At 52.7% G+C, this 230686-nt stretch carries 212 protein-coding genes, 3 tRNA genes, 3 pseudogenes and 1 riboswitch (2 of these 219 cut by a window edge); of the genes and pseudogenes, 125 read left to right on the forward strand and 93 right to left on the reverse strand.

Going from position 1 to position 230686, the window contains the following annotated elements; genetic code table 11:
• Positions 1–915: the 5' portion of an aspartate-semialdehyde dehydrogenase gene (locus PMI41_RS18100; RefSeq protein ID WP_008127261.1), read on the reverse strand. Its footprint begins 120 nt before the window's first position; 915 of the gene's 1035 nt are visible here — the first part of the coding sequence; the start codon lies at positions 913–915; its stop codon lies off the left edge, out of view.
• A gap of 581 nt (positions 916–1496) precedes the next feature.
• Between PMI41_RS18100 and PMI41_RS18105 the strand changes: the two genes are divergently transcribed.
• Positions 1497–3383, forward strand: coding sequence for an MFS transporter (locus PMI41_RS18105; RefSeq protein ID WP_008127266.1), 1887 nt, complete (start codon positions 1497–1499; stop codon positions 3381–3383).
• Positions 3384–3446: 63 nt separating this feature from the next.
• Here the strand turns inward: PMI41_RS18105 and leuB are convergent, their stop codons facing one another.
• Positions 3447–4559 (reverse strand): 3-isopropylmalate dehydrogenase, encoded by a 1113-nt coding sequence (gene leuB / locus PMI41_RS18110; RefSeq protein ID WP_008127268.1) that lies wholly within the window; start codon positions 4557–4559, stop codon positions 3447–3449.
• Positions 4560–4735: 176 nt separating this feature from the next.
• On the reverse strand, positions 4736–5341 hold the full coding sequence (gene leuD, locus PMI41_RS18115) for a 3-isopropylmalate dehydratase small subunit (RefSeq protein ID WP_008127271.1): 606 nt from the start codon (positions 5339–5341) through the stop codon (positions 4736–4738).
• A gap of 150 nt (positions 5342–5491) precedes the next feature.
• On the opposite strand from leuD, the gene PMI41_RS18120 reads away from it, so the two are divergent.
• Together PMI41_RS18120 and PMI41_RS18125 are read left to right on the forward strand one after the other, a co-directional pair.
• On the forward strand, positions 5492–6373 hold the full coding sequence (locus tag PMI41_RS18120; protein ID WP_008127274.1) for a CoA ester lyase: 882 nt from the start codon (positions 5492–5494) through the stop codon (positions 6371–6373).
• A 36-nt stretch (positions 6374–6409) separates the two neighbouring features.
• The gene (locus tag PMI41_RS18125) at positions 6410–6619 is read left to right on the forward strand and encodes a DUF1737 domain-containing protein (protein ID WP_008127276.1); all 210 of its coding nucleotides are present in this window, start codon (positions 6410–6412) and stop codon (positions 6617–6619) included.
• On the opposite strand, the gene PMI41_RS18130 is transcribed toward PMI41_RS18125, so the two are convergent.
• The 6 genes from PMI41_RS18130 to PMI41_RS18155 all read right to left on the reverse strand — a co-directional run bounded on the left by PMI41_RS18130 (position 6616) and on the right by PMI41_RS18155 (position 9926).
• Positions 6616–6957, reverse strand: a complete 342-nt coding sequence (locus tag PMI41_RS18130) for a hypothetical protein (protein WP_008127278.1) — start codon at positions 6955–6957, stop codon at positions 6616–6618. The two genes, PMI41_RS18125 and PMI41_RS18130, sit on opposite strands and share 4 nt — an antisense overlap.
• Before the next feature lie 17 nt (positions 6958–6974).
• A complete protein-coding gene (locus tag PMI41_RS18135) occupies positions 6975–7397 on the reverse strand; it encodes a metallopeptidase family protein (protein ID WP_008127280.1) in 423 nt (140 codons plus the stop codon).
• A gap of 63 nt (positions 7398–7460) precedes the next feature.
• Positions 7461–7655 (reverse strand): Trm112 family protein, encoded by a 195-nt coding sequence (locus tag PMI41_RS18140; protein ID WP_008127282.1) that lies wholly within the window; start codon positions 7653–7655, stop codon positions 7461–7463.
• Between the two features lie 9 nt (positions 7656–7664).
• The gene (locus PMI41_RS18145) at positions 7665–8327 is read right to left on the reverse strand and encodes an LON peptidase substrate-binding domain-containing protein (protein ID WP_008127283.1); all 663 of its coding nucleotides are present in this window, start codon (positions 8325–8327) and stop codon (positions 7665–7667) included.
• A gap of 53 nt (positions 8328–8380) precedes the next feature.
• Positions 8381–9355 carry a thioredoxin gene (trxA, locus tag PMI41_RS18150; RefSeq protein WP_008127286.1) on the reverse strand — a complete coding sequence of 325 codons (975 nt, stop codon included), beginning with the start codon at positions 9353–9355 and terminating at the stop codon, positions 8381–8383.
• A gap of 61 nt (positions 9356–9416) precedes the next feature.
• Complete coding sequence (locus PMI41_RS18155; protein WP_008127288.1) at positions 9417–9926, reverse strand: YbaK/EbsC family protein; 510 nt, start codon at positions 9924–9926, stop codon at positions 9417–9419.
• 195 nt (positions 9927–10121) lie between these two features.
• Here PMI41_RS18155 and PMI41_RS18160 point away from each other — a divergent pair.
• A tRNA-Gly gene (locus tag PMI41_RS18160) sits at positions 10122–10196 on the forward strand.
• Between the two features lie 215 nt (positions 10197–10411).
• A complete protein-coding gene (holA, locus tag PMI41_RS18170; RefSeq protein WP_008127291.1) occupies positions 10412–11467 on the forward strand; it encodes a DNA polymerase III subunit delta in 1056 nt (351 codons plus the stop codon).
• Positions 11468–11479: 12 nt separating this feature from the next.
• Here holA and PMI41_RS18175 read toward each other — a convergent pair whose 3' ends face one another.
• The 5 genes from PMI41_RS18175 to mnmE form a co-directional block, all read right to left on the reverse strand.
• Positions 11480–12382 carry a ParB/RepB/Spo0J family partition protein gene (locus tag PMI41_RS18175; RefSeq protein ID WP_008127292.1) on the reverse strand — a complete coding sequence of 301 codons (903 nt, stop codon included), beginning with the start codon at positions 12380–12382 and terminating at the stop codon, positions 11480–11482.
• Positions 12383–12420: 38 nt separating this feature from the next.
• Positions 12421–13215, reverse strand: coding sequence for a ParA family protein (locus PMI41_RS18180; protein WP_008127294.1), 795 nt, complete (start codon positions 13213–13215; stop codon positions 12421–12423).
• Between the two features lie 65 nt (positions 13216–13280).
• Positions 13281–13913, reverse strand: a complete 633-nt coding sequence (gene rsmG / locus PMI41_RS18185) for a 16S rRNA (guanine(527)-N(7))-methyltransferase RsmG (RefSeq protein WP_008127296.1) — start codon at positions 13911–13913, stop codon at positions 13281–13283.
• Complete coding sequence (mnmG, locus tag PMI41_RS18190; protein WP_008127298.1) at positions 13910–15775, reverse strand: tRNA uridine-5-carboxymethylaminomethyl(34) synthesis enzyme MnmG; 1866 nt, start codon at positions 15773–15775, stop codon at positions 13910–13912. The genes rsmG and mnmG overlap by 4 nt, the downstream gene beginning before the upstream one ends.
• 169 nt (positions 15776–15944) lie before the next feature.
• Positions 15945–17264 carry a tRNA uridine-5-carboxymethylaminomethyl(34) synthesis GTPase MnmE gene (mnmE, locus tag PMI41_RS18195; RefSeq protein WP_008127299.1) on the reverse strand — a complete coding sequence of 440 codons (1320 nt, stop codon included), beginning with the start codon at positions 17262–17264 and terminating at the stop codon, positions 15945–15947.
• 69 nt (positions 17265–17333) lie between these two features.
• Here mnmE and PMI41_RS18200 point away from each other — a divergent pair, with 69 nt between their 5' ends.
• A complete protein-coding gene (locus tag PMI41_RS18200) occupies positions 17334–19334 on the forward strand; it encodes a thioredoxin domain-containing protein (protein WP_008127300.1) in 2001 nt (666 codons plus the stop codon).
• On the opposite strand, the gene rho is transcribed toward PMI41_RS18200, so the two are convergent.
• The 3 genes from rho to hemE form a co-directional block, all read right to left on the reverse strand.
• Positions 19331–20596: a transcription termination factor Rho gene (gene rho / locus PMI41_RS18205; protein WP_008127303.1), complete on the reverse strand. Its 1266-nt coding sequence runs from the start codon at positions 20594–20596 to the stop codon at positions 19331–19333. The two genes, PMI41_RS18200 and rho, sit on opposite strands and share 4 nt — an antisense overlap.
• Positions 20597–20792: 196 nt before the next feature.
• On the reverse strand, positions 20793–21269 hold the full coding sequence (gene hemJ / locus PMI41_RS18210; RefSeq protein WP_052025938.1) for a protoporphyrinogen oxidase HemJ: 477 nt from the start codon (positions 21267–21269) through the stop codon (positions 20793–20795).
• Positions 21270–21330: 61 nt separating this feature from the next.
• Complete coding sequence (hemE, locus tag PMI41_RS18215; protein WP_008127307.1) at positions 21331–22356, reverse strand: uroporphyrinogen decarboxylase; 1026 nt, start codon at positions 22354–22356, stop codon at positions 21331–21333.
• Positions 22357–22769: 413 nt separating this feature from the next.
• Here hemE and PMI41_RS18220 point away from each other — a divergent pair, with 413 nt between their 5' ends.
• From PMI41_RS18220 to dnaQ, 5 genes are all read left to right on the forward strand, one after another.
• Positions 22770–23591, forward strand: a complete 822-nt coding sequence (locus tag PMI41_RS18220; RefSeq protein WP_008127309.1) for a pyruvate, water dikinase regulatory protein — start codon at positions 22770–22772, stop codon at positions 23589–23591.
• A gap of 23 nt (positions 23592–23614) precedes the next feature.
• On the forward strand, positions 23615–24208 hold the full coding sequence (locus tag PMI41_RS18225; protein WP_008127310.1) for a Maf-like protein: 594 nt from the start codon (positions 23615–23617) through the stop codon (positions 24206–24208).
• Positions 24201–25037, forward strand: a complete 837-nt coding sequence (locus PMI41_RS18230) for a shikimate dehydrogenase (RefSeq protein WP_008127312.1) — start codon at positions 24201–24203, stop codon at positions 25035–25037. Before PMI41_RS18225 ends, PMI41_RS18230 begins: the two co-directional genes overlap by 8 nt.
• Positions 25034–25627: a dephospho-CoA kinase gene (coaE, locus tag PMI41_RS18235; protein WP_008127314.1), complete on the forward strand. Its 594-nt coding sequence runs from the start codon at positions 25034–25036 to the stop codon at positions 25625–25627. The genes PMI41_RS18230 and coaE overlap by 4 nt, the downstream gene beginning before the upstream one ends.
• 67 nt (positions 25628–25694) lie before the next feature.
• Entirely contained in the window at positions 25695–26402 is a 708-nt protein-coding gene (gene dnaQ, locus PMI41_RS18240; RefSeq protein ID WP_008127315.1) for a DNA polymerase III subunit epsilon, read from the forward strand.
• 44 nt (positions 26403–26446) lie between these two features.
• Here dnaQ and secB read toward each other — a convergent pair whose 3' ends face one another.
• Positions 26447–26932: a protein-export chaperone SecB gene (gene secB, locus PMI41_RS18245; RefSeq protein ID WP_008127318.1), complete on the reverse strand. Its 486-nt coding sequence runs from the start codon at positions 26930–26932 to the stop codon at positions 26447–26449.
• A gap of 127 nt (positions 26933–27059) precedes the next feature.
• Complete coding sequence (locus PMI41_RS18250) at positions 27060–27542, reverse strand: FxsA family protein (RefSeq protein WP_008127320.1); 483 nt, start codon at positions 27540–27542, stop codon at positions 27060–27062.
• A gap of 177 nt (positions 27543–27719) precedes the next feature.
• On the opposite strand from PMI41_RS18250, the gene PMI41_RS18255 reads away from it, so the two are divergent.
• The 4 genes from PMI41_RS18255 to PMI41_RS18270 are packed head-to-tail and all read left to right on the forward strand — an operon-like array spanning position 27720 to position 30450.
• Positions 27720–28415, forward strand: coding sequence for a Tim44/TimA family putative adaptor protein (locus tag PMI41_RS18255; RefSeq protein ID WP_008127322.1), 696 nt, complete (start codon positions 27720–27722; stop codon positions 28413–28415).
• 21 nt (positions 28416–28436) lie between these two features.
• A complete protein-coding gene (locus PMI41_RS18260; protein WP_008127325.1) occupies positions 28437–29534 on the forward strand; it encodes a murein transglycosylase A in 1098 nt (365 codons plus the stop codon).
• Entirely contained in the window at positions 29534–30082 is a 549-nt protein-coding gene (locus tag PMI41_RS18265) for a Smr/MutS family protein (RefSeq protein ID WP_008127328.1), read from the forward strand. The genes PMI41_RS18260 and PMI41_RS18265 overlap by 1 nt, the downstream gene beginning before the upstream one ends.
• Positions 30079–30450 (forward strand): helix-turn-helix transcriptional regulator, encoded by a 372-nt coding sequence (locus tag PMI41_RS18270; protein WP_008127329.1) that lies wholly within the window; start codon positions 30079–30081, stop codon positions 30448–30450. Before PMI41_RS18265 ends, PMI41_RS18270 begins: the two co-directional genes overlap by 4 nt.
• Before the next feature lie 7 nt (positions 30451–30457).
• Here the strand turns inward: PMI41_RS18270 and PMI41_RS18275 are convergent, their stop codons facing one another.
• From PMI41_RS18275 to hslV, 4 genes are all read right to left on the reverse strand, one after another.
• The gene (locus PMI41_RS18275; protein WP_008127331.1) at positions 30458–31423 is read right to left on the reverse strand and encodes a DUF1402 family protein; all 966 of its coding nucleotides are present in this window, start codon (positions 31421–31423) and stop codon (positions 30458–30460) included.
• Between the two features lie 231 nt (positions 31424–31654).
• A complete protein-coding gene (gene hslU, locus PMI41_RS18280; protein WP_008127333.1) occupies positions 31655–32956 on the reverse strand; it encodes an ATP-dependent protease ATPase subunit HslU in 1302 nt (433 codons plus the stop codon).
• Positions 32953–33513, reverse strand: a complete 561-nt coding sequence (locus PMI41_RS18285) for a GNAT family N-acetyltransferase (RefSeq protein WP_008127334.1) — start codon at positions 33511–33513, stop codon at positions 32953–32955. Before PMI41_RS18285 ends, hslU begins: the two co-directional genes overlap by 4 nt.
• Complete coding sequence (gene hslV / locus PMI41_RS18290) at positions 33503–34057, reverse strand: ATP-dependent protease subunit HslV (RefSeq protein WP_008127335.1); 555 nt, start codon at positions 34055–34057, stop codon at positions 33503–33505. The genes PMI41_RS18285 and hslV overlap by 11 nt, the downstream gene beginning before the upstream one ends.
• Before the next feature lie 196 nt (positions 34058–34253).
• Here hslV and hisB point away from each other — a divergent pair, with 196 nt between their 5' ends.
• The 7 genes from hisB to coaA are packed head-to-tail and all read left to right on the forward strand — an operon-like array spanning position 34254 to position 38883.
• On the forward strand, positions 34254–34862 hold the full coding sequence (hisB, locus tag PMI41_RS18295; protein ID WP_008127336.1) for an imidazoleglycerol-phosphate dehydratase HisB: 609 nt from the start codon (positions 34254–34256) through the stop codon (positions 34860–34862).
• A gap of 3 nt (positions 34863–34865) precedes the next feature.
• A complete protein-coding gene (locus PMI41_RS18300; RefSeq protein WP_008127339.1) occupies positions 34866–35354 on the forward strand; it encodes a DUF2628 domain-containing protein in 489 nt (162 codons plus the stop codon).
• A gap of 2 nt (positions 35355–35356) precedes the next feature.
• On the forward strand, positions 35357–36007 hold the full coding sequence (gene hisH, locus PMI41_RS18305) for an imidazole glycerol phosphate synthase subunit HisH (protein ID WP_008127341.1): 651 nt from the start codon (positions 35357–35359) through the stop codon (positions 36005–36007).
• Entirely contained in the window at positions 36004–36747 is a 744-nt protein-coding gene (gene hisA / locus PMI41_RS18310; RefSeq protein WP_008127343.1) for a 1-(5-phosphoribosyl)-5-[(5-phosphoribosylamino)methylideneamino]imidazole-4-carboxamide isomerase, read from the forward strand. The genes hisH and hisA overlap by 4 nt, the downstream gene beginning before the upstream one ends.
• Entirely contained in the window at positions 36744–37529 is a 786-nt protein-coding gene (gene hisF, locus PMI41_RS18315) for an imidazole glycerol phosphate synthase subunit HisF (protein WP_008127346.1), read from the forward strand. Before hisA ends, hisF begins: the two co-directional genes overlap by 4 nt.
• A 13-nt stretch (positions 37530–37542) precedes the next feature.
• Entirely contained in the window at positions 37543–37866 is a 324-nt protein-coding gene (locus tag PMI41_RS18320) for a phosphoribosyl-ATP diphosphatase (protein WP_008127348.1), read from the forward strand.
• Positions 37867–37869: 3 nt separating this feature from the next.
• Positions 37870–38883: a type I pantothenate kinase gene (gene coaA / locus PMI41_RS18325; protein ID WP_008127349.1), complete on the forward strand. Its 1014-nt coding sequence runs from the start codon at positions 37870–37872 to the stop codon at positions 38881–38883.
• Here the strand turns inward: coaA and PMI41_RS18330 are convergent.
• The 4 genes from PMI41_RS18330 to PMI41_RS18345 form a co-directional block, all read right to left on the reverse strand.
• Entirely contained in the window at positions 38870–39484 is a 615-nt protein-coding gene (locus PMI41_RS18330) for an alpha-ketoglutarate-dependent dioxygenase AlkB (protein ID WP_008127350.1), read from the reverse strand. The genes coaA and PMI41_RS18330 overlap by 14 nt on opposite strands.
• A gap of 65 nt (positions 39485–39549) precedes the next feature.
• On the reverse strand, positions 39550–40008 hold the full coding sequence (lysM, locus tag PMI41_RS18335) for a peptidoglycan-binding protein LysM (RefSeq protein WP_008127351.1): 459 nt from the start codon (positions 40006–40008) through the stop codon (positions 39550–39552).
• 117 nt (positions 40009–40125) lie between these two features.
• Complete coding sequence (gene arfB, locus PMI41_RS18340) at positions 40126–40563, reverse strand: alternative ribosome rescue aminoacyl-tRNA hydrolase ArfB (protein WP_008127353.1); 438 nt, start codon at positions 40561–40563, stop codon at positions 40126–40128.
• Between the two features lie 110 nt (positions 40564–40673).
• Positions 40674–42287, reverse strand: a complete 1614-nt coding sequence (locus tag PMI41_RS18345; RefSeq protein ID WP_040855881.1) for a phosphoenolpyruvate carboxykinase — start codon at positions 42285–42287, stop codon at positions 40674–40676.
• A gap of 309 nt (positions 42288–42596) precedes the next feature.
• On the opposite strand from PMI41_RS18345, the gene PMI41_RS18350 reads away from it, so the two are divergent.
• From PMI41_RS18350 to trxA (PMI41_RS18410), 13 genes are all read left to right on the forward strand, one after another.
• The gene (locus PMI41_RS18350; RefSeq protein WP_008127356.1) at positions 42597–43316 is read left to right on the forward strand and encodes a response regulator transcription factor; all 720 of its coding nucleotides are present in this window, start codon (positions 42597–42599) and stop codon (positions 43314–43316) included.
• A 204-nt stretch (positions 43317–43520) separates the two neighbouring features.
• The gene (locus tag PMI41_RS18355) at positions 43521–45308 is read left to right on the forward strand and encodes a sensor histidine kinase (RefSeq protein WP_008127358.1); all 1788 of its coding nucleotides are present in this window, start codon (positions 43521–43523) and stop codon (positions 45306–45308) included.
• Positions 45305–45763, forward strand: coding sequence for a serine kinase of the HPr protein, regulates carbohydrate metabolism (locus PMI41_RS18360; RefSeq protein WP_008127360.1), 459 nt, complete (start codon positions 45305–45307; stop codon positions 45761–45763). The genes PMI41_RS18355 and PMI41_RS18360 overlap by 4 nt, the downstream gene beginning before the upstream one ends.
• A gap of 186 nt (positions 45764–45949) precedes the next feature.
• Positions 45950–46351, forward strand: a complete 402-nt coding sequence (locus tag PMI41_RS18365; RefSeq protein ID WP_008127362.1) for a PTS sugar transporter subunit IIA — start codon at positions 45950–45952, stop codon at positions 46349–46351.
• Between the two features lie 9 nt (positions 46352–46360).
• Positions 46361–46675, forward strand: coding sequence for an HPr family phosphocarrier protein (locus PMI41_RS18370; RefSeq protein ID WP_008127364.1), 315 nt, complete (start codon positions 46361–46363; stop codon positions 46673–46675).
• A gap of 52 nt (positions 46676–46727) precedes the next feature.
• On the forward strand, positions 46728–47873 hold the full coding sequence (locus PMI41_RS18375; RefSeq protein WP_008127365.1) for an alpha-hydroxy acid oxidase: 1146 nt from the start codon (positions 46728–46730) through the stop codon (positions 47871–47873).
• A gap of 174 nt (positions 47874–48047) precedes the next feature.
• Positions 48048–49448: an adenosylhomocysteinase gene (gene ahcY / locus PMI41_RS18380; protein ID WP_008127366.1), complete on the forward strand. Its 1401-nt coding sequence runs from the start codon at positions 48048–48050 to the stop codon at positions 49446–49448.
• A 206-nt stretch (positions 49449–49654) separates the two neighbouring features.
• Positions 49655–52183, forward strand: a complete 2529-nt coding sequence (locus PMI41_RS18385; protein ID WP_008127368.1) for a PAS domain-containing sensor histidine kinase — start codon at positions 49655–49657, stop codon at positions 52181–52183.
• Positions 52184–52188: 5 nt separating this feature from the next.
• Complete coding sequence (locus PMI41_RS18390) at positions 52189–53703, forward strand: bifunctional tRNA (adenosine(37)-N6)-threonylcarbamoyltransferase complex ATPase subunit type 1 TsaE/phosphotransferase (RefSeq protein ID WP_008127370.1); 1515 nt, start codon at positions 52189–52191, stop codon at positions 53701–53703.
• Entirely contained in the window at positions 53700–54428 is a 729-nt protein-coding gene (locus tag PMI41_RS18395; RefSeq protein WP_008127372.1) for a nucleotidyltransferase family protein, read from the forward strand. The genes PMI41_RS18390 and PMI41_RS18395 overlap by 4 nt, the downstream gene beginning before the upstream one ends.
• Entirely contained in the window at positions 54421–57561 is a 3141-nt protein-coding gene (gene addB / locus PMI41_RS18400) for a double-strand break repair protein AddB (protein ID WP_008127374.1), read from the forward strand. Before PMI41_RS18395 ends, addB begins: the two co-directional genes overlap by 8 nt.
• Positions 57558–61055 (forward strand): double-strand break repair helicase AddA, encoded by a 3498-nt coding sequence (gene addA, locus PMI41_RS18405; RefSeq protein WP_008127376.1) that lies wholly within the window; start codon positions 57558–57560, stop codon positions 61053–61055. The genes addB and addA overlap by 4 nt, the downstream gene beginning before the upstream one ends.
• Positions 61056–61479: 424 nt before the next feature.
• Positions 61480–61830, forward strand: a complete 351-nt coding sequence (gene trxA / locus PMI41_RS18410; protein WP_280113456.1) for a thioredoxin — start codon at positions 61480–61482, stop codon at positions 61828–61830.
• Positions 61831–61889: 59 nt separating this feature from the next.
• Here the strand turns inward: trxA (PMI41_RS18410) and PMI41_RS18415 are convergent, their stop codons facing one another.
• From PMI41_RS18415 to PMI41_RS18460, 10 genes are all read right to left on the reverse strand, one after another.
• Entirely contained in the window at positions 61890–63221 is a 1332-nt protein-coding gene (locus PMI41_RS18415) for a folylpolyglutamate synthase/dihydrofolate synthase family protein (RefSeq protein ID WP_008127381.1), read from the reverse strand.
• Between the two features lie 75 nt (positions 63222–63296).
• Positions 63297–64217 carry an acetyl-CoA carboxylase, carboxyltransferase subunit beta gene (gene accD / locus PMI41_RS18420; protein ID WP_008127383.1) on the reverse strand — a complete coding sequence of 307 codons (921 nt, stop codon included), beginning with the start codon at positions 64215–64217 and terminating at the stop codon, positions 63297–63299.
• A gap of 44 nt (positions 64218–64261) precedes the next feature.
• Positions 64262–65101 carry a tryptophan synthase subunit alpha gene (gene trpA / locus PMI41_RS18425; protein WP_008127384.1) on the reverse strand — a complete coding sequence of 280 codons (840 nt, stop codon included), beginning with the start codon at positions 65099–65101 and terminating at the stop codon, positions 64262–64264.
• 2 nt (positions 65102–65103) lie between these two features.
• Positions 65104–66354: a tryptophan synthase subunit beta gene (gene trpB / locus PMI41_RS18430; protein ID WP_040855797.1), complete on the reverse strand. Its 1251-nt coding sequence runs from the start codon at positions 66352–66354 to the stop codon at positions 65104–65106.
• A 14-nt stretch (positions 66355–66368) separates the two neighbouring features.
• Positions 66369–67028: a phosphoribosylanthranilate isomerase gene (locus tag PMI41_RS18435; protein ID WP_008127386.1), complete on the reverse strand. Its 660-nt coding sequence runs from the start codon at positions 67026–67028 to the stop codon at positions 66369–66371.
• 224 nt (positions 67029–67252) lie between these two features.
• On the reverse strand, positions 67253–67894 hold the full coding sequence (locus tag PMI41_RS18440; protein WP_008127387.1) for a YdcF family protein: 642 nt from the start codon (positions 67892–67894) through the stop codon (positions 67253–67255).
• Positions 67894–68664 (reverse strand): M48 family metallopeptidase, encoded by a 771-nt coding sequence (locus PMI41_RS18445; RefSeq protein ID WP_008127389.1) that lies wholly within the window; start codon positions 68662–68664, stop codon positions 67894–67896. The genes PMI41_RS18440 and PMI41_RS18445 overlap by 1 nt, the downstream gene beginning before the upstream one ends.
• 90 nt (positions 68665–68754) lie before the next feature.
• Positions 68755–69204 carry a DUF2852 domain-containing protein gene (locus PMI41_RS18450; protein WP_008127392.1) on the reverse strand — a complete coding sequence of 150 codons (450 nt, stop codon included), beginning with the start codon at positions 69202–69204 and terminating at the stop codon, positions 68755–68757.
• A 116-nt stretch (positions 69205–69320) separates the two neighbouring features.
• Positions 69321–70466, reverse strand: a complete 1146-nt coding sequence (locus tag PMI41_RS18455; RefSeq protein ID WP_008127393.1) for a benzoate/H(+) symporter BenE family transporter — start codon at positions 70464–70466, stop codon at positions 69321–69323.
• An 11-nt stretch (positions 70467–70477) separates the two neighbouring features.
• Positions 70478–71269, reverse strand: coding sequence for an alpha/beta hydrolase (locus PMI41_RS18460; RefSeq protein WP_008127395.1), 792 nt, complete (start codon positions 71267–71269; stop codon positions 70478–70480).
• Positions 71270–71483: 214 nt separating this feature from the next.
• Between PMI41_RS18460 and infC the strand changes: the two genes are divergently transcribed.
• The 9 genes from infC (at position 71484) to PMI41_RS24375 (ending at position 80886) form a co-directional block, all read left to right on the forward strand.
• Positions 71484–72020 (forward strand): translation initiation factor IF-3, encoded by a 537-nt coding sequence (infC, locus tag PMI41_RS18465; RefSeq protein WP_040855885.1) that lies wholly within the window; start codon positions 71484–71486, stop codon positions 72018–72020.
• A gap of 97 nt (positions 72021–72117) precedes the next feature.
• Entirely contained in the window at positions 72118–72735 is a 618-nt protein-coding gene (locus tag PMI41_RS18470) for an isoprenylcysteine carboxylmethyltransferase family protein (protein WP_040855887.1), read from the forward strand.
• 192 nt (positions 72736–72927) lie between these two features.
• Complete coding sequence (gene rpmI, locus PMI41_RS18475; protein ID WP_008127399.1) at positions 72928–73128, forward strand: 50S ribosomal protein L35; 201 nt, start codon at positions 72928–72930, stop codon at positions 73126–73128.
• A 41-nt stretch (positions 73129–73169) separates the two neighbouring features.
• Entirely contained in the window at positions 73170–73571 is a 402-nt protein-coding gene (rplT, locus tag PMI41_RS18480; RefSeq protein ID WP_008127401.1) for a 50S ribosomal protein L20, read from the forward strand.
• A 156-nt stretch (positions 73572–73727) separates the two neighbouring features.
• Positions 73728–74810, forward strand: a complete 1083-nt coding sequence (pheS, locus tag PMI41_RS18485) for a phenylalanine--tRNA ligase subunit alpha (protein WP_008127403.1) — start codon at positions 73728–73730, stop codon at positions 74808–74810.
• Positions 74807–75217: an ASCH domain-containing protein gene (locus PMI41_RS18490; protein ID WP_008127405.1), complete on the forward strand. Its 411-nt coding sequence runs from the start codon at positions 74807–74809 to the stop codon at positions 75215–75217. The genes pheS and PMI41_RS18490 overlap by 4 nt, the downstream gene beginning before the upstream one ends.
• 21 nt (positions 75218–75238) lie before the next feature.
• The gene (gene pheT / locus PMI41_RS18495) at positions 75239–77653 is read left to right on the forward strand and encodes a phenylalanine--tRNA ligase subunit beta (protein WP_008127407.1); all 2415 of its coding nucleotides are present in this window, start codon (positions 75239–75241) and stop codon (positions 77651–77653) included.
• A 195-nt stretch (positions 77654–77848) separates the two neighbouring features.
• A complete protein-coding gene (locus PMI41_RS18500) occupies positions 77849–79885 on the forward strand; it encodes a hypothetical protein (RefSeq protein WP_008127409.1) in 2037 nt (678 codons plus the stop codon).
• Between the two features lie 5 nt (positions 79886–79890).
• A complete protein-coding gene (locus PMI41_RS24375) occupies positions 79891–80886 on the forward strand; it encodes a glycosyltransferase (protein WP_008127410.1) in 996 nt (331 codons plus the stop codon).
• A 14-nt stretch (positions 80887–80900) separates the two neighbouring features.
• Here PMI41_RS24375 and PMI41_RS18510 read toward each other — a convergent pair whose 3' ends face one another.
• Both PMI41_RS18510 and PMI41_RS18515 read right to left on the reverse strand, forming a co-directional pair.
• On the reverse strand, positions 80901–81713 hold the full coding sequence (locus tag PMI41_RS18510; protein ID WP_008127411.1) for an aspartyl/asparaginyl beta-hydroxylase domain-containing protein: 813 nt from the start codon (positions 81711–81713) through the stop codon (positions 80901–80903).
• A gap of 205 nt (positions 81714–81918) precedes the next feature.
• Positions 81919–82308: a hypothetical protein gene (locus tag PMI41_RS18515; RefSeq protein ID WP_008127412.1), complete on the reverse strand. Its 390-nt coding sequence runs from the start codon at positions 82306–82308 to the stop codon at positions 81919–81921.
• 123 nt (positions 82309–82431) lie between these two features.
• On the opposite strand from PMI41_RS18515, the gene PMI41_RS18520 reads away from it, so the two are divergent.
• From PMI41_RS18520 to PMI41_RS18530, 3 genes are all read left to right on the forward strand, one after another.
• Positions 82432–83211, forward strand: a complete 780-nt coding sequence (locus PMI41_RS18520; protein WP_008127413.1) for a helix-turn-helix transcriptional regulator — start codon at positions 82432–82434, stop codon at positions 83209–83211.
• A 64-nt stretch (positions 83212–83275) separates the two neighbouring features.
• Positions 83276–83596 carry a hypothetical protein gene (locus PMI41_RS18525; RefSeq protein ID WP_008127414.1) on the forward strand — a complete coding sequence of 107 codons (321 nt, stop codon included), beginning with the start codon at positions 83276–83278 and terminating at the stop codon, positions 83594–83596.
• A 95-nt stretch (positions 83597–83691) separates the two neighbouring features.
• Positions 83692–83895, forward strand: a complete 204-nt coding sequence (locus tag PMI41_RS18530) for a hypothetical protein (protein ID WP_008127415.1) — start codon at positions 83692–83694, stop codon at positions 83893–83895.
• A gap of 49 nt (positions 83896–83944) precedes the next feature.
• On the opposite strand, the gene PMI41_RS18535 is transcribed toward PMI41_RS18530, so the two are convergent.
• Entirely contained in the window at positions 83945–84940 is a 996-nt protein-coding gene (locus PMI41_RS18535; protein ID WP_008127417.1) for an aldo/keto reductase, read from the reverse strand.
• Between the two features lie 126 nt (positions 84941–85066).
• Here PMI41_RS18535 and PMI41_RS18540 point away from each other — a divergent pair, with 126 nt between their 5' ends.
• The 3 genes from PMI41_RS18540 (at position 85067) to dnaK (ending at position 89178) form a co-directional block, all read left to right on the forward strand.
• Entirely contained in the window at positions 85067–85957 is an 891-nt protein-coding gene (locus PMI41_RS18540; RefSeq protein WP_040855802.1) for a LysR family transcriptional regulator, read from the forward strand.
• Positions 85958–86031: 74 nt separating this feature from the next.
• Positions 86032–87018, forward strand: coding sequence for a Gfo/Idh/MocA family oxidoreductase (locus PMI41_RS18545; RefSeq protein WP_008127424.1), 987 nt, complete (start codon positions 86032–86034; stop codon positions 87016–87018).
• Positions 87019–87258: 240 nt separating this feature from the next.
• A complete protein-coding gene (gene dnaK / locus PMI41_RS18550) occupies positions 87259–89178 on the forward strand; it encodes a molecular chaperone DnaK (RefSeq protein ID WP_008127427.1) in 1920 nt (639 codons plus the stop codon).
• A gap of 55 nt (positions 89179–89233) precedes the next feature.
• Here the strand turns inward: dnaK and PMI41_RS18555 are convergent, their stop codons facing one another.
• Complete coding sequence (locus PMI41_RS18555) at positions 89234–89800, reverse strand: hypothetical protein (RefSeq protein WP_008127429.1); 567 nt, start codon at positions 89798–89800, stop codon at positions 89234–89236.
• Between the two features lie 295 nt (positions 89801–90095).
• On the opposite strand from PMI41_RS18555, the gene dnaJ reads away from it, so the two are divergent.
• The 8 genes from dnaJ to PMI41_RS18595 all read left to right on the forward strand — a co-directional run bounded on the left by dnaJ (position 90096) and on the right by PMI41_RS18595 (position 98255).
• A complete protein-coding gene (gene dnaJ, locus PMI41_RS18560) occupies positions 90096–91226 on the forward strand; it encodes a molecular chaperone DnaJ (RefSeq protein ID WP_008127430.1) in 1131 nt (376 codons plus the stop codon).
• An 83-nt stretch (positions 91227–91309) separates the two neighbouring features.
• Positions 91310–91906, forward strand: coding sequence for a phospholipid N-methyltransferase PmtA (pmtA, locus tag PMI41_RS18565; RefSeq protein ID WP_008127432.1), 597 nt, complete (start codon positions 91310–91312; stop codon positions 91904–91906).
• 79 nt (positions 91907–91985) lie between these two features.
• Complete coding sequence (gene pyrF / locus PMI41_RS18570) at positions 91986–92696, forward strand: orotidine-5'-phosphate decarboxylase (protein ID WP_008127434.1); 711 nt, start codon at positions 91986–91988, stop codon at positions 92694–92696.
• Positions 92697–92823: 127 nt separating this feature from the next.
• Positions 92824–93111: a DUF1330 domain-containing protein gene (locus PMI41_RS18575; protein WP_008127436.1), complete on the forward strand. Its 288-nt coding sequence runs from the start codon at positions 92824–92826 to the stop codon at positions 93109–93111.
• 187 nt (positions 93112–93298) lie between these two features.
• On the forward strand, positions 93299–94570 hold the full coding sequence (locus tag PMI41_RS18580) for a polyhydroxyalkanoate depolymerase (protein WP_008127438.1): 1272 nt from the start codon (positions 93299–93301) through the stop codon (positions 94568–94570).
• 435 nt (positions 94571–95005) lie between these two features.
• Positions 95006–97162: a type VI secretion system tip protein TssI/VgrG gene (tssI, locus tag PMI41_RS18585; RefSeq protein WP_008127440.1), complete on the forward strand. Its 2157-nt coding sequence runs from the start codon at positions 95006–95008 to the stop codon at positions 97160–97162.
• Positions 97163–97322: 160 nt separating this feature from the next.
• Complete coding sequence (locus PMI41_RS18590; protein WP_210160787.1) at positions 97323–97586, forward strand: hypothetical protein; 264 nt, start codon at positions 97323–97325, stop codon at positions 97584–97586.
• Between the two features lie 9 nt (positions 97587–97595).
• Positions 97596–98255 carry a hypothetical protein gene (locus tag PMI41_RS18595; protein WP_008127444.1) on the forward strand — a complete coding sequence of 220 codons (660 nt, stop codon included), beginning with the start codon at positions 97596–97598 and terminating at the stop codon, positions 98253–98255.
• A gap of 156 nt (positions 98256–98411) precedes the next feature.
• On the opposite strand, the gene PMI41_RS18600 is transcribed toward PMI41_RS18595, so the two are convergent.
• Entirely contained in the window at positions 98412–99347 is a 936-nt protein-coding gene (locus PMI41_RS18600) for a cyclase family protein (RefSeq protein WP_008127446.1), read from the reverse strand.
• 313 nt (positions 99348–99660) lie between these two features.
• On the opposite strand from PMI41_RS18600, the gene PMI41_RS18605 reads away from it, so the two are divergent.
• Both PMI41_RS18605 and PMI41_RS18610 read left to right on the forward strand, forming a co-directional pair.
• Positions 99661–102621 (forward strand): GH92 family glycosyl hydrolase, encoded by a 2961-nt coding sequence (locus tag PMI41_RS18605; RefSeq protein WP_008127448.1) that lies wholly within the window; start codon positions 99661–99663, stop codon positions 102619–102621.
• Between the two features lie 113 nt (positions 102622–102734).
• On the forward strand, positions 102735–105797 hold the full coding sequence (locus PMI41_RS18610) for a GH92 family glycosyl hydrolase (protein ID WP_008127449.1): 3063 nt from the start codon (positions 102735–102737) through the stop codon (positions 105795–105797).
• A 37-nt stretch (positions 105798–105834) separates the two neighbouring features.
• Here the strand turns inward: PMI41_RS18610 and PMI41_RS25575 are convergent, their stop codons facing one another.
• Positions 105835–107301 carry a calcium-binding protein gene (locus PMI41_RS25575; RefSeq protein WP_008127450.1) on the reverse strand — a complete coding sequence of 489 codons (1467 nt, stop codon included), beginning with the start codon at positions 107299–107301 and terminating at the stop codon, positions 105835–105837.
• 564 nt (positions 107302–107865) lie between these two features.
• Between PMI41_RS25575 and PMI41_RS18620 the strand changes: the two genes are divergently transcribed.
• The 4 genes from PMI41_RS18620 (at position 107866) to PMI41_RS18635 (ending at position 112826) form a co-directional block, all read left to right on the forward strand.
• A complete protein-coding gene (locus tag PMI41_RS18620) occupies positions 107866–109392 on the forward strand; it encodes an altronate dehydratase family protein (protein WP_008127451.1) in 1527 nt (508 codons plus the stop codon).
• Between the two features lie 177 nt (positions 109393–109569).
• Positions 109570–110760, forward strand: a complete 1191-nt coding sequence (locus tag PMI41_RS18625; protein WP_040855907.1) for an extracellular solute-binding protein — start codon at positions 109570–109572, stop codon at positions 110758–110760.
• 12 nt (positions 110761–110772) lie between these two features.
• Positions 110773–111813: a Gfo/Idh/MocA family oxidoreductase gene (locus PMI41_RS18630; RefSeq protein ID WP_008127453.1), complete on the forward strand. Its 1041-nt coding sequence runs from the start codon at positions 110773–110775 to the stop codon at positions 111811–111813.
• On the forward strand, positions 111810–112826 hold the full coding sequence (locus tag PMI41_RS18635) for a Gfo/Idh/MocA family oxidoreductase (RefSeq protein WP_008127454.1): 1017 nt from the start codon (positions 111810–111812) through the stop codon (positions 112824–112826). The genes PMI41_RS18630 and PMI41_RS18635 overlap by 4 nt, the downstream gene beginning before the upstream one ends.
• Positions 112827–112886: 60 nt before the next feature.
• Here the strand turns inward: PMI41_RS18635 and PMI41_RS18640 are convergent, their stop codons facing one another.
• From PMI41_RS18640 to uxaC, 6 genes are all read right to left on the reverse strand, one after another.
• Positions 112887–113732: an ABC transporter permease subunit gene (locus tag PMI41_RS18640; protein ID WP_008127455.1), complete on the reverse strand. Its 846-nt coding sequence runs from the start codon at positions 113730–113732 to the stop codon at positions 112887–112889.
• Between the two features lie 2 nt (positions 113733–113734).
• Positions 113735–114640: a sugar ABC transporter permease gene (locus PMI41_RS18645; protein ID WP_008127456.1), complete on the reverse strand. Its 906-nt coding sequence runs from the start codon at positions 114638–114640 to the stop codon at positions 113735–113737.
• Positions 114641–114645: 5 nt separating this feature from the next.
• Positions 114646–115713: an ABC transporter ATP-binding protein gene (locus PMI41_RS18650; RefSeq protein WP_008127459.1), complete on the reverse strand. Its 1068-nt coding sequence runs from the start codon at positions 115711–115713 to the stop codon at positions 114646–114648.
• Positions 115714–115774: 61 nt separating this feature from the next.
• Positions 115775–116953: an extracellular solute-binding protein gene (locus PMI41_RS18655; protein WP_040855910.1), complete on the reverse strand. Its 1179-nt coding sequence runs from the start codon at positions 116951–116953 to the stop codon at positions 115775–115777.
• 118 nt (positions 116954–117071) lie between these two features.
• The gene (locus tag PMI41_RS18660) at positions 117072–118550 is read right to left on the reverse strand and encodes a mannitol dehydrogenase family protein (RefSeq protein WP_008127462.1); all 1479 of its coding nucleotides are present in this window, start codon (positions 118548–118550) and stop codon (positions 117072–117074) included.
• Between the two features lie 20 nt (positions 118551–118570).
• Positions 118571–119968, reverse strand: a complete 1398-nt coding sequence (gene uxaC, locus PMI41_RS18665; RefSeq protein ID WP_008127463.1) for a glucuronate isomerase — start codon at positions 119966–119968, stop codon at positions 118571–118573.
• A gap of 196 nt (positions 119969–120164) precedes the next feature.
• Here uxaC and PMI41_RS18670 point away from each other — a divergent pair, with 196 nt between their 5' ends.
• From PMI41_RS18670 to PMI41_RS18695, 6 genes are all read left to right on the forward strand, one after another.
• Positions 120165–120935, forward strand: coding sequence for a GntR family transcriptional regulator (locus tag PMI41_RS18670; RefSeq protein WP_008127464.1), 771 nt, complete (start codon positions 120165–120167; stop codon positions 120933–120935).
• A 36-nt stretch (positions 120936–120971) separates the two neighbouring features.
• Entirely contained in the window at positions 120972–122162 is a 1191-nt protein-coding gene (gene uxuA, locus PMI41_RS18675) for a mannonate dehydratase (RefSeq protein WP_008127465.1), read from the forward strand.
• A 484-nt stretch (positions 122163–122646) separates the two neighbouring features.
• Positions 122647–122946, forward strand: a complete 300-nt coding sequence (locus tag PMI41_RS18680) for a septal ring lytic transglycosylase RlpA family protein (RefSeq protein WP_244423979.1) — start codon at positions 122647–122649, stop codon at positions 122944–122946.
• Between the two features lie 89 nt (positions 122947–123035).
• On the forward strand, positions 123036–123977 hold the full coding sequence (gene gshB, locus PMI41_RS18685; RefSeq protein WP_008127469.1) for a glutathione synthase: 942 nt from the start codon (positions 123036–123038) through the stop codon (positions 123975–123977).
• A gap of 104 nt (positions 123978–124081) precedes the next feature.
• The gene (locus PMI41_RS18690) at positions 124082–125614 is read left to right on the forward strand and encodes a YifB family Mg chelatase-like AAA ATPase (RefSeq protein ID WP_008127471.1); all 1533 of its coding nucleotides are present in this window, start codon (positions 124082–124084) and stop codon (positions 125612–125614) included.
• Positions 125615–125631: 17 nt separating this feature from the next.
• Positions 125632–126192 (forward strand): hypothetical protein, encoded by a 561-nt coding sequence (locus tag PMI41_RS18695; protein ID WP_008127474.1) that lies wholly within the window; start codon positions 125632–125634, stop codon positions 126190–126192.
• A 6-nt stretch (positions 126193–126198) separates the two neighbouring features.
• Here the strand turns inward: PMI41_RS18695 and PMI41_RS18700 are convergent, their stop codons facing one another.
• The 3 genes from PMI41_RS18700 to PMI41_RS18710 all read right to left on the reverse strand — a co-directional run bounded on the left by PMI41_RS18700 (position 126199) and on the right by PMI41_RS18710 (position 128403).
• A complete protein-coding gene (locus PMI41_RS18700; RefSeq protein ID WP_244423980.1) occupies positions 126199–126792 on the reverse strand; it encodes a transglutaminase-like cysteine peptidase in 594 nt (197 codons plus the stop codon).
• A 538-nt stretch (positions 126793–127330) separates the two neighbouring features.
• Positions 127331–127663, reverse strand: a complete 333-nt coding sequence (locus PMI41_RS18705) for a PepSY domain-containing protein (RefSeq protein WP_008127479.1) — start codon at positions 127661–127663, stop codon at positions 127331–127333.
• A 125-nt stretch (positions 127664–127788) separates the two neighbouring features.
• The gene (locus PMI41_RS18710; protein ID WP_008127480.1) at positions 127789–128403 is read right to left on the reverse strand and encodes a dihydrofolate reductase family protein; all 615 of its coding nucleotides are present in this window, start codon (positions 128401–128403) and stop codon (positions 127789–127791) included.
• Between the two features lie 168 nt (positions 128404–128571).
• On the opposite strand from PMI41_RS18710, the gene PMI41_RS18715 reads away from it, so the two are divergent.
• The 3 genes from PMI41_RS18715 to fdhA all read left to right on the forward strand — a co-directional run bounded on the left by PMI41_RS18715 (position 128572) and on the right by fdhA (position 132175).
• Entirely contained in the window at positions 128572–129393 is an 822-nt protein-coding gene (locus PMI41_RS18715) for a glycoside hydrolase family 16 protein (protein WP_008127482.1), read from the forward strand.
• A 67-nt stretch (positions 129394–129460) separates the two neighbouring features.
• Positions 129461–129659, forward strand: a riboswitch (cobalamin riboswitch).
• 174 nt (positions 129660–129833) lie between these two features.
• Positions 129834–130898, forward strand: a complete 1065-nt coding sequence (locus PMI41_RS18720; protein WP_008127484.1) for a homocysteine S-methyltransferase family protein — start codon at positions 129834–129836, stop codon at positions 130896–130898.
• Between the two features lie 86 nt (positions 130899–130984).
• Entirely contained in the window at positions 130985–132175 is a 1191-nt protein-coding gene (gene fdhA, locus PMI41_RS18725; RefSeq protein WP_008127487.1) for a formaldehyde dehydrogenase, glutathione-independent, read from the forward strand.
• A gap of 46 nt (positions 132176–132221) precedes the next feature.
• On the opposite strand, the gene fepG is transcribed toward fdhA, so the two are convergent.
• Genes fepG through PMI41_RS18750 form a run of 5 tightly spaced genes read right to left on the reverse strand, consistent with a single transcriptional unit; the run spans position 132222 to position 137441 of the window.
• Entirely contained in the window at positions 132222–133256 is a 1035-nt protein-coding gene (gene fepG, locus PMI41_RS18730; RefSeq protein WP_008127489.1) for an iron-enterobactin ABC transporter permease, read from the reverse strand.
• The gene (locus tag PMI41_RS18735; protein ID WP_008127490.1) at positions 133256–134257 is read right to left on the reverse strand and encodes a Fe(3+)-siderophore ABC transporter permease; all 1002 of its coding nucleotides are present in this window, start codon (positions 134255–134257) and stop codon (positions 133256–133258) included. The genes fepG and PMI41_RS18735 overlap by 1 nt, the downstream gene beginning before the upstream one ends.
• Positions 134254–135531, reverse strand: coding sequence for an enterobactin transporter EntS (entS, locus tag PMI41_RS18740; protein WP_008127492.1), 1278 nt, complete (start codon positions 135529–135531; stop codon positions 134254–134256). Before entS ends, PMI41_RS18735 begins: the two co-directional genes overlap by 4 nt.
• A 57-nt stretch (positions 135532–135588) precedes the next feature.
• The gene (fepB, locus tag PMI41_RS18745; protein WP_008127494.1) at positions 135589–136572 is read right to left on the reverse strand and encodes a Fe2+-enterobactin ABC transporter substrate-binding protein; all 984 of its coding nucleotides are present in this window, start codon (positions 136570–136572) and stop codon (positions 135589–135591) included.
• 8 nt (positions 136573–136580) lie between these two features.
• Positions 136581–137441, reverse strand: coding sequence for an AraC family transcriptional regulator (locus PMI41_RS18750; protein ID WP_157179438.1), 861 nt, complete (start codon positions 137439–137441; stop codon positions 136581–136583).
• Positions 137442–137646: 205 nt separating this feature from the next.
• On the opposite strand from PMI41_RS18750, the gene PMI41_RS18755 reads away from it, so the two are divergent.
• The 4 genes from PMI41_RS18755 to PMI41_RS18770 all read left to right on the forward strand — a co-directional run bounded on the left by PMI41_RS18755 (position 137647) and on the right by PMI41_RS18770 (position 150200).
• The gene (locus PMI41_RS18755; protein ID WP_008127498.1) at positions 137647–139827 is read left to right on the forward strand and encodes a TonB-dependent siderophore receptor; all 2181 of its coding nucleotides are present in this window, start codon (positions 137647–137649) and stop codon (positions 139825–139827) included.
• Positions 139828–139912: 85 nt separating this feature from the next.
• Positions 139913–141250 (forward strand): enterochelin esterase, encoded by a 1338-nt coding sequence (fes, locus tag PMI41_RS18760; protein ID WP_052025940.1) that lies wholly within the window; start codon positions 139913–139915, stop codon positions 141248–141250.
• Between the two features lie 47 nt (positions 141251–141297).
• Entirely contained in the window at positions 141298–141525 is a 228-nt protein-coding gene (locus PMI41_RS18765; RefSeq protein ID WP_008127501.1) for an MbtH family protein, read from the forward strand.
• Between the two features lie 173 nt (positions 141526–141698).
• Positions 141699–150200 (forward strand): non-ribosomal peptide synthetase, encoded by an 8502-nt coding sequence (locus tag PMI41_RS18770; protein ID WP_008127503.1) that lies wholly within the window; start codon positions 141699–141701, stop codon positions 150198–150200.
• Positions 150201–150220: 20 nt separating this feature from the next.
• On the opposite strand, the gene PMI41_RS18775 is transcribed toward PMI41_RS18770, so the two are convergent.
• Positions 150221–151039 (reverse strand): ABC transporter ATP-binding protein, encoded by an 819-nt coding sequence (locus tag PMI41_RS18775; RefSeq protein ID WP_008127505.1) that lies wholly within the window; start codon positions 151037–151039, stop codon positions 150221–150223.
• Between the two features lie 244 nt (positions 151040–151283).
• On the opposite strand from PMI41_RS18775, the gene PMI41_RS18780 reads away from it, so the two are divergent.
• The 6 genes from PMI41_RS18780 to PMI41_RS18805 all read left to right on the forward strand — a co-directional run bounded on the left by PMI41_RS18780 (position 151284) and on the right by PMI41_RS18805 (position 156538).
• A complete protein-coding gene (locus tag PMI41_RS18780) occupies positions 151284–152495 on the forward strand; it encodes an isochorismate synthase (RefSeq protein WP_052025941.1) in 1212 nt (403 codons plus the stop codon).
• Between the two features lie 12 nt (positions 152496–152507).
• Complete coding sequence (locus PMI41_RS18785; protein WP_008127508.1) at positions 152508–154124, forward strand: AMP-binding protein; 1617 nt, start codon at positions 152508–152510, stop codon at positions 154122–154124.
• Between the two features lie 4 nt (positions 154125–154128).
• On the forward strand, positions 154129–154767 hold the full coding sequence (locus tag PMI41_RS18790; RefSeq protein ID WP_008127511.1) for an isochorismatase family protein: 639 nt from the start codon (positions 154129–154131) through the stop codon (positions 154765–154767).
• A 4-nt stretch (positions 154768–154771) separates the two neighbouring features.
• A complete protein-coding gene (locus PMI41_RS18795) occupies positions 154772–155023 on the forward strand; it encodes a phosphopantetheine-binding protein (protein ID WP_008127513.1) in 252 nt (83 codons plus the stop codon).
• Positions 155024–155025: 2 nt separating this feature from the next.
• Positions 155026–155793, forward strand: coding sequence for a 2,3-dihydro-2,3-dihydroxybenzoate dehydrogenase (locus PMI41_RS18800; protein ID WP_008127514.1), 768 nt, complete (start codon positions 155026–155028; stop codon positions 155791–155793).
• Positions 155794–155890: 97 nt separating this feature from the next.
• On the forward strand, positions 155891–156538 hold the full coding sequence (locus PMI41_RS18805) for a response regulator transcription factor (RefSeq protein WP_008127515.1): 648 nt from the start codon (positions 155891–155893) through the stop codon (positions 156536–156538).
• Here PMI41_RS18805 and PMI41_RS18810 read toward each other — a convergent pair.
• The 8 genes and pseudogenes from PMI41_RS18810 to mepA form a co-directional block, all read right to left on the reverse strand.
• A complete protein-coding gene (locus PMI41_RS18810) occupies positions 156532–157950 on the reverse strand; it encodes a hybrid sensor histidine kinase/response regulator (RefSeq protein ID WP_244423976.1) in 1419 nt (472 codons plus the stop codon). The genes PMI41_RS18805 and PMI41_RS18810 overlap by 7 nt on opposite strands.
• A gap of 573 nt (positions 157951–158523) precedes the next feature.
• Positions 158524–158608: transfer RNA gene (locus PMI41_RS18815), tRNA-Leu, on the reverse strand.
• Positions 158609–158721: 113 nt separating this feature from the next.
• Entirely contained in the window at positions 158722–159342 is a 621-nt protein-coding gene (locus PMI41_RS18820) for a 2,3-bisphosphoglycerate-dependent phosphoglycerate mutase (RefSeq protein ID WP_008127518.1), read from the reverse strand.
• A gap of 29 nt (positions 159343–159371) precedes the next feature.
• Entirely contained in the window at positions 159372–160193 is an 822-nt protein-coding gene (dapB, locus tag PMI41_RS18825; RefSeq protein WP_008127519.1) for a 4-hydroxy-tetrahydrodipicolinate reductase, read from the reverse strand.
• The gene (locus PMI41_RS18830) at positions 160190–162019 is read right to left on the reverse strand and encodes an ABC transporter ATP-binding protein (protein ID WP_008127520.1); all 1830 of its coding nucleotides are present in this window, start codon (positions 162017–162019) and stop codon (positions 160190–160192) included. Before PMI41_RS18830 ends, dapB begins: the two co-directional genes overlap by 4 nt.
• 176 nt (positions 162020–162195) lie before the next feature.
• The gene (locus PMI41_RS18835) at positions 162196–163224 is read right to left on the reverse strand and encodes a glucokinase (RefSeq protein ID WP_008127523.1); all 1029 of its coding nucleotides are present in this window, start codon (positions 163222–163224) and stop codon (positions 162196–162198) included.
• 15 nt (positions 163225–163239) lie between these two features.
• Positions 163240–163695 (reverse strand): methylglyoxal synthase, encoded by a 456-nt coding sequence (locus tag PMI41_RS18840; RefSeq protein WP_008127524.1) that lies wholly within the window; start codon positions 163693–163695, stop codon positions 163240–163242.
• A 90-nt stretch (positions 163696–163785) separates the two neighbouring features.
• Positions 163786–164715: pseudogene (gene mepA / locus PMI41_RS18845) on the reverse strand (penicillin-insensitive murein endopeptidase); the annotation flags it as partial.
• 188 nt (positions 164716–164903) lie between these two features.
• Here mepA and PMI41_RS18850 point away from each other — a divergent pair.
• Together PMI41_RS18850 and PMI41_RS18855 are read left to right on the forward strand one after the other, a co-directional pair.
• Complete coding sequence (locus PMI41_RS18850) at positions 164904–165947, forward strand: zinc-dependent alcohol dehydrogenase family protein (RefSeq protein WP_008127526.1); 1044 nt, start codon at positions 164904–164906, stop codon at positions 165945–165947.
• 118 nt (positions 165948–166065) lie between these two features.
• Complete coding sequence (locus PMI41_RS18855) at positions 166066–166557, forward strand: ABZJ_00895 family protein (RefSeq protein ID WP_008127527.1); 492 nt, start codon at positions 166066–166068, stop codon at positions 166555–166557.
• A 25-nt stretch (positions 166558–166582) separates the two neighbouring features.
• On the opposite strand, the gene PMI41_RS18860 is transcribed toward PMI41_RS18855, so the two are convergent.
• The 3 genes from PMI41_RS18860 to PMI41_RS18870 all read right to left on the reverse strand — a co-directional run bounded on the left by PMI41_RS18860 (position 166583) and on the right by PMI41_RS18870 (position 169437).
• The gene (locus tag PMI41_RS18860) at positions 166583–167452 is read right to left on the reverse strand and encodes an SDR family oxidoreductase (RefSeq protein ID WP_008127528.1); all 870 of its coding nucleotides are present in this window, start codon (positions 167450–167452) and stop codon (positions 166583–166585) included.
• Positions 167449–168600, reverse strand: a complete 1152-nt coding sequence (queG, locus tag PMI41_RS18865) for a tRNA epoxyqueuosine(34) reductase QueG (protein WP_008127529.1) — start codon at positions 168598–168600, stop codon at positions 167449–167451. Before queG ends, PMI41_RS18860 begins: the two co-directional genes overlap by 4 nt.
• A gap of 144 nt (positions 168601–168744) precedes the next feature.
• Complete coding sequence (locus PMI41_RS18870; RefSeq protein WP_008127531.1) at positions 168745–169437, reverse strand: glutathione S-transferase family protein; 693 nt, start codon at positions 169435–169437, stop codon at positions 168745–168747.
• A gap of 262 nt (positions 169438–169699) precedes the next feature.
• Here PMI41_RS18870 and PMI41_RS18875 point away from each other — a divergent pair, with 262 nt between their 5' ends.
• The 10 genes from PMI41_RS18875 to PMI41_RS18920 all read left to right on the forward strand — a co-directional run bounded on the left by PMI41_RS18875 (position 169700) and on the right by PMI41_RS18920 (position 182185).
• Positions 169700–170506 carry an undecaprenyl-diphosphate phosphatase gene (locus tag PMI41_RS18875; RefSeq protein ID WP_040855808.1) on the forward strand — a complete coding sequence of 269 codons (807 nt, stop codon included), beginning with the start codon at positions 169700–169702 and terminating at the stop codon, positions 170504–170506.
• A 262-nt stretch (positions 170507–170768) separates the two neighbouring features.
• A complete protein-coding gene (locus PMI41_RS18880; RefSeq protein ID WP_008127535.1) occupies positions 170769–171797 on the forward strand; it encodes a substrate-binding domain-containing protein in 1029 nt (342 codons plus the stop codon).
• Between the two features lie 71 nt (positions 171798–171868).
• A complete protein-coding gene (locus tag PMI41_RS18885) occupies positions 171869–173410 on the forward strand; it encodes a sugar ABC transporter ATP-binding protein (protein ID WP_040855810.1) in 1542 nt (513 codons plus the stop codon).
• 22 nt (positions 173411–173432) lie between these two features.
• On the forward strand, positions 173433–174422 hold the full coding sequence (locus PMI41_RS18890) for an ABC transporter permease (RefSeq protein WP_008127539.1): 990 nt from the start codon (positions 173433–173435) through the stop codon (positions 174420–174422).
• A gap of 1 nt (position 174423) precedes the next feature.
• Positions 174424–175434 carry a sugar-binding transcriptional regulator gene (locus tag PMI41_RS18895; protein WP_008127542.1) on the forward strand — a complete coding sequence of 337 codons (1011 nt, stop codon included), beginning with the start codon at positions 174424–174426 and terminating at the stop codon, positions 175432–175434.
• Positions 175431–176426, forward strand: a complete 996-nt coding sequence (locus PMI41_RS18900; RefSeq protein ID WP_008127544.1) for an aldo/keto reductase — start codon at positions 175431–175433, stop codon at positions 176424–176426. Before PMI41_RS18895 ends, PMI41_RS18900 begins: the two co-directional genes overlap by 4 nt.
• 11 nt (positions 176427–176437) lie before the next feature.
• Positions 176438–178243 (forward strand): glycerol-3-phosphate dehydrogenase/oxidase, encoded by a 1806-nt coding sequence (locus PMI41_RS18905; RefSeq protein WP_008127545.1) that lies wholly within the window; start codon positions 176438–176440, stop codon positions 178241–178243.
• The gene (locus tag PMI41_RS18910; RefSeq protein ID WP_193372102.1) at positions 178179–179003 is read left to right on the forward strand and encodes a class I fructose-bisphosphate aldolase; all 825 of its coding nucleotides are present in this window, start codon (positions 178179–178181) and stop codon (positions 179001–179003) included. The genes PMI41_RS18905 and PMI41_RS18910 overlap by 65 nt, the downstream gene beginning before the upstream one ends.
• A gap of 27 nt (positions 179004–179030) precedes the next feature.
• Complete coding sequence (locus tag PMI41_RS18915) at positions 179031–180560, forward strand: FGGY-family carbohydrate kinase (RefSeq protein ID WP_008127548.1); 1530 nt, start codon at positions 179031–179033, stop codon at positions 180558–180560.
• Positions 180557–182185: a GMC family oxidoreductase gene (locus PMI41_RS18920; protein ID WP_008127550.1), complete on the forward strand. Its 1629-nt coding sequence runs from the start codon at positions 180557–180559 to the stop codon at positions 182183–182185. The genes PMI41_RS18915 and PMI41_RS18920 overlap by 4 nt, the downstream gene beginning before the upstream one ends.
• Here the strand turns inward: PMI41_RS18920 and PMI41_RS18925 are convergent, their stop codons facing one another.
• Entirely contained in the window at positions 182186–183154 is a 969-nt protein-coding gene (locus PMI41_RS18925) for a complex I NDUFA9 subunit family protein (RefSeq protein WP_008127552.1), read from the reverse strand. It abuts the gene before it with no gap.
• Between the two features lie 142 nt (positions 183155–183296).
• Positions 183297–184313: a LacI family DNA-binding transcriptional regulator gene (locus PMI41_RS18930; protein WP_040855943.1), complete on the reverse strand. Its 1017-nt coding sequence runs from the start codon at positions 184311–184313 to the stop codon at positions 183297–183299.
• Positions 184314–184729: 416 nt separating this feature from the next.
• On the opposite strand from PMI41_RS18930, the gene PMI41_RS18935 reads away from it, so the two are divergent.
• On the forward strand, positions 184730–185317 hold the full coding sequence (locus tag PMI41_RS18935; protein ID WP_008127559.1) for a hypothetical protein: 588 nt from the start codon (positions 184730–184732) through the stop codon (positions 185315–185317).
• A 107-nt stretch (positions 185318–185424) separates the two neighbouring features.
• On the opposite strand, the gene rpsA is transcribed toward PMI41_RS18935, so the two are convergent.
• From rpsA to aroA, 4 genes are all read right to left on the reverse strand, one after another.
• Positions 185425–187125 (reverse strand): 30S ribosomal protein S1, encoded by a 1701-nt coding sequence (gene rpsA / locus PMI41_RS18940; RefSeq protein WP_008127561.1) that lies wholly within the window; start codon positions 187123–187125, stop codon positions 185425–185427.
• Between the two features lie 135 nt (positions 187126–187260).
• A complete protein-coding gene (gene cmk, locus PMI41_RS18945; protein WP_040855945.1) occupies positions 187261–187926 on the reverse strand; it encodes a (d)CMP kinase in 666 nt (221 codons plus the stop codon).
• A gap of 317 nt (positions 187927–188243) precedes the next feature.
• Complete coding sequence (locus PMI41_RS18950) at positions 188244–188561, reverse strand: hypothetical protein (protein ID WP_040855821.1); 318 nt, start codon at positions 188559–188561, stop codon at positions 188244–188246.
• 7 nt (positions 188562–188568) lie between these two features.
• The gene (gene aroA / locus PMI41_RS18955; protein WP_008127565.1) at positions 188569–189924 is read right to left on the reverse strand and encodes a 3-phosphoshikimate 1-carboxyvinyltransferase; all 1356 of its coding nucleotides are present in this window, start codon (positions 189922–189924) and stop codon (positions 188569–188571) included.
• Between the two features lie 352 nt (positions 189925–190276).
• On the opposite strand from aroA, the gene PMI41_RS18960 reads away from it, so the two are divergent.
• The 3 genes from PMI41_RS18960 to PMI41_RS18970 all read left to right on the forward strand — a co-directional run bounded on the left by PMI41_RS18960 (position 190277) and on the right by PMI41_RS18970 (position 192033).
• Positions 190277–190657, forward strand: coding sequence for a TIGR02300 family protein (locus PMI41_RS18960; protein ID WP_008127566.1), 381 nt, complete (start codon positions 190277–190279; stop codon positions 190655–190657).
• 166 nt (positions 190658–190823) lie between these two features.
• A tRNA-Ala gene (locus tag PMI41_RS18965) sits at positions 190824–190899 on the forward strand.
• A 240-nt stretch (positions 190900–191139) separates the two neighbouring features.
• Positions 191140–192033, forward strand: a complete 894-nt coding sequence (locus tag PMI41_RS18970; RefSeq protein ID WP_008127567.1) for a DUF2971 domain-containing protein — start codon at positions 191140–191142, stop codon at positions 192031–192033.
• A 174-nt stretch (positions 192034–192207) separates the two neighbouring features.
• Here the strand turns inward: PMI41_RS18970 and PMI41_RS18975 are convergent, their stop codons facing one another.
• Positions 192208–192960, reverse strand: coding sequence for an NIPSNAP family protein (locus tag PMI41_RS18975; RefSeq protein ID WP_008127568.1), 753 nt, complete (start codon positions 192958–192960; stop codon positions 192208–192210).
• A gap of 172 nt (positions 192961–193132) precedes the next feature.
• Here PMI41_RS18975 and PMI41_RS18980 point away from each other — a divergent pair, with 172 nt between their 5' ends.
• Positions 193133–193735, forward strand: coding sequence for a TetR/AcrR family transcriptional regulator (locus PMI41_RS18980; RefSeq protein WP_008127569.1), 603 nt, complete (start codon positions 193133–193135; stop codon positions 193733–193735).
• Here PMI41_RS18980 and PMI41_RS18985 read toward each other — a convergent pair.
• Complete coding sequence (locus PMI41_RS18985; RefSeq protein ID WP_008127571.1) at positions 193694–194092, reverse strand: hypothetical protein; 399 nt, start codon at positions 194090–194092, stop codon at positions 193694–193696. The two genes, PMI41_RS18980 and PMI41_RS18985, sit on opposite strands and share 42 nt — an antisense overlap.
• A gap of 197 nt (positions 194093–194289) precedes the next feature.
• Here PMI41_RS18985 and PMI41_RS18990 point away from each other — a divergent pair, with 197 nt between their 5' ends.
• Complete coding sequence (locus PMI41_RS18990) at positions 194290–195240, forward strand: DMT family transporter (RefSeq protein WP_008127574.1); 951 nt, start codon at positions 194290–194292, stop codon at positions 195238–195240.
• Position 195241: 1 nt separating this feature from the next.
• On the opposite strand, the gene PMI41_RS18995 is transcribed toward PMI41_RS18990, so the two are convergent.
• Together PMI41_RS18995 and PMI41_RS19000 are read right to left on the reverse strand one after the other, a co-directional pair.
• Positions 195242–195439: a hypothetical protein gene (locus PMI41_RS18995; protein ID WP_008127575.1), complete on the reverse strand. Its 198-nt coding sequence runs from the start codon at positions 195437–195439 to the stop codon at positions 195242–195244.
• Positions 195440–195453: 14 nt separating this feature from the next.
• Positions 195454–195921: an OsmC family protein gene (locus PMI41_RS19000; protein ID WP_008127577.1), complete on the reverse strand. Its 468-nt coding sequence runs from the start codon at positions 195919–195921 to the stop codon at positions 195454–195456.
• Between the two features lie 92 nt (positions 195922–196013).
• Here PMI41_RS19000 and PMI41_RS19005 point away from each other — a divergent pair, with 92 nt between their 5' ends.
• Positions 196014–196796, forward strand: a complete 783-nt coding sequence (locus PMI41_RS19005; RefSeq protein WP_008127580.1) for an SDR family oxidoreductase — start codon at positions 196014–196016, stop codon at positions 196794–196796.
• Between the two features lie 21 nt (positions 196797–196817).
• Here PMI41_RS19005 and PMI41_RS19010 read toward each other — a convergent pair.
• From PMI41_RS19010 to PMI41_RS19020, 3 genes and pseudogenes are all read right to left on the reverse strand, one after another.
• Positions 196818–197882 (reverse strand): annotated as a pseudogene (locus PMI41_RS19010) (alpha/beta hydrolase).
• Positions 197883–197897: 15 nt separating this feature from the next.
• On the reverse strand, positions 197898–198950 hold the full coding sequence (locus PMI41_RS19015) for an alpha/beta hydrolase (RefSeq protein ID WP_008127586.1): 1053 nt from the start codon (positions 198948–198950) through the stop codon (positions 197898–197900).
• Positions 198951–199091: 141 nt separating this feature from the next.
• Entirely contained in the window at positions 199092–200129 is a 1038-nt protein-coding gene (locus PMI41_RS19020; RefSeq protein ID WP_008127587.1) for a DUF3095 domain-containing protein, read from the reverse strand.
• Between the two features lie 348 nt (positions 200130–200477).
• On the opposite strand from PMI41_RS19020, the gene PMI41_RS19025 reads away from it, so the two are divergent.
• The 3 genes and pseudogenes from PMI41_RS19025 to PMI41_RS19035 all read left to right on the forward strand — a co-directional run bounded on the left by PMI41_RS19025 (position 200478) and on the right by PMI41_RS19035 (position 203270).
• Positions 200478–201248, forward strand: coding sequence for an alpha/beta hydrolase (locus tag PMI41_RS19025; protein WP_008127588.1), 771 nt, complete (start codon positions 200478–200480; stop codon positions 201246–201248).
• A 184-nt stretch (positions 201249–201432) separates the two neighbouring features.
• A pseudogene (locus tag PMI41_RS19030) lies at positions 201433–202680 on the forward strand (cytochrome C biogenesis protein DipZ); the annotation flags it as partial.
• 173 nt (positions 202681–202853) lie between these two features.
• Entirely contained in the window at positions 202854–203270 is a 417-nt protein-coding gene (locus PMI41_RS19035) for an organic hydroperoxide resistance protein (RefSeq protein WP_008127590.1), read from the forward strand.
• Between the two features lie 54 nt (positions 203271–203324).
• Here the strand turns inward: PMI41_RS19035 and PMI41_RS19040 are convergent, their stop codons facing one another.
• Entirely contained in the window at positions 203325–203786 is a 462-nt protein-coding gene (locus PMI41_RS19040) for a MarR family transcriptional regulator (RefSeq protein ID WP_008127591.1), read from the reverse strand.
• Positions 203787–204080: 294 nt separating this feature from the next.
• On the opposite strand from PMI41_RS19040, the gene maiA reads away from it, so the two are divergent.
• From maiA to PMI41_RS19065, 5 genes are all read left to right on the forward strand, one after another.
• Complete coding sequence (maiA, locus tag PMI41_RS19045; RefSeq protein WP_008127592.1) at positions 204081–204752, forward strand: maleylacetoacetate isomerase; 672 nt, start codon at positions 204081–204083, stop codon at positions 204750–204752.
• A 31-nt stretch (positions 204753–204783) separates the two neighbouring features.
• Positions 204784–205524, forward strand: coding sequence for a response regulator (locus tag PMI41_RS19050; RefSeq protein WP_008127594.1), 741 nt, complete (start codon positions 204784–204786; stop codon positions 205522–205524).
• On the forward strand, positions 205521–206834 hold the full coding sequence (locus PMI41_RS19055) for an ATP-binding protein (RefSeq protein ID WP_008127596.1): 1314 nt from the start codon (positions 205521–205523) through the stop codon (positions 206832–206834). The genes PMI41_RS19050 and PMI41_RS19055 overlap by 4 nt, the downstream gene beginning before the upstream one ends.
• 118 nt (positions 206835–206952) lie before the next feature.
• A complete protein-coding gene (locus PMI41_RS19060; RefSeq protein ID WP_008127597.1) occupies positions 206953–208548 on the forward strand; it encodes a gamma-glutamyltransferase family protein in 1596 nt (531 codons plus the stop codon).
• A gap of 121 nt (positions 208549–208669) precedes the next feature.
• On the forward strand, positions 208670–208960 hold the full coding sequence (locus PMI41_RS19065; protein WP_008127599.1) for a Dabb family protein: 291 nt from the start codon (positions 208670–208672) through the stop codon (positions 208958–208960).
• On the opposite strand, the gene cueR is transcribed toward PMI41_RS19065, so the two are convergent.
• The 4 genes from cueR to PMI41_RS19085 all read right to left on the reverse strand — a co-directional run bounded on the left by cueR (position 208957) and on the right by PMI41_RS19085 (position 213454).
• Positions 208957–209346, reverse strand: coding sequence for a Cu(I)-responsive transcriptional regulator (gene cueR / locus PMI41_RS19070; RefSeq protein ID WP_008127601.1), 390 nt, complete (start codon positions 209344–209346; stop codon positions 208957–208959). The genes PMI41_RS19065 and cueR overlap by 4 nt on opposite strands.
• 7 nt (positions 209347–209353) lie before the next feature.
• Positions 209354–211843: a heavy metal translocating P-type ATPase gene (locus tag PMI41_RS19075; protein ID WP_008127603.1), complete on the reverse strand. Its 2490-nt coding sequence runs from the start codon at positions 211841–211843 to the stop codon at positions 209354–209356.
• Between the two features lie 127 nt (positions 211844–211970).
• Positions 211971–212870 carry a bifunctional helix-turn-helix domain-containing protein/methylated-DNA--[protein]-cysteine S-methyltransferase gene (locus PMI41_RS19080; RefSeq protein WP_008127605.1) on the reverse strand — a complete coding sequence of 300 codons (900 nt, stop codon included), beginning with the start codon at positions 212868–212870 and terminating at the stop codon, positions 211971–211973.
• 77 nt (positions 212871–212947) lie between these two features.
• Entirely contained in the window at positions 212948–213454 is a 507-nt protein-coding gene (locus PMI41_RS19085) for a DUF2244 domain-containing protein (RefSeq protein WP_008127606.1), read from the reverse strand.
• A 22-nt stretch (positions 213455–213476) separates the two neighbouring features.
• On the opposite strand from PMI41_RS19085, the gene nth reads away from it, so the two are divergent.
• The gene (gene nth, locus PMI41_RS19090) at positions 213477–214235 is read left to right on the forward strand and encodes an endonuclease III (RefSeq protein ID WP_008127608.1); all 759 of its coding nucleotides are present in this window, start codon (positions 213477–213479) and stop codon (positions 214233–214235) included.
• A 9-nt stretch (positions 214236–214244) separates the two neighbouring features.
• Here nth and PMI41_RS19095 read toward each other — a convergent pair whose 3' ends face one another.
• The gene (locus PMI41_RS19095) at positions 214245–214961 is read right to left on the reverse strand and encodes a sulfate transporter family protein (protein WP_008127610.1); all 717 of its coding nucleotides are present in this window, start codon (positions 214959–214961) and stop codon (positions 214245–214247) included.
• A 177-nt stretch (positions 214962–215138) separates the two neighbouring features.
• Between PMI41_RS19095 and PMI41_RS19100 the strand changes: the two genes are divergently transcribed.
• Positions 215139–216131 (forward strand): adenosine kinase, encoded by a 993-nt coding sequence (locus PMI41_RS19100; protein ID WP_008127612.1) that lies wholly within the window; start codon positions 215139–215141, stop codon positions 216129–216131.
• Here the strand turns inward: PMI41_RS19100 and PMI41_RS19105 are convergent.
• The 3 genes from PMI41_RS19105 to hrcA all read right to left on the reverse strand — a co-directional run bounded on the left by PMI41_RS19105 (position 216123) and on the right by hrcA (position 218749).
• Entirely contained in the window at positions 216123–216776 is a 654-nt protein-coding gene (locus PMI41_RS19105) for a trimeric intracellular cation channel family protein (RefSeq protein WP_008127614.1), read from the reverse strand. The two genes, PMI41_RS19100 and PMI41_RS19105, sit on opposite strands and share 9 nt — an antisense overlap.
• 116 nt (positions 216777–216892) lie before the next feature.
• A complete protein-coding gene (gene grpE / locus PMI41_RS19110; protein ID WP_008127615.1) occupies positions 216893–217606 on the reverse strand; it encodes a nucleotide exchange factor GrpE in 714 nt (237 codons plus the stop codon).
• A gap of 75 nt (positions 217607–217681) precedes the next feature.
• Complete coding sequence (gene hrcA / locus PMI41_RS19115) at positions 217682–218749, reverse strand: heat-inducible transcriptional repressor HrcA (RefSeq protein ID WP_040855825.1); 1068 nt, start codon at positions 218747–218749, stop codon at positions 217682–217684.
• Between the two features lie 123 nt (positions 218750–218872).
• On the opposite strand from hrcA, the gene rph reads away from it, so the two are divergent.
• Genes rph through PMI41_RS19145 form a run of 6 tightly spaced genes read left to right on the forward strand, consistent with a single transcriptional unit; the run spans position 218873 to position 223096 of the window.
• Positions 218873–219589, forward strand: a complete 717-nt coding sequence (rph, locus tag PMI41_RS19120; protein ID WP_008127620.1) for a ribonuclease PH — start codon at positions 218873–218875, stop codon at positions 219587–219589.
• Between the two features lie 11 nt (positions 219590–219600).
• Positions 219601–220008, forward strand: coding sequence for a VOC family protein (locus tag PMI41_RS19125; RefSeq protein WP_008127621.1), 408 nt, complete (start codon positions 219601–219603; stop codon positions 220006–220008).
• A complete protein-coding gene (rdgB, locus tag PMI41_RS19130) occupies positions 220005–220652 on the forward strand; it encodes an RdgB/HAM1 family non-canonical purine NTP pyrophosphatase (protein ID WP_040855828.1) in 648 nt (215 codons plus the stop codon). Before PMI41_RS19125 ends, rdgB begins: the two co-directional genes overlap by 4 nt.
• Entirely contained in the window at positions 220649–221815 is a 1167-nt protein-coding gene (hemW, locus tag PMI41_RS19135) for a radical SAM family heme chaperone HemW (RefSeq protein ID WP_008127624.1), read from the forward strand. The genes rdgB and hemW overlap by 4 nt, the downstream gene beginning before the upstream one ends.
• 9 nt (positions 221816–221824) lie before the next feature.
• Positions 221825–222724, forward strand: a complete 900-nt coding sequence (rsmI, locus tag PMI41_RS19140) for a 16S rRNA (cytidine(1402)-2'-O)-methyltransferase (protein ID WP_008127626.1) — start codon at positions 221825–221827, stop codon at positions 222722–222724.
• A gap of 6 nt (positions 222725–222730) precedes the next feature.
• Positions 222731–223096, forward strand: a complete 366-nt coding sequence (locus PMI41_RS19145; protein WP_040855831.1) for a YraN family protein — start codon at positions 222731–222733, stop codon at positions 223094–223096.
• Between the two features lie 3 nt (positions 223097–223099).
• Here PMI41_RS19145 and PMI41_RS19150 read toward each other — a convergent pair whose 3' ends face one another.
• Positions 223100–223498 carry a VOC family protein gene (locus tag PMI41_RS19150; RefSeq protein ID WP_008127631.1) on the reverse strand — a complete coding sequence of 133 codons (399 nt, stop codon included), beginning with the start codon at positions 223496–223498 and terminating at the stop codon, positions 223100–223102.
• Between the two features lie 345 nt (positions 223499–223843).
• Between PMI41_RS19150 and cysG the strand changes: the two genes are divergently transcribed.
• From cysG to PMI41_RS19185, 7 genes are read left to right on the forward strand one after another with little or no spacing between them, the layout of a single operon-like run.
• Entirely contained in the window at positions 223844–225304 is a 1461-nt protein-coding gene (cysG, locus tag PMI41_RS19155) for a siroheme synthase CysG (RefSeq protein WP_008127634.1), read from the forward strand.
• A gap of 18 nt (positions 225305–225322) precedes the next feature.
• On the forward strand, positions 225323–225637 hold the full coding sequence (locus PMI41_RS19160; protein WP_008127635.1) for a DUF2849 domain-containing protein: 315 nt from the start codon (positions 225323–225325) through the stop codon (positions 225635–225637).
• A gap of 20 nt (positions 225638–225657) precedes the next feature.
• A complete protein-coding gene (locus PMI41_RS19165; protein ID WP_008127636.1) occupies positions 225658–227328 on the forward strand; it encodes a nitrite/sulfite reductase in 1671 nt (556 codons plus the stop codon).
• Complete coding sequence (locus PMI41_RS19170; protein WP_008127637.1) at positions 227318–228073, forward strand: phosphoadenylyl-sulfate reductase; 756 nt, start codon at positions 227318–227320, stop codon at positions 228071–228073. Before PMI41_RS19165 ends, PMI41_RS19170 begins: the two co-directional genes overlap by 11 nt.
• Positions 228074–228078: 5 nt before the next feature.
• The gene (locus PMI41_RS19175; RefSeq protein WP_193372103.1) at positions 228079–228606 is read left to right on the forward strand and encodes a DUF934 domain-containing protein; all 528 of its coding nucleotides are present in this window, start codon (positions 228079–228081) and stop codon (positions 228604–228606) included.
• A 40-nt stretch (positions 228607–228646) separates the two neighbouring features.
• Positions 228647–229675 carry an NAD(P)/FAD-dependent oxidoreductase gene (locus PMI41_RS19180; RefSeq protein ID WP_008127639.1) on the forward strand — a complete coding sequence of 343 codons (1029 nt, stop codon included), beginning with the start codon at positions 228647–228649 and terminating at the stop codon, positions 229673–229675.
• An 11-nt stretch (positions 229676–229686) separates the two neighbouring features.
• Positions 229687–230019 carry a 2Fe-2S iron-sulfur cluster-binding protein gene (locus tag PMI41_RS19185; protein WP_040855959.1) on the forward strand — a complete coding sequence of 111 codons (333 nt, stop codon included), beginning with the start codon at positions 229687–229689 and terminating at the stop codon, positions 230017–230019.
• A gap of 2 nt (positions 230020–230021) precedes the next feature.
• On the opposite strand, the gene PMI41_RS19190 is transcribed toward PMI41_RS19185, so the two are convergent.
• Positions 230022–230686, reverse strand: the 3' portion of a protein-coding gene (locus PMI41_RS19190; protein ID WP_008127641.1) for a nucleoside hydrolase. Its footprint extends 274 nt past the window's final position; only the last 665 of its 939 coding nucleotides appear in the window; its start codon lies off the right edge, out of view — the gene reads right to left on this strand; its stop codon occupies positions 230022–230024.

Consider the following 230686-nt stretch of genomic DNA (forward strand, 5'->3'; position numbering starts at 1 on the left):
ATTTTCGACGGTGATGTCCTCACGGATACGCGAAATATAGGTCGCGTCTTCGCCGGCTGCCTCATAAGGCGTGATGTAGCCACCATCTTCGTGACGGTCGATAACCAGGCAGCCCGGCGCATCGCTCAGGATTTCCCGCGCTTCTTCGGCACTCATCGGGCTTTCAAACTCGATATTCACGGCTTCCGAGTGACCAATGAAAACAGGAACGCGTACACAGGTTGCTGTCAATTTGATCTTTGGGTCGAGCATCTTCTTGGTCTCGGCGACCATCTTCCACTCTTCCTTTGTATACCCGTCTTCCATGAAAACATCGATATGCGGAATAACGTTGAAGGCGATGCGCTTGGTAAACTTCTTCGCCTCCACAGGATCAGCCACGAACACCGCGCGTGATTGCTGGAACAACTCATCCATACCGTCCTTGCCAGCGCCGGAAACAGACTGGTAGGTCGCAATAACGAGGCGCTTGATGCGCGCCTTGTCGTGCAAAGGCTTCAAGGCAACCACGAGCTGTGCGGTCGAGCAATTCGGATTGGCAATGATGTTCTTCTTGCTGAACCCGGCAATCGCGTCTGGATTAACTTCCGGAACAATCAACGGCACATTTGAATCGTAGCGCCAAGCCGACGAGTTATCGATGACAACACAGCCCTGCGCGCCGATTTTCGGCGACCATTCCTTTGAAATATTGCCACCAGCGGACATCAGGCAAATATCAGTGTCGGAAAAATCATAGGTATCGAGCGCTTTAACCTTAAGCGTACGGTCGCCATAGGAGACCTCTGTCCCCTGAGAACGGCGTGAAGCGAGCGCTACAACTTCGCTTACCGGAAAGCCGCGCTCCTCGAGTATTGTCAACATTTCGCGGCCCACATTGCCTGTGGCGCCAACAATCGCAACCTTGAAACTCATTTGTAATTCTCCTGTCCCTCTCCGCTGCTTATAACCCGCTGGCCACCGCGGGTCCTATCCCCCGGGCCGGACCCGGGAGGGGGCGAGCAGGCCAAGGGAAATCAGACCGTTTTGGTGGTCATTTTCGAGAGTTTTTTGGCCGAAATTTTAGTCAGAACAGCAGGCGCAGCAACGCAACCGGCGAAAATGCCGGAGTCGTTCAATGAAAATAGCGATGTTGATTCGCTATGCATGCGAGGCTCTCCTTGTCCGCTTGTGCTTGTACGCGGTTTCCTAAAAGAGTCAATTACATCTTTAACGAGCAAGAATATGTCGTGTTACACACAATTTTAGACATTTGATACAAGTTACGGGCTTTGCTTTCTTCAATATTTAGTCAACAATTCATTGGGGCATTGGGTTGTATGACCTTGGGGGAAAGAAATTCACAAGGACATTCACCAGCGCGCGATCTGCGACAGCAATAAGCCAAGCAATAAAGAGCGCGCGTATGTGTCAAAATGGGGGCATGGCACACGGTTTAGACTTATCATGTCTCTTTGAACTTGGGGCTTAATTGCTGTTTTCTGGGAGGAATAGAAATGGCATCCACTACCGTGGCCGGCGCTACCAGCCGGGGGATGACGCGGGAAGAAAAGAAGGTGATCTTCGCTTCTTCTCTCGGCACTGTTTTTGAATGGTATGACTTTTACCTGTACGGTTCTTTGGCTGCCTTCATCGGCGCCGCGTTCTTCAGTGAATATCCTGAAGCAACCCGCAATATCTTTGCTTTGCTTGCTTTCGCCGCCGGCTTTCTGGTCCGCCCATTTGGCGCACTGGTCTTCGGGCGTATCGGAGACCTCGTTGGCCGGAAATATACCTTCCTTGTTACAATCCTGATTATGGGCCTTTCGACCTTTCTGGTCGGCATTCTGCCAGGGTCAGCAAGTTGGGGTATCGCAGCGCCGATCATCCTGATCGTCCTGCGTATGCTTCAGGGCCTTGCCCTTGGCGGTGAATATGGTGGCGCAGCGACTTATGTTGCTGAACATGCACCGAGCAACCGCCGTGGTTTCTATACGTCCTGGATTCAGACCACAGCAACGCTGGGCCTGTTCCTGTCGCTCATCGTGATCCTGATCATACAGAATTCAATGACCAAGGAAGCTTTCTCCGCTTGGGGCTGGCGTATACCATTCATCCTGTCATTCGTTCTCCTTGGAATTTCTGTCTGGATTCGGCTTTCGTTGAGTGAATCGCCTGCCTTCAAAAAGATGAAGGAAGAAGGCAAGGGCTCCAAGGCGCCGCTTTCAGAAGCATTCGGCCAGTGGAAGAATGCCAAGATCGCGTTGCTTGCTCTTTTCGGATTGACTGCAGGTCAGGCTGTTGTCTGGTATTCAGGTCAGTTCTACGCGCTGTTCTTCCTGCAGAACGTTCTCAAGGTTGACGGCCAGTCGGTTAACATCATGATTGCCATCGCACTATTGCTTGGCACGGGCTTCTTCGTCCTCTTTGGCTGGCTTTCCGACAAGATTGGCCGCAAGCCGATCATCATGGCTGGTCTGGCGCTCGCGATCATCACTTACTTCCCGCTGTTTAAAGCTCTGACATGGGCCGCCAATCCGGCCCTTGCTTCGGCACAGCAGAACGTAAGGGCAACCGTGACTGCGGCACCGGGAGATTGTAACTTCCAGTTCAATCCGGTTGGCACTAGAAAGCCACTCACATCGTGTGATATCGCAACTGACTTCCTCGCGAAGAATTCCATTCCTTACGACATTGTCGCAACAGCCGCTGCAGGAACTGCTGCGACTGTCAAGATCGGAGCGGAGACAGTTGAATCCTACGATGCAACCACTGCTGGCGCTGAGGCAGCAGCAAAAGATGGTGCATTCAAAAAGGGCGTGAATATTGCGCTTCAGGATGGCGGTTATCCACTGGTACGCGACCCTGCAAAGGTTGCAGACAGCAAACTGGACGCCTTGGTGGCAGGAAATCCAAAATTGGCGCTTGATGCGGCTGCTATCCGCGCCGGTGAAAAGACTGTCGTTCCGGTTGACCAAGCCGTGAAGGACAAACTGATTACCGCCGAAGAAGCTGCCGGTGCCACAGAGGTTACGGTCTACTCCGTACCCAAAGCTGGTGCGTTCAAGATGGTAGCCGATCCGGCAGCGGTCAATTGGCCAATGGTCGTCGGTATTCTGTTTATTCTCGTTATCTATGTGACGATGGTTTACGGACCGATTGCAGCAATATTGGTTGAAATGTTCCCGACTCGCATCCGCTACACCGGCATGTCTTTGCCATACCATATCGGTAACGGCTGGTTCGGTGGCCTGCTCCCTGCAACGGTGTTCGCGATGAGCGCTGCCAAGGGCGATATTTACTACGGGCTTTGGTATCCGATCGTGATTGCTGCGATGACATTGATCATCGGGCTGCTCTTCGTTCGCGATACGAAAGATACAGATCTGGACGAAGTTAAATAACAGCTCCAAACAAAAAGCCCGGCGCGAGCAATCGCGCCGGGCTTTTGATTTCAGTAATAGTGATCAGACAGCCAGAGATTTGAATTTGGCGAGGATCGCATCGCCCATCTCGACAGTGCCAACCTTGATCATGCCATCCGACATGATGTCTGCTGTTCGAATACCATCGTCAAGCACTCCGGCGATTGCAGCTTCCAACCGATCGGCCTCAGCAACCATATTGAACGAATAACGCAGGCACATCGCAAAAGAAGCAATCATTGCAATTGGATTTGCCGCGCCTGTACCGGCAATGTCCGGTGCAGAACCATGCACCGGCTCATAAAGCGCTTTACGGCTCCCGGTTTTTCCGTCTGGCGCACCAAGCGAGGCCGAAGGCAACATACCCAGCGAGCCTGTGAGCATCGCGGCAATATCCGAAAGCATGTCACCAAATAGATTGTCGGTGACGATAACGTCGAACTGCTTGGGCCAGCGTACAAGCTGCATGCCACCTGCATCGGCAAGCATGTGATCAAGCTTCACATCGGAATATTTTGCCTTGTGCGTCGCGGTGACAACTTCGTTCCACAAGACACCGGACTTCATGACATTGCGCTTTTCCATCGAGGTGACCTTGTTGCCGCGAGTCCGCGCCAATTCGAAGGCCACGCCCGAAATACGCTCGATCTCGTATGTGTCGTAAACCTGGGTATCAATGCCACGCTTCTGGCCATTGCCGAGATCGCGAATTTCCTTCGGCTCGCCGAAATACACGCCGCCGGTCAATTCCCGAACGATGAGAATATCCAGACCTTCAACGATTTCCTTTTTCAAAGACGATGAATCTGCCAGTGCCGGATAGCAGATGGCAGGACGCAGATTGGCAAAAAGCTCCATATCCTTGCGCAAACGCAGGAGACCGGCCTCAGGGCGCACATCGTAAGGAACACTATCCCACTTTGGGCCACCGACGGCACCGAACAAGACAGCATCAGATGCCAACGCCTTTTCCATATCCGTTTCGGAAATGGCTTTGCCATGTGCGTCATAAGCGCAGCCGCCCACCAAACCCTCCTCGAGCTCAAAGCCGGCTTTCAGCTCAGCATTCATATAGGCAATAATCTTGCGGACTTCGGCCATTGCCTCAGGACCGATACCATCGCCAGGAAGAAGGAAAAGCTTTTTCGATGCCATGCTGGAAACCTCGTTATGTGATCAACTCAAGTCTGGATGGCGCGTACTTAGCGCAACTTGAGCAAAGAAGAAAAGCATTTTGGGAAATTATCTTAAACACAAACTCGCGCCTGCCCTTCTACCCTGAATAAAAAAGCCCGGTAAAACCGGGCCCCTTTTTCCATGCTGCGGACCAATCAGGCCCATGGACGCTTTTCGGTATTGGATGCCTCGAAATTATCTATCTTCGAAGCCTTTTCCATGGTCAGACCGATATCGTCCAGACCATTGAGCATGCAGTAGCGGCGGAACTCATCCAGCTCGAAGCTGATCGATCCACCGTCAGGGCCTTTGATTGTCAAGGCTTCAAGGTCAATGGACAGGGTAGCATTTGAGCCACGCTGCGCATCATCCATTAGCTTGTCCAGATTTTCCTGGCTCACACGGATCGGCAAAATGCCGTTCTTGAAGCAGTTATTGTAGAAAATGTCAGCAAAGCTGGTGGAAATGACGCAGCGGATACCGAAATCCAGCAATGCCCATGGGGCATGCTCGCGGCTGGAACCGCAACCGAAATTATCACCGGCGACAAGAATCTGCGCCTTGCGGTATGCAGTCTTGTTCAGGACGAAATCGGAATTCTCGCTGCCATCTTCATTATAGCGCATTTCGGCAAATAGCCCCGTGCCCAAGCCGGTACGCTTGATCGTCTTAAGGTAATCCTTAGGAATGATCATATCTGTATCGACATTGATGATGGGCAGTGGAGCGGCCACGCCCGTGAGCTGGGTAAATTTATCCATGATAGCTGCCTGTAAGTCCGTGCGTAGATTAGAGAATACTCTTGGCTTTACACCAGCTGCGCCACGAATCAAAGCATTTCACCTGTGGCACTTTAGGCTTGATCTATCCCGCCTCTTGCCTTGCAAACATCTTCGAGGCAAAAAGTTGTGATGAGCAAGCTTTTCCGTACGCGCCGATCTGTCCTTTATGTTCCCGCATCCAATCCGAAAGCCTTGGCCAAAGTGGCATCGCTGGATGCGGATGCGATCATCTTCGATCTGGAGGATGCTGTTGCTCCGGAGGTCAAGGATGACGCCCGTGAGGCGCTGCGGGTTTATTTCAAAAGCAATCCGGATAGCCGTGCCGAGCGCATAATTCGCATCAATCATCTCGCCAGCGAGTGGGGAAGTGAAGATCTTCTTGCTGCTCGCGCCTGTAAACCTAACGCAATCCTGCTGCCGAAAGTCGAAAACCTGCAAGATGTGACGGGGGTAGCTGAAGTTCTTGAAGAAACCGATGCCTCCGAGAATGTGCGGCTCTGGGCGATGATAGAAACCACCCGCGGAATCATCAATGCTGATGAAATCGCTGAACTTGGTCTTCGATCTGCGGCCAGACTTGATTGCTTCGTTGTCGGCACCAATGACATAGCCAAGGAAACCGGTACAGTTTTGCAGAAAGGCCGCCAGTTCTTCACACCTTGGTTGATGCAAATCCTGCTTTGCGCCAAGGCCGGTCAGCTGGATATCATTGATGGCGTTTATAACGACTTCAAAGATCTTTCCGGCTTCGCGAGTGAGTGTGCCGAGGCCGTCAAAATGGGGTTTGATGGAAAGACACTGATCCATCCCTCTCAGATTGAACCGGCAAACGAGGCATTCACGCCTGACGACAAATCCGTAGCTGACGCACGCTCGATTGTGGAGGCGTTCTCACTTTCTGATAACGCAGGCAAGGGTGCAATTTCATTGAATGGTCGCATGGTCGAGCGTATGCATCTTGAGGTAGCGCAAAAGTTGCTGGCAAGAACCAAGGCAATCGGTCAGAATTGACCAACGTCAGATAAGCATAGGAATTGGAATACAGATATGAAGCTCTACAGATTTTTGACAGGCCCCGATGACGCAAGCTTTTGCCACAAGGTAACGGCTGCTCTTAACAAGGGCTGGCATATCTATGGCTCACCAACATATGCATTCAATTCCGTGACCGGCGTGATGCAATGCGGTCAAGCCGTGGTCAAGGATGTCGATGGTGTCGACTATGTGCCCGGAACAACAAAACTCAGCGATCATTAAATACCCAGCCGATACCTCAACGCCTGATATTGAGGTTCTGACGTATCGGCCATTGCCTCATCGCGGGTGGTTGGCTTGTCTTCAAAAGGTATAGGTCGGTCAAACTGGCTGACCGTCATATCCCAACGCACACCATCAATCAGATTGTAGAAATGCGTACCGCCATAAGTCTTGGTTTTGAGAATAGAACCGCCAAATATGTCCTGCACTATCAGTGATGTTACACTGCACTGTCCTTTAGCCGGGTTTTCAGTGGACCAGGAGGCTGAGCTTTCTGAACTCCATGCGGATTTGAGACTCTCATAGAGCACGTAAGGCGTGGCAAAATCGGCAGTCAAGGCAATCTCCCGTCAGGCTATTCTACGCTCGCTTCTATACGTTCCATCTCCTCGTCGGACAATCCAAAATGATGCCCGATTTCGTGAATAAGAACATGCGTGACAATATCGCCCAGACTCTCCTCATATTCTGCCCAATAATCGAGAACTGCGCGCCGATAGATCGTAATACGATTGGTTTGCTGGCCGGTCTGCAGCGAAAATCTTTCACTGATACCATTGCCTTCGAAGAGCCCCATGAGATCGAAAGGCGACTCCAGTCCCATGTCTTCAACGATCTGATCGTCGGGAAACTCTGAAATTTGCATAGTGATTTCGCCGCAAAGACTCCGAAAAGTTTCAGGCAAATGCGCATAGGCTTCGATTGCAAGCGATTCTATTTCGGCAATTGAAGGTGACAGGCGATTAGCCCAGTCAGCCGTTTGATTACTTCTGGCCATAACAGTTCCTAATGGAGGTATTTACGGCCTATATAGTGCGTTGGAGCAAGCTATGCGAGTTTATCACTCTTCGATAGCCCTAGCCTCGGAAGGCAGCATGATGGGAATGCCATCTCGCACGGGATAGGCAAGGCGCGCCTTCTTCGAGATCAGCTCGGATTTTTCCTGATCATAGATCAAAGGCCCCTTGGTCAGCGGGCAGACCAGAAGTTCCAGCAACTTTCGATCAAGCGTTGTTTCACGATCAGCTTCTGTCATAGCGAGCCCCTATTGGAGACTTGATTCATAGTCATCCTGATCTTTTGCCAGCGCAATCTCGGTAATGGCAATCAAGGTTTCGGCTCTGGTTTTCAGATCCGCAGCCTCAAGCAAGGCCTGTTTTTCCGCAGCGCCGAACGGTGACATCATGGCAAGGGCATTAACCAGCGTCTCATTGCCGGCCCGCGATATGCCCTCCCAATCAGCTTCAAGGCTGTTTGCATCAAGATAGGCTCGAAAAACCCGCAGCAATGCAGCTCTGTCTACCTCACTGTCATCCGCTTCATCAAGATCGGCACGTAACGGAGCAATTTTGCACTGGCGGAAAGGAGCACGCGTTGCAAGTTCCTTCACAACCCTGAAACGGCAAATACCCTGTAGCGTAACCAGAATACGCCCATCACCGGTCTCAGCAAATGAAGTTATCCGGCCAAGACAGCCCACTTCACTCAGCTCAAGCCCCTCTTCGTCTTCTTGATCGAGGCGCGGCTGAATCATGCCAATAATGCGCTTAGAGCCAAGTGCGGCCTCTATCATTGCGAGGTAACGCAGCTCAAAAATGTTGAGTGGCAATTGCCCGCCCGGAAGCAGCAAAGCGCCCGAGAGAGGGAAGATCGGCACGCTTTCCGGAATATCGTCCAGTGTGCGATAGCGAACATTTCCAGCTTGCATAACTTGCTCCGGGCCAGACGCCCTTTAACCTGCTTCTCTGTATACTATACTTGTCAGGAAAACAGCAGAGAGGACAGTTTGCGACGGGCACTCATGGAAGCCGGGTCGCCGGCTCCCCAAGCCTCGAACAACTGCAGGAGCTGTTTACGAGCGCCATCATCATTCCAGGTACGATCCGCCTTCATAATGGCGAGAAGATGATCGGCTGCTTCATCACGCTGGTCCTTGGCATTGAGGATCATGGCCAGATCGTATCTCGCCTGATGATCTGCCGGGTTTGCCTTAAGGCGGGCTTCCAAAGCTGATGGGTCACCAAGTTCGGCCACCTGCAACGCCAATGTGATTTTAGCGTGCGCCGCCCGGACACCAGCATCTTCCTTACCTGCGGGCGGAACCGACTCTAGCGTCGCCTGCGCGGCTTGAATATCTCCAAGCTCAATCAGACAATTAGCCAGCCCTGCAAGGGCGGCGACATGATCCGGAACCTCTCCCAGCACCGCTGAGTAAATCTGGGCAGCCTGTTCAAAGTCCGCTGCTTCAACCAATTGGGTAGCCGTAGCAAGTGCCTCTTTAATCGCCTCATCACGCCCACCATCTGGTGAAGCAACCTTGTCGATAAATTCCTTCACCTTGGATTCCGGCAGCGCTCCCATGAAGCCATCTACAGGCTTACCATCGGCAAAGGCGATAACGGCAGGTATTGACTGGATACCCAGTTGCCCGGCAATCGCCGGATGATCATCGATATTCATTTTGACGAGCTTTACTCGACCGCCAGCGGCCTGAACGGCTTTTTCCAGAATTGGCGTAAGCTGCTTGCATGGTCCGCACCACGGAGCCCAAAAATCAACCAGAACAGGCTGGTTTTTTGATTCAGCAATCACGTCAACCGAAAAGCCTGCCGTTGTTGTATCCTTTATGACATCGACTGCTGTTGGAGCTTGCGCGTCAGCGGAACCGAAAGTCAGCGTTGTTGTTGCGGAACCGCTGCCATAACCGCCACCAAACGGATTATCTGTATTGCTCATGAAACTCTCCGTCACCTTTGGATGAATCAACTGCCGCTGGTACCGGCATATTCTAGAACACTCAGTTCGGGTCTGAAGCCTCGATTTTCAAGATCAGAGGCGAGTGCCCGGTCGCTTCGAGAAATCGCAAAAGATCATCTGGGCTTATCGATGTTGTTGCTTCGTTGGTTAGCGGGTGGGCATTGATACTTGCGTGTTGAAACAGGCTCTCATCAAGCACAACCTTCACATTGTGGTCTTCATCATTGATGACCCCAAGCACACTGACAGAACCTGGGGTAAGCCCGAGATATTCGAGCAGTTTTTCGGGTTTACCGAACGAAACCCGGCTCGCCGCGCCGATCTTGGTATGAATGGTTTTAAGATCAACCTCTGCTTCTTCGTCAACTGTCAGCAGAAAAAAGTTGTCTTTCTTGTCTTTAAGAAACAGGTTCTTGGTATGGGCCCCGGTGATTTGCCCACGCAAAGCCTGAGCCTCTGCAACGGTAAAAACTGCAGCGTGGCGAACCGTAGATACTTCAATGCCAAGATCCCCGATAAATTGCATCAACTCTTCAATCGACTTGGGCATGTATCCTCCTGCATGCGGCGCGCGCTTCCGGCAACCTGTCTAATGACTTGGGCGCGTTGTCTCAAGCAAAACCCTGAGACTTCGCTGCACAATCTGGAAATTTTACGGATATCGAAAGAAAGTCCAATTTTCCCTGTTGCAATTGGTCAGCGCTTGGGTCATATAGCACCCGCTTCGCAAGACTAACTGGCACATGCGGGAGTAGCTCAGGGGTAGAGCACAACCTTGCCAAGGTTGGGGTCGAGGGTTCGAATCCCTTCTCCCGCTCCAGTTGTCCGAAGATCAAAAGGCTCAGGTTTACCTGGGCCTTTTTGCTATTCTGGACATGAATACCGAACTTCGATGCCCTCCATCGCATCGCTTCAACACGAATCGCAATGCTGAGCTTTCGGATTTTCCATTCGTTCACCCTGCTAGATGCCTGATCTACAATGCAGTTGATATGACAATTGCAATGTCCGGCTAAATAGCTAAACCATTGCCCTATGGCACAGAAAAAAGCTCATGAAGTAGATTCGTTCCTGAAGCGTTTGGATCGTAGTTATCCAATCGTTTTGCTTTACGGGCCTGACAAGGGTCTTGTCAGCGAAAGAGCTGATCTCTTTATTACAATGACCGGGCTGGCAAAGGATGATCCCTTTGCCGTTATTCGGCTCGACGCGGACATTGTACAGGCCGAACCAGGACGGCTGTCAGATGAAGCTAACACCATATCCATGTTTGGTGGAGAGCGGCTGATCTGGGTTAGAAATGCATCTGCCCAAAAGGGATTGGCTGATGCTGTTTCACATCTGACCAAAAATCCACCAGTAGCAACCTTCATTCTCATCGAAGCTGGTGACCTCAAAAAGGGGGCTGGCTTGCGCGGTATCGTCGAGCAGAGCGCCAGTGCAATGGCACTGCCCTGCTATAGCGACGATGCACGCGGCATCGATAGCACAATTGATGACATGCTGACGAGAAACCAGCTGCAGATCGCTTTGGATGCGCGTAACCTGCTGAAAGAAAGTCTTGGTGGTGACAGGTTGGCCACCCGTGCCGAGCTGGAGAAAATTTGCCTTTATGCTCATGGCAAAGAGAGAATAACTATTGAGGACGTCCGTGATATTATCGGTGATGTCAGCGCAACGTCCTATGAGACAATTATCGATGCCATGATCACCGGCAATCTGACTGATTTCACATCTGCGTTTGATCGCGTCGTAAACACGGGTAGCCCAAGCTTTTTGATCCTTAGTTCAGCAATTCGGCAGTTTCAAATGTTACAAACACTCCGTTACGGCATGGAAACAGAGGGCAAGAATGCTGCTGCCACTGTGGCCTCAGCACGACCACCTGTATTTTTTGCCAGGAAAAAACTGATGGAAACAGCGCTTCAGCGCTGGTCAACTGCCTCCTGCGCCAGAGCAATAGAACGGCTGCAAAAGACTGTTCTCGAGAGCAGGCGTAACAGCGCGCTCTCTATTCCGATCATTCGTCAAACAATGATAGCTTTGGTTGCAGAAGCAGCCCGAGCCGGACGCAGCAGCAACGGGCGCTAAGATTCTGCTGTCTCAGGCCAACCCGCCCCATTTGGTACGATTTTGCAGACGCTGGCAAATTTCATCCAGCTGTTCAAGCGTTGTGTAATGAATGCGAACATCGCCACCCTTGTTGAGGTGATTGACCGTAACGCGCATGCCCATGACATCAGATAGCAACTTTTCAAGCGCCTGCGTGTCCGCATCTTTTTCATCAGGCGCTTTGGCTTTAGGGGCTTGCTGCTTTCCACCTTCACCCTGTGCCAAGGCTTCAGCCTGACGAACCGACAGGCCATCACGAACAATCTTGTCCGCCAAGGCTGCAGGATTATCCGCAGTGATCAATGTTCGGGCATGACCGGCAGAAAGAGAACCGTTAGTGATCAAATCCCGTACTGGTTCAGGCAATTTTAGCAGTCGAAGTGTATTGGCAACATGGCTACGGCTTTTGCCGATGACTTGGGCCAAATCCGACTGCGTGTAGTCATGATCATCGATAAGCTGTTGATATCCCATGCCTTCTTCCAGCGGATTAAGGTCGGCACGCTGCACGTTTTCAATAATTGCCAGCTCCAGAGCGACACGATCATCAACTTCACGAATGATTACCGGCACGCTGGTCAAGCCCGCGCGTTGCGCTGCGCGCCAGCGGCGCTCGCCTGCGATCAGTTCGTATCTATCGGTTGAATCCTTGGCCAACCTGACAACCACAGGCTGCACAATGCCATGCTCACGTATGGAATTTGTCAGGTCTTCCAGATCGGCCTCTGTAAACAATCTGCGTGGGTTGCGCGGGTTGCGCGCGATAAATTCTATTGGAATTTGTCTGTCTAAAGTCGCGACAGGAGCCGCCGCTTCGTCCGGGACGCGATCCATTTCCCCGATAAGTGCAGCAAGGCCACGTCCAAGGCGTTTCTTTGACAGATCTTCATTCATTGTCGCAGGCTCTCAAAAATGTTTCGTTAACGAATCGATCAAGCGGCTCGCAAAAGCCGCTCTCTCTGAATAACTTCTGACGCAAGTTGCAGATAAGCTTGGCTGCCTGCACACTTCAAATCATAAAGAATAGCGGGTATTCCGTAGGAAGGCGCTTCAGACACGCGCACATTTCTTGGAATAACGGTGCGATAAACCTTATCGCCCATAAATGAGCGAACATCATCCACAACCTGTGTAGCCAGATTGTTCCGACCATCATACATGGTCAGAACGATGCCTTGAATTGTCAACGCCGGATTGAGCGATGTACGGACTTGACTGACGGTTTCGAGCAACTGGCTCAAACCTTCAAGCGCAAAGAATTCGCACTGCAACGGAACCAGCACAGAATCGGCAGTTGCCATTGCATTCATAGTCAAAAGATTGAGGGAGGGGGGGCAGTCTATAAGGATATAGGTGAATTGTGATGCTGCGGAATTACCTCGGAAAGCCTTACGCAGCCGCGTTGCCCGGTCTGAAGCATTGGCAATCTCCATTTCAACGCCGAGAAGATCGAGCGTAGAAGGAATTAAAGACAGGCTTGGAACAGCTGTAGGAACCGCCGCCTCTTCAACAGTCGCGCTTTGCATCAACACATCGTATGATGATATAGCTCGGCTCTTTCGATCAATCCCAAGACCGGTGCTGGCATTTCCTTGTGGATCGAGATCAACAATAAGCACATTCTCGCCAATTGCAGCCAGCGCAGTAGCAAGGTTGATAGCGGTCGTTGTTTTACCCACGCCGCCCTTCTGATTGGCTATGGTTATAATACGAGTCTGGCTGTTCATTGACTTTTCCTGAACATTTAAACTGTTCGTTGCCGATCAAACGGGATGCAGGTGTTCAGTGTAATTCAAACTCGTCGAAGATTACTGATTTGCAAAACGACCGAATCCTGATCAACCGCACTTTTATGTTCTACCAGATCAAATACCCAGCCGTCACGGGTTTCGTCAATCTCACGGCGATAATCCCGTCCTTTTTGAAAAAGCGCCGTGGCTCCATTGGTCAACCAAGGTTCAGCAAGGGTGAACAACCCACTTAATGAAGCCAATGCCCGCGCGGTAATAATGTCTGGCACAGCTATTTTTTCCCATGCAGCATCGATTCTTGCTGCATGAACGTTAGCAGGCAGCGATAGTAATCCAATTGCAGTACGCAGAAATGCCGCTTTTTTGGAGTTACTTTCCACCAGATCAATTTCCGCAGCCTCGGATCCTTTTAGGAGAATCCCGAGAATAATTCCCGGAAAGCCACCGCCGGAGCCAAGATCAAGCCAGCGTTTTGCCGATGGCGCGAATCGAAAAAGTTGAGCGCTATCAATAATGTGTCGTTCCCACAATTGATCAAGCGTTGATGGAGATGCCAAATTGATTGCCTTGGACCACTTTCTGAAAAGCTCCTCAAATGCAAACAAATCTTCCAATGTTTCACGTGAAACATGTGGAAGAACCTTTCTAAGGCTTTTCTCCCGATCAGCGGTCACGCGGCTTTTCCACTTGACGAACGCCTGATTTGCGTAATTATCAATGCCAAAGCAGCTGGCGTCATTCCATCAATACGTTGTGCTTCGGCGATCGTGCCAGGCTGACGCAGCTTTAGCTTTTGTTTCAGCTCGTTTGACAAACCCGCAGTCGCGCTGAAGTCCAGGCCTGGCGGAATAAGCAACATTTCATCACGCTGCATTGCTGCAACATCGCTCTTCTGACGATCAAGATAAACCGCGTACTGGGCTTCAATCTCGAGAGCTTCACCAATACGAGAATCAATACTGCGTAATTCGGGCCATATTTCCCTGACGCGTTGCAAATCTATGTCGGGGAAAGCCATAAGATCATAGGCGGTACGCCGGACGCCATCTTGATTCAAGCGCAAACCAGCCTGTGCCGCTGCATTGGGCGTGATCATCAAGGTTTTTGCCAAATCCCGCGCGCGATCCAGCGCTTCTGTACGCTGTTTAAATCGAACTTCGCGGCTACGTCCAAGAATACCAATTTCACCAGCCAAGGAAGTAAGGCGCTCGTCTGCATTATCTGCGCGTAAAGACAGTCTGAATTCCGCTCGCGACGTAAACATACGATAGGGTTCACTTACACCGCGAGCAGTCAGATCATCGACCATGACGCCAATATAGGCTTCAGTTCTTTGCATTATAATGGGCTTCGAGCCACCGGCCACCCTAGCTGCGTTGAGACCTGCCAAGAGGCCCTGTGCTGCGGCTTCTTCGTAACCGGTTGTGCCATTTATTTGCCCAGCCAGAAAGAGGCCTGCAATTCGGCGCGTCTGCAAACTGCGATCCAGCTCGCGTGGATCGATAAAATCGTATTCAATAGCGTAACCTGGCTGGAGCATGATAGCATGCTCAAGCCCTGGTATTGTCTTGAGAATGTCCAGTTGTACGCTCTCGGGAAGGGAGGTCGAAATTCCATTGGGATATACAGTGTCATCATCCAGGCCTTCCGGCTCAAGAAATATCTGATGTCCGTCCCGATCACCAAACTTCACAATTTTATCTTCAATCGAGGGGCAGTATCGTGGGCCTATTCCTTCAATTGATCCGGAATACATGGCTGAGCGGTGAATGTTTTCTCGAATAACCTTGTGTGTCTCTTGTGTGGTTCGCGTAATCCCGCAATCGATCTGCTGATTTACAATCGAATCTGTCATTAACGAAAAGGGCAGGGGATTCTCATCGGCCGACTGCATTTCCAAACTTGCCCAGTCGATTGATTTGCCGTCCAGCCTTGGTGGTGTCCCAGTCTTTAAACGTCCCAGTGAAAAACCTTGCTGCTGCAACGTATCTGAAAGTCCCAGCGCCGGAGCTTCACCCATGCGACCAGCGGGAATCTGTCTTTCACCTATGTGAATAAGCCCGCGCAGAAATGTTCCTGTGGTCAGGACAACTGCAGCGCAATCGACTATTTGTCCATTCATCAACTGGACGCCAACAACTTTGCCATCCTTAATGACCAGATCGTTTGCACCGCCTTCTACGACTTCGAGATTTGCCTGTTCTGCAATAGCGTTTTGCATTGCCAATCGATAAAGCTTCCGATCGGCCTGCGTGCGAGGCCCACGAACAGCCGGTCCTTTTCGCCGGTTGAGCAGTCTGAACTGAATGCCAGCAGCATCAGCTACCCGCCCCATGAGGCCGTCCATGGCATCAATCTCTCTGACCAAGTGGCCTTTTCCCAAACCGCCAATTGCAGGATTACACGACATCACACCAATTGTGTCGGCTCTATGGGTGACCAATGCAGTTCGTGCACCAGAGCGAGCGGAAGCAGCAGCAGCTTCACAGCCTGCATGCCCACCACCAATAATGACAACGTCAAATGATCTCTGCACGATGCAAAACTTTCTGGATTCGATTTCGCCTCTAGATGGGCAAAACCGTGCTGTGAGTCAAGTATAACCCGATAAACGATGTTTCACGTGAAACATTTCTGAGTTTTAAGTTATGAATATAAAAAGTGGCATTAAATATGTTTTCAACGCTCCCAATGTTTCACGTGAATCATTTGCCGATACAAAATTGTGAAAAGACAACATCCAATATATCCTCAACATCAACGTCGCCGGTAATTCGGCCAAGTGAATGAGACGCACGCCTAAGATACTCAGCTCGAACCTCTAGTGGCGCACTCTCGTCGTCAATCGCTGCCCTCAATTCGATGCTGGCGGCACTCAATAATTCCATATGCCTGCGTCGTGTTGGAAGAGGATCGCTTATTTCTCCAGTCGCTTCTGTGGCCTTTTGAGATAGAGCTTCAACCATTTCTTTGATTCCAACATTGGTACTTGTCGAAATCAAAAGATCGTATCCCGCAATTTCTGAATGGACCAAGTCCAGCTTTGTCCCTATGCGAAGGACATTGTCACTCGCCACATCACTGAGCATTTCAATTGGATTGGATAAATCATAAAGAGCTAAAACAAGATCAGCGTTTGCGGCGCGATCTAATGCCCGTTCAATCCCGATCTTCTCAACAGCTCCCAGCGTTTCGCGAATACCTGCGGTGTCAGTCACAAGCACATTGATACCACCCAGATCGAGCTTGATTTCGATAAGATCCCGTGTGGTACCTGCCTCGTCAGAAACAATAGCAACATCCGTTCCCGCCAACGTATTTAAAAGACTGGATTTGCCCGCATTCGGCGCACCTATAATAACGACTTTATAGCCGTCTCGTACGATAAATCCGCGCTTCCCGTCGCGCACATGCCTGTTGATCTGTTCTGCCAGGCTTCCCATCTGCTTCCAAACCTGGTCGGAAACGGAACCTGGCACATCTGATTCATCTGCAAAGTCCAGTTCGGCTTCTATAAGGGCGCGTGCACGTATGAGATCTGTGCGCCAGCTGGCATAAAGCTGCGCCTGTGCTCCTGATGAAATCTGCAAAGCCAAGCGTCTCTGGCTATCCGTCTCAGCCGCAATAAGGTCTGCCAGACCTTCCGCAGCCGTAAGATCAAACTTGCCATTTGCATAGGCGCGACGGGAAAACTCTCCAGCCTCCGCCATTCTACAGCCGGGGAAGTCATAAAGGGCAGTTATCATCGAATCGACGACAGCCTTACCTCCATGCAGGTGAAATTCGGCACAGTCTTCTCCTGTAAAGCTGCTCGGACCGGGGAAAAACAGCGCTAAGCCCTTGTCTATAAGTCCGCCGTTGCGGTTTTTAAAAGAGCGCAACTCTGCTTTTCTCGGTAAAAGATTACCGCAAATCGTTTCGATAACGAATCGAGTCTGTGGGCCAGAAATGCGCATGACCGCTATCCCAGATGGAAGACGGCCACTCGACAGCGCAAATATTGTTTCTTCATAGAAATGATTCATTTCATACACTTCCTGCTACACAGGTCTTGATAACCCTCTTAAGGTTGTTGGGGAAGAGTAAGGTGATCCATGTTTGAAGCGGCCAATCTCCTAGGTACAGAATCCAGCCCCTATTTACGCCAACACGCTGATAATCCTGTGCATTGGCGCCCGTGGGGCAGGTCTGCTTTGGACGAAGCCATATCCACCAACAAGCCAATATTACTTTCCGTTGGCTATGCTGCGTGCCATTGGTGCCATGTCATGGCTCATGAATGTTTTGGAGACAATGAAGTTGCTCACCTGATGAACGACCTTTACATCAACATCAAAGTGGATCGTGAAGAGCGTCCTGACATCGACCAAATCTATATGGCAGCACTTGGAGCAATGGGCGAGCAGGGCGGCTGGCCTCTGACAATGTTTTTGACACCTGAAGGAAAGCCGTTTTGGGGTGGCACGTATTTTCCCAAGCATTCGCATTATGGCAGGCCGGGATTTCTGGATGTCCTACGTTCAATATATGGGGTATGGCGAAATGACCGCCAGCGCGTTGATCAGAATGTTACAGCGCTAACCCGACATATCAGCGAACGTCTTGATGCCAAGTCCGAGCGCACCGAGATCGATCCGGCGTTGTTCAACCAATTTGCATCCAACATTTATGGGGCTATGGACCCTGTTAAAGGCGGCTTATCTGGTGCTCCCAAGTTTCCGAGTGCACCTTTCATGGACACTATCTGGCTATCCTGGCTCCGTGATCGTGACGAAACCCACAGAGACATATTTGTCAAAACCTTGGAAACCATGCTTCAAGGCGGGATTTATGATCACCTTGGCGGGGGACTGTCGCGATATTCAGTGGATGATGCATGGCTCGTACCGCACTTTGAAAAGATGCTTTACGACAATGCTCAATTTATCCGCCACGCCACATTCGCCTTTGGCGATTCCGGTAACACGTTGTTCCGTAGCCGAATCGAGGAGACGATCGCTTGGCTCGAACGCGAGATGCTGGTGGATGGAAGATTCGCATCTAGCCTCGACGCGGATAGCGAAGGCGAAGAGGGCCGTTTCTATGTCTGGCACGACGCCGAGATTCCTTTGGAATTCAACGAGTTTCGAAACATTTACGACGTTACTTCAGTGGGTAATTGGGAAGGTAAAAACATTCTCAATCGTCTGAATTCCATCGCTTTATTGGATGAAAGAACCGAGAATAAACTAGCTGATGCCCGAAAAAAATTGCTTGTCATACGGGATCAACGCATTCGTCCCGAACGCGACGACAAAGCACTGACGGACTGGAACGGCTTGATGATTCGAGCCTTGGCGGAAGCTGGCCGTGCGTTTGGTAGAAGCGAATGGATAAGTCTTGCTGAAAGTATCTATCGTTCCGTATCCGAATCTATGGTTGATGGGCGGTTACCGCATTCAGTTTTGGGAGATTCCCGATTATTTCCCGGCCTGTCGTCTGATTACGCTACCATGATCAATGCTGCTGTTTCTCTACATCAGGCCACACAAAACGACGATTACATGGATGCTGCCAAGCATTGGAAACGCATGCTGGACGCTTGGCATCAAACTGAGAATGGCGATTACTCGCTTAGCGCAAATGACAGCACAGATACAATCATACGGGTTCGAGGTGATCAGGACGAAGCAATTCCCAGCGCCACCAGCCAGATTATCGAAGCACTGGCACGACTGGCATTGCTGTCCAATGATGAACAGCTACGGCAACATGTAAATCTCGTAGCCGAAAATGCACTCGGCCGGGTTCTGCAACAGCGCTACGGTCAAGCCGGAGTACTCAATAGCTCCAGCCTGCTGCTCGATCAAACAAAGCTCGTTATCGTGACGCCGGAAAAAACACATGCCTTAATGCATGTCGCAAATCAGAACCCGGACCCTCGTCGTATCGACCTTTGGATCAAACACATCGAAGAACAAACCATTGAACTTGTTCCCGGTGGGGGCGGGGTACTCATAAAAAAACCCGCAGCTTTTTTGTGCCGCGGGTTTGTCTGTCTTGCACCGGTTGAGACAGAAGCAGAGCTTGAAGCCCTGCTTCGCTCCCGAGTTTAAGTATTCATATTATCAAAGAAGTCGCTGTTGGTCTTGGTCTGCTTCAGCTTGTCGATAAGGAATTCGATAGCATCCGTTGTGCCCATTGGAGCCAGGATACGGCGCAGAACGAAAATCTTCTGCAAATCCTGACGCGGCACGAGCAAGTCTTCCTTGCGTGTACCGGACTTGAGAATATCCATGGACGGGAAGATGCGCTTGTCGGCAACCTTACGGTCGAGCACAATTTCCGAGTTACCGGTACCCTTGAATTCTTCAAAGATAACTTCATCCATACGGCTGCCCGTGTCGATCAACGCTGTCGCAATAATCGTCAGCGAACCACCTTCCTCAATATTACGGGCTGCACCGAAGAAGCGTTTTGGACGCTGCAACGCATTGGCATCAACACCACCGGTCAAAACCTTGCCTGATGATGGCACGACCGTGTTGTAAGCGCGGCCAAGACGCGTGATTGAATCGAGTAGAATAACCACATCTCGGCCATGTTCAACAAGACGTTTAGCCTTCTCAATAACCATTTCCGCAACTTGTACGTGGCGCGATGCTGGCTCGTCGAATGTTGAAGAGACAACTTCACCTTTTACGGAACGCTGCATATCCGTCACTTCTTCCGGACGTTCATCGATGAGAAGAACGATCAGATAGCATTCAGGATGATTTGCAGTGATTGAGTGGGCGATGTTCTGCAGAAGAACAGTTTTACCCGTACGTGGCGGGGCGACGATGAGGCCGCGCTGGCCTTTACCAAGTGGTGCCACCAAATCGATAACACGAGCCGACAAATCTTTTGTCGTCGGATTTTCCAGCTCCATCTTGAAACGCTCATTGGGATAAAGCGGCGTCAGGTTATCAAAATGGATTTTATGACGAATCTTTTCTGGGTCTTCAAAATTGACCGTATTGACTTTCAGAAGTGCGAAATAACGTTCACCTTCTTTTGGTCCGCGGATAGGACCTTCTACGGTATCACCGGTTTTCAGAGAAAAGCGCCGGATCTGCGATGGCGAAATATAAATATCATCAGGGCCAGGGAGATAATTGGCATTGGCGGAACGCATAAAGCCGAAACCGTCCTGCAAAATCTCAACCACACCTTCGCCGATGATCTCGACTTCCTGAGAGGCAAGTTTTTTGAGGATCGCAAACATTAATTCCTGCTTGCGCATGACGCTGGCATTTTCAACTTCCAGCGTCTCCGCGAAAGCCAGAAGGTCTACCGCGGTTTTGTTCTTAAGTTCTTGTAGTTTCATTTCCTGCATGTGTGCGGAACTCTAATTCTTGTTGTTTGAAATGGGGAAGGGAAATGACGTTGCCTGAATGCAGTGCCATAGTGAAATGGCCGGAGATGCTATGGCGGTATTTCCGTAGGAAGAGCCCCTATCTAGCCAATAGACCAGTCGAGGGCAAGAGGTTTCATGAGTCCTATTGATATAAGACTGTAGTTTTTATGATGAATCAAAATGGCCTAATGATGACCATAATCACGATAACGATCATAAGTAATGTAGGGACTTCATTCATCAATCGCCAGAAACGGGCCGATTTCTGGTTTTTATCCTCTGAAAAAAGCCTAACTGCCTTGGAAAAAAAGCCATGTACACCTGACAGAAGAATAACTGCCAGAAACTTTACATGGAACCAGCCATCCAAATATGCCTGACTTTGCCAGGCAAGCCAAAGTCCGGCGAGCCATGTAAGTCCCATTGCAGGATTGATAATCGCCTTAAGAAGACGATTCTCCATGATCTTGAATGTCTCGGACTGAACAGAGCCCGGTTCTGCAGCACAATGGTAAACAAATAGACGGGGCAGGTAGAGCATACCGGCCATCCACGAAATGACGGCAATTACATGGATGGCCTTGACCCAGAGATAAGCTCTGTCCGGATAAAGCAGAACCAGACCAACCACAGCAACAGCGACGGCAACCATGATCAAACGTGGTAGAACCGGAACCCTGCTTGTATCTGGTGAACTGCTCACGGCACTCTCCTTATTTAGCCAGACGCACGCGATTTATCATCTGCTCAACATGAGAAACCGGAGCATCCGGGGTAATCCCATGACCGAGGTTGAATATCAAAGGCCCCTGGCCGAGTGCATCTATAATGGCATCAACGCCATCATCTATTGCTTTACCGCCCGCAACCACACGCAAGGGATCAAGATTACCTTGGACTGCACCCTGACCCTGAAGTGACGAAGCCATGGAAAGCGGCACGGACCAGTCCAACCCCAATGCTGTTACGCCGGTGCGTTGGCGATAATTGGTATAGAGCGCTCCAGCTCCCTTGGGAAACCCGATAATCGGCACATCGGGATGTACCGCCCGAACCTTTCGAACAATCTTTTCGACAGGTGCGATGCAGAACTGCTCAAAGCAGGCTTCGTCGAGCACACCCGACCAGCTGTCAAAAATCTGAACTGCATCTGCACCGGCATTGATCTGCCGTATCAGATATTCAGCTGATACATCCGAGAGTTCATCAAGCAGCTTTTTAAACGCTTCGGGTTCGCGATAGGCGAACAGCCGCGCTGGAGCCTGATCCGGTGTTCCATGCCCTGCAATCATATAGGTCGCAACAGTCCATGGAGCTCCACAGAAGCCCAGCAGAGTTGTTTCTGCAGGCAATTGTTGTCTGAGCAGTCGGACCGTCTCATAGACCGGTTCCAGTCTGTCTGCAGCACCTGCAGATTCCAGCCAGAATATCCCATCCTTGTCGATTGGGGTCATCAGCGGACCACGACCTTCTTCAAAGCGAAGATCACGTCCAAGCGCATGCGGAACAACAAGAATATCTGAAAAGAGAATTGCCGCATCAAAACCAAAACGGCGAATTGGCTGCAAAGTCACTTCAACAGCAAGGTCGGGGGAATAACACAAATCAAGAAAGCTTCCGGCATTCTTCCTGACTTCTCTATATTCTGGAAGGTAACGTCCGGCCTGTCGCATCATCCAGATCGGAGGTGGAAAAACAGTTTCCCCTCTTAGAACTTTCATCACTTTGCGATCAGTCATTGGTGATCCCTCTCCCGGGTCTCTCTTAAAAAAGAAATTCAGATCTATTTTTGATTTTCTGATTCTTAGAGTCTGTTAGTAGCGGGAATTAACACATTGTCAGAATTTTCCCACAGCAAACAAATATCAGAGACTTTCGGGAAAACCTTCCTCACAGATGGCTCCGATCTGGGGAAAACATAAAAGCCTATATATATCATATACCTAGGTATATACCAATCAGCCAACACTTGTGGATAAATGTATAAGAGCAGACGAAAAGTCGCAACAATTCACAGTATCAAGGTTTGGGCGGAAGGTTTGCGCACAAGTTCGCTGACTGTGGATGACTTGCCAACAATCCACATGGCTGCCATCTCTTGGCGGAATTTGGCCAAATTGTCCCCATTCATCAACAGGACGTGGAAATTTCTGTGACGAAACCGGTAAACTACTTTCATCTTCATATGATTTCTGATGCGACCGGAGAGACTCTTATTGCCGCCGGTCGTGCAGCTTCGGCACAATATGCCCATGCACGGGCCATTGAACACGTTTATCCACTCATTCGGACTGAAAAGCAGATTCGCAAAGTGCTGGAAGGTATAGATGCTGAACCCGGAATCGTTCTTTATACAATTGTAGACCAGCGGCTTGCCGCAATGGTTGATGATAGTTGCGCGGAATTGGGTGTTCCATGTGTGTCGGTGCTCGAACCCGTACTGACACTGTTTCAATCCTATCTCGGTGCGCCGGCAGGGCGCAGGGTAGGCGCACAGCATGTTTTGAATGCGGAGTACTTTCAGCGAATTGATGCTCTCAACTTTACGATGGAACATGATGACGGGCAGCTGCCTCCGGATATAGAAGAAGCTGACGTTATTCTGATCGGTATTTCCCGCACGTCCAAAACGCCCACAAGCATCTATCTTGCCAATCGCGGTATCAAAACGGTCAATGTACCTATTGTTGTGGGCGTTCCGGTACCGGACGCGCTTGTGAATTCGCAAAGGCCTTTGATAGTAGGGCTGGTTGCGTCTGCCGAACGCATATCGCAGGTCCGTCAACATCGTGTCTTGGGCGCAACCCAAGGCTTTGATTCGGATCAGTATCTGGACAGGGCAAACATAATCGAGGAATTGACCTATGCCCGGCAAATCTGCCACAGGCATGGTTGGCCAATGATCGATGTATCAAGACGTTCAATTGAGGAAACTGCCGCCGCTGTGCTTGCCCTGCGAGCGCAAGGTAGATAGCGCGAGGCACTTGAAAGAAAACGATGGATATAATTCTTGCATCCAAAAGCCCATTCCGGGCAGCACTGCTGAAAAATGCCGGGGTAAAATTCACGGCTCAATCAGCTGATATCGATGAGCGTGCAGTTGAAGCGCCTCTCTATAACAGCGGTGCCAGTCCGGAGGATGTTTCTCTGGTACTGGCAGAGGCAAAAGCTCTTGATGTCAGTGAGCGTAATCCTTCAGCGCTTGTAATAGGTTCAGACCAGACGTTGTCACTTGGTGATGAGGTTTTGCACAAGCCCGAGAATATGGAAGCTGCCCGTCGCCAGTTGTTGAAACTTTCTGGCAAGACACACCATCTTAACAGCGCAGTTGTCATTTGCAGAAATGGCCAGACACTTTGGAGACATGTGTCAGTCGCTCGAATGACATTACGCGACCTTACGCCGGAATTTGTAGGTCGCCATTTGTCTCGGGTCGGACCCATCGCACTTCAAAGCGTTGGCGCTTACCAATTTGAAGGGGAGGGAGTACAGCTTTTTCAGAAGGTCGAGGGTGATTATTTCACAATCGTAGGACTGCCCCTGCTTTCCCTGCTTGCCGAACTTCGCAAGGAAGGCGCGATCGATGCGTAAGGCCTTCGTAACCGGATACCCGATCAAACACTCACGATCACCGTTGATTCATGGCCATTGGTTGAAGAAGTATGGGCTGGAAGGTTCCTATGGAGCGGTTGAAGTTGCCCCGGAAGATTTCAATGATTTCGTGAGCACCTTGCAGCAAAATGGCTATGTCGGCGGTAATGTTACCATCCCTCATAAGGAAATGGCATTTGCCCTGTGTCAGAAGCGTGATCCTGCCGCCGAAGAAATCGGTGCTGTAAATACATTGTGGTTTGAGAACGGACAGCTTCGCGGCGGCAATACCGATGCCTATGGATTTCTTGCCAATCTCGATGCAAGCAGTCCGAAATGGGACACACACAAAACCGCGCTTGTTTTGGGTGCCGGTGGCGCAAGCCGCGCAATCATTTACGCTCTCAAGCAGCGCGGTCTGACGGATATTCGTATCGTAAACCGGACTCCGGCACGCGCCAAAGAATTGGCAGATCGTTTTGGTTCAGGCATCAGCGCGCATGAGTGGGCCGCTTTGCCTGAACTTCTCGACGACGCGTCTCTGATCGTGAACACAACCTCTTTGGGGATGGAGGGCAAGGAGAGCCTGGCAATCGATCTGTCTAATGTAAAATCTGACAGCCTGGTCACAGATATAGTCTATGTACCACTTGAAACTCCGTTGCTGAAAGCTGCCCGTGAAGCAGGGCTGAAAACTGTAGATGGTCTAGGTATGCTTTTGCATCAGGCTGTACCAGGTTTCGAATATTGGTTCGGTATGCGTCCGGAAGTGACCTCCGAGCTGCGCGATTTAATTCTCGCTGATATGAATGGCGGGCCTAAAAAATGATCGTACTTGGCCTGACCGGATCAATTGGGATGGGTAAATCAACGACAACCCAAATGTTTCTTGACGCCGGGATTCCTGTCTATTCCGCCGATGATGCGGTGCATCGGCTTTATAAAGGCGCTGCCGCACCGCTGATCGAGCAGGCTTTCCCCTGCACAACAAGGAATGGCGAAGTTGATCGGACAAAATTATCAGCTGCCGTCATGGGTAAGCCGGAAGCTTTGCGAAAACTGGAGAGTATTGTTCACCCGCTCGTGCGAAATGAAGAAAACAGCTTTCGCGAAAAAGCACACGATAGCGGTGCAAAACTTGTTGTTCTAGACATTCCTTTGCTTTTCGAAACGGGTGCGGAAAAGCGGGTTGATAGAGTTCTGGTTGTAACTGCGCCGGAACAAGTGCAACGGGAAAGAGTTCTTGCCCGACCTGATATGACAATTGAAAAACTTGATACCATCCTCGCCCGGCAAACGCCGGATGCTGAAAAGCGAAAGCGAGCAGACTTTGTTATTGATACAAGTCGTGGGCTGGAGGCAGCGCGTGCCGATGTTCATGAGCTTATTCATTCGCTGGTGGATATGTCTGTAGATTAGAGAAGCAAGGATCGCATGGTATTGCCAGGCTTGGTGAAGTCGTGGAACTTGCGATAAAGGTGATTCCATGCGCGAAATTATATTTGATACGGAAACAACAGGTCTTGATAGACTCGATGATCGCATCATCGAAATTGGTGGTGTGGAACTAATCAATCGGTTTCCGACTGGTCGCACATTTCACGTCTTCATAAATCCGGAAGGTAGGACTGTTAATCCTGAAGCGTTGGCGGTGCACGGGATTAGCAATGAGCAACTGGTAAACGAACCGCTTTTTGCTGGGATACTTCAGGAATTTCTCGATTTCATCGACGGCGCAAAATTGATAGCCCACAATGCGACCTTTGATATGGGATTCATCAACGCCGAACTGAATCGTCTTGGGCATCCACCAATCCATAATGACCGTGTTATTGATACGCTGGCTTTGGCCCGCCGCAAACATCCCATGGGTCCGAATTCGCTCGATGCTTTGTGCCGACGCTATGGTATCGACAACAGCCATCGCACCATGCACGGCGCGCTTCTTGATTCGCAGCTGCTTGCTGAGGTCTATATAGAACTCATTGGCGGCAAGCAGACCGCACTAGGGTTGACGGTTGCAGACCAGACGAGCAATCGAAGTGATGCAGGCGAAACAACTGCAATCATTATTACGCAACGCAAAGTAGCGTTGCCACCCCGGCTAAGCGAAATTGAAAAGCAGGCGCATGCTGCCCTTGTGGCCAAGCTTGGCGAAAAAGCGATCTGGAACGAGCGTATAGAAGCGCAATAAAAAACCCGGGACCAGCCCGGGTTTCCTTGGATCAATATCAGATTTTAGCTGACTTTCGCCTTGGCCTGTTCTTCAGCCATGCGCTGCTGGAACATTTGGGCAAAATCGATTGGATCGATCATTAGTGGAGGGAACCCGCCGTTGCGTGTTGCTTCAGCGATGATCTGGCGTGCAAATGGAAACAGCAGGCGAGGGCATTCGATGAAAAGCAGTGGCAAGAGGTGCTCCTGCGGGAAGCCTTCCAGCCGGAAAACACCGCCATAGACCAGTTCCGCGTTGAACAGGACTTCCTTGCCTTCCGCAGCCTTGGCCGAAAGTGTGAGAACAACATCAAAATCATTCTCAGCAATGGGATTGGCATTCACATTGACGTTGATGCTGATGCCGGGAGCCTTGTCACGCGGGCGCAGCGACAGGGGCGAACCTGGGCTTTCGAAGGAAAGATCCTTCACATACTGTGCCAGAATATTCAAAGTCTGTGGCTGGACAGTACCGTTGCCATTGCCGTTTTCTGCGTTCTCATCAGCCATTGTCTGGAAACCTTTTATTGTTGCACCCGCCGTGGCGGTCTAAAAAATCAATCGTGGCTGGCTAGCATGTGTTGTTTGGCGAGGCAAGCTGCCCGGCCTAATCCTATCGTTCCATATGCTTGGACTTTTACTGATCAGGCTTCCAAGGCGACTTTGGGTCTGGTTTGCTGGAATAGTCTTCCGGATCAAGATCAATAACATTCTCCTTGATCCGGGTTTGCCGTGGACCGGCCGGTCGTCTGCCGCTGGAATTTACAACGACCACACGGTCGCTGATGCAACGCCAGCCGAGATCTCGTACAGCCGGGATGAACAACAGCAAACCGATGATATCTGTAATGAAGCCGGGAATAATCAGCAGCAAAGCGGCAAAGAACAGCATTACTCCATGGACAAGCTCACGTTTTGGAGAGCGACCGGCAGCGGTTTCCTCACGAATTTTCTGAATCAGGCCAAATCCTTGCAAGCGGAGAAGGAAAATGCCGACAAAAATTGCAAGAATAATAAGTCCGAGCGTGGCTAGGACACCAATTTCGTTTCCGACAATGATAAAACCGGCTATTTCCAGAAAAGGCAGAGCCAGCAGGAACAGAGGAATAAGAGATCGCAAACTATTTTACCTTTCAAAGGACATATCCGGCTATTATGCATAGCCGGTGTCAATTTCATGCCTATATAGGTAAGCGTGAAGAGTATTTGTATGATTGCAATTGGCAATCTATATGTTTTTGATATTTCGACGAAAGATCGAAAGCGGAAACGAACATCTGGATGAATGGCAGGCGACATGGAATACCTGGACTTTGGAACAATCTTCTTCTTCGTGGCGGCTGTGGTGATCTTCCTGCAGTTGCGCAAAGTCCTCGGCCGTCGCACCGGAAGTGAGCGGCCGCCATTCAATCCATATTCGCGAAATGCCGAAACGGATGATAAGGTGAAAGCCGGCGATAATGTCGTATCTTTGCCGAGGCGCGGTGAAGTCAAAGAGAATGACTTTGAGAAGATCGACAGCCTTGCCAAGCCAGGAAGCCCAGTAAATGATGGTTTGCGCGCAATTCAGGCTGCTGATCCAACATTCGAACCGGTGAAGTTTCTGGACGGTTCCAAAATGGCCTATGAGATGATTGTCATGTCATTTGCCGATGGCGATCGCAAGACGCTGAAATCCCTTCTGTCCCGTGAAGTTTTTGATGGCTTCGTTTCGGCTATTGCTGATCGCGAATCGCGGGGCGAAAAGGTCCAGTCTTCTTTTGTGGGCATCAACAAGGCCGAAATTATCGGTGCTGAAATGAAGGGTACCGAATCACATGTGACGGTGCGTGTCATCAGCGAATTGATTTCGGCTACACTCGACAAGGACGATGCTGTGATTGACGGCGATAAGGAAGCCGTTGTCGAGGTAAAGGATGTGTGGACATTTGCGCGCGATACGCGTTCAAAGGACCCGAACTGGAAGCTCGTTGCCACCGAAGCCGAAGACTGACCATATCTGAGACCTGAGAACATGTTATCGCCCCTGTTGCAACCGGCGGAATTTGAAGATTGCCCCGGTTGGGAGGCAGACAGGCAACTGGAAGCCTTCATTGCGTTCAGGCGCTCAGCGGTTCGCGTTCTGGAAAAGCCTTATAAATCTGGTTCTCTTGGTATTTCGTTTGAAGCGCTTGAGCCCATTTTTGCTGATTCACGTGAAACATTTGTTGAAAATGACCAAGATGCCCGCCTGTTTTTTGAAAAGTGGTTTCGCCCGGCTTTTATAAAACCTGAAGAAACAAAAAGCGGGTTTGTCACGGGGTTCTATGAGCCAGAGGTGATTGCCTCACCCGTCCGGACAGAAGAATTCACCGTCCCTTTTCTGAAGCGGCCAGCCGACCTCGTCGATATAGATGATAGCAATCGCCCTTCGGGCTTCGATGCGTATTTTGCTTTTGCGCGCCAGACACCTGAAGGCTTTGCAGAATACTATGATCGTCGCGCCATTGAGAGCGGCGCCCTTGACAGACAAGGTTTGGAAATCGCCTTTGTAAAAAGCGCTGTCGATGCGTTCTTCATTCACGTGCAGGGCGCAGCCAGGCTGAAGATGGTCGATGGAAGCCTGCGTCGCATTACCTACGCTGCAAAGACAGGTCATCGTTTTACCGGCATAGGCAAGATATTGCTCGACCGCGGTGAGATCAAACCTGAAAAGATTTCGATGCAATCGATACGACAGTGGCTTGCGGAAAATCCCGAGCAGGTCCAGCTACTATTGTGGAATAACCAATCCTACATCTTCTTTCGTGAAGCCGCTGTAGACGATGAAAGTCTTGGGCCGATAGCGGCGGCAAAAGTACCACTCATGGGTGGCCGCTCAATGGCCGTAGATCGTCTGCTCCATACGTTTGGAACCCCTTTTTACATTCATGCGCCGCAACTGACTGCCTTTGGTGGAAATAGCTTTTCCCGCTTGATGATCGCTCAGGACACCGGGTCGGCAATTGTTGGCCCTGCTCGCGGTGATCTGTTTGCGGGATCAGGCGATGAGGCAGGGGAGATTGCTGGCGGTATTCGTCACAATGCAGATTTCTATGCACTGGTGCCGCGAAGCCTGTTTGGGTCGCTGTGATGAAGAAGAAATCTTCATCGGAGTTTGCGACACTTGAAGACCGGATTCTTTGGGAGACCGTTGCGAAGACGACACGTCCGTTAAAGGGTAAAGACAAACCTCAATTTCTTTTGGAAGAAAAGTCGGCGAGCGATTCGCAGCAACCTTCGGCTCCTGAAAGACCAAAACAGCAGGCCCCAGCATTTCCGGTAAAACCGACACCGCGTCCGCACCTGCTTCATCCAATCGACAAGCCCACCCATAAGAAAATCGCAAAAGGGCGCGTTGTCATTGAGGGCCGTATCGACCTGCATGGGCTGACACAGAGCGAGGCCTATGGCTTGCTGCTTGGTTTTCTGCAACGGGCGCATTTACGCAAACTGCGCCACGTTCTGGTGATAACCGGCAAGGGCGCGTCTTTCGGTAGCGATGGCGTACTTCGTCAGGCAGTGCCCCTATGGTTTGCGACACCGGCTTTTCGTATTCTGGTCAATGGCTATGAAGATGCAGCGCGCAATCACGGCGGAACGGGTGCAATTTATGTTCGCATGCGGCGTGAAGCCCCATGACACCGTTTGGAGAAAAGTTGCGGGAGTTGCGGCAGGCGCGGAACGTGTCGCAAAAGGAAATGGCCAAGGCGATAGGTGTTTCCGCGGCTTATCTTTCGGCACTCGAACATGGACGCCGTGGCCAGCCCACATGGGATAAGCTTCAGCGCATCATCCAATATTTCAATATCATCTGGGATGAGGCGGAAGAATTGCAGCGATTGGCGCTGATTTCGCAACCCCGTGTAACCATTGATACCGGAGGTCTTTCGCCATCCGTGACGGAGCTGGCCAACCTGCTCTCAATGAGAATTGCGGATGTGGATTCCGACACTGCGAAAATGTTCATTGCCAAGCTGAAATCATTGCCTGACAGGCGCAAGCGTTGAACTGCCGCTAGAACAGCGCTTTGAGCTGATCCATCTTCTCATTGACCAGCCAGCCATAATAGTTTTCTTCCGGCATTTGCAGTGGCTCGCCATTGGCAGAACGTTGGGCATTTATACTGGCAAGGGTACGTGCCCGGGAATCAGCACCGCCCGTATTATAGAGTGTTGCTGTCAGGCCGGGATTTTTGGAAATGTCGAGATCCGCGACGCGGCGGTAAACATCAATTGAGTGCTTCAGTGTCGCCGCCATATAGGGCAACGTCAGATCAGGGTCCATAATTGTCTTGTAGACCTCGGTTGCATGATCGGCATCTAGTTTGGGCAGGCCCGAATAACGGTTGACCATATCCGTCATTTGCAAAGCGACAAGAGGGCTAAGCTGCCCCAGACCGAAGCTTTGGCCTGCATAGAATGGCTGAAAGAAAACCGCGCTCAGACGATTATTGGGATAGCTTGTTCCGCCAATATTGTTTCCACGGAAATTATTGTCCCAGACATTCTCCCGGCATGACCAAAGGCGAAGACTGTCTTTGAATTTGTTGCATTCAGCAAACTGGGGACGCTTGACGAAATCCCCAATGCTTTCGCCCTTATAGTCAAAGCTGAGACCTTGTTTCAAATAAGAAACAGCCTTGACATAATAGGTCTGCAGCCTGTCATAGGCATCAACATTGTAGGTATGTTCGCCGATGAGCGCACCAGCGACATGAACCGGATCAATGCCGTAGGTTCTCGAAACACTGGCGATCTTCGACCGCAGCTTTGAATCGCTTTTGAGCAATCCATAGATTTTCTGGTATTTTGCCTCATAGGTCGTATTCATCTCGCGCGTCCGCTTGGCAGATGCGGCGGGGACGCCCGGCTGGCTCGCATTGCGATTGCCTTCGGGCACGACTGTTACAGCCAGCGTCGATTGGACAGTTGCAGAAAACAGCAAGCAGCTGGTTGCTATGAGGCGCAGGGTTCGTTTCATCATCGATCCAGAAATCCAGTCAGAGGCCCGCAATAGCGGCTTGTTTCAATGAAAGCCAGAAAAACCTCAGTTCAAGACGTCGAGTCTCGTCACGGTGTGGGAAGCGGGCAACTCATCCCACGCCGTCCACATACTTAAACGGCACTCTTGCCGCGGCCTGCCTATTAATAAGAAATCGCGATGGTTTCCCATCGCAATTTCTTTGTTTGGCATAATCTGAGGAAGGTTTCCTTAGAGAATGAACCGGGACAGGTCAGCATTTTTGGCCATGTCGCCAATGGTCTCCCGGACATATTTTGCATCGACAGTGTATTCGGCCCCTGATTTATCAGGCGCACTGAAGGAAATCTCGTCGAGCACGCGCTCCATGACTGTCTGGAGACGGCGCGCGCCGATATTTTCTATCGTCGAGTTAAGGTCGACGGCAATATCTGCCAATGCGTCAATCGCATCGTCTGTAATGTCCAGCTTGACCTCTTCAGTTGCCATGAGCGCGATATATTGCTTCAGCAGGCTTGCTTCCGGCTCAGTGAGAATGCGGCGCATGTCATCCCGGGTAAGAGCGCTCAGCTCTACACGAATAGGCAGGCGGCCCTGCAATTCCGGCAGGAGATCGGAAGGCTTGGAAACATGGAATGCACCCGATGCGATGAACAGAATATGGTCTGTCTTGATCGGCCCATACTTGGTTGCGACAGTAGTTCCTTCAACCAAAGGAAGCAGATCGCGCTGCACGCCTTCGCGTGAGACGCCGGCGCCCATCCCGCCATCACGTGCTGCAATCTTGTCGATCTCGTCAAGGAAGACGATACCGTCATTTTCCGCGGAACGCAGCGCTTCCTGGGTAATCTGGTCCTGATCGAGCAGCTTGTCTGACTCGTCATTGATCAAAACGCCGTAGGATTCCTTGACAGTGGTCTTAACAGTCTTGGTGCGACCGCCCATGGCTTTCCCAAGCATGTCGCTGAGGTTGAGCACACCGATATTGGCACCCGGCATGCCGGGAAGCTCGAAACTTGGCGAGCCGGTATCCGCGATCTCGACTTCGATTTCCTTGTCGTCGATCAAACCATCGCGCAACTTCTTGCGAAAGCTGTCACGGGTTGCAGGGCTGGCAGTTTTGCCGACCAAAGCGTCAAGCACACGTTCTTCCGCATTGACATGGGCCTTGGCCTTCACGTCCTCACGTTTCTTCTCACGCACAAGGCCAATGGCAACTTCAACCAGGTCGCGAATGATTTGCTCGACATCACGGCCCACATAACCGACCTCTGTGAATTTGGTCGCTTCGACTTTGATAAAGGGCGCACCGGCCAGTTTCGCCAAGCGGCGGGAAATTTCCGTTTTGCCAACGCCGGTCGGTCCAATCATCAGAATGTTCTTGGGCATGACTTCTTCGCGCATCTGGCCTTCCAGTTGCTGACGGCGCCAACGGTTACGTAACGCAATAGCAACGGCACGTTTTGCGTCGTTCTGGCCGATAATATAGCGATCAAGCTCAGAGACGATTTCTCTTGGAGAAAATGTTGTCATTGGATTCTCGTTTCTTCCTGCCCGTCGTCGGGCCAAATTTCAAAATTATCCCGTGCCAGCATGAGGGCGGGACCATAGATTGATGTTCTTGTGTCAAAAGCGATAAAGCCCGCTTTTTCATAAGCCCGGATTGCCTGCCTGTTGGCTGGGTCTGGATCGATGATGACGCGCGGCACGCCTTCTTCGAAAAGCAGCGATACGAATTCGTCGATCAGTCGCGCTCCATGACCTTTCCCGATCAGATCCGGCTCACCGATAAAAAGGTCCATTCCCAGCGTACCGCCGGGCTGGTCCTGATAAGGGTGGTCATCTTCAAGGTGCGGATCATAGGTCTGCAGATAGCCAATCGGTTCATCGCCAAGCATGATAATGAAGGGTTCAACCGAAATACTGTCCATATGATTGGCGATCTCGGCTATTTCCTTGTCCGGGTCTTCATTCCACCATTGCGCCACATGCGGCTCTGCCAGCCATTCCGAAATCATGTTCAGATGGCGTGGCTCAACCGGAATGAAGCGGTAACGGAACTTGGTCCCAGCTTCAGTTTCAGGCTGCATCGAGGCTCTCAAGCGTTACGTTCGTATTGGTGTATATGCAGATATCGGCCGCAATCTGCATTGCAGTGCGTGCAATTTCTTCTGCGTTCTTGTCCGTATCCAAAAGTGCCTTGGCCGCTGCCAAAGCGAAATTTCCGCCGGAACCGATAGCCATCACGCCATATTCAGGTTCAAGCACGTCACCATTGCCGGTGAGTGCCAGTGTCACAGATTTGTCGGCGACCAGCAGCATGGCTTCAAGACGGCGCAAATAACGGTCGGTACGCCAATCCTTGGCGAGTTCGACACAGGCACGCATCAACTGATCGGGATATTGTTCAAGCTTGGATTCAAGTCGCTCAAGCAATGTAAAGGCATCTGCGGTCGCACCAGCGAAACCGGCAATGACATTGCCTTTTCCGATACGGCGAACCTTGCGGGCATTGCCTTTCATCACGGTATTGCCGAGGCTGACTTGTCCATCACCGGCAATGACTACCTTGCCGCCTTTGCGGACGGTCACAATGGTAGTCCCGTACATGGTGGAGGGGTTGTGTTCTTGCATATCTCAGGCTCCTTAAAGCGGGTCCGGTTCATGCCCCATATGGCAGCATATCGAACCCCTTCTGTTCCACTTATGTATGATGCCGCTACAGAAATGCAAATGACTCTATAACCGTAAGCCATCAAAGCATTTGGAGATTTGGCATTCGTGTTTTAGAAGGCCACAATTAAAGATATTTCTCCAGTGGGATAAAGGCATGGCCAGCGTCAACACGCGTGAAGCAAAGGTAGAGCGGACAACCAAGGAAACCAGCATTGCCGTTTCGGTCAATCTGGATGGCACCGGTGCATTCAACATTGCAACAGGTGTCGGTTTCTTTGATCATATGCTGGAGCAACTCTCGCGTCATTCGCTGATTGATATGGATATCAAGGCCAATGGCGATCTGCATATTGATGATCACCATACTGTAGAAGACACGGGTATTGCCATTGGTCAGGCTATTGCAAAAGCTTTGGGTGAGCGCCGAGGCATTAATCGCTATGCCTCGCTTGATCTTGCTATGGACGAAACGTTGACACGCGCTGCGCTGGACGTATCGGGCCGCCCTTACCTCATCTGGCACGTGAAGTTTTCGGCACCAAAAATCGGCACGTTTGATGCGGAACTGGTGCGGGAGTTCTTCCATGCCCTGGCTCAGAATGCCGGGATTACCCTACATATCGCCAATCTCTATGGCGAGAACAACCATCATATCGCTGAGACATGCTTCAAGGCCGTTGCTCGTACGTTACGGCACGCAATTGAAACCGACCCTCGCCAGAAGGATGCTATTCCTTCAACGAAGGGCAGTTTGAAAGGCTGAGTTATGGCCAGCTTTGTTGTGCTGACGCCGCAGTTACGTAACGGCCAACCGGATGAAGACCGCACAGTTTTCATCCGGGATGGCTTTGCCTGGCTGGGTTTCATTTTCCCTGTGCCGTGGCTGCTATTGCAGAGGTTGTGGTTTGAAGCCGTATTGGTACTCGTGGCAACCATCGCCATTTCGATGGTCGGTTCCTACACTGGCCATGCGGATATGGCAGCCGTTGTTACGGCGTTGCTTTCCCTACTCGTTGGGCTGGAGGCAAGTCGCTGGCGTTATGCGAAGCTTGAGCGCAAGGGTTTCGAGCAACGCGCTGTCGTGGATGCTGCCAATGCGAGTGATGCCGAGATTGCTTATTTCTATGGCGAAGACTTTGTTGCAGAGCAACCAAGCGAACGGGCAGCCAAAGTTGATATGCCCCTTCAAGCGACAGGTTTCAAACCTGTCGTTGGCGGCATGGTTGGCCTTGTCAGCCATCGTGGAGAGAATTGAACATGCGCGTTGCCATTATTGATTATGGTTCGGGTAATCTGCGCTCGGCCACCAAAGCCTTTGAACGCGCCGCTTATGAAAGCGGCATCAGTGCAACCATTGATCTGACTGCCGATGCAGAGCGTATACGCACAGCCGATCGCATAGTACTGCCGGGAGTAGGCGCTTATGCCGATTGCCGCCGTGGATTACATGCGGTGGAAGGCATGGTAGACGCTATCAACGAAGTAGCGATTAAAAGAGCGCGCCCGTTTCTGGGTATTTGCGTTGGCATGCAGCTGATGTCGTCACGCGGGCTGGAGAAAACCATTTCGACCGGGTTTGACTGGATCAAAGGCGATGTGCGCGAAATGGTACCGTCTGATCCGGCGTTGAAAATTCCGCAGATCGGCTGGAATACCATTCGCCTTACGCGTCCGCATCCTTTGTTTGACGGCATTGAAACCGGTCCAAAGGGTCTGCATGCCTATTTCGTCCATTCGTATTTTCTGGATACGGCAATAGAAAACGACGTGCTTGCTGTTACCGACTATGGTGGTGCGATCACTGCGGCCGTCGCCAATGACAATATGGCCGGGACACAGTTCCATCCGGAAAAGAGCCAGGCTTTGGGCTTGGCACTGATAGGCAATTTCTTGAGGTGGAATCCATGATCCTTTTTCCAGCAATTGATTTGAAGGACGGCACATGCGTCCGGCTGAAACTTGGCGATATGGAACAGGCGACAGTCTACAACACTGATCCGGCGGCGCAGGCCAAGGCATTTGAGGATCAAGGGTTCGAGTGGCTCCATGTCGTGGATCTCAATGGTGCCTTCGCTGGTGAATCGGTCAACGGTGCTGCTGTCGAAGCAATCCTTAAAGCAACAAAGAACCCCGTTCAGCTTGGCGGTGGAATCCGTACGCTTGACCACATTGAGGCTTGGCTGGCAAAAGGCCTGTCTCGCGTTATTCTCGGTACGATTGCTGTTCGTGATCCCGCGCTGGTCCTCGAGGCCTGCAAGCGATTTCCAGGAAAAGTTGCAGTCGGTATTGATGCCAAAGGCGGCAAGGTTGCAGTCGAAGGTTGGGCAGAGGCTTCAACGCTAGGCGTTATTGAGCTTGCGAAGAAATTCGAAGGCGCTGGTGTTGCGGCGATCATCTATACCGATATCGACCGGGACGGAATTCTGGCCGGCATAAACTGGGAATCTACGCTGCAGGTTGCCGAAGCAGTTTCGATTCCCGTGATTGCCTCGGGCGGGCTCGCATCGATTGCGGATATCGTTCGTATGACCATGCCTGACGCGCACAAGCTTGAAGGGGCCATTTCGGGCCGCGCGCTTTACGATGGGCGCATTGACCCTGAAGAGGCGCTGGACGTACTGCGGCAGGCAAGGGAGCGTGCGGCATGACTCTGAAAGCACGCGTTATACCCTGTCTCGACGTAAAGGACGGACGTGTCGTCAAAGGCGTGAATTTCGTCGATCTGATCGATGCTGGTGACCCGGTAGAAGCAGCGAAAGCCTATGATGCCGCCGGTGCGGACGAACTTTGTTTTCTCGACATCACTGCCTCATCGGATAATCGTGAGACGATATTCGATGTGGTCGCCCGTACTGCAGAACAGTGTTTTATGCCGCTGACCGTTGGGGGTGGTGTACGTACGGTTGCAGATATCCGCAAACTGCTGCTCGCTGGTGCAGACAAGGTGTCAATCAATACGGCTGCGGTGGTTAATCCTGATTTTATTGCAGAAGCGGCGGACAAGTTCGGCAATCAATGCATTGTGGTCGCTATAGATGCCAAGAAGGTGTCCGGAGCAAAAGAGATTGATCGCTGGGAAATCTTCACCCACGGCGGGCGCCAGGCGACTGGTATAGATGCTGTCGAGTTTGCCAGAAAAGTAGTGGACCTGGGCGCGGGAGAGATCCTTTTGACGTCGATGGACCGGGATGGCTCGAAGATCGGCTACGACATACCTGTCACGCGTGCGATTGCTGATGCTGTTCGCGTACCTGTCATAGCGTCAGGTGGCGTTGGTAATCTTGACCATATGGTCGAGGGGATTCGCGAGGGCCATGCTTCTGCAGTGCTTGCCGCATCCATTTTCCATTTCGGGACTTATACGATCGCAGAAGCCAAAGCGCATATGGCGGCGGCCGGCATCCCGATGCGGCTTGATCCCGTGCGTTGACTGGAGAGTTTTGATGACTGCATTCACTTTGGCAGATCTGGAACGTATCGTAGCGACACGCGCCAGTTCCACAGATATCAAATCCTACACTGCCAGCCTCCATACCAAAGGGATTGGTAAAGCCAGTCAGAAGCTGGGTGAGGAAGCGGTGGAAACTGTCATCGCAGCTGTTTCGGGCGACAGACAGGGTGTTATTTCAGAAAGCGCGGATTTGCTCTATCATCTGCTAGTGGTTCTTGGAATTTCCGGCATCAAGCTTGATGAGGTTCTGCAGGAATTGCAGCACAGGACAAGCCAGACTGGACTTGAGGAAAAAGCTTCGCGGGGGCAGGGCTAAACCATGTTCAAGGCTCCAGCGAGTGAAAGGCAGGCGACCGGACTGGCGGAAGGTGACGTCGTGGATCAATTGGCACCTAGCGAATTCTCTCCGTATCGCTTTTACAGCGCTGAACGTTGGGCAGAGTTTCGTGCCGACACCCCCATCACTCTGACCTATGAGGAAATCAAAAGACTACGCTCATTGAACGATCCGATTGACCTAGATGAGGTCAGCCGGATTTATCTGTCGCTATCCCGACTGCTTTCAGCGCATGTCGAGGCAAGCCAGCTTCTATTTTATCAGCGGCGTCAATTTCTCAATACCGGCGATGCATTCAAAACGCCTTTTATCATCGGTGTTGCAGGTTCGGTTGCGGTGGGTAAATCGACCACGGCGCGCGTGCTGAAGGAACTTCTTGCCCGCTGGCCTTCCAGCCCCAAGGTTGATCTAGTCACGACAGACGGGTTCCTCTATCCCAATGACGTGCTGCGTTCCAAAGGCCTGATGGAGCGCAAGGGATTTCCGGAAAGCTATGATGTGGGAATGGTGCTGCGCTTCCTTTCACAGATCAAGGCAGGACAGCGCAACGTCAATGCTCCGCTTTATTCACATCTGACTTACGATGTGCTGCCGGGTCAGTTTCAGACCGTTGACGCGCCGGATATCTTGATTTTCGAAGGTATCAATGTGCTGCAGGTTCGAGACCTGCCCGAAGACGGCAAGATGGTGCCTTTCGTTTCGGATTTCTTCGATTTCTCGATCTATATCGATGCGGACGAAGAGCAGATTCATAAATGGTACATTGATCGCTTCATGCGTCTGCGTGAGACCGCGTTCAAGGACCCAAGCTCGTTCTTCCATCGCTATTCGACAATCTCGGATGATTCCGCCAGAGCCATCGGCGAAAGCCTATGGGCCAATATCAACCTGAAGAATTTGCGCGAGAATATCTTGCCCACAAGACCGCGGGCCGATCTTATCCTGCGCAAAGGCAATAATCATCTTGTGGAAGAGGTTGCGCTCAGGAAGCTGTGACGCGCCTGAGTGTAAGATTGATCCGGCCACTGTTCTTCAGCAAGGTCGAAGTGCCGGGATAGATGCGGTCCACCCCGTGAAATGCCAGGCGGCCTTCTCCGCCCAACACGACGACATCGCCGCTTGAAAGCTTGATGGATTGTGTCCGGTCATTGCGGTTGGTGCCGCCGAAGCGAAAAAGACAGGTGTCTCCCAGCGATACGGAAACCACCGGCGCTTGAAGATTTTGCTCGTCGCGATCCTGATGCAGACCCATTTTTGCCGCCTCGGAGTAAAAATTGATCAAGCAAGCCTCGGGAGATTGCGGATAGTCGCCGACACTGTTCCAGAGGTCCAATAGCATTGATGGTATGGCTGGCCATGGTCGATCAGTAACCGGATGGGTGGCCTGATAGCGATAACCACGCTCTTTATCGGTAACCCAGCCAAGCGCACCGCAATTGGTCATGCGGACGCTCATTTCCTTGCCGGTCTTTGGCATGGCCGGAACGTAAAGCGGAGATGTGGTTACGATGGCCCGTACATCGTCAAGCAGGGAAGCCTGCTGTTGCTGGCTGAAATAGTCCGGAAAATAACGAATGCCCGGTGCAAGCAGTAGCATTGATCTGCGCCCTAAAAAACAAACCCGGCGCAAAGCACCGGGCCTGTGGATTCATGAAGCCTGATTTAGCTGAGTTCAGGAATACGCAAAACCTGCCCCGGGTAAATCTTGTCCGGATGGCTCAGCATGGGCTTGTTGGCTTCGAAGATGAGTGTGTTCTTGGCACCTTTTCCCTTGCCATACTGGGATTCAGCGATCTTCCAGAGATTGTCGCCCTTCTTGACCGTGTAGAACACTGGCGCTTTAGCGACGGAACCTGTTGTTGTCTGATCAACCGTCAGACCACCTGTGTCCACTTTTGAGACACCAAGCGAATTGCCGACAGCTATGATCGCCTTTTCGAGAATCTCTTGATTGGTGACATTGCCCTTTAGAACGGCCTTGTCGCCTTCGACAACGACTTCAACGTTTTCGGTGCCCAGTTTGTGGGAGTCCAGCTCCTTTTTGAGATCCTCGGCGCTCGGCTCTTCATCGCCAATACCGATTTTCTTACCTACGGATTTAACGAAATCAAATAGTCCCATGACTGGCTCCTTGTTGATTGTTCAAATCGACAGGCATTGTTGTGACATTTCACGCCCGCTTTGGAAAGAATGATTTGAACCCACATCATAACGCGGTGCGAGCCTATTTGATCCCGACTAGTCGCCCTGAACCTTGCCACGCATCTTTTTAACGCCTGAGCGGCCTGATTTTTCTTTCAGCCGACGCTCGATCGAACCTTTTGTCGGGCGGGTTTTTCTACGAGGCGGTGGGGGCGGTTCAGCAGCCTTTGAAATCAGCGCCACCATACGTTCGCGTGCATCCTGGCGGTTGCGTTCCTGCGTGCGGAAACGGTTCGCCTCGATCAGAACCTCGCCATCCTTGGTGGCCCTCTGGCCGGCAAGCGAGATTAGTCGAGCCAATACGTCATCCGGCAATCCTGCTCTGACGGCGTAGAACCGCAACTGCACGGCAGTGGACACCTTGTTGACATTTTGACCGCCGGGGCCTGCAGAACGAATGAAATTCTCTTCCAGATCGCTTTCATCGATCCAGATTCGATTGGTGATTTTAATCCTGCTGCGGCTTTCTTCCATGGCGGATTGGTAGCCTAAACTTTGATTCTCTGGAAGAACCATTCCGAAAGAGGAGCTGCCATGAAAAAAGCCCCGCATTGGGCGGGGCTTTCATATTCAAAGTTGCAGCTTTATTCCGCGGCAACGGGCGTATGCGGCGCAGCGGCTTTAATATCGCTGTCAACGTGACTTTCAAACTTGCCGAAGTTGCGGATGAACATGTCGACAAGCTTGTTTGCCTGTGCGTCATAGCCAGCCTTGTCAGCCCAAGTTGAACGTGGGTCGAGAATGGAATTGTCAACGCCGTTTACTGCAACAGGCACTGCAAAACCGAAATTCGGATCCGTACGGAAGTCAGCATTCTTCAGGGAGCCGTCAAGCGCTGCGGACAATAGTGCACGCGTTGCCTTGATCGGCATGCGCTTACCAATGCCATAAGCGCCGCCTGTCCAGCCGGTATTTACCAGCCAGCAGTCTACATTGTGATCCGCAATCAGCTGACGCAGCAGATTGCCATATTCTGACGGATGCCGGGGCATGAATGGTGCGCCGAAACATGTCGAGAACGTTGCTTCGGGCTCGGTTACGCCGCGCTCGGTACCGGCAACCTTTGCAGTATAGCCGGAAAGAAAGTGATACATCGCCTGAGCCGGAGTGAGCTTGGCAATGGGTGGCATGACGCCGAACGCATCAGCCGTGAGCATGATGATATTCTTTGGATGACTGGCTTTCCCTGACTTCGAGGCATTTGGAATGAAGTCGAGTGGATAGGCGCAGCGCGTGTTCTCTGTCAGCGAACCGTCATTGAAGTCAGGCTGGCGTTTTTCGTCCAGAACAACGTTCTCAAGCACAGTGCCGAAACGCTGTGTCGTTGCGAAGATTTCCGGCTCAGCTTCCGCCGAAAGGCGGATTGTCTTTGCATAGCAGCCGCCTTCGAAATTGAACACGCCATGCTCGCCCCAGCCATGCTCATCATCGCCAATCAGTGTGCGGGTTGGATCAGCCGAAAGCGTGGTCTTGCCTGTACCGGAAAGTCCGAAGAATACGGCAGTGTCGCCATCAGGGCCTTCATTGGCCGAGCAATGCATTGGCATGACGCCTTTTGCCGGCAGAATGTAGTTGAGTGCCGTGAAGACAGATTTCTTCATCTCACCGGCATATGCAGAACCGCCGATCAGAACGATAAGGCGATTAAGGTCTACCGCGATAACTGTTTCTGTTCGTGTGCCGTGTTTTGCCGGGTCTGCACGGAAAGATGGCAGATCAATAATTGTCATCTGCGGAACGAAGTCCGAGAGCGCTTCGCGTTCAGGACGGATCAGCAGGTTGCGGATGAACAGGGAGTGCCACGCAAATTCCGTGATGACTCGCGTGTTGAGTTTGTAGTCTTCATCGGCACCGCCGACGAGATCCTGCACAAACAGTTCCTTGCCCTTCGCCTGCTCCATGAAATCCGCATAAAGCAACTCAAAAGCCTCAGGCGTCATCGCGGCATTGTTGTCCCACCAGACTTTGTTTTCGGTGGATTCATCACGAACAACGAATTTGTCCTTGGGGGAGCGGCCTGTATGCTGGCCGGTACGGGCTACGAGTGCACCTTGAGCTGTCAGAACAGCTTCGCCGCGGCGCAATGTTTCCTCATAGAGTTCTGCTGTTCCAAGATTATAATAGGCCGCCGAAACGCCCTGTAATCCTGAGGTGCCGAGCGCGATTGCCGCGTTATGGATGCCGATCTCTCTAGTCATCTGTCCGCCATTGTTTAAGAAGGGTGCATAGGTCAAATCTTTGGTTAATCCCATTTCACATGTTCAATGCAGAATGCGACTAGATTTGGTCAAAAGCAGAAAAATCAAACAGTTTCAAATGTTTAATCGATTTAAAGATTTTAATTTTTTTTAAATCGGTTTAAACTTACGTCATCCTGCCACTCTCATTCAGATACGAAAAACACCTGTAAAAGTGATTGGATGACAAGGTTTGCGTTCTGTGCCACATTTTGTACCTAATTTGTCCGGCACAAGCGCACAGGTTTGAAGCACATAGGAAGGCAGGGCATGAGGGAAGTACCCGCAATGCAGACTATTGCGCTCGTCGATGACGACCGCAACATTCTGACATCCGTATCCATAGCACTGGAGTCGGAAGGTTATCGCGTAGAGACCTATACAGATGGTGCGTCGGCATTGGATGGCCTGACCGCCCGCCCGCCCAATCTCGCGATTTTCGATATAAAGATGCCGCGTATGGATGGCATGGAGCTTCTGCGCCGTTTGCGCCAGAAATCTGATCTCCCGGTTATATTCCTTACCTCAAAGGACGATGAGATCGACGAACTGTTTGGTTTGAAAATGGGCGCTGATGATTTCATCACCAAGCCGTTTTCACAGCGTCTGCTGGTCGAGCGTGTGAAGGCTGTTCTTCGCCGTGTTGCTGCACGCGAAAGTGGTGCAAAGCCGGGTAGTGTTCAGGCCAAGTCGCTTGAACGTGGCCAGCTGGTCATGGATCAGGAGCGTCATACCTGCACATGGATGGGCGAACCAGTAACGCTGACAGTTACCGAGTTCCTCATCTTGCACTCATTGGCACAGCGTCCTGGCGTCGTTAAAAGCCGCGATGCCTTGATGGATGCCGCTTATGACGAGCAGGTCTATGTTGATGATCGTACAATTGACAGCCACATCAAGCGCCTGCGCAAGAAGTTCAAGGTTGTTGACGATGACTTCGATATGATTGAAACGCTTTATGGCGTTGGTTATCGCTTTCGTGAGACCTGATTGCGGGCGATCCTGCTTTCAAAGCGACGTGATGGCGCATCGGACCGAAAAGTAGTTACCGGTTTTCGGATAATCCGATGCGAATAATAAAGGCAGATCGCCATTTCGAGTCTTAATTCTCTGGCGATCTGTTTATAAAATATGGTTGTCTCGACGCGTTATGAATGCGAAGAGGCAGCCTGTTCCGAATGTTTTGAGGCCAAGATGGTAGCCGAACTGCGAGGCGGCAATATTACGCGCAAGAGCGCCGTCATGCGCCGGAAGCGCTCGCTTGCCCTGCGACGGCTGTTCAAGCCGCTTAATCGCGTTTTTGGCAATTACCTTTTCTCAAGTCTGACGCGGCGCATCCTTTTCCTGAATCTTGCAGGTCTGGCCGTGCTGCTTTCCGGTATCATGTATCTCAATCAGTTCCGTGATGGATTGATTGATGCACGCGTCGAAAGCTTGATGACGCAGGGTGAAATCATCGCCGGTGCAATCGCTTCATCAGCGACGGTCGACACCAACTCCATTGCGATTGATCCGGAAAAGCTTCTGGAGCTTCAGGCGGGGCAAAGCATCACGCCATCGCCGGATGTTCTGGATAATCTGGATTTCCCAATCAATCCCGAGCGTGTCGCGCCGGTTTTGCGCCGACTGATTTCGCCCACGCGGACCCGTGCGCGAATCTATGACCGGGATTCGAATCTCCTGCTTGATTCGCGCCACCTTTACTCGCGCGGGCAGGTCCTGCGCTATGATCTGCCCCCGATTGACGGGGAAGAGCCCAGTTTCTTTGAGCGCCTTACCAATCGCATGACAAGGCTTTTGCGCAGAAGCGATCTGCCAGTCTATCAGGAGCTTCCCGGCGGGAACGGCTCGTCCTATCCGGAGATCGTCAAGGCTTTGACAGGGCAGCCGGCAACTATCGTGCGCATGACTGAAAAAGGCGAGCAGATCGTCTCTGTCGCTGTACCGATCCAGCGGTTCCGTGCAGTGCTTGGCGTTTTGCTGCTATCAACTGAAGGCGGCGACATTGATAAGATCGTTCAGGGCGAGCGTTACGCAATCATCCGCGTGTTTACGGTTGCAGCTCTGGTCATGGCGATCCTGTCGCTGTTTCTGGCTTCCACAATTGCCAATCCGCTTCGCCGGCTTGCTGCCGCCGCAGATCGCGTTCGCCACGGGGTAAAGAACCGGGAAGAAATCCCTGATTTTTCCGAGCGCCAAGATGAGATAGGACACCTTTCGACATCCATCCGCGATATGACCAACGCGCTTTACGCGAGGATCGAATCGATAGAAAGCTTTGCCGCTGACGTCAGCCACGAGTTGAAAAACCCGCTTACTTCGCTGCGAAGCGCTGTTGAAACTTTGCCATTGGCCAAGAATGACGATTCCCGCAAACGGTTGATGGATGTCATTCAGCATGACGTACGCCGCCTTGACCGATTAATCACGGATATCTCCGACGCATCCAGGCTTGATGCAGAACTTGCGCGTGAAGATTCCGAACATGTGGACCTCAAGTTCCTGTTGGGCAATCTGGTAATTGCTGCGCGGGAAGTCCGCCGCAACAAGAAAGACACGCGGATCGAATTCGTTGTCGACAAGCTGCCCAACAACCGCAAGGGCTTCTTTGTCGTTGGGCATGATCTGCGCTTGGGGCAGGTCGTTTCCAACCTGATCGAGAATGCGCGATCCTTCGTTCCGGAAGATGATGGCGTAATCACAGTAACGCTCCAGCATTTGGGCGACAGAGTTCGCATCCTTGTCGAGGACAATGGACCCGGCATTCGCGTCGAGCAGATTGATCGGATATTCGAACGTTTCTATACGGATCGCCCGGCGGGCGAAGCGTTCGGTCAAAATTCCGGTCTTGGCCTTTCGATCAGCCGCCAGATCATAGAAGCCCACGGCGGCACGCTTAATGCTGAGAACATTATAGATCCTGCAAATCCGGATAATTATCTTGGTGCGAGGTTCATTGCCATTTTGCCGGTTGAGGCATGAGCGCACTGGCAGGGGAATTGATCCATGCGACGGCGCTTGTCATTAGCGACCGCGGTATAATCATCACGGGAGCTTCGGGTTCTGGCAAATCATCCATTGCAAATGCTCTTATTGATAGAGCCTCTGCCAGCGCACAATACGCCACTCTAATAAGCGATGACCAATGTCTGCTGCAGGCAGTATCTGGACGCCTGCTCTGCACGACGCCGGAAACACTTCGTGGCGGATTGGAGGTAAGAGGGTCTGGATTGCATCAGGTTGCTTTTGAGCCGCGTGCAGTAATTCATCTTTTGGTGCATCTGGTTGAGCCAGCACAAGCTCCACGAATGCATGAAAACACTATTGCTGAACTGCAAGGCGTCGCAATTACGCAGCTGAAACTGCCCGCCGGCGAAGTTGAATCCGCCTGCCGGTCGATCGAAGCATGGTTGTTCAAACCAGAATGGAAAAAATAATCGGGCCAATTCAGCGGCTTATTCAGTTATCCTGCGATAAAATGACTGACTGCCATGTGTATGACATTTTCTGCTTGCCTTCGTGATTCGTCCTGCCAGAATGCGACACCTGCCAAACGGGGCATTTTTAGAGCGCAGAAAAAAGCCTACTCTTCAACGGGCTGGCGCGACAGGAGCAGTTTCAGAATGATCGGACTCGTGCTTGTGACGCACGGAAGACTGGCCGAAGAGTTTCATCATGCGGTTGAGCATGTGGTCGGGCAGCAGGAATATCTGGAGACCGTCTCGATCGGTGCGGATGATGATATGGAGCAACGCCGGCGAGATATCGTTGATGCGGTTGCACGTGCCGACAATGGCTCGGGCGTCATTATCCTCACTGATATGTTTGGCGGAACACCATCCAATCTTGCAATTTCGGTTATGGAGGCCGGACGCGTGGAAGTTATCGCCGGGGTCAACCTGCCGATGCTGATCAAGCTTTCCAGTGTCCGGGTTACCAACGACATGGCGGCTTCCCTAAAAGAAAGCCAGGATGCCGGACGTAAATACATCAATGTCGCCAGTCAGGTGCTGACAGCCAAATAGAGGTAATGAATGCGCCTGACTGCCGAAACAACTGGCACATTTAATGCTGAAAATGCTCTCGTCGAACTGTTCGAGATTGTTAACCGGCGCGGTTTGCATGCGCGCGCTTCTGCAAAGTTTGTCCAGCTTGTCGATGGATATGATGCCCATGTCCGTGTAGAAAAAGACGGCATGACCGTTGGTGGCACTTCCATCATGGGATTGATGATGCTTGCAGCGTCGCCCGGATGCTGCATCAAGGTCAGCGCATCGGGCCGTCAGGCGCCTGAGGTCATGAAAGCTCTTGGCGCGCTGATTGCCGACAAATTCGGTGAAGAAGCCTGATCATCGATCACAAAGGCCATCTCCCTGTTTATCAAGTTGACATGAGGTTTTGATGCGTCTGCGCGATTGCTATAATTTCCATGACTTCAGAGCCTTAGCCAAACAACGCCTGCCCGGCCCGATTTTCGATTATATTGATGGTGCAGCCGACGATGAGGTAACACTTCGCCGGAACGCAGCGAGCTTTGAAAACTGCGACCTGCTGCCCAATGTTCTTCGCGGCGTTGAATCGGTCGATATGTCAGTGACGATCATGGGACAGAAACTGGCATTGCCCTTTTACCTGTCGCCTACCGCTCTGCAGCGGCTTTTCCATCATCGCGGCGAGCATGCGGTAGCCAATGTGGCTTCCAAATATGGCACGATGTTTGGTGTGTCCTCTTTGGGAACCGTGGATCTTGAGCAATTGCGCCAGCAGCATAGCGGGCCTCAAGTCTATCAGTTCTATTTCCATAAGGATCGCGGTTTGAACCGCGCTATGATGGAGCGGGCAAAAGGTGCAGGCGTCGAGGTCATGATGCTGACAGTAGACAGTATCACCGGTGGCAATCGTGAACGTGACCGCCGAACGGGCTTCTCTATTCCCTTCAAGCTCAATCTGGCCGGCATGCTGCAATTCGCCATCAAGCCGATGTGGGCTCTCAACTATCTCTCTCATGAGAAGTTCCGGCTGCCGCAGCTTGAAGGACATGTGCAGATGGAAAGCGGTGCCATGTCCATCAGCAAATATTTCACTGAAATGCTTGATCCTTCGCTGGATTGGGACGACGTGGAAGAAATGGTCAAGCTGTGGTCCGGGCAGTTTTGCCTTAAAGGCATCATGACTGTTGCCGATGCCAGGCGAGCCGTCGATATCGGCTGCACTGGAATAATCTTGTCAAATCACGGTGGCCGTCAGCTTGATGGTTCACGTGCGGCTTTTGATCAGCTTGCCGAAATAGTTGACGCCGTGGGTGACAAGATCGATGTGATCATGGACGGTGGCGTTCAACGTGGAACACACATCCTCAAGGCTCTTTCTCTTGGTGCAAAAGCGGTTGGCGTAGGGCGTTACTATCTGTTCCCGCTGGCAGCTGCCGGCGAAGAAGGTGTGGACCGCGCGGTCGATCTTTTGAGAATTGAGGTCGAGCGGGGCATGAAACTCATGGGCTGTACGTCGGTAGATCAGCTCTCCCGAGAGAACCTGCGCTTCAGATAAAGCGGCGAATTATCAAACACTAACAGAGGCCTGATGCAGTGCTGGATATGCACGCATAAGGATTTCTTTATGTCCCATTGTGCGCGAGGGGCATATCTGCTAGTCAAGCGCATCTCCGGCGGTCTGAAAACTTGGGCCTTGCCGATCAGAAAACAAAGACGGAGCTGAAAAAAGATGGCCGATAAGCAGGATTATGTAGTCAAAGACCTTGAGCTGGCCGCATGGGGCCGCAAGGAAATGGACATTGCTGAAACCGAAATGCCAGGTCTGATGGCCAGCCGCGAAGAATTCGGTAAGTCGCAGCCGCTCAAGGGCGCGCGCATTACCGGCTCGCTGCACATGACAATTCAGACCGCAGTTCTCATCGAGACCTTGCAGGAACTCGGCGCGAAAGTCCGTTGGGCATCGTGCAATATTTTCTCGACGCAGGATCACGCAGCGGCAGCCATCGCGGCTACCGGAACACCTGTCTTTGCGGTCAAGGGTGAGTCGCTCGAAGAATATTGGACCTATACGGACCAGATTTTCCAGTGGCCGGATGGTCAGCCATCCAACATGATCCTTGATGATGGTGGCGATGCCACCATGTACATCCTTATCGGCGCGCGCGCCGAAGCTGGCGAAGATGTTCTTTCGAAGCCTGAAAGTGAAGAAGAGGAAATCCTTTTTGCGCAGATCAAGAAGCGCATGAAGGAAACACCGGGCTTCTTTTCAAAGCAGCGCGATGCAATCAAGGGCGTAACCGAAGAGACGACGACAGGTGTCAACCGTCTCTATCAGTTGCAGAAGAAGGGCCTCCTGCCGTTCCCTGCCATCAACGTCAATGACAGCGTGACCAAGTCGAAGTTCGACAATAAGTATGGCTGCAAGGAATCGCTGGTGGACGGCATTCGCCGCGCAACTGACGTTATGATGGCTGGCAAGGTTGCTGTTGTCTGCGGTTATGGCGATGTTGGCAAAGGCTCGGCTCAGTCGCTGCTCGGTGCCGGTGCTCGCGTCAAGGTGACGGAAGTCGATCCGATCTGCGCATTGCAGGCCGCTATGGATGGCTTTGAAGTTGTTACGCTGGAAGACGCAGCGCCAACGGCCGATATCATCATCACCACAACCGGCAACAAGGACGTCATTACCATTGATGACATGCGCCGGATGAAGGACATGGTCATCGTTGGCAATATCGGCCACTTTGACAACGAGATTCAGGTTTCTGCTCTGCGCAATCTCAAGTGGAACAATATCAAGCCACAGGTCGATATGATTTCCTTCCCGGATGGCAAGCGCCTGCTGTTGCTTTCGGAAGGACGCCTGCTCAATCTGGGCAATGCGACAGGTCACCCAAGCTTCGTCATGTCTGCCTCGTTCACCAATCAGGTTCTGGCGCAGATCGAGCTTTACAGCCGTGGCGAGCAGTACAAGAATGAGGTCTATGTTCTGCCGAAACATCTGGACGAAAAGGTCGCTCGCTTGCACCTCGACAAGCTTGGCGCGAAATTGTCGGTCCTTTCGGAAGAACAAGCTGCTTATATCGGCGTAACTCCAAAGGGTCCGTTCAAGTCTGACCACTACAGATATTGATATAGTTAGAATATACCCACAATATATAGAAGCCGGAGAATTGACAAATTCTCCGGCTTTCTTTTTTGCGCATAGTTCTTCCCGTCGATTCCCTCAAGGTTTATTGTAGTGATTCGGGATGACGTTGCTCTTGATGGGCCAAATGGCTGAAAACCAGATGGAAAAGAGCTACCGGCATTCGTCTGGATGGGGCTGCGACGATTGACATGAGAATTAACGGTGATGTTCGCAGTGAAGATGCAGCACACAATCGATCGGTGCTGAACAGGCTGCAAACCCGGGCGCTGAGTGCGGTTTCAGCGCTGCCAATTCTTTTGACATCCTCCTTGTCTGCCCGTGCCGAAGACGTGCTTGGCCTTATCGACGCCCCTTTCGGGATGAAGGTCGGAACATTTGAAGTCGTGCAGTTCGCAATGTTTTTGGGTGCCATGGGCGCCGCATTGCTTTCCGCAGGCTGGCTAATTCGCGAGCGCAGCCGAATTGCCCACGAGAATCGCCATTTGCGCGACAAGGTTGCCGATCTGAACGTTACGGTTCAGCGCAATGAAGCTTTGCTCAATCTTAAAGATCAGCGGGTCATTGTCTGGGAAGGCAATTCCGCTACGCCAGCGCTCATTGGCAGTTTGCCGCCTGAAATCGGCGTTCCGGAAAGCCGCTCACTTTTTCTCGCATTTGGCCGCTGGTTACGGGTGGAGTCGGTCACACTGCTCGACCGGTCGGTATCGGCATTGCGCGAAAAAGCTCGCCCTTTCGACATAGCAATTGAAACGTCAAAGGGCGCGCCATTGGAGGTGCAGGGCCGTACTTCAGGCGGTTATGCCATCGTGCGGTTTATCAACCCGGGCGAAGTTCGGGCAGCGCAGGCTCTTCTTAAAACGGAAAACTACCATCTCAGCGAAGCTGTAGCGACCTTGCGAGGATTGCTGGATGCAATTGACATGCCCGCGTGGAGCCGCGGCGGTGAAGGCCAGTTGGACTGGGTCAATCTTGCCTATGCCAAGGCCGTGGATGAGCGTGATCCAAGCAGCGCCGTTCGCGATGGGCGTGAACTTTTCGGCATACAGGCGCGTGAGCGAATCGAGCGTGACAAGACTTTGAATCGCAAGTTTCATGATCAGCTATCGACTGTAATTGCTGGTGACAGGCATGTATTTGCAGTCACCGACATTACCGCCAGCAATGGTTCGGTTGGCATGGCGATTGATATCAGCGAGACGGAGCTGATACGCGAAGAATTCAAGCGCACTGTGCTCAATCACTCCGATACGCTCGATCAGCTGAATTCTGCGGTTGCCATGTTTGACGCGAACCGCAAGCTGCAATTCTTCAACCAGGCATTTGCGAAGCTCTGGGGGCTTGAGACACCGTTTCTGGAAAGCAATCCGGATAACGCCATGTTGCTGGATCGTTTCCGCAGTGATGGAATATTGCCTGAGCAGCCTGACTGGCGCCGTTGGAAAGAGCAGGTCCTGACGGCTTATCATTCCATCGAATCGCAGGAATATGTATGGCATTTGACCGATGGCCGGACATTGCGGGTCATCGTCAACCCACAGCCGAAAGGCGGGGTTACGTGGGTATTCGAAAATCTTACCGAGAAGCTTGAACTGGAAAGCCGCTACAACACGCTGATAAAAGTGCAGGGTCAGACGCTTGATTACCTCGCAGAAGGTGTTGCGGTGTTCGGGTCGGATGGAAAAGTACGTCTTGCCAATCCCGCATTTGCGTCGCTGTGGTCTCTCAAGAGTGAGCAGGTCGCCGAAGGTACGCATATTTCTGCAATCAGACAGGTGTGCGAGCCCGTTTCCGACGAAGACAACTGGGAATCCTTTGTAACAACGGTCACTGGATTTGATGATGAGCGCCGCTCGCTCTCCGGCCATATTGAACTGACGACCGGCAAGATATTGTCCTACGCGACGGCGCCTTTGCCTAATGGCCAGACAATGCTGACCTTTGTCGATGTGACGGACTCTGTTCAGGTTGAGCGCGCATTGAAAGAGAAGAACGAAGCGCTTGAACGCACCGACGAGCTGAAAAACGATTTCGTTCAGCATGTTTCTTACGAGTTGCGTTCGCCCCTGACCAACATCATGGGCTTTACCGAGCTTCTGCAAACGCCGATGACCGGCCCGCTGAATGATCGCCAACGTGATTACCTTGATCATATAGGCACTTCCTCATCGGTGCTGCTGACCATCGTCAATGACATTCTCGATCTTGCAACAGTAGATGCGGGAATCATGGAACTGGATATCAGCGATGTGTCGGTCACCGATGCAGTTACGGTGGCGTCCGAGAAAGTCGCGGATCGCCTCAAGGAGCATAATATTCTGCTTGATACGCGCATCGAGACCGGCACAGGTTCATTCCGTGCCGATGCCGCCCGCATCAAGCAGGTCCTGGCAAATCTCCTCAGCAATGCTGCAAATTATGCGCCGGAGGGTAGTACGATCACCCTTAAATGTTGGCGTGAGCAGAGCGAAATGGTGTTCAGCGTCATGGATAGCGGTCCGGGCATGCCGGACTATGTTCTCGACAGCATCTTCAAGCGTTTCCAACCCTATCCGAATGGCGGCCGTAAACGTGGTGCGGGCCTTGGCCTCTCTATCGTCAAGGGCTTTGTCGAATTGCATGGCGGAACCGTTGATATAAGCAGTTCTGCCGGCAAGGGTACGCTGGTTACGTGCCGTTTCCCGCTGGAGGCGCGTACCTTCAGCCTCGCTGCCGAATAATCTGCATGACGTCGTTGGTTGTCGACCTTCCTACCGCCGATGATACGGCACGTTTGGGTCAGGACGTCGGGCTTTGCTTGCGCAAGGGTGATCTTGTCACCTTGAATGGGGATCTTGGTGCGGGCAAGTCGACCTTTGCCCGTGGGTTGATCCGCACGATCGCCGACGATGCAGATTATGATGTGCCGAGCCCGACCTTTACCATCGTGCAATCATATCCGGAATTGCGGCTGCCTGTCAGCCATGTCGATCTCTATCGCCTTTCGGCTGCCGACGAGATTGACGAGCTTGGTCTGGATGAAGCGCTTCTGGATGGTGCTGTGCTGGTGGAATGGCCTGAACGCGCACAGGGTTTTTTGCCTCCAGTCAGCGTGAACATCACTTTGCGGGATCAGGGAGCCGGGCGAAAAGCCACTATTGAAGGCCAAGCTGAATTTATTGCCCGGCTTGAGCGCTCCATGTTGATCCGCTCATTTCTGATAAAGGCGGGATTGCCGCACGCCGAGCGGCGCTACCTGCTGGGCGATGCCTCTGCACGGGGTTATGAAACCATTTCTACGGGCAGTGAAACTCCGCTTATCCTGATGAACTCGCCCTATAATCCGGGTGGCCCAATTTTGCGCGATGGCAAGACCTATATGCAGATCGCGCATCTGTCGCAGTCTGTGAATGCCTTTGTTGCGCTCGACCGGCTGTTGGAATCCAAAGGCTTCAGGGTTCCCAAAATCCATGCTGAGGATTTGCCGCACGGATTTCTCCTGATCGAAAATCTTGGTAGTGAAGGCATTCTTGACGAGGCTGGGGCACCTGTCCCCGAGCGTTATGAAGCGACCGTACGCGTATTGGCCAAGTTGCATCAGGTACAATGGCCCCATACGACTTCCGTGACGGTCGGCAGCACTCATCGAATTCACGATTTCGATCTTGATGCAATGATGATTGAGGTAGAGCTTCTCTCGGATTGGTATGTGCCACGCAAGAATAAGGCTCCACTAAGTCCGGACTTGAAGAGCTCTTATACATCTGCTTGGAGTAATGTATTTAGCCAGCTAAATGACGTAGAGTGTAGCCTACTCCTGCGCGATGTTCATTCCCCCAACATCCTTTGGCAAGCGGGCAGCGTTGGTTTGGACAGTGTTGGTCTGATCGATTTCCAGGATGCCATGATCGGACCGGCAGCTTATGACGTTGCGTCTCTGGTCATGGATGCCAGGGTGACAATTGAGCCCGGGTTACAGGATTTTCTGTTGGCCGCCTATATTGATGAAAGGCGCGCGGGAACGGTAGCTTTTGACGAAGCTAATTTCAAAAAAGCCTTTGCCATCATGGCGGCACAAAGAAACGCCAAGATTCTCGGCATATTTGTTCGCCTTGATGAGCGTGACGGAAAGCCATTTTATCTCAAGCACCTCCCGCGTATTCAGACCTATCTTGAAAGGGCAATGGGTCATCCTGCTCTGGCACCGGTCAAGGATTGGTGCGATAAGCACGGAATACTCGCCGGAAGGATTGATGCATGATACCTCGCACTGCGATGATTCTGGCTGCAGGTCTGGGCAAGCGTATGGCGCCGATCACCGACACGATTCCAAAGCCGTTGGTTAGTGTAGCCGGCAAACCATTGATCGATTGGGGGCTGGATGCCTTAAATGTTGCAGGCGTGCAGCGAGCGGTGGTGAATGTCCATTACCTCGCCAGTCAACTCGAATCTCATCTGGCAAACCGGAAGCTTCCCGCGATAAGGATTTCCGATGAAAGGGAGCAATTGCTCGACTCAGCGGGTGGCATAATCAAGGCTTTACCTGACATTGGAACCGAACCATTCTATGTTCTCAACGCCGACACGTTTTGGGTTGATGGAGCTAGGCCCAACCTTGTCCTGCTGGCCAAAGGATGGGATGATGCACGCATGGACATCCTTTTGATGATCGCACATACGGATCAGGCGACCGGTCACACAGGTAGTGTTGCTGGTGACTTTACCATGAGTGCCGAGGGTCAGTTGCAACGCCTTAAACCCGGTGAAACCTCGCCATATATCTACGCGGGAGCGGCGATAATCCATCCGCGTATTTTTGCGGGCGCGCCTTCAGGCAAGGTGTCTTTGAACCGTTATTTCGATGAAGCCATTGCTGCAGACAGGCTCTTTGGTCTGCCGATGGATGGCATCTGGTTGACCGTAGGCACTCCGGGAGCAATAGCCGAAGCGGAGGCAGCGATTGCCAAGCAGGGGATTCATGGCTGATCGCCAGAATCCGAATATTTTCTCCATTGCCCCGGGTACGCCATTTCTTCCGGGCTTTGTTGATGCCCTGCAATCGGGAACCTTGATACCGGGCTATCCGGTGGACCCCAACGACCCGATGGCACTGGCGCAGGCTACCATCTATGTTCCGACCCGGCGTGCTGCGCGTACCTTGCGTTCACTGCTCGTTGAAAAAAGCCCCGCCAAATCGGCAATTCTTCCGGTAATACGCCCGCTTGGCGATGTTGATGAAGATGCGGCCATGTTTGATATGGGATCGGACGCGTTTTTTGATCTCCTGCCACCTATAGGCGGTGTCGAGCGGTTATTGCTTTTGGCGCAGCTTGTCCGGCCTTGGCGGGAACGACTGCCCGAACATGTACGCGCATTATTTGGTAATGAAGAGATTGCCATTCCTGCGACTACTGCGGATGCGATCTGGCTGGCGCGCGATCTGGCTGGCTTGATGGATCAGGTTGAGACAGAGGCGGCGGGATGGTCAACGCTTTCCAATATCATCTCCGAGGAGCTGCCGAACTGGTGGCAGGTCACGCTTGATTTCCTCAATATCGTAACTGGCCTATGGCCGGAGATTTTGGCAGAGCGCAGGCGTTCAAATCCCGCCGCTCACCGGAATCGTCTCATTGAGCTGGAGGCTGAACGGCTCCTCCGCAAAGCACCACAAGGCCCGGTCATAGCGGCAGGATCTACCGGTTCGATCCCTGCCACAGCCAAGCTTCTGGCTGCGATCGCTTCGTTGCCAAAAGGCGCCTTGGTTCTTCCCGGGCTTGATCGCGACATGGATGCGATCAGCTGGAATGTTCTGGCCAGCACCGACGACAATCCGTCGATTTTTGGCCATCCGCAATATGGGCTTCGCAAGCTGCTCGGCGAACTTGGCGTCCTGCGTCAGGATGTAATCGTACTGGGAAATGCTACTCCTGAAAAACGCCAGCGGGAAAATCTTCTGGCAGAGGCCATGCGCCCCGCAGAAACAAGTGAGGCATGGGCGGATATCAATCGCAATAGCGGCAAGTTCTCTGCCGCAGTGGCTTCCATTGCCTTGATTGAAGCCTCCAATGAACGGGAGGAAGCGCTGAGCATCGCAGTTGCGTTGCGTGATGCCATCGAACAACCCGGAAAAACTGCAGCGCTGATCACCGCGGATCGCGATCTGGCAAGGCGAGTATCGACCGAGCTTGCCCGGTTTAACATCGCAGCGGATGATTCCGGCGGACATGCAATGCGGGAAACGCAGCCTGCAGCATTGATGCGGCTTGTGCTGGATATAGTTTTCAACCCCGGCGATCCGGTTGCTCTTCTGGCTTTGCTCAAACATCCACTCACGCGGCTTGGACTGGACCGCGTTGTGGTGCGTCAGGCGGCAGAAACGATTGAACTGATTGCGCTTCGCGGAGGTACCGGGCGGGCTACCCTGTCCGATTTCGAACAGCATTTTGAAAAGCGTCTTGCGGAAAGCGGCAATACGCCTTTCGAGCCTGTCTGGCTTCGTCAGATTAATGCGGCCAGAATCGAGTCTGCTCGCATTGTTTGCAAAGCACTCAGCCAATCAGTGGAACCGTTGGTTGGCTTTGCCGGATTGGCGGAACAGATGCAGCTTCCACAAATCATCGAAGCCGTTGTCGCCAGTCTTGAAAATCTCTCGCGGGATGAAAAGGGTGATATCGCCGCGCTCTATACGGGCGCTGCCGGAGAACAGTTTGCCGCTTTTCTTCGCAACCTTGTCTCGGCAGATTCAGGGTTGGATTTTTCGGTCGCGGAGTTCCCCGCAATGATCGAAGCTCTGATTGCGGGAGAGGTCGTAAAACCAAAGAGCGGGGCGCACCCGCGTCTGTTCATCTGGGGTGCGCTTGAAGCCCGTCTGCAAACGGTCGATACGATGATAATCGGTGGCCTTAATGAAGGCTCTTGGCCCGGTAAAACGCGCAACGACCCCTTCATGTCCCGCCCCATGAAGTCGATCATAAATCTCGACCCGCCAGAGCGTCGTACCGGCCTCGCCGCTCATGATTTTCAAATGGCGCTGGGGATGGATCAGGTCATTCTCACGCGTGCGCAACGCTCAGCTAATGCGCCGACGGTTGCTTCACGCTGGTTGCAGCGGCTCGAAACTGTGCTCGGCAAACACGCGACAGAAGAGATGCGCAAGCGGGGAGCGAAATATCTTGGCTGGACACGCGAAATTGACCATGCGCCCGATGAGGACTTCGTTAAACGGCCAGAACCCAAGCCGCCTCTGACAGCACGACCGAAACATTTTTCGGTAACGGAGATAGAGACACTCCGGCGCGACCCATATGCCATCTTCGCCAAGCGCATATTGCGGCTGCGGCCTATCGAGCCACTGATCAGAGACCCCGATGTTGCAGAGCGTGGCTCGCTGTTTCATAACATCTTGGCGCATTTCACCGAGAAGCGCATTGACCCTATGCGTGCGGACGCGTCCAAGCTATTACTGGAAATCGGCAGGCAGTACTTCGATGATATCGCCTTGCCGGAAGAAATCGATGCTGTCTGGTGGCCCCGCTTCCAATCGCTGGTACCGGAATATTTGAGCTGGGAGCGGCAACGTGACCACCTTATCGCCGAGCGCCATCCCGAAATAGCTTCGAAGAAAATTGCTGTTGAGGCGACTGGCGTTACACTTTCAGGACGGGCAGACCGGGTGGATTTACGCCGTGATGGCACAGTTGAGATCATCGACTACAAGACCGGGTCGACGCCGTCCAAGCGCCAGGCCCATGTCCTCCTATCGCCGCAACTCGCGCTTGAGGCAGCTTTGCTGGCTCGGGGCGCATTTCATGAGGTCGGCGCGCGCAAAGCGGCAGATTTGCTTTATGTACGTCTACGGCCGAACGGAAGAGTTGACCCTGAATCAATCTTGAGAATTGGCTCAGCGGCAAATGGCAGTGAAAAGACTGCGCCGGAGCTTGGGGAACTCTCGTGGATGCGTTTGAACGAACTGCTGACGGCCTATCATGACCCGCACAAGGGCTATTTGTCCCGCGCACTACCATTTCGCGAAAGCGATTTGACGGGTGATTATGATCATCTGGCTCGGGTTCTCGAATGGTCGGCCGGCGGTGCAGATGATGGAAGCGAGGGCGAATGAGAAAGCCGCGCGCCATACCGCCAGAAACAACCCGCAATCAAAGCAGGGCGGCCAATCCACGCGACTCCGTCTGGGTTTCGGCCAATGCAGGTTCAGGCAAGACCTATGTTCTGACAGATCGCGTTATCCGTCTGCTGCTGGATGGAACCGACCCCTCAAAAATTCTCTGCCTGACCTATACGAAAGCCGCCGCGGCTGTGATGCAAAACCGCGTCTTTGCCCGTCTTTCCAATTGGGCAACGATGGACGCTGCTGAGCTATCCAAGATCATCGAAAACATCGACGGTGCCCAGCCGGGTCCAAAACGGCTCGCGCAGGCGCGCCGCCTTTTCGCAAGAGCGCTGGAAACGCCGGGCGGCCTCAAGATCCAGACAATTCACGCGTTCTGTGAAGCGATCCTGCATCAGTTCCCGCTGGAAGCAAACATCGCCGGGCATTTCGAACTGATGGACGACATGATGCAGGTCGCGCTTATCGGGGAAGCGCGGCGTCAGGTGCTGCAGTCGGCGCGACTTGATCACAATGTCGATCTGGCAGCCGCTTTTGCCGATCTGCTGGAAGCCGCAGGCGAATTTGGTTTGCAGGAACTGCTTGATGAGGCGGTCAACAAGCGCAACGATCTGACGCGGTTTATTCGGGAGGTCGGTCATGACAATCTGCGCCGACCGGCGTTCTACTCGCATTTCGGTTTCAAAGGTGACGAGTCAGAAGACAGCATTCTGTCACGTCTATGGCCGGTAGAAGAGTTCGACCGGCCAATGCTGCGATCAATTCTCGACATACCCAAGAGTGCAGCGCGTGCGCAAGAATTTGCGATGATCTTGCTCGAAGCGAAATTTGGGCCGGACTCAGATCAACGCGAGGAAGCCTTGCGAGCAGCTTTTCTCAAGGCAACGGGAGAACCCAAAAGCGGTTCCTATGTCGGCTCTAAAGGAGTCACGGAACGGTTCCCGGATTTCATCGAAGTTTACGACAGAGCTGCCCACCGCATTTTTGAAGGTTTGGACCAGCTGAAGCAATTGCGTCTTGTCCGGTTGACCTTGTCTGCTTTGGTTGTGGTCGATGATCTTATCGGCCGTTATGAGAATATGAAAAGGGGACGGGGATTACTCGACTTCGACGATCTCATTGTCCGTACAGTGGCATTGCTGGCACGACAGGATGCGGGGCCTTGGGTTCAGTACAAGCTTGACAAGGGTATTGACCACATTCTCGTAGACGAGGCGCAAGATACGAGCCCGAACCAGTGGAACGTCATCCGCCTGCTCAGCGAAGAGTTTTTCACCGGCAATACCGCACGTGAGGTGCGGCGCACCCTCTTTGCAGTTGGTGATGAAAAACAGTCGATATATTCCTTTCAGGGTGCGATCCCGGAAGATTTTGCAAGACATGGCAGGGCAACAGAGCGAAAAACCGATGAAGCAGAACTGAGCTTCGAGCGAGTTAACCTCAACTTCTCATTCCGCTCATCGCCGGATGTTTTGTCCGCTGTCGACAAGGTATTTGAGCGCCCGGAGGCTCATCGTGGTTTCGGTATGGATCACGGACCGACAGTCCACACCCCGATACGCGACCATGATCCCGGCGAGGTGCAAATATGGGATATGCTGACACCGGAAACAGCACCGGAAGAGGATGATTGGCGCACACCTGTTGACAGTCTTCCTGCTCCCCCGGTGCGGCTTGCCGAACATATTGCACGGACCATTGAGTATTGGCTTCGAAATGGCGAAATCATCGAAGGGCAGAATCGTCGTCTGGAAGCGCGCGATATCATGGTGCTTGTCCGCAAGCGCGATCAATTCATGCCTGCCCTGTCGCGGGAGTTGAAAAAGCGCCACGTCCCGGTTGCCGGTGCTGACCGGCTGAAACTGACTGACCACATTGCAATCAAGGATCTTATGGCGCTTGGCAGGTTCATGCTTCTGCCATCGGATGATCTTTCCTTGGCTGCACTGTTGAAAAGCCCGCTGTTCAAATGGGATGATGATCAGCTGTTTACACTCGGCTATGAGCGGGCTGCCAATGAAACTCTCTACGAAAGGCTTATAGCGCAGGCCCGTGATGACCTCCTGCTCGCACCCGTTGCTTCGCGGCTTCAAGAATGGCGCAATCGCGCTGACACGGTTCCCGTCTTTGAGTTTTATGCGGATATTCTTGGTCGCGGTGGTGCGCGCAGGGAGCTTCTTGCACGTCTTGGTCACGAGGCAGGCGATGTTATCGATGAATTCCAGAATTATGCCATTGCGACCGAAAAAACCGGTTTGCCGGGCTTGCAGGCGTTTCTGGAAACGCTGGAAGCTGTAACGCCGGAAATCAAGCGCGAGCTTGATCAAAGCCGCAACGAAGTACGTATCATGACGGTACATGCGGCAAAGGGGCTTGAGGCTGCTGTGGTATTCCTCGTGGATTCCGGCAGTTCTGCCTCGTCCGGAGGGCGCACGCCTAATCTGCTTTCCTTCGATATGAAAGAGGAAAACGGCTGGCACGGTAAAGGATTTTTGTTCGTGCCCGGCAAATCCTATTCAACTGCCTTTACCACTAGCCTCGTCGATAGCCTGAAGGTGAGGTCAGAAGAGGAATATCGCCGGCTGCTCTATGTCGGCATGACCCGCGCTGAAGACAGGCTGATCGTTTGTGGTTATCGCGGCGCGCGGCAGGCACCCGACACATGGCATGGGCTGGTCGAAGCGGCTTTGGCCGATTTGAGCGAACCGGTGCAGCATGTGGTAGATTCCGTGGTCTCCAAGCGTTACCGCGTGACACCACGCAGCGTCCCATTAGTCCCGGAACCAGAACTCGCGCTCGAACCGAGGGTGCTGCCTTTCCCTCCGACCTATAGAATTCCCATGCCGCGGGAAGCGGGCCTGCCACGGCCGCTTGCGCCATCAGGCGTATCGGTACTGATCGAACCGGATGATGAAGCGCCATTGGTTACCGGCTCACCCGTGCTTGTTGCCGATGGAAAGAACCCATCATTTGCGATCCGCAGAGGTACGGTCATCCATGCATTATTGCAGACCTTGCCGGATATTCCGGATGACCAGCGCATGCAGGCGGCTGAGCGATATATGAGCCGCGCTGCCTTTGATTGGGAACCAGCAGAAATCCGAAATGCGCTGGAATCCGTTTTTGCCGTGTTGGATGCGCCAGGTTTCGCCACTGTCTTTGCCGAGGGTTCTCTGGCCGAAGTGGCAATTATGGGAACGCTGCATATTCGTGGAAAGGATCACGCGGTTTCCGGCGTTATCGACAGGCTCGCCGTCAGCGAAAACCGGGTTGTCATTGTTGATTACAAGACAAACCGTCCCCCTCCGCGCGACCTTTCAAAAGTTCCCGACGCCTACGTTGCTCAGCTCGCCCTATACCGAAAATTGCTTGAGCCGCTTTACCCCGGCAAAGCGGTGGAGGCTGCGCTGCTTTTCACCGAAGGGCCGCATCTTATCGATATACCGTCGGAGATGATGCAAAGCGCGCTGGAGCGGTTGGGTTGAACCGAATGAGGAACTTGGAATTTCTGCTATAAGTGCTATATTCGATTTGGAGAGGCGGGAAGACCTTCGTCCCCCCCCGCCCTTTCCTATGATACTACGAATGAAACCCGGATTGTCAGTAGCCAGCTGGTCCGGGTTTTCGTATTTCAAAGGTAATAGATAATGGCAGATACCACATATCTATTGCTCCAAATTTTGAGGGCATATGGCCGTATGCCTCAGCCGGGGAGGCCATCTCCCCAGTGCACTGGCTGGCACAGTGCTGCTGCGTCGCCCTCAAAACTGATACATCCGAGTATTGATTGGGCTAGCCCGTTTCGGCAACAAACGCAGGGTTGAAAGCACTCAGGTGTGAGATTGCACTGAATCGTGACACGACTCCGCTTGACTACCCCGAGTAGACTCACCACATGATTGGCAACATATTCACAGGTTAAGGAAAAGCTTCATGGCTACCACCGTCAAAATCGACACCAGCAATTTCCAGTCCGATGTAATTCAGGCCGGCCAGCCCGTCGTTGTGGATTTTTGGGCAGAATGGTGCGGCCCGTGCAAGATGATTGCTCCAGCGCTTGAAGAGATCGCTGCTGAAATGGACGGCAAGGTTACGATTGCCAAGGTAAACATCGACGAGAATCCCGAATTGGCTGCCCAGTTCGGCGTCCGTTCGATTCCGACTTTGCTGCTGTTCAAGGATGGTGAACTTGCTGCCAATCTGGTTGGTGCAGCTCCAAAAAGCAAACTGTCTGACTGGATCAAAAATTCAGCTGCCTGATTGTTCCGGCTAATCTGCATTGAAGAACCCGCCGAGAGGCGGGTTCTTCATTTTCGGAACTATTGTGGCGGTGTCTCATTCTGCAAAAGGACATCACCTGCCAGATAGAGTGAACCACCAATCAGTATTCGCGGTGCGGGTTCCGATTTATCCCAACTGTCACGCAATATCTTCAATGCATTCTCAACCGAGTAAACTGGTTCGGCCGATAACCCGGCTTCTTGAGCGGCAAGCGCAAGCTCCTCGTGTGGAATTCCCGCATCGCTTGACTTGATCGGTACCGTATAGACATGTCGTGCCATGCCGGTGAAGGCCTGGAAATATCCTACAGGGTCTTTGGTGTTGATCATTCCGGTAATCAGGAACAGCGGACGCTGGCTGCGATCTTCAAGTGTGGCTATTGCTTCGGCTATTACCATTCCTGCACCCGGATTATGTCCGCCGTCGAGCCAGATTTCAGAGCCGGGCACTGCCGTTTCAACCAGCTTGCCCTTTGCCAGACGTTGCATTCTCGCTGGCCATTCGACAGTTCCCATGGCCGTTTCCACTGCATGGTCTGGAATGGTGAAGCCTGCCGTTCTGACGGCCTGAATCGCTGCTGCGGCATTGGCCAGTTGATGACGACCCGGCAGACTTGGAAGAGGCAAATCCATCAATCCGGTATTGTCTTGGTAGACCATCCGGCCACGCTCTTCGAAACTGAGGAAATCCTGCCCGTAGACACTGTATGGACAGTCCCGGCGCTCGGCGGTTTCAATCAAAACTGTTCGCGCTGCTTCATGCTCCTGTGCGCCGATGATAACGGGACAACCAGCTTTGATAATGCCGGCTTTTTCCGCCGCGATAAGTTCAACCCTGTCCCCAAGATATGATTGGTGGTCGAGAGATATCGGCATGATAACGCTGACGGCCGGCTCTGGAATGACATTGGTGGCATCAAAACGTCCGCCAAGCCCGACCTCCAGAATAACCGCGTCAGCAGGATGCTCGGCAAACAGCACGAACGTCACAGCAGTCAGAATTTCGAAAACCGTTATCTGCTGCCCGGCATTGGCATCGGCTACCCGCCGGACAGCATCGAACAGCGTATCGTCATCGACGAGCTTGCCGCCACCGGGCTTGCCGATCCGGTAACGCTCGTGCCAGCGCACGAGGTGCGGTGAAGTGTGAACGTGGACCGTATAGCCCGCAGCCTCCAGCAGTGCGCGGGAAAAGGCGGTAGCAGAACCTTTGCCGTTCGTGCCAGCGACATGGATAACTGGCGGCAGCTTCAAATGCGGATTGCCAAGAGTGTCCAGAAGTCGCGTGATCCGCCCGAGTGAAAGATCAAAGCCCTTGGGGTGCAGGCCAAGCAGCCGCTCTATTTCATGTTCGGCACGGGATGACGTCAAAATGCGGTTCCTGAAGTGGCTCTGTTTTGATTGATTGGCAGCTTTGACAGGTTGGCCCCGAGGGGTCGCAACCTATCAGGGTTGAACTTCAACCACTGCTGGTACCGCTGGTTCTTCCGCCTCGGTTTCGACTACCTTTTCAGTGGCAGGCTCGCCCATCAGCATTTTCAAAAGCCGTGCAATCGTGGTCTTTAGCTCTGTACGTGGAACAACCATATCAACCATGCCGTGCGTCTTGAGATATTCCGCACGCTGGAAGCCTTCGGGCAATTTTTCGCGAACGGTCTGCTCAATGACACGTTGTCCGGCGAAGCCGATAAGTGCGCCGGGCTCGGCAATATGAACATCACCAAGCATGGCATAAGAAGCCGTAACACCGCCCGTTGTCGGGTTCGTCAAGACCACAATATAGGGTAGACCGGCCTCTTTCAGCATCTCCACAACAACAGTTGTGCGTGGCAATTGCATCAGTGAAAGGATGCCCTCCTGCATACGCGCACCGCCGGAAGCAGCGAAAAGCACCAGAGGCTTCCGTTGAGCGATAGCGGTTTCGAAGCCTTTGATGATCGCCTCACCAGCAGCCATGCCAAGCGAACCACCGATAAAGTTGAAATCGTGGATCGTCACTACGATCGGCAGGCCTTCGATTGTGCCGAGTGCGTTGATGATCGTATCTTCCTGCCCGGTCTTGGAGCGATGCTCCTTCAAACGGTCGACATAACGCTTTTCATCGCGGAATTTCAGCGGGTCAGTCGCGACCTTCGGCTGTTCCAAAGTCTCGTACACGCCGTTGTCGAAAAAGAACTTCAGGCGATCCTTGGCTGGAATGCGCATGTGGTGGCCGGACGACGGCACAACCCACTGGTTCTTTTCCAGATCCGTATGGAAGACCATTTCGCCGGACTCGGGATCCTTGATCCAGAGATTTTCCGGCATTTCACGACGTCCAAGCATCGAATTGATCTTCGGCCGGACGTAGTTGGTGATCCAGTTCATGATCGGTCCTGTTTCTTATCTATCGGAAGGTTGATTTAAGGCTTCTATTCCGCCGCTGCAAGTCGCACCGCGCGCACACCGCTCGACAGGCCTTGGACCATGGTCGCCACAGCTTCGGCGGGATCAGTTACAAGTGACCCATCCGGGTTGATCGTATTGGCTACAGCATTGACGATTGCAGTACCGACAACGACACCATCGGCCGAAGCGCCCATGACCTTGGCCTGTTCTGCAGTCTTCACGCCAAAACCAACGACAACGGGCAAATCGGTGTGCTGCTTGATGCGGTGAACGGCAGCGGCAATCTTTGTTGTGTCCGGCAATGCCGAACCCGTGATGCCATTCATCGAGACGTAATAAACAAAGCCTGATGTATTCTGCAGAACCTTGGGCAGACGCTTTTCATCTGTCGTAGGTGTTGCGAGGCGAATGAAGTTGATTCCGGCCTTGATTGCCGGAATGCACAGCTCTTCATCCATCTCAGGCGGAAGATCGACGATGATCAGGCCATCAATACCCGATGCCACGGCATCTTTGAGAAAGCGGTCCACACCATAGATGTAGATAGGATTGTAATAGCCCATCATGACGATCGGTGTGGTGTTGTCGGTTTCACGGAAACGCGCTGCCATATCGAGCGTCTTTGTCAGTGACATGCCCTTCTTGAGCGCGCGCAGACCAGCCGCCTGAATCGCTGGGCCATCTGCCATGGGATCAGAAAAAGGTACGCCAAGTTCGATAATGTCCGAGCCGGAGCGCGGCAGAGCCTTCATGATCTTCAGCGAGGTTTCAAAATCAGGATCGCCGCCCATGAAATAGGTCACGAGTGCCGGGCGTCCCTCAGCCTTCAAAGCGGCAAATTTTGCATCAATACGTGTCGCCATTGTCAGATATCCATCCCAAGCAATTGACCGACCGTATGCACATCCTTGTCGCCGCGGCCTGATAGATTGACGATCATGATCTTGTCCTGCGCCATTTGCGGCGCGATCTTTACCGCATGAGCAATCGCGTGTGCCGATTCCAAAGCAGGGATAATACCTTCGGTGCGCGTCGTCAGCGTGAAGGCTTCCAGAGCTTCATCATCTAGAATAGGCACGTAGGAAACCCGGCCCGTATCGCGCAGCCAGGAATGCTCAGGGCCAACGCCCGGATAATCAAGGCCTGCCGAAACTGAATGACCATCAAGTATCTGGCCATCGGCATTTTGCAGGAGATAGGTGCGGTTGCCGTGCAAGACACCCGGGCTTCCAGCGCTCATCGAGGCGCAGTGTTCTTCACCCTCAAGTCCGCGTCCACCGGCTTCAATGCCGATGATTTCGACGCTCTTGTCGTCGAGGAACGGATGGAACAATCCGATTGCATTCGAACCGCCACCGACCGCAGCAATAATCGTGTCGGGGAGGCGACCTTCGCGCTCAAGAATTTGCTCGCGCGCTTCTGTACCGATAACCGACTGAAAATCACGCACGAGTTCCGGATAGGGATGCGGACCAGCGGCGGTCCCGATCAGGTAATAGGTGTCATCAACATTCGAAACCCAGTCGCGCAAGGCTTCATTCATCGCATCCTTCAACGTGCCATGTCCCGAGGAGACGGGCTTAACCTCGGCACCCAGCAGTTTCATGCGGAAAACATTGGGCTTCTGCCGTTCAACGTCGGTCGCGCCCATATAAACAACGCAAGGCAGACCAAACCGCGCGGAAACGGTGGCGGATGCAACGCCGTGCTGGCCAGCACCCGTCTCGGCTATGATACGGGTCTTGCCCATGCGCTTGGCAAGCAGGATCTGGCCGAGGCAATTGTTGATCTTGTGGCTGCCGGTATGATTCAAGTCTTCGCGCTTGAAATAGATCTTTGCGCCGCCATCAAGACCCTGATCCTTGGCAAGCTGGCGCACATGCTTGGTCAAACCTTCAGCATAGTAGAGCTTGGAGGGCCGTCCGGCATAGTGGGTTGAGAGTTCCTGAAGTTCTGCTTTGAACGAAGGATCGTTCTTCGCATCATCATAGGCCTGCTGCAGTTCAAGGATGAGCGGCATCAAGGTTTCGGCGACGAAACGTCCACCGAAAATACCAAACATGCCCTCTTCGTCGGGGCCTGTCTTGAATGAATTGGGTTCAACCGCCTTGTCCACCACTATACTCCCTGTCATGCAGCATTCACGCGTCGTGCGGCGCGTACCGCCTGAAAAAACTCTTTGATCAGGCTAACATCTTTGACGCCCGGTGCGGACTCTACACCCGATGAAATATCGATACCGCGCGCATTCGTCGCTCGCAGGGCTTCGCCAATGTTGCCAGCATTAAGACCACCGGAAAGCATGTAAGGAACCCGTCCGTCAAGCGCGCTCAGCACTTGCCAGTCAAAGGCAATGCCATTTCCACCCGGAAGATCGGAGCCTTTTGGCGGCTTTGCGTCAAACAGAAAGAGATCGGCAATCCCTATATAAGGCTCAACCTGATCGAGATCGCCTTGTTCGCGTATGGCAAATGCCTTGATGACCGGCAGTCCAAAGCGTGCCTTAACCTCGGTCACCCGCTCGACACTTTCGTGGCCGTGCAATTGCAGCAAATCAGGCTTCAGTGCTTCAACAATGGCATCAAGCGTTGCATCATCTGCATCGACCGTAACGGCAACTGCTTTAGCTCTACCAACCGCAGCTTGGCGAAGGCGCCCAGCCTCTGCCGGATCGATATTTCGTGGGCTTTTGGCAAAGAAAATGAAGCCGATATGCGTTGCGCCGCCATCCAGTGCCGCAGCAACTGCATCGTCGGTTTTCAACCCGCATATTTTGATATCAAGGTTCATAGGGCGCAACTCGCATGAAAATGCGTCAAAGTCGAGGATTTTGGTTCAAACTCTGATTTGTGGTTGCATCAAATATAGCGTGGTTCGACAGGGCTCACTATGAGGAAGGTGGTTGATTGCAGAGGATCATTTCCACGAGCGCTGGTAATTAACTTTGCGGATTGAAAAGCTTCCTCATGGTGAGCCCCGTCGAACCACGCAAAACGCTTGTACAGCAAACCTAGTTACAGGTGGTTGTCGTAACCGGCTTTCACAAGGAAATCGAACGCCTCTGCGACATGCGCCGGTATATCCTGCTCGATCTGATAGCCCTTGGCCGGATAATCCATCATCCGTTTCACATCGCCAACCATTTCATCGATGAAGTTTTCCATCGGATAGGCTGCAATAGGCTGCTGGTCAAATGGCGTTGGGGGTGCGGTCACCATTGCCTCCACATCCGGCCATTGCGCGCGGACCGTTGCAAAAGCCCGGCGCTGGGTCTGAGGTTTGGTGACGATGATAATGCGCTTTACTGCGTTTCCCGCCATTTCGTGCGTATAGCGAATATTCTCACCAATGTTGGTGGCCCGTGGTTCGATCAATACGGTTTGCGCAGAAACACCAAGCTCCACAGCACGTTCGGCGAAGGCCTCAGCTTCCGAAGTCTTGTAAAGTCCGCCAGTCCAATTCCCGGATTTGCCGGTAAACAGAATGCGGTTTGCCAGGCCTTGGTTCAGCAGCTCAACGCAATGGTCGGCCACACGCAGATCATAGCTGCCCAACCCGACGATCAGGTCCGCCTTTGAAAGCTTGTCATAGACAAGATGGAAATTCCAAAGCGTGTGGCTTGCTGCGAGTACAGCGGGGGAAACAGCGGTAGACATCAGGTGAAGTCGATCGCCTGGAGCGAGCTACCATTGCGCTTCAGCCAAGCCTTGCAACGTTCCGTATCCGGGCACAGCTCGCCGCACAATTTCCAGAACTTGGGGCCGTGGTTCATTTCCTTCAGGTGCGCCACCTCATGCGCCACCAGATAATCGATGATCGGAGGCGGAGCCATCATGATGCGCCACGAAAATGCCAGCGTGCCATCAGATGTGCAGGAGCCCCAGCGGCTCTTCGTATCCTTGATGCGGATGACCTTCGCACGGCGTCCAACCGTTGCCGTATGCCGGGCCACGAGAATTTCGAGGTCGCGCTTGGCTTCGCGCTTGAGAAAATCGCCGACACGCCGGGCGAGATGGGGGCGGTCGCCATATACGATCAGGCGCGGACCCTCGGCACCATTTTCCTGCCGCACTGTCCCACGTGCAGCGGGTTCGTGCACAATGAGATGGGGAACGCCGCGTACAGGAATTTTCACGCCGGGACGCACTTTCGGCTGATCCGGCATCTTGGCAATGCGCGTTTCGATCCAGCCTTCGTGCCGGACAAGGAACTTGTCAATTTCACGCGATGGTACGCCCGGCGGCACAGTCATCCGCAAACCCTTGCCGCCTGCATCAATACGCAGTGTCAACCGCGTTGCCCGCGCATTCTCCATGACGCGTAAGGGCAAAATCCGGCCCGCAACCTCATAGCTCCGCTCAGCCCTCAGTGTGGCCGATTTCTTGACTGGCTTGGGAGGCGAAGCCCGAAAGAGCGATAGGATCATGATCTCAATAATAATTGATTCGTGCGGCAAAACAAAAGCGGCGACGGAAGGTTCTCCGACGCCGCCCAGCGGATTTGAATGGGATGAAGATTATTCTCGATCTTCATTCACATCAGGCACGGTGCCCGATGGCTTTTTCGCTACATTGTTGCGGGTCGACATGAAGCGATCAAACTCTTCACGATCCTTGGCGCGGCGAAGTTCATTGGCATATTCCTCGAATTCCGCACGCATTTCCTCAAGCTTGCGGCGTTCCTCGGCAAGACGCTCCAGCTCCTTGTCGCGCCATTCGTCGAAAGCAGCATTGCCTGTGCCGAAGGGAGCGCGGCCGAAATGCGCCGAACGCTTGTTGCGACGGAACGCGCCGCAGAAACTGTCAGTCTTGCGGCTGACGTCCTGCTTGAAACCTTCGAGGCGATCACCCCAGAGAATATAGGCGAGCATGGCAAAACCCAGCGGCCAGAATAGCATGAAACCGATGATCATCAGAGCGATGGTCGCGGGAGTCCAGCCCGGCCGGATTAAAGCAGCATTGTTCATATTGAGCCCTTCCTTCTTAAGAAGCCCCGACCCTAATTGGTCGATTATGAACGACATGGGAAAAGCATTGCGGCTTTTCAAGAAAACGTGATTCCAATAACCGCAAGGGATTGAAATCAGGACCGTTTCTTTACGTGATCCAGTCCGGCGACGAGAAGTCCGGCCACCAATGCCCAGAAGGCGGCGCCGATACCGGCAATCGTAATGCCTGATGCCGTGACGGCAAAAGTGACGATTGCGGCGAGGCGCTCATCCTCGATTTTCAGCGAGAGTGCCAATGCGTTGACGAAAGCACCTATAAGCGCAAGACCAGCAACAAGTGCGATCAGGGGAGCAGGCAGTACGGCAAAGAGAGCCACCAGAGAAGCCCCGAACACCGCAAAAACGAGATAGCTCAGTGCATAAAAAGGGCCGGTGAGCCAGCGTTTTGCCGCATCAGGATGGGCGTCCGGGCCCGTGCAGATCGCAGCTGAAATTGCCGCCATATTGCTGGTAATTGCACCAAAAGGCGCTGTGAATAGCGAAACCAGACCTGTCACCTGCAACGCTGAGGCTGTAGGGGGTTCATAACCGGCTGCGCGCAATACTGCAAAGCCGGGCAGGTTTTGCGATGCCATCGTGACGAGATAAAGCGGCAAGGCGAGGCCGATCATGGCGTGCATGTCAAAAACCGGCATGATCAGGTTAAGCGTCGAGAGTTCTATCACCGGCACGCTGGCTACGCGGCCAGTGGCGAAGGCAAAGATCACACCGCCGAACAGAACGGCAAGGACTGCCATTGCCGGATTGAAAAGGCGGATCACAAAGAACAGCAGAACAAGCGGTAAAACGAAGAGGGGGTCGACGGGAACCGTTCGTGCTGCGCCAATCAGGAAGGCAAAGAGCACTCCCGCAAGCATGCCCGAAGCGATCGACGCAGGTATTTTGGATACGAAGGTCGATATGGGTTTGATCAGGCCGGTGAGGATAATTGCGATCGCTGTGACAATAAATGCACCGACTGCCTGGGGCATTGTAAAGCCGATGGAACTGCCGATGAGCGCGAGTCCGGGCGTTGACCAGGCACTGATGATAGGCATCTTGTAGCGCCAGCTGAGATAGCCGGTGGCAACAACCATGGCGAGACAACTCGCGGTAACCCAGCTTGCGGTCTCTGCCTGAGTTGCACCAAGAGCATTTGCCGCCGCGATGATGAGCGCGAGTGTCCCGCCAAATCCTACGATGGCAGCAACGACAGCAGAGGCAATCACGGAAAAGCGCATGGCAGGCCTGATTATTGAACGGAAGGAGTGGTCTTGATGCTACCCGCCATTGAAGACACGGTTCGGCCTAAAAGTTCAAGGTCCTGCGGTCGTGATAGTCTGTGATCCCCGTCGCGAACCAATGTAATGGTCACATCGTCGACAGGCAGATGGTCCACGAGTTTCATGGCATGTTTGTAGGGTACGTCTTCATCGCGCATGCCTTGAAGGATATGCACCGGACAATCGGTCTGGATAACACCCTTGAGAACCTGATTGGCCTTTCCATCCTCAAGTAAAGCTTTGGTGTAGATATAGGGTTGGTCGGAATATTCCGACGGTTCTTCCATATAGCCTTGATCAGCGATCTGCTTGCGCTGTCTGTTGGTCAAGTTCGGCTCTACCAGCTCGGAGGTGAAGTCGGGAGCAGGTGCAATCAGCACAAGACCGGCAACGCGGCCGCCCTCGCCGAGCCTTTGCAATTCTGCAAGCAGGCGCAGGGCAATCCAGCCGCCCATGGATGAGCCGACAATAATCTGCGGTCCCGTGGAGAATTGGCGGAACACGCCGAGACTTTGTTCGAGCCAGAGCGATATGGTCCCGTCGCGGAACTCGCCGCCCGACTCGCCATGCCCCGAATAATCATGGCGCAGGAAGGCGTGCCCGTTTGCTGCCGCCCACTCATCCAGAAAATTTGCCTTGCTGCCCAGCATGTCGGAACGGTAACCGCCGAGCCAGACTACGCCGGGGCCGGTTCCGGCACGTCTTCGCAAGGCAATATTGATTCCGTTCAGGTCAAGATATTCCGGTGTGGAGGGTGTCATGGGTCGCGACTCGCTTTCGATCTTCATCTTTTTGCATGCGAAAACGCGTCAAGAAAGGCCTCTCCATTGCATAAAACTGAAATAATCCTATGTTTAATTTGAGCGATTTATCCCAAAAACAGTCATATTGACGCCCGCCAGTACAGCTTAAGCATTGCGGCCAAGGCCCGGTGGTGCTATTTGCGGGTCCGAAATAATTCAGGAGACTACTGCCATTCGTCGACCCTTTAGAGCCCAGGTGGTCCAGAAAGATGGACCACGTTCCAACCGTGATATCCGGGTACCCCAGGTGCAGCTCATTGACGCCGAAGGTGAAAACCACGGCATCGTAACGATTCAGGCAGCGTTGGCCATGGCCGACGAGGCGGGTCTTGACCTTGTCGAGATCGTGCCTAATGCCGAACCGCCAGTCTGCAAGATCGTTGATCTGGGCAAGCTGAAGTACCAGGGCCAGAAGAAGGCTGCGGAAGCTCGCAAGAAGCAGAAGACGGTCGAAATCAAAGAAATCAAGATGCGCCCCAATATCGACACGCATGATTATGACGTGAAGATGCGCGCAATTAAGCGGTTCTTTGAAGAAGGCGACAAGGTCAAGGTAACGCTGCGGTTCCGCGGCCGTGAAATGGCCCACCAGGAACTCGGCATGCGCCTTCTCGACAAGGTCAAGGAAGACACGGTTGAGATTTCCAAAGTGGAAGCTGAACCCAAGCTGGAAGGCCGTCAGATGATGATGGTTCTGGCTCCACGCTAAAACCGGCTCATTGCCTTTGAAAAGCCGCCTTCGGGCGGCTTTTTCCGTTTCGGGGCATGCGATGCTCCGGCTCTAACGGATGTAGCCCCCAATGGCATTGAAATCTCCAAAAGACATGGCACGTTTCCAGCGCCGCAGGCGTCTGGTCATCGCCGGAATCATTGCACTTATTCTGATTGTCCTGATGACCATCCGTTCGGCATGGACCAACGATTGGTACCACGAGTATATCGAGGATGTCGGCATCGGTATCATCGTCCTGTCGATCCTTGGACGCATGTGGTGCACTCTTTACATTGGTGGACGGAAAAGCGCGGAGATCGTGCGCCTTGGACCCTATTCAATAAGCCGCAACCCACTTTACGTGTTTTCAGCCTTTGGCGCTGCCGGTATCGGCATGATGACGGGCAGCCTGACCGTTGGTCTGGCATTGGCCATCATATGCTGTCTGGCTTTTCATTTTGTTATCCGTGCCGAAGAAGGATATCTGGAGAATACATTCGGGGAGACCTATTTGTCTTACAAGCGTGATGTGCCGCGCTTTTTTCCTAAATTCTCGATCTACAGGGAAACCGGGCTGTTGAGTGTTCGCCCTTCTGTGCTCTATAAGACGCTGGCTGATGGATTGGTGTTCTTTGTATCCTATCCGTTGCTCGAATTTGTCGAATATCTGCAGTCGATAGGCATCTTGCCGGTTCTTTTGCGGCTTTATTGATAGTTTTGCTGGCTTATTCGATTCAACAGTTGCGCTTTTTCAAGCTTCTGGTAAGAAGCACCCGTTCAAACCGCCCGGCAGGGCATGCCGTGGCGGTTTTGTATGCTTTCAGGCTTTGGTCGGCCTGAAGTCAAAAACAGAGGCTCGAAGCTCGCAAGAGTGAATGGATCTCACAAAATCAGGAGTAGCAAAATGCCCAAGATGAAGACCAAATCTGCTGCCAAGAAACGGTTCAAGATTACCGGAACTGGCAAAATCAAAGCCGCCGCCGCTGGCAAACGCCATGGCATGATCAAACGTTCGAACAAATTCATTCGTGACGCACGCGGAACCATGGTTCTCGCCGATGCCGATGCGAAAATCGTGAAGAAGTTCCTGCCTAACGGTCTCTGATCCGGGCAACGTTATCCATCCTCAAGTAAGGAGATCATATCATGGCACGTGTAAAACGGGGCGTTACGTCCCACGCCAAGCATAAAAAAGTTCTGAAGCAGGCCGAAGGTTTCCGCGGTCGCCGCAAGAATACAATCAAGACCGCCAAGGCTGCTGTCGATCGTTCGAAGCAATATGCCTATCGCGATCGCAAGAACAAGAAGCGCACATTCCGCGCTCTCTGGACACAGCGCATCAATGCTGCTGTGCGTGAGCATGGTTTGACATACAGCCGCTTCATCGATGGTCTGACCAAGTCAGGCATCGAGGTTGACCGCAAGGTTCTGTCGGATCTCGCGATCCACGAGCCAGAAGCATTCGGTGCAATCGTGGCTTCTGCCAAGAAGGCGCTCGAATACCTCAAAGACACCACACCGAACGCTTTTGAAGGCGCTGTCCGCTAAGCCAGCCGCCGCTCCCAAAGCATTCGAAAATTTAAGTTTGGGAAACCCGCGCTGGCTCGGCTAGCGCGGGTTTTTCGATTTTCTGACGGCGTTCTGTCTTTCACCGGAAAGACTCGGACACCTGCTATCGTCACTGCCAAACAATGGGTGAAAACCATGGACGAGCTTACACAACTGGAAAGCGCCCTTGCTGCGCAGATCAATGCTGCCAATGATGAAGCGGCTATAGAAGCCGTTCGCGTTGCGGCGCTTGGCAAGAAGGGTTCGATCTCCGAAAAGCTGAAATCGCTTGGCTCAATGTCGCCGGAAGAGCGTCAAAGTCAGGGACCGGCAATCAACGGATTGAAAAACCGTATCACCGAAGCGCTGACTGCACGCAAGACGACCCTCAAGGATGCGGCGATCACCGAGCGCCTTGCCAAGGAAAAAGTGGATGTCACACTGCCGCTGCGCGCTTCGCCAGCAGAGCGTGGCCGCATCCACCCGATCAGCCAGGTCATCGACGAGATCACAGCGATTTTCGCGGATATGGGTTTCGCCATTGCAGAAGGTCCGGATATCGAGACCGACCATTACAACTTCACGGCGCTGAATTTTCCGGAAGGTCATCCGGCGCGAGAGATGCACGACACGTTTTTCTTCAACCCTGACGAGAAGAATGATCGGCGTGTATTGCGTACACATACGAGCCCAGTGCAAATCCGAACCATGGAAGCGCAGAAGCCGCCGATCCGTATCGTGATCCCCGGCAAGACATATCGTATGGATTCTGATGCCACGCACTCGCCTATGTTCCATCAGGTCGAGGGGTTGGTTATCGACAAGACTGCCAATGTCGCCAATATGAAATGGGTGCTTGAGGAGTTCTGCAAGACCTTCTTCGAGGTGCCATCCTTGAAGATGCGTTTCCGTCCATCCTACTTTCCGTTCACCGAGCCATCGCTGGAAGTTGATATCCAGTGTGACCGCTCCGGCAAGGAAGTGAAGTTCGGCGAAGGCAATGACTGGATGGAAATCCTCGGCTGCGGCATGGTGCATCCGAATGTGCTGCGCCATGGCGGACTCGATCCGGATGAGTATCAGGGCTTTGCATGGGGCATGGGAATTGATCGTATTGCCATGCTCAAATATGGCATGCCCGATCTCCGCGCCTTCTTCGATGCCGATGTTCGCTGGTTGTCGCATTACGGCTTCCGCCCACTTGATATGCCAACCTTGTTCGGGGGCTTGAGCGCGTGACGCTATTGCCTGAAAGATACAAGGACTCTTTGAAGTTCGCGTTCGGGGATTCGCCCGCACTTGCTGACGAGTTGCTGGCCCTTGTGCTTGAAGGCAAGAAGACCGCGACTTGTGCGGCGGTACGTGACTATGTCGAAGACAGCACTGAAAAGCCTGTCGTTGGTCGGCGCGATGTCGTGCTTGATGGTGCTGGCAATCCAGCGGCGGTTATCGAAACGGTCGAGATTTCATATCGCCGTTTCAATGAAGTTGATGCCGATTTTGCCCGTGAAGAGGGTGAAGGCGCGGCTACGCTGGAACAGTGGCGGCATGATCACCAGAATTACTTTAGTCGCAACGGCGGCTTCTCGCCGGATATGGAACTTTTATTGGAGCGGTTTCGCCTTGTCGAAATCCTCAAACGCTAAAATTGAGAAACGAGTGAAATCATGAAATTCACACTCTCCTGGCTGAAAGATCATCTTGAGACGCAAGCGTCGCTGGATGAAATCGTCGAAACCCTGACCATGATCGGTCTTGAGGTCGAGTCTCTCGATGACAAGGCTGCATTGAAGCCTTTCGTCATTGCCAAAGTATTGACTGCCTCAAGGCATCCGGATGCGGACAAGCTGCAGGTACTGACCGTTGATACGGGCGATGGTAAGCCGCTTCAGGTGGTTTGCGGTGCGCCTAACGCGCGCGCAGGGCTGATTGGGGCTTTTGCTGCTCCGGGCGCTTATGTGCCGGGCATTGATATCACCCTTTCGGTCGGCAAGATCCGGGGCGTGGAAAGCCATGGCATGATGTGCTCCGAGCGTGAGCTGGAGATGTCAGACGAGCATAATGGCATTATTGATCTGCCTGCCGATGCGCCTGTAGGCACGAGTTTCGCTGCCTATGCCGGACTTGATGATCCTGTCATCGAAATCAACCTGACGCCTAATCGACCTGATTGTACAAGTGTTTATGGTATTGCGCGTGATCTGGCGGCAGCTGGTCTAGGCACGCTGAAAACGCCCGCAATCGAGCCTGTTAAGGGCACGGGTGCACCGCAGGTTGATGTAGCGCTCGAATTGAAGGGCGAGGATTATCTTTGCCCCGGTTTCGCGTGGCGTACGGTCAAGGGTGTCAAGAATGGCGCGAGCCCGAAATGGTTGCAGCAGCGGCTTATCGCCATTGGCCTGCGCCCCATCAACGCGCTGGTAGATATCACCAATTATGTCACCTTTGATCGTGGTCGCCCGCTGCATGTTTTCGACGCGGATAAGGTGAAGGGCGGGCTTGTCGTTCGCCGCGCGCGCGATGGCGAGACGATCCTCGGCCTCAATGGCAAGGATTACACCCTGAGCCCGGAAAATGTCGTGATCGCAGATGAAAACGGTGTCGAATCGATTGCCGGCGTCATGGGCGGCGAGCATTCCGGCTGCGATGAAAACACGGTCAATGTTGTTATTGAGTCGGCGCTTTGGGATGCGATGAATGTTGCCCGCACTGGCCGCACCCTGGGCATCATAACCGATGCCCGCTATCGTTTCGAACGCGGTGTTGATCCTGAACAGATGATCCCGGGTGTGGAGCTTGCTGCACAGCTGGTTCTTGAATTCTGCGGCGGCACGCCCTCGGAAACCAAGGTGGTCGGCTATAAGGGCCATACGCCTAAAACGGTCAAATTCCCCGCATCCGAAGTAAAGCGCCTGACCGGCATCGATGTTTCGGCACAAACAAGTCTCGATATCCTGTCGCGTCTCGGCTTCAAGCCGCAGAGCAAAGGTGAACTGGTTGATGTTGTCGTGCCATCATGGCGCTCCGACGTTGATGGCAAGGCTGATCTGGTTGAAGAAGTCATGCGTATTCATGGCATCAATCTGATCGACCCACAGCCGCTGGTCAGGATTGACGCCATAAACAGCAAAATCCTGACCACGCTGCAGATCCGCACGCGCAATGCCAAGCGCGCGCTTGCATCGCGCGGAATGATGGAGGCTGTAACCTGGTCATTCATTTCGGAAAGCGCAGCCAAAGCCTTTGGCGGCGGAAAGCCGGAACTGAAACTGAGCAATCCGATTGCTGCGGATATGTCGGACATGCGCCCTTCGCTTTTGCCGGGCTTGCTTGCTGCTGCCCAGCGCAACGCGGATCGTGGTTTCAACGATCTCGCTCTGTTCGAAGTTTCGGGCACTTATGAGGGCAATTCTCCGGAGGATCAGCGCCGTGTTGCGGCAGGTGTTCGCCGTGGTACTACACATTTCGAAAGTGTTGGCCGCCATTGGTCCGGCAATGCTGCGCCGGTCGGCATATTTGACGCCAAGGCCGATGCAATTGCTGTTCTCGAAGCTTGCGGTGCGCCCGTGGACAAGTTGCAAATCGAGGCCGGTGGCCCCGAATGGTATCATCCGGGCCGTTCCGGCACGATCAAGCTTGGCCCGAAGGTCATTCTTGGCACATTTGGCGAATTCCATCCAAAGACTCTCGAAACGCTTGATGTCGGGGGTAGTCTGTGCGGCTTCGAGATTTTCATCGATGCCATTCCGGATCCAAAGCAGAAAGCCACCCGCACCAAGCCTGCGCTCAATCTTTCTGATTTGCAGCTTGTGCGTCGTGATTTCGCATTCGTTGTCGATAAGTCGGTCGAAGCGGGCAGCATTGTTCGCGCCGCACTGAGCAGCGACAAGAAACTGATTATCGGAGTTCAGGTGTTCGACCTTTTCGAGGGCGCTTCGCTGGGCGAGGACAAGAAGTCCGTCGCTATCGAAGTAGCGATCCAACCACAGGAACGTACTTTGAACGATGAGGATCTGGATGCTTTGACCAAGCGCGTTGTCGAAAGCGTCAGCAAGCAGACCGGCGGCGTATTGCGGGGATAAGAAGTCAGTATACAGCAGTTGGAGAAATTCTCAAAAACCAGAAAACAGAAATTATACTTTAGTATAATTTCTGTTTTAGTCGTTGACATAGTATTATATAAAATACATAGCAATTTTTGTTACGATAAATATTTTATGTTTTTAGCTGGCAGTCTGTTTTAGATGCCAGAACTTATATTTTAAAGGGCATTCTAAATGTCGCCGTTGTCCAACTGGATCAAAGATGAAGCTTTCATCTGCGAAGCCCTTGCTGAGGCTCGCAAGCACGATTGTGTATCGTTAGATATCTTTGACACTGCTTTGACCCGGCTTGTAGATAGTCCTGCTGATGCCTTTGCTGAGATTGAGAAACGTCTCGTCGTAAAGTTTGGATCTGCTGCAAATGGATTTGCAACAGCTCGCGAGGAAGCAGAACGCGAGTCACGCGAGCATGCACGTAGTTTAAACTACGAGGAAGTGACATTAAACGAGATTTACAAGTTCGTGCCACGATACTTGCCAAAATTTTCTCAATTGGTAGATGCAATAGCGCTGGAGATGGAGACCGAGCGGGATCTGCTCTTTGCAGTACCCGACATACTGGAACTCACCGGGCGACTGAAGGCGTCAAATATCCCTTATATGTTTGTTTCGGATATGTACCATTCGGCAGCATTCTTAGCGGAAATACTCGGTAATGCGGGTTTCAGTGGTTGGACAGCGATACACGTATCGTCTGAGGTGAAGGCGAGTAAGGCATCAGGGCGGATATGGCAAGCTATTTTGCCGCTGGGCATGCGCATAGTCCACATTGGAGATGACGAAAAATCTGATGTGGAAATGCCAAAAAGTTTTGGCCTTACAACTATGGCATATACTCGTGCAAGCTCCAGTCGACGTGCAGGAAGCAAGTTGACGCCGGACATACTACCCTTTTCCTACCGACAACGAAGTTTGGAATTAAGCGCCAGAAGTAATTTGAAGCCTTTAACCGATGTCGAACAATGGCAACTTATGGGCCGAGGCGTTGGTACAATAGTAGTAGGTAGTTTTATCGAATGGCTTCGAGATCGATTGGAGGCTCATGAAATTGATCGCCTGTATTTCTGCGCGCGCGATGGATGGCTAATTAAGGCTGCATGGGAAGCCGCCGGATTTTCTACATCTGTAAGAACGAAAATCCACTATCTTGGCGTATCAAGGCGTACGCTCCATTTTGCCTGCGGATATATCGATAGCTCACCTGGCCGCCTATCGGAGCCTTTGATCAAATTCTTGAGCAGTAGTGACCGTGATCTCTCAATCTGGTCAGTTCTACAGCGCCTCGGGTGCGCTGAGGACAGTATGTTATGTGTTAAAGCAAAAATAATATTTGGGGATCTGCAGCAGACGCTGAAGATGCCCGAGATATATAGAATGTTATTAATATTTCTTCAGTCCAATTCGGCGTTAGTGAGAGGGAGGCTTAGCAAGGATTATTCCAATTTATTGCAATACTTGCGGCAAGAAAAGCTCCTCTCTCCAGGTCGTGTAGCCATCGTGGATCTCGGATGGCATGGGACAATGCAGAAGTCGCTCAAGAAAATACTTGACCATTGCAATTCGGAAAGTGAGCTGACCGGATTTTATTACGGGCTTTGGCCAGCTGCTACAGGAAACCGCTACGGTGCTGGGCCCATGGAAGCTGCGTTCTCGACAGACTATCTCGAACATTGGGAACAACCCGAGATGGAAGGCGCAGTTGAAATACTGGAAGAACTGCATTCGGCTCCACACGGTACGGTTATTTCGTATGAACATCGCAATTCAAGGTGGGAACCTGTATTTGCCAATAGTACCTCAGAGGCGGAACAATTCAGAATGTTTGCAGAGCCATTTCATCAAGGTGTGCTTCAAGGTATTTGCGAACGTAAAATTAGTTCAGACAAAGCAGTTGATGATTACTATCCGAAGGCAGCGATTGCTGCAATTGGTGCGAGTTTTCTCTCTCCAACCGCTGACGAATTGGCGCTGATTTCTCAATTGCAGCATAGTGGTAGTTTCGATCATGCCAATTTTGATCCCATTGTGATTGCGGAAACACCAAAAAACTCCGCCGCCATGAAGGCGGATCTGGAGCGCAGCCAATGGCGTGCTGGTACGCTTCAGAAATGGATTCGCGCTGCAAACAATGAACAACGCCGCTCCATTGCTGAATTGGCACGCCAGCGTTTTTCGCATTGGTCAGCGCGTACGTTAAGGCAATATGATTGATTAAAATGCTTCATACCTATTCTAGCCCCGATCTATCCAACCTGATTCATGACGGCCGCGTTGCCGTCATTATGCGGACGAAAGAACGCCCGATTCTGCTCGCTAGAGCCTTGGCCAGCATTTTTTCTCAGACACTGACTAATTGGCATTTATATCTGGTGAATGATGGTGGTGATCAAGCGGTTGTTGACAACTTGGTCCGCAGTCACGCATTCGCGTACTGCAGTCAGATTACGGTTATCCATCATAAAATCAGCTTAGGTATGGAGGCTGCGTCTAATTCGGCACTCAAACGGGTGGAAGCTGATTTTATCGTCATTCATGATGATGACGATTCTTGGAAACCTGCGTTCCTCAAGGAAACGGTAGGTTTTATGATGGATTCTGCAAATCGTAACGAAATAGCTGTCGCTACCAATTATACGGTGGTTAATGAGAGGATCGAGGGCGATCAGATCATAGAAGAAAGCCGCTATCCTTGGCACCTGTCGGACGAGCGAATAGATATTCGCCAACTACTCACCGCCAATCCATATCCTCCTATTTGTCTTTTGTTCCGAAGCGCTGCCCTGTCAAAGATTGGCTTATTCAATGCTGATATGCCGGTGTTGGGGGATTGGGACTTTAATCTTCGGCTGGCTTCAATAGGTGAAATTGGCCTCCTAAAGAAAAACCTAGCTTACTACCATCATAGGCATTCAGGAAACCAGGGATCGTACGGAAATTCGATCATTGATGGTGTCTCTATTCATCGCAGCTTTGGCATCAAGTATCGCAATCATTTTTTGCGGCAGTTTCTTAATGAAAGTCCTGAAAATTTGGGAATGATGCTCACTCTGCTTCAAAAAAACGATACCATTGACTGGGAGATGCGTCATCGATTATTAAGAATCGAACAGATTTTGCAACCTCTTGAAACTGCATTCAGGCCAGCGCGGTGGTTGTGGCGTAATATAATGCCGCTACGACGCGTTGTAGCGCGACTTCGCGGCCGTATTTAGATAAGTAGAAAAACCTACTTCTGAATAACTTTCCAGTTTTTGTAGAAGATCGAGTTGCTGCCTTTCAGGATCACGCCCATGAACGAGACGATGGCGGCAAAGAAGCCCGGAATGTAGGAAGGCCGCAATATATCGACGAACAGGCAATAGCGTGTCTGGTCGGTCTGGTTGACCGATTGATGCATCAGCGTGTCATCGAAGATGAAAAGCTTGTCGTCTTTCCAGTAGCTGGTGGTGTCGCCGCACCAAATGTATGCCGTGCGGTCATTCATATCATTGATATTGTAAAGCACACGGATCGTCGCCCGGATCGGGCCAAAATGCTTTGATGTCGAGTTCTTTTTGTTGAACACCGAAACACCAATAGTCTTTACGTAATCATAGTCCTCGTAGAAGGACGGCACATTGGCAAAGCTTGGCTGGTCCTTGCCGTACCATTTGAAGAAGAACATGCTGCGGCCCTGTTGTTCCGCACGTTGCTGTAGTTGCCCTACGATGTTTTCCTTCTGCGTCGCTGTAATCAGACGCTTCACTTCTGCCTGATAGGCGGGCGGCAGGTCTTCCAGCTTGTAGACGCCCTTGTTTTTGTAAGGCAGCGAAAGAATATCAAGCAGGATATTCAATGGCGACAGAAGCCACGTGAAAAGACCGTTTCCAAAGAAATACTGTTCAACGACCTGAAGCTTCAGATTTTTGTTGCGGGCCAGATCGTAGATGCCGCAGGCCAGATAGAAGAATTCGAGATAGGGGATGAAGAAGGCGAGAACGGCGAGGAGAAGGACTCCGACAGTCCAGCGCCGAAGAGATTTTTTGGTGGATTTTTCCATGATATTCCAGCTTTTGAAGGCCTGACCATCGATGAGTATACAGGGGTGGTTGGCAGGTGTTTCGACCGATAAGACAATTGCATTGCGTATATGTTACGCCGCAGTCATCAGAAATAAATGGACGGGCGTTGCCGATATGACTGCGGCCAGTTTCTGGCAAGACTAAGGCAGACAAGTGGCTGGGTGGCTCATCTGCCTTGGTACGTTACGCAGCCCGCAAGCACTTCAGCCCTTCCCATTCGATCAGGGCGAAACCGGCAACCACGGCAGTCACTGCAAGGGCTGCGACCATGCCCAAAAGCGTGAAGGCGGAGGGCAGGAATATAAGGACTGCCGGAACGCCGACCACCCATAGCAAGTCCGCTGCAAATACAAATCCGACCAATGATCGCGATTGCGTTTTCCACTGGGCAATTATTCCGACATCAGCTGCGAAAACCACCAGTGCAATACCCAGTCCCAATATCAACCATGCGGGTATTCCCGGCATAAGATATTGGCTGGCAAGCTCGGAAAATAGGGCGAGCCCAATCCCGGTAATTCCTGTCAGGATCGCGTTGATCATCATGCCATCCTTGAGATTGATCTGTATCATGCTGCTTCTCCTTTGTTGCGTTGATAAGGCGAGCATGTAGATTTGAGGTAGGTAAAACAATTACCTCTGAGGTAATGGGTTTTGTTGCGTATATTTGGCATGGACGTTTGATGGAGGTCGGCGATGCAGTTTGGTGATCATCTCAGGCAATGGCGCTCGCACAGGCATCTCAGCCAAATGGACCTTGCCCTTGAGGCGGGTATCTCATCGCGTCACCTGTCATTCCTTGAAACCGGGCGCTCCCAGCCGTCCGAAGGTATGATCATTCGTATCTGTGAGGCACTCGAACTGCCCTACAGAATACAGAATGAATTGTTCAGTGCGGCAGGTTTCGCACCACGTTATTTCTCGGCCGAACGGGAAGGGCTGTCAGGATTGCCTGTCCTGATCCGCGATACTCTGCTCCTGATACTCGAAAAACATGAGCCTTGGCCCGCGGTCGCCTTCAATGCCGATTATGATACTCTTGCTGCCAATGCCGGGTTTTCTGCCTTGGCAAATGCGCTCGGCATGTCAGTGGCACCCGGCATCAATATTCTGGCGCTGGTGCTTGAACCAGGCCCGGTGAAGCAGGCCATTGAAAACTGGCCGGAGGTTGCCCTGCTGTTTCTCAAAAGAGCGCGAAATGAGGCGCGGCTTTATGGTCCGCGAAGCGGTCTGGCACAACGCCTTGCCGTTTATGAGAATGATGCGGAGATTTCCAGCCTGTTGCGGAATGATGAAGGTGAGAGAAACCCGCCGCCGGTCATTACCGCCCGTTTGCGGCTTGGGGACACGATGACAAGCTGGATCACGACGCTGACGGCCTTCGGTTCGGCACAGGAGGTTTTGACGGAAGGCATTTTCATCGAGCAGTATTTTCCTGCGGATGATGCAACCCGCGCCATCGCCGGTAGCGCCTGATACGGCCTGTTCAGCATGCTGTCAGTTTGCCAATGCAGTTTGCGCCTGAAATCAGGAGCAAATTATGCAGTTTTTTCTATCCGCGCTGGCAATGACCACAGTCCTTGGAAGTGTACTTGGTGCAATCCAGACAGGGGCACGAATTTGGCAGGGCGGGGCAGTTGCACTGTTCGGACTGTCTGCCATCGGTATTTTTCGTATGTCGATGTCGATTGTTTATCCGGCCCTTTCAGCAGACCCTATTCTCGCAACAGTTGTCTTTCTGATTGCTGTTGAATTTGCAGCATCACATGCGGTTTTGAACCGGCAGCAAACGGCGGGAGTGGCCGGTGGCGCATTGATGCTTACCACCATATCCAGTGTATTTCTGGCGGCAGGCAGTTAGCTCGCCGGATTACGCCATTCACCACGAGACTTGATTGTGACACAAAATTCGGGGGAATATTCGCCGCAGAGCCCTAAAGTAAGGACCCAAGCGACATGCGTATCCGCGAATTGCAGGAAGTTCGATATGATGAAAGGACCGCGACATTAAAGTTCTCTGGTCTCAATCCATTCAAAAAACACAAGAGCGTCAGGGTGGTCATTGATGATCCCGAGCAGTTCCTGAACGCAATAAAGAAAGCGCTGGTTGATCCGGATGGCACCAGCATTCCACTTGATCCCACGGAGGTTCAGAAGTGACCAGGGCGCTGATTTCTCAACGCCCCTGACACTTTGATACGAGAAGCGATCAACCGTTGACGAGCGCCAGTGCAGCTTCCGTGTAGCGATTTCCTGCGACCTGATCCGGCGTCAAGGCATCGCCGATGCGGGCAAGTTCCGCCTCTGTCAGCTTGATATCTGCCGCAGCGGCATTTTCCTCGAGATGCTTGATCTTGCGTGCACCGGGAATTGGCACGATGAAGTCACCCTGATGCAGCACCCAGGCAAGTGCAAGCTGTGCAGGCGTAACACCCTTGTCGGCAGCCAGCCCCTTTAATGTGGCAATCAACACAGCATTCGCGTCCATGTTTTCCGCCTGAAACCGTGGCAAGGTCTTGCGCCAGTCATCTGCACCCAGTTCATCAGGCTTGCTGATGGTGCCGGTCAGAAGGCCACGGCCAAGCGGGCTATAGGGCACAAAGCCAATTCCAAGTTCGCGGCACACCGCAAAGACTTCATCTTCCGGCTCGCGGCTCCAGAGCGAATATTCGCTCTGTACGGCGGCAATGGGGTGCACCTTGTGAGCACGGCGGATGGTGGCGGCACTGGCTTCAGATAGCCCGAGCGCCTTCACCTTGCCTTGCTTGACCAGATCAGCCATGGCGCCGACAGTTTCCTCAATCGGCACAGTCGGATCAACACGATGCTGGTAGAACAGGTCGATCTGTTCGATTCCCAAGCGGCCCAGCGATGATTCAGCCACCGCCTTCAAATGCTCGGGGCGGCTGTCGACACCGATCATGCGCGATGGACCCTCGCCTTCATCGGCAATCTTGAAACCGAATTTGGTGGCAATGATCACCTCGTCGCGGCGGCCTTTGAAGGCCTTGCCAAGCAGGATTTCATTGTCGAAAGGGCCGTAGACTTCGGCAGTATCGAAGAAGGTGACTCCGACATCGATGGCGCGATGCAGGGTACGGATCGCATCCGCCTCATCCTGTCCGCCATAGGCAAATGTCATACCCATGCAGCCAAGGCCAACTGCTGATACGTTGAGGTTCGTTCCAAGTTTGCGCTTTTCCATCACTCATCTCCTTTTTCGCACGATCCCGTTTCTGGGATTGTCTGGTGTGGTGGAGCAAACATAGGCTGTGAATTTTTGTTCGATAATTCGCTTAAAATTTCACGGGTTGTTCTATACAATAGATCAATGGATCGCTCTCACCTGCCTCAACTTGCCATCTTTGCCACTGTTGCCGCTTGCGGCGGTTTCCGTGGTGCAGCGAAAGAACTTCGCATCGCGCCATCGGCAGTAAGTCATGCTGTGTCCTCGTTGGAGCAATCTCTTGGTGTCAGATTACTGACCAGAACCACGCGCAGCGTTGCAGTCACGGATGAAGGTGCGATGCTGTTGAAACGGCTCAAGCCCGCGCTTGGCGAGATCGATCTGGCGCTTGATGCGGTCAAGGAGGCGAATAATCGCGTTGCCGGTAATCTCCGGCTCAGCGTCCCGCCCTTTGCGGCTCATTGGCTGCTTGCGCCAAGGCTTGCGGACTTCAGTGATACCTACCCCGGTATAACACTGGAGGTTCGCGTGGAGGAACAGTTCAACGATATTGTAGCCGCGGGCATGGATGCCGGTATGCGGCTTGGGGAAAGTCTGCAATCGGACATGATCGCGGTGCGCATGAGCGATGCCATCACGGCCAGCATCGTTGCCACACCGAAATATTTTCAACGCAATCCGGTACCGCTGCATCCGCGTGATCTGCTTCATCATCGCTGCATCCGCCGAAGGTTTGCAAGTGGTCAGGTCTATCGCTGGGAGTTTGAAAAAGGCGTTGAAGAGATTGTCCTTGATGTCGATGGCCCTTTGATTCTTGGCGACGACAGATTGGTGGTGGAAGCGGTGCTTGGCGGTGCAGGCATAGCATTTCTTCTGGAGCACATGGCGCCCGAAGCAATTGCCGATGGCAGGCTCCGCCGGGTTCTTGAGGATTGGTGCGCGCCGTTTCCGGGCGTCTATCTTTATTATCCAAGCCGCAGGCAGATGCGTCCTGCTCTGCGGGCATTCATCGATTTCTTCAAATATACGGGCTGATCGGTCTTTCCTTCAGTGGCCGAATTGCAATAGGGTGCGCACCGCTCATTGCGCAGGTAATAAGAGGATTTGTCATGTTTCGCTGGGGTATTCTTTCCACCGCCAAAATTGGTATCACTGCGGTCATCCCCGCGATTTGCGATTCGGAGAATTCCGTATTATCCGGTATTGCCAGCCGCGACTTTGCAAAAGCACGCTCTCTGGCTGATCGTTTTGGCGCTCCCCTGGCATTCGGCTCCTATGAGGAAATGCTCGCCTCCAAGGATATTGATGGCGTGTATATTCCCCTGCCAACCTCGCAGCATGTGGAATGGTCTTTGAAGGCTGCAGAAGCCGGCAAGCATGTGCTTTGCGAAAAACCGATCTCGCTCAATGCTGGTGAGATCGCTGCGCTTTTGCAGGCGCGCGACAAACATGGCGTCTTGATTTCCGAAGCCTTCATGATCACCTATCATCCGCAGTGGCTGAAAGTGCGTGAACTGGTGCAAGGTGGAGCGATAGGAACCTTGCGTCATGTGCAGGCGGCTTTCACCTATTTCAACAAGGACGCGGGCAATATGCGCAACCAGCTGTCGCTGGGTGGCGGCGCCCTGCCGGACATCGGCGTTTATCCGACCGTGGCAACACGGTTTGTCACGGGTAAGGAGCCACTGCGTGTTGCGGCAAGTGTTGAACGCGATCCGGATTTTGGCACTGATCGCTACGCCAATGTCCGCGCTGACTTTGACGGGTTTGAGCTGAATTTCTATGTTGCAACCCAGCTTGCAGCCCGCCAGTCCATCGTTTTCCACGGTGACAAGGGCTATATTGAAGTTCTGGCCCCGTTCAATACGGGCAAGTATGACCATGCAAAGGTCAGTTTGCACAATGCGGCACATGACGGGGCGCAGGAATTCAATTTCGGTGCTGTCAACCACTACAGGTTGCAGGTCGAAGCATTTGCCCGTGAAGCTCAAGGCGAGAAGGCAGGCGTGTTTTCGCTGGAAGATTCGGTACTGAATCAGAAGCTCATCGACGCAGTCTATCGCGCTGATGCGACAGGTGAATGGGAAGCTGTTTGAAGAGACATCCCTCTTATCGCATAAAACCGGCTAAAAACCCCGTTTTATGAGTCTTTTTGGGCAATTAAGGGTGTAAATTGCACTGCTTCTTACTTGCATGGCAATTTAGCCCTTCTTATATAGCCCTCAACACTGTAAGGAACTGCCCGCCCCGGCAGTCCTGATTTTGTTAACCCCTAGGGGCTGCCCGTATGGAATGCTCGGCAGAGGTCCCGGCAGCCTGCTGAATGGAGAAGAGTAATGGCTAAAGTTATCGGTATTGATCTGGGTACGACCAATTCCTGCGTTTCCGTCATGGACGGCAAGAGCGCGAAGGTCATCGAAAATGCAGAAGGTGCACGTACAACGCCTTCGATCATCGCTTTCACGGATAGTGATGAGCGCCTTGCTGGCCAGCCGGCCAAGCGTCAGGCTGTAACAAATCCGGAAGGGACAGTTTTTGCGGTCAAGCGCCTTATCGGCCGCCGCTACGAAGACCCGACTGTTGCCAAGGACAAGAAGCTTGTTCCTTATGAAATCGTCAAGGGCGACAATGGCGATGCCTGGGTTGAAGTTCACAAGAAGAAGTATTCGCCTTCACAGATTTCTGCAATGATCCTGCAGAAGATGAAGGAAACAGCTGAGGCCTATCTGGGCGAGAAGGTCGAAAAGGCTGTCATCACTGTTCCGGCTTACTTTAACGACGCCCAGCGTCAGGCAACCAAGGACGCAGGCAAGATTGCCGGTCTTGAAGTTCTGCGCATCATCAATGAGCCGACTGCTGCTGCCTTGGCCTATGGCCTCGACAAGAAGGAAGGCAAGACCATTGCCGTCTACGATCTTGGCGGTGGTACATTCGACGTGTCCGTTCTGGAAATCGGTGATGGTGTCTTCGAAGTGAAGTCCACCAATGGCGACACGTTCCTTGGCGGTGAAGACTTCGATATGCGCCTGGTCGAATATTTCGCAGCCGAGTTCAAGAAGGAACAGGGCATCGACCTGAAGAACGACAAGCTTGCTCTGCAGCGCCTCAAGGAAGCTGCTGAAAAGGCCAAGATCGAGCTTTCCTCGTCGCAGCAGACTGAAATCAACCTGCCATTCATTACGGCAGATGCTTCCGGTCCAAAGCACTTGACCATGAAGTTGTCGCGTTCGAAGTTCGAAAGCCTGGTTGACGATCTGGTTCAGCGCACGGTTGAGCCATGCAAGGCTGCGCTCAAGGATGCAGGCCTCAAGGCTGGCGAAATCGATGAAGTGGTTCTCGTCGGCGGTATGACCCGCATGCCGAAAATCCAGGAAATCGTCAAAGCCTTCTTCGGCAAGGAACCACACAAGGGTGTGAATCCGGACGAAGTTGTTGCCATGGGTGCTGCCATTCAGGCCGGCGTTCTGCAGGGCGACGTTAAAGACGTTCTTCTGCTCGACGTTACACCGCTCTCACTCGGCATCGAAACGCTCGGCGGTGTGTTCACACGCCTGATCGAGCGCAACACAACGATCCCGACCAAGAAGTCGCAGACCTTCTCCACGGCTGAGGACAATCAGTCCGCCGTGACGATCCGCGTCTTCCAGGGCGAGCGTGAAATGGCTGCCGACAACAAGTCGCTTGGTCAGTTCGATCTCGTAGGTATCCCGCCCGCACCGCGCGGTATTCCGCAGATTGAAGTCGGTTTCGACATTGATGCGAACGGTATCGTCAACGTGTCTGCCAAGGACAAGGGCACCGGCAAGGAACATCAGATCCGTATTCAGGCATCGGGCGGTCTTTCCGACGCCGATATCGAGAAGATGGTCAAGGATGCCGAAGCCAATGCCGAGAGCGACAAGAAGCGCCGTGAGGCCGTCGAGTCCAAGAACCAGGCTGAAGCTCTGATCCATTCGACTGAAAAGTCGCTGAAGGATTATGGCGACAAGGTTTCGGCTGAAGACAAGGGCTCGATCGAGACAGCTCTTGCCGAGTTGAAGACTGCTGTTGAAGGCGATGACGCGGAAGACATCAAGGCCAAGACACAGACGCTTGCCGAAGTTTCGATGAAACTTGGACAGGCCATGTACGAAGCCTCACAGGCTGCTGAAGCTGGCGAAGGCGCAGAAGCCGACGCAACTGCCAAGGCTGACGATGATGTTGTTGATGCCGATTTCGAAGAAATCGACGAAGACGGCAAGAAGAAGTCTGCCTGATTCAACGCTCTGCGTTTAATGAAAAGCCCGGCCATTGTGCCGGGCTTTTTTGTTTTCAGTGCGGTTCAGGTCGAAATGTCGGGTTCATTTCCATATCCGGATCGTCATTACAGCCAGCACCTGTCATAATGCATCTGGAGCCAATTTTTGGCATGTTAGGCGGCAATCTCCTTATGTGCTCACACCTCCACATGCTTTCAGCAAAGTAATCGTCTATCTTACTGCCGTCGACCATGATCAATTGATTTCTTATAACCGGCCTTGCTCCGTCTTCGGAGAGCATAAGAGCGAAAACTCTGATCGCTATATTAGCGTGATGACAAGATCCCATGGACAAGCTGATCTCTGCCATGTCTTTTTTGTTTTCTGATTGTGCCGCAGCCGTTATCGCTTCCAGCAAGGCACCATCCTTCTCTCTAATTTGCTCACTCAGTTTTTTAAGTCCAATCTGATCGCCGCTCTCAATCAGTGAAGAAACCTTGTATTCCAAACGTTGCGCTTCGGCACCGTCACCAAATGACTTTAAGGCATCCATTATCTGATTTTTATCCGAGGCGGAGGCAGGTGAGACAATCATAGCCAGAGTAAAGAAAATTGATATTTTTGAATTTTTTACAAACATTTTACTTTTAACCAAATACCGGAAAATTCATTAAAATTGAATGCGTGAGAAGGGAAAAATGCACTCGCAACAGGCGGGTGGTGAAGTTTTCAACCAATTTAAAATAAACAATAGCGTATGATCACAGATGAAGAACAGCATCTTTTGCCACACAATTGCAATAATCCGCAAATAAGCGCCATTTCATTAGAATCAATGTAAGTTAACTATGGCATTTGTGGGCGTGAGCACCTAAATACCGCTCTTAAACGAGCTTCTGCGGAAGTTCTCGCGATTTCATGGAACGAGTGTTTGGATGAAGGCTGACTATTACGAAACCCTCGGCGTAGGCAAAAGCGCTGATGAGAAAGAGCTGAAGAGCGCTTTCCGTAAACTGGCAATGCAATTTCACCCTGACAAGAATCCGGGCGATGCCAATGCCGAGCACAAGTTCAAGGAAATCGGCGAAGCTTATGAAACGCTGAAAGACCCGCAGAAGCGCGCTGCCTATGATCGTTTCGGACATGCAGCCTTCGAGAACGGTGGCATGGGCGGTGGTGGTTTTGGTGGTGGCGGTAGCGGCGGTTTCGCCGATATCTTCGAAGACATTTTTGGCGAGATGATGGGCGGTGGGCGCCAGCGTCGTTCTGGTGGTCGTGAGCGCGGCGCAGACCTGCGCTACAATATGGAAATCACCCTGGAAGAGGCCTATGCCGGCAAGACGGCGCAAATCCACGTTCCGACATCCATTACCTGCGATGAATGTTCAGGCAGCGGTGCTAAGCCCGGCACGCAGCCGGTTACTTGTGGAACATGCAGCGGTTCCGGACGTGTACGTGCTGCTCAGGGATTTTTCTCTATTGAGCGCACTTGCCCGACCTGTCATGGCCGTGGCCAGATTATCAAAGACCCATGCCCGAAATGCAGCGGTCAGGGACGTATCACCGAAGAGCGCGCGCTTTCGGTCAATATTCCAGCTGGTATTGAAGACGGAACCCGTATTCGCCTGACGGGCGAAGGTGAGGCAGGATTGCGCGGCGGTCCATCCGGCGATCTCTATATTTTTCTTTCATTGAAGCCGCATGAATTCTTCCAGCGTGATGGCGCTGATCTCTATTGCAAGGTTCCCATCTCGATGACGACTGCCGCCCTTGGCGGGCAGTTCGAAGTGGCGACACTCGATGGCACGCAAACGCGGGTAAAAATTCCCGAGGGCACGCAGAACGCCAAGCAGTTCCGCCTCAAAGGCAAGGGAATGCCGGTTTTGCGGCAGCCAGCCATGGGTGACCTCTACATCCAGATTGCAATTGAAACCCCGCAGAACCTCAACAAAAAGCAGCGCGAACTGCTTGAAGAGTTCGAACGTGTTTCTTCTCAGGACAACAGCCCGCAATCGACGGGCTTCTTCTCCCGGATGAAAGATTTCTTTGAAGGGCTAAGCGAATAATTTCTTGAGGCATTCGCAAGCTGCGGCCTTGCTTCTGCCATCGGTTGCGTCATAAACTTGTCTAGCTGCGACGGAGGAATGGCATGTCACGACCACTGGGCAAGAAGTTTGCCGAAAAGTTCGGCGAGGAAATTCGCTTCTTTAAAGGTTGGATGCATGGGCCGAAGGCCGTCGGGTCAATCCTGCCGACAAGTTCCATTACTGCCCGGCGCATGGCAAGTGTCGTTAATCCGCATTCCGGCCTTCCGGTACTTGAACTTGGACCGGGCACGGGTGTCATCACCAAAGCTATTTTGAAGCGTGGTGTTCAACCGTCCAATCTTTACAGCGTGGAGTATTCAGCGGATTTTGCTGAGCATTTGCGTGAGGATTTTCCCGGCGTGAACATTATCGAAGGCGATGCCTTCGATCTGGATACGACACTTGGCGACAAGCGGGATCAGAAATTTGACTCCGTTGTTTCGGCGGTGCCGCTGCTGAATTTTCCCGTCAATGACCGGGTGAAGATCATTGAAGATCTTTTGCGCCGTATCCCCCATGGCCGCCCGGTGGTTCAGATTACCTATGGACCGATGTCCCCGGTTCCTGCCGGCCGTGGTAATTACAAGGTTGAACATCTCGATTTCATTATCCGCAATGTGCCGCCCGCCCGTTTATGGGTTTATCGCCGCGCCGATTAAGCGGTTCCTTCCAGGTTTCATCTTTCCTAATGAATGATTCTGTGCGATTGGAATGCGATCAACAGAAAGGTGATTTGCCATGACGGATGCGGCTTTACGCGAGCGCCTGATCGTCGGCCTTGACGTGCCAACGGTTGAGATAGCCAATGAGGTTGTCAGTGAATTGGGCGATACGGTAACTTTCTACAAAATCGGTTACCAGCTGGTCTTTGCCGGTGGGTTGGATTTTGCTTCCGATCTTGTCCGGTCGGGCAAGAAAGTCTTTCTCGATATGAAGCTCCTCGATATTGACAATACTGTTGCCAAAGGCGTGGAAAACATTGTCAAAATGGGTGTGTCCATGCTCACCCTTCATGCCTATCCGAAAGCCATGAGAGCCGCGGTCGAGGCCGCCCAAGGTTCAAACCTTTGCCTTCTTGGCGTTACGGTTCTGACTTCTATGGACGGACAGGACCTGATTGATGCCGGTTATGCCGATAGCCCCGAAGCTCTTGTGCTCAAGCGGGCCAAGCAGGCTGCCGATGCAGGCATGGGCGGAATTGTCTGTTCTTCAGCAGAAGCATCTGGGGTGCGGAAAATCGTCGGTCCAAAGCTGAACATCGTGACGCCGGGCATCAGGCCAGCCGGTTCGGATGTCGGAGACCAGAAGCGGGTGATGACACCCGCCGATGCACTTCATGCTGGCGCAACACATCTGGTGGTTGCGCGACCTATTATTGCTGCTCAAGACCGGCGTAAAGCGGCTGAATCGATCCTTGATGAAATGTCGAACGGATTTGTATCGGCCTAAGCAGGCAAAGACGTAGCTTTGGGTAAGAGTACCCAATGAATTGTTGATTCTTCGAGCAAATCAGCCCGAAATTCGGGCAAAATTATAACCTGTGAGAGCAATACAGTTGCAGAAGGTAGAGTAATCAATGGCCAAGGGATATTGGATAGCGCGCGTCGACGTTCGCGATGCTGAGCGCTACAAGGATTATGTTTCGACAGCCAAACCGGCTTTTGAAAAGTTTGGTGCCAACTTTCTGGCGCGTGGCGGTCCCTTTCATGCGTTGGAAGGTCAGGCTCGCGGCCGAAATGTCGTCATTGAGTTCTCATCCGTTCAGGCAGCGATTGATTGTTATAATTCGCCTGAATATCAGGCGGCTAAGCTAATCCGGCAGAGCGTTGCGGATGCTGAAATGCTGGTTGTTGAAGGCGTTTGAGTATTTGCTGAATGATTCCAAAGCCTTGGAATCCGCCTTTTACTGGAACATTTTTATCCGGTCTTATCCGTTTGTTGCATTGCAATATTGTCAAAACCGGATAGGCTCACTGACCAATCAAGAACTTTTTCACCTGTGAGTGCGATGTTCTTTGGGTTGCAGTTGTGTTGATTGATCGGACGGTGGAATGTTTTACCAGCTTTATGAACTCAACCATGCCGCGCTCCAGCCATATCGTGCTTTGGCTGACGCTACCAAGTTGTTTTACGACAACCCATTGAATCCATTATCACAAACGGTTTTAGGGCGTTCAATCACCGCTGGCTGCGAGCTGTTTGAACGCACCACCAGAGCTTATGCAAAGCCCAAATTCAACCTGCCTACGACTGTGGTGGATGGCGTTGAAACAGACATCCGCGAAAAGATCGTCTGGTCAAAACCATTCTGCAATCTGATTCATTTCAAGCGTTCCCTGTCAGCAAAACGTGCTCCAGACCCCAAGATTCTCATCGTCGCGCCAATGTCCGGCCACTACGCGACTTTGCTGCGGGGCACTGTCGAAGCCCTGCTTCCGGATGCGGAAGTCTATATTACCGATTGGGTTGATGCGCGCAGTGTTCCTTTAAGCGACGGCTCATTTGATCTGGACGATTATATCGACTATGTCATTGAAATGCTTCACGCATTGGGTGAAGATACGCATGTCGTTGCCGTCTGCCAGCCTTCGGTTCCGGTGCTTGCCGCCGTGGCAATTATGGAAACCAATGGTGACCGCTTTGCACCTTCAAGCATGACGCTGATGGGCGGGCCAATTGATACCCGCAAGAATCCCACCGCCGTGAACAAGCTTGCCGAAGAAAAGGGCATCGCCTGGTTTCGTGAAAATGTAATCATGTCCGTGCCTTGGCCGCATGCCGGTTTTATGCGCGATGTATATCCGGGCTTTTTGCAGCTTTCCGGGTTTATGAGCATGAATCTCGACCGGCACATTACTGCCCACAAAGAGTTCTTCGTGCATCTGGTCAAGGAAGATGGCGATTCTGCTGACAAGCATCGGGAGTTCTACGACGAATATCTAGCCGTTATGGATTTGACGGCCGAGTTTTATTTGCAGACAGTTGATACTGTCTTTGTGCGTCAGGCCCTGCCTAAGGGAGAAATGACGCATCGAGGTTTGCCTGTCGACCCTTCCTCTATACGCAATGTTGCCCTTCTCACCGTTGAAGGGGAAAACGATGATATTTCAGGCGTTGGTCAGACAAAAGCTGCACAAACGCTTTGCGTCAATATACCTGAAGCTATGCGCATGCATTATTTGCAGCCGAAAGTCGGGCATTATGGCGTTTTCAACGGATCGAGATTCCGTGCGGAAATCGCACCGCGCATCGTCAAATTTGTGAATGACCATGCACAGGCCAAGCGCCAATCAAATGTAACTCCGATCATCAGACGCGCCTGATCGGCTGACGAAGCGGGCATTACCAGCCTTCGCAACGGGTGCTCCCGGCAAACATTTTTGCCGGGTTCTGGATAGGCCATTTCAAAGTGACACGCACCGTCACGCGGCTATTCCGTATTTCCGACGCAACGTTTTTCTGAACCGCGTCTATGACGTTCGCTGCCTTTATAGTCTGATCTTGCTACTGCCTTGGCGGCGCGCAACAGAGTACTGTGTTGTTCGTTTATCGTTGCGTTAACTGCTTTCGAAGTGGTCAAACAGTTGCGTAATTCCAAAAAATCGAAAGGTCTCGTGCGAAGTTCTAATAAGATTTGCTCCAGATAGTGCTTACCAAGTAGTTGGCAGAGTAAGAGATTAACTCTCGACGTAAGCCTTCCGGCAAACTAGAAGAAGCGCAGCTTTTAAAGTTCGAGACCGTTATACATTGAGGTACGAATGGAATTTGAGTTCTTTGATGCTGGTTTGATTCAGGCAGATCGCATTCTTCGCATATCTACCGTTCTTGGGCTTGATGTATTTCTGGCCGAGAAGATGAACATTCGCGAAGAAATCAATGGTCTCTTCGAAATCCAGGTCGATGTTAAATCCAAGAAAACGGATATCAAGCCGGAAGAAATTGTCGGCACACTTGCGGATGTTTCACTAGAGATAGCCTATGGTGAGCGAAGGCCATGGAACGGGCTGATCGTTGGCTTTAGGGAGGGCCCACCGGTTTCCCGGGGGTTAAGATCCTACCGGCTGGTTATCCGGCCGCAAATGTGGCTGCTTTCGCAGCGGTCGGACTGCCGTATTTTCATGGACATGACAACGCTGCAGATAGCTGAAACTCTTTTGTCAGAGCATGGAATAAAGGCAGCTGTGACCGCAGGTGTTGTCGTTCCGCCGGCACCCATCCATTATTCGGTCCAATGGAACGAAACGGATTTGGACTATCTTACTCGCCGTTTCGAACATGACGGCCTGTTTTACTGGTTCGAGCATGAAGATGGTCAGCATACGCTACATATTGCGAGTCATTCATTCGGTTACACCGAAGGTCCTGAGACAGATGTAAGATATGCAGCCGGTTCTACCGACAGAAATCATATCAGCGAGTTTGCCAGAGATTATCAGTTCACCCCGGGAAAACGGGCTGGTGGTGACTGGAATTTTGAAATGCCCAAGGGACCGCAGGGTGCAGTTACGCCTTCGCTAGTGTCTCTGCCGAAAAATGCCGAGTATGAACTGTTTCACTATCCAGCCAAGGCGCTTGACCAGTCTTCAAATGAAGCGGCCTCCAAGCTGCGTATGCAGGCAGTCGAAACAGATCATGAGAAAGTGGAAGGTTCATCGACGGTTCGAACGCTAGCAGCGGGCCGCAAGTTCAAGCCCTATGAGATTGCCCACGCGGATCACGTGTTTGAAGAGTATGTCGTGACAGGCGTCGTACATCGGATCGTGGACCATTCTTACGAAACGGCGGACGATGGTGCGCTGGATTACTCCAACAAGTTTGTTGCTGTGCCTTCCCGTTTGCCGGCAACGCCGCACCGCACCACAATACAGCCAAGGGTTGATGGCTCACAGGTGGCTATAGTTGCCGGACCGCCCGGAGAGGAAATTCATCCTGACGAGTTTGGCCGGATCAAAGTATGGTTTCCCTGGCAGCGTAACCGCGCCAAGAAGGACGGCTCAGACACGTGCTGGATACGCGTAATGCAGTCTTGGGCTGGGGGTGGATTTGGTTCACAAGTCATCCCGCGTATCGGTATGGAGGTCATGGTCACTTATCTGGAAGGCGATCCGGACAGGCCTGTCGTGACAGGCATCGTGCCAAATCCCAGCACCAAGGTCCCTTATAAATTGCCGGAGAACAAAACGAAGAGTGTTTTCCGCACCAATACGCATAAATCGAAAGATGTTATGCAGTTCAATGAACTGACTTTCGAAGATAAAGAGGGGCAGGAAGAGGTTTATCTACATGCCCAAAAAGATCATACAATCCATATTGAGAATAACCGTGCCAAGAGAGTTGATAATAATCAATCTGAATCAGTTGGTCACAATAAATCCATCGAAGTTGGTGATCATCATAACGAGGTTATTGGTGGCAATATGCGCATCCTTGTCGGCGGACATGCTGGCGAAGGATTCAAAGCCGGCCTGATGAATAATGTGCTTAAAGCGCTTCAATACAAGACGCAGTACATAAAACAATTGCCCATAGATCTGTTCAATCAACTCTCACATGATCAGACTAGCGGCCGCTACGAGTTATACGTTGGTTCGCATAAGTATGAACGTGTGGAAGTGTCTTCGACAGAGCAGATTGGCCTTAGCAAAACATCTACGGTTGACGGTATTCGCTCTGATATTACACGTGGAACACATTATACCTACGTTGGAGAAGAAAAGGTCACCGAGACCCTTTTGGGGACGACTGTCATGTCTGGCGAATATATCCAACATCATACAGGAGAAGTGCAGGTACTGTATGACAAGGACGGAAGCATACTAATTCGTGGAAAAAACATAAAAATAGAAGCGGAAGAAATAGAGATGTCTGGATCAAAAAGCATCAAACTAAAATCCCAAAAAATAGATTTGAACTAAGATGAAGAGCTATTTCATTTGTATAGCCGTAACGTTCATTGTATTTTTTATACTTGGGTGCATAACGGATTGGTATCAGGCCAATGCAATAAACGTGTCGAAGCAATATCTAATATTGTCTTTCGCTTCATCCGTGTATTTTTATGTCATTGAAGCGTTCTTGCAGATCACGGCAGCCTACGTTGTTGGTGCCACGTTTCAAAAGGGCTTTCTGTTAGAGTCGCTTGTCATTCTCATTGCCAGCATCATATCGGTATTCGCCATCCACACGAACTCAAGCGTTGGCACAATGGTTGTTGCCGGTTATGAATTGATAAAGAACGGTAAGCCAACCTTGTTCATGTACATTTACAAGTTCGCGTTTGTCTATATTGCCTATATTGCGTGGAGAGTGTTTACGGCTCCCAAGCCACTGAGTTTCTAGGGGGTCGAATTGGCAAAAGCTTCAATCTCTCCAGAGAAAATTGCAACGGTGGTATTCGATGACGGGGTGACGTTCTCATTCCCGACCGGCATTGATCCAAAGGCGCCGAGTACAACTGAAAACTGGCATTACTACGAAGTGAACAGAAAAATGCCGACAGTTATCGCGAGTAACAGTCAGTGGGCTCCGGCCAGGGTCATGGCAAAGTATCGTTTCGAACTTCAAGATGTATGGATGGCGCTGCGGGATTACCCGGCGCTTGAGTATACAAATAGTGGGAAAGCCGACGATATGGGAGATCCTGTCAAGACAGGAGATGTCACGCAAGTGGATCTTTTTGGGCCTGTCGTGCACATTGTAGATGATGCGAAAATGGTGCTTATCAACAAGACACTGCCATCGCATACCCTTCACGAAGGGTTTGTTGCCAGGCATATTTATGCCGTGTCGCCTCACGTCATACAGTTGAACAGTGTTGGATTTGGTGTTGGTGCCTATGCCAGAATAAATGAGTTTGGGTCTCAACCGGTTTGGGGCAACGTATCAACAAATACAATCCGTACCATAGCATCCAGATATTATAAGCAGAGAACAGGGCAGGACTCACTTGTCCTGCCGAAAAATCCGGCATTCGGGTCCATACCAGAAATTTATGACGGACAGCGTTAAATTGCTGCTTAATCAATTGGCGACCTATTAATTAGGTGGGTGAACCTTGGAATCACCGGAGATTCCAAGGTTTTGGGACAAATTCCGAGCAGCTTTACCAATGGCGGGCAGCCCGCCGACCACACATTTCTCTAACCGGCGCCAGAGCCTGCCTTCTCAAAGAGTCGGCCTGAACACGCCATTCGCGTCGCGTTTCAGTGGCGCCGTCTGCTTTGCCAGTGGCGCGCCCGGTGCATCATTGATGGAAACGCCTTCTTTCCAGTCCGATGGAGCGATGGCGATATAGCGCGCATAGCCGCCTGAACCGCCAAGCGGCTTGGCAAAGCCGATCGTGAGGAGCGCGCCTGCTTCGGGAACTTTGTCGAGATTGGCAACGCCTTCGGCCTGCGCGAAATCATTGTGTAGAAGCCAATGTTCACCCTCAAGATTGGGCGTGGTGTCGGTATCGAGCGGCTCATGACCATGGAAAAGGATTTTCCGCTCAAGATGCAGGAATTTCAGAGCATCCAGACTGACGCCGGGGAAAGGCTTTTTGTTGAACCGTTCTGCATCAGACCATTTCTTGTACCAGTCGGACCTTACGAAAACCACGGAGCCTTCCGGAATCCTGCCATGCCTGGCCTCCCAAGCCTCGATATCGTTGATTTGCAGATGATATCCCTCATCGCTTGCCACCTTGCCGCTAATATCAATCACGACGAGTGGACGCACCGCATAGGTCGCTGGCAGGTCACTGATAGATGCACCCAGCGGGTTCCAGTGAGAGGGCGGATCAAGCTGCGTCCCGTACTGATCTGTCGTCAAATCATAGGCACTGGCCACAAAGCCGTGTTTCTCATAGGTGAATTCTTCGCCAGCCCTGACATAGCCCTCAATGTCCTGCCCGGCCACTGCGGGTTTGAACTTTGCATTTGCAAAACCTGGCCAAACCGGCTGTTGAGGCTCAAAGGCATGCGTAAGGTCAATATATTTCGACGACTTCAATGTTTCGTCGTAGAAGTTCCACAGGGACGATCCTTCCGCAAATACAAGACATGGCAGCGATAGCACCCCAAGAAATACAGTGCTCGCAAGAAAATGTTTTATTTTCATCTCATCCCTCCATCTGAAAATTGCTGAGGTAAAAACTACTTCTATTCGCCAACAGAGCAAGCAAATGTGTGTTCGCGAATGAACGTTTTTGTAGAAACGTCTCGCAGTCATTCTGCGGTTATTGCCGTGTCAGGCTTAGACTTTAGGTGAATTGACACCTGAACCTCGGAAGAAATAATGAGGGTCAATCTAATCGGTTTAGATCGGCTTGGGGAGGAGCACGATTTGTTTGACGGATCTGCAACCGATCACGCGCTTAAAGCGCGTTTCTTGATACTTGAAACATTTCAGAAAAATACATTTGGGAGGAACCATGTTTTTCAAACGCACATTTGTGGCGGTGCTTCTTGGCACCACCATGCTTGCCGGGTGCAAGGGTGAGTCAGACGATAAGAGTTCAGGCGTGCCGCAAGGCACCTTTGATGCGCTGGCGGCCAAGGTCGATCAGCTGCAGAGCACACCCGAAACATGGTCAGCCACTTTGGCCAGGTTGGAGGAGCGCATTGCAGCGGCGGAAACCGATGCGAAAGGCTTCAAGGCCATGAACCTTGAAGTGCTTGTGAAGGATGTGGCTGATCTGAAATCAAAGATGCGGGCGGTGGACGATAATATTGCTGCCCTGCAAGGCCTGCAAACCCGGCTGACTGCGCTGGATGGCAAGATCGACAAGCTCGAGAAAACCTCTTTGTCACCGGAGGAGCTTGCCAAGGTAAGTGGACTGGACGACCGGCTCAAAACGCTGGGCGACGATCTGACAAAGGCGATTGGTACGAAGGCAGAGCTTACCGGACTTGCCGCGCTGGACGCGGAGGTTGCGAAGCTGAAAACCGACAAGGCGAATGCAGCCGATTTCGGTGCAACACAGAAGTCAGTCGATGACAGGCTGGTAAAGCTCGAGACGGCGGCAAAGGGCAGTGAACGGTCTGTGGCAGATTTCCAGGATCGCCTTGCCACGCTCGAAGCCGATGTCGAAACAATCCTGCCGGAAGTGCGGAAGGATATTGCAGGCCTGACGAAGTTTGTTAATCCGCTTATTGGATCTGGTCAGGTTCCAAAGTCCGACACTGGGTCGGGCGAAGATCTGCTCGGCGGCTTCGTCAATCCCGGAGCAAAGGTTCCCTTCGGAATGGTTTCCTGGGGACCTGAAACAGATTCTATTCCAAATACATGGTCGCCGCGTGGCTATCACTATGAGACGAATGCCATTAATGGATTTCCGATGATCAACCTGAATGGTGTTGGTTGCGGAACACAAGCGCCATTCAAGGTGCAGCCCGTAGCTAAAGCAACCGATCTGAATGCCACGTTCAGTCACGCGAATGAAACTGCAACGCCCGGCTATTATCGAGTGCAATTCGACAATGGCATTGAAACAGAGTTGTCCGCCACAACACGTACTGGATCGGGGAAGTTCACGTTTCCGGCTGGTTTCGGTGCTCTTCTCAAATTCAATATCAGCAATGCGACTATAGATACGGCAGCGCGCACCATATCCGCTTCAACGTCAGGTGGCGGCTTTTGCGGAAGCCACTCTTATACGATTTACTTCCATGCCAAGTTTGATCAACCTTTTACAGCAAACAGTTCAGGGTCTGTCCTGACGTTCACGCCGCAAGCGGGAGCCAAAACCGTTATTGGCATGAAGGCTGGCGTTTCCTATGTCAGCAAAGCCAATGCCAAGGAAAATCTGGAGGCGGAAAGTGCCTCGCTGACTTTTGACCAAGTGCGCAAGAATGCCGACGATGTCTGGAACAAGCGCCTTAACAGTATTCAAGTCACAGGTGGGAGTACGGATGACAAGACAAAGTTTTATACCGCACTATACCATACCTTCTTTGCGCCTTCTGTATACAACGACGTTAATGGTCAGTATCAGAGCTTTGATGGAAAAGGCACCATTGAGAAGGTGGAAGTCGGCCGGACCCATTACACCACTTTTTCAAGTTGGGATTCCTATCGCTCGCTTGCACCATTACAGGCCTTGCTGGCTCCCAAAGAAGCAAGCGACATGGCGCAATCGCTTGTAAATGACGCCAAACAATGTGGCGGCGTTTTCCCGATGTGGGTTGATGGCAATTCCAACAGCAATGTTATGCCAGGAGATGGCGCGTCGATCATTGTCGCTCAGAACTATGCTTTTGGTGCAACCGGATTTGATACAGCCGCAGCACGGCAGATCATGCTCGACATGGCGCTCGGCAAGAAGACACACTGCCGGGGTGTAGAACCGCTTCCATACGTGAAAAATTACATCAAGCATGGCTATCTGGCGATTGGTGAAGGTCCCATGGCCTATGGCGAAAATACTCCCGCCTCAAACACGCTCGAATATGCCAGTACCGACTTTGCCATATCGCGTTTTCTGACGGCATTGGACAAGAAAAACAGCCAGATTGTTGCTGGCGCTATTACCGATGATGCTGCAAACCTTTTGAAACGCTCAGGAAACTGGAGCAATCACTTCAATCCGGAATGGCAGAAAGTTACCGGGCAGCCCTACCCGCAATTGCAGCCACGCAACGCTGATGGGACATGGCCAGCTTATGTAGCAGCTCTTTATCCAAATGGTAAGAAAGCTTACAGGGAAGGCAACGCCGAACAATACACTTACATGATCCCTCATGACATCCGTGGCCTGTTCCGCATGCTTGTGAAGGACAAGACATCAGCACCGGATTCCGAGGCAGATGCACTTGCCCGCCTCGACACATTCACAACCCATCTCGCGGGCGGTGAAAAGAAGCCTTATCTTTGGGTTGGCAATGAACCGTCATTTGCCACACCTTTCATGTATAATTGGACCAGTCAGCCCTATAAGACGCAAGCGCTGGTTCGGAGGGTGCTCAACGAACTCTTTGGCAACAATGCTCAAGGGCTGCCAGGCAATGAGGACGAGGGCGCACTTTCCGGTTGGTACGTATGGGCCGCATTGGGACTTTATCCGGAAATTCTGGCAGAACCCGGATTGACTTTAACCAGCCCGTTATTCTCCAAGGCAACGATATGGCAGGACGATAAACTGCTTGTGAAGCTTACTGCATCAGGCACGCCTGCCCAATATGTTCAGAACGTGCAATTGGATGGCAAAGTACATGACAGCACATGGTTGCCAATTGATCTGGCAAAAGGGCCTGTGCGGTTGAACTTTGAGCTTGGTAATAAGCCCAGCTGCTGGGCTAGCAGCCCGGCTCTGAAGGATGTGCCACCCTCTTTTGCCCCCGATGGGTCACAGACACCACTGCTTCTGCCAGATGCAAAATGCGCGCTGCCATAAAAATTGACGCTTGAGTGCCCGTCCAGACCGTTCGAGCGCTTTCAAATCCGGTGCAGCTAAGCCGGATTCATTCTCACATTTACCATTTCTATAAAATACATTTGGGAGGAACCATGTTTTTCAAACGCACATTTGTGGCGGTGCTTCTTGGCACCACCATGCTTGCAGGCTGCAAGGGGGATTCAGACAACAAGCCCGCCGATACGTCGAGCAAGGCTGACGCAGCCACTGTAGCAGAAATATCGCAAGGCACGTTCACTGCGCTGAATACCGAGTCGGACAATTCGCGAGGGACCAACAAACAATTTCAGGAACGGATCAACGAACTCAAGAGCGTTGCCGATGCTGATATTGCTGCGCTGCAAGGCCTTCAAACCCGGCTGACCAAGCTTGATGAGACCATAAGCGAGTTGGAAGCAACCTCTTTGTCAACGGAGGAGCTTGCCAAGGTTCGGGGGCTGGAGGAGCAGTTAAAATCCCTGAAAGACGACTTTGCAAAGTCGCTTGCTGCCAATGCTGAATTTACCAGCCTCGACAAGCTGAATGAGCAAGTCGCGAGGCTGGAAAATGGCAAAATCGGCGCGGTTGAATTCAGCGCAACGCACAAAGCTGTTGATGCCAAACTGACAGCTCTGGAGGCAGCGGCAAAGACTGGCGAACTGTCGGTCGCAGATATAAAGGATCGCCTTACCAAGCTTGAAGCCGATCTCAAAACACTCCTGCCAGAAGTCCGCGAGGACATCGCCGGACTGACGAAGTTTGTTAATCCGTTTATTGGTACGACCCTCGCGGAAGTTGCCGAGAAGAATCCCCATTCAGGCAACGTCAATCCTGGCGCACAGACGCCCTTCGGGATGGTTAGTTTTGGCCCTGATACGCGTGGTAGTAATAACGCTTATGGATATGGCTCCGGTGGCTACCATTACCCTGATAAAGCTATCAAAAATTTCAGCATGACACATCTGAATGGTCCGGGTTGCCGTGGTCAGGGTGCGGTGGCCATGATGCCAACTGACGATCTGACGAGCTTCGTTCTTACCGGTGCCAATTACAGCCATGCAAATGAAACCGCCGAACCCGGCTTTTATAAAGTTGCATTTGATAACAATATCGTCAGTGAGTTAACTGCGACAACACGCACAGGCATGGCGCGCTTCAGCTGGCCAGATGCAACCAAGGCTGTTTTGGTCATTGATTCAAAGCAGTCCAACAATTTCCGGGTTCCTGCAGGCGGGGACAATGGTTCAACGATTGCTTTGTCGGCAGATCATAAATCTGTTTCTGGTAAATCCGTGGTCGCCGCATTCTGCGACGGAACATGGCTGAAACCCGTTTATTTTTATGCAACCTTCGATAAGCCGCTCCATGCTGCCACTAGCTCGGAAAGCAAGGGTGCTGCGCGTTTGCATTTTGATCTCCAGGACACTGAAAAATCCGTACAGGTCAAGATCGGCATTTCCTCGGTTAGCGTCGAAAATGCCAAATTGAATCTCGAGGCTGAAAACAAGAATCTATCATTCGAGGCGCTGAAAGCGCAGGCTTCAGCGGAATGGAACAAGCGTCTTAATACTATTCAAGTCGATTTGGCCAAACCAGATGAACTTGCCAAAGTTTCTGCTGCTCAACTGCCGGCAGCCAAGACCCATCTGACAAAGTTCTACACTGCGCTTTATCGCGTTTATAGCGGCCCAACTGTTTATAGTGACGTAAACGGTGAATACCGCAGCATGAAGCAGACGGCTCCTTTCCCAGCGAAGGATGCATTACCTGTTCGAGCGACAGACAATGTATCCAACTACAAGTTCAAGCTGAATGGTGAGGAGGCCGGTTACAATACCCATTATTCCGGTTTCTCCATGTGGGATACATATCGTTCGCAGGCGCAACTTATTGCGCTTGTCGCACCAGACGAAGCCAGCGAAATGATGCAGTCGCTCGTCGCCGATGCAAAACAGTGTGGGGCAATACCTCATTGGGTAGACGGCAGCGACGATACGATTCCCATGCAGGGTGATCACGGCCCTAATGTTGTGGCCGGCTCCTATGCGTTCGGTGCACGCCATTTCGATATCGAATCCATGCGCACTTTCATGAAGCAGTCTGCTTTCAAGGATGACAGTGCTTGCAACAACAAACTGAGCGTTGGCCGAAATGATAATATGCCTGTTCTGCCAACATATAAAAAACTGGGTTACGTTCCAGCGAACTTCCCACAAAGTAATCCATGGCATGCAGGCTCAGCAACTGTGGAAATGGTTACATCAGATCGCTCGATTGGCGCATTCCTGAAGGCATTACCGACAGCAGCATCGGATAAACTCGAAATCGACGACTTGCTGACAGGGGCTGCAGGCAAAGTGGCTCGCGCCTCCAATTGGATCAACCTGTTTGATGATACAAAGAAAAAACTTGAGTTGAAAGATTTCAATGGAGCATGGGTGGCATCAGCATCCAAGACGTTCCACGAGTCAACGGAAGAGAATTATATCTGGGCGTTCGCCCATGACTGGTCTGCTTTGATTGAAAAACTTGGTGGCAAGAGCGTAGCAATCGACAGGCTGAACAAGCTCTTTGTTTTTTCGAGCTTCACAGGAACTGAACCAAGCGGCCACCAACTCAATAGCGGCGAAGGCGGAACGACCTTCTACATCGGTAACGAACCCGCATTTCAGACTCCGTGGGCGTATAACTGGGCGGGCTCACCGAAACATGCCCAGTATGTCATCCCGATCATCATGAACAAGACCTTTACGACCAATCCAGGTGGTATTCCCGGCAATGATGATATGGGTGCTACATCCACCTGGTATGTTCTCGCAGCTCTCGGCCTCTATCCCGTCATCCCGTCAGAAGCCGGATTTGCTGTCTCGACGCCACAATTCTCCGGCATCAATCTGTGGCTGGGTAATGGCAGGAAACTTCGCATCGAAACGGACAAACAGGCATTGCTTGATGATACCCGTTATATTGAACAGATGAAGCTTGATGATGCCGTGTATTCAGGAACATGGCTTCCGCTTGAAAAGATTGCGAAGGGTAGCAAGCTGAGTTTCACACTGTCCAAGCTGACCACAGAATGGGGTGCAGCACCGGAACTTACACCACCCTCCGGACCAAATGCCGATTACAGCAAGGCAACAGCCAAGCCGTTACCCGGCCCGCAAATAATCCAGTAAAAAGAAAAAGGGCCGCCTAAATAGCGGCCCTTTTGCTCTAGAGATTGAAGTCGTTTGCCGACCAATCATGATCCGTATCGTTGACGGCTATGATCAGATCAGCAATCCCGTCACCATCGCTATCGGCCTCGATTTGCAGATAATGCGTGTCAGTGGCGTGTTCAGGCACAACAACGCGCAGTTCACCAGCAGTGCCGGTAAAGCCGCTTTCACCAATGAAATGGTAAGGCTGATTGCCGGCAGTCCCTGTATCCGCATCAAGCCGGCTCAGGTCGATCTTGTCGCCATCGGCGGCATTGAAGTCGGTAATGCGTGCAGCATATTCATGGTCCGAACCGGCAAGGCCACGCCCGAGTGTGTCGAAGAGAAATGTATCTGCTCCTGCGCCGCCACTGAGCCAATCATTGCCGCTGCCGCCATTCAGGACATCATTGCCGTCGCCCCCGTTGAGCCGATCATCGCCAGCTCCTCCATAGAGCGCATCATTGCCTGAGCCACCGCGAAGAAAATCATTGCCATCCCCGCCAAGCAGCGTGTCATTGCCGTTGCCGCCATCAAGCCAGTCTGTACCTGCGCCGCCATTCAGCTGGTCGTCGCCAACATCGCCGCTGATACGGTCGTCACCCGAGCCGCCGAATACCTTGTCGTTGCCGTCACCACCATAAACCCAGTTCGCACCACTGCCGGTATGAACTTCGTCATCTCCCGCACCGGCATCAATCCAGTTGGTTCCGTCTCCACCATCGATGGAATCATTGCCGTTACCACCGCTTATGCGGTCGTCACCTTCGCCGCCATTGAGGACATCATTGCCCGCGCCGCCGATCAACGTATCATTGCCTGAGCCGCCACGCAGATAGTTGTCGCCGGTTCCACCATTCAGGTAATCATTGCCGGTTCCGCCATCGAGCCAGTCATTACCATTGCCGCCGAGCAACTGATCGTCGCCCTCGTCGCCGCTCAAGCGATCGTCGCCATTGCCACCGTCAAGAATATCGTTGCCGCCGCCGCCGAACGCATAATCCTCACCTTCGCCGCCCAGCAACCGGTCATCGCCCGCACCGCCGTCGAGCCAGTCACTGCCGGCACCGCCTACCAGTGTGTCATTACCCGCGCCGCCGCCGAGGCCATCATCGCCGTCGAGACCTGCAATGACATTGTCTCCGGCATCGCCCGAGATCACATCGTTGAAATGCGAGCCCACGACATTTTCAAAGCCGACAGCAAGCCGGTCACCTTCCGCATCGCCGTGCCAGCCACCCAGTGCGCCAGAACCTTCAAATCCACCGAGGCGCACCATGACGCCTTCCTTTGAACCGGCATAACCGAGTGTGTCGATGCCTTCATTTCCGAACAGCAGATCGGTTCCGCTGCCGCCTTCAATATACTCGTTGCCGCTACCACCGAAGATAGTGTCATCACCATTATTGCCGATGATGATCTCGTCAAGGCCGTTTTCCGGATGAATGTTCAAAAGGTCGAGCAGGGATTTGTTAAGCGCCATGGCAGTCCTCGATTTGGAGAGTTTCTCTCGGAATAAATTTGGATATATTTGCGATATGAACTACAAAATTTTCTATATTCCAACTGAATTTTTCATGACAAAGCATGTTAGAAATATAGCCGCAATATATTTCAAAAGTTGAATTAAAATATATTTGGAATTTGCCTTTTATTTCAATAATTTTGAGGTGGAGTAATTAGGAGTACGGTTATGCTTCGCCATAATCATATCTTGAAAAAATTTTGGCACTGCTGTCGTTAAAGGGTCTATGCCGTCGGTTAATGGCTGATGTTGCATGCTCAAAAGATCAATCGTGATCCCCCTTGTTGCAATCTGGTTCCGAGTGAATTGACGATGGGATCGAGCATTCTCGTCGCAATTGTGAGTAAAATCTGCAATTCTGCTATTAAAATTACTACCAGTGGGTGCAATTTGGTTGTCTGCAGTTGAAATACGTTATTCGCGGCGCACTCTGCGGCCAAACAAGGTTTGCTGTTTCATCTTGACACATTGCAACCCAAGGTCGGGTGAATTAATATATTAATTGACCAATTGGAGAGTTTTATGGACACCCTCACTGCACCGAGGCATTTGCGCCTGCATGCCAGCGATAATGTCGTTGTGGCTGTTGATACGTTTCAGGCAGGGCAACTCATTGAGAATGTTACTGTTTCAGATCGCGTTCCGAGGGGGCATAAACTGGCTTCCCGTCTGATTGGAATGGGTGAGCCGGTACGCAAGTTCGGTCAGATCATTGGTTCAGCATCCAAGCAGATCGAGCCGGGGCAATGGGTGCATGAGCATAATCTCGACTACAGCAATTTTACCCGCGAGCCTGATGCCGCCCATGCAGGCTCGTCTCATGGCGTTGTGCCAATTGGCCAACGTGCTGTTTTTGAAGGGTTTCGCCGCTCCAATGGCCGTGCCGGGACCCGCAATTATATCGGTGTCCTGACCTCCGTAAACTGCTCCGCATCGGTGGCACGTTTCATCGCGGAAGCCGTTCAAAAGTCTGGCATACTTGACGAATATCCAATGATTGACGGCATTATTCCTCTGGTTCATGGCGGTGGTTGCGCCTTGGATGTCAAGGGTGAGGGTTACGAGGTTCTCAAGCGGACTCAATGGGGCTATGCCACTAATCCCAATATCGCTGCGGTGCTCATGGTTGGCCTTGGCTGTGAAGGCTTCCAGATCGGACGCTGGAAAGAGGCCTATAATATCATCGAAAGCGATACGTTCCGCAGCCTGACAATTCAGGAAGTTGGTGGCACCCGCAAGACCATGGAAGCAGGCATTGCTGCCGTGCGCGATATGCTGCCGACCGCTGCCAATGTGAAGCGCGAAACCATCCCCGCATCAGAACTGATGCTGGCTTTGCAGTGTGGTGGTTCGGATGGGTATTCCGGCATCACGGCCAATCCTGCCTTGGGCGCCGCCGTTGATCTTCTCGTTCAGCAGGGCGGTACTGCCATTCTTTCGGAAACGCCGGAAATCTACGGAGCGGAGCATCTTCTGATTGAACGTGCATCGAACCCCGAAGCTGTCGAGCGCTTGCAGTCGGTTATCGCCTGGTGGGAAGATTATACTGCACGTAACCGAATGGAAATGAACAATAATCCGTCGCCGGGCAACAAGGCTGGCGGCTTGACGACGATTCTGGAAAAGTCGCTTGGCGCTGTTGCAAAGTCCGGCACCACGCCGTTGGAAGCAGTTTATGGCTATGCCGAAACTGTTACGGCGCGAGGTCTTGTTTTCATGGACACACCCGGATACGACCCGGTTTCAGCTACCGGCCAGGTAGCCGGAGGTGCTAATATTCTCGCCTTCACAACAGGGCGTGGTTCCGCCTATGGATGCAAGCCAACGCCGTCGATCAAGCTCGCAACCAACACCCCGATGTACACCCAGATGATTGAGGATATGGACATAAATTGCGGCGATGTCCTTGATGGTGTTTCCATTAAAGACAAAGGCCGAGAAATTTTCGAACATATCCTCAAAATTGCTTCCGGTGAGCGCAGCAAATCCGAAGCTCTGGGCTATGGCGATGCGGAGTTTGTGCCATGGCAGATTGGCGCGACGATGTAAGATTTCTCGAGAAAAACTGAAGAATTCAAGGGAGCTTCGGCTCCCTTTTTGTTGCGCAATGTATAATTCAGGTAAATCCCAAGGCGGGTTGCTTTTCATTTAAGTAATATACTAATATGATTATTCTTGCTTTGGGAGAAACAAGAATAATCGGGCATTTCTGGGAGGAAAATAATGATCCGAATTAACAGAAGACAAGCAATTGGAGGGTTGGCCGGGCTTGCGGGAGCGAGTGTCCTGCCGCGTTTTGCTTTTGCACAATCATTGCCTTTGCCTTCATCCCCGGTAGCGCTCAATATCATTGACGTGGCTGGAAACCTGCAATTGACGCAGGCTGCAATCGAAAAATTTGCCAAGGAAAATCCAGCACTTATATCGAAAGTGATCTTCTCTCGCGCGCCATCGCCTGAGCTTCCCGCCAAGCTCAAGGCGCAACAGACAGCCAACCGGGTTGATATTGATCTGGTGCTGACCGGACCGGGCGCCATGTCAGATGGTATTACGCAGGGGCTATGGATCGACGTCTGGACAAAGTATCCGGACCTGCTGCCAAAAGCGGATGAAATCTATCATGAGAAGGCGCTCATGATGCAGAAGAATTTTGGTCAGAATGAAGGTGTGGCGGTCGTCTATTCACCGTCGGGGCCGCTGTTCGAATATGCACCCGATCGCGTCAAGACTGTGCCAAAGAATGCGGAGGAATTGCTCGCCTGGGTCAAGGCAAATCCCGGCCGGTTCTGTTATGCGCGGCCGGTCAATTCGGGCCCGGGTTGGACGTTCCTCATGGCCATGCCCTACATTCTTGGCGATAAAGATCCAAGCGACCCCATCAATGGCTGGGAGAAGACTTGGGCCTATCTGAAAGAGCTTGATCAGGGTATCGATTATTACCCGCCGGGCACGACGGCGACGATGAAGGAATTTGCAGAAGGTACGCGGGATATGGTCGTGTCAACCTTTGGCTGGGATATCAATCCGCGCGTGCTTGGCGTCGTTCCAAAGGAGGCGGAAACCTTCGCGCTTGATGGTACGCATTGGGTCCCGGATACGCAATTCATGTGCATTCCGCGCGGTGTGGGCGACGATAAGGTCGCTGTTTTGCTCAAGCTCATGTCCTATATGCTGGAGCCAGCGCAACAGGCCTATACCTATGACAAGGGCTACTTCTATCCCGGTCCCGCTGTGAAGGATGTTCCCCTTAATCTGGCCCCGCAAGAAAGTCAGGATGTCATCGCCGAGTTCGGCCGTCCGACCTATGAGGCTTTGATTGCGAAGTATCCGGTAGAGGCGCCGCTCAAGCCGCAACTGCTTGTTGCAGCATTTGAAAAATGGGACCGGGAAGTCGGTGCCAACAAGATGAACAAGTAGCGGAAAAACACCATGCGATTTGCCGTCATTGGCATCGACCATCGCCACATCTACCATATGATCGATGGTCTCATCGAAGCCGGCGCAAAATGCGCCGGTTTTGTTGCCGAAACAACAGATATCAAAATTCGCGAAGGGATTCGGGAGCGCTTTCCCGATTTGCAATCTGTTCCTGACGGCCAAGTTTTTCTCGACGATCCGTCTGTCGATATCATCGTAACGGCGGCTGTCCCGAATGCACGAGCGGCGATTGCAATCGCAGCAATGCGGGCCGGCAAAGATGTAATGGCCGACAAGCCAGGTATCACTGATTATGGCCAGTTGGCCGAGGTAAAAAAGGTTTCGGAGGAAACCGGGCGCATATTTTCCATCTGCTTTTCGGAACGGTTTGTCGTCCCGTCCACTGGTGTCGCACAAAAATTGATTGCAGATGGTTCGATAGGCAGAGTGATCCAGACTGTTGGTCTCGGTCCGCACCGGCTTAATCGCGCCATTCGGCCGGACTGGTTCTTTGATCCTGCATTTTATGGGGGAATTCTGGTCGATATCGCCTCACATCAGATCGATCAATTCCTGACTTACACGGGGTCAGAAGATGCAGAAATAATATCGAGTACAGTTGGTCATTTCGGCGCTGACGACATACCGGCATTTCAGGACTTCGGTGAGGTGCTGCTGCGGAGCAGTTACTCAACGGGCTACATCCGTGTTGATTGGTTTACCGCTGACGGGCTTTCAACTTGGGGCGATGGCAGGCTGATTATCCTGGGCACCGAGGGCACGATTGAGCTGCGCAAATATGTGGATATTGCCGGCCGCGAAGGGACTGATCATGTGTTCCTCGTGAGCGGTAAGGGCACAAAACACATCGATGCCAGCAGCGAGCCGATCACTTATTTCAAATCCTTTCTGGAGGATGTGCGGAACCGTTCAGAAACCACAATGAAGCAGAGCCATGTCTTTACCGTCAGCAGGTTGGCCCTTGATGCCCAGCAACAGGCAACCACTCTTACCAGCCGCCCAGCCCTGCGATCCTTGGAGAACAAGCAATGAAAAAACTCGGCCTTGCTATCATCGGGCTCGGCCCTGCTGTATTGCCCCACGCAAGAAGCCTCGTCGATCTGAAAGACAAGGTAGATGTAATCTGGGCGGCCAGCAGGACAAAGGAGCGGGCGGCTGAGTTTGCGCAGGCTTTTCCATTTCCTGTAACCAGCAACATCAATGCAGCAATAAGCGATCCTGCTGTGGATATCGTGCTGGTGCTGACACCTGCCAACGCCCATCTTGAAATTGCCGAAAAGAGCTTTGCCGCCGGGAAGCATGTGCTGCTTGAAAAGCCCTTGGACATCACTCTGCAGCGCGCTGAACGCATCGTTTCGTCAGGACGTGCAAGCGGCCTGACATTTGGCGTTGTGCTGCAGCACAGGTTCAGAGCCGCCAGCCTCAGGCTACGCAAAGCGCTTGAGGACAACAGTCTGGGCGATATTCAGGCGGCCTCTCTTCGCGTTCCCTGGTGGCGGCCGCAAAGCTATTACGACGAGAGTGGCCGTGGAACCTTTGCCCGTGACGGCGGGGGAGTGTTGCTGTCACAGGCAATCCATTCACTCGACCTGTTTCGCTCACTTCTCCCTGTTCGAAATGTCGTTGCGTCACAGGTGCGGACAACGTCCCTGCATCGGATGGAGTCAGAAGATCATGTGACGGCATTGATGACGCTTGCCAGCGGCGCTCCAGCTTCGCTCCTCGCTACCACGGCTGCTTTTCCGGGTTTTCCCGAGACATTGGAAATCACCGGATCATCCGGCTCGGCCCACCTTTCAGGAGGTGCTCTGAAGCTCTCATGGCTTGATGGGCGTGAGGAAGTGGTCGAGGCAGAGGGCAAGACAGGAAGTGGCGCTAATATCATGGATTTCCCGCATGATGCGCATCGGGCGTTGATTGCAGATTTTCTCGCTGCTGTCGCTGAGAAGCGCGACCCGGTCGTGACAGGCGAAGAGGCCTTGGCGACGCAGAGATTGATTGCTGATATCATCAGGGCCGATCCTGCGAATACTCAACCAGTTTAAAACAAAGCCTCCAATGAAAAACCCGCCGGATTGCTCCGGCGGTTTTTTCATTTTCAATTATCAGGCCGCAGTTTGTTGCGTCTTGGCACGGGCCACGATCTGTGTCGGATTGACGAAACGCAACGCGATAAGCAGCCAGATCAGTGTGGTAACCATGTAAACAACGGCCATGGCATCGATCGACTGCACTGCGCGCACACCGGAAGCAAACACCGAATAGTACAGCGCGACGACCAGCGTCTGGCTTGTCGGTCCCGCTGTCAGGAAGGTTAGTTCAAACATTGCCACTGTCCTTACCAGAACTAGCAAAAGTGCTGCCAGAATACCGGGTAGCAGCATTGGCAGAAGCACGAACCTGAACAGTTGGAATGTGCCTGCACCAAACACCCGAGCAGCGGCCTCGACCTTCGGATCGATCTGCTCGATGAACGGGATCATGACAAGGATGACGAAAGGCACTGTCGGTACCAGATTGGCAAGGACGACGCCCCAGAATGTGCCACCCACACCCGCCTGATAAAGCACCGTTGCCAGCGGAATACCGAAGGTAATCGGCGGCACCAGCAAAGGCAGCAGGAACAGCAGCATGATCAGCTTCTTGCCCGGAAAATTCCGCCGTGCCAGCGCATAGGCAGCTGTGACGCCCAGCAAACCCGAGAGCGCCACTACGGTGAAGACAATCTGGAAAGTAACAATCAGGACATCGCTGAGCTGGAATTCCGACCATGCGGTGAAATACCATTTTGTTGTCCAGCCAGCAGGCAGCCATGTGCCAAGCCAGCGTGTGCCGAAGGACGAGATGATGACTGTCGCGATCATCGCCAGAAGATTGATGATGAAGAAGGCTACCACTACCCATACGGCAGTGATCCAGAGCTTTGCTCCAATAGTCGTATCACGGATCATCGTCAGCCCTTTCCGCCAGCGGTCGAGCCGCGATAGAACAAGTTTCTTATCGAGAGCAGCGCCACAACAATCAGAAGCTGCACCGCCGCCATGATCATCGCGATGGCAGATGCCATTGAGTAATCATACTGCTCGAAAGCTGCCTGATAGGCCGCAATGGATATGACGCGGGTAGGGCCAGCCGGTGCACCGAGCAATACTGCCGAAGGGAAGACCGCAAAAGCCTGAACAAAAGATAGGCAAAACGCAATCGCAAGGCCGGGAACCAGAAGCGGCCACATGACATAACGGAAACGCTGCCAGCTTTTGGCACCATGTGTCGCTGCCGCCTGTTCCAGAGCCGGGTCGATACCGGACACATAAGACAGGGTTAGCAGGAAGGTGAACGGAAAGCCTGTGATGATAAGTGACGCGAAAACGCCCCAATAATTATTGGTGAGCTTCACCGGACTGTCTATCAGACCGATCAGCATCAATGTACGGCTGAACCAGCCTTGAGGGCCTAGATAGTTCAACAAGCCCTCAGCAACAAGCACCGTGCCAAGCGTAACGGGCAGAACAAGAATGGTCGTGAGCAAACGCTGATGGGTCATCAGGCGCACGCGGAAAGCAACAGGCAAGGCTATAGCTATACTGATGAGTGTCACTGGCACGGCCAGCCAAAGCGTCGTCAGAATCGTATCATAGAGAAACGGGTCTGAAAAAAACTTCTGATAGTTTGCAAACATGCCTCCTTCTTTGGGTTCGAAGGAAAGGATAAGCCCGTACACAAACGGATAGATGAATACCGCCAACAGGAAGATGACTGCAGGTAGTACCAACAGGGTCACACCATCTATTCCGCGCAGCGCAAGCCGCTGCCGCAGTGATAGATGATTGTCCAAAGGCGCTGATGTTACGCTTGTCATGGCGGTTACGCTGCAAAAGCCAGCGCGCGCGCCGGATCAACTGAAAGCCATATGGCGCTGCCCAATGCTGCCGTCTGTGGAGCATGAAACACAAGCTCAAGTCCTTCGGCAGTACGCGCCGTTCCAACGAATTCGCGACCGCGATACTCGATGGTCTCAACGACAGCTTCAACGGTCGTAGCAGACTTCGTTCCGGCGACAACATCATCAGCACGCGCAGCGACGACGGCGCTATCGCCAACCTTCAATGTATCACGTGCAATGCCCGAAAGAGTGGAAGCGCCCACGGCGATACTTGTTTTGTCACCGTCAATCGCGACGACTTTGCCAGTCAGGCGATTGCGGTATCCCATGAACTCGGCCACATCGAGATGATCAGGCCGCTCATACAGATCGCTTGGCACGCCTACCTGACGGATTTCGCCGTCACGCAGCACGACAACACGGTCTGCCAGAGACAGAGCTTCATCTTGGTCATGTGTCACATAGATTGTCGTGGCGCCGAGCTGATTGTGAATGCGACGGATTTCCGCACGCATTTCAAGGCGGAGCTTGGCATCAAGGTTAGAAAGCGGCTCATCCATGAGAACCAGCGGAGGCTCAATAACAATGGCCCGGGCAATTGCCACGCGTTGCTGCTGACCACCAGAAAGCTGGCCCGGCAATTTATGCCCCTGACCCTGCAGGCGAACGAGATTCAAGGCCTCTTCGACGCGCTTTTCGGCTTCCGCTTTGGGAACCCGGCGCATCTTCAGGCCAAAGCCGATGTTTTGCCGTACGGTCATATGCGGAAAGAGTGCGTAGTTCTGAAAAACCATGCCGAAGCCGCGATCTTCAGGCTTGAGCGTATCAATGCGCTTGTCATCGATGAATATCCCGCCACCTGTCGTAGACAGGAGCCCGGCAATACAGTTGAGCGCCGTGGACTTTCCGCAACCGGAAGGACCGAGCAAGGCGATGAACTCGCCTTTCCGGATCGAGAGGGAGACATCCTTGAGAGCGTTGTGCGAACCGAAAGCGCGGCTCATCTTGTCGAGACGGATTTCATTAAAGGGGGATGACGCAAGCAGCATCGATTACCTCATGATTAAAAGCCATCCGGTTCGTCCGGATGGCTCAATGTTCGTATATGGATCAGGACTTCTTTGCTGCGACTTCTTCGTCCCAGCGGCGGAAGGCCACGACCATCGATGATGGCTCAAGCGGAATTTCAACTGGATTATTGGCTATCCAGTCAGCATATTCGGCACGTCCGAATTCAGCAATGGCATCCTGACTTTCCTGAGGTGCCATGGTGATTGGAACGTCCTTGACCGCCGGGCCCGGATAGAAATAACCCTGGTCATAGGTGTAGGCCTGCTGCTCCGGTGTGAGGAGGAAGCTCATGAGATCAAGAAGAACAGCGAGTTTCTCATCCGCAATGCCCTTGGGTACACACATGTAGTGCGCATCGGCTACCCAATGGAAACCTTTGAGCGGAGCAACAGCTGCTTCCTTCGGAACAACACCGAGAACGCGTGGGTTGATATCCCAGCCCGTGGTGGAAACGGTCATATCGCGCGTCCCTTCACCCAGCTCCTTCATCAGCGCACCCGTCCCGGTTGGGTAGTACTCGATGTATTTGTGCAGTTCTTTCAGATAAGCCCAGGTCTTGTCCCAACCCTTGACTGGATCGCGTGGATCGCTGTCACCGAGCAGATAGGGAAGGCCCATAAGGAACGTGCGTCCGGGGCCGGAATTGGCGGGGCGTGCATAAAGGAACTTGTTGGGATTTTCCTTGGCCCAGGCAAGCAGCTCTTCTGCTGTTGTCGGTACTTTCTTCACACGCTCCGGCATATATTCGAGCAATGGTCCGGAAGGATAATAGGTTACGACGACGCCATGATCCTTACCCAAGGCCAGCATGCGATGAGCAGGCTCCAGATAGATCGAAGCTAGATCAGGCAATGAGGCTGAATGGTCCGGCAGGAGCTTGATCCACAAATCCTGATCAAGGCCCGCAGATAGCGCGTCAGTGCCCGTAAGAACGAGATCAATATCAAGCCGGTTGGCAGCCTGCTGGGCCTTGATCTTTCCCGGAAGTTCCGGCGCGGGTGCTTTGGTGAAGGTGATTTTCGAAACGAGCTCAGGCTTTGCTTTCGCATAGTTCTCGATAGCAGTTTGTGTCAGCGCGAGATTGCCGGCAACATCGGCGACGTTCAAGGTTATGGGTGAGCTTGGCAATGCCAGTTTCGTTTGTGCGAAAAGGCGTGTTGCCGGCAAGGTGGCAACCGCCGCCATTCCGGCGATAGCTTGCCTGCGTGTAATGCGGATCATGACTTCCTCCCTGTTTGATTCCCGTCGCCCTTTTTCGGGCAAAGCCAGTTTCCCGACTGGCTGTTATTCTCTAATATATTAATCTATCAGATGCAGATAGCAAGAACTTTTGGACTCAACCTGTTTGAGCCACTGTTTCCCCAGCACCTTGCTTCAAAATCTTTTCAAGCTGGGCTTTTACCGACCGCTGAAATGCCTCGTTTGCTGAAAGGTCATTTCCAAAAATTTGCTCAAGACCGATAAGGGCGTCGAAAAGCTCACCAGCATCGCTCTTGTTTCCTGCCCGGTTTTTTAACTCCACGGCAAGCGGATCGCGTACATCGATAACGCCACCCTTTTCATCCACGCCTGTCACATAGCGCATCCACGCCGCGACACCGAGAGCGAGGCGATCAAATGGCAAGTGATTTTCAATGCGGCTGCGAATGGTGTTCAACAGGCGTTGCGGCAATTTCTGCGAGCCATCCATGGCAATTTGCCAGGTGCGATGCCGTAATGCCGGATTGCGAAAACGTTCGCGCAATTCTGCTTTGTAAGATGCCAGGTCAAAGCCTGGCAGTGGCGGGAGTGTCGGCGAAATCTCTTCATCCATCATGGCCTCGATAAGCCCGCTGAAACCCGGTGCCTTCATTACGTCCGAAACCGTTTCATGGCCAGCGAGATAGCCCAGATATGCCAGTGTCGAGTGGCTTCCATTGAGAAGGCGCAGTTTCATCAGCTCAAAGGCATCGACGTCCCTGACGAACGTTACTCCAAACTTTTCCCATGCAGGGCGCCCGGCAGGAAAATGATCCTCCACAACCCATTGTGAAAATGGCTCTGTCATGATCGGCCAGCTATCAACTAAACCTGTTGCTGCAACAATTGTTGCCCGGTCGGCGTCTGTAGTGGCCGGTACGATACGGTCAACCATGGTCGACGGGAAAGCAACGTTCGTAAGGATATACTCTGCAAGCTCAGGATCGCGAAGCTCGGCAAAGCGTGTCACCACCCGCTGCAATGTCCGGCCATTCGCAGGAAGGTTATCACACGATAAAAGGGTAAAGGGCTCAGTACCATCAGAGCGCCGACGGACAAGAGCCTCAACAATGTAACCAATAGCTGATCTCGGTGCTGCCGGATTTGCAAGATCATGAATTATATCCGGATGCTCTTCATCAAGCGCCGCGGAAGCCGGTGAGTAGCAATAACCCTTTTCGGTCACGGTAAGGGAGACGACTCTGACTGCTGGATCAACCATTGCTCCCAGAACCGCTTGCGGGTTTTCGGGAGCGACCAGCACTCGGCTGATGCTGCCGATTATGCGGAAGCTGTCGCCATTTCCGCTGCGTGTCGCAACAGTATAAAGACCGTCTTGAGGTACCAGGGCATCGCGCGTATCGGCACTGCGCAACGATACTCCAAGAATACTCCAGCTGGTATCGCCACTTGCCAGTACACTGTCCGTATAAACCGCCTGATGCGCCCGATGAAATGCTCCAATACCAAGGTGAACTATACCAGTCGTGACCTGATTACGGTCGTAACCGGGGCGTTCAACCGCCTTTGATAGAGATGAAACCGTGGCGTTGGAAAGGCGTGGTTGTTCGGTCATTGGTCTGCGCTTCTTTCAAATCAGAGCTTGTAGGCTTGTTTGGCCAGCCGATAGGCCAAGTCATGGGCGATTTCGTGCGCCTCATCCTCGTCCAGTCGATGGTCTGCAACAAGTCGCGCAAGGAATGCACAGTCAATGCGGCGGGCCATGTCATGGCGCGCCGGGATAGACAGGTAAGCACGCGTATCGTCATTGAAACCGACTGTATTGTAGAAACCTGCCGTTTCGGTAGTCAGTTCGCGGAACCTGCGCATCCCCTCTGGACTGTCATGGAACCACCATGCAGGTCCGAGCCGCAGTGCCGGATAGTGCCCAGCCAAAGGTGCAAGTTCGCGGCTATAGCTTGTCTCATCTAATGTGAACAGAATAAGAGTAAGTCGGGTGTCGTTACCGAACGCATCGAGCAGCGGCTTGAGTTCTTCAACATAATTGGTGGCTCGGGGAATGTCGGCCCCCTTGTCCATACCAAAACGCTCAAATATCTCTGCATTGTGGTTTCGGAACGATCCCGGATGAATCTGCATGACCAGACCATCCTCTGTGCTCATGCGCGCCATTTCAGTCAGCATCTGCGCCCGGAAAAGATCAGCATCAGCTGCGGAAGCTCCTTTTAACACCCGTTCAAACAATGCGGATGCCTCGGAGGATGAAAGATTGGCGGTTCTGGCATTTGGATGGCCATGATCGGTCGACGTTGCCCCACGTTTTTTGAAATAGGCTCGCCTTACGCGGTGCGCTTCCAGGTAGCCGGCATAATCGAGCTTGGTACCCGCGAGTTTTACAAATTCTTCAACATTGGTGGCGAAATGTATGCGAGAAGCGTCAATGACCGCATCGGGGCGATAGGCAGGTACGACGCGACCATCCCAGCCCGATTCAAGGATCGAGTCGTGTGCAGCGAGGTCGTCCGTAGCCGCATCAGTCGTGGAAATGGCCTCAATGCCAAACTGCCTGTAAAGCGCACGTGGGCGCATGAATGGCTCGTTCAGGCGATCAGCGATCCTGTCGTAAAGCGTATCGGCATTCCTTTCCGTAAGGCGGTCTTCGATTCCGAAGACAGTTTCCAAAGCGTGCTCAAACCAAAGACGTGATGGGGTGCCGCGAAACAGATGGAAATGCTTGGCGAATAACCTCCATATCTTGCGCCCGTCAGTCTCAACAGAACCACCGTCACGCCTTGGCACGCCGAGATCCTCCAGCTTGATACCTTGCGAGTAGAGCATGCGGAAAATATAATGATCAGGTTTCACGAAAAGGCTTGCAGGGTCTGGAAACGCTTCGTCTTTGGCATACCACCATGGATCGGTATGCCCATGAGGTGATATGATTGGCAGGCGTTCCACAGCACCAAACAGCCGTCTCGCAATCAGGCGTGCATCGGTTTCGATGGGAAATAATCTGTCTGGGTGGAGTGCCATGGAAGTGTCCCTTGCCGCCGATTAATTAGGCGAACGATGATCTTGGCGAAGAGTAAATAATAATATATTAGTATGTCAACAGCCGGTGATTGCGTTTATATCGCCGGATAACACTGGTACTGCACTATGAATTTATACGGAATTCCATCATTCAATGAGACTGAAGGTCTGTGACAGATGGAAATGGAGCGCTGAAATGACAGCAGATAATTTGGGGGGAAAGGCTGCAGAGTTTGCGTCGCCAGCCGCAGAATCCAAGCCTGACCGAACTTCTCAAAGTGCAAGACCCAATCCGCGGGGCGGGCCAGTAGGGCGCATGACAACTGCGACGGCAATTTATCGGGAGCTTCACGCTGCCATCGTTGCCATGGAGATGACGCCCGGAACGGCGCTTAATGAGAAGGTGTTGACGGAACGTTTTGGTGTCAGCCGGACACCCGTGCGTGAAGCTTTGATCCGTCTCGTCGAAGATGGCCTTGTAGACGTATTTCCCCAGTCCGGAACGTTCGTGGCACGCATCCCGGTCGCACTTATTCCGCAGGCGGTAATAATTCGTCAGGCACTTGAAGGTGCTACTGTTGAGCGGGCAGCAGCAGCGGCGACTGCAAAGGACGTCGAATGGCTCGATGAAATTCTTGCCCGCCAACATTTCTTTGCCGACCGCCAGAATATGAGCGCATTCCATGAGGCGGATGAGGCATTTCACGAGGCTATCGCCGGAATATCCGGACATCCCGGCATCTGGCACTATTTGAAACCTGTTAAAGTTCAGATCGACCGGGCGCGGCGGATGACATTGCCGGGGCTGGGTCGTATGGACCACGTTCTCTCCGAACACAAAATCATTCGCGATGCGATTGAAAATCATGACGTTCCCGCCGCTTGTGCGGCAATGAAACAGCATTTGAATGCCGTCATTCCCGATATTGAAACCTTGAGAAAAAGCCATCCGGGATCATTTGTCTGATCCACGGCTGGAATACGAAAATTTGACGGAGGAATAATGCGTCAGGCATGGAGATGGTTTGGGCCCAAGGCCGGGGTCTCGTTGGATAATGTGCGTCAGGCGGGGGCTACGGATATTGTATCTGCCTTGCATGAAGTACCCATCGGTGAGGCTTGGACGAAAGAGCAGGTTCACGCCCGAAAATCACTCATTGAATCGACACCATCGGACCGTACTCCGCTAGTCTGGTCAGTTGTTGAAAGCATCCCCATACCAGATGCGGTGAAGCGCCTTGGCGGCGCGGCAAAGCAGGAGCTCGCAGCCTGGATTTCCAGCATGGAGGCGCTTAGCGCCAATGATATCAAAGTCATTTGCTATAATTTTATGCCTGTCGTCGACTGGTGCCGCACTGATCTGGATTATGTAACGCCGACCGGTTCCACCGCCATGAGATTTGACCACAACAGCTTTGCCGTGTTCGATCTCCATATCCTTCAACGCAACGGCGCGGAGAATGATTATTCCGCGGCCGACCGCGAAATCGCCAGCGATCTTTATGAGGCCATGGGGGCTCAGGAAATTTCTGACCTGACCCGCAATATTGCCAGTGCCCTTCCCGGTTCAACGACCGAGCCTCTGACGGTCCCCGCATTCCGCGACAAGCTTGAAGCCTATTCGGGAATTGATGCGCCTCGCCTGCGCCAGCACCTCATTGAATTTCTGCAGGCCGTTACTCCGGTTGCTGACGATCTTGGTGTCAAGCTGACGCTGCATCCGGATGATCCGCCCCGCTCACTGTTCGGGCTGCCCCGTATTGCATCGACAGAAGCTGACTATGCGGCTCTGTTTGATGCGGTTCCTTCCGCTGCAAATGGCATGTGTTTTTGCACTGGTAGCCTTGGCGTACGTGCTGATAACGACCTGCCCAAAATTGCCCGGCGTTTTGCCTCCCGCATTCATTTTTCACATTTGCGTGCAACGACCAGAGAGGGCGATGGGCGTAGCTTTCATGAGGCAGCGCATCTTGAAGGCGATGTCGATATGGTCGCTGTGCTGCGTGAGCTGCTTGCAGAAGACAGTAAACGAAACAAAGCAGAAAGCATCATTTTCCGTTCGGACCATGGTCACCGGATGCTGGATGATCTGAACAAGGATGTGACGCCGGGCTATCCGGCAATCGGTCGCCTGCGTGGTCTGGCTGAACTGCGCGGCATTATCCATGCACTGGATGCAAAAGCACTGGCCTAAAACAATCACATTTTGTGTTTTCCAAAACCCCGGTTTGTCGCAAGCCGGGGTTTTCTACGTAAAATGAATTAAATCCCGTTTACTATTTTTGCATCGATTTAATGGCGATTGGTCATTTCACTTAATAATTCGATCATAACTCATCACATTATCGCCACACTTCGCCTGAGCTGAAGGCATATCCAGCAGGCATTGAAGCAACTCAGATCACGTTTTGAATCATAATAAGACAAGTTTTTTGAGTAACTTGAGAGATATACAAAGTTTATCTCAGATGATCTTTTCAGTCGAGACACCTCTGCGCCACATTTCTACAAAATAGAAGAGACAATTCATCCACGCCGCGATCTACTTGCCCAAGATCAATTTCGGTTGCGTGTTTCTTCATCCGGCGTTTCCGCCATGGGCCGTTTAAAGTGCGACTTTCTCTATGATATCTTTTTCAAGTATCCGTACGGTGCTCGTGACCTCAATTGCTCTTTTGATGTTTGGTGCGGCTTCCGCTAATGCGGCATGTGGAGGTGCTTCCTGGTATGCTCTTCATTCCAAAACCGCCTCTGGCGAGCGCATGAACCCTTCTGCTCTCACTGCCGCTCACCGTACATTGCCTTTCGGCTCCAAGGTAAAAGTTACCAACCAGCGTAATGGCAAGTCCATTGTTGTGCGCATCAATGATCGCGGTCCATTCATCAAAGGCCGTGTAATCGATCTTTCAAAAGGTGCTGCAAACCGCCTCGGTTTCGTTGGTGCCGGACATACAAATATTTGCATGGCCCGTCTCTGATAAAACAAGGCCAACAATCTCGGCATTGACCTTGATCGTTGAACGTGACATCGCCATGTGAACATTCGCGTTAAAACCGGGGGCGTTCCATGGCACTGAAAGTCGCGGTCCAGATGGACCATATCAATTCTATCCGGATCGGCGGCGATACGTCATTTGCGCTTTGCCTTGAAGCACAAAAGCGCGGACACAGTCTTTACCATTATACGCCTGATCGACTGAGCATGCGTGATGGTGTTGTCTCGGCGCGAGTCGAGGAGCTTTCGGTTCGCGACATCGAAGGCGACCATTTTACCCTTGGCGAACAGATATCGCGTGATCTGTCAGAGATGGATGTGGTTCTGCTACGGCAAGACCCGCCCTTCGACATGAACTACATCACGACAACCCATATTCTGGAACGTATTCATCCAAAGACACTGGTGGTCAATGATCCTGCCTGGGTGCGTAACAGCCCGGAGAAAATCTTCGTAACCGAGTTTCCCGATCTCATGCCGGAGACACTCATTACCAAAGATCCGCAGGAAATTGCGGCGTTCCGCAAAGAGTTTGGCGACATCATCCTGAAACCGCTCTACGGTAATGGTGGTGCGGGCGTGTTCCATCTTGCCGATGGCGATCGAAATCTGACATCGCTGCTGGAAATGTTTGGCCAGCTATTTCGCGAACCATTTATTGCACAGCGTTATCTCAAGGATGTCCGTGCCGGAGACAAGCGCATTATCCTCATTGACGGGGAGCCTGTGGGCGCGATCAACCGCGTGCCTTCCGATACTGATGCGCGCTCCAATATGCATGTCGGCGGACGAGCAGAAAAAACCGAGCTTACCGACCGCGAACGCGAAATCTGTGCCCGCATAGGCCCTTCTTTGCGTGAGCGCGGATTCATCCTTGTTGGCATCGACGTGATCGGCGATTACATGACCGAAATCAATGTCACATCGCCAACAGGTGTGCGGGAAGTCAAAAAATTTGGCGGTGCTGATATTGCCGCTCTCTTTTGGGACGCTGTGGAAGCCAAGCGTCGATAAATCCAGCGTTCACTAAATGTTCTTGTCATGCAGGATGAAACGTGCTGATGTGAAAACATTGGCACTTTTTCATTTTTGATTACTGTATTTTCAAGGAACATTGCATGGTTACCCGTGTTCGTACGGTCGCTTTTCAAGGCATTGAAGCCCAACCTGTCGATGTGCAGGTGATGATAGCCCCCGGCAAGATGGGCATGCATATTGTCGGTCTTCCCGATAAAGCAGTCGCGGAAAGCCGCGAACGTGTGCAGGCAGCACTGCACGCTTCCGGACTGTCGATGCCCGTAAAAAAGGTAACCGTAAACCTAGCTCCGGCGGACCTGCCCAAAGAAGGCAGCCATTATGACTTGCCGATCGCCGTAGGGCTCATGGCGGGATTGGGCGCGATCCCGGCAGATGCGCTACAGTCATATGTGGTACTTGGTGAACTTTCACTCGATGGAACAATAACCCATGTTGCGGGCGTTTTGCCTGCAGCCATTGCAGCAAACCGCCAAGACAGGGGCCTCATATGTCCGGCACCTTGTGGCCCGGAAGCTGCGTGGGCTGGTTCAGAAATTGATATTCTGGCACCACGTAGCCTGATTGCTCTGGCAAACCATTTTCGTGGGACGCAGGTTCTCTCTCGCCCGGAGCCAGCGATGCAGGCAAACACAGCGGTGTTGCCGGATTTGGCTGAAATACGAGGCCAGGAGAGCGCAAGGCGGGCCTTGGAGGTCGCGGCAGCGGGCGGGCACAATCTGCTGATGGTGGGGCCGCCAGGCTCCGGCAAATCCATGCTGGCCCAAAGGCTGCCCTCAATTTTGCCGCCTCTTTTACCACGGGAACTGCTTGACGTGTCTATGGTCGCCTCCATTGCAGGTGAACTGATGGGCGGCAAGCTCACCGACCGCCGCCCTTTCCGCGCACCGCACCATTCCGCGTCCATGGCGGCCATGGTTGGTGGAGGCATGCGAGCGAGGCCTGGCGAAGTCTCTCTCGCTCATTGTGGTGTTCTGTTTCTGGATGAGTTCCCTGAATTTACGCCGCAGGTACTGGATTCGTTGAGGCAGCCGCTCGAAACAGGCGAGTGTATGATCGCAAGAGCCAATCACCGGATTTCCTATCCAGCGCAGATACAGCTTGTGGCTGCCATGAATCCCTGCAAATGCGGCATGGCGGGTGAACCGGGCCATCGCTGCGTAAGGGGGTCGAGATGCCGCGAAGATTATCAGGCGCGAATTTCAGGACCACTTCTGGACCGTATTGATATCAGAATCGATGTGCCCTCCGTGAGTGCCGCGGATCTGATCAAACCCTCGGCTGCCGAAAGCAGCGCAACAGTTGCGCAACGCGTGGCACGGGCTCGCGCACTACAGAAACAACGTTTTGAGCATATGGGAATGTCCACCATCACAACCAACGCGCAATGCTCAGTCGCGCTGATCGAAAAGATTGCCGAGCCAGACAAGGCAGGCGTTGCGCTATTGCGGCAAGCGAGCGAGCAAATGCGTTTTTCCGCCCGTGCCTATCATCGCGTGCTGAAGGTTGCCCGAACGCTGGCGGATATTGATGGGCAGGAAATGGTTGGTCGCATTCATCTCGCTGAGGCGATTTCATATCGAATGGGTGCAGACGCAATGCACAATGCATCATAACAAACGGAGAATTATACATGGCAAACTGGTACTCGGCTGACCCGCATTTCGGACATGAAAACATAATCCGGTTCTGTCAGCGGCCTTTTCGTTCTGTACATGAAATGGACGCAGCAATCCTGGCTAATTATGCAAAACATATTGGTCCGAGAGACGACTTCTGGATTATCGGAGATTTAAGCCACGGTCGGCAGACCGATAAGGCAGGCTATCTGAAATCATTGTTTGAACAAGTTCCAGGCAGAAAACATCTTGTGGTCGGCAATCATGATAACAGACAGATCAAGGCCTTGGGTTGGGCTTCAGTTCAGGAGTTGATAGAGATCAAGGACGGCGAGCAAAGCTTGACGCTGTGCCATTATCCGATGATTACGTGGAACCACGCTCGTCGCGGAGCTTTGCAACTTTTTGGTCATGTTCATCAGCACTGGCAAGGGTCGCGCAACAGCATCAATGTTGGTGTAGACGTCTGGAACTTCATGGCCGTACAGATCGCTTCAATCAGACAGCGCGCATTGGGACTGCCAATCAACCAGCACTGGCATCAGGTGGAGCGCAACACCGACATACTTGGCTAGGGTGCCCTACTGTACCGAACCGACCAGAATGTTGCTTGGCGCTTCAATGCTGACCCAGCGGCCCGTATTGTTCGAGGCTTGGCGTTTGAGATAGGTGTAGTCGGTTTCTGACCAGTTCTTTACGCCGTCGACGAGATTGTCGAGGATGAAGTCGCCCCTGTCAGTGCGGACAGTCAATACAGCGTGACCCTCGCCGTCGGGTTTGCGGACAACAGTGATCAGGAGATTGGCTGGAGAAATGCCTGCCTCCATCAGATCGCGACGCTTGAGAAGAACGTAGTCCTCACAGTCACCGACCGCATCCGGATAAGCCCAGAACTCTTCGACACCATAAATTTCCATGTCGGTCAAAGGCTTGATCTTCTGGTTATCCTTGCTGTTCACGCTGACGATCAGCTGCCAAAAATCATGGTTCATCGTCTCTGGCATGACATTCCGGCTTTTAATAGAGCATTCAGCAGGAAGCCTCTTGCACAACTCGTAGTGACCAATCGGTTGTGATGTCATGCCACCTGTCTGCATGAAGGGTTCAGCGGCGGATGCTGGATTTGCGCAAAATGCAGCAGCGAAAAACGCGAGGGCAATGCCCAAGGATTTCATTTTTTTGACTGCTGCGAACATGCTTTACTCCACACCCGACTACCCATCGTTAACAAAACGTTAATGTCGGAGAGGACCATGAGTCAATCATAATGGCGCCACGATCCCGCCATTGTTAATATATGGTTAAAATTTGAACTTTCGCATTTCCCCAATAGTGATGATGCGATTTTGCACTGTTCCTTAAAGTGCATAATGAAATTTCGGGATGCTTATAACATGCTGACGTGGCCACGCGGTATTATCCAAGCAATTGATTTATAATAGTTTTTTATAGGAGTACGGAGAATTTGGAGTGGCAGGGCGCTGGATCAATTATATATGCGAATTAAGTCGTAAGATTTAGCTCTCGTATACGTTCCGGGTTGTTGATCCCGGCTATGCTCACCTGCTCAGAGCGTGGCAATTAACAAATTGGGCAGCCATGATGCAATTTGGGCACGAATTCGGACCAATAGTCTTGTGATAAAACTAACGTGAAATAAGCAGGCAAGAGCGAATGCGCGCCTTGCCTGCTTTCAATTCCGGCGAGCTCTGATCAGTTGACGGAAAGCACGTCTCCGCTGCGGCGATCAATACTGACCTCAATATCATTGCCGCGACGATCCAGACCTTCAATTACGTAACGTGAACGTGTCTTGCGAACTTCATCTACGGTACGTACGCCCTCACTTTTTGCAATCCGGACAGCTTGGCGTTCGCCGATTTCATCACGGCGATCACGCTCTCTGCGTTCCCGACGATCCATGCGTTCCGGCTCCACCAAGCGTACACCATTTGGGCCAAGTTCAATGCTCTGTGCAAATGCTTGAGGTACAGCAGTCATGGCCATCAATGAGGCCGCGCCGATAATAATGATCTTCTTGAACATGAGTTTCTCCTCCATCTTCGCAATAGTCAAAATTCCGAACCATGAGGAAGAGAACGCATTATAGGCGATAGCGTTCCCTTCAATGATACCGGTGCCGACTGAATGGAAGTTCTCCAGGGCGCAGGCTATTCGAGCGCGAATGAGCCTGTCTTGATCGCTCCAGCCTTGTGATAGGTATTCATGACAACGCCTGTCGTGGACGCTTTTGAACTTGCCAGAGTTAATGCAACCGGCTTGGTGTCAGCGTTGAAGAATGGTTTGCCTTTGCCAAGGAGCAGCGGAAAAATCCACAGGTTAAGCTCATCAATGAGATCATTGGCGAGTAAGGCATGGAGAAGCTGGCTGCTACCTTGAATGAGCAGGTCGGGCCCGTCGGACTGGCCAAGTTTACGCACCGCTCCGGGGATATCGGTGCCCAGGGCAACTGTGTTTTCCCAGTTCAGGGTATCCGGCGAAGATGTAGCAACATATTTGGTTGCGGCATTGAATTTTTCACCAATCGGATCGCCGGCTTCCACGCGGGGCCAGTGAGCGGCAAAAATATCATAGGTTTTACGGCCAAGCAGAAGATCGAAAGGTGTGGCCATGCCTTTGCCCATAACCTCACCCATGATCTCGTCCCAATAATGGAAGGTCCAGCCACCATATTTGAAGCCGTCATCCGTATCCTCTTCAGGGCCACCAGGTGCCTGCATGATGCCATCAAGTGATAGGAAGGCGGTTGCAGTTATCTTTCTCATTTCGATGTTCCTCGGTTTGATTGTTATGCAACTAGGACGAATGTTGAATGCTGTTCCCGACATGGCAATCAGATTATTTTCAAAAATATTGTTCAACACCTACACGACAGAGATTTGTCTCATTCATGATGGCAATCAAAAGGAACGATCATTGTGAGTACAAGTGGGATGAAAACCGTTTCGGGAAATATCGTATTGGTAATTATTATGCTGGCTGCATGTGGATCGAGTGCAGCGGAAGAACAGGCCAGCCCGCCGCAAGATTATAGACTTGTCTGGGCGGATGAGTTCAACGGTGAAGGTCTGCCGAGCGCCAAAAATTGGGTTTACGACGGTGAAGCAAACGCGACCGGGTGGTATAACAATGAACTGCAATATTACGCGAAACGGCGGCTTGCCAACAGCCAGGTCAAAGACGGTCAGCTCAGAATTACTGCCCGCAAGGAAAGACTGACCAAGGCTGACGATTATGGTGGCCAAAAATATTCATCGGCGCGACTGACGACCAATGGCAAAGCCAGCTGGATCTATGGGTATTTCGAAGTTCGGGCCAAGCTGCCCTGTGGCAAGGGAACATGGCCGGCATTCTGGATGCTCGGGCCAGATCACATTCCTTGGCCGGATAATGGCGAGATCGACATTATGGAGCAGGTTGGCAAGGAGCCGGAAAAGATTACAGGAACTATCCATACGGCGACCTCCGCCAAAACGATAGGGATTGGCGGTGAAACAGTGATTAAAGATGCCTGCGAGGCATATCACAGCTACCGAACGCTATGGACGCCGGATAAAATCGCAATCGGTGTCGATGGGCAATACTATTTCGAGTACAAGAACGATGGTAAAGGCAAGGCAACCTGGCCATTCGACACTCCGCATTACTTTTTGATCAATCTTGCCATTGGTGGTGATATGGCCGGCAGGGTGGATAACCGGATTTTCCCGGTTAATCTCGATATTGATTATGTGCGGGTCTATCAGAAGAAATAGATGGCTCCTGTCGCGCCTGTACTGCCGTAAGGTCGCAATTCTGGCAATGGTTTGCAACCATAGGTGCTTATATCCAATCACTCACGGTGCTGCTCTGATTCCGGAGCAGATAATTGGGAAGCTGGTCAAAAATCCAGCGCTGCCCCCGCAACGGTAGCGAAGCGCAACTTTCGGCAATAACCACTGGCTTTGGCCGGGAAGGTGCCGAGAGCGTCCACCTGGACAGCTTCGGAGCCCGGAAACCAGCCATGAGATGAAACAACTCGGCTGATTGCGGTGGGCGATCAAGAGGATGACAGCTTTGCGTAGCCCCTCCTGGCCTATCAAGCGCGACGCTGTTTTCTTTGAATTTCTCACTCTGACAGTCGAGCTGCGAAGATCGCGTCCGCGCGCGATCTTCGCACCCATTTGACAATATAAGCAGGGCGAGGAGCAGAACCATGACGATGATACAAGAGACCAAGGCGCCGAAGCGCGGCCTTCTGGAACGACTTGATGCTGAGGGCGTCATCTGTGCCGAGGGTTATCTGTTCGAGCTTGAGCGACGCGGTTATCTGCAGGCGGGCCCGTTTGTCCCGGAAGTTGTGATTGAGCATCCGGAAGCCGTGACACGCCTGCACGAGGATTTTGTCCATGCGGGCAGCGATGTCGTGGAGGCATTTACCTATTATGCACACCGGCAGAAGCTGAAGGTAATCGGTCGCGAGGACATCCTTGAAGATATCAATCGTAGTGCCCTGCGCATTGCCAAGGATGTGGCCGACCGCAATGGTGGGCTGATGGCAGGCAACATCTGCAATACCAATGCCTATGAAGCGAATGACAGGAAGACTCACGAAGCCGTAAGGGCGATGTTTGAAGAGCAGATCGGCTGGGCTGTTGAGGAAGGCGCGAATTTTCTGATCGCTGAAACTATCGACTGGTATGGTGAAGCAGAAATTGCTCTGGACGTGATGAAGCGTACCGGGTTGCCGACCGTGGTTACACTTTCCGTGCACCGTGAAGAAGAAATGTTTGATGGTGTATCTGTCGTGGAAGCATGCAAGCGGCTCGCTGCGGCGGGGGCGGATGTGGTTGGCCTGAACTGCCAACGCGGGCCGAAGACTTTGTTGCCTGTGATTAGAAAAGTACGCGATGCAGTATCATGCCATGTTGCTGCTTTGCCGGTGCCTTACCGGACAACGGAAGCAGAGCCCACCTTTCAATCGCTGACCGATCGTTCATGCAGTTGCATTCCCGGCAATCGGCCTTTCCCGACTGCGCTGGATCCCTTTACCTGCAATCGTTATGAGTGTGCGGAGTTTGCAAAAGAAGCATTCGATCTTGGCGTTCGTTATCTCGGCCTGTGCTGCGGAGCAGCTCCACATCACATACGTGCTGTCGCCGAGGCGCTCGGACGGACAGTTCCGGCCAGCCGTTACTCTCCGGATATGTCGAAACATGCCTTTTTCGGCAGCGATGCTGCGATACCGGACCAGTATAAGGAAAGACGCGCCAATATCTGATCGGGTTCATGTCGCAGACGGGACGGTCACCCCGCAATTTCTGCATAAGATGACCATGCATGTTCAATCCAAGGGAGGAGTTCGTAATGAGCAAAAACAGAGGCGTGGTCTATATCGGCCCCGGTAAGGTGGAGGTTCAGGATATCGCTGATCCAAGGCTCGAAGCGCCAGACGGACGGGCAACTGGTCACGCCGTCATCCTCAAGGTTCTGTCGACCAATATTTGCGGCTCTGACCAACACATGGTGCGTGGCCGTACCACTGCAGAACCCGGACTGGTGCTTGGCCATGAGATTACCGGCGAGATCATTGAAAAAGGCAGTGATGTCGAAATGCTCTGTGTTGGCGATATCGTATCGGTGCCGTTCAATGTCGCGTGCGGTCGCTGCCGTACCTGCAAATCACAGGACACCGGCGTCTGCCTGACAGTTAACCCGGCACGCGCAGGAGGAGCCTATGGTTACGTAGACATGGGCGGGTGGATCGGTGGACAGGCTCGCTATGTCACTGTGCCTTATGCGGATTTCAACCTGTTGAAAATTCCGGATCGTGATCGCGCCATGGCAAAGATGCGTGATCTGACCATGCTGTCGGATATTTTGCCAACCGGTTTTCATGGTGCGGTCAAGGCCGGAGTAGGCGTTGGCTCGGTTGTCTATGTGGCAGGTGCAGGGCCTGTCGGTCTGGCCGCAGCCGCCTCAGCGCGTATTCTTGGCGCCGCCGTAGTAATGATCGGGGATTTCAACAAGGAACGTCTCGCTCACGCGGCAAAGGTCGGTTTCGAGCCTATCGATCTTTCAGCGAGCGACCGTCTCGGCGACATGATTGCACAGGTGACCGGCAGCAACGAAGTGGATAGCGCGATTGATGCTGTCGGCTTCGAAGCGCGCGGGCACAGCGGTGGTGAGCAGCCAGCAGTTGTGCTCAACCAGATGATGGAGATTACACGTGCGGCTGGGTCCATCGGTATTCCGGGGCTGTATGTGACGGAAGATCCAGGCGCTGTGGATGGTGCCGCCAAACAAGGCAATCTCTCGCTCCGTTTTGGTCTTGGTTGGGCGAAGGCACAGTCATTCCACACAGGCCAGACGCCTGTGCTGAAATATAATCGCCAACTGATGCAGGCAATTCTTTATGACCGCCTGCCGATTGCCGATATCGTCAATGCAACAATCATTTCGCTTGAAGATGCAGTGCAAGGCTACGAGACTTTCGACAAGGGAGCGGCACAGAAATTCGTGCTTGACCCGCATGGTGCTCTCGCCAATGCGGCCTAGAGTCTCCAAAGTACGTCTAAGCCCGCTCCTTTTGGGGCGGGCTTTTTCATGAGGCATCGCGGATAAGGAGCCACAGCATGTAAAGTCCGCCGATACTCACCGTAACAATACCGACAGGAAGGCTGAACGGGCTGAAGACGTGCTGCGCGACAGCGTCAGCACCGAGAAGAAGCAAGGCACCGGTACAGGCCGATGCAACAAGTGTCATGGAGCGGGTGCGGCATAGTCTTTGTGCAATCTGTGGCGCGGCAAGAGCAATGAAAACGATGGGGCCAGTGGCGGCCGTTGCTGCGGCAACCAGCATAACGCCCACGACCATCAGCCAAAGGCGTGTCGAGCCGACTGGCAGGCCTAGAGCCCCAGCCATATCATCTCCCATCTCCATCATGCGAACCCGGCGCGCTAGTCCAAGACAGAAAAACATGCCGACCATGCAGGCAATCGCTGATGGTACGGCTTTGGTCCAAGTCATTCCATTGAGTGAGCCTGCGCCCCACAGAGCAGCGCTCATGACTGTTTCGAGACTGCCTGTGATCATCAACCACATGTTGAATGCGGTCAGCATGGCGCTGACGGCGATACCGATCATGATGAGCCGGAATCCCTGTATGCCTTGTCGCCAGCTGAGCACATACACCATGATCGCCGTTGCAAGCCCGCCTCCCAGCGCGCCCAGAGTAATCGTGACATTATCGCCATGGAAGAGAACGATTGTGACGAGAACCCCCGTATAAGCGCCGGTGTTGAAACCGATTATATCTGGACTGCCAAGAGGGTTGCGAATGAGCGATTGAAATATGGCGCCGCTCATTCCCAACGCTGCTCCGAGTATCAAAGCCAGGATGATACGAGGCAAGCGCCAGTCCAGCACGATCATGGCGATACGTGGATCGGCGCGACCACTTAATGCGGAAAGAGTGTCGGCAAATGAGAGCGGTAATGTTCCAAGTCCAAGCACAAAAATGGCAAGGATCAGCGCCATAATGGCGAGCACAATCGATATGATGATATGTCGCAACTGCAGTCGCAGATTGAAGCGTCCGTCCATGTTGCCGATAAGGATTTTTCGATTTGACAGCATTACTGCAACGCTGTCCGTGCAGTGCTGTTTCCGCGAGCCAGAAGAATGAGCACAGGAGCGCCAATAAAGGCTGTGACGATGGAAACACGTAATTCTCCAGCCACGATCAGGCGTCCAGCGATATCGGAACATAAGAGCAGGATCGGCGCATAAAGAAACGAAAACGGCAGCATCCAGCGCAAATCCGGCCCGACCACCCAGCGGGCAATATAAGGGATCATCAAGCCAACAAAGCCGATAGGGCCGGCAACAGCTGTCACCGTGCCGGACAGGAGTGCGACAGTCAGCAGGGTTGCAGTTTGGGTCTTCAGCGGATTAGTACCGAGCGACGCTGCCATATCGTCGCCCATCTCCAAGGCATTGAGCGGACGGGCGAGAACAAACGCTATGATGCATCCAACGCAGATAATCGGAATTGCGGCAAGAACGAGTGTCAGATCACCGACATCCAGTGAGCCCGCCATCCAGAAGCGCATGCGATTGAACACGGCTGGTTGCAGAAGCGCTATTCCCGAGGATACGCCACTCATCATTGCGCCAACCGCCAGCCCGGCAAGGATGAAGCGTACCGGATCAGGCTTGGCGACTCCCTTGATGCTGATGAGATGGACAAGCAAGGCCGTCGTTAATGCCCCCGCAAAACTATAGGCAAAAAGTACGTGCGGCTGGCTGATGCCTGCAAAGGCAAAGCCGAGAGTGACTGCGAGGCCTGCGCCGGCATTGACGCCGACAATACCGGGATCAGCTAGCGGATTGCGTGTCAGGGTCTGCATCAACGCGCCGGAAATTCCAAGAGCTGCTCCGCCGAAAAGCCCGATGAGCGCGCGAGGCAGGCGCGATTGCAGGATGATTGTGCCATCCGGTCCCGTATCACGCCCAAGAAGACTATCAATCACCACCTGCAAAGGCAGGGACTTTGCTCCTATACCGAGGCTGCCGATGAAAATCGCAACAAGAGCAACCAGCCCGACAACGAGCCATATCAGGCGGGTAGATTTCATTGCGTCGCGCTGTCGGTAGCCAATGCCTGGTCAAGTGGTTCACTGTCTGCTTCAGCCACGCCTTTTGATAGATTACGCAGGCTGCTGAAGCCGAAGGTCATGGCAGCGCTGATGAGGAAGACACCCGTGCCGAACCAGAAGACCGATGCCATTGGTGCCAAGGCGCGCGAAAGGCTACCCATGACGATGGACCCGCCCGGGTCACCCACAACATCTTGTGCAGCCCACAAACTATTGACGCGGCCTAGCAGATGATCGGGCGTATTGGTCTGTACGAGCGTATATTGCATCAGTGAAGCGATGGAACCGAGATAACCGAACACTGCAAGAATGATGAGTACTGGCACGAGATGACTGACCAGCCCAATGGCACCCAACAGGGCGGAAGCGCCACAGACGCAACCAAGCAGCAGCTGGCCAGGTAAAGGGAAGCGCCCCACCCAACCACTGGTGAATGCACCGATCATCGCGCCGAGAGGTACAGCTGAGTACATAAGGCCAATCCCGACGGGCCCGGCGGCAAAACTATCGGCAATTGAGGGAAACATGACGCGGATGGCGCTTAGGGCCGATTGCAATGTTCCAACAGCAATGACCGCGCCAACGATCTTGTTTTGCAGCAGGAAGGCAAAGCCATCCATCATTGCATGAAGGGGATGCTCATCACCGCGTTCGCCCGGCAGAAGCGCTGGCAGGCGGAAAAGCGGTATGAGCGTGCCGAGTGTTCCAACACCTGCAATGAGATAGTTCCAGCTGACATCAGCAGAAGCGATAATCAAACCGCCGATAAGCGGTGCAAGAATGGCGCCGAAGCGGACAGTAATCATGGAAAGTGCGCCTGCTGCAGGCAGGTTCTCCCGTCCGACGAGTGTCGGAATGGCAGCCATCAGCGCAGTCATTCCGATAGCGCCGAAAAACCCATCCCACAGTGAGACCAAATAAAGCGCTACAAGGCTTGGGCTGCTGAGAAAGCCATTGAGTGCAAGGACGAGAAAGCCCACGCCGCAGAGGCCACGCGCCAGTAAAATAAGACGCCGCCTGTCGTGATGGTCTGCAAGGACACCACCAGCCATGAGGCCAACAAACATTCCGATGCCATCCAGCGCGATGACAATGCCAACCTGAAGAGCCGAGCCGGTGAGCTGATGAATCTGGACGGGCACGGCCACGGTGAGGATACCAAGCGCGATGACGGACATCATGCGTGCGGCAAACACCGCCCGGAAGTTCGCATTGCATTTCAACAGGCTGAAGTCGACGATAAAGGAGGCCATGATGTTATGTCTAACCTTGTGCGGGCAGGTGGGAAGGAAATAATTCAATGAAACGCGTTACGCGAAAAGCCGTGTCAGCCGTTCCAGCATGTGTGAGGCGCTGTAATAGTCGAGACGGAATGTATCCAGGCCCATGGCGTACACGCGTTTGCCGGAAACAGACTTGATGTGTTTGAGAAAGATATTGGAATTGACTTGATCAATGATCTTGTCATCGGCGGCGAACAGCAACAGCGTCTCTCCATTGACACCATAGGCAAACTGTTCGCCGGACAGCTGAATGATATCGCTGCGGATGCCCATTGTGGTCAGCGTCTTTACCTCGGGCGGAATAGTTGCAAGCTCGAACCCGAGGGAAAGCAGCAGCTTTCCCTGCGCAGAAGCAGGTGTCCAGATATTGGCACCGGAATCATCCTCATAGTAGACCGCAGCGGTGGTCGGCTGCGGCGGAAGCCGGAGTTTTGACTTTGTATTGGCAACGCGTTTGTCGAAGTCGGCGATTACTGCCGCGGCTTCGGCTTCGAGTCCCGTTGCCTCGCCCAGCAATACAGCGACTTCCTGCCAGCTCTTGTCATCGTAGTTCACAACAAGTGTCGGTGCGATCTGGCTGATCTGGTCATAGAGGCGTAGTGCGCTGTCGCCGCCTGTCGCTGACATCACAATGAGGTCCGGTGCTGCGGCCATGACGGCTTCTACATCCGGTTCGGTACGATAAACGGGTACAACGCCTCTTTCATGGGCGATTTCCGCCCATTGGGTAAAGAAGCCCGCATGATCGGCGACCGTTCCCATATTGTTGGTGGCGGAGCTTGCTGCCACGGGTGCGTTGATGGCAAGCAGGGTTCCTGTGAGCGTAACGCTGGTGGAGACGATGCGCTGAGGCTTCTGTGTCAATGCCAACGCTCCTTTTGGCGTATTGACGCTGCGCGGCCAACCGCTGTCGCCGGCCATTGCGTGATCGATAAACCGGGTTCGGCTTGCCAGCAAGGCCAAGGCAGCACCCGATAGGAATGTGCGCCGTTTCCATAAAAGTGCGGTCATAATCTTGATTACCTGCGCTTGTACTTTGGCGAAACGCCATAGGTTTTCTTGAATGCTGTCGTGAAATTGGATGGAGTATTATACCCCGCCAGATGTGCGGCTTGGCCGATGGTTGCGCCTTCCCGTTCCAACGCATCATAGGCAAGTTCAAGCCGGCTACGGCGGATGAACTCGAACACCGTTACGCCGTAATGTTCTTTGAAATGGCGTTGAATCGAGGAAACACTGCCGCCGCATTCGCGGGCAATGGTTTCGATGGTCAGTTCTTCACCGAGATTGGCAAGAATGTAATTGTAAACACGTTCGCTTTGGCGCGCGTTGGACAGATGTGGACTATGTCGTTCCGCCTTGTGGGCGGCCAGATCAACGCAGGTCAATGACATGAGATCGAAGGCGCGAGAGCTGCGGAACAGGGTGCGCATTTCGCCCTGCATTCCGATCGGTGGGTGCATCAATTGTTCGGCAAGGCCAAGAATGTGCCTGCTGGCATCGATGCGGAAATGGGCGAGGTGAGTTGAAAGGAACTCCTTAAGTGCAGGCACACCATCGCTCTGGGCGCTGATCAGCCAGTTCATCCACGACAGAGGTGCTGAAATCATCACCTTGCGAAGCGGCACCTTGCTTGCATTTATGAAAGTGAGTTTGGAGGCACGCGCAACATTCAACACAAACACAAACGGCGCGCATGTTTCGCCAAATCCCGCATCGATGCGGAAGGGCACATCGTCAACAATGAAATGCTGTGCTCCCTGCAGCAGGACCATGACGATGAATTTTGCCGAAATGTCCTGCGTATCCGTGTCTGACGTGCATGCGGGAACACCCTCTATCGTGCCGACGAACAGGGGCTGCGGGATACTGAGATTCATCACGGCGTGCTGCATGATTGGGCCTTATCAGAAATTTCCGTTTGCAAATGGGTCGCATTTCGGGGCTGCCGTTTGAACAAAGGTTTTTGCCGTTTTGTCAAAAAGCGTTCTGTCGACAGCGCGTATAGCATCATATACATGACATTCTTAGTCAAGTTTATTGGGTGCTAGTTCAGCACGTCTAGGATTGCAAGGACCTTTATTGATGCGTCGCGTATTGAAGAATCGTTATTTTTCCAGTTCAGCAGTTTTGATTCTGATGGCCGGTGCCATGACAGGTGAGTCGTTGGCACAGGAAAGCGGCAATCCGATTGTTCTGGATACGATCACCATCAAGGGCGAAAAGGGCAATGGTCCGGTTAGGGGTTATGTTGCCAAGCAAAGCACTGCGGGTACCAAGACTGATACACCACTCAACAAGACTCCCCAGTCAGTGGCTGTTGTAGGCCAAGAACAGATGCAGGATCTAGATGTGCAGTCGGTTGCCGAAGCACTGCGTTTCACACCGGGCGTCAATACGGAATACCGTGGAGCGTCAAACCTGCAGGATGAAGTTGGTGTTCGAGGTTTTTATTACGTGCCGCGTTATCTCGATGGCATGCTGTATGACAGCAGCAACAGTGGCACCTACGCCAAGATTTTTCCCTATCTGTTGGAGAGGGTCGAGCTTCTCTCAGGGCCGTCATCCGTACTGTTCGGGCAGACGAATCCCGGTGGCCTGATCAATATGGTCAGCAAGAAGCCTACCGGAGAGCCAATTCGGGAACTGGAATTCACAGGAGGATCAAGAAATCACTATGGTGCTTCATTCGATTTCAGCGACAAAGTTCCCGGCAGCGATACACTTTCCTATCGAATCGTCGGCACAGGGCTGACAACGGATCTGCAGGAAGATTTCACCAAACAGGAAGGCTTTGCCATTGCTCCATCGGTGACTTGGACACCGGATGATCAGACAACGCTGACAATTCTTGGCGGATATCAGAGGGAGCCACATGCCGGGTTCCGGAACTTCCTTGACGCGGAGGGAACAGTTTCACCTATTCCGGGCTATGGATATATCCCTCGCAGTTTCATGATTTCCGACCCGGATTTCGAAAAGTTTGAACGCGATCAGGCTTGGATTGGCTATGAGTTTGAGCGTGAGTTGAATGAAACATTCACCATTCGCCAGAAGGCACGCTATCAATACATCGATTATGAGCACCACACACTTGTTTTCGGTTCAAAAAAGACTGATCCCGAGACGGGTAATCAGACCCTGATTTCCCGTATTGCCAGTGGTGGTGGAGCCCAGACTGACCAGTTTACCATCGACAATCAGGTAGAAGCGAAGTTCAATACCGGCGCGGCAGATCATACATTGCTTGGCGGTTTTGATTATCGTTATCTTTCAAGGGATTATAGTTGGGGGCGCGGGTCAGTACCCGACATTGATTTGACCGATCCACAATACGGAAATATCGGCCCCATCACGCTCAATCCATCTCAGGTAGATGAAACCAAAGCAAAGCAGGCTGGTATCTATCTTCAGGATCAGATCGAAATCGGAAAACTCAATCTGATGGCTGGCGGTCGTTATGATTGGGCAAGCACCGACATTGACGACAAGCTTGGCACCAATGATCAGTCTTATGATGACAATGCATTCACATGGCGCGTGGGTGCCGTCTACAATTTCGACAACGGGCTTTCGCCCTATGCCAGTTACTCAACATCGTTCGAGCCTTCTCTCACAGCTCCGGGCAAGGATCAGAGTGCTTTCGACCCGACGACTGCCGAACAGTATGAAGTTGGCATCAAATATACTCCGGAAGGCACAGATATTGTCCTGACCGCAGCCTATTTCGACCTGACCCAGAAGGACGTTGTCAAAGGTCAATGGATTGATGGAGAGACGGTCTATCGCCAGATTGGCAAAATCCACAATCGTGGTGTCGAACTCTCTGCCAAAGCAGAAATTTCCGACAATATCACGTTGATCGGCAGTTATGCTTACCTCGACTCTGAGGTCAAAAATTCGATCAATGAGCTTGAGGTCGGTAAGACTCCTGCGCGCCAGCCAGCGCATCAGGCTGCATTGTGGGCCAAGTATGACTTTGACAGTGGTGCTTTGAACGGATTGTCCATCGGTGGCGGCGTACGTTACCAAGGCAAGAGCTGGGGTGATGATACCAACACCTTTGAAGTGGATGCGGCAACCGTGTTTGACGCGATGGTCAGCTATGATTTTGAAGCAGCGAATCCCGAGTGGAAGGGTCTCAAGCTTCAAGTCAACGCAAAGAATCTGGCAAACAAGGAATATGTATCGTCCTGCTCCAATGCCTATGCCTGCTTCTATGGCGAAGGCCGCACTGTAACCGCCACTTTGAAGAAATCCTGGTAGGTGGCGGCCATGACATTCCAGAAGACGTTCACAAGTTAGCATCATGGCGAGAGAAAATTCATCCCGGGCGAAGTTTGCAGAGGATATGCAACCCCCTGCACTCAATCGAAAAGCGCCACAGACTGCCTTATTTCTTGACGCTCCTGACCGTGGCGAAGCAGGCTGGTGGGTGCGTTTGGTAAAACGCGGCGTGCCGATGATTGAAGCAATTGGGAATGGACAAGCGTGCGTAACATTTCTTTGGCGCGATGATCAGGGCACCGAACTCACATCACCGGTCGAACGCGTCTATGCGGACGTCAACTCCGTTACGGATCACCATTGCCTCACACCACAAAGCCTGGAGCGGATAGCCGGAACCGATGTCTGGTTCTGGCAGGTCGAGCTTCCGCTTAACTGGCGAGGCAGCTATTGTTTCATTCCAGCAAGTGAAGATCGCCTTCAACCAGTGTTGAGCGGAGATCTGCAGACATGCAAGGCCAACCACCGTGACTGGTGGCGGTCTGTTCTGCCCCATGCCACTCCCGATCCGCTCAATCCGCTGCAGTCCTATAAAGTAGGAATGCGCCTGAGAGTTTCACCTCTGCATCTGCCTGAAGCACCCAATTACGCCCTCTGGCACGCAATTGATTCAGGAAAGGTCCCCCATGCTCCTTTTCAGGAACTGGTAGAGATCAATTGGGCAAGCAAGCTCCAGAATAAGCAACGCAAGGTCTGGATCTATGTTTCCGGCTGGAGCCACAATCAGAGTGCGCCGCCCGTCGACGGATATCCGCTGGTGCTGCTGCTTGATGGCAGCAACTGGGCAGAGCAGATGCCTATTCAGGGCGTTTTGGAAATGGAAACAGCTGAGGGCAATTTACCTTCAGCAGTCTATGTTTTCATTGATCCCATCGATCTTGAACAGCGTGCCGAAGACCTGACCTGCAATGCTGAGTTCTGGAATGCGGTGCATAGCGAATTGTTGCCGCTTATAGCGGAAATAGCCCCGATTACAGCCAATCCCGCTCTAAGTATGGTGGCCGGGCAAAGCTACGGTGGACTGGCTGCGACCTATGCAGGACTTTTTCTGCCCAACCGCTTCGGCCTGGTTCTCAGCCAGTCAGGATCATTCTGGTGGCCAAATTTTGAGGCGCTCCGCTCGGCACAGAATGTAGCTGAGCTGCGTGAAGGAGCGCGTACAGGATGGCTGACAACGCAACTGAAATCCGGTGACGTTCCGGAAAAAATCCCCGGAGGTATGCGTGTCTTCATGGAAGTAGGTACCCGGGAAGAGGACATGATTGATGCGAGCGACACCATGAGCGTAGCTCTCAATGGTGCCGGTCATGAAGTTTTCTATCGCCGCTTTGAAGGCGGTCATGATGGCCTTTGCTGGCGCAACGGATTGATTGATGGACTGCGCTGGCTGTTTGCCAGGTGATTTCGCCAAATCTTGAACATTCGGAATTGAACAAAAGGAATGAAACGATGAATTCAGATGAAACAAATCCATTCGATGATGAGAATGGCAAGTTCCTGGTTTTGCTCAATGCACGTGGACAATACAGCCTCTGGCCCAGTTTCGCCCGCGTGCCTGCAGGCTGGAGCATTGAATCGGGACCGGATAGCCGTGCAGCATGCATCGAATTCGTTGAAATGCGCTGGGGTCCGGCTTTACGTCCGGGAGCGAGCATGATGGACGGTCAAACACTTTAGGTCGGTTCAAGATTCACATTACCACGACCTCTAAATCGTTTCTGCATTCCGGTGCTCAGATACCAAAGTGCACCGGTTCGCCTTGATCTTGAATCGCTACGTGCTCGTCGAGAGTCAAGGCAACGCACGCTTAGAATAAATGCCCGTATTAAACTGGATTGTGAGAAAGCATCATGCCGATTGTTCAATCTCCGGTACACATCCCTGTCAGCTCGAAAAAGCAGGACAACGCCCGTATTACGCTGCCGCTGACGGCAGCGCAGCCGGGCATATGGTTTGCGGGGCAGATTGATTCAGAAGCACAAACTTTTGTCGTTGCCCATTATGCCGAGCTTGAAGGGTCGCTTGATGCCGAACTGCTAAGCAAGGCTATCCGCATCGCACTTGCCGAGGTCGACACCATCCATGCGCATTTCGAGAATGGCGAAGACGGACCCGTTCAGAGTTGGCCATCAGCGCGCGAACCGGGTGATGTTGCTGCGCCAGACGTTATTGACCTCACAAATGAATTGAATCCCGCCGGCAGGGCTCAGGCATTCATGCGCACTGACCTTGAAGCGGCGCCAGCTCCAGGTGGCGATGGTCTGCTTTATCGACATATGCTGTTGAGGGTTGGGGAAGCCCGCTGGTTTTGGTATCAGCGCTATCATCACCTTTGTCTTGACGGCTACAGCTTTGCTGCCCTGACCCGCCGCATTGTCCAGATACAAACCGCTCTGGCTGCCGGGCAACAGCCAGCCTTGGCACAATTCACTTCGTTTGCTGAAGTGGTCAATGAGTACAAGAGCTACAAGACCTCAGATATCTACGAACGCGACCGCAGCTTCTGGAACAGTTATCTGGCTGAAGATGATGTTCCGGTAAGTTTCGTTTCTGCGGATACGGCACAGGAAAGTACGGCAAATATTGACGTGCTGCGGCTGCGGTTCAAACTTGGTGCTGAGATACTCGTCCGGCTTGCCGAACCCGGACAGCGTTTTCGCGTGGTCCAGCCGGAAATGCTGATGGCTGGTGTTGCAGCCTATATTCATCGGATGACGGCGAGTGAAACAATCATCGTCGGTATGCCATTTATGCGGCGTATGGGATCGGCCGCAATCAATGCAACCGGACCTGTCGTGAATGTTCTTCCCGTCAAACTCCGGTTCGACAACACTTTGTGTTTCGGTGAGCTGGCGCAGCAACTTTCCAAGGAATTGCGAAAAGTCCGGAAGCATCAGCGCTATGATGCCGAACAGGTGCAGCGCGATCTTGGTCTCGTTGGTTCTGGGCAGGCGCTCTATGGTCCGACAATCAATTTCAAGGTTTATGACGGAGATCTGGCGCTGGCTGGTGTCAAGTCAACAACCCACGTGCTTGCTGCAGGTCCCGTAGAGGACATCGAGTTCGGGCTGTGGTTTGAGGATGACACGTTGACGGTCGAACTTTCGGCAAATCCGGCACGTTATACGGCAGATGATCTGCAACTGCATGCTGATCGGCTGGAAGCCTTTATGCGCAGGTTGATAGATAACGTTGACGAGCCAATCCGGCGGCTTGACCTGCAGAGCGCCGCTGAGGTCGCATCGATAAAACATTGGTCGCGCGGACCGCAGGTGCAGTGCGCACGTCAAGCGCATACGGTTCTGGACATATTCGAGCAAAGTGCTTTTGCTAATGCCGATGAAACCGCGATCGCCGATTGCGAAACGAGCATTGACTTCGCCGCGCTTTCTGCAGCTTCTGCGCGGCTTGGTCATTTCCTGATCTCAAGGGGTGTCGGCCCCGGCGACGTTGTTGCGACAGCTTTGCCGCGCCGTGTCGACGCTATTGTAGCATTGCTGGGTATATTGGCCTCAGGAGCGGCGTGGATGCCGCTGGATCCGGATTATCCCGTTGAGCGGCTTTCTCTGATGTGCGCGGACGCCGAGCCAGTTTTGGTGCTTACACATAAAAATCTTCGGACAGCGGTGGTAACAGATACAGAGGTCCTCTGTCTCGACGATCCGGCGATTGTTGAAGCAATGGCTGTACAATCGTCCAGACCAGTGGAGGATGCGAACCGTTTACGTGTCCTGCGGGGCGATGACCTCGCCTATATTATCTATACGTCGGGTTCTACCGGCAAACCCAAGGGCGTCATGGTCCCGCACAAGGGACTTTTAAACCTGCTTCTTTCTCACGAGGCGGGGCTGTTTGGCGAAATCATGAGTAAAGTTGATAGGCGGCGGGTGCGAGCCTGCCACGCCATGTCACTCTCATTCGACTCTTCTTGGGAACAGGTTATCTGGATGCTCCTCGGTCACGAGTTGCATCTGTGTGATGAGGAACAACGGCGTGATGCGCAAGCGTTGGTTGATCTCATCGTGGAGCGACAGATCGATACTATCGATCTGTCTCCTTCCATGTTGCAGCAGATGATCGATTGCGGGCTGCTGCATCAGCAACATCAGCCGGTTATGATTCAGGTGGGTGGTGAAGCAGTATCATCTGCGCTCTGGCGCGAGTTGCGCCGCCATCCGCACATTCATTTCCATAATTTCTATGGTCCGACTGAGTATAGCGTCGATACTTTGAGCGCTAGTGTAATGGTTGCTGATGTGCCGGTTATCGGTCGCCCGGTTGCCAACTCGACTGTCCATATTCTCGATAATCTATTACAGCCCGTGCCAATCGGCGTAACCGGAGAGCTTTATATAGCTGGCCCAGGTCTTGCGCATGGTTATCTAGGTCGCGCAGGGCTGACGGCCTCGCGTTTTGTCGCCAATCCATTTGACGGTGGCAGTCTGATGTATCGAACAGGTGATCTCGCCCGTTGGCGTTCTGACGGGCAGGTAGACTATGCCGGACGTAGCGATCATCAGGTGAAGATACGCGGCTTTCGGGTGGAGCCGGGTGAGATTGAGCATATTATCACATCCCTGGAAGGTGTAACTGCCGCTCTGGTTCTGGCCGAACCATTTGGCTCCAGCCTGAGATTGCTCGGCTGGTTCACCGGTTCAGCCGACGAGACGGACGTGCAGGTTGCTTTGGCTCAAAGCCTGCCTGACTACATGCTGCCTTCCAGTCTCTCAAGGCTCGAGGCATGGCCGCTCAATGTTAACGGCAAGGTTGAGCGCACTCTCTTGCCCCGACCTGAACAGCGCAATGCAGTCAGTAAAGCTGTAGCCTATGCAGACGAACAGGAACGACTTGTCTGCGAAAGCATTGCCGCCGTAATCGGCATGGATGCCGTGCGTGCGGATGATGATTTCTTTGGACTTGGTGGTGACAGTATCAGTGCCATGGCCCTGTGCACGGCGTTGCGAAAGGTCGGTTTGGTCCTGCGCCCTCGCGATGTTTTCGGGTTGCGCCGGGCTGACCGTATGAAGACGGCATTGCAGCCGTTGGAGGCGCAACCGCAAATGCGCATGGTCGATGTTGATGGCGAGGTTAGCGGCCTGCCCATAGTAAAATGGTACGCGGAAAACCACGGGCTGGCGACGCGTTTTTCACAAGCGGTTCTATTGCGTGTACCAGCGAAGCTGGCACGCAAATCTATTGAACAGGCTTTGGAAGCCCTGTACCGGGCCCATCCTTCGCTGCGGGCGAAGGCAACGCATACCGGTCTGACAATTCCGCCTTTGCCGTTAGACTTCAGTGCTTCATCACTTCTGCTTGAAATTGCCAATCCCGGTGATGCTCGAATAGCGGAAGAAGCAGGGATAGCGCTCGTCGCTGCAAGCAACCGGCTTGACCCGGCATCAGGTATCATGCTGCAGGCCGTTCATTGGCCCGCAGCAGAGGATGATGGCTCATTGATGCTGGTGATCCATCATCTCGTTACGGACGGGGTGTCGTGGCGCATCATTCTGGCCGAACTGGAAAACGCCTGCCATGCCGCCATGGCTGGAACAGTGCCTTTCATCGCGCGTGAAGAAGCGTCTATCCGGGATTGGGCCAAGATGCTGGGCGAACAGGTTCCGATGCGACGGAACGAACAGCAATTCTGGCGTGATATGCTTGCTGACAAGACCAGTATCATGCCTCGTAAGCTGGATAAGGTCCGCGATACCTACGGTTCGGCGCTGAGCCAGCGAACACTGTTTGATGCAGATCTGACACGGCTGCTTTTGAGCAACCTTCCATCCGCCTATCGCATGACCGTCGAAGAAACCATTCTCACCGCAGTGACGAGGGCTTTCTCCCAGGTATTTGCGGTCGAACGTCTGCGATTTTCCTTGGAATCTCATGGCCGGCATATGGTCGATGACCGCGTTGATCCAAGCCGGACAGTCGGCTGGTTTACCGCAGAATATCCCGTCCTGTTCAACCTCGGCAATGTTGCAAGCGTGCAGGAATCAGTACTGTCGGTAAAGCAGGCGCTACGCCGGGTACCGGATCACGGCCTTGGCTATGGCGTGTTGCGTTATCTCGATACTGAAGCCGGACCAGAACTTGCCAGACTTGAAAAGATCAATCCGCCTGAGGTGCTGTTCAACTATCTCGGCCGGTTCGTTTCCCGGAATGGATATTGGACGCCGCAGGCGGTGGGCGGGCGCTTTGCTGACGCCTTTGCTGTCGATGTCGATCCGACGATGAGACTCATGCATGGCATAGAAATCAACGCCTTTATTGATGAGGCAGAGATTGGCCCGCGCCTTGCCATCAACTGGACATTGGCTGACGGGTTGTTTGAACCGGGCATGATCGAAGCTTTGCATGATGCAATTGCGATCAACATATCCGCATTGGCAGACCACGCCTGGGAGCATCCTGAAAAGGCCGCCGATACACTGGTTGCGGCTGACACGCCGGGCCTCACTGAAAATGAATTGCTGGATTTGCGTGAGCGCCATGGGTCGCTGGATGCGGTATTGCCTTTGCTTCCTTTACAGGAGGGGCTGCTTTTCCATACGCAACTGCATGAGGCTGCAAGCAAATACAACTCGATCACCCGCATTGATTTCAGGGGTTCTCTCGATAAATCATTGCTGTGCGAGGCGTTGGATGGCTTGCTGAGGCGTTTCCCGCAACTTGCCGCTCGGTTTGAAACGGGGCTGCAGTGCGGATCATGTCACGTGCTGCCGCTGGCACCCGGGCGATGGCCACTGGACGAGTATGATATCAGCACTGAAGCCGATAAAGCGGCGGCCTTGGGACGCATAGAACATACGGAACTGGATCGTGAATTCCTGCCGTCAGAAGGGCGGCTTTTCCATGCAAGCTTGGTTCATCGCGGCGAGAAGGCCCACACGCTTTTCATAAATGTACATCACCTTGTCATCGATGGCTGGTCAACGCCAATCCTGCTACGCGAACTGTTGGCAGCCTATGGCGACGGGCCCGATACACTCGAAAAAACCCGTGTAGCATACAGTGACGTAATCAATGCACTTGCAACGCGCGACCTTTCTCCGGCACGGGATGCATGGAAGGAAACGCTTGAAGGTGCGCGCCCGACGCTGCTGTTTGGTACTGCTGTTGCTGCGCCGGAAGTACACGAAATGGAATTCGTCATTCCTGATGTGCTGGAGCAGGCTTTGTTGGCCCGCTGCCGTGAGAACGGGCTCACGCTCAACACGCTCATGCAAGGTGTATGGGGCGCAACGTTATCATTGCTGACAGGACGTAGTGACGTGCTGTTCGGTACACCTGTCTCCGGGCGATTCAGCCCGATTGACGGCATCGACGAGCATATCGGGCTTTTCAGCAATACTGTGCCGGTGCGCATCCGACTGGATCCCGCGTTGCCGCTGTTACAGCAATTGGCAGCATCGCAGGCAGTACAGGGTGGTATGCTTGAACATGACAGCCTTGGCCTAGCTGAAATCCAGCAGATTGCCGGTGGTTCTACATTGTTTGATACACTGCTTGTCAGTGAAAATTATCCGCAGACTGATGCTCTGACCTCGCGGGAATACGCTGGTGTTAGAATAACTGGGCTGAACAATCGTGGTTATACCCACTATCCGCTGACACTGATGGTTCTTCGTGAGGAGAAGCTGCGGCTACTGGTTGAGTACCGCAATCTTTTGCGCGAGCCGGAACAGTTGATGACGCGCATCCAGATGCTGCTTGAACATATTGCCTATAACGGCGATCAAGCATGGTCGGAATTTGCTCCGCTTGTACCTGCAGAACAAGCGTTGATTGACGCGACTAATGCAACGGATGCGCCATTTCCGGAGGCGAGTTTGCGCGATCTGCTGGATCGTCAAGCGAAAGCTACCCCGGGTGCCATTGCTCTTGCTGACGACAATCATTCGCTGACTTACGTGCAACTGCGCAAACAGGTAACACAGCTCGCTATGCGCATGCAGAGTGCAGGCGTTGGCCCGGGCACTATTGTGGCGATTGCTCTACCGCGCTCGGTGCTTTTGACCATAGCTATCCATGCTGTCATCGAAGCCGGTGCTGCCTATTTGCCCCTCGATAGTGGTTATCCGGATGAACGTCTGCATATGATGATCGGCGATGCAAAGCCGAAGCTGATCATTACAGCGTCTGCGCTCCAGCAGCGATTTAGCGCTCTTGGCGAAATCATGCTGCTAGATGGTTTGGCAGAAGACAGAGCAATTGATTTTCTGCCTCCAGCACTCACACCAGACGATCCGGCTTATCTGATCTATACTTCAGGTTCCACGGGAAGACCAAAAGGCGTTCTCGTTTCGCATCGCGCAATCGTAAACCGCCTGGCGTGGATGCAAAACGAATACATGATAAATGTAGGCGACGTGGTGCTACAGAAAACACCCGCCAGCTTCGATGTTTCAGTATGGGAATTCTTCTGGCCATTAATGGAAGGTGCAGCGCTTTATATGGCTGCTCCAGAAGCGCATCGTGATCCTGATGAGCTGTCCAGGATTATCAAGCGTGAAAACATCACGGTGATGCATTTCGTACCGTCCATGCTCGCCGCATTCCTTGAATGGTGCAAGGAGGACACAAACGCCAAGGCACCATTGGGACAAAGCTTGCGCCATGTTTTCTGCAGCGGTGAGGCTTTGCCGCGCGGACTCGCTGACCGGTATCAGTCTTTGTTTGCTGGTGGATTGCACAATCTCTATGGGCCAACCGAAGCTGCCGTTGATGTCACATACAAGCCTGCCAGTGAACAATGTGCGTCGTCAGCTAATGTTCCTATAGGCAGGCCTGTCTGGAACACGCAGCTACGCATACTCGACCATGCATTGCGACCATCGCCGATTGGCGTGCCGGGTGATCTCTATTTATGCGGTGTCCAGCTTGCAGATTACTATCTCGACCGCGCCGAGCTGACATCGACCAGATTCGTTGCCGATCCTTTTGCTGACGGCCAACGCATGTACCGTACGGGCGACATAGCAAAATGGATGGACAACGGCGAAGTCGATTACCTCGGACGCAGCGACGATCAGCTCAAGATACGTGGTCAACGCATCGAATTGGGTGAAATTGAAGCGGTCCTGAAAGCACAGCCCGGCATAATAAATGCTGTCGTTAATCCTTGCGTGCTCGGCACTGCTGGAAATGGTGGTGATGCGCGCCAGCTCGTAGCTTACGTGATTCCTGATGATCTGGACATGGCGCGATTGAAAATGGCGCTGGCGGAACGTGTGCCCGCGCACATGGTGCCGACATTAATCGTTGAACTTGATGTTTTGCCGCTCAGCCCGAACGGCAAGCTAGACCGCAAGGCTTTGCCTGTCCCGTCAAGCGCGACAGAAGGCGGACGTGCTCCACGCCCCGGTCTGGAAAGCCGTATCGCAACGGAGTTCGCTGCTATTCTGGAACTGCCGATAGTGGGAGCAGAAGATGATTTCTTCACGCTTGGCGGCCATTCACTTTTGGCCATGCGGCTTGCATCGAAACTGCGTGCCAGTTTGGGTATGCCACTGTCGGTAGGACAGGTGATGATGGCGCCGAGCGTTGCAAAACTTGCTGCTTTGCTTTCGGCTGAATCCAGCGACAAGAATAGCTCAGGATTCGGAGCTGTTCTGCAGCTCCGGGCTGGGCAGGGCAATCCGCTTTTCTGCTTCCATCCTGCTTCCGGCTTTGCTTGGCAGTATAATGGCTTTGCGCGTTATCTGCCGGCAAACCTGCCTGTAGTCGGACTGCAGTCGCCGCGTGAAGACGGGGTGATTGCCAATAGCGCAACACTTGACGAGGCTTGCGAGCGCCATCTCGAGACTATTTGCAAGCTTCAACCGCGTGGTCCTTATCATCTGATCGGCTACTCATTGGGGGGGACTCTGGCGCAGGGCGTGGCAGCACGTTTGCGCGAACTTGGCGAAGAAGTGGCCTTCCTCGGTCTGTTCGATACCTATCCGCCTGAAGGACAGGATTGGACCGGTAATACGGAGAACGAGGCCGGTGCCGAAGCGGATCGCGAGAGAGAACAATTCGTTGCAGCAACGGAAGATGAGATTGGGGATGAAGCGATGCAGGCGGAGAAGACCGCCATGTTTGCCGATATCGTCGCCAACTACGCTGATGCGGTAAAGCTGCTCGCGCAGGGACGCACCCCCTATTTCGATGGCGAGGCTGTACTCTTCGTGGCGAAGAAGACGTTGCCCGGTGATTGGGACGTAGAAGGCTCGTGGGCCGGTCATCTCAAGGCGCTCGATATCCATGAAGTCGATTGCGCACACGAGGACATTCTCAGCCCTGAAACCCTCGTGGGGTTAGGGCCTCTTTTGGCCAAACTGCTCGCCGACGTTCGGTCGCTGGGTTGATACAGATGCGAACCCTAAAACTATGCGACAGACTTCCCCGTGCGCTGGTGTGGAATAACCAAAGGCGTACCGCTGACCGGATCTTCAATGATCATGGCAGAGAGATCGAAAACTCGTTCCACCAGTTCCGCCGTCACGATCTCACGGGGTGTACCTTCAGCAATGATGCGCCCTTCACGCATGGCAATAAGATGCGTGGCATAGCGGCATGCCTGATTAAGATCGTGCAGGACAGCTACAAGTGTGCGACCTCTGTTGCGGTTGAGGTCCTGAAACAGATCCATCAAATCAATCTGATGGGTAATGTCGAGAAACGTCGTCGGTTCGTCCAGCAACAGCAGCGGAGTATCCTGGGCAAGCGCCATAGCGACCCAGACGCGTTGACGCTGGCCTCCCGAAAGTTCATCGATGCTGCGTTCGGCAAGGTCGCTGATGGTGGTAGCCTGCATGGCCTGTTCGACAGCCTCCGCGTCCGCGCGACTCCACTGCCGCAGCAGCGTCTGGTGCGGATAGCGCCCGCGCGACACAAGATCGGAAACCGTAATTCCTGCGGGAGCTATTGCGCTTTGGGGCAACAAGCCAAGGCGCTTGGCAACATCGCGTGCCGGTATGCTCTGGATATCTTTGCCATCAAGCAAAACCTGACCGTTGGATGGCGCAAGCAGTCGGCTCAGGGCTCGCAGCAACGTGGATTTTCCGCAGCCATTCGGGCCGATAATGGCGGTAAATCCGCCAGTTGGAATGGCAATGTCGAGTTCTTCGCAAACCAGCCGCTTTCCATAAGCAAGCGCGAGATTCGCGCCGGTAAGATGGCTTTCGAGATGAAATGGCGCGGTCATGGGAAAACAGTCCTGAACATATGGGCACCCGTCATTTCAAAGTTCCGCCTAAGTGGGAAAGGGGAGGCTGTAGTGATGTTTGGATAAACATTCTAACGCCAGATCTTCAACTGAAATTATCGTCATCGGCAAAATTCAGGCTGATAAATCCGGTTCCGTATCTGCTACATAGCATAATATGATAAGTCTAGTCATATTATCGCCGCAACATCGGGATCAACCAGCCAAACCGTAGGAATGGAGTATGAAAATGCCAACTTCGCTGGCTCGACTCGATGAGGGAACATATCCCCAGAGTTCAAATTCAAAAAAGCCCTTCTACATCCTCAAGACATCCGGCGAGACGTTCTTTTCGCTTGGCCAGAAGGCAGTTCTGCCTGAAGGACCCCTATCTGGCCTGAGCGATCGCACAGCCAGTTTCTTCAGCAATCGTGCGGATGGACCTGACATTCTCGTTGGCGCTCTTCCATTCGATCCGGAGCAATCTGCTTTCCTGTTTCAGCCGGAACGGGTTTTGCGTGTTCAGGGTGAACACAATCTTGGTCATGTGCCGGGTTTTGGTGCAAGCACCGGCAATGCCGAGCCAAACAGGATTATCTCCGTGTGCGCCGACCCATCACCGGACATCTTTGGCAATAGCGTTGCTGCCGGTCTGGAGGCCATGGCGGGATCGAGTGGCGTGTTGCAAAAGATTGTGCTGTCACGCAGCCTGAAAGTTTTTGCAAGTCGCGATTTCTCCATCGCGGACCTAATGAGCCGGCTCGCGCTTGACGAAAGCATTACTGTTTTCGCAACGCCACTGCGCCAGCCGGATGAAGGTGGAGCGATGCTTGTGGGCGCGACACCAGAGCTATTGGTTGAAAAGCGTGGCACCCATATTGCGTCGCATCCGCTGGCTGGATCAGCGAAACGCTATCAGGACGGAGAAGCGGACCGCCGTTCTGCCGATTCCTTGTGGAAGTCGGAAAAGGACCGGCGCGAACACGCGATGGTCGTTGAGTCAATAATGGATATTCTGACGCCCTATTGTGGTGAGCTTTCTGCTCCTGAAGGAATGGCACTGCGGGCGACAGCCAGCATGTGGCATTTGGGTACACGCATTGTTGGCCGCCTGAAGGATGGGTCTGTACCATCAGAGCATTTCGTTTCGCTGCTGCATCCAACACCAGCAGTGTGCGGCGTCCCGCGCGCAGCGGCTCATTCAAAGATCAGTGAACTCGAAACCTATGACCGCGGATTCTATGCGGGTGCAGTGGGCTGGTGTGACTCCGCAGGTGATGGACGCTGGTACGTTTCCATCCGTTGCGCTGAGGTTGAAGGGCCGAATGCCCGGCTTTACGCCGGTGCCGGTGTTGTGCCGGGTTCGACACCGCAAGGCGAAGTGGCCGAAACGGCCGCCAAGTTCCGCGCCATGCTGGATGCCTTTGGTATTGATGGCGACCGGTTCGGAATCTGAAGGAAAGACATCATGCTCGAACTTAAGCAGGAATGGCCCGCCGAACGGGCCGCACATTACAGGGAAGCTGGCTACTGGCGTGGAGAGGCCATGTTCGGCTTCCTTGAACAGCGAGCTGCAAAATCCCCACGCCAGATTGCTGTAGTTGGTGGGCTGGAGCGTTGGAGCTACGCCGAGCTGGTCAGCCGCGCAAAACACCATGCCGCAACATTCCTCGCCATGGGATTGGAGCCCGGAACACGTGTAGTTGTGCAACTGCCCAACATCCCGGAATTTCTTTCCGTGGTTTTCGGGCTTTTCCGGGCTGGGTTGATCCCCGTCTTTACGCTGCCGGCACACCGGCTGACGGAGATATCGCATTTCGTCAACAAGTCCGAAGCTGCAGCGTACATCATAACAGCGCTGCATGAAGGCTTTGATTATCGCAGCCTCACGGTCCAGGTGCAGGCACAATGCCCGGGATTGCGGAAGGTTATCGTTGTCGATGATCTAAAGGAATTTCGAAGTGTAGCCAGTGACGTTGCAAGGATTCCCCTCGCGATCAAACCTTCCGATGTCGCCTTTCTGCAAATATCAGGTGGCAGCACCGGCCTTTCAAAACTTATCCCACGTACCCACGACGATTATATCTACAGTTTCAGGGCAAGTGCGGAGATTTGCGCGCTCAATGAAACCAGTGTCTATATGGCCGCGCTGCCTGTAGCTCATAATTTTCCGATGAGTTCACCAGGTGTTTTCGGGGCGCTTTATGCAGGCAGCACTGTTGTCATGTGTCCGTCGCCAACACCGGCGACTGCGTTTGCATTGATTGAGCAGGAAGGTGTGACAATTACAGGTGTCGTGCCACCTCTGGCACTTTTATGGATGCAGGCAGCAGCGACGACAGCGCATGATATTTCGAGCCTTCAGATATTGCAGGTTGGCGGTGCCAAGTTCATTCCGGAGGCCGCAGCGCGCGTAAAGGCAAGTCTTGGCTGCGCGTTGCAGCAGGTGTTTGGCATGGCGGAAGGACTCGTCAACTATACGCGTCTGGGTGATCCGGAAGAAACCATTATCAACACACAAGGCCGCCCCATCAGCCCGGATGATGAAATCCTGATTGTTGATGATCTTGGCAATCCCGTCGCAGATGGTGAGCCGGGCATGCTGCTGACGCGCGGTCCTTACACGATCAACGCCTATCACAATGACGATGCGGCCAACGCACGCTCCTTTACCGATGACGGGTACTATCGGACTGGCGATATAGTTTCGCGCACATCAGATGGATATCTGACTGTCCGCGGCCGTGCGGGCGATCATATCAATCGTTCCGGCGAGAAAATTTCAGCTGAAGAGATCGAGGACCATCTGCTTGCACATGCCTCGGTACTTGATGCCGCCGTTGTCTCTATTCCAGACCCTTATCTGGGGGAGCGCAGCTGTGCCTTCATCATATCGAAGGGTGAGAAACCCAAAAGCGCTGCATTGAAGGCTTTTGTGCGCTCACGCGGCCTTGCAGATTTCAAGGTACCTGACCAGATCGTCTTCGTTGACGCATTCGAGACAACAGCTGTGGGCAAAACAAGTCGCAAATTTCTACGCCAGACTTTGCGCGAGCAATTTCTGAGCACGTCGGCTGCGGAGTGAAATAATGGGCCTACCAAAAATACCGTCATATGAATTGCCACTCGCCAGCGAAATACCAGTGGCCCGGGCAAAGTGGGCGTTTGAACCGGATCGCGCAGCACTGCTTATTCATGACATGCAGAATTACTTCATCAATGCGTTCGAGCCTGACGTATCTCCAATTGCGCCGGTGATAAAAAATATTGCCCGGCTTAGAGATGCATGTCGTGCGGCAGGTATCCCTGTTTACTACACCGCTCAAAATGGCAATCAGGACAGGCGTGACCGCGGCCTCCAGGCAGATTTATGGGGGCCGGGCATGACAGATGCGCCAGAGCACCAGCATGTCACCGAAGCACTAAAGCCTGCACATGGCGATACAGTTCTGGTCAAACATCGTTACAGCGCATTTCAGCTAAGTAATCTCGAACACCTCATGCGCGTGCGAGGCCGCAATCAGATAATAATATGCGGAATCTATGCACATATTGGCTGCCTGTTGACGGCTGCGGAGGCATTTCAGCGGGACATATACCCGTTCATGGTTGCCGATGCGGTGGCGGACTTCTCCCGCGAAAACCACGATATGGCACTTAGTTATCTCGCAAAGACCAGTGGAATCCCAATGCCGCTCGAAACATTGCTAGCAAAAATCCAAGGATAAGAAAATGACGGACCAGTTTACAATTCAACAGATGCGGCAGGATATTGCCGACATGATCTATGTTGATCCGGAAGAGATTGGCAAGAATGACAATCTAATGGACCTTGGTCTCGACTCCATGCGAGCGATGAATCTCGTTTTGCTATGGCAACAGCGCAACATTCACTTGAACTTCGCGGAATTGGCGACCTCGCTGACGCTTGCCCATTGGTGGGACATTGCAGCAGCCAAAATGTCTACACCTGCAAAGGTGTAAAGATGCGCGACGATGGATTTGCGGGCAAGTCTGCCTTTGTAACAGGCGCGGGCGGAGGCATTGGCCTTAGCCTTGTCAAACTGCTTTTGGAGGAAGGTATACAGGTCACCGCAACCGACCTGAATATTGATGCGCTCGTAGAAATTGGCCACGAAAATCTGAAGGCCTTTAGTCTGGATGTCCGCGATAGTGCTACGGTCAATGTTGCGGTTGACCAGTGCGTTGCGCATTGGGGTAAGTTGGATTTCGGTGTGAATGTTGCAGGTGTTTTATCGACAACTTTGGTAACTGATACCAGCGACGATGAATGGGCACGGGTCTTTGCTGTTAATACGACAGGCGTTTTCCACGTATCGCGCGCCATTGCCCGACACATGATGGAACAAAAGAGCGGCGTAATCGTCACCGTAAGTTCAAATGCAGCAGGTATTCCGCGCCACAGTATGGCCGCCTATGCAGCTTCCAAGGCTGCGTCGACCATGTTTACCCGGTGTCTGGGGCTTGAACTCGCGCCTTATGGAATACGCTGCAACATTGTTGCTCCGGGCTCAACATTGACAACCATGCAGACAGGTATGTGGCAGGATGAGACTGGAGGCGATAAAGTGATTGAGGGATCGCTTGCTGGCTACAAGACCGGTATACCCCTCGGCAAACTGGCGACGCCGGAAGATGTGGCAAACTCAGTACTGTTCCTACTGTCCGACAAAGCCGGTCATATCACCATGGCAGATATCTATGTCGATGGCGGTGCAACGTTGCGCGGCTGATGGCCCATATCGAGCGAAAAAGGCCCGAGAACCGCTAGTGAAAGTTCACTATCCGTGGCACCTTGGCACGCCTCTACTGTAACGATACAAGCTATCAATGAATTCACATGCGGAAAAAGAGCGTATTATCATTGCGGACGATCACCCGATTTTCCGGGAAGGTCTGCGCCAAGTAGTTCAACGGACCTTTCCTGAGGCAGAAGTCCTTTCCGCTGGCACTATGAACGACGTTTTAAAACTGGCGCGCGAAGGAAAACAGCCAGATACCTTCATCCTTGATTTGCTTTTCCCCGGAATGATCCCCGAAAAATCCATTGGTGAGTTACGCCAGGAATTCATGAAGTCGTCCATTATCATTGTCTCCATGCTGGATGATTCACTGGCGATTGACATGGTTATGGCGCAGGGCGCAGACGGCTTTATAGGAAAAACGGTTTCACCTGAAGAAATCAGTGCAATCATAATCGATATCCGGCGTGGTGAATTTGTCGTAAGGGCGCACCCGCAGGACGGAAAAGCCAGACAGCCCAGTTCGACAGGCCTCTCATCCCTGACGCCGCGGCAACTCGAAGTGTTGCGGTTGATCGTAGACGGAAAAACCAACAAAGAGATCGGCCGGATTCTTGAAATATCGCCATATACGGTCAGTATTCATGTATCGGCACTGCTTCGCACACTTAATGTAGGATCGCGAGCTGCTGCCGCAGGCAAGGCTGTAACGTTCGGTATCGGTACCAATTATTGAAGCGACGGGACCGTTTTAACAGTTTGACGCTGCAACTTCAGCCTCAACGCCAAAATGGTTGAACGCAGCTCCGCAGGCCGTATTGGCTTGGACAGTATGGGAATTTCGGGATCTCCAACATCGTCACGCACTCGGTTTTCATCATGACCCGTCACGATAATCGCAGGAATGTTTCGCCCGTTCTTGCTTCGGAAATAGTTGATACAATCTGACCCGGTTGTTTTGGCACCGAGATCAAAATCTGTGATGATAAGATCGCATGTAACGTCCTTGCCTTCAGGCAGAACTTCTTCCTGTTGAACAATACATCCCCATTTTTCCAATAGAATGCCGGTTGCCAAAAGAACATTAGTGTCGTCTTCGACCAGAAGCACGCGCAGTCCATCCAGCATTGATACAGGCTTGCTGTTGGGTATTTTGGGGGCTTGAGTGGGAGGGGATACGATTTCGAGGCCATCAATGATGACAGTTGTTCCTTTGTCCTCCTCGGACCGCAGCGAAACCTCAAGACCCATAATATTCGAGAGACGGCGTACGATCGAAAGGCCTAATCCAACGCCTTCGGTGTCCTTGTCGCCCCGCTCACGAACCTGGTAAAATTCTTCAAAAAGATGAGGCAGATGCTCGCTTGCAATACCTGGTCCCCTATCATGAATTTCAATGGATAGTTTGCCGGACCGCTTACGGCATCCGATCAGAACAGGCCCACCCGGTGCATACTTCAAGGCGTTGGATACAATATTCTGAATCATGGTTGTTAAAAGGCTCGGATCGACTCTAACAAACTTGTGGGTCGCAACAAGCTTGAGTTTTACGCCAGCCCATTGTGCTGCTTCAGAGTTTTGCTGTTTGATATCGTTGAGGATTTCGCCGATACTAACGTCTTCCGGCTGTTCGGATATCTTACCGCTATCGAGTGTCGAGATGTCCAGAAGGGACTGGAATAACCTTGAAACGCTTTGCAACGATCTGTCTATGTTATCAACCATCTGCTGTTCTTCCTGGCCAAGGCGTGCATCGCGCAGACAAGCAATGAAAAGGCTGATGGCATGTATTGGCTGGCGCAGATCATGACTGGCCTGTGCCAAAAAGCGTGACTTTGCCAAATTTGCTTCAAGTGCAGCGTTGTAAGCCTTGTGGACTCGGTTCAGCAGTACATAAATGTAGGAGGGTACAAGGATGGCCGTTATCATCAACGTACCAACCACATAGGGATATCCGCGCCAGAAGCTGTTGAAGAAAGTAGTCGTTGCCAGTGCCAGCAGTGCGGCGGCAGTGGCAGCAACCAGGTACCGAGGCCCAAATCGCAATCCATTACCGACCGTCACCCAAAGCAATATCGCATAAACGGGAAGGGTGACTTGACCACCAACGGACATGGCAAAAGTCATGGCGATATAGTCGTGAGACATCGAGAATATTCGCCGTAGCAAATATTTTCCTGGCCAAATTACAATACATGCAAATAATATCAATGAGGTTATTACGTAGTATATCCAGTAGTATGAATATATTGTCAGAAATTCGGCCGATAAGTCCTGCGATATTGCTGCGTAGAATATGTAACTGAAGAAGAATGGAATTATTATTAGCCGGACAACGGCTTGAGATCGTTCAGTGTCCTGACCTTTGCGTTTAAACTTTGAGAATTGGTCTCTCAACGTGCTTGACAGATTGCCCAAGCGGACACTTTTTTCCATGGAAGAAGCCCCCTTTCCCGTAGTACTTATGCTGCAAGCCGTATTGTGAGATTGGTACCTTAAGTCAGAAGAGAAGATGGTGATATTACGAGCCTTTAATGTCGTCCAGCACTTAAATCGGAATGGGGTCGAGTTGGAATGATCCGTTTCATCGCCGTATGAAAATTGCATGTTTTAGTTTCGCGATTTTGGGATGCAACGGCATATCAAGACAACAAAAAAGCCCGGAAAACCGAGCTTTTTGAGTGTTTCCGGTAAGGTCATGGACCTGTGTGGAAAGAGAATTGGTGCCCAGAAGAGGACTCGAACCTCCACGCCTTGCGGCACACGGACCTGAACCGTGCGCGTCTACCAATTCCGCCATCTGGGCAGCGGGTTTCATCTAAGGGGCGCTCAAGAGTCTGTCAATGCATATATTCGGGAAATATTGGATTGCTAAACCCCTTGCATTAGACAGAGCCCTCGTCGCTGCTTGCCGTATGCTTATCCCGCTAGCACTTCCTTCGACGCAACTGTTGAATCGGCATTGAGTTTGTAAACAATCGGCACGCCTGTCGCGAGTTCCTGCGCCACGATCTCTTCGCCTGTCAGACCATCCAACGCCATGATGAGCGCGCGTAGCGAGTTGCCATGAGCGGCAACCAGAACTGTTTCACCGCGCAGCACGTGAGGTTGAACTTCATGCAAATAATAAGGCCAGACTCGCGCACCCGTATCGCGCAGGCTTTCGCCGCCGGGTGGTGGAACGTCATAGGAACGGCGCCATATGTGCACTTGATCTTCACCCCATTTGGCGCGGGCGTCATCCTTGTTCAGGCCGGAAAGATCGCCATAGTCACGTTCGTTCAATGCCTGATCCCGGATTGTCTCCAACCCGGTCTGGCCAACCTCTTCAAGAATGTGCTGAAGCGTGTTCTGGGCACGCGACAGGACAGATGTATAGGCAATGTCAAACTTGAGACCCTTGGCCTTCAGGCGCTTGCCCGCATCCTTTGCCTCTTCATGTCCGAGTTCCGTGAGGGCAGGATCACGCCAGCCAGTGAAAAGATTTTTCAAATTCCATTCGCTCTGGCCGTGGCGGACGAGTACTAGGGTTCCGGACATTCTGAAGGGTTCCTTTCCAAAAGTGAAAATTAGTCGCTAAGGCCAAGTACATCGAGCATGGAATAAAGGCCGGGCTTTCGGCCTTTGCCCCAGAGCGCTGCCTTGATCGAACCGCGTGCGAAAATGGTTCGGTCTTCTGCATGGTGAGACAGAGTAATGCGCTCACCTTCGCCCGCAAGAATAACCGAATGATCGCCAACAACCGAGCCGCCGCGCAGCGTGGCAAAACCGATAGCTCCGGTTTCCCGAGGGCCGGTATGACCGTCACGCACCCGAACACTATGCTGACTGAGGCCTATCTCTCGGCCATCCGCAGCAGCCTCACCGAGTAGCAGAGCCGTACCAGAAGGTGCATCGACCTTGTGCCTATGATGCATTTCGAGGATTTCGATATCGAAATCCTCACCCAACGCCTTGGCAGCCTGTTTGACGAGAACACCCAGCAGATTGACACCAAGGCTCATATTTCCGGATTTGATCACGACAGCATGGCGCGCTGCCGCCTCGATTTTAGCATTGTCTTCGGCCGAGCATCCCGTTGTGCCGATCACATGAACGATACGGGCCTGCGCGGCCAGTTCGGCAAACTCCACGGTTGCAGCAGGCATTGTAAAATCTAGAACGCCCTCAACTCCGACAAGAACAGATAATGCGTCGTCAGTCACAGGCACACCAAGATGACCGACACCTGCAATCTCGCCTGCATCCTTGCCTATGTGCGGCGAACCAGAGCGCTCGATGGCACCTGCCAACACGGCACCCGGTGTAGCGTGTATGATGCGGATAAGAGTCTGGCCCATGCGCCCGCCAGCACCGGTAACGGCAAGCTTCATCGGAGTATCTGCACTCATTCCGTTGTTCCTGTCAGCTCGGCATTGTCTTCGTCCATAACGATGATGGGCGACTCGTCCTTGCCCTGCAATTGATAGAAGCGTGCGTAAACGCCATTTGGACGGGCCAGCAACGTTTCGTGCACACCTTCTTCCACAACCCTGCCAGCTTCCATGACAACGATATGGTCTGCATTCACAATGGTCGAAAGTCGATGAGCGATAACGATAGTGGTACGGCCCTGCATGCTGCGCTCCAACGCCTGCTGCACGCGTTTCTCCGATTCGTTATCAAGAGCTGACGTTGCTTCATCAAGCAAAAGGATGGAAGCGTTGCGAACAATTGCACGCGCAATGGACAGCCGCTGGCGTTGGCCACCAGAAAGGGTAATGCCATTTTCACCGACTTCCGTGCCGTAGCTCTGCGGTTGCTTGATAATGAACTCATCGGCGTTGGCGAGTTTAGCCGCTTCGATAACGTCTTCATCAGTGGCGTCCGGGCGCCCATAGCGAATATTGTCGGCGATTGTCCCTTCGAAAAGGTAAGGCTGCTGCGAAACATAGGCAATGGATTGGCGCAAGGAGCGTTTGCTCACATGGGCAATATCCTGACCATCGACCAGAATACGCCCTCCATCAATATCGTAGAAGCGTTGCACAAGGCCGATCAACGTCGATTTACCGGCACCGGATGCGCCGACAATTGCAGTCGTCTTTCCTGCCTCTGCGGTGAAGCTGACATTGTGAAGAACCGGGATGCCGTTGCCATAGCCAAAGCTGACATTGTCGAACTGTACCTCGCCATTGGGAACAGTAATTGGCACTGCTCCAATGCTATCCGCCTGACGGGGTTCAATGTCGAGAATTTCATAGATCATACGTGCATTGACGAGTGAGCGCTCCAGTCCAACCTGCACGCGTGCGAGACGGCGGACGGGATCATAGGCGAGCAATACGGCGGTGATGAAGCTGAACATCGCGCCGGGAGGCTGTGCGTCATAGACCGCACGGAAGCCGGTATACATGATCATCGACGCAATGGCGGTCCCGGCGATCAGCTCGGTGACAGGCGTTAGCCGCTCGGAAACGCGCGAAATCTTGTTGGCGCGCCCTTCAGCCCGCGTAATCAACGCGCTGATCTTGCCCCGCAACTGGTCTTCCATGGTAAAGGCTTTAACGATGGCAATGCCCTGCGTGGCCTCCTGCATGGCTCCCAAAAGGTGCGAATTCAAGGTGACGGATTCACGGTGTATCACCCGCAGGCGCTTTGTCAGATAGCGCACCGTAATGAGCACTGGGGGACCGATCAGCAATGCAAAAAGCGATAGCAATGGATCAAGAAGAATCATGGTGCCGACAAGTGCGATGAGCGTCGGAATATCCTTGCCGATTGTAGTGACGACAATATCCAGCAACTCGCGCACGCCACCAATATTCTGGTTGATACGCGCTGCAAGCTGCGCGGAACGCGTATCGTGATAGAAATCAAGGCCAAGCTTCATCAGATGGTCGAAAATTCGGTGCTGGTAACGCGCAACAATGCTATTGCCGACTTTCGCCATTGTTACCGACTGCACATAGGTCGCAACACCGCGGATGACGAAGGCGGCCAGAATACCAAGGCTGATCGGCAGGATGAGGTCTTCGCGTCGCTCATAATAGATCTTGTTGATCACATCTTTGAATATGTAGGCGACAAACGCCGTGCTTAGCGCAACGGCGAGCATAGCGACAACGGCGACGGCATAAGACGAGCGGTGCTGACGAACGTTTTCACCAAGAACTCTGCCGACGACGCGCCTCGCCTCAGTCGGATCGATCTTTTTCTTCTTGGGTACACCATTCATGACAGGCGGCAACTCGCTGGTACTAAAATATCAGGCAAATATCCTTTGCGGGATTTTTGCCTCGTGATCCTGTCCCTATAGCGTTATTGCCTCGGCTTGCCTATCGGTTTTGCCCTCTTTGACTGAATGTGGCGGGCAGTGTTGCCCTGATGCCCCAGAGCAACCGGTAGTGTTGCTTAGCTCTGACGCCAGCGGCGCCCTTCTGTTGCAACGCCAAAACGGGCCGGTGTACGAGCAAATGCCGACAGGCCACTCAAGGCTGCCAAGGGGTGTGTAATAATATAAACAGGAGTTTCGTGCAGTATTTGCTGGTGCGGAGCCTTATCTTCGAATGCTGCGCGAAATGCCGGGTCTTTGAGAGGCTCCACGATTTTTTGAACAATGCCGCCAGCGAGATACACGCCGCCTCGTGCCATGAATGTCAGGGCAAAGTCGCCGGCCAGACGTCCGAGATAAGTGACAAAGAGCGCCAGTGTTTCCTTGGCTTCCTTCGACTCGCCGGAGAGTCCAGCGGCAGTGATATCGGCCGGTGTATCCAAGTTCGGTTCCGTACCGCCAACTTTGCAAATCGCTCGGTAGATATTCTGCAAGCCTCGCCCGCACAGGAGCTGTTCGCCCGAGATACGGCCATCAATATGTTCGATATGCGGGAACAGTTCGAGATCGCGCTCGGTGCGTGGCCCCATATCCACGTGCCCGCCCTCACCCGGAACAGGGACCCAGCTTGCGCGGGAGCGAACCATGCCTGCAACGCCAAGACCCGTGCCCGGTCCAAGTACAGCACGACTGCCATGTGGATCGCCTGCCCCGCCTCCAAGCTTTTCCAGATGTTGCGGTTCAAGTGATACAACAGCAAGCGCCTGTGCTTCAAAATCATTGATAACGGTAATATCGGACAGGCCGAGCGTTTCCATCATCTGGCGGGGTCTTACGACCCAGGCGCAGTTGGTAAGATCAATCTCATCGCCTTCCACAGGACCGGCAATGGCCAGAACGGCAGAGCGCGGCTGTATTGAAGTATGATCGAGAATGGCGTTCTGGATTGCTTCATCAATCGTCGGAAAATCGGCAGTTTGCAGGACCGGAAATTCCTTTGGCTCCGCATATGCATCAACGAGAATTGCAAAACGCGCATTGGTACCGCCGATATCGCCGACCAAAATCGGAAACTTCATGATGTGGTCGGTATCTGCTTGTGTAACCATTATCGCTTTCCTGTCTCAAATCTCGTTTGGGCCATTATCCGTCCGGGTAGACGAATGGCGCATCAATGTATTTTCGGCTGCATCGTCGCGAAGCAGTCCCCTTTTTTGCACCAGTACTTCGGCTGTAGCCCGGTTCAAAGCCATAGGGATATCGTATACGCTGGCCAGCCGCATGAGTGCTTTTACATCCACATCATGTGGCAAGGGTGACAGCGGGTCGACAAAGAAAATCAATCCGTCGATGCGGCCTTCCGCTATCAATGCGCCGATTTGCTGATCGCCACCAAGCGGCCCACTTTTCACACGGGTGATCGTCAGGGAAGGGCAGGCCTTCTGTATCAGTCCGCCGGTCGTCCCTGTCGCAACAATATCGCATGGCATCAAGAGGTTTTCATAGCTGCGTGCAAACGCAACCATGTCGTCCTTCTTCTGGTCATGGGCAATCAGCGCGAGGCGAAATGGCTGTGTCATTAAAACTCTGTTTCAGGTTGCCGCCTTAAATCGATTGAAACCCTATAAACAATTCACACCGTCGTGAAAAGAGCAGGGCAGAAAAAGACATCAAGGCTTTTGTCCCGGCACAGGCACATCTTCGGGAATGTCTTCACCGTCGACATCGGCAGATGCTTGCGGAACCTTTGCACCAACTCCAAGAGTGACTTCTTCGACTGATCTTGGGCCGGGAGCATGCAATATCTGGGCACAAAGCTTTGGCAGGTCGGAAAGCATCATGACCTTGGGCTTTACAGGTTTTTTTGGCGGCGGTGCTTTCTTCCAAGGCTCGTCGGTAAACCACCATGCCAATGGCTTGCCGCATCCGTCATCAGTACCTGTCGGTTCCTGAGATTTGCATTGGGCCGATCCCGGCTGGCATTTGATACGTACATGGAAATGATAATAATGTCCCCAATAGGGACGTACCTTGTTCAGCCAGCTACGGTCACCTTGCACGCTATCGCAAAGTTTTTTCTTGATACCGGGATGAACGAAAATCCGTTCTACTTCAGGATAGCTTGCAGCCCGCTTCAGAAGGGCAGTTCGACTGGCGCTCCACTTGTCAGGGTCTACAAAAAGAGTATCTCCCTTGAGCATTGATCTGGCTTCAACTGTTTCACGCTCCTGATTGGTGAAGCGGCGCTTGGGCATCGGTGTCAGCCAGATATCGGCGTCCAGTCCTACCTGATGGGAGGCGTGGCCGGTCAACATTGGGCCACCACGTGGCTGTGAAATGTCGCCGACCAGCAGACCCGGCCAACCATCTTTTGCAGACGCATCACGCGCCAGACGTTCCAGCAGGGCGATCATGCGCGGATGGCCCCAGTTGCGGTTGCGTGACAGGCGCATGACCTGCCAAGCCGATCCATCGACCGGAAGCGCGACACCACCTGCCAGACACCCCTTGGCGTAGAAGCCGGTTGATTGAGGCGCTCCAAGGCTGGGTAAGGTCTGCGAGCCAAAAAGCTGCTTTGCAGGGCCATCTTCGGCGACAGCATTGAGTGTACCCGAGAATGAAATCAGAATACCAAGTGCCAGCCGAGCCAGAGTTTTCGAGATCATGTGCGTTATCCAATGGATGAGACGCAAAATTGCATAGATCATCCGGCTTTATGATGGCCAGATTCGCTTGAAACCCGCAATATGGTAACAATCACAGGTTTGATTCGAACGGACCCAATCTTATGAGAGCAGTTATTTTCGAACAATTCAGCCAACCGCCGCGTGTGCAAAACGTGCGCGATCCAGAACCAGCGTTAACCGGGGTTGTTGTGAAGGTAGAGGCGACTGGTCTCTGCCGTAGTGATTGGCATGGCTGGATGGGACATGACGCGGATATTGTTTTGCCGCATGTGCCGGGACATGAACTGGCGGGAACGATCGAGTCAGTCGGTAAACACGTCACGCAATGGAACGTCGGACAGCGGGTTACAGTGCCATTTGTCGGAGGTTGCGGCCATTGTTTCGAATGCAATTCGGGCAATCATCAGGTTTGTGAGAGCCAGTTTCAACCGGGCTTCACGGCATGGGGCTCGTTCGCGGAATATGTTGCGTTGGATTTTGCCGATACCAATCTTGTCGCTCTGCCGGAGTCTCTGGATTTTGCCACCGCCGCCAGCCTTGGCTGCCGCTTTGTGACATCGTTTCGCGCAGTTGTCGATCAGGCAAAGGTAAAGCCGGGCGAATGGGTGGCGGTACATGGCTGCGGGGGTGTCGGCCTTTCGGCAATCATGATCGCGACTGCCATGGGCGCCAATGTCATTGCTGTTGATCTCACCGAAGAAAAACTCGCCTTTGCCCGAGAGCTAGGCGCTGTTGCGACAGTAAACGGTCGCGATACCCAAAATATTATCGGAGCGGTCAAAGAGATTACAAAAGGCGGCGTGCATGTTTCTATCGATGCACTTGGACATCCCTCTACATGCTTCAACTCAATCGCTAATCTGCGTCGTCGCGGCCGTCACATCCAGATTGGTTTGATGCTGGGAGATCATGCTCATTCTCCGATACCCATGGACAAGGTCATTGCGCATGAACTGGAAATCTATGGCAGCCACGGCATGCAGGCTTTCCGTTATAATGCGCTGATGGACATGCTGGAGAATGGCAAACTTCAACCACAAAGGCTGATCGGTAAGGAAATCACACTTGATGAAGCACCGGCCGCACTGATGGCAATGGACCGTTTCGAGGGTATCGGGATCAATGTGATCACTAAATTCCAGTGAACCAAACTAAGTAAATCGATGTATACGCCTTCGGAAAATTATTGTATCACTCCCCGTGCACCGGGCAGGCCGGTGCGCGGGGACTTCCGCAAGTGGTTCTGTTTTCGGGGGAAAACAAATGACTGTATCTGACACGGTATCAACACCGGTTGATCTAAAGAAATATGTTTTGATGTTTGGCGGTATTTTGCTGTTCTGCCAGGTTGTCGTGATAATCATCACATCGGTGCTTCAGTTTGATGTCCCGGCAGCAATGGGAATTATCGTGGTCATGGCCGCACTATCCACCCCGATCATGCTCTTTGTTAAAAAGTACGAGCGTGTTTTTACCCAACGCGAACGTGTAAGCTTTTCCAACATGGCTGCTATTGTTGCAGTGATAGTCACTGGCGCGCTGGCTGCTGTTGGGTTTTACCTTACAAGCCTGACCGGAGAGGCGAGCCCTCTTCAACCGATGTTGGATGGTTTTTCACGGGACACCGGACTACCAGCTCTCACTCTGCTTGCCGGATTTGCTGTGTTCACAATGATTCTGACTTGGATACTCGCTTATATCGAAACAGGCTGGTTTGCGCGCCGGGCGCTCAAGAAGGTTCTCAAAGAGAAATAATCCGGCGATCTGTCCGCAACAAGTTTTAGCGCCAGCTGCCATCCCGCCACATGGCAGCAAATGCAGTGCCATAATCCGGATAGCGAAAAGAAAAGCCGAGCGTCTTGATGCGTTTGTTCGAGACGCGTTTGTTTTCACCGTAAAACGAGCGCGCCATCGGCGTCAGTTGCGCTGTTTCAAAATCTGCCTCTGCCGGGGGCTCGATGCCCATAAGCTCTGCCGCATAGGAGACAACGTCCTGCGGCGGAGCAGGCTCATCATCAGTGATGTTGAAAATTCCACCCTCGTTTCGCAAGCTCAGAAACTGTAGAGCACCGGCAATATCATCCACATGGATGCGGTTGAAAACCTGCCCGGTTTTATTGAGACGGCGCGCGGTACCATTGCTGAGGTTTACAAAAGCATTGCGCCCCGGCCCATAAATTCCGGAAAGGCGCAAGATTGCCAGCGGAACGCCACGCTCATCGGCTAGGGCTTGCCAGCTTTGTTCAGCATCAACGCGCTCCACAGAGCGTGCAGAAACGGGACTGCAGGCTGTGGTTTCATCCACCCAGCCGCCGGCATGATTGCCGTAGACACCGACAGTTGAAAGATAGCCAATCCACTGCAGTTTCGGCATTGCTCTGCGGATTGTACCGCCGAACAGTGCTATTACCGGATCGCCGGTTTTTGCGGGCGATGTGGAGATGACCAGATGCGTGATTGTTTCGAGGGCGTCGGCAATTTCCTGTGAAGCGTGGGTACCGTGAAACAGGAATGGCGTTATGCCTTCCTTGTCGAGTGCCGACAGCTTTGTATTGTCGCGAGTCGTCCCGCCGATAAAGTCAGCTTTGGCTCCCACTGATCTGGCAAAGGCGCGCGCCGAATAACCGGCACCAAACAGGAAAATCTTCATGGTTGATTGTTTGCGCCATTGCGCCATTCGGTCAAGACGCTGATGTCATTTTCTTTGGCAGCATGGGCAAGACGCAGGGTCGAGAAGCTTTTGTCGTCAATAAGTTGGCTCAGAGCCCATACGGCCGAGCCGCGCACCAAAGGCGATGGGTCATCCAGATGCTGTGTCACGGGTTCGATCAGGTTCGGATCATTGGAATTGCCGCATGCATTCAATACATTGCGCAGGAAGCGATCCCGGCCAATGCGCTTGATCGGTGAACCGGAGAAAAGTGTGCGGAATGTTGGATCGTCCAGCGTAAGCAGATAATCGAGAGAGGGCGAACGAAGATCGTCGCGGGCGCGGAGCTTCGCCTCGCGCGCAGTCTCGGCAAATTTGTTCCAGGGGCAGACGGCAAGACAATCATCACAGCCATAGATGCGATTGCCCATGGCTTTTCGAAACTCAGGTGCAATCGGCTCTTTATGTTCAATCGTCAGATAGGAAATGCAGCGCCTCGCATCGAGTTGATACGGCGCAGGAAATGCGGCAGTTGGACAAGCGTCGAGACAAGCATGGCAGGAGCCACAATGATCGCGTTCTTTAACGTCATATGGAAGCTGAGCCGTCGTAAATATTGTGCCGAGAAACAGCCATGATCCATGTGTTTTACTGACAAGATTGGTGTGCTTGCCCTGCCAGCCCAAGCCCGCGGCCTCGGCTAAAGGTTTCTCCATGACGGGAGCCGTATCGACGAATACTTTCAGGTCTTCGCCAGCCGCACGCGACGCAAAGCGGCTCGCTACACCTTTAAGCTTGCCTTTGACAATATCGTGGTAATCGCGATTTTGCGCATAAACAGATATTGCCGCTTTGTCTTTCTGTGAGAGAACGTGCAACGGATCGCTGTCTGGACCGTAATTCATAGCTAGAACAATGATGGAGCGAACCTCTGGCCACAATGCATTGGGGCTGCTGCGTCGTTCCTGTGTTGCTTGCATCCAGTCCATGCTTGCATGGCGGCCAAGCGCAAGATATTCGCGCAATCGCTCTTCTGCCTGCGGAATGGAATCTGCGCGTGTAATGGCAACCACATCGAAGCCCGCAGCTAGCGATTCTTCAACGATGAATTTTTTGAGACGCTCCTGCTGATCTGAGTGTGTTTGCATGATCGCAATGCTTAGTTCACAAGTTCACCATTATGGGCTGATTGAAAAGCCAGGACTGCCGTGCCGGTAACTGTCCGCAGTCTCTCACATGTGAGCTTTCGAACCACATGGCAGTCGTGCAGGAAACTTAAACACTTAATATGATCAGAAATCCAGATCGCCATAATGAGATGCTGGTGGCAAGCCACGCACGCGATCTGCAAGTAATGGGCGGAAGGAAGGTCGAGACTTCATGCGCGTGTACCAGTCACGAGCGGCGCGATATTCGGTCCATTTTACTTCCCCAAGATAATCAAGGATCGAGATAGAGGCTGCTGCAGCCATGTCCGCATAGGTAGGGTTAGGGCCGGCGAGCCAGTTGCGCGTCGCAGTCAGCCAGTCGATATATTTCATGTGCTGTGTAATGTTTGCCCGCGCAGCACGGATGGCAGCGCTGTCGGGTGCGCCGCCGCCTTGTTCAGGTGTCATGTGGAGTTTGAAAATGCGCTCGCGTGCCATGTGACGCGTCACTTCGTTTTCAAACTTGCTTAAGAACCAGTCTACCAGCCTGCGCACTTCGGCGCGGTTGAGGGAGTCCTCTGGAAACAAACGGCGACTGCGTTTCAAGGCACCGCGAGTCTCGTCGATATATTCCGCAATGACCGAAGCGCCTGCCACCGGCACGTCGCCCTCTGCAAGCAAAACGGGTAAGGTACCTGCCGGGTTAAGGGACAAAAACTCCTTACGGCGTGCCCAGCTATTTTCCTCGATCAGCTGAACTTCAATGTCATATTCATTGAGGATCAGCCGTGCATATCGCGAACCGGTGGACATGGGATGATGAAAAAGCGTCAACATGGCAGGTAATCTTAAATCTTTCGAACTGGTATTCAGCGGGTCGGCATCGTATTGCATGCAAGGTAGGCATCGGGCCAATGCTATAGGCGCAACGGCGGCATGAGACAAGTAAACACGAATCAACGAACAGCTCGTTACCGCTGCATAATTTCTTAAAAGAGAATCGGTTAAGACAGAAATTATGTAGCATATTCAAATGCTGTGGTGTCTCCATTATGAGGTATTCACTGCGTTAAGAGTTAAGGAAGCGGTAAGCATAAACATGGAAACTCAGACGATCGTCGAAGCGCTTTTCCTTGGGCTGCTGGAAGGCCTGACAGAATTCATCCCCGTATCTTCGACCGGGCACCTGCTTCTGGCCGGGCACTTTCTCGGATTTGAGTCCAATGGAAAAACCTTTGAAGTGCTCATCCAGCTTGGTGCGATCCTTGCCATTCTTACGGTGTACTTCGGACGACTATTGAAGATTGCCCGTGATCTGCCGAGCGATCCGAAAACACGTCGCTTCGTTACCGGAGTCCTGATTGCTTTTCTACCGGCCGTTGTGATTGGCGTCCTCGCGCATGGCTTGATCAAGGCAATCCTGTTTGAATCGCCTATGCTCATATGTACCATGCTGATACTGGGCGGATTGATCCTGCTATGGGTGGACAGGCTGGACCTCAAGCCACGCTATCACGATGCCATGGATTTCCCTCTGCCACTCTATTTTAAGATCGGCCTTTTCCAATGCTTTGCCATGATCCCCGGTACTTCGCGTTCCGGTTCGACCATAGTCGGTGCCCTGCTATTGGGTGCCGATAAGCGCTCGGCTGCTGAATTCTCTTTCTTTCTTGCCATGCCGACAATGGCTGGCGCCTTTGCCCTTGATCTGTTCAAGAACCGCAATGTCCTGACCTTTGACGATCTGACATTGATAGGTGTCGGCTTTCTCGCGGCCTTTATATCTGCCGTACTTGTTGTGCGTTATCTGCTGGATTACGTCTCCCGCCACGGCTATGGCCTTTTTGCCTGGTGGCGGCTTGTGGTCGGAACTGTAGGTCTTGTTGCGCTCATATTGATGCGCTGAGTAACCACCTTCATTATAAGACAGGTTCGTAACCTCTCAACTTCCCCTGCGGGAGATGGGAAGATTTACGTTTGCACTAGTTCGCAAAATGCGAATAGTATGAATTATTATTCATTGCATGAATTATATTGACAGGCTTGTTTCTTTGAGTTTAGCTGCATGTGTCGGCATTCGAGGAGGATTGCCGATTTTCGCAAAGTAAAAGTGGCTGCATCGAAGCGCCGCGGACAAATGGGAGGGGCTTCGGCCTCGAGGAGGACACTTGCGCACTTTTTTAAGCACGACCGCGATGGCGGTCCTTGCAACAACCCTGTTTGCATCATCAGCCAAAGCTGAAACGGAATCACCTTTCCGCTGTAAGCCCGGTGAAAAATACGTCATGAACGTAATGGTTTCCGGCGTTGAATACTGGTTCCCTGTGTATGAGATGTTCAAACAGGCGGGCAAGCAGCTTGGCTGTGAAACGGCCTATACGGGCACACCGGAATATGACGTTAACAAGCAGATCGCCAGTTTCGATCAGGCTCTGGCGCAGAATCCTGCCGGTATTCTGGTCCATCCAATGAATTCCGATCCTTTCATTGAGCCGATTAACCGCGCCATTGATCAAGGCACGGCTGTCGTGACATTCGCAGCGGATTCGCCGTTGTCAAAACGCATATCCTTCATCACGTCTGATAATATCCGCGAAGGTACCTATGCGGCTGATGCGATTGCCAACAAGCTTGGCGGCAAGGGCGAATATGCCGTGCTGGAAAATCCGGGTCAGGATAATCACGACAAGCGGGTCACCGCCTTCGTGGATCGCATGAAGGAAAAGTGGCCGGACATGAAACTGGTTGGCCGCGCGGCCTCGAACCAGGACCCGACCAAAGCCTATCAGGGCTTGATGAGTATCATTCAGGCCAATCCAAATCTTAGCGCGGTCTTTATGCCGGAAGCCAACTCCGCAATCGGCGCGGCTCAGGCAAACAAGGAAAGCGGCGGTAAGATCCTCGTCATGTGTGCGGACGTCAACGCCAACATTCTTGATATGATCAAGGCTGGCGAAGTTTTCGGCTCCATCAATCCAAATCAGGGCATGCAAGGTTACATGGGCTTCATGTTGCTCTGGTTGGCCAAGCATCCTGAACTGATCGATCCGATGAACGATGCCAAGCGGGCGGGTTTCAACCCTATGAGCATACCGTTCGTGGATAATGGCCTTTCGATTGTCACGGCAGAAAATGCGGATGATTTCTTCTGGGACAAGTACCTGAAACGCCGCGGCACCAAGGGCATCGAGGAGTAAGCTTTGCAACCCGCTATCCGGGCCTGCAAAGTCCGGATAGCATTCTGTGAAACCTCTGGGAGGAGTTTGTCATCATGTCGGAACCGGTTTTAAACATCCGCAATGTCACAAAGCATTTCGGTGCGGTGAAGGCGCTGACGAATGTAAGTTTTAGCCTTGAACGCGGGGAAGTTCACGCGATCTGCGGAGAAAACGGTGCCGGAAAGTCGACATTGATGAATATTATTGCCGGTGTTCTGCAGCCGGACGAGGGTGAAATCCTTGTTGAAGGCGTAGGGGTCAAGATCGCTTCGCCTTCGATTGCCCAGTCTCTGGGTCTTGGGCTCGTACATCAGGAGATTGCTCTATGCCCGGATGCGAGCGTGGCGGAAAACATCTTCATGGCAGCGACCAGCCGTCAGCGTTCTTTCCTGATGAATTATCGCAAACTGGAACGCGAAGCACAGCAGGTTATGAATCGGCTGGCACCGATTGATGTGCGCCGCAAGGTTGCTGATCTGTCGATTTCGAGCCAACAGCTTGTGGAGATTGCCAAGGCATTGACGCTGGATTGCCGGGTTTTGATATTCGATGAACCGACTGCGGCATTGACTGAAGCGGAAACACGTATCCTTTTCGATATTATTCGCGATCTGAAGGCGAACGGTATTTCCATTATCTATATCAGTCACCGCATGGCAGAAATATTCTCCCTCTGCGACCGCGTCACGGTTTTGCGGGATGGGCGCTACGTATCCACGGAGAATGTCGCGGACGTGACGCCGGACGATATTGTCCGCCGCATGGTAGGTCGCGAAATAACACAGCTCTATCCACCCAAAAAACAGAGTGGCGAGTCATCGGGAGACACCATCCTCTCGGTTAGAGCCCTTGGTGACAGGAACCGCTTCCACGATATCAGCATAGAACTGAACAAGGGTGAGATTCTGGGCATTGGCGGCCTGATCGGTTCTGGTCGTACAGAGATTGCAGAGGGCATTTGTGGCTTGCGTACAACAACTGACGGCGAGATTCGTCTGCATGGTCAGATGCATGCAATCAGGACTTATGCGGATGCGGTAAAGGCCGGGATTGTCTATCTGTCCGAAGACCGCAAAGGTTCAGGCGTATTCCTTGATCTGTCGATTGCCCAGAATATCTCGGTTCTTAACCTCAAGGCTTTGACAGGGCATCTGGGGCTGATCAATGCGCAGGATGAAGCGCAATTGGCCCGTGATTTTGCGCAGCGTCTGAATATCCGGATGGGCAGTATTGATGCACCGGTTTCCTCGCTCAGCGGCGGTAATCAGCAAAAGGTTGCGATTGCCAAACAACTTGCTGTGCAGCCCAAGGTTATTCTGATGGATGAGCCGACGCGCGGCATCGACGTTGGCGCAAAATCCGAAATTCACTTGCTACTACGCGAGTTGGCTCGATCCGGTATCGGTATCATCGTGATCTCATCAGAATTGCCGGAACTGCTAGGATTATGTGATCGCGTTCTGGTTGTCCGTGAGGGAGCAATTGCAGGAGAACTCAATGTGGATGAGATGACGGAAGAGGCGGTCATCCGCCTCGCCTCAGGCGTCAATCCAAATGAACAAACACGGCTGGCCACACATCATGCCGCCTGAAGAAGCTATGGGAGATAAGAAAATGGTGGCTAACACTATTGGAGCCAACGCGACGCGGTCGCCGCCCTGGAAGCGTCTAGGTTCGATGCGTGAGGCCGGGCTTATCGCAATCATTCTGGCGCTTTGCATTGCCATGAGTTTTGCTTCACCCCACTTTCTGACGCTCGGCAATTTCCGCGCCATGCTGATGAGCTTCTCTGTGGAAGGCATCGTGGTCGTGGGCATGACCATTCTCCTCATTGTCGGGGGTATCGACCTGGCCGTAGGGTCGGTGGTTTGCTTTGCCATGGTGCTCTCAGGTTCGCTGTTCCTCGCCGGGCTCGACCCTTGGAGCGCGTCTCTCATCGGCATTCTGGCCAGCAGCCTGATTGGCTGTGTCATGGGCTTTTTTGTCACCGTAGTAGGGTTGAATCACTTCATCACGTCGCTTGCAGGCATGGTGATCGTACGCGGCCTATGCTTGATTATCACTAAGGGAACACCGCTCTCGCTGTTCACGTTGCCACCTTCGTTCAAGGCAATCGGGCAAGGCAGTTTCAATGGCGTGCCGTATGTCATCCTCATCTTTGTAGCGGTGGTTGTACTCTTTGACTTCCTCTTGCGGCGTGCCACCGCCTTGCGGAAGGTTTTCTATACGGGAAGCAATGAAAAGGCTGCACTTTACTCCGGCATCAGAACCAATCAGGTAAAGTTCTGGGTTACGGTTCTCTGCTCAACACTCGCCGGTGTCGCAGGCGTTATCTATATGTCCCGTTTCGGTGCGGCGACCCCGACATTCGGCGTTGGCATGGAACTAAACATTATTGCTGCCGCTGTTATTGGCGGTGCTTCATTGAACGGTGGTTCAGGAACTATTCTTGGTGCGATCCTCGGTATTGCCCTGCTTTCAGTCGTGACAAGTTCTTTGGTCCTGTTGAACGTCTCGGTATATTGGCAGGACATGATAAAGGGCTGCATTCTGCTCGGCGCAGTATCCATTGATCATTTCCTGCACAAGCGGAAGGCTTCCTGACATGACGGTGGTCAGACTCAATACGAAACAAACTGTTGCACCGCGAGAAGAAATCGTCATTGCACGGCAGATGCATCAGGCACTGGTTCTCCACTTTGTTGAAGGGCTGACGCAGGCGCAGATCGCCGACCAGCTTGGCGTATCTCAGCCGACAGTCAACCGTCTGATCAAGCGTGGCCGCCAGCTTGGACTGGTGGAGATCAAGATCAAGTCGCCGGTCGAACCGCTGATTGATCTGGAGGAAAGGTTACTGGCTCTGGGCGGTATTAATCGTGCCATTGTTGTGCCGACTGTTTCTGACAATCCGCAAACCGCATTACAGGCAGTAGGTGAAGCTGCAGCGCGCCTTTTGCTTGAGCAGATAACTGATGGCGATACGATCTGCATCACCGGCGGCAAAGGTGTCAGCGCTGTCGTAGCCGGATTGCAGGTTCCGCGACCGTTCAATGTTGAAGTTGTACCAGCTACGGGTTGTGTGCAGGGCAAGCACTATACTGATGTCAATCACGTATCGACATTGCTGGCGGACAAGCTCGGAGGACGGGCCTATCAGATACATGCGCCGCTTTTTGCGGATACCGCGGCAGAGCGGGCCATGCTTATCAACATGCGTTCGGTTGCGGATGTCTTCAAACGAGCCAAGGAGGCCAAGGTCGCAGTGGTCGGTATTGGCTCGATCCTGACCGATGATTCCAGCTATTACGATTTGCATCCCTCTTCGAGCACTGACCGGGACGCAATAGGGCGGTCTGGTGCGAGCTGCGAGCTGCTCGCACACTTGCTGGATGACCGGGGACAGGTTTGCGGCTACAGCATGAACGATTCTCTTGTCTCGTTGACATTAAGCGAATTCGCCTCAATCCCCACCAAGATTGGCGTAGCAAGCGGACCGAACAAGGCAAAACCTATTCTCAGCATCATGCGCGGCAATCATCTCGATACGCTGGTAACGGATGAGGCGACGGGAATGCGGATTCTTGAAATTGCAGATGCGGAAGGAAGCTGGGTATGAGTGAGGGGCAATTGATACGTGCCATAGGCAAGTCAGGCGTCAACGCCTCTGCTGTGGGGCTCGGCACTTGGGCAATTGGTGGCTGGATGTGGGGTGGCACTGATGAAAATCAGTCGATAGCCGCGATACAGGCCTCGCTGGATGCAGGTGTCAGCCTCATCGATACAGCTCCCGCTTATGGTCTCGGACGTTCGGAAGAGATTGTCGGGAAGGCGTTGAAGGGAAGGCGTGACAAGGCAATCATTGCCACCAAATGCGGCCTTGTCTGGCATACGCAGAGGGGAAATCATTTCTTCGATCAGGACGGAAAGCCCGTTCATCGCTACCTTGGGCGCGATGCAATTTTTCACGAGATTGACGAGAGCCTGAAACGGTTGGGGACCGACTACATCGATCTTTACATCACCCACTGGCAAGACCCGACAACCCCTGTCGATGAGACGGTGAGGGCTTTGGAGGATTTGCGCAGTTCGGGCAAAATCCGGGCAATTGGTGCAAGCAATGTCAGCCTTGATGAATTGAACGCCTATGTTGCAACAGACTCACTGGATGCAATTCAGGAGCGCTTCAGTATGATTGATCGCGAGATCGAAGCGGATCTTCTGCCGATAACGCGCGAGCAGGGCGTATCGACTCTAAGTTATTCTTCTCTGGCACTGGGTCTTCTCGCTGGAACGATCGATCCGGGCCGCGTTTTTTCCGGCGATGATCAGCGTAAAGACAATCCGCGCTTTTCAACTGACAACCGGCTGAAAGCAAAGCAGTTTGCCGAGGCAATCCATCCTGTCGCGGAAAAGCACAATGCAAGCATTGCCCAAACGGTGATTGCCTGGACGCTGGCGCAACCCGGAGTGACCTTCGCACTCTGTGGTGCTCGCAATCCTGAACAGGCACTGGAAAATGCCAAAGCCGGAACAATCAGGCTTGGCGCTCAAGAGCTTGCGGCCATTGACGCGGCCATCGCAGTGAAACTGGCAAATATGGACAGGTAACGGGCTGCATCATGAAGCGTGAAGAAGTGTTTGACGGGCTTCGCCGGAGCCCGAAGGTGGACGTGTGTGTCATCGGCGGCGGCATAAATGGTCTCAGCGTGTTCCGTGAACTGGCGCTGCAGGGCATCAATGTTCTGCTGGTTGAGAAAAACGACTACTGTTCAGGCGCAAGCTCCGCACTCTCACGAATGGTTCACGGCGGTTTACGCTATCTTGAAAATGGCGAATTCAATCTTGTTAAGGAGTCACTTGTCGAGCGGGACCGCCTCCTTCGCAATGCTCCGCATATGGTAGCCCCCTTGCCGACCACTGTTCCGGTATTCAGTCTATTCTCCGGCCTAGCCAATGGTGCCGTCCGGTTCCTCGGTCTAACCCGCAAACCCAGCAGGCGTGGTGCCATCGCTATCAAGGTTGGTCTGAGTATTTATGATTTTCTGACACGCAAGCGCGCGCTTATGCCCAAACACCGGTTTCGTGGTCGACAGGCAAGTCTTGCCAAATGGCCCGCGCTCAATCCGGCAATCAAAAGCTCAGCAACCTATCATGATGCCTGGGTCAGTCATCCCGAGCGGATAGGCATCGAATTGCTGCAGGATGGTCTGTCGGCAAATCCCTTCGCCAGGGCACTCAACTATGCAGAACTCAGCCGGGATGCTGGCGGGTTCATTGTTCGCGATCATATCAATGGATCATCCGTAACCGTAGAGCCAGACCTGATTATCAACGCGACAGGCGGTTGGATTGATGTGGCCAATACTACCCTCTTTTCCGCGAATACTCTTCCCGCGCCGCTGATGGGCGGTACCAAGGGATCGCATCTCATCATCGACAACGCCGAACTTCTGGCGGCGCTGGACGGGCATATGATCTATTACGAGAACGAAGATGGCCGCGTCTGCATCCTCTTTCCGTATCTCGGCAAAGTGCTGGTCGGTTCTACGGATATTCGCGTCGACAGCCCGGAAAATGTTACCTGTACGCCGGAAGAGCGTGATTACATTTTGCAGTCATTGGCCTTTGTTCTGCCAGCTATCAAGATACGGCCTGATGAAATCGTTTTTCAATTTTCCGGCGTTCGGCCCCTGCCTGCAAGCAAGGATCAGTTTACCGGGCGTATCCCTCGGGACCATTTCTGTACCTTCATAGAACAGGACAATAGTGCTCCACCAGTCCTTTGCATGATTGGCGGGAAATGGACCACCTTTCGTTCGTTTGGGGAACTTGCCGCTGATATGGCACTTGCAAAGCTCGGCCGTGAGCGACGGCTGAGCACGACGGATCGGGCCATCGGCGGCGGGCGTACTTTCCCGGCAGATAAAACTGAGTGGATATTGTGCGTTGCTGGGAAAACCGGTCTGGAAGTTGAACGCCTTGATCAATTGTTTCAGCGTTATGGGACCGATGCTGAGGCAATCGCTCGGTTCATTGCGGCTGGTAATGACGAGGAGATGCCCCATCAGGAATATTCAAGACGCGAGCTTCTTTTCCTGATCCGAAATGAGTCTACCGAACGTCTGGACGATATCCTGCTTCGTCGCACCACCCTTGCGATTAGTGGAGAGCTTTCAATGCAAATGATGGAAGCAACACTCGGCTTGCTCGCCGCCGAAAAAAACTGGTCTTCCGCACGACGCGACGATGAGCTGATCCAGGTTCTGCACCTGTTGGATGAAAGACATGGCGCCAATCGCGCTGCACTGAACGCACGAAATGAACAAGGAGAACATGATGCGCAACAACAGCAAAGTCCGGATGAATCGGCTTTTCGGGAAGGGACGCTGTCTCGACGTGGCGATAGATCACGGCGTGTGCAATGAATCGACCTTCCTGAATGGTCTGGAGGATATGGAGTCCGTTGTAAAGGCACTGGTCGCTGCTGCACCTGATGCCATACAGATGAATTACGGACAGGCGGATCTTCTGCAAAACGTTGATGGTAAGGATAAGCCAGCGTTGGTTATGCGTATCGATATGGGCAATCCATATAATCCTGTCCGGCACCACAATATGTGGGCAGTGTTGCAAAATGAAGCGGAACCTCTGATTGGTGCTATCGAGATGGATGCTGCCTGCGTCGTCGTCAATCTCTTCATGCTGCCGGATGAGCCGGATCTGTTCCGGCAGTGCGTGCAAAACATTTCCCGAGTGCGCGCCGATTGCGACAAATATGGCCTGCCCCTGATGATTGAACCGCTGGTCATGCAGCCGGTTACCGAGCGTGGAGGGTATATGGTTGATGGCGATGCGGATAAGATCGTGACGCTGACGAGACTTGCCCGCGAGATGGGAGCAGATATCGTAAAGGCTGACCCGACGACAAACGCTGAAGATTTCCATCGTGTGGTAGAGGCCGCGCGTTGTCCTGTTCTGGTGCGCGGCGGTGGCAAGGAAGATCTGAAGAACGTCTTTATTAAGTCGGCGGCTTTGATGCAGCAGGGTGCGATGGGCATGGTCTACGGCCGTAACATCTACCAGCATGCAAATCCGGGAGCAGTGGTGCGTGGGCTGATGGCAATCATTCATGACAATGCCAGTGGCGAGGAAGCCTACACACTTTATCAGCAGGGCCAAGCATAGTCATACGAACCTGAGGAGGGGTTCTGAATGGGAGAATATCTGTTAGGGCTCGACGCCGGTAACACGATCATCAAGGCGGTGATCTTTGACCTGCAGGGCAACGAGATCGCCTCTGCTGCACAGGAAGGGCATAGCAAAATGCCTTTCCCAGGCCATGTTGAGCGCGGCCTTGGCGAACTTTGGGACAATGCCAAAGTGGTTATTCGCAGCTGCATTGAAAAAGCCGGGATCAAACCCGAAGACATTGCCGCCATTGGTTGCGCAGGACATGGCAACGGGCTTTACACTCTGGATCAATCGGGCGAGCCTCTGTTTGCCATCCAATCACTCGATACGCGGGCTGCTGCTCTCGTAGAGGAATTGCAGGCCAAGGGCGTTGGAGATCTTACTTATCCGATAGGACTGCAACGCCCCTGGCCATCCCAGACCCCCACTTTGCTTGCATGGATCAAACGCTATCAACCAGAGACCTTCTGCAAGATTGGAACAGTGTTTCTCTGCAAGGATTTTGTCGTCAACCGATTGACCGATGCACGCGTCAGCGAAGTCTCTGACATGACTGGGTGCGGATTGCTGAATGTTGCAAAACGCCGCTACGATCAGAATTTGCTGGACGCTTTTGGTCTGGGCGATTGCATGAATATGCTTCCAACTCTGATTGAAAGTGCCGACATTGCCGGGACTGTTACGGATAAAGCTGCTGCCGAGACCGGACTTGCCCCGGGCACACCTGTGATTGGCGGCTTCTTTGATGTGATAGCGTCTGCAATTGGCTCGGGAGTGACACGCACGGGTGGTGCATCAATCATCGCCGGAACTTGGAGTATCAATCAGGTAATTATTGATCGTCCAAGGTTGGACGGGCCGGTTTTCATGTCATCAACCTTCGATCGCGATCGCTACATGGCGATTGAATCCAGTGCCACGTCTGCTGCAAATCTCGAATGGCTTGTTCGTGAATTCTTCCATGGCGAGCAACCGGGCGGCCAATCGCCATTCGATGTCTGTTGTGAACTGGCATCTATGGTGCAACCTTCGATGAACGACCCGATCTATCATCCCTTTCTTTATGGTGCGCAGCAGGACGGGAATGCACGTGCGGGCTTCTACGGTGTTGCTGGATGGCACACCAAGGGACATCTTGTCCGTGCACTTCTGGAAGGCGTCGCCTTTGGCCATCGCCAGCATATAGAGACGATGCGTTCAGCAGGAGCGAGCTTCAACGAAGCGGTGCTTTCCGGTGGCGGCTCACGCAGTCTGATCTGGCCGCAGATATTCGCCGACGTGCTGGGTCTGCCGGTCTCGATTGCACGATCAAGCCAAACAGGAGCATTAGGGGCAGCAATCGCCGCCGGTACGGGTGTGGGCATATTTGCAGACTTTACTGCGGGAGTTGATGCAATGGTGACAAGCGAGCGGCACTATACCCCCGACGTCAATCGTGCGACGCACTATGAGCGCCGCTACCAGTTCTATCTGGACATCGCGGCGGCTATGGAGCCGATTTGGCGGCGCATGGCCGAAAGCGATGCTTCGTTCACGGGGGTTGCAGCGTGAACGCGTATAGTGGCGAAGCCGCATCAGATGAAGGCATCTATGATTTTATCATTATCGGCGCTGGGTCGGCAGGCTGCGTTCTTGCAAACAGGCTTTCGGCAAATCCCAGGCATCGTGTGCTTTTGCTGGAAGCTGGCGGCAGTGATCGGTATCACTGGATACACGTGCCGATCGGCTATCTCTTCTGCATGGGAAATCCCCGCACTGACTGGATGATGAAGACAGCAGCAGAGGCAGGTCTGAACGGACGCAGTTTGCCTTACCCTCGAGGTAAGGTGCTCGGTGGATGCTCTTCCATCAATGGCATGATTTATATGCGTGGTCAGGCGGCGGACTATGATGGCTGGCGTCAGGCAGGCAATACAGGCTGGGGTTGGGACGATGTCCTTCCTTATTTCCTCAAATCAGAAGATAATTATCGTGGCAAATCCCAGTTGCATGGTGCTGGCGGCGAATGGCGCGTCGAGCGCCAGCGGCTATCATGGCCGATCCTTGATGCGTTTCGTGATGCGGCAGAAGAGTTGGGTATCCCGAAGACAGATGATTTCAACACTGGAGACAATGAGGGATCGGGCTATTTCGAGGTCAACCAGCGCGGTGGCCTCCGCTGGAATACCACCAAGGCCTTTCTTCGCCCCGTCATGAAGCGACGCAATCTCCGGGTTGTCACTGGGGCTGAAGTGGAACGGCTTGAGTTCGAAGGCAAGCGGGCGGTGCGGGTGCGTTACCGGCTCCAAGGCCAGGTCTGCAGCGCAAGTGCTTCAGGTGAAATCATATTGTCAGCAGGTGCAATAAACTCTCCCAAAATACTTGAGCTATCTGGCGTTGGAAATCCAAACCTTCTCAAGGAGGCCGGTGCCAATTTCTTGCACGACCTGCCCGGGGTAGGCGAAAATCTGCAGGACCACCTTCAGATAAGGACGGTGTTTCGAATTGAAGGCGCGAGAACTCTGAACCAGCTCTACCACAATCTGTTTTCGCGAACTGCCATGGGGCTTGAGTACGCGCTTCGCCGATCTGGGCCACTGTCGATGGCTCCGAGCCAGCTTGGAATTTTCGCTAAAAGCGATCCTGCGCTGTTGACCCCGGATATTGAGTATCACGTGCAGCCGCTGAGCACCGATCGTCTTGGCGAGCCTTTGCATCGCTATCCGGCTGTTACAGTCTCGGTGTGCAATTTGCGACCGGAAAGCCGTGGCACAGTTCATATAGGCAAAGCCGATGCCAGATTGTCCCCCGACATCAAGCCGAATTATCTTTCAACGGCAGGTGACAGGCTCATCGCAGCGCGTTCAATCCGCCACGCCCGCAATCTGATGGCGACGAAAGCCGCCCGGAAATATCAGCCACAGGAAATATTGCCGGGCACACAATATCAAAGTGATGACGAATTGATCCAGCGTGCAGGCGATATCGCAACAACCATTTTTCATCCTGTTGGGACATGCAAAATGGGTGGTGATGCGATGGCTGTTGTCAGCAAGGATCTGAAAGTGCATGGACTTGAAAAGTTGCGCATCGTCGATGCTTCGGTGATGCCCTCAATAGTATCGGGCAACACCAATTCGCCGGTCATCATGATTGCCGAGAAAGCTGCCGATTTGATTTTGACGGCAGCCCGTTGATCAGGCAGGCTTCTGGCTGGAATATTGCCCCTGCACGCGAAAGCGCCAGAGATAGGATGGCAGGATCGTTTCAATGGTCTGTGGACGGATGCCAAGACCTTCGAGCGTCCGGCCGTCAGCCTTGGCTGCTTCAGAAACGATATTATCGTTTCTGAGCTGGATGACCTGATCGGAGGTGATCATGGGTTTAGGCAGGAGGCCGAGTATCGAGCCTTGTATGGATGCCACCCAGAACGGAATCGGCAGGAAGAGACGCTTGCGTCCGATCACCTTCAGCATTTCATCCATGCACTGATGGAAAGTAAGGACTTCGCCGCCGCCGAGTTCGTAGGTTGCGCCAGGCTGCAATGCACCATCCACAGAGCGGGCAATAGCCTCCGCAACGTCACCCACATAAACTGGCTGGAATTTCGTATGCCCGCCGCCAATCAGGGGCAGAAATGGCGAGATGCGAGCCATTGCCGCAAATTTGTTGAAGAACCCATCCTCCGGGCCAAAGATAACGGACGGGCGAATAATATAGGCTTCAGGCAGAATTTTTAGAACGGCTTCTTCGGCACGGCCCTTGCTGCTGGCCGAGAGAGATTGGGATTGCGGATCCGCACCGAGTGCAGACATGTGCGTAAGCGGAACACCGGCCGCGCGAGCAGCTTCGGCAACCGCCCGCGCACCAAAATCGTGCACGGTGTTGAAGCGCTGGCTGCCACCTTCGTAAAGAATCCCGACAAGATTGATCACATGATCAGATCCAGCCACAGCTCGGTCAACGGACCAACGATAGCGCAGATTGGCTTGAACCGCCTGTATTTGCCCAACGCCACCCAATGGCTGCAGATGAAAAGCTAGATCGGGGCGGCGTACAGCTACCTTGACCCGATATCCCCGCTTTGCCAACGCGCGGACCACATGACGACCAACAAAGCCGGAGCCTCCAAAAACAGTAACCAGTTTTGGTTTGGTGATTGTCATCGAGTTCTCCTGGGTAGTCTATCGGTCTCTGTTATTCCTATGCTGTTTAATGTGTTTTGATACGGACGCAAAGGCCTGTTGTCATTCGAATCTCGCGGCGCGTTGCCGCGCTTGGAAACCATTGTAACCCAATCTGGCAGGTTCAAGCGGACATTCGCAGCATAATTTCGGCATTCAGAAGGATACGCTCATTCACCGGCAGAAATGTTTTGGTATCGCGGCTTTCACCAAGTTTCTGGAGCATGAGTTCAACTGCAAATCGGCCGATTTCACTGTGGTTCTGTGCAACTGTTGTCAGTGGTGGGCACATATATCGAGCGAAGGGCTGGTCATCGTGGCCCGCTAATCGAAGGTCATCATTCTGCCTCCGACCAATTTTCAACCCAGCCTGATAGGCGGCGGCGGACACTCCCGCTGCAATGCGATCATTCCCGCAAAGCACGGTCTTGGTAGGAAACGATCCGTCCCGGAGGATACGGGCAGTTGCCTCAAAGGCAAATTTCTCCAAGCTTAATGTCGCCTCGTCTTCCACGGGCACAAAACGCGGCTCAAAGCCCAGATTATCCATCGCCCCAATGTAAGCGCTTCTTCGTTCTTGGGCATTATTATTGATTTGCGGCATCGGGAAATAACAGGGGGCATCTCCGGAGCGGATAAGATAATCCACAATAAGCCGGAAACTCTGTTGGTTGTCCGTTCCAACGAAGGGAGATGTCTCGTCAAGGGGTGAGTCGATATACACCAAGGGTATGGATTCTGAAGTTTTGGCCAGTTTTTCATTATGGGAAGGCGTGCAAAGCGGCCCGATGATTACCCCTGCCACATTCATGGATTTAAAGGTTTCCAGCGCCCGCTCCTCAAGTTCAGGACGGCCTTCGGAACTTTGTACAAACACCATGTAGCCCGCAATGCCTGCAAGTTTCTGGATTTGGCGCGTCAGTGCCATGTAAAATGGATCGTTCGAATTGGGTACGATTACGCCGAGGATATGTGTCTTCCGGCGATAGAGGTTCGTCGCAAAAATATTGGGTTTGTAACCTGATTTGGCGAGGGCGGTCTCGACTATGTCGCGGGTAGTTTTGCGCACCGAGGACGGGTCATTGAAGTATTTGGAAACCGTTGGTCGTGACAGACCCGCAAATTCCGCAAAGTCTTCCATAGTTTTAACGTCTTTAAGCATCGCTTGTATTCCCTTTGGGGCTGGCGACAGCTATCTCCGATAGTCTGGTCCGGAAGAAGTCGCGGAAGAAGCCCTAATAATTTGAATAATGGATTGTAAAAAATGCAACTTAGTGTTGTATAAATATAATCGTATAGGTTGAATCTATGCAGGATATCAATGGGTGTCAAGTTAGTTGGAATAGAAGTTAATTCTTTAAATTCGTTTCGTCTTGCACCCTGTCTGGCTGAAATCATACATCTAATTAAACCAATAAGTTTTAATAATTTACACAGTCATAAAATGCTAGCTGTAAATTTGGATACTCCGTTCCGAGCATATCATCAAATCAGACATTCGTTATTTGCTTCACCTTGATACTTGAATGGCGAGTGGCCGCATTTGGAGAATGAAGTATGGAAGGCGCAATACCAAACCCGGAAGTATTCACACACGTACGCGTTATCATAGGCATTATTCTGGGCCTTAGCGTATCACGGCTGCTCACGGGTATCGCCCGCATTATCCAGCATCCCCAAAGTAAAAATATCTACATTGTTCATCTCGGCTGGGTGCTTTTCACATTCTTGACGGTCGTCCATTTCTGGTGGTTCGAATTTTATCTGCACCAGTTGGTCTTGTGGAAGTTTGAGGTTTATCTCTTCGTAATATTCTTTGCCAGCTTGCATTTTCTGGCCTGCGCCATGCTATTCCCCGACAGTATGGAGGGATATAATGGATATGAAGATTACTTCATGTCCCGCCGAGGGTGGTTTTTCGGTATTGTAATTTTGATCTTCATCTTCGATTTCATCGATACGGCCATGAAGGGCATAAGCCACTTCCATTCTCTTGGCCCTGAATACCCTTTCCGGAATCTGGTTCTTATCGGTTTGCTGTGTGCAGGAATTTATCTCAGCAATCGGCGCGTGCAACTTGCATTGCTTGTCGCAGCGCTGATCCTGCAGACCGCATTCATCCTTATTCAGTTCGATACAATTTGAAGTGCTTTGCTTTCAACTGGTGAATGCGAATTGCTGTAGCTCCTTTACCCAAAGAAAAACCCGCCGGCGGACCGGCGGGTTCAATCAAGTCAGATCTGAAAAGAAACTTAGTTCTTTTCGCGGTTCTTCAAGGCTGCGCCGAGAATGTCGCCAAGCGACGCGCCGGAGTCTGTTGAACCGTACTGGGCAACAGCTTCCTTCTCTTCCGCGATTTCAAGCGCCTTGATGGAAACCTGCAACTTGCGGGTCTTCTTGTCGAAAGCGATGACGCGTGCGTCAGCCTTCTGGCCAACAGTGAAGCGCTCTGGACGCTGCTCGTCGCGGTCACGGGAAAGATCAGCGCGGCGGATGAAGGTGTCGAGGTCGTGATCGACCAGACGAACTTCGAGACCACCATCGGTGATTGCCGTAACTTCAACGGTTACAACGGCGTTCTTGCGCAGTTCACCCGAAGTAGCTGCTTCGCCGACCTTATCGCCGGTAAGCTGCTTGATGCCGAGGGAAATGCGTTCTTTCTCAACGTCAACGTCGAGAACCTGCGCCTTAACCATGTCACCCTTGTTGTACTCTTCGATAACCTGTTCGCCTGGACGGTTCCAGTCGAGGTCGGAGAGGTGAACCATGCCGTCTACGTCGCCATCGAGGCCAATGAACAGGCCGAATTCGGTCTTGTTCTTGACTTCGCCTTCGACGATCGTGCCGACAGGGAACTTGTCTGCGAAGGTTGTCCAAGGATTGTCGAGGGTCTGCTTGAGGCCGAGGGAGATGCGGCGCTTGACCGGATCCACTTCGAGAACAACGACTTCAACTTCCTGTGTGGTCGAGAGCAGCTTGCCGGGATGCACGTTCTTCTTTGTCCAGGACATTTCAGAAACATGGATAAGGCCTTCAATGCCTGGCTCGATTTCAACAAACGCACCGTAGTCAGTGATGTTGGTAACCGTACCGGTGATCTTTTTACCGATTGGGTACTTCGCACCGATACCATCCCAAGGATCGCTTTCGAGCTGCTTCATGCCGAGCGAAATACGATGTGTTTCCTGGTTAATACGGATGATCTGAACCTTGACCGTCTGGCCGATGCTCAGGATCTCCGAAGGATGGTTTACACGGCGCCATGCCATGTCGGTCACGTGGAGAAGACCGTCGATACCGCCGAGATCAACGAACGCACCATAATCGGTGATGTTCTTGACGACGCCCTCAACGACCTGACCTTCTTCAAGGTTCTGGACAATTTCGGAGCGCTGTTCTGCACGGCTCTCTTCGAGAACTGTACGACGCGATACAACGATGTTGCCGCGACGCTTGTCCATCTTGAGGATTTCAAACGGCTGCGGATTGTGCATCAGCGGGGTAACGTCGCGGATCGGACGAATGTCGACCTGTGAACGTGGCAGGAAGGCTACCGCGCCATCGAGATCGACAGTGAAACCACCCTTGACCTGATTGAAGATCACACCATCGACGCGTTCGCCACGGTTGAACTTCTCTTCCAGGCGAACCCAGCTCTCTTCGCGGCGTGCTTTTTCGCGCGACAGAACGGCTTCACCCAGCGCATTTTCAATGCGCTCAACATAAACTTCAACGATATCGCCAGGCTTGAGCGAACCGTCCTTGGCTTTCGCACCGAATTCCTTGAGCGGAACGCGGCCTTCAACCTTAAGACCGGCGTCAATAATCGCCATGTCTTTTTCGATGGCAACAACACGGCCCTTTACAACATAACCTTCTGCAAGGTCGTTGGTGGCAAAGGACTCGGCGAGAAGAGCTTCGAAATCTTCGCGCGATGGATTGGCTTGAGACATATATACTCCTGAAGCACCCGGCTTTCCGGTTCGGGAAAGGTTTGTGGGCACAGGCACCGGTGGTTCGAGTTACGGATCATCCACATGCCAACCCGCCCTGTGAGGGCAATCCGGTGCGAGGGCTGGCTGCGGATGTTACTGCTTGGTATTCCGGGCTTCCCGTGCCAGAGCCTGATCAATCAGGGTTTTGGCATTAAGAAACGCGGTCTCTATATCCATTTCTGTCGTATCAAGCAAGTGCGCGTCTGCTGCTGGCTTTAAAGGGGAGTCTGTGCGGCCCATATCGCGTGTATCCCGGCGTATGAGATCGTCGAGAATATCCTGATAATCTGCAGATTCTCCGTTGGCCTTGATTTCATCGTGGCGACGTTGCGCACGCGCTTCCGGCGAAGCTGTAATATATAGCTTTACCGGTGCATCCGGGCAAACGACAGTACCGATATCACGGCCATCCAGAACAGCGCCCGGCGATAATGCGGCAAACCCCTGCTGAGCCGTGACAAGTGCACGGCGTACAGCTGGCATTATGGCAACTTTGGATGCGGCTTCGCCAACATCATGGGCAGATAAAACAGCGCGATCAAGCTTTGACAAATCGACGGAACGGGCAGCTTTTTCGGCCATAAACTCGTCATCAAGCGGCAATCCTTGATCCATGAGAGATTTCGCAACAGCGCGATAGGTGAGGCCGGTATCAAGATGATGGTAGCCGTAAAATTCTGCAAGGCGCCGTGCAAGCGTGCCTTTACCGGAAGCTGCCGGGCCATCAATCGCGATCGTAAAGTGCGTCGGTGTGGTCAGTTCCGGGTCTTCCTTGTCGAAAAACCACTGCCATAGCGCGAAAAGCAGGTAAGCGGCAGCAAGGACCAGTGTGATGAGCGGTGTGATGCCAATGGTGACAAAAGCAAAGCCGCCCAATGTTGTCATCATCGATTCCAGCCATTCCGGCAGATAAGACGCCAGATTTTGCAGGAATGTGTCGATGGCGAGAATGAGCAGGAACTGGAATATGAACAGCCAGAATAACAATGCGAAAAGTCCGAAACGGACTTTGAGGCCGATGCGCTCGATAGCATAAGGGATGGCCGTAATGGCGATCGATGCCAGCAGGAAGTACATCAGTTCTTTGTCCTCTTGCCTATGAAGAACCCTATCCCGTAACCGGCTATTGATCCAAGTGCTGGTGGAAGCAGCAGAAACTGGTATGGCATCCATTCACTCGCATCCGCAGTACCGGAAGCGTTCCACGCATAGAGGAAGATGAGCAGTAAAGGAAGAACGATGCGAAAGATCGTACTGCTTATACCCGGCCAAGCTCGTTCCGCCCTGCTTGCACGTGTCCCTGTGTAAGCACTCCTTCCGGCCCATACGATAAATGGGATACTGGTCATTCCATAAAGCCCATAAACAGTAATAGCCGAGAAAAATGCATTCATTGGCGTATCAGGTTGATGCGGTCAGTTCGGTGATTTCTGCACCCATGCCCGCCATCATTGCCATGAATTCGGGGAAACTTGTGGCAATCATGGTTGAATCGTCGACGGTAACTGGTTTTTCCGCTGCGAGCCCCATAACAAGGAAGCTCATGGCGATACGGTGGTCGAGATGTGTCTCTACGGTGCCGCCGCCAATCGCCTTGCCATCAGGACGCCCACGCACGCTCAAGGTCTCAACACCTTCCGTGCAATCAACACCATTGGCTTTGAGGCCATTGGCCACGGCTGCAAGGCGATCCGATTCCTTCACGCGCAATTCTTCCAGGCCGTTCATCACTGTCTCGCCTGATGCAAAGCTCGCGGCAACGGCCAGAACCGGATATTCGTCAATCATGGATGGAGCGCGATCTGCCGGTACATTGACGCCCTTAAGTTCAGAATGCATTACGCGCAGATCGGCCACATCTTCGCCACCGGCCAAACGGGCATTCATGATCTCAATTTTTGCACCCATCTCCTGCAAGGTGAGAATCAAGCCCGTGCGGGTAGGGTTCATCAGAACATTGCGGATAGTGACATCCGAGCCGGGAACCAGCAGGGCGGCAACCAGCGGGAAAGCCGTCGATGACGGATCGCCCGGAACGTCGATTGTCTGGCCGGTGAGCTTTCCCTGACCTTCGATTCGGATATGACGGACATTGTCCTTGTCAGTTTCCACCGAAAGATTGGCGCCGAAACCCTGGAGCATCTTTTCCGTATGATCACGGGTCATGACCGGCTCAATCACGGTGGTGATACCCGGTGTATTCAAGCCAGCAAGCAGGACAGCTGATTTCACCTGGGCAGAGGCCATAGGAACACGATAGGCAATAGGGGCAGCGACTTTCGGACCGCGCAAGGTAAGTGGCATGCGGTCACCATCCGCCGCCGAGACCTGAACGCCCATCTCGCGCAAGGGGTTAAGCACCCGTCCCATCGGCCGCTTTGAAAGAGATGCATCGCCTATGAAAATGGTTTCCATGGCATAGGTGCCGACAAGACCCATCGTAAGGCGTGCACCGGTGCCTGCATTGCCGAAATCCAGCGGTGCTTCGGGTTGCAACAGGCAGCCATTGCCCGTTCCCTTGATGATCCAGACATCGCCCTCCTTGGCAATCTTTGCTCCCATAGCCTGCATGGCTCGTCCAGTATTGATGACGTCCTCACCTTCAAGAAGACCCGTAATACGGGTTTCGCCAGAAGCCAGACCGCCAAACATGAACGAGCGGTGCGAAATCGATTTGTCGCCGGGAATACGGATGTCGCCGTTAAGTGCATTCGAGCGGCGGGACGTGGCAGGTTTTGGCAGCGAAGAGTGGGACATGATGAGGAACAATCGCGATAAAATATGGTGGGCGGGACGGACTTGAGAGGTCGAGCACCTCCTAACACAGCTTGGCTACGCGGTCATCTTGCAAATTCAATCCTGGCTACATGCTTTTTCGCTTTGACAAACGCGGCGAATTGCGTTTATGGGACCACGAATTTTTTTATGAGGGGCGGCCGGAAAAGCCGTGTCTTCGAGAAACCAGCGTATATCCCCAAAAATCAGTTCGATTTTGGACAAGGATTATGCGCCAATACAAAGTGTTATTGCGTGAACATGGGTCCCTGGAGGCACATGGCGTAATAATTGTCAGCCGAATGCAGGCAAGCGCAGCAAGACGAGGCAGAACGTGGCGAACCCAAAACTTGGCACCAAGCGTGTTGACCCGGAAACCGGGCAGAAATTTTACGACCTGAACCGCGATCCGATTGTTTCGCCATTTACAGGCAAAACCTATCCGCTCAGCTATTTCGAAACGACAGCTTCTATTCGCGAGGAAGAGGAAGAGGTAGAGACTGAAGAGCTGGACGTAGCGTTGGAGAAGCCGGAATTCGTGGCTCTCGAAGAAGCTGATGGCGACAACGACAGTGATGTTCCGGATCTTGGCGATGATGTTGAAGTCGATGATTCAGACGACGATGACACATTCCTCGCAACCGACGAAGAAGATGAAGATGATGATGTCACCGACATATTGGGTGGCGGAATCGGCGACGACGACGAGAATTGATTTTAAAAATAAGTTCCGTTCGCTGAGAAATAACCAGCGAACGGGGCTTGATCTTCGTGTTAGCGGAAGCTAAGAACCCGCCATCCTCGGATAGCGGCACAGGGTTACCAGACCCTGTTGAATACAAAGCCGGTTCAACGGTGCGGTCTGAATGACCGATTGGAATGGGGCCATAGCTCAGCTGGGAGAGCGCTTGCATGGCATGCAAGAGGTCAGCGGTTCGATCCCGCTTGGCTCCACCAATACTTCTAAAACCCAATAATTTGGCTGTGGCTCATAAAAATTTATACGTGAAGATTACTATTAATAATAAGGGCTATTCAGCCCGCCAGTTAATCGGTGGCGTATAAACTAAAATATCCAGTTAGGGGTTCAGTTACATATATAACAAGCGTGCAATATCCAAGTTGTTGATGTGCTCGACTTCAATAGAAGGGATGAGTATAGCTGCGTATTATTGAAATACACTCAATGGAGGAAGGATGGCTACGGATCAACTTTTATTCCATTATTGCTCTTCACAAACTGCTTTTGCCATCCTCCAGTCACGGACTTTTCGTCTTTCAGCATTATCAGCAGCAAACGATAGCCTTGAGGGGCGTGTCGTAGGCCGAGTATTTGGTCAATTCCTTGCCGCGAGTGGATTGCCACGGGGTGTGGTAGAAGTGGCGTCTATAATTGTAGAAGGCTATGCGAACTCCACAGAAGGCTTTGCTCTATGTCTTTCGGAGAATGGAGATTTGTTGAGTCAATGGCGTGCCTACGCTCGTGACGGCACAGGAATTGCAATCGGATTTTCTCCAGAATTTCTCACGAAAGATTTTGGGCCGATCAATTTCGGGTCACAGTTTCACGAATTGGTTAAAATTGAGTATGGCGAAGATGGGCTTAAAAAAACACTTCCTCCATTGGTTGAAGAGATGAGGAACACCTTTCAAAAGTATGGCGAATTCGTCAAACTATCTGAGGGCACGACACGCGAGCGTGCATTAAGTGCTCTGGCGGATCGGCAGGGAAACATTCAAAGCCTTTTTAAGGGCACTCCCGATCTTTTGTCTCTACTACTAAAAGTTTTAGCACCCCTACACTTCCGTATTTATGGCACCAAACCTAATTCCTTTTATGAAGAACGAGAGTGGAGGCTACTCCGATATAGGCATCGAGTTGCACTCAAGGAAGTTGAATATTTCGCGGACGATTTTGCCATTCGTCCGTATATTTCGTGCCTCATAGCTGATCCAGCAAGAATGGCAATACAAGAGATTATCCTTGGCCCTAAGCACAGGTCCAATATCGATTGGATGCGCGCTTTTCTAGCGTCGGTGGGATTATCTCATGTGAAGGTAATACGATCTACTATCGACAGTTATCGTTAAAGACGTATGTGTAGCTAGGGACGGTTTCAGTAATTGTTAGTGATGAGCACTAATCAAAGAATTAGGAGCTATTCCCAATAGGACGTTCCAACTGCCAGCCGGTTAAATGCGAGGACCGGCTATGAAGTTTGAAAAGCGATTGATTTGGCCGGTAATAGGTTGATGTCTCTGGAATTATTTCAATAACGACCTGCTCGTCGGCTCCATGGATGCGTTGACAATTGGTCTGGTAAGCCATGCAGCAAGCTCGGTTTGAACTCCAGTAAAAACTTGGCTGTTCGCTAGCTTGTGGTTGAATTCATTCTGCTCAGCGGCGGAATCAAAGCGTGAAACGCTTACAAGTACATTTTCTCCAAGGCGAACGGGCAAGCGGGTAAAAGTGTTTTCACGATGCTCCGAGGTCAGCAGTGCAATCCGTTTGTCTCCAGCAATGTTAAGGATGGGTGCCACGACAGTCTCGTGAAAATCCAGAAATCCGTCTTCGGCGGGTGCTTTGAGCTTGTAGGTAGTGATCTGGAATGTGCCGGAACCCGATATATTTGGGTGATCGGTAGTGCGAGACACTGGTAGCTCAAAATCTGATTTCGCGATTGCGGGGCGAAGCAGCAAAACATCGTCGGAGTCGATCATGGTTGTGTTGGCTGCGTCGCGATGCTCGTTCCAGACTGGTCCATCGTAAAAGGCACTGAGTGCCTCATGTCGTGCTCTCATATTGTCAAATCCACGCAACCAGACAAAAGCGTCAGGGTCGTCCAAGTCGCGGAATTGACCAATAATCTTCATACCGCAGCTTTCCTGTCCCTCAAGAAAGTGCCTGTCGAAAACATCGATCAACTCATCGCGCTTATTTGGATGAAGTTTATAGCGGCGCAGTTCGATAACAGGGCTGTAGCGCGACTTCGGTTCCTTCTCGATCTTATTATCCATCACATCTCTCAAAAACAGGTTGATCGTCCTGTTTAGATAAAACCGGTTGTCCTGTTTTGTCAATGTGATATTGTCAGGAACAGTCTGAGATTGCCTTGAGAGTTTGCGATAAGGTTCGACCAATAAAATATAGGGCGTGTAGTCTTGCAGCACTGGCCGGTTGGAGAGATTGATGGCGGAAGGCTTAAAGAAGGCAAAACGTACCAATAATCCGCAAGCCATGCGCGCGCGGATTCTGGATGTTGCTGCCGAGCTTTTTCAACAGCATGGCTATAATGCGACAAGTATTCACGACATTGTTCGGGCTGCTCCCACTACAGGGGGCGCGCTCCACCATCATTTTGCTACCAAGAAGGTCCTTGGTCTTGCCGTCATAGCAGAGCGTGTAGCGGCGGAGGTAAGAGATACTGCCATCGAGCCCGTTGTAGCGGGTGCCTCGATAGCCCAAGGCGTGGCGGTGTTCCTTGATAATGTGGCAAGTGATCTGGAGCGCAATCAGGCTGTTTCCGGTTGTCCGCTCAACAATCTGGCTCTCGAACTATCCTTGGCCGATTCGGATTTTCGCGAAGCAGTGAACGTAGTTTTTGACGGGTGGAGAGATGCCTTGGCGCTGCGGTTAAAAACCGACAGACCCAGCCTGAATGCTTCGGACGCACAGGATTTGGCGACACTCGTTGTCGCCAGTTATTCGGGCGCGATGGCAATGGCTAAAGCAAGCCAAAGGGTAGAACCGCTACGCGCGACTGCCCGGCAATTGGCTTTGGTGCTTGCCTGAGAAGACTACGAAAGCGAAAAGCAAAACACCGGCAAACACGATGATTGAACCTATTCCGACGAGTGGTTCAAATTCCAAATTGCCCTTCAGCATGAAGTAAAGCGCGGGAATCATGACGATGATCCCGACGGTGTAAATGGCAAACTGCCACATCGCGAGCTTTCCTTCAGCTTTTGCCGGATTAAGTGCGTAATAGATTGCAAATATTGCACTGCTGACCCAGCCAAGAAGATTGAGATGGGCATGGGCAGGAAAGGCGCCGTGGTCGCCCGATATTCCCATATGAAGACCCATGACGACGCCGAGTACAAAGAAAATAGTAGCCGATTTGAAAAACAGTTGCGCAACCTTTGGCATGTTGATCTCCCCCGAGCCAAACCAAGGCGGACAATACCGACTAATCAAGAAGCATTCCAGACTACAGAAGTGACAGGAAGCTAAGCAATTTGAAGCAGAGTTATTTGCTGCATCAGGTAACGAAGGTACTTTTCTACTGGATTGAGATGCGAAAATGGCTCAAAGCATGGCAAAAGACCTCTTGCAGGAAATGCCACATGCCTTCCACGCCAGCTTCTTCAGTGAACATACCAGAATCGTCAGCTGCGCGAAACGGCGTGTTGCTCATGCTGCTTGGCATGTTGATGTTTTCGCTTAACGACGTGATGGGGAAATGGCTCGTTTCAACCTATTCTGTCGGGCAGGTGGTTTTCATCCGCAGCGTTGCAGCGTTGATCATTCTCGCGCCATTCATCTGGTTCAATGGGCCAAAACAGATTGTGCAGGTTGATCGCCCGTGGGTGCAGGCAGCGCGGGTTATCCTCTCGACAGCCGAAGTGTTCGCCTTCTACTTTGCAGTCGTTTATCTGCCTCTGGCAGATGTTATGACCTATTGGCTTGCCGCACCCATTTATGTTGCAGCAATATCGCCCTTTATTCTCAAGGAACCCGTAGGATGGAGGCGCTGGAGCGCCATCATCGTCGGCTTTATTGGCGTGGTAATCGCACTTGAACCATCATCGCAAGCATTAACGCCGCAAGCGATCATTTCGATATTTGGAAGTGTGGCTTTTGCATTCATGCTTCTATTGGGTCGCACGTTGCGCGGTACGCCGGATACTACCTTGGTATTCTGGCAGATCATTGGAGCTGGACTTGCCGGGCTGGTGTGGATTGGTTTTGAATGGACGCCGGTGACAATGCGCGACCTGCTATTGCTCGGCCTGCTCGGCATAGTTGCCATGCTCGCACATGTACTGGTCAACCGCGCATTAAAACTCGCTGATGCAGCGACTGTTGCCCCGTTGCAATATACACTGCTTTTCTGGGCCATTCTGTTTGGCTGGATGGTGTTCGGCGATGTACCACGTATGTCAATGCTGATCGGCTCGGGCTTCATTATCGCCTCCGGCCTGTTCATCTTTTTCCGGGAACAGCAATTGAAGCGGCAGGGGCGAATCAGCCAGCCAGCCGAAACTGTAGTTGCCGGTTCTGGCGACAGCGCTTGAATTACAAGCCTTCGTGTCTGCGGTGCACCAGTTCTGATTCGAAGTGGTTGATGGCTTTCTCGAACTTGTCACGACAACCCGTATTGCAGAAACCGACTACGGCTCCGTTGTAGAGTGTCAAACTGTCTTCTTGGATTGGGGCGCCGGACCATGGGCAGGTGGTGTTGATCGCATCTTTTATCTTGAGGTCAGTGTTCATGGTGGTTTCTCCCGCTAGTGTGCGATTGGCTCAACCTCAATGTGAGTCAGCACGGAATTGGCAATGAAACATTGCTCATGAGCCTCGTGGTGCAGTAACGACTCTGCAGTAATATCGGGTGATTGTCCGCTATAATTTACTTGCGGGCGTAAGGTGACATGGCTGACATACAGCTTGCCTTGGTCATTTTTGGCCAGAACGCCCTGCGCTTCGTCACGATATGAATCTACCACGAACCCTGCCTTTGCCGCACCGGACAGAAAGAACAGCATATGGCAGCTCGAAATTGACGCTACAAAAGCCTCTTCCGGATCAACATTTTCTGCCACCGAATAGGGCAGGCGGACAATATGCGGCGATGAGGATGCGGGCACTTCAGCTCCACCATCAAACTCCCAAACATGCGCACGGCTATACTTGTTATCAGTGAAAGCGGCATCCTCATCCCTGTTCCAGCGAACAGTTGCTCCAAATGTTGTCATGATATGATTCCTGATTCTGATCTGTTGCGGGAGCTTGTCAAAGCATGCAGGAATTGTCGATAAGGGTTGATCAACAATGAGGATGTGGCGCTATGGATCTGGGTATCAAAGGAAAACGCGCAATCGTGTGCGCGAGTTCAAAGGGGCTGGGTCGGGGAGTAGCCGAAAAACTGGCGGAAGCCGGTGTAAATCTCACTTTGAACGCGCGCACCGAATCGACCTTGCGCGTTACTGCCGAAGAGATTGCCGGCAAATATGGCGTTACGGTTCAGATCGTAGCTGAGGATGTGACGAGTGAAGCAGGGCGACAGGCCTTGCTTCGGGCAGAGCCGCAAGCAGATATTCTTGTAAACAATGCGGGTGGGCCCCCTCCAGGTCTATGGTCGGATTGGGGCGAAGAAGAATGGCTCAAAGCAGTCAACAATAACATGCTGACGCCAATCCTGCTGATGAACGCTATTCTGCCCGGCATGATTGAACGCAAGTGGGGTCGCGTCGTCAATATTACCTCCGGCTCGGTCAAAGCTCCGATTGCACAGCTTGGCCTGTCCAATGCGGCGCGTAGCGGCCTTACTGGTTTTGTTGCCGGCACAGCGCGGCAAGTCGCCCGGCACGGCGTTATTATCAATAATCTTCTGCCCGGATCGCACGATACGGACCGGACAAAAGGTTTCATTGAACGTATAGCGACCACAAAGAACATATCCCTTGAAGAAGCTCGCGCCGAAGCATATGCGGGAAATCCGACGGGGCGTTATGGCACGGCAGAAGAGTTTGGAGCCGCCGCAGCTTTTCTTTGCAGTCAGTTCTCCGGATTTATTGTTGGCCAAAACCTGTTGCTGGACGGCGGTGCGTTCAATTCCACGTTGGGCTAGCAACCCGAAAGATGCTTGTGGTTAAATGTTCGCGATTTCTGCAACAGCATCGGCGAAAGCCTGTGGAGCTTCCTGAGGCAGGTTGTGGCCCACTCCGGGGATGATCCGGTGGATACGTTTGTTTTTGAAGAAGGCCGCCGTGGACTGTCCATCGGTGGCCGTGACGACGCCATCGCCATTGCCGTCAAGCGTGATAGCCGGAATCGTTATTGCGGGCTGGTCGTTAAGCTTTTCCTGCAATTCTGCATAGCGTTCATCTCCCGGAGCCAGACCAAAGCGATGGCGATAGGAATGGATCACGGTGTCGACATAATCGGGGCTGTCAAAAGCGATGGCAGCACGCTCAAACGTAGCATCATCGAATTGCCAGTTGGGTGATCATTGAGCCCAAAGGATACGTGCAATTTCTCTGCGATATTTCTCCAGTCCCGCACGGCCGCGTTCCTGATGGAAATAATACTGATACCATAGCGGTACCTCTCCCTCAGGCGGAACCGGCATTTGTGCTTTGGCAATATTCTGGATCAGATAGCTGTTGACGCAGACAAGGCCGATACAACGCTCCGGGTAAAGGGCAGCGGCAACGCAGGCCGCCCGACCTCCCCAATCATAACCAGCGACGACCGCACGCTCGATTTCGAGCGCATCCATAAGCGCAATGAGATCGGCTCCAATAGCGGCCTGTTCGCCAGAACGAGGCGTAGATGCATCAAGAAAACGCGTCGGCGCAAAGCCACGCAGATAAGGTACGATGACGCGCATTCCACGTGCCGTCAGAAGAGGCACAACATCATTGAAGCTGTGGATGTCATAAGGGAAACCGTGCATCAGCATCGCTACTGGCCCGTTCGCAGGACCTCCCTCGTAATAGGCAATATTCAGCACTCCAGCGTCGATGTTTTTAAGCGGCTCAAGACGTTTCAGTGGTAAGGACGCACCAGGTGCCATGGCAGTTCCTGTCTTATTGATAGCGCCAGAAGCCTGAGAAAAACCTGGTCCGGCAGTTATACCGATTTGAGCCGCAGCCAATCCGAAAGCCGCCGCGCCAAGGAGTTGGCGTCTTCGCGGGTTGATTTCATCTGACATAGTAAACGCTCTTTCTCAGTAGCTGTCGACGTCAATAACCGCTTGGGCAAAAGCTTGCGGGTCTTCTTGCGGGAGGTTGTGCCCAGCGCCCTTGATGATCCTGTGCGTACGTTTTCCGGAGAATTTTGCGGCATGGGAAGTGCCATCGGAAGCCGGTGCGACGCCATCGGAATCGCCATCAAGTGTTATTGTCGGCACTGCTATGACGGGACCTGCGGCAAGCCTCTTCTCCAGATCATCATACTGCGGATCACCCGAAACAAGGCTTAGTCGCCAGCGGTAATTGTGAATAACGATGGCAACGTAATCTGGATTATCGAAGGACGTGACGGTTCGATCCAAAGTGGCTGTATCGAAATCCCACTTTGGTGAATTAGCGCGCCAGATGAGATCTGTAAACTCACGCCTGTTTGCCTCGTAACCTGCCTTGCCCCGGTCCGTTGCAAAGTAAAATTGATACCACCAACCATGCTCAACCTTTGGAGACAAGGGCATCTTGTTACGTTCGAGATTATTGATCAGGTAGCCATTGACCGAAACCATCGCCTTGCAACGCTCTGGCCAAAGAGCCGCGATGATATTTGCTGTACGGGCACCCCAATCATAACCGGCAAGGATCGCTTTCTGGATACCCAATGCATCCATCAGCGCAATGATATCCAGCGCGACTACTGATTGCTGGGCATTGCGAAAAGCTTCAGCAGAAAGAAACCGGGTTGTACCATGCCCACGCAGATGCGGAACGATGACCCGATATCCGGCAGATGCAAGCAAAGGCGCAACATCGACGAAACTGTGCATGTCATAGGGCCAGCCGTGCAAAAGCAATACGGCGGGGCCATCTTTGGGGCCTAGATCGGCATAACCAATGTTCAGGACACCGGCATTGATCTGTTTGAGTGGCCCGAAAGATGTATTGGTCCCGGGTTTTATTTTGGAGATATCAGATATCTTTGGCTTGGCTGACTGCGCAAATGCGGAACTGGTAGCACTCAGCTGTGTTGCAGCCAGTGTCATTGCTGCGATGCCCAGAAAGCCGCGGCGATGATGGTTGATTTCTTCGGACATGGTTCTCTCCAATCGTCATGTTGAGGCTGAAGAGACCAAGTACTTGTATCGGCGATGTGTCCCCATCACCTTGAATTGAAAGCAAGTGTAGAAATCATGGGGTTGAATACACTGTGTTACAAATATTGGCTTTCGCCACGATCAAGCGAGAGGCGTCTCTTCTTTGCGGGCGGCGTTCATATTCTCAGCGGCTCTTGCATATCCTCCGTCCAATCCATCAAGAAAATGCAGATGAGACTTAGGGTTTCCGGTAGGCACGAGGCAGGTCATAAGCGCGTGCGATTGGCGATGCATGCCATAGCTTATCAAGCCTTCCGCCGCCGCATCTTTCAAAATGCCTTCAATAGTATCCGCCTGTTCCTCGGAACAGTCCAGCGTAAGACGCAGGACGTCGTCATACTTCCTGAAATCAGAGTTCATGACGATCTCCGACCATGTTTGCTGATCAAGCCCGCTTTTTGCGCCGATTGGAGTTGGAGAGGTCGTAGGGAGAGGATGGCCATGACGAACGCTCGAGTCGAGCACCGACAAAACTCTCTGTGCCAATGTGGAAAAACCTGCGGTGCCCTTGTTGTCCCGCGGTTCGACAAGCAGCGACAGGATTAGTCCGTGACGGCTGGGAAACGGTCGCCATTCACAGGATAGACCTGTCAGATCCACCTCTGAGATGGTCTCAATTGGTTCGACTGCATATTTTCCTCTCTTCATTTCGCGCTCGGCCCAACGCAGGCCGCCACCGGCGAACATCGAATAGGTTGTATGCTCTGACACTGCATAGCGGGCAATCTTGATGTCGCGGCCGTGGGCTCGGATTTCACTGACCGGAAGAAGTCCGGCGCGAAGGGTCAGGCCAAATCTGGAGTTCGCCATGGCAATGACCTGCTGTAACGCGGTCCTGGCCTTCTCAATGCCGTTGGCCGGCAATGCGAAAGACGCGCCATCGCCCCCGAAGGTAAACGGAAAGTCATATGTACCCCAGATATTGCCGACAGCTGCAACAACAGAGGCGCCGGTAAAGTTCACATCCTGATATGCGCCGCGCCGGATCGCCGACGTCGAGTCGACAACATCCGTCATGCCGATCACCCAGTCGTCAGGAAGTGGCTCATAGGCCGAATCGTTCAGGATACTCGTAAAGTCGCTATACGTACGCGCATGAGCTTCAAGTGTACTGTCCATGGCGGCTTTCCTTCTGCAGAAACTGTTTTGATAGGGTCTATATAAGGATGGTCCGCATGTATCTCCATTGTGTCAGCGATCAACCGTGTCGCATGGGAATGTTCTGAACGGCCAACATGATACACGGCGCTACAAATATGTTGGACATCGCTTGCTCATGACATGAGGGCGGTGCCCCGAAAACCAAATATTGCAATGGATTTGTATCACAAGGTATCTGAAAGCTGCTCCTATACAGTTGCGAACAATTCATCACAGCCAGTTTGCTGGACTTATGTGAGGGGCATACCTAATTAATGCATATCGTCATAATATATGATGAGCAATTTAATTATTGAGGAGCCTCCCATGAAGAAATCCTATCTCCTACCCCTTGTTGCAAGCCTTGCTGTTGTTGCTTCGGGTGGATTCTCCGCAGGCCTTGCCGCTGAAATCAAAAACATTGTCATCGTGCATGGTGCCTTCGCCGATGGGTCCGGCTGGCGGGCAGTTTCAGATACCCTGACAAAGGATGGGTATAAGGTGACGCTGGTACAGCAACCGCTGACATCACTGGACGAAGACGTTGCAGCAACCAAGCGCGTGCTCGACCTGCAGGACGGGCCGAGTATTCTCGTCGGCCATAGCTATGGTGGCATGGTGATTACCGGCGCAGGGAGTGCCGCCAACGTAGCGAGCCTCGTTTATGTTGCAGCATTCCAGCCCGATAAAGGCGAGAGCCTTGTCGATCTGGCAGGCAGCAAGCCGGTTGAAAATGCAAAGAAGGATACGATAAAGGCAACGCCGGATGGGTTCCTCTATCTTGATCCCGCCGCAGTACCGGAAGCTTTTGCGGCTGACCTGCCACTTGCTGAAGCGGAGTTTATCGCGCGGTCGCAGGTATTCGCTTCGCAAAAAGCTTTCACGGCAAAATCCGGTGAACCGGCATGGAAAACCAAGCCAAGCATAGCCATTATTGCCAAGAGTGATCGCTCCATCAATCCTGATCTTCAGCGTGATATGGCAAAACGCGCTGGCAGCAAGGTCTATGAGCTGGAAGCAAGTCACGTTCCCTATGCATCAAAACCGCAGGATGTGGCGAAGATCATCGAAGAAGCTGCCAAGAGCGCACCGAAGTAATTAAAGAAAGAGCACTGCAAAAATGCCGGTTGCAAAAAGCAGCCGGCATTTTTGTTTGGAAGCAGCAAAGCCTCTACAGAAAGTTACATTTCAGAGCAAAGTGAACACATCCCGGATACACGTATCAATCCTAATGCGGTGACTGGCTGCGGCCAGTAATATCTCACCGCAAAGGATAAAGACCATGATCATACTTGTAATTACCTTTCTTGGAGGTGTGCTGACTATTCTCAGCCCGTGCATCCTCCCTGTCCTCCCCTTTGTCTTTGCCCGTGCCGGGCGGCCATTCATGAAAAGCACTCTGCCGATGCTTGCTGGTATGGCACTAGCCTTTGCCGGTGTTGCGACTTTGGCGGCAGTGGGTGGCGGCTGGGCCGTGCAGGCCAATCAATATGGCCGCTATACGGCAATCGCGTTGCTTGCCGTGTTTGGCATTACGCTGGTTTCACCGGAAATATCGGAAAGGTTGATGCGTCCGGTGGTATCACTTGGCAACCGGCTGTTGCAAAAAGCGGATGGACGTGGCGCTGTGTCGTCCATAGGCGGCTCGCTTCTACTTGGTGTGGCAACTGGTCTTCTCTGGGCGCCATGTGCCGGACCCATACTCGGGCTTGTCTTGACGGGTGCAGCCTTGCAGGGCGCAAGCGTTAATACAACGCTGCTGCTTCTTTCCTACTCGGCAGGTGCAGCTACGTCTTTGGCGGTTGCCCTGCTGGTCGGCGGCAAAATATTGGCTCTCATGAAAAAATCATTTGGCGCAGGCGAGAGAGTTCGCCAGATTATTGGTGTTACGGTTCTTGCCGGTGTCGCAGCCATTGCGCTCGGACTTGATACCGGGTTTCTCGCCCGCCTGTCTTACACCAGCACGGCTGGACTGGAGCAGTCGATATTGAATCATGTGGAAGCGCAGGGCAAAAGCATTGCCGCTTCCAACTCCGTGAGTGGACCCATGGTCGCGGTGGTGGAGAAGCGTTCCACAAAAAGCGACCTGCCGGTGGAAGGACTATTCCCGTCGCTGGATGGGGCTGTTCAATGGCTGAACTCACCACCACTCACAACGGAGCAGCTCAAAGGCAAAGTTGTTCTCGTAGACTTCTGGACGTACTCCTGCATCAATTGCATTCATACTGTTCCCTATGTTCGCGCCTGGGCAGAGAAGTACAAGGATCAGGGTCTCGTTGTCGTCGGCGTTCACGCTCCGGAATATGCTTTTGAGAAGAATATCGAGAACGTGAAAAAGGCCGTGAAGGATTTTCAGATCGGATATCCCGTGGCTATCGATAACGACTTCAAGATCTGGAGAGCGTTCGAGAACAGTTATTGGCCCGCCCATTACTTTATCGATGCCAAAGGACAGATTCGCTATCACCATTTCGGTGAGGGTGACTATGAGCAATCCGAAAAAGTCATTCAGGATCTTCTGGCAGAAGCAGCGGGACTGCAGGCATCAAACGGATAATGGAAAGTCTGCGGGCCACGGCCCGCAGCCCCTCCTACACTACGTTACAATTCAGGCCGTTCCAGACACATGCCGGATAAGTACCCGGCGCTTTATTACGTCGGCTCAAAGAGCACAGAAGTACAACCAGTGAAGGAAACAAAATCATGAGTAAGATCGACCGCGTTCTTTATACCGGAAAGACAGTGACTACAGGCGGCCGGGATGGCGCATCCCGCAGCTCCGATGGGCGGTTGGACATTAAACTTTCGTCACCTGGAACAACTGGCGCTGGCACCAACCCTGAGCAATTGTTCGCAGCCGGGTGGTCAGCCTGCTTCATCGGTGCCATGGGACTCGCCGCTACCAAGTTGAAAGTCGCTTTGCCTGCTGATCTGTCCGTTAATACGGAAGTCGATCTCGGCGTGACTGAGGGAGCATACTTTCTCCAGGCCCGTCTTGACGTTAGCTTGCCCGGCCTTGATCGGGATACTGCTCAGGCACTGGTGGATGCAGCACATCAAACATGCCCTTATTCAAAGGCGACGCGCGGCAACATAGATGTCGTTATTACGCTGCAGTAGATGAAACGACGATGTCGCAAAGGAGTGAGTTCCCCAAGGATATTCACTCCTTTGCTATTCGCGACTGGCCTTGAGAAGGTTGTTCCGCAGGTTAGCCACGGCCTTCTGCAATATGGGAAATTCCTCCGGTGTCAGGCCGGAAGCCTTCATGGTAATTTCGCCAAAGCCAAAACCTCTTTCGCGAAGCTCGCGGCCAGAATCGGTCAATGAAATACGCACGTTGCGTTCATCCACCGTATCGCGGTTACGATGAAGATAACCCATGGTCTCCAGCCGTTTTAACATGGGGGTCATGGTGCTTGGCTCAAGAAACAGCTTCTCACTCAAACTTTTGACTGTCTGGTTATCTTCTTCCCACAGGGCGATGATCGTTATGTATTGCGGGTAGGTAAGCCCAAGCGCTTCGAGAACAGGCTTGTAGACCCGCGAATATGCAAGGTTGGTTGAGTAGATAGAAAAGCACATGAAGTCGGCAAGTTTTGCTGTCTTTGTGCGTGTCGGGGTCTGGTCAGTCATAATCACCTCCATCTCTTATCACAATTAATTATTACGCAAATGATTATCAAGCTTGCATTTCCAATCGCATGGAGATATATAATTATCACAATAACTAATTGCACATAATTTAAATAAGGTGAATGTGCTGAAGTTATCAGCGATCTTCCTGATAGTGTTTGCCGTGTTTGCTGCGCCGTGCGTCTACGACAGCACCTCCCGCGAACCATCGGCACTGGCCGGAATCGTTGCACCATTTTCTGCAGCCAGCGCGGTTCGATAATCCAACCCCGTCGAAAGTATGAGGAGCTTGTTATGAAACTCTACGACAACGAAATTTCATCTGCGGCATCGCGCGTTCGCATAGCACTCGCACTGAAGAACGTGCCGTATGAAAAACTGCAAATCGGCATTCTCGGCCCGGACGCCGAGAACCGGCAATCCGGCTACTTGAGCGTCAATCCGCAAGGGCTCGTCCCGGCTCTTTTAACTGATCAGGGTTCTCTGATTACTCAGTCGCTGGCAATTATCGAATATCTCGATGAGGTGTATCCCAAGCCATCGCTCTTGTCCGAGAATGCCGAAGATCGCGCATTTTCACGTTCTATAGCGCTTCTGATTGCAGCGGAAATCCATGCCCTGTTGCCACCGAGAATCAGGGCGCGCCTGCTTGGCATTCCGGGCTTTGGCACTGCCGATGTTACCGCATGGAATTGGCATTGGATTCTTGAGGGAATGAACGCAGTTGAAGCACTGCTCGCCAGCCGGAAGCAAACAAGGTTCTCTGCCGGGGATAATCCTTCCGTTGCGGACGTCTTTCTCTTCCCGCAAGCGATTAATACGGAGCGTGCGGGGGCTGATCTTGCTCAATGGCCGCATTTATCGCGGATTGTATCGTCGCTGAGAACAATTCCCGCCTTTGCTGAAAACGCACCCGTTGCTGCCAATCCTGCCGCCGCGCCACAGCCTGTTGCAGCAACAGTCTGAAATCTCCGTAACTCGATCAAAGGTTCGTTCGATGGATCATATTGACCACATACTCATTGTCGATGACGATCGCGAAATCCGTGAACTGGTTTCCAGCTATCTTAAAAAGAGTGGCCTGCGTGTAACCACCGCAGCAGATGGTCGACACATGCGGAAATTTCTCGAGGCAAATTCCGTTGATCTCATCATTCTTGATGTGATGATGCCTGGTGACGATGGTCTGGTACTCTGCCGGGAACTGCGTGCCGGAAAACACAAATCCACGCCAGTACTCATGCTGACTGCCCGTAACGATGAAACAGATCGCATTATCGGCCTGGAAATGGGCGCTGATGACTATCTGACAAAGCCATTTGCCGCCCGTGAATTGCTTGCTCGTATTAAAGCCGTTCTTCGCCGCACGCGTATGCTTCCACCAAACCTCCAGATCACTGAAATTGGCCAATTGCTTTCCTTCGGTGACTGGCAATTGAATACATCCGGACGGCACTTGCTCGATCGGAACGGGACAACGGTGGCTTTGAGTGGCGCGGAGTATCGTCTCCTGCGAGTGTTTGTGGATCACCCCCAGCGTGTACTCAACCGGGACCAATTGCTGAACCTGACACAAGGACGCGAAGCTGAATTGTTCGACCGGTCAATTGATCTGCTCGTCAGCCGTTTGCGGCAACGCCTTGCCGACGATGCGCGCGGATCATCCTATATCAAGACTGTCCGAAGCGAAGGCTATGTCTTTTCCATGCCTGTCGAGATCACCGAGGTCCGGCAATGAGTGCCATAGCCATTTTATCACTTCGCCCTTGGCCCCGGACTTTGCGTGCACGGCTGTTTCTGATTTTTCTGGCAGGACTGACCATCGCCCACTGCATGTCATTCGGAGTTCTGTTTCTTGAGCGCTATATGACAGCCAAAGCGATGATGCTCACAAACTTTGAACAGGATGTGGCAACGTCAGTAGCGGTTCTGGATCATCTGCCTGCCAATGAACGGGGTCAGTGGGCAGGGCGTCTCGACAAGGGTAATGCGCGCTACATTCTAGGGCCAGGCGTCACAGGCATCCCCGAGCTTACCAGCACAGGTGTTGATGTTGAATTGACTATCCGCAAAGCGGTTGGTCCGAACATACCCGTTTCAGTTGAATCTATTCAAGGCACAAAACGGGTTCAGGCCAAGCTGATCCTGAGTGATGGCTCACCGCTGACGATCGAAGTAAATCCCACGATCATGCCGATTGCAGATTGGCTTCCTCTTGTTTTGATAACCCAGTTGGTGCTGATCATCCTTTGCAGCTGGTTTGCGGTTCGTCTTGCGATACGGCCGCTGGTCGATCTTGCAAACGCTGCCGATGCATTGGACCCCAACAAGACAGCCCCGCGGCTGAGCGAAACAGGGCCGAGTGAAGTTGCCTATGCTGCCACCGCTTTCAATGCGATGCGTGATCGTATCGCGCATTATCTTGAAGAGAGAGTGCAGATACTCGCCTCCATTTCACATGATTTGCAGACACCCATCACGCGCATGAAATTGCGGGCCGAGTTCTCGGAAGGTTCGGCAGAAAAGGACAAGCTGATCCAGGATTTAGCCGAGATTGAGCGGCTCGTGCATGAGGGTATTGCCTATGCGCGCAGTGCGCACGGCAACACAGAGAAATCCACAAAAGTCGATATCGAATCCTTCATGGAAAGCCTTGTTTACGATTATCAGGACACTGGAAAATCCGTATCGATAGCCGGTGATGTTGAAACGGCGATATTGACCCGGCCTCATGCATTACGCCGTATTTTCACAAATCTCATCGACAATGCACTCAAGTTTGGCGGAAGTGCCGAAGTGAGTTTACAGCAAAATGCAGAAGGCTATGTTTTGATTAGTGTCCTTGATCGAGGTCCCGGTATTCCCGACGATCAACTGGAGGCAGTGCTTCAGCCATTCTTTCGGCTTGAACAATCTCGCAATCGCGGCACTGGGGGGACGGGGCTGGGACTTGCCATCGCACATCAATTGGCGATGGGCATAGGCGCGACGCTTAAGCTGCGCAATCGAGATGGCGGCGGCTTATCGGCAGAGCTTACTCTAAATTGATTGGCTTTTGTTTGCCTACTATCGAGGTATGCGTCTTGACGGGCCATATGGTCAATCCATAACTGTTGAAGCCTGAAAGGTAGATGAAATCGACGTTTCATCAGCATGAGAGATCTGAATGACACGAAACTTCGAGAAGCCGGGCCGCTCGCTGGCCGTAGCGACAAATGGTATGGCTGCCACATCTCACCCGGCGGCAACGCTGGTCGCCGTTGAAACGTTGCAGCGCGGTGGCAATGCCATAGATGCTGCAGTGGCAGCCGCAGCGGTTCAAGGTGTGGTGGAAGCTGGCTCAACGGGCATTGGCGGCGATTGTTTTTGCATGCTTTCTCAGCAAGGTTCGACGGATGTTATTGCCTATAATGGTTCTGGACGCACGCCGACAGCCGCTCGTTTTGAGACATTTTCGGCAATGGGCATCGCCAAAATCCCGGCGCAATCACCACATGCTGTCACCATACCCGGAGCGATAGAAGCATGGGCGCGGCTTGTCCGAGATCATGGCCGTCTCGATCTTGGTGACATACTGCGCCCGGCCGTCAGAATTGCTCGTGAGGGCTATGCAATTGCGCCACGTGTTGCTTACGACCTGATGAACAATACAGCGCATATCGCAGCAAACGAACGAGCACTGACCACCTTTCTCGACAATGGAAAACCGCTTCCGGTAGGCGCCATCCACAGCCAGCCCCAACTCGCACATACGTTGGAGGCAGTTGGAGAAAATGGACCGGATGCGTTTTATACCGGGGCGATTGCCGAGGACATGGTGGCGAGTCTGCAGAGCCTTGGCGGTCTTCACACGCTTGCAGATTTTGCTGCGGCCAAAGGCGAGTATGTTACGCCGATAAGCACGAATTTTCACGGTCGCACTGTCTACGAGTGTCCGCCGAATGGCCAAGGCGTCATCGCATTGATGATCATGAACATTCTTTCCCGGTTCAAAATCAAAGACGGGCCGCTGGATATCGATAATCTCTACATCGAACTTGAAGCGACACGATTGGCTTATGCAGCTCGTGACCAATTTTTGGCAGACAATCCCGATGATTCTGTCCCTACCGGTTATCTTCTGTCGGACGCTCTGGCCGGTAAACTCGCCGCCCGTATCAATATGGCGAAAGTGATTGATCCGCTACCTGTTCTTGATGAGGTGGAACACAAGGATACGGTCTATATCAGTGTCGTCGACAAGGATCGCAATGCAGTAAGCCTGATCAATTCGATCTTTGGCGCCTATGGTAGTGGAATCGTCAGCCGCCGTTCGGGCGTTCTGTTTCATAATCGCGGGTCAAGCTTCTCGCTCACTGCGGGGCACCCGAATGCTATAGCGCCGAACAAGAGACCAATGCATACAATCATTCCCGGCATGATTGCAGAAGATGGTCGGGTGATGATGTCTTTCGGCGTTATGGGCGGACACTATCAGGCAATGGGGCACGCCCACTTCATGTCCAAGTTGTTCAATCATGGAATGGACATACAAAGCGCCATGGACCTGCCGCGACTGTTTCCTCTTCCTGGCACGACAACAGTCGAGTGTGAAGAAGCTATCCTCTCTTCGGTGGGGCCGGACCTTATGCGGCGAGGCTATACCGTGATTCCTGCTGCGCGCCCGATTGGCGGCGCACAGGCCGTTCAAATCAACTGGAAGCAGAACAGCCTTATCGGGGCTTCCGATTTTCGGAAGGACGGAATGGCGCTCGGTTATTGAAGCCGTATGCCCAAGCATGCTGCGTTATCGGTCGTTAATTCAGACTGCGACAGCGCATCTATTGACGGATAGGGGCGGGATATGAAAAGTCCCGCCCAATCCATTGCATCAGGAAGCAGCTATGATCCGCCATATTGTATTCTTCAGCGCCCGTAACAAAGATGACGTTGAAGCAATCGTCACCGGACTGAAACAGCTTGGCGACATACCCCATTCAATCATCTTCGAAGTCATGAAGAATACGAAGGTCGATCCCATTTCAGGCGAAATCGACGTCGTCGTCTATGGTGAATTCGAGGATGAGAATGCTCTTGCAGCCTACAAGGCACACCCGATCTATTCGGCAACAACAGCCTTGGTAAAACCGATGCGTGAATTGCGCATCTCTGCCGACGTTGTATCGACGCTCTAACTATTGCCAGAGATATTTTCGAGGATAGGGCAGTCGGGCCGCTGATCGCCGTGACAATGGGCGATCAAATGGTTCAGCGTCTGCTGCAGTTCACGAAGTTCAATGATCTTGCGGTCAATTTCGTGAAGCTTGGATTGTGCCATTGATTTGACGTCAGCACTGGCTCGGTCCTTGTCCTCATAAAGTGCCAGCAGTTGGCGGCACTCTTCAACAGAAAATCCCAATCCCCGCGAGCGTTGCAGAAAGCGCAACTTGTGCACGTCTGACACCGAATAATCGCGATAACCATTGTCGGAGCGATCAGGTTTCAGCAGGCCGATATCCTCGTAGTACCTTATGGTCTTCGCCGGGAGCCCGGAACGTTCGGAAGCATTGCCAATGTTCATGAGAGCCTCACAATTTTATGGTGCGCAGACGAAGCGCATTCGCGATGACCGAAACCGATGAAAGACTCATCGCAGCAGCCGCTAGCATGGGCGACAACAACAGGCCGAAAACCGGATAGAGAATTCCAGCGGCAACGGGAACACCGAGCACATTGTAGATAAAGGCAAAGAACAGGTTCTGTTTGATATTTCGGATCGTAGCGGTAGCAAGCTGACGAGCACGAACAATCCCGTTCAAATCGCCTTTCACCAAGGTGATTCCAGCGCTTTGCATTGCCACGTCAGCTCCGGTTCCCATCGCAATCCCGACATCGGCTGCTGCCAGCGCAGGTGAATCATTCACACCATCACCGGCCATTGCGATTTTTGACCCCTTTGCCCGCAATTCGTCGATGAGCTGTTTTTTGGTTTCTGGCAGCATGTCAGCGCGAACCTCGTCAATTCCAAGCTCCTTGCCTACGGCCTGCGCGGTAATTGCGTTATCGCCCGTAGCCATAATGATGCGAAGCCCTGCCTTGTGTAGTAGGCGGATCGCCTCGGCTGTCGTTGCCTTGATGGGGTCGGCAACTGCCAGAATACCCGCCGCCTTGCCATCAATGGCAACAAAAAGAGCGCTTTTACCAGCAGCCCTCAGCGTATCGGCCTGTCGGGTCAGGGCAGAGAGATCAACACCGCTATCCTGCATCATGGCGAGATTGCCGAGTGCGATGGCATTGGGACCGACCTTGCCCGATATGCCCTTGCCGGTAACAGCGTTAAAATCACTTGCGTCGCGAACGACGAGATTGCGTGTTGCCGCACCTTCAACGATGGCCTCGGCCAGCGGATGCTCAGAGCCTTTTTCAAGGCTAGCCGCAAAGGCGAGCAGTTCATTCTCGAAAATACCGGCCACCGTCACGATATCAGTCAGCTTTGGTTTGCCCTCTGTCAACGTGCCGGTTTTATCGACGATCAGCGTATCAACATTGGCAAAGCGCTCAAGCGCCTCGGCATCCTTTATCAGCACACCGGCCTGAGCGCCGCGCCCGGTTGCTGTCATGATCGACATTGGCGTGGCCAGTCCCAATGCGCAGGGACAGGCGATGATCAGCACCGAGACCGCAGCCACGAGCCCATAGATCATTCTGGGTTCAGGGCCGATCAGTGCCCAAGCGGCGAATGCGATGACAGCGACAAGAACAACTGCCGGAACAAAGTAACTGGCCACCCGGTCTGCCATGCCCTGAATCGGCGCGCGTGAGCGTTGTGCCGATGCTACCATGCCGACGATCTGTGACAGCACAGTATCCGCGCCTACTTTCTTCGCAGTAATCAGCAAAGTGCCATTCCGGTTGAGTGTGCCGCCCGTCACATTGTCATCAAGGGTTTTCTCAACGGGAAGTGGCTCTCCTGTCAGCATTGATTCGTCAATGGAAGAGCGTCCCTCGACAACGACACCGTCCACGGGCACGCTTTCACCAGGGCGAACACGCAGACGATCGCCTACAATGACCTCCTCAAGCGGTACATCGTTCTCGGTGCCATCTGCAGCCACGCGGCGCGCGGTTTTGGGGGCGAGGTCAAGAAGTGCCCGGATTGCGGAGCCGGTACGTTCGCGGGCTTTCAATTCGAGGATTTGCCCGAGAAAGACAAGGGTGACGATGACCGCAGCCGCTTCAAAATAGACCGGCACCGAGCCGCCATGCATGCGGAATGAATGAGGGAAAATATCGGGAAGCAAAGTTGCAACAACGCTGAATGCATAGGCTGCACCCACACCAATGGCGATAAGCGTCCACATATTCGGACTACGATGAATAAACGAAGACCATGCACGTTCGAAGAACGGGATGGCGGCCCAGACAACAACGGGAGTTGCCAGCACAAACTCCAGCCACACGGCAAGAGGCTCTCCAATCCAGGTGCGCAATGGCAAACCAAGCATAGGTCCCATTGTTACGAAGAGAAGCGGCACAGAACAGAGGGCACTGATCCAGAAGCGCCTCGTAAAATCGACCAGTTCGGGATTGGGGCCTTCGTCGCCGGTCGGAATGCCCATGGGTTCGAGTGCCATACCACAGAGCGGACAGGACCCAGGGCCGTCTTTGACAATCTCCGGATGCATTGGACAGGTGTATTGCGTCCCTGCAGGCATCGCTTTCGGCGCGGGGCGATCACCAAGATAATCCTGCGGAGATCTTTCGAATTTCGCCATGCAACTGGCCGAGCAGAAATAATATTTCTCACCTTCGTGCCGCAGAAAATGCTTGGCACTGGCGCGATAGACTTTCATGCCGCAGACAGGATCTGTTGCCTCCAAATAGGTTTCCGGATCCTTTGTGAACTTTGAATGGCACCCCGCTGAGCAGAAATGAAACACTCGTCCATCATGTGTAGCCGTCAGTTTTCCGGCATTCGGGTCCACAAGCATCCCGCAAACCGGATCGCGTATTATGACCTCTGACTGGCTCCCCCCGCAGCAGGAGTGATTATGATGATGATTGTGGTCGTGTTTCATTGATGCAGCTTTCGGTTATAAACCAGATAGTGCATCCAAGATAATCTTTCCAGTAACTGGAAGGTCAAGGGCGATATGTATTATTCTATGAGCCCGAAACAATGTCGGGCTCTGCTTTGGCAAACTGTCAACCAGCCTGACTGATTTCTTCGCCGGTGCCAAGCTGGCCTGCTTCCCAACCAAGGATCGCCCTTTTGCGGGTAAGACCCCAATGATACCCGGTCAATGCGCCAGATTTCCCAACGGCCCGATGGCAGGGTACGACAAAGGAAACCGGATTGGCACCCACTGCCGCACCAACGGCCCGTGATGCTTTGGGCGATCCGATATCGGCGGCGATGTCGGAATAGGCAACGCATTTACCCATCGGAATCTTGAGCAAAGCTTCCCAGACGCGAAGCTGGAAGTCTGTTCCGATAGTGACAACTTTCAGTGGCTTGTCAGCGCGCCATTCCGATGGATTGAACACGCGAGCTGCATAGGGAGCTGTTGCGCCCAAATCTTCCACGTAGGTGGCATTGGGCCAGCGGGAAGACATATCGGCAAGCGCTTCCCTCTCTTTGCCGGGATCAGCGAATGCCAAACCGGCCAATCCGCGATCTGTCACCATAATCAACGCCTGACCAAATGGTGAAATCAGGAAACCGTAGCGGATCGTCAGTCCTGCACCACGCGATTTGTAATCTCCCGGCGACATGCCTTCATGAGTCACGAAAAGATCATGCAGGCGTCCCGGGCCGGACAGGCCGGTTTCATAGGCAGTCTCAAGCAGTGGCATGCCCTCATCGAGCAGTCGCCGGGCATGGTCTATTGTCACTGCCTGCAAAAACCCCTTCGGAGACAAGCCGGCCCAGCGCGTGAAAAGTTTCTGCAAGCCGGTAGGCGAAAGACCCGTATCGCGAGCCAATGTCTCAAGCGAAGGCTGGTCACGATAATCCTTGCTGATTCGCTCAATGATATGACTGACAATGGCGTAATCATCGCCACTCGGCGTAATGTCTTTCTGAAGTATGGCATGTGGTTTCATGGTTCTGTACCTCGTTGTTGAGGATATATGACCATTGATATGGGTTCCCCGCCACCCGATTCTTGCGCTTGTTTATACTACCGGCTTTTAGCCGCTGCCAAAGCACTCTGAAAGGCGGAAGCGAAGCTTTCTCTATCATCGGGATTGAGGAAAGAGCCGATAGTCAGTGCCTTGCCGCGACTTTCCACCTGCATCGATGTGATACCGATTTCCGCATGACGGGCGACAATAAACCTTGTCCAGAAGGGATTGAACTCATGCAGCTTGGTTCTGCCTGATGGGGCAATCTGACGAACCTGCAAAGCAATGCGGGATACCCTCACTTCCTCATGCGTACGGGCCGATCTGTAGTTGAGGCGGAAAGCAATATAAACCAGCAGAACATCAAGCCCGAAGAACCCGAATACCGGCCAGGCTCCCAGCATCAGGAAGAAAAGGCCGGTTACAAAGCTGCTGATACCAAGCGCACCCATCAGCACCAGAAACCCTATTTTTCCAAGCGAGCGATGTGGCACCAGAAGAGCGTGAAAAATCTCTTCTTCGTTGATGCCTCCAGCGTCAATTGGGTCGATTGTTTGGCTCATGGTGTTTAAGTATAGAAGGCAAATGAAAAATCCCAAGCGTAAAATTGATCAGATTAGCGTGAGTAGCGCAACGCCTGCCAAGGCCCGACGCGTGGCTGGTACGAGCTACAGTGCAGCGGAAATCCATGAGATATTTCGGCGGTTTTCCATCCAGAGACCTGAGCCGAAAGGTGAGCTTGAGCATGTCAATCCGTTTACACTGCTCGTCGCAGTTGTTCTTTCGGCACAGGCAACAGATGTGGGGGTGAACAAAGCAACACGGGCGCTTTTCAAGATCGCAGATACCCCGGAGAAAATGCTGGCGCTGGGTGAAGAGAAGGTCGGCGATTATATCAGGACAATCGGTCTTTGGCGCAACAAGGCCAAGAACGTGATCACCCTGTCGCAAACACTGATCAATGATTACGGCAGTGTTGTTCCCGATAGCAGGGATGAATTGGTCAAGCTGCCAGGCGTTGGCCGCAAGACGGCAAATGTCGTGCTCTCAATGGCATTCGGCCAGGCAACAATGGCCGTAGACACGCATATTTTCCGCATCGGAAACCGCTTGGGCCTGGCACCTGGCAAAACGCCGGAACAGGTGGAAGACAAGTTGATGAAGATCATTCCGGCGGAATATCTTTATCACGCCCATCATTGGCTTATTTTGCATGGGCGATACACCTGCAAGGCGCGCAAGCCGGAATGCCCGGCCTGTATTATTGCTGATATCTGCAAGGCAGCCGAAAAAACATCAGAAATGCCTGCTCCGCTTGTGCCGCTTCCACCGCAGGTCTTCTGACAAACCTTGCTAATGTACAGCAGCCGGTGGCTCGGACTGCGCAACAGCCTTGTGCAGATGCACCATCATCGCTGCAGCAAACAAGGGCGTCAGCAGGTTGAGGATCGGGATAGCCATGAAGGCGGCAATCAACAGGCCAGCCAGAAACACGGTGGTTGAGTGCTTGGAACGCAAGGCTTTCGCCTCCATTTCAGGACGGAAGCGCATAGCGGCGAATTCAAAAAATTCGCGCCCCAGCAGATAGCCATTCACCACGAAAAACGCGATGATGTTAACGCCGGGTATCAACAGCAAAAGCAGCGCAATAATGTTGCCGATGATAACGATACCAAGGAACTTGATGGACAGGACAAAAGATCGGAGCGTTGGGAGCGATTTACCTTTCGGATCAAGGGGATAATCTTCCTTTTCCACGACTTCCGCTACATCATCGAGAAACAGGCCGGCAACGATGGCGGTGATCGGTGCAATCAAAAGAGCCAAGCCGAGCGCGAGACCAAGACTGGCCAGAATACCTGCAATAAAGCCAATCCAGCCTGTCCAGGCAGGCAGTTCCGGGATCATTTGATCGACGAAAGGCCATGCCAACGCCTCGAATAACTCACGCAACCCAAACCAGACACCCGCCAGAAGCAGGATTGTCAGCCCGATGGATTTCCAGAGGACGGAGCGGAATTCCGGCCTGAACAGATGGCCCGCTGCAGCGCGGGCGCTTTCAAGGATCATGGTACTCCGTGCTCCGATTGCTCTTGGACACCCGAGATAGGGTCGGTAATGGTTGATGACAAGGCAACATCCCAAACGAGGGGTGGTAAAGCGATGGCTGACGCGCTACGAAGTGCTCCGGAATACTCACTTACAGGTGTAATCGCTGCCTAGGCGGCCTCGCAATCCGGAGAATTCATGTCCAGCTATGACGTGCTTTGCATCGGCAATGCCATTGTCGATATCATTGCCCGCACCGATGACGATTTCATCGTGAAAAACGGCATTATCAAGAACGCAATGAACCTGATTGATGCCGATCGTGCGGAATTTCTCTATGAACGTATGGGCCCCGCCATTGAGGCTTCCGGCGGAAGTGCCGGCAATACAGCTGCAGGTGTCGCCAGTCTTGGTGGACGCGCCGCCTATTTCGGCAAGGTGGCTGATGACCAGCTGGGTCATGTCTTTATTCATGATATCCGCTCGCAAGGCGTAGCCTTCGATACGCGGGTTTTGCAGGCTCCTCCGCCCACGGCCAGATCAATGATTTTCGTGACGCCCGATGGCGAGCGTTCCATGAACACTTATCTGGGTGCCTGCATTGAGCTGGGGCCGGAGGATGTGGAAAGCTCAAAAGTTTCCGAAGCCAAGGTAACTTATTTTGAGGGATATCTCTGGGATCCGCCCCGTGCAAAGGAAGCTATCCGCCTCTCGGCAAAAATCGCGCACGAACATGGCCGTGAATTATCCATGACGCTCTCCGATCCATTCTGCGTCGACAGATATCGCGACGAGTTTCTGGACCTCATGCGTTCCGGCACCGTGGACATCGTATTTGCCAATGAAGCCGAATTGAAATCACTGTATCAGACTGATGATTTCGAAAAGGGCCTTGATCTGATCCGCAAGGATTGCAAGCTGGCCGCTATCACACGCTCCGAAAAAGGCTCGGTGGTTGTGTCAGGCGATGAAACCGTTTCAGTTCCCGCAATCGAGATTGCGGAACTGGTGGATACGACCGGTGCGGGCGATCTTTACGCGGCTGGCTTCCTGTTCGGCTACACCAATGGCCGCGCCTTGGTTGATTGTGCCAAGCTCGGTTCGTTGACTGCAGGTCTGGTGATTCAGCAGATCGGCCCTCGGCCTCAGCAAAATTTGAGGACCGCCGCCGAACGGGCAGGGCTACTCTGAACGGATATAGCCATCCCGCTTGAGTTCTTCATCAGTGCGGCCCGGCTTGTGATAGTTGGGCAATATCCATCCGAAATAAAGCGCTCCGCCGCGCACGGCAAATGCGGCGAGCGCGGCTACCAGGGCTGCGATTTCGGGAGCAACGGAAAGCTTGTAGAGTAGCGTATAGGCACTGGAACCAGCCAGCGCTGCCGTGACATATATCTCGCGTCGCATCAGAACGGACGGCTCCCCGGAAACAATATCGCGCAGAATGCCACCGAAAGTTGCCGTCAAAATGCCGGTCACGACTGCAATTGTTGAATCGAAGCCCAGTGCGAGGCCCTTTGCTGCGCCAAGTACGCTATAGGCCGCGAGTCCCAAGGCATCGAGCCAGAGAAGCAAGCGGTAGCGCGATTCCAGCAGGTTGGCCGAAAAGTAGACGATGAAGGCGGCTGCAGTGCAGACCAGAAGATTGCCGGGGTCCTGCACCCAGAACACCGGAACGCCTAAAATCAGATCGCGCAATGTGCCGCCGCCAATACCTGTAACCGCAGCCAGAAACACAAAGGCGATGATGTCGAGTTGCCGCCGGGATGCGGCCAGCGCTCCCGTCGCCGCGAAAACAAACACGCCCGCATAATTGAATAGTTGAATCATGGTCATGGGCAGTGTCCCCTGCGCTTTATCGCGATCACTGCTTCTACAGCACGCCACTGCGGAAATGAAAAGAGCCACGTTCCGGTTTGAAACGTGGCTCTTTGCTTGTTCTACCTTTTGGATCAGGCGTCTTTTTCCGCTTGCGGGTTAATTGGTCCCGGCTCGGGCTGGCCTTCCGCCGAGGCCTGCTTCGGTCCACCTTTGGAAACGCCGACCAGAGCAGGGCGCAACATGCGGTCGCCAATAACAAAACCGGACTGCGCTACCTGCAATACGGTGTTGTGCGGAACATCGGCATTCGGAATTTCAAACATGGCCTGATGGAAATTCGGGTCGAATTTCTGCCCTTGCGGCTCGATCTTCTTGACGCCGTGACGTTCCAGAGCCGAAATCAACGAGCGTTCAGTAATGTCCACGCCTTCGGCCAGCGCCTTGAAACCGGCATCACCTTGCGCAAGCACATCGGCAGGAATTGCTTCCAGTGCACGCTTCAAATTGTCAGAAACCGAAAGCATGTCGCGTGCAAAGTTTGCAACCGAATAGCTGCGCGCATCATGCACATCGCGTGCCGTGCGCTTGCGAAGGTTTTCCATGTCGGCAGCAAGGCGCAGCAACTGATCTTTCAGGTCGCCATTTTCAGCGCGCAGCTTGTCCAGTTCAGCCCAATTCTGGGCATTCGCCTCGACTTCATCTTCATTTGCCAGCGCGTATTCTTCAGCCTTGCGTGATTTCAGAAAATCATCGGCAGCGCGTTTCAGCGCATCCCGGTCGCGCGGATTCTTCAGGTCGCGCTGATCGAGATCAGGTGTGTCGTGATTGTTCTTGTCGTCAGTCATCTGTGCAGTCCGTCCTATATTCGTAAGTTGCGCTGGATATCGAGGTTTAGTGCCCGAAAATCAAGTGCAAATGGGTTATCTCAGGAGTCTTGAGACAAGTTGCGCCGTATAATCCACCATAGGGACGATGCGGGCGTAGTTGAGCCGGGTTGGTCCGATCACACCGAGTGCACCAATAATGCGTTGTTCGGAATCGCGATAGGGAGCAATAACCAACGACGAACCGGATAGGGAAAACAGCTTGTTTTCCGAACCAATAAAAATACGCACACCCGGCCCGGCTTCCGCCAGATCAAGCAGCTGCAATGTGCCTTCTTTGGTCTCCAGATCATCGAAAAGATGACGCAGACGATCCAGATCAGCTTCGGCGTGAATGGAATCGAGCAGATTGCCACGTCCGCGGACAATCAGGCGGGCAGGCTGCCCCGCGCCATCTCCACCCCACACAGCCAGGCCTTGCTGCACCAGATGCTGCGAAAGACTGTCGAGAGCCTGCTGCGTTTCATCCTTCAACCGGGCTATCTCCTGACGTGCCTCGGTTATTGTACGCCCCTGAATATGCGCATTGAGAAAATTGGATGCCTCGATCAATTGCGAGGGTGTTACGCCGATTGGAAGGTCTATGACGCGGTTTTCCACATCGCCGTTCTGGGTAACGAGCACCGCCAAGGCTTTTGTCGGTTCCAGCCGCACGAACTCTATATGCTTCAACGCACCTTCAACCTTGGTTGCGAGCACAAGGCCCGCACCGCGCGACATGCCGGAAAGAATCTGGCTTGCTTGCGTCAGAACGTTTTCTGCCGACTGCGCATCACCGGCTCGCACCTGCGCTTCAATTGAATTGCGCTCGGACGAGGAAAGATCACCAACTTCCATGAATGCATCAACGAAAAACCGCAAGCCAAGTTGGGTAGGCAGGCGTCCGGCCGAAATATGCGGCGCATAAACAAGGCCCAGATGCTCAAGATCGCTCATGACATTGCGGATAGTGGCTGGTGACAGCGCCACGGGCAATATGCGAGACAGGTTGCGCGAGCCTACGGGCTCACCATCGCCCAGATAGCTCTCAACGATACGCCGGAAAATATCGCGTGATCTTTGATCGAGCGATTGAAGTGCTTCCGGGGCGACTGCCTTGTTCATCGTACCTCGTCTATCCATCGGTTCATGCCTGATATAAGCATTCTTGACGCAATCATCAAAGCCTTTGCTTCATTACGTCATCGCGGTTAAAAGGCCGAAAGCTTATCAACAAGAGGTCTATCCATGCGTCACTCCAAACGAGCCCCCGACGAAATGCGCGCCATTTCCTTCGAGCGCGGCGTTTCCAAACATGCTGAGGGCTCGTGCCTGGTCAAGTTCGGTGACACCCATGTTCTTTGTACAGCAAGCCTTGAGGAAAAAGTGCCAGGCTGGATGCGCAACACAGGAAAAGGTTGGGTAACAGCTGAATATGGCATGTTGCCTCGCTCGACGGGTGACCGCATGCGCCGCGAGGCTTCATCCGGCAAGCAGGGTGGTCGTACGCTTGAAATTCAGCGTTTGATCGCGCGTTCACTGCGGGCCGTCGTTGATTTGCAGGCGCTCGGCGAAGTTCAGATCACTGTGGATTGCGATGTCATTCAGGCGGATGGCGGCACGCGTACCGCAGCAATCACCGGCGGTTGGGTTGCCTTGCATGAATGCTTGCGATGGATGGAAACACGCCAGATGCTCAAAGTGGAAAAGGTACTGAAAGACCATGTTGCGGCAATCTCCTGCGGCATTTCCAATGGTACGCCGGTTATTGATCTCGATTACATTGAAGATTCCACTGCACAGACCGATGCCAACTTCGTCATGACTGGCAAGGGTGGCATTGTTGAGGTGCAAGGTACTGCTGAGGGTGAGCCTTTTTCACAGGAAGAACTGCTTGCCCTTATGGATCTGGCTCGCAATGGCATTACGCGGCTGGTTTCGCTGCAGAAAATGGCAGTCAGCTAAGGGGCGGAACCATGCAGCCATCGAGCATACTGGAAACAGCGCTTTATGTAGATGATGTTGAAGCGGCGGCGCAGTTTTATGGTGGCCTGCTCGGTCTGGAATGTATTTTGCGCGCCGGAGAGGAATCAGCATTTTTCACCTGCGGTGCAGGTGTGCTTATCGTCTTCAATGCAGAAAAGCTGAAAGAGCGCCCTGAGGGCGGTCTGCCCATTCCAAAACATGGCGCCAAAGGCCCGGGGCACGTGTGTTTTCGCGCGACTCGGGATGAAATTGCCGATTGGAAAGCCCATCTGACAGTGCATGGTATAGAAATCGAAAGTGAGTTCGACTGGCCAAGTGGTGCGCACTCGCTGTATTTCCGCGATCCTTCGGGCAATTCGGTTGAGTTCGCGGAACCAAAATTATGGAATTTGAAATGAGAACATTGGAAAAGGGCAAGCTGCTGGTTGCCAGCCACAATCAGGGCAAGATCAATGAAATGATTGATCTGCTTGGCCCATTTGGTTTTGAGGTTGTGTCTGCTGCCGAGCTGGGGCTGCCCGAGCCTGATGAGACTGGAACGACCTTCGAAGAAAACGCCTATATCAAAGCCTTTGCAGCCGCCAAGGCGACAGGGCTTGTGGCGCTTTCGGATGACTCCGGTCTGTGTGTAGACGCTTTGGGTGGCAATCCGGGCGTATACACTGCCAATTGGGCGGAATTGCCGGACGGAAAGCGTGACTTCGCTCACGGAATGCAAAAGGTCGAGACAGCGCTCCAGAACGAAGGTGTCAGCAAGTCTGAAGATCGTGGGGGCAGGTTTGTCTCGGTCATCTGCCTTGCGTGGCCGGATGGGGAAGCCAATTATTATCGTGGTGAAGTGGAGGGCGAAATTGTCTGGCCACCACGTGGAACAGCCGGTTTTGGCTTCGATCCCGTGTTCAAGCCAGACGGCTATGAAACGACCTTCGGTGAAATGACGGCGGAACAGAAGCATGGCTGGAAACCCGGCGATGCATTGGCCTTGTCCCATCGTGCCCGCGCTTTCCAGCTGTTTGCAAAAGACTGTCTGGATGCCGCATGAACCACAGCGACCATAGATCCGAATCCGGCTTCGGGATCTATGTCCACTGGCCCTTTTGCATGGCGAAGTGTCCCTATTGCGATTTCAACTCGCATGTCCGGCATCAGGCTGTGGATCAGCCGCGCTTTGCAGCGGCGTTTGCACGCGAAATGGCAACCATGCGTCAGCGAACCGGGGCACGCAAAGTCTCAAGTATATTTCTGGGTGGCGGTACGCCGTCGCTGATGCAGCCTGAGACTGTGGGTTCCGTCTTGAACGAAATCGCCCGCAACTGGCATGTGCCGGATGATATCGAGATTACGCTAGAAGCGAACCCGACAAGTGTCGAGGCGGATCGCTTTCGCGGCTATCGAGCTGCGGGCGTCAATCGCGTATCACTTGGCGTACAGGCGTTGAACGATCCGGATTTGCGTCGCCTTGGTCGCATGCACAATGTCGATGAGGCTTTGGTTGCGATAAAATTGGCACGGGAGATTTTCCCGCGGCTTTCATTTGACCTGATCTATGCAAGGCCGGACCAAACAATCGAGGCATGGCGGGATGAACTGGCCAAAGCCATTTCCTATGCTGCTGATCATTTGTCGCTCTATCAGCTGACAATTGAGGAGGGCACACCATTCTATAACCTCTGGAAGGCAGGCAAGCTGGTTACGCCGGATGGCGATCATGCAGCGGCGCTTTATGCCGAAACGCAGGATGTTACCGCGCAGTATGGCTTGCCCGCCTATGAGATTTCAAATCACGCTGCGCCGGGAGCTGAATCCCAGCACAATCTCGTCTATTGGCGTTACGGCGAATATGTTGGTGTTGGGCCGGGTGCGCACGGACGCTTTATAGAAAATGGTACGCGTGCCGTAACCATTACCGAGCGTCATCCTGAAACATGGGTGCAAAAGGTCGAAGCTGATGGCCATGGCGTTGTCGAAGAAGAGTTCTTGACCGGTGAACAGGAAGGTGACGAATTCCTGCTAATGGGTCTGCGTCTGGTGGAAGGTATCGATCTTTCCCGTTACGAACGTCTGACCGGACATGGAGTCAAGGAGAGCAAAGTGATTTCCTTGGCGGAACAGGGTCTTATTGAATATATCGGCAATAGCCGCATCAGGACTACACCTGAAGGCGCTATAGTGCTCAATGCAGTCATCGCCGATTTGGCGGCTTAGGGATAATCTGTGTCAGACGAGGAAGCAAAAGAGCGAAATTACCAGATCGGCAACGCATCATATCGTGCGAGGCCATTGGAGCCGGCGCTTTACATCGTTGCAACGCCGATAGGCAATCTTGGCGACATGACGCTTCGCGGTATCGAGACCTTGGCTGCGGCAGATGTCATCGCCTGTGAGGATACTCGGGTCAGCCGCGTTCTTCTTGATCGGTATGGTATCTCACGTCGTCCTTATGCTTATCATGAACACAATGCCGATATGGCGGGGCCAAAGCTCATCGAAGCTTTGCTTGCGGGAAAAAGCGTCGCGTTGGTGTCTGATGCAGGTACGCCTCTTGTTTCCGATCCGGGCGGACGCCTTGTTCCTGAAGCCAAGGCTGCCGGTATTCGTGTCGTGCCAATTCCCGGCGCATCGTCCGTTCTGGCGGCACTGACCGCTTCCGGACTTTTCAAGGATGCATTCTTTTTTGCCGGTTTTCTCTCCTCCAAACAGGGTCAGCGCAAAGCAAAACTGGAACAGTTGAAGACTTTGGATGCTGCTCTGGTATTTTTTGAATCTCCCAATCGCGCCGCCACTACATTGGCGGACATGGTTGAAATTTTCGGTCCGGAGCGCCAGGGATCACTCTGCCGCGAGCTAACGAAAACCTATGAGACTGTTACCACCTTGCCTTTGAAGGATCTGGCAGCAGAATTTGATGGTGAAGATCGTATTCGTGGTGAAGTGGTGCTTGTTGTCGCACCCCCAAAAGAAGATGAGCATGTTGCGCGAAGCGATGGCGATATCGATGCTTTGCTGCGTGCACTCAGTCTTGAAATGTCGCCGTCCAAGGCGGCAGGGGAGGCGTCCCGCATGACAGGCCGTCCAAAGGGTGAATTATATCAACGTCTGCTGGCGATGAAATAACAGCAGATGAGTGACCGGGGTAAGCGCCATGAAGCCTATCGCCGCGGCCACTCGGCTGAACGCCTTGCTGCCATCGCCTTGATGTTGAAAGGTTACCGGATCATAGGGCGCCGTTATCGCACAAGGCTCGGGGAAATCGATCTTATTGCGCGACGCGGCGATGTTATTCTCATTATTGAAGTCAAAGCGAGAGCAACGCTTCAACAAGCGATGGACTCGGTCGACCGGCAGACCATGAGGAGAATAGAAGCGGCAGCCGACCAATGGTTGGCGCGGCAGCCGGATCATGAACGCCTCTCGCTTCGCTTCGATCTTGTTGCGATCTTGCCGTGGCGATGGCCAGTGCATGTTCCGGCCGCTTTTACCGCTTGAGTGCTATTGTGCTTGCGGGATCATATGGACGAGTTCCCAGACGTGCCCGTCTATGTCCTGGAAACTGCAGCCATACATGAAGCCCTCATAGTTTTGTATCGGGCGCCATTCCTTGCCACCGGCAGCCAGAGCTTTCGCGAGTGTTTCGTCGACTTCTTCCTTGCTGGAAGCTGAAAGAGCGATGAGAACTTCCTGTGATTTTGTTGCATCGCTGATGCCGTTATTGATAAAATCCTTGAAACGGTCTTCTTCCATCAGCATGGCGAAGATGTTCTCTTCTATGATCATGCAGGCAGTCTTGTCGTCAGAAAATGCGGGATTGAAGCTGAATCCCAAGGCTGCAAAAAATGCTTTTGTAGCACTGAGATTCTTGATTGGCAGGTTTACGAAAATCATACGCATTGGGGTAGTATCCTCTCCATTTGATAACTCACATACTAATGACGAACCAAGGTTTCAGAACCCGACATCTTTGAAAAAATAAAAAACAACTTGCAATCTCATTTAAACCCGATAAAAATGGTCGTGTATCAGATGCCTGTTTGCCGGGCTGTTTCTGTGCGCCTCTTTGTATCCTTGATGAGGATGGAAAAGAGTGCAATCTCGCGTTGCGTGGAAAGAGAATCCGATTGTTTCCGGTTTTTCAGAAATTCTATGCTCTTGCGCAATAAATGGCGCATTTCTGTTTCTTATAATCCATTCACCGATATCGGATAATTCCCATAGCCATTGGGATACCACCGATTTATGACTATTCGTTCCAACCAGCTATCTGTCTTTCCAGCCTTTTTCCGCGTGCGGAACGAGTTGCTTGTCGTCGTTGGTAATGGCGAAGAAGCCTTGAACAAGGCCCGCCTCCTCGATCAGACCAATGCGATGATCCGGGTCGTCGCAGCTGAGCCCGAAGCCGAGCTTGCCGCGTTTCTGCGCGAAGGCGGATACGACCATATTGTAGAAGAATTTGCTCCCAAGCATCTGACCGGCGCAAAACTGGTCTTCGTTGCTACCGGCGATGAAGACCAGGATATGGCGATAGCCGATGAGGCTCGCCGCCAGAATATTCCGGTAAACGTCGTTGACCGCCCTGATCTGTGCGATTTCTACACGCCCGCCATCGTCAATCGCGCGCCTATCGCCATTGCAATCGGCTCAGAGGGAACCGGGCCAGTTTTGACGCAGCTCATCCGCGCACGTATTGATGCAGCATTCTCACCGCGTTTGGGTGATCTTGCCCGTCTGGCCAACGCCTATCGCCCGGCAGTCGAGCGATTGGTGAAGAAGGGATTGCCGCGCCGTATTTTCTGGCGGTCATTCTTCGCCGGTGATGTTGCCGGCAACGTCTATAATAATGATCTTGCCGGTGCCCACAGTGCCGCCGCCAGTTTGCTCGACAATCAAGCCTCGCCGAAAGGTTATGTATGGCTGGTTGGTGCAGGGCCCGGCGCGGAGGACTTGCTTACACTTCGCGCTCACCGCGTGCTGATGGAAGCCGATGTGATAGTCTATGATGCGCTGGTGCCCGAAGCTGTTGTCGCCATGGGCCGCCGCGATGCAGTAAGACTGTCCGTGGGCAAGCGCAAGGGTTGTCACTCCAAGAGCCAGAGCGAGATCAATGAGCTTCTGGTATCGCTCGGCCGCGAAGGAAAGCGTGTTGTGCGGCTGAAGTCCGGTGACCCGCTGGTTTATGGCCGCGCCGGGGAAGAAATGGCAGCACTGCGCGATGCCGGCATAGCCTTTGAGATCGTTCCGGGCATCACGTCGGCTTTTGCTGCCGCAGCAGACATGCAACTGCCGCTGACGTTGCGGGGCGTTGCCTCATCGCTGGTGTTTACGACCGGTCACGACATGGCTGGCGATGTTCTGCCGGATTGGGCGCGTCTTGCCATCTCCGGTGCAACCATTGCCGTTTATATGGGGCGTAGCGTTGCTGCATCTGTTGCCAGCCGTCTGATACAGGCCGGTCTGCACGCGGACACTGGCGTGGCTGTTATCGAAAATGCCGGACGGTCCGATCGCCGCATGTTCCATGGGACATTGAAGGATCTGCCTGCGCTGGAACAGCGCGGCGATCTGGATGGCCCGGTCATGGTTGTCATTGGCGATGCGGTGGCCGGTGCTGCAATCCATCTGGCTGAGCCGCTTTCCGCAAGCCATGCAACCTTTGAAAATTCCGTGGCGCAACGCCATCTGACAGCACAAGCTGTCTGAACTGCAAGGACGACGATCATGAGTGTCAAAGTTTTAACAGCAAACCGCCTGACAGATGGCGAAGCAGTTTGGCTTGGTGCCAATGGCGATTGGCTCGATCATATCGATGGTGCGCTTGTGGCACGCCATGCAGAGGCAGTCGCGGCCCTTGAAGAAGCCGGCAAGGCTGCAATCAAGTCCAACCTCGTCATCGACGTCAACGTGATTGATGTTGAAGAGCGCGGTACAAACCTCTATCCGCTGCGCCTGCGCGAACGCATTCGCCAGCTTGGTCCGACAATCCGTCTTGATCTCGGCAAACAGGCCGAGAAAACCAGCGCCAACGCCGCTTAATATCTGAAGGTCCGCATAGAATGTATCGTTACGATGAGTTTGACCACGCATTTGTCTCAGCCCGCGTTGAGCAGTTCAAGGATCAGGTTGAGCGGCGTCTTGCCGGCGAACTGACCGAAGAGCAGTTCCGTCCGCTGCGGCTGATGAATGGTGTCTATCTTCAGCTGCATGCCTATATGCTGCGCGTGGCGATCCCCTATGGCACATTGTCGGGTCGCCAGATGCATAAGCTGGCGCACATTGCCCGCCGTTACGATCGCGGCTACGGCCATTTCACCACTCGCCAGAATATTCAGTATAATTGGCCCGCCCTGAGCGATATGCCTGCGGTGCTCGATGAACTGGCATCTGTTGAGATGCACGCCTTGCAGACATCGGGCAATTGCATCCGCAATGTCACCGCCGATCATTTTGCCGGTGCTGCCGCCGATGAAGCTGCTGATCCACGTCCCTACGCGGAGATTTTACGGCAGTGGTCTTCAATGCATCCGGAATTCTCCTATCTGCCACGCAAGTTCAAGATTGCCGTGACAGGCGCTGATCGTGATCGCGCGGCTATTCAGGTGCACGATATAGGGCTTCATCTGAAAAAGAATGAGGCTGGCGAGCTGGGTTTTGCTGTTTATATCGGCGGCGGACAGGGCCGCACACCGATGGTTGCCAAAAAGATCAGGGATTTCCTGCCAATTGAAGACTTGCTGACCTACACGACCGCAATCGTGCGCGTCTATAATCTTAATGGCCGCCGTGACAACAAGTACAAGGCGCGTATCAAGATACTCGTGCATGAAACCGGTACGGAAGAAATCACGCGTCAGGTCGAAACCGAATGGCAGGCAATCAAAGACACTGACCTGAAGATGCCCCAGCAGGATGTCGATGCCATCGACAACTATTTCCGCATGCCTAACCTGCCGCAACGCCCGGAAGGCTGGTCACAACTTGCTGCTGCACGCAAGGCAGATGCGTCGTTTGCGCGTTGGGTTGATCAGAATGTGACGCCTCACAAGAATCCGGATTACGGCGTTGTGACCATTTCACTGAAGCCGATTGGCGGCATCCCCGGGGATGCAACTGACGCCCAGATGGATTTGGTGGCAGACATTGCCGAGAAGTTCTCAAATGACGAAATTCGCGTCAGCCACGAGCAGAATCTGGTTCTGCCGCATGTGGCCATTGCCGATTTGCGCATTGTTTACGATCTGCTTTTAACGGACGGTCTCGCGACCGCTAATGCCGGCTTGATCACCGATATCATCGCCTGCCCGGGTCTGGATTATTGCGCACTCGCCAATGCCCGTTCCATCCCGGTAGCCCAGCGCATATCCGAGCGTTTCGGCAAGCCGGAGCGTCAGGCGGATATTGGTGAACTCAAGATCAAGATTTCCGGCTGCATCAATGCCTGCGGGCATCATCATGTCGGCCATATTGGCATTCTCGGCGTGGAGAAGAAGGGCGAAGAACTCTACCAGATTTCGCTTGGCGGCTCGGGCGATGAAATCTGCACGATTGGCGATATTACCGGGCGCGGCTTCTCCTCCGAAGAAATCGTGGATGCGGTTGAAACCATCGTGGATCGCTACCTTCTGGTGCGTACAGACAAGGAAGAGAATTTCCTTGCAACCTACAGGCGTCTGGGCGCCGCACCTTTCAAGGACGCGCTGTATAACGAGACTGCAAATGCTGCTTGAAGTAAATGAACGCACCGTGGCGGATGAAGCGCGCGCGCTTCAGGCCCGCTACGGAAATCTTGAACCGGTCGATATAATCGAGCTGGCGGTAGATCATTTGTTCAATGAAGAAATTGCTGTCGTTTCATCATTCGGCGCTGAATCCTCGGTGCTGCTGCATCTTATTGCTCAGGTAGACCGCGCCACTCCTGTATTGTTTTTGGAAACCGGAAAGCACTTTCCTGCAACCCTTCGCTATCGCGATGAGCTTGTCGGCGAGCTTGGAATGACGGATGTCCATGATATCCATCCCCTGCAGCAAAGCCTCAAGGATGAAGATCCCTATGGCGCCATGTCCATGACCAACAAGGATCGCTGCTGCTATCTTCGCAAGGTCGAGCCGATGGCTCGTGCCGTTGCCCCTTACCGGGCATGGATGACTGGACGCAAGCAGTTTCAGGCATCGACGCGCAATGCATTGCCGGTGTTTGAATCGGTAGGTGAGCGCATTCGCATTAACCCACTGGCGCAATGGACATCGGCAGACCTGCAAAACTATATGGTCACCAACCACCTGCCGCCGCACCCATTGGTGGCGGAAGGCTATCGTTCAATCGGCTGCATGCCCTGCACGCAGCCGGTGAAGGAAGGCGAAGATGCGCGCTCCGGGCGTTGGGCTGGCAGTGACAAGACTGAATGCGGTATCCACCTGACGGGCCTTACCGATCAATTGAGCAATATTTCCCTGACGGATTCGAATTTATGAGTGACATTACTGCAAGCGCCGCTGGCGAGCTTTGGGGCCGCGAAGGATTTCGCGAGGACCCCTACATTGTGGCTGAAACATTGGAAGAAACCGGCGATGCACCGGCTGTGATTCTGCCGTTGGCTGTCTGGCTCGGCCTTGAAGAAAGCGTGCGCTCCGAAACAAACCGCAAGATCGGCGTTTCGGTTGCGCCCGGTGAAAGCATCGATCCGCTTCTGCCGCTGCTTGATACGATACCCCTGATCGCATTGCAATTTCCAGCCTTCAACGATGGGCGGTCTTACTCGAAGGCGGATATCTTGAAGAACCAGCACCAATTCAAGGGTGAGTTGCGCGCCGTGGGCGATGTCCTGATCGATCAGGTGGCCTATATGTTGCGCACCGGGTTCGATACGATGAAGGTAACGCATGCGGTGACGCTGACACGCCTTGCAGAGCACAATTTGCACGATGCGCCTGGCTATTATCAGCCGGGGAGAGGATCGCACACCGTACCAGGCGCCTATAGCTGGCGCCGCGTTCCGGGTGCCTGAAAAAATCAAAGTTCAATTCGGTTTGTTGGAAAGCACTTATATGTCTGAAATTATTGAAACAGATGTCGTTATTGTCGGCGCCGGTCCGGTCGGTCTCTTTGCCGTATTCGAGCTGGGCCTGCTGGATTTGCGTGCGCATGTCATTGATATTCTTGATCGTCCAGGCGGCCAATGCGCCGAACTTTATCCGGAAAAGCCAATTTATGATATTCCGGGGCTGCCGGAAGTAACCGGGCAAGACCTAACGGACAATCTTCTAAAGCAGATTGCCCCATTTGATCCGCAGTTCCATTTTTCTACAATGGTTACGGCACTTACCCGTTTGGAAGATGGGCGGTTCCGTGTTGAAACAGATGCTGATGAAGTCTTCCTGACCAAGGTTATTGTCATCGCAGCAGGCGGCGGCTCGTTCCAGCCCAAGCGCCCGCCTGTGCCGGAAATCGAACATTATGAAGGTGTGAGCGTTCACTATGCTGTTCGCAAGATCGAGGCCTTCCGCGATCATGATGTTGTCATCGTTGGCGGCGGCGATTCTGCGCTTGATTGGACACTGAATCTTGAACCCGTGGCAAAGTCGGTAACGCTGGTTCATCGCCGTCCGGAGTTCCGTGCTGCTCCGGATAGTGTCAACAAGATGTGGGCCCTTGAAAAAGAAGGCCGCGTGAAATTCCGCATGGGTCAGCTCGGCAGTCTCGAAGGTGCCGACGGTCAGATATCGAAAGTTCTTCTCAAGGGTGGTGAAGAGGGCGAGGAAGCTCTGGAAGCCAGCCGCCTGTTGCCATTCTTTGGCCTTACGATGAAGCTAGGTCCAATCGCCGATTGGGGTTTGAACCTCGACCAGAACCTGATTGCCGTGGATACTGAAAAGTTCGAGACATCGGAGCCCGGTATTTTCGCAATCGGCGATATCAATACTTATCCGGGAAAGCTGAAGCTCATTCTCTCAGGTTTCCATGAGGCAGCTTTGATGTCTCATGCTGCAAAACGCATCGTTGCCCCTGGCGAACGTATCGTTTTCCAGTATACGACCTCATCAACATCCCTCCAGAAGAAATTGAAAGCCGCTTAGTGTCTGATTCTCTGTTCATCCACGTCACCGATCAAAAGGGTGAGCGCCATACGCTGGAGGCCCTCGAAGGCTTTCGCGTCATGGAAGTCATTCGCGATTGGGGCCTCGACATCAAGGCGGAGTGCGGCGGTGCTGCCGCTTGCGGCACGTGCCATTGCTATGTGGAGCAGGAATGGACAGAGAAGCTCTTTGCACCGCTGGATGAAGAAATTGACCAACTCGACGTGACGTTTCACGTCGAGGAGAATTCCCGTTTATCATGCCAGCTAATCATGACTGAAGAACTGAATGGCCTGGAGATTACTCTTGCTCCAGGCACTCAGAAAGATAGCGTAGCTGCCTGACTCTAAGGCAGCGTTGCTATGCGCGATGTCAAAAGCTCGAAGAAGCCATCGGAATCCACATCACGAATGTAGAACGCGTTCTTTGGGCGATCGGTAACACCCCACCAGTCAACCACTGTCATTCCAAGCGTCAACTCGTTGGAAGCATCAACCTCAACGTTGCACTCCCGGCCCGTATAAAGCTCCGGCTTAAGCAGATAGGCAATAACGTTCGGGTCGTGCAAAGGTCCGCCATCGCTGCCATATTTCTCTTCATCGAAGCGCTCGAAAAACTCCAGCAGCGCAACTGATGCATCCCCGGATTTGGTCCCCATAGCGCGGAAGCGCTCAATACGTTTGGCGGTGGTTAGAGCCTGATGCGTAACGTCGAGCGGTAGAATTACTGTTGGAATACCTGATTGCAGCACAATTTGCGCTGCCTGTGGATCAACATAGATGTTGAACTCGGCGGTTGGCGTAATATTGCCGCCCTCAAAGAAGCCACCACCCATCAAGACGATCTCTTTGATACGCGGTGCAAGGTCCGGCGCTCGCAGCAGCACAAGGGCGATGTTGGTCAGGGGGCCAAGCACGCAAAGCGTAACTGTTCCCGGCGCTTCGTTACGCAAAGTATCAATGATGAAATCAACTGCATGCTGAGGTTGTAGAGGCATGGTGGGTTCAGGCA

The organism is Phyllobacterium sp. YR531, assembly GCF_000282595.1.
Lineage (GTDB): Bacteria > Pseudomonadota > Alphaproteobacteria > Rhizobiales > Rhizobiaceae > Phyllobacterium.

What these genes read in the sequence shown, in the direction of transcription:
- PMI41_RS18105 (WP_008127266.1), top strand. Translation starts at nt 1,497, where the DNA reads ATGGCATCCACTACCGTGGCCGGCGCTACCAGCCGGGGGATGACGCGG.
- leuB (WP_008127268.1), bottom strand. Translation starts at nt 4,559, where the DNA reads ATGGCATCGAAAAAGCTTTTCCTTCTTCCTGGCGATGGTATCGGTCCT.
- leuD (WP_008127271.1), bottom strand. Translation starts at nt 5,341, where the DNA reads ATGGATAAATTTACCCAGCTCACGGGCGTGGCCGCTCCACTGCCCATC.
- PMI41_RS18120 (WP_008127274.1), top strand. Translation starts at nt 5,492, where the DNA reads ATGAGCAAGCTTTTCCGTACGCGCCGATCTGTCCTTTATGTTCCCGCA.
- PMI41_RS18125 (WP_008127276.1), top strand. Translation starts at nt 6,410, where the DNA reads ATGAAGCTCTACAGATTTTTGACAGGCCCCGATGACGCAAGCTTTTGC.
- PMI41_RS18135 (WP_008127280.1), bottom strand. Translation starts at nt 7,397, where the DNA reads ATGGCCAGAAGTAATCAAACGGCTGACTGGGCTAATCGCCTGTCACCT.
- PMI41_RS18140 (WP_008127282.1), bottom strand. Translation starts at nt 7,655, where the DNA reads ATGACAGAAGCTGATCGTGAAACAACGCTTGATCGAAAGTTGCTGGAA.
- PMI41_RS18145 (WP_008127283.1), bottom strand. Translation starts at nt 8,327, where the DNA reads ATGCAAGCTGGAAATGTTCGCTATCGCACACTGGACGATATTCCGGAA.
- trxA (WP_008127286.1), bottom strand. Translation starts at nt 9,355, where the DNA reads ATGAGCAATACAGATAATCCGTTTGGTGGCGGTTATGGCAGCGGTTCC.
- PMI41_RS18155 (WP_008127288.1), bottom strand. Translation starts at nt 9,926, where the DNA reads ATGCCCAAGTCGATTGAAGAGTTGATGCAATTTATCGGGGATCTTGGC.
- holA (WP_008127291.1), top strand. Translation starts at nt 10,412, where the DNA reads ATGGCACAGAAAAAAGCTCATGAAGTAGATTCGTTCCTGAAGCGTTTG.
- PMI41_RS18175 (WP_008127292.1), bottom strand. Translation starts at nt 12,382, where the DNA reads ATGAATGAAGATCTGTCAAAGAAACGCCTTGGACGTGGCCTTGCTGCA.
- PMI41_RS18180 (WP_008127294.1), bottom strand. Translation starts at nt 13,215, where the DNA reads ATGAACAGCCAGACTCGTATTATAACCATAGCCAATCAGAAGGGCGGC.
- mnmE (WP_008127299.1), bottom strand. Translation starts at nt 17,264, where the DNA reads ATGAATCATTTCTATGAAGAAACAATATTTGCGCTGTCGAGTGGCCGT.
- PMI41_RS18200 (WP_008127300.1), top strand. Translation starts at nt 17,334, where the DNA reads ATGTTTGAAGCGGCCAATCTCCTAGGTACAGAATCCAGCCCCTATTTA.
- rho (WP_008127303.1), bottom strand. Translation starts at nt 20,596, where the DNA reads ATGCAGGAAATGAAACTACAAGAACTTAAGAACAAAACCGCGGTAGAC.
- hemJ (WP_052025938.1), bottom strand. Translation starts at nt 21,269, where the DNA reads ATGGTTGCCGTCGCTGTTGCTGTGGTTGGTCTGGTTCTGCTTTATCCG.
- hemE (WP_008127307.1), bottom strand. Translation starts at nt 22,356, where the DNA reads ATGACTGATCGCAAAGTGATGAAAGTTCTAAGAGGGGAAACTGTTTTT.
- PMI41_RS18225 (WP_008127310.1), top strand. Translation starts at nt 23,615, where the DNA reads ATGGATATAATTCTTGCATCCAAAAGCCCATTCCGGGCAGCACTGCTG.
- PMI41_RS18230 (WP_008127312.1), top strand. Translation starts at nt 24,201, where the DNA reads ATGCGTAAGGCCTTCGTAACCGGATACCCGATCAAACACTCACGATCA.
- coaE (WP_008127314.1), top strand. Translation starts at nt 25,034, where the DNA reads ATGATCGTACTTGGCCTGACCGGATCAATTGGGATGGGTAAATCAACG.
- dnaQ (WP_008127315.1), top strand. Translation starts at nt 25,695, where the DNA reads ATGCGCGAAATTATATTTGATACGGAAACAACAGGTCTTGATAGACTC.
- secB (WP_008127318.1), bottom strand. Translation starts at nt 26,932, where the DNA reads ATGGCTGATGAGAACGCAGAAAACGGCAATGGCAACGGTACTGTCCAG.
- PMI41_RS18255 (WP_008127322.1), top strand. Translation starts at nt 27,720, where the DNA reads ATGGAATACCTGGACTTTGGAACAATCTTCTTCTTCGTGGCGGCTGTG.
- PMI41_RS18260 (WP_008127325.1), top strand. Translation starts at nt 28,437, where the DNA reads ATGTTATCGCCCCTGTTGCAACCGGCGGAATTTGAAGATTGCCCCGGT.
- PMI41_RS18265 (WP_008127328.1), top strand. Translation starts at nt 29,534, where the DNA reads ATGAAGAAGAAATCTTCATCGGAGTTTGCGACACTTGAAGACCGGATT.
- PMI41_RS18270 (WP_008127329.1), top strand. Translation starts at nt 30,079, where the DNA reads ATGACACCGTTTGGAGAAAAGTTGCGGGAGTTGCGGCAGGCGCGGAAC.
- PMI41_RS18275 (WP_008127331.1), bottom strand. Translation starts at nt 31,423, where the DNA reads ATGAAACGAACCCTGCGCCTCATAGCAACCAGCTGCTTGCTGTTTTCT.
- hslU (WP_008127333.1), bottom strand. Translation starts at nt 32,956, where the DNA reads ATGACAACATTTTCTCCAAGAGAAATCGTCTCTGAGCTTGATCGCTAT.
- PMI41_RS18285 (WP_008127334.1), bottom strand. Translation starts at nt 33,513, where the DNA reads ATGCAGCCTGAAACTGAAGCTGGGACCAAGTTCCGTTACCGCTTCATT.
- hslV (WP_008127335.1), bottom strand. Translation starts at nt 34,057, where the DNA reads ATGCAAGAACACAACCCCTCCACCATGTACGGGACTACCATTGTGACC.
- hisB (WP_008127336.1), top strand. Translation starts at nt 34,254, where the DNA reads ATGGCCAGCGTCAACACGCGTGAAGCAAAGGTAGAGCGGACAACCAAG.
- PMI41_RS18300 (WP_008127339.1), top strand. Translation starts at nt 34,866, where the DNA reads ATGGCCAGCTTTGTTGTGCTGACGCCGCAGTTACGTAACGGCCAACCG.
- hisH (WP_008127341.1), top strand. Translation starts at nt 35,357, where the DNA reads ATGCGCGTTGCCATTATTGATTATGGTTCGGGTAATCTGCGCTCGGCC.
- hisA (WP_008127343.1), top strand. Translation starts at nt 36,004, where the DNA reads ATGATCCTTTTTCCAGCAATTGATTTGAAGGACGGCACATGCGTCCGG.
- hisF (WP_008127346.1), top strand. Translation starts at nt 36,744, where the DNA reads ATGACTCTGAAAGCACGCGTTATACCCTGTCTCGACGTAAAGGACGGA.
- PMI41_RS18320 (WP_008127348.1), top strand. Translation starts at nt 37,543, where the DNA reads ATGACTGCATTCACTTTGGCAGATCTGGAACGTATCGTAGCGACACGC.
- coaA (WP_008127349.1), top strand. Translation starts at nt 37,870, where the DNA reads ATGTTCAAGGCTCCAGCGAGTGAAAGGCAGGCGACCGGACTGGCGGAA.
- PMI41_RS18330 (WP_008127350.1), bottom strand. Translation starts at nt 39,484, where the DNA reads ATGCTACTGCTTGCACCGGGCATTCGTTATTTTCCGGACTATTTCAGC.
- lysM (WP_008127351.1), bottom strand. Translation starts at nt 40,008, where the DNA reads ATGGGACTATTTGATTTCGTTAAATCCGTAGGTAAGAAAATCGGTATT.
- arfB (WP_008127353.1), bottom strand. Translation starts at nt 40,563, where the DNA reads ATGGAAGAAAGCCGCAGCAGGATTAAAATCACCAATCGAATCTGGATC.
- PMI41_RS18345 (WP_040855881.1), bottom strand. Translation starts at nt 42,287, where the DNA reads ATGACTAGAGAGATCGGCATCCATAACGCGGCAATCGCGCTCGGCACC.
- PMI41_RS18350 (WP_008127356.1), top strand. Translation starts at nt 42,597, where the DNA reads ATGAGGGAAGTACCCGCAATGCAGACTATTGCGCTCGTCGATGACGAC.
- PMI41_RS18355 (WP_008127358.1), top strand. Translation starts at nt 43,521, where the DNA reads ATGGTAGCCGAACTGCGAGGCGGCAATATTACGCGCAAGAGCGCCGTC.
- PMI41_RS18360 (WP_008127360.1), top strand. Translation starts at nt 45,305, where the DNA reads ATGAGCGCACTGGCAGGGGAATTGATCCATGCGACGGCGCTTGTCATT.
- PMI41_RS18365 (WP_008127362.1), top strand. Translation starts at nt 45,950, where the DNA reads ATGATCGGACTCGTGCTTGTGACGCACGGAAGACTGGCCGAAGAGTTT.
- PMI41_RS18370 (WP_008127364.1), top strand. Translation starts at nt 46,361, where the DNA reads ATGCGCCTGACTGCCGAAACAACTGGCACATTTAATGCTGAAAATGCT.
- PMI41_RS18375 (WP_008127365.1), top strand. Translation starts at nt 46,728, where the DNA reads ATGCGTCTGCGCGATTGCTATAATTTCCATGACTTCAGAGCCTTAGCC.
- ahcY (WP_008127366.1), top strand. Translation starts at nt 48,048, where the DNA reads ATGGCCGATAAGCAGGATTATGTAGTCAAAGACCTTGAGCTGGCCGCA.
- PMI41_RS18385 (WP_008127368.1), top strand. Translation starts at nt 49,655, where the DNA reads ATGAGAATTAACGGTGATGTTCGCAGTGAAGATGCAGCACACAATCGA.
- PMI41_RS18390 (WP_008127370.1), top strand. Translation starts at nt 52,189, where the DNA reads ATGACGTCGTTGGTTGTCGACCTTCCTACCGCCGATGATACGGCACGT.
- PMI41_RS18395 (WP_008127372.1), top strand. Translation starts at nt 53,700, where the DNA reads ATGATACCTCGCACTGCGATGATTCTGGCTGCAGGTCTGGGCAAGCGT.
- addB (WP_008127374.1), top strand. Translation starts at nt 54,421, where the DNA reads ATGGCTGATCGCCAGAATCCGAATATTTTCTCCATTGCCCCGGGTACG.
- addA (WP_008127376.1), top strand. Translation starts at nt 57,558, where the DNA reads ATGAGAAAGCCGCGCGCCATACCGCCAGAAACAACCCGCAATCAAAGC.
- accD (WP_008127383.1), bottom strand. Translation starts at nt 64,217, where the DNA reads ATGAACTGGATCACCAACTACGTCCGGCCGAAGATCAATTCGATGCTT.
- trpA (WP_008127384.1), bottom strand. Translation starts at nt 65,101, where the DNA reads ATGGCGACACGTATTGATGCAAAATTTGCCGCTTTGAAGGCTGAGGGA.
- PMI41_RS18435 (WP_008127386.1), bottom strand. Translation starts at nt 67,028, where the DNA reads ATGAACCTTGATATCAAAATATGCGGGTTGAAAACCGACGATGCAGTT.
- PMI41_RS18440 (WP_008127387.1), bottom strand. Translation starts at nt 67,894, where the DNA reads ATGTCTACCGCTGTTTCCCCCGCTGTACTCGCAGCAAGCCACACGCTT.
- PMI41_RS18445 (WP_008127389.1), bottom strand. Translation starts at nt 68,664, where the DNA reads ATGATCCTATCGCTCTTTCGGGCTTCGCCTCCCAAGCCAGTCAAGAAA.
- PMI41_RS18450 (WP_008127392.1), bottom strand. Translation starts at nt 69,204, where the DNA reads ATGAACAATGCTGCTTTAATCCGGCCGGGCTGGACTCCCGCGACCATC.
- PMI41_RS18455 (WP_008127393.1), bottom strand. Translation starts at nt 70,466, where the DNA reads ATGCGCTTTTCCGTGATTGCCTCTGCTGTCGTTGCTGCCATCGTAGGA.
- PMI41_RS18460 (WP_008127395.1), bottom strand. Translation starts at nt 71,269, where the DNA reads ATGACACCCTCCACACCGGAATATCTTGACCTGAACGGAATCAATATT.
- rpmI (WP_008127399.1), top strand. Translation starts at nt 72,928, where the DNA reads ATGCCCAAGATGAAGACCAAATCTGCTGCCAAGAAACGGTTCAAGATT.
- rplT (WP_008127401.1), top strand. Translation starts at nt 73,170, where the DNA reads ATGGCACGTGTAAAACGGGGCGTTACGTCCCACGCCAAGCATAAAAAA.
- pheS (WP_008127403.1), top strand. Translation starts at nt 73,728, where the DNA reads ATGGACGAGCTTACACAACTGGAAAGCGCCCTTGCTGCGCAGATCAAT.
- pheT (WP_008127407.1), top strand. Translation starts at nt 75,239, where the DNA reads ATGAAATTCACACTCTCCTGGCTGAAAGATCATCTTGAGACGCAAGCG.
- PMI41_RS18500 (WP_008127409.1), top strand. Translation starts at nt 77,849, where the DNA reads ATGTCGCCGTTGTCCAACTGGATCAAAGATGAAGCTTTCATCTGCGAA.
- PMI41_RS24375 (WP_008127410.1), top strand. Translation starts at nt 79,891, where the DNA reads ATGCTTCATACCTATTCTAGCCCCGATCTATCCAACCTGATTCATGAC.
- PMI41_RS18510 (WP_008127411.1), bottom strand. Translation starts at nt 81,713, where the DNA reads ATGGAAAAATCCACCAAAAAATCTCTTCGGCGCTGGACTGTCGGAGTC.
- PMI41_RS18515 (WP_008127412.1), bottom strand. Translation starts at nt 82,308, where the DNA reads ATGATACAGATCAATCTCAAGGATGGCATGATGATCAACGCGATCCTG.
- PMI41_RS18520 (WP_008127413.1), top strand. Translation starts at nt 82,432, where the DNA reads ATGCAGTTTGGTGATCATCTCAGGCAATGGCGCTCGCACAGGCATCTC.
- PMI41_RS18525 (WP_008127414.1), top strand. Translation starts at nt 83,276, where the DNA reads ATGCAGTTTTTTCTATCCGCGCTGGCAATGACCACAGTCCTTGGAAGT.
- PMI41_RS18530 (WP_008127415.1), top strand. Translation starts at nt 83,692, where the DNA reads ATGCGTATCCGCGAATTGCAGGAAGTTCGATATGATGAAAGGACCGCG.
- PMI41_RS18535 (WP_008127417.1), bottom strand. Translation starts at nt 84,940, where the DNA reads ATGGAAAAGCGCAAACTTGGAACGAACCTCAACGTATCAGCAGTTGGC.
- PMI41_RS18540 (WP_040855802.1), top strand. Translation starts at nt 85,067, where the DNA reads ATGGATCGCTCTCACCTGCCTCAACTTGCCATCTTTGCCACTGTTGCC.
- PMI41_RS18545 (WP_008127424.1), top strand. Translation starts at nt 86,032, where the DNA reads ATGTTTCGCTGGGGTATTCTTTCCACCGCCAAAATTGGTATCACTGCG.
- dnaK (WP_008127427.1), top strand. Translation starts at nt 87,259, where the DNA reads ATGGCTAAAGTTATCGGTATTGATCTGGGTACGACCAATTCCTGCGTT.
- PMI41_RS18555 (WP_008127429.1), bottom strand. Translation starts at nt 89,800, where the DNA reads ATGTTTGTAAAAAATTCAAAAATATCAATTTTCTTTACTCTGGCTATG.
- dnaJ (WP_008127430.1), top strand. Translation starts at nt 90,096, where the DNA reads ATGAAGGCTGACTATTACGAAACCCTCGGCGTAGGCAAAAGCGCTGAT.
- pmtA (WP_008127432.1), top strand. Translation starts at nt 91,310, where the DNA reads ATGTCACGACCACTGGGCAAGAAGTTTGCCGAAAAGTTCGGCGAGGAA.
- pyrF (WP_008127434.1), top strand. Translation starts at nt 91,986, where the DNA reads ATGACGGATGCGGCTTTACGCGAGCGCCTGATCGTCGGCCTTGACGTG.
- PMI41_RS18575 (WP_008127436.1), top strand. Translation starts at nt 92,824, where the DNA reads ATGGCCAAGGGATATTGGATAGCGCGCGTCGACGTTCGCGATGCTGAG.
- PMI41_RS18580 (WP_008127438.1), top strand. Translation starts at nt 93,299, where the DNA reads ATGTTTTACCAGCTTTATGAACTCAACCATGCCGCGCTCCAGCCATAT.
- tssI (WP_008127440.1), top strand. Translation starts at nt 95,006, where the DNA reads ATGGAATTTGAGTTCTTTGATGCTGGTTTGATTCAGGCAGATCGCATT.
- PMI41_RS18600 (WP_008127446.1), bottom strand. Translation starts at nt 99,347, where the DNA reads ATGAAAATAAAACATTTTCTTGCGAGCACTGTATTTCTTGGGGTGCTA.
- PMI41_RS18605 (WP_008127448.1), top strand. Translation starts at nt 99,661, where the DNA reads ATGTTTTTCAAACGCACATTTGTGGCGGTGCTTCTTGGCACCACCATG.
- PMI41_RS18610 (WP_008127449.1), top strand. Translation starts at nt 102,735, where the DNA reads ATGTTTTTCAAACGCACATTTGTGGCGGTGCTTCTTGGCACCACCATG.
- PMI41_RS25575 (WP_008127450.1), bottom strand. Translation starts at nt 107,301, where the DNA reads ATGGCGCTTAACAAATCCCTGCTCGACCTTTTGAACATTCATCCGGAA.
- PMI41_RS18620 (WP_008127451.1), top strand. Translation starts at nt 107,866, where the DNA reads ATGGACACCCTCACTGCACCGAGGCATTTGCGCCTGCATGCCAGCGAT.
- PMI41_RS18630 (WP_008127453.1), top strand. Translation starts at nt 110,773, where the DNA reads ATGCGATTTGCCGTCATTGGCATCGACCATCGCCACATCTACCATATG.
- PMI41_RS18635 (WP_008127454.1), top strand. Translation starts at nt 111,810, where the DNA reads ATGAAAAAACTCGGCCTTGCTATCATCGGGCTCGGCCCTGCTGTATTG.
- PMI41_RS18640 (WP_008127455.1), bottom strand. Translation starts at nt 113,732, where the DNA reads ATGATCCGTGATACGACTATTGGAGCAAAGCTCTGGATCACTGCCGTA.
- PMI41_RS18645 (WP_008127456.1), bottom strand. Translation starts at nt 114,640, where the DNA reads ATGACAAGCGTAACATCAGCGCCTTTGGACAATCATCTATCACTGCGG.
- PMI41_RS18650 (WP_008127459.1), bottom strand. Translation starts at nt 115,713, where the DNA reads ATGCTGCTTGCGTCATCCCCCTTTAATGAAATCCGTCTCGACAAGATG.
- PMI41_RS18660 (WP_008127462.1), bottom strand. Translation starts at nt 118,550, where the DNA reads ATGACCGAACAACCACGCCTTTCCAACGCCACGGTTTCATCTCTATCA.
- uxaC (WP_008127463.1), bottom strand. Translation starts at nt 119,968, where the DNA reads ATGGCACTCCACCCAGACAGATTATTTCCCATCGAAACCGATGCACGC.
- PMI41_RS18670 (WP_008127464.1), top strand. Translation starts at nt 120,165, where the DNA reads ATGACAGCAGATAATTTGGGGGGAAAGGCTGCAGAGTTTGCGTCGCCA.
- uxuA (WP_008127465.1), top strand. Translation starts at nt 120,972, where the DNA reads ATGCGTCAGGCATGGAGATGGTTTGGGCCCAAGGCCGGGGTCTCGTTG.
- PMI41_RS18680 (WP_244423979.1), top strand. Translation starts at nt 122,647, where the DNA reads ATGTTTGGTGCGGCTTCCGCTAATGCGGCATGTGGAGGTGCTTCCTGG.
- gshB (WP_008127469.1), top strand. Translation starts at nt 123,036, where the DNA reads ATGGCACTGAAAGTCGCGGTCCAGATGGACCATATCAATTCTATCCGG.
- PMI41_RS18690 (WP_008127471.1), top strand. Translation starts at nt 124,082, where the DNA reads ATGGTTACCCGTGTTCGTACGGTCGCTTTTCAAGGCATTGAAGCCCAA.
- PMI41_RS18695 (WP_008127474.1), top strand. Translation starts at nt 125,632, where the DNA reads ATGGCAAACTGGTACTCGGCTGACCCGCATTTCGGACATGAAAACATA.
- PMI41_RS18700 (WP_244423980.1), bottom strand. Translation starts at nt 126,792, where the DNA reads ATGAAATCCTTGGGCATTGCCCTCGCGTTTTTCGCTGCTGCATTTTGC.
- PMI41_RS18705 (WP_008127479.1), bottom strand. Translation starts at nt 127,663, where the DNA reads ATGTTCAAGAAGATCATTATTATCGGCGCGGCCTCATTGATGGCCATG.
- PMI41_RS18710 (WP_008127480.1), bottom strand. Translation starts at nt 128,403, where the DNA reads ATGAGAAAGATAACTGCAACCGCCTTCCTATCACTTGATGGCATCATG.
- PMI41_RS18715 (WP_008127482.1), top strand. Translation starts at nt 128,572, where the DNA reads ATGAAAACCGTTTCGGGAAATATCGTATTGGTAATTATTATGCTGGCT.
- PMI41_RS18720 (WP_008127484.1), top strand. Translation starts at nt 129,834, where the DNA reads ATGACGATGATACAAGAGACCAAGGCGCCGAAGCGCGGCCTTCTGGAA.
- fdhA (WP_008127487.1), top strand. Translation starts at nt 130,985, where the DNA reads ATGAGCAAAAACAGAGGCGTGGTCTATATCGGCCCCGGTAAGGTGGAG.
- fepG (WP_008127489.1), bottom strand. Translation starts at nt 133,256, where the DNA reads ATGCTGTCAAATCGAAAAATCCTTATCGGCAACATGGACGGACGCTTC.
- PMI41_RS18735 (WP_008127490.1), bottom strand. Translation starts at nt 134,257, where the DNA reads ATGAAATCTACCCGCCTGATATGGCTCGTTGTCGGGCTGGTTGCTCTT.
- entS (WP_008127492.1), bottom strand. Translation starts at nt 135,531, where the DNA reads ATGGCCTCCTTTATCGTCGACTTCAGCCTGTTGAAATGCAATGCGAAC.
- fepB (WP_008127494.1), bottom strand. Translation starts at nt 136,572, where the DNA reads ATGACCGCACTTTTATGGAAACGGCGCACATTCCTATCGGGTGCTGCC.
- PMI41_RS18750 (WP_157179438.1), bottom strand. Translation starts at nt 137,441, where the DNA reads ATGAATCTCAGTATCCCGCAGCCCCTGTTCGTCGGCACGATAGAGGGT.
- PMI41_RS18755 (WP_008127498.1), top strand. Translation starts at nt 137,647, where the DNA reads ATGCGTCGCGTATTGAAGAATCGTTATTTTTCCAGTTCAGCAGTTTTG.
- fes (WP_052025940.1), top strand. Translation starts at nt 139,913, where the DNA reads ATGCAACCCCCTGCACTCAATCGAAAAGCGCCACAGACTGCCTTATTT.
- PMI41_RS18765 (WP_008127501.1), top strand. Translation starts at nt 141,298, where the DNA reads ATGAATTCAGATGAAACAAATCCATTCGATGATGAGAATGGCAAGTTC.
- PMI41_RS18770 (WP_008127503.1), top strand. Translation starts at nt 141,699, where the DNA reads ATGCCGATTGTTCAATCTCCGGTACACATCCCTGTCAGCTCGAAAAAG.
- PMI41_RS18775 (WP_008127505.1), bottom strand. Translation starts at nt 151,039, where the DNA reads ATGACCGCGCCATTTCATCTCGAAAGCCATCTTACCGGCGCGAATCTC.
- PMI41_RS18780 (WP_052025941.1), top strand. Translation starts at nt 151,284, where the DNA reads ATGAAAATGCCAACTTCGCTGGCTCGACTCGATGAGGGAACATATCCC.
- PMI41_RS18785 (WP_008127508.1), top strand. Translation starts at nt 152,508, where the DNA reads ATGCTCGAACTTAAGCAGGAATGGCCCGCCGAACGGGCCGCACATTAC.
- PMI41_RS18790 (WP_008127511.1), top strand. Translation starts at nt 154,129, where the DNA reads ATGGGCCTACCAAAAATACCGTCATATGAATTGCCACTCGCCAGCGAA.
- PMI41_RS18795 (WP_008127513.1), top strand. Translation starts at nt 154,772, where the DNA reads ATGACGGACCAGTTTACAATTCAACAGATGCGGCAGGATATTGCCGAC.
- PMI41_RS18800 (WP_008127514.1), top strand. Translation starts at nt 155,026, where the DNA reads ATGCGCGACGATGGATTTGCGGGCAAGTCTGCCTTTGTAACAGGCGCG.
- PMI41_RS18805 (WP_008127515.1), top strand. Translation starts at nt 155,891, where the DNA reads ATGAATTCACATGCGGAAAAAGAGCGTATTATCATTGCGGACGATCAC.
- PMI41_RS18810 (WP_244423976.1), bottom strand. Translation starts at nt 157,950, where the DNA reads ATGTCTCACGACTATATCGCCATGACTTTTGCCATGTCCGTTGGTGGT.
- PMI41_RS18820 (WP_008127518.1), bottom strand. Translation starts at nt 159,342, where the DNA reads ATGTCCGGAACCCTAGTACTCGTCCGCCACGGCCAGAGCGAATGGAAT.
- dapB (WP_008127519.1), bottom strand. Translation starts at nt 160,193, where the DNA reads ATGAGTGCAGATACTCCGATGAAGCTTGCCGTTACCGGTGCTGGCGGG.
- PMI41_RS18830 (WP_008127520.1), bottom strand. Translation starts at nt 162,019, where the DNA reads ATGAATGGTGTACCCAAGAAGAAAAAGATCGATCCGACTGAGGCGAGG.
- PMI41_RS18835 (WP_008127523.1), bottom strand. Translation starts at nt 163,224, where the DNA reads ATGGTTACACAAGCAGATACCGACCACATCATGAAGTTTCCGATTTTG.
- PMI41_RS18840 (WP_008127524.1), bottom strand. Translation starts at nt 163,695, where the DNA reads ATGACACAGCCATTTCGCCTCGCGCTGATTGCCCATGACCAGAAGAAG.
- PMI41_RS18850 (WP_008127526.1), top strand. Translation starts at nt 164,904, where the DNA reads ATGAGAGCAGTTATTTTCGAACAATTCAGCCAACCGCCGCGTGTGCAA.
- PMI41_RS18855 (WP_008127527.1), top strand. Translation starts at nt 166,066, where the DNA reads ATGACTGTATCTGACACGGTATCAACACCGGTTGATCTAAAGAAATAT.
- PMI41_RS18860 (WP_008127528.1), bottom strand. Translation starts at nt 167,452, where the DNA reads ATGAAGATTTTCCTGTTTGGTGCCGGTTATTCGGCGCGCGCCTTTGCC.
- queG (WP_008127529.1), bottom strand. Translation starts at nt 168,600, where the DNA reads ATGCAAACACACTCAGATCAGCAGGAGCGTCTCAAAAAATTCATCGTT.
- PMI41_RS18870 (WP_008127531.1), bottom strand. Translation starts at nt 169,437, where the DNA reads ATGTTGACGCTTTTTCATCATCCCATGTCCACCGGTTCGCGATATGCA.
- PMI41_RS18875 (WP_040855808.1), top strand. Translation starts at nt 169,700, where the DNA reads ATGGAAACTCAGACGATCGTCGAAGCGCTTTTCCTTGGGCTGCTGGAA.
- PMI41_RS18890 (WP_008127539.1), top strand. Translation starts at nt 173,433, where the DNA reads ATGGTGGCTAACACTATTGGAGCCAACGCGACGCGGTCGCCGCCCTGG.
- PMI41_RS18895 (WP_008127542.1), top strand. Translation starts at nt 174,424, where the DNA reads ATGACGGTGGTCAGACTCAATACGAAACAAACTGTTGCACCGCGAGAA.
- PMI41_RS18900 (WP_008127544.1), top strand. Translation starts at nt 175,431, where the DNA reads ATGAGTGAGGGGCAATTGATACGTGCCATAGGCAAGTCAGGCGTCAAC.
- PMI41_RS18905 (WP_008127545.1), top strand. Translation starts at nt 176,438, where the DNA reads ATGAAGCGTGAAGAAGTGTTTGACGGGCTTCGCCGGAGCCCGAAGGTG.
- PMI41_RS18910 (WP_193372102.1), top strand. Translation starts at nt 178,179, where the DNA reads ATGAATCGGCTTTTCGGGAAGGGACGCTGTCTCGACGTGGCGATAGAT.
- PMI41_RS18915 (WP_008127548.1), top strand. Translation starts at nt 179,031, where the DNA reads ATGGGAGAATATCTGTTAGGGCTCGACGCCGGTAACACGATCATCAAG.
- PMI41_RS18925 (WP_008127552.1), bottom strand. Translation starts at nt 183,154, where the DNA reads ATGACAATCACCAAACCAAAACTGGTTACTGTTTTTGGAGGCTCCGGC.
- PMI41_RS18930 (WP_040855943.1), bottom strand. Translation starts at nt 184,313, where the DNA reads ATGGAAGACTTTGCGGAATTTGCGGGTCTGTCACGACCAACGGTTTCC.
- PMI41_RS18935 (WP_008127559.1), top strand. Translation starts at nt 184,730, where the DNA reads ATGGAAGGCGCAATACCAAACCCGGAAGTATTCACACACGTACGCGTT.
- rpsA (WP_008127561.1), bottom strand. Translation starts at nt 187,125, where the DNA reads ATGTCTCAAGCCAATCCATCGCGCGAAGATTTCGAAGCTCTTCTCGCC.
- PMI41_RS18950 (WP_040855821.1), bottom strand. Translation starts at nt 188,561, where the DNA reads ATGAATGCATTTTTCTCGGCTATTACTGTTTATGGGCTTTATGGAATG.
- aroA (WP_008127565.1), bottom strand. Translation starts at nt 189,924, where the DNA reads ATGTCCCACTCTTCGCTGCCAAAACCTGCCACGTCCCGCCGCTCGAAT.
- PMI41_RS18970 (WP_008127567.1), top strand. Translation starts at nt 191,140, where the DNA reads ATGGCTACGGATCAACTTTTATTCCATTATTGCTCTTCACAAACTGCT.
- PMI41_RS18975 (WP_008127568.1), bottom strand. Translation starts at nt 192,960, where the DNA reads ATGGATAATAAGATCGAGAAGGAACCGAAGTCGCGCTACAGCCCTGTT.
- PMI41_RS18980 (WP_008127569.1), top strand. Translation starts at nt 193,133, where the DNA reads ATGGCGGAAGGCTTAAAGAAGGCAAAACGTACCAATAATCCGCAAGCC.
- PMI41_RS18985 (WP_008127571.1), bottom strand. Translation starts at nt 194,092, where the DNA reads ATGCCAAAGGTTGCGCAACTGTTTTTCAAATCGGCTACTATTTTCTTT.
- PMI41_RS18990 (WP_008127574.1), top strand. Translation starts at nt 194,290, where the DNA reads ATGCCTTCCACGCCAGCTTCTTCAGTGAACATACCAGAATCGTCAGCT.
- PMI41_RS18995 (WP_008127575.1), bottom strand. Translation starts at nt 195,439, where the DNA reads ATGAACACTGACCTCAAGATAAAAGATGCGATCAACACCACCTGCCCA.
- PMI41_RS19000 (WP_008127577.1), bottom strand. Translation starts at nt 195,921, where the DNA reads ATGACAACATTTGGAGCAACTGTTCGCTGGAACAGGGATGAGGATGCC.
- PMI41_RS19005 (WP_008127580.1), top strand. Translation starts at nt 196,014, where the DNA reads ATGGATCTGGGTATCAAAGGAAAACGCGCAATCGTGTGCGCGAGTTCA.
- PMI41_RS19015 (WP_008127586.1), bottom strand. Translation starts at nt 198,950, where the DNA reads ATGTCCGAAGAAATCAACCATCATCGCCGCGGCTTTCTGGGCATCGCA.
- PMI41_RS19020 (WP_008127587.1), bottom strand. Translation starts at nt 200,129, where the DNA reads ATGGACAGTACACTTGAAGCTCATGCGCGTACGTATAGCGACTTTACG.
- PMI41_RS19025 (WP_008127588.1), top strand. Translation starts at nt 200,478, where the DNA reads ATGAAGAAATCCTATCTCCTACCCCTTGTTGCAAGCCTTGCTGTTGTT.
- PMI41_RS19035 (WP_008127590.1), top strand. Translation starts at nt 202,854, where the DNA reads ATGAGTAAGATCGACCGCGTTCTTTATACCGGAAAGACAGTGACTACA.
- PMI41_RS19040 (WP_008127591.1), bottom strand. Translation starts at nt 203,786, where the DNA reads ATGACTGACCAGACCCCGACACGCACAAAGACAGCAAAACTTGCCGAC.
- maiA (WP_008127592.1), top strand. Translation starts at nt 204,081, where the DNA reads ATGAAACTCTACGACAACGAAATTTCATCTGCGGCATCGCGCGTTCGC.
- PMI41_RS19050 (WP_008127594.1), top strand. Translation starts at nt 204,784, where the DNA reads ATGGATCATATTGACCACATACTCATTGTCGATGACGATCGCGAAATC.
- PMI41_RS19055 (WP_008127596.1), top strand. Translation starts at nt 205,521, where the DNA reads ATGAGTGCCATAGCCATTTTATCACTTCGCCCTTGGCCCCGGACTTTG.
- PMI41_RS19060 (WP_008127597.1), top strand. Translation starts at nt 206,953, where the DNA reads ATGACACGAAACTTCGAGAAGCCGGGCCGCTCGCTGGCCGTAGCGACA.
- PMI41_RS19065 (WP_008127599.1), top strand. Translation starts at nt 208,670, where the DNA reads ATGATCCGCCATATTGTATTCTTCAGCGCCCGTAACAAAGATGACGTT.
- cueR (WP_008127601.1), bottom strand. Translation starts at nt 209,346, where the DNA reads ATGAACATTGGCAATGCTTCCGAACGTTCCGGGCTCCCGGCGAAGACC.
- PMI41_RS19075 (WP_008127603.1), bottom strand. Translation starts at nt 211,843, where the DNA reads ATGAAACACGACCACAATCATCATCATAATCACTCCTGCTGCGGGGGG.
- PMI41_RS19080 (WP_008127605.1), bottom strand. Translation starts at nt 212,870, where the DNA reads ATGAAACCACATGCCATACTTCAGAAAGACATTACGCCGAGTGGCGAT.
- PMI41_RS19085 (WP_008127606.1), bottom strand. Translation starts at nt 213,454, where the DNA reads ATGAGCCAAACAATCGACCCAATTGACGCTGGAGGCATCAACGAAGAA.
- nth (WP_008127608.1), top strand. Translation starts at nt 213,477, where the DNA reads ATGAAAAATCCCAAGCGTAAAATTGATCAGATTAGCGTGAGTAGCGCA.
- PMI41_RS19095 (WP_008127610.1), bottom strand. Translation starts at nt 214,961, where the DNA reads ATGATCCTTGAAAGCGCCCGCGCTGCAGCGGGCCATCTGTTCAGGCCG.
- PMI41_RS19100 (WP_008127612.1), top strand. Translation starts at nt 215,139, where the DNA reads ATGTCCAGCTATGACGTGCTTTGCATCGGCAATGCCATTGTCGATATC.
- PMI41_RS19105 (WP_008127614.1), bottom strand. Translation starts at nt 216,776, where the DNA reads ATGACCATGATTCAACTATTCAATTATGCGGGCGTGTTTGTTTTCGCG.
- grpE (WP_008127615.1), bottom strand. Translation starts at nt 217,606, where the DNA reads ATGACTGACGACAAGAACAATCACGACACACCTGATCTCGATCAGCGC.
- hrcA (WP_040855825.1), bottom strand. Translation starts at nt 218,749, where the DNA reads ATGAACAAGGCAGTCGCCCCGGAAGCACTTCAATCGCTCGATCAAAGA.
- rph (WP_008127620.1), top strand. Translation starts at nt 218,873, where the DNA reads ATGCGTCACTCCAAACGAGCCCCCGACGAAATGCGCGCCATTTCCTTC.
- PMI41_RS19125 (WP_008127621.1), top strand. Translation starts at nt 219,601, where the DNA reads ATGCAGCCATCGAGCATACTGGAAACAGCGCTTTATGTAGATGATGTT.
- rdgB (WP_040855828.1), top strand. Translation starts at nt 220,005, where the DNA reads ATGAGAACATTGGAAAAGGGCAAGCTGCTGGTTGCCAGCCACAATCAG.
- hemW (WP_008127624.1), top strand. Translation starts at nt 220,649, where the DNA reads ATGAACCACAGCGACCATAGATCCGAATCCGGCTTCGGGATCTATGTC.
- PMI41_RS19145 (WP_040855831.1), top strand. Translation starts at nt 222,731, where the DNA reads ATGAGTGACCGGGGTAAGCGCCATGAAGCCTATCGCCGCGGCCACTCG.
- PMI41_RS19150 (WP_008127631.1), bottom strand. Translation starts at nt 223,498, where the DNA reads ATGCGTATGATTTTCGTAAACCTGCCAATCAAGAATCTCAGTGCTACA.
- cysG (WP_008127634.1), top strand. Translation starts at nt 223,844, where the DNA reads ATGACTATTCGTTCCAACCAGCTATCTGTCTTTCCAGCCTTTTTCCGC.
- PMI41_RS19160 (WP_008127635.1), top strand. Translation starts at nt 225,323, where the DNA reads ATGAGTGTCAAAGTTTTAACAGCAAACCGCCTGACAGATGGCGAAGCA.
- PMI41_RS19165 (WP_008127636.1), top strand. Translation starts at nt 225,658, where the DNA reads ATGTATCGTTACGATGAGTTTGACCACGCATTTGTCTCAGCCCGCGTT.
- PMI41_RS19170 (WP_008127637.1), top strand. Translation starts at nt 227,318, where the DNA reads ATGCTGCTTGAAGTAAATGAACGCACCGTGGCGGATGAAGCGCGCGCG.
- PMI41_RS19180 (WP_008127639.1), top strand. Translation starts at nt 228,647, where the DNA reads ATGTCTGAAATTATTGAAACAGATGTCGTTATTGTCGGCGCCGGTCCG.